Genomic DNA, 230,686 nt, shown 5'->3' with positions numbered 1-230,686 from the left:
AAACCGGGGAGCTCCTACTTTATTTAACAACATTCTGAAATCTCGATCGCGGTGGCGGTAGCCCTTTCCTTCCAGGTGGAGATGGTAGTGGCATAGTTCATGCTTAATGATCCCAACTAACTCCGTCTCCCCCAATTGCAGCAAATAGTTTTTGTTTACTTCGATATCATGAGTTCCCAAAAGGTATCTTCCCCCCGTAGTTCGTAGCCGGGAATTGAAGTAGGCCTTGTGGCGAAACGGTTTTTCGAAAAAACGTAATGAAATTTGCTCAACCAAGCGCTGCAGTTCGTAATTTTCCATTTCCCTTCCCCCATTAGGTGAACGTGACAACCTATTATAGCATACATTATAGAAACCATTATGAATCACTTTTCGGGAGGTTTATAGAATGCCAATATGGTTTCAAAACCAAATGAAAAGAGCCTTTTTTGAAAAAAACAGTTATCAAATTAAACTTTTGAATCAATGTTGGTTTTTTTATAGAAAGAAAAATTTTTCATAAATAAACAGCTTGCAGGTTCCCCTGCAAGCTGCAGCTATTCCTTTTTTGATGGGCAGAACACTTCCCCTTACGATTGTTCAGGCGGAAGCATGGTTAACGCAACTCTTCCTTTTTTAAAGTCGACTGAGTCTACCCAGACAGTTACGACATCACCTACAGACACTACGTCAAGCGGATGCTTCACAAATTGCTTTCGCAGCTTCGAAATATGGACAAGCCCATCTTGTTTTACGCCGATATCAACAAAGGCTCCAAAGTCGACAACATTTCTTACAGTCCCTTGCAGTTCCATACCTGGTTTTAAATCTTCCATTTTCAGTACGTCCTTTTTCAGCAGCGGTCGCGGCAAGTCATCGCGTGGATCGCGCTCTGGTCTTACAAGGGCATCAATGATATCCTTTAACGTCAATTCTCCAATCCCTAATTCTTCCGATGTTTTTGCAAGCACCAACCCGCTCAATGCGTGCTTCAAGTGGACGCTCCCCAAATCTGCAGCGGTAAAACCTAAGGAACTCAACAATTTTTTCACTGCTTCATAGTTTTCTGGGTGAATGGCTGTGCGGTCAAGCGGTTCCTTACCATCCAGTACTCGCAGAAACCCGATGGCCTGTTCATATGTTTTGGCCCCGAGGCGCGGCACTTTTTTCAGCTGGCTGCGGCTTGTAAACTTCCCTTCTTCCTCGCGTTTTTTAACAATATTGGTTGCCGCTGTTTTTGTCAGCCCTGCAACATATTGCAGCAAGGATGGAGAAGCCGTGTTGACATTTACCCCAACCTGGTTGACGGCTGTCTCAACGACAAAATTCAACGATTCGGATAATCGTTTTTGCGAAACATCATGCTGGTATTGACCAACACCCACTGACTTCGGATCGATTTTAACCAATTCTGCAAGGGGATCTTGGAGCCTGCGGGCAATCGAAACCGCACTTCGTTCCTCAACGTGCAGATTGGGAAATTCCTCCCTGGCAATATCGGATGCGGAATACACGCTTGCCCCTGCCTCATTGACAATAATATAAAAAATTCCTTCAGGCATTTCTTTTAAACTATCCGCAATGAATTGTTCCGTTTCCCTGGAGGCAGTTCCGTTGCCGATTGCCACCATTTCCACATCAAATTCCTGAAGAATGTCGATTACTTTCTTGCGCGCATCCTCTGTTTTCGAAACTGGCGGATGCGGATAAATCACATCAATTTTCAGCACTTTCCCTGTCTCATCCACTACCGCAAGCTTGCAGCCTGTCCGATATGCCGGGTCGACGCCCAAAACAATTTTTCCTTTTAATGGAGGCTGCAGCAATAAGTTGCGCAAGTTCTCCGAAAATATATGGATCGCCTGTTCCTCTGCTTTTACCGTTAGTTCATTGCGGATTTCGCGCTCAATGGCCGGCTGGATCAAACGCTTATAGCTATCCTCAATGGCCTCAAAAACGATCGAGACGGCCGGAGAGTCTGATGGCGAAGGGATCCATTTTTTCGAAAGATGGTTCATCATGACCTCTGGATTCACTTTTACCGATACCCGTAAAATGCCTTCCTTTTCACCGCGGTTTAAGGCAAGAATGCGATGCGGAACAATTTTGCTGATCGGCTCTTCATACTCGTAGTACATTTCATACACTTTTTTCTCGTCTTTTTCTTCCTCTTTAACAGTCGATGCGACCGTACCGGATTGATAGGTTTTACCGCGAATCCACTTTCTGCTTTCCGCATCATCGGAAACCATCTCAGCGATGATATCTTTTGCGCCGGAAACAGCCTCTTCAACGGTCATTACTTCTTTTTCATCCGATAAAAACTCAACCGCTTTTTCTGCAGGTTCACTAGCTGGAAACGTTAGCATCCACTCAGCGAAAGGTTCGAGTCCCTTTTCTTTTGCAATCGTCGCCTTTGTCCGTCTTTTTTGTTTGTATGGACGGTAAAGATCCTCCACTTCCTGAAGTTTTTCCGCCTTTAGAATGCTTCCCCTTAGTTCTTCTGTCAGCTTTCCTTGCTCCTCGATGATGCGGAGCACTTCTTCTTTGCGTTGCTCAAGATTTTGTATGTATTGCCAGCGTTCGAAAATCGAGCGAATTTGCACTTCGTCAAGCGCACCCGTCTGTTCCTTGCGGTAGCGGGCGATAAACGGCACCGTGTTGCCATCCTCTAATAAGGAAATCACGCTTTTTACTTGTTTGAATGTTAAAGACTGCTCGAAAGCAATCTTTTTTAAAAACTGTTCTTGTTTTTCGGCCAATTCAATCACAAACCAATCCTCCAACTTCTCAAACTTTACCCTTATTGTATCAAAATTACCTAGCGGTTTCACGAAACCGAAAGCTCCATTCCATCGCAAAACCACTCGTGCCAAAAAACAAAAGGAGCTTACTCATTTTTAGAGCAAGCTCCCTATAATAAAGGTGGCATCATCGTCCAACTTCGGATAATGATGGATAATTTCATCCGCAATCATCCGCACGGGGAACAAACCTTTTAAAAGCGATTTTACCCCTTGAAATTCGTATCCGTCCGAATAAACAATAAATTTGGAATGGGGCTCGTAAGAAAAGCGCTGGGTATGAAAAATCTGCGGCCTTCCCGACAAATACCCTGTTACCGGCAGTGGGTATGTAAGCTTCCCTTTAGAGGAATACATAAAAAAGCGAATGTTTCCTACACAGCTATAGACAAATTCTCTTGTATGAAAGTAAATTTTAAAGATTGTTACCGCTGCTCCTCTTTTTTGCAGCAACGCAGCATTGCCCAAGTTCATAAGTGTTTCTACACTCTCCTGATGGTGCTGTTTAACTGCATCAATGACAGCCGCCGAAGCTTCATACGCAAATTCACCGCTTCCAAGCCCGTCAGCAAGAACACAAACAAAATACTCATCCGTTATTGTAAAAAAGTAGCTATCCCCGCAAAAGGTTTTTCCATTCTTTGCCGTTTGGTGGGCAACTACTTCAATACGATCGCCCGTTAGTGAATTCATGTACGGCACTCCGTAGGGTCTTTTTCGGCATTGATCGCTTCTTGAAGTTTTTTAATTGCTTTTCGCTGTAGGCGGGAGACATGCATTTGCGAGATTCCCAGCTTTTCCCCTGCTTCTTTTTGGCTCATATTGTCTAAATACGTATATTGAATGATGCATTTCTCCCGTTCACTTAAGATGGGGAGAACTTTCTCCAATACAAGTTTTTGATTGATCCGCTCATAGCCGGAATCATGTTTACCGACAATATTCAAAAGCGTAACCGTTCCGCCTTCTGCATCCGCTTCAATGGAATGATCGACAGATAGTGCTTGGTAGCTTTTGCCCATTTCCATCGCTTCGAGCACTTCCTCCTCCGAAACCTCGAGCTCCGCAGCAATTTCAGCAACTTTCGGGGATCGGTGCAGTTTTGTTGTCAACTCTTCCACCGTTGTTTTGATTTTTGGCCCAATTTCTTTTATCCGTCTTGGAACATGGACACTCCAAGTCTTATCGCGCAAAAAGCGTTTAATTTCCCCAATAATGGTTGGAACCGCAAATGCTTCAAAACTTTTTCCATACGATTCGTCATAGCGGCGGATGGCTCCAAGCAGACCGATCATCCCTACCTGAAAAATATCTTCATGAAAGGAACGGCCTTTCGAATATTTCCTTGCTAAGGACTCTACCAAATTTTTATAATGGAGAACGAGCTGGTTTTGGGCTTCATCATCTTGGTTTAACTGGTAGGCTTTGATTAGTTGATTGACATCGAACCTTTCCTCCGGGTTAGGTTGAGATTGTTTCGACATCGCTCTCCACCTGCTCTCCTTCAAGGTATTTCGTCATAAAGACTGTGACACCTTTTTGGTGATGAATTCTGACTTCATCCATTAACGTTTCGATGAGATACAGCCCCAAACCTCCTTCTCGCAAAAACTCAGCTGAGTCGTCCTGGCGGTACGGCCCAGTCTCCTTTCGGGCAGCTTCAAAATTGAAGCTATCGCCATGATCCGCGACCATTACTTCCAAATGATCGGTAAACAACCCAAAACCAATCAGGACTTCACCTTGCTCATTCTTTTTATAAGCATGCTGAACAGCATTGGTGCATGCTTCACTTAGGGCTATTTTTAAATCCTCCAACGCCTCATATGAAAATCCCATTCTGCTGGCAATGCCAGAAAGAGTTAACCGAATCACACCCACATACTCTGGTTTTGCAGGAATTTTCATTTCAATATAGTCAAACGGTTGATTCATTGTACCCCACCCTCTATCTGGCTGTTTATCTTTAGAATGTCTGCCAAACCTGTAATCTCAAACAATCGTTTCAATCGGTCGGATAAACCCCTTAGTTTTAATTCACCATGATGGGCACGGCATGATTTAAAGACACCCACAATGACACCCAGTCCCGTGCTGTCCATATAAGAAACTCCACTGAGATCCATCACAACTTCTGCACTCTCTTTCTCTGATAACGGAAAAACAATTTCGCGGAGTTTTGGAGCAGTATATACGTCAACTTCACCATGAACCTTTACTTCATATAACGGATCCTGTTCATTTACTTCAATTTTTATATTCATCGTAAGCCCCCCTCAATGTAAGCGAAATGGCACTTCCTATCTTCTTGCTTTCGCTGGACGTCTGTAGTCCATTTTTTCTCTTACCCGTATTGCAAACACATTAAACCTTCCGGCGCAAAATAATCAACGTAAAATCATCGCGAAGATAGAAGTTTTGCAGTTTTTCCAAGTCTTTGTAAACATGGTTCACAATCTCTTGAGCACTTAAATGAAGGTATTGCTTTATGTAATCCAGCAATGTCTCTTTCTCGATAAAGCCGTTTTCTGTCCGTGATTCCGTTACCCCATCCGATAGCAGAATAATCATATCGCCCGGCGAAATTTCTTTTTTAAACTGCGAGTACCTCGTTTTTTTATCAATTCCCAGGAGAAGCCCCTTTGCGTGAATTTCCGAAAACTGCCCCGTCCTTTTATCGTAAAAAAATCCTGGTTCATGCCCGGCAGAGGAAAAATAAAAGGCGTGGACGTTCAAATCATAAATGCCATAGAACATTGAAATAAACATGCTCGGATCAACATTTTGCTCCACTACCCGATTCAAACTTTCCAGCACAATATTGGGTGCAGATCGGGTTTCAGGCAAGCTGTCCATTGCGTATTTGATCATGGACATGCACAATGCAGCTGGAATCCCTTTTCCAATCACATCTGCAATCGCGACGTTCAAAAACTGTCCATCATCATGGACAAAGTGATAGTAATCACCGTTCATATGCTTTGCCGGTACACTTAATGCTCCAATGTCCAACCCTTTTACGTCTGGAATCGAGGTACCGAGCAATGTTTGCTGCATATTGGCCGCAATTTCCATCTCTGAGCGAATTTCCATCTGTTTGGTGCGCAGACTTTGGTGCTCTTGATAAGCAAGCCCATATCCCACCATCACTTCAAGAAGAATATCAAAAGAGTTTAGGATATCTTGATGGATATCAGGAAACAACTCTTGTAACAAAGCCTTATGAATACTAATAATCTCCTCGGGAGGAATTTGCGCTTCAATTGACTTTCTACTAAATTTTTGTCCCTTGTAGAGTGTTGTTTCAGATTGATCCTTTAAATAATGTATGAGAATATTCCGATACATATCAGCCATGATCTCTCGAAAATCCATATTCTCCCTCCTTAACGGAGCCACTTCGTCGCCTTAATCTCCGTACCGTTCTCTGGAGATGAGTCAATTTCAAATTCATCCATCAGCCGTTTGACTCCAGGCAAACCGGCTCCAAGCCCGCCCGATGTCGAATATCCATCTTCCATCACTTGGCGAATATCACGAATTCCCGGTCCATTATCGACTGCCAACACTTTCAATCCCACTTTTGTCCGATTGTATATTTTTTCGATGCAAATTTTTCCTTCTCCCGCATATAAGTAGATGTTTCTGGCGAGTTCACTGATTGCTGTTGTGATCCGGGCTTGGTCCACCGTCCCGAACCCCAGTTCTTTTGCAACATTCCGCCCCAGCTGGCGTGCTGCAACGATGTCCCATTCGTTTAATATTTTAATGCAGGATTGATTCTCCATATAGTCAATCCCCCAATTCCTGTTGTAATTTCTCCAAACCTTTTTCTAAATCCAAAGCAGTTAGGACATCTTCAAGCCGGATTCCGAGTTCAATTAGGGTAATCGCCACAGCAGGCTGAATCCCCGTTATTACGACCAACGCTCCCATTAGCTTCGACATGCTGATGACGTCACCCAATACTTTTGCAATAAACGAATCGATAAAATCAATGGATGTAAGGTCAATCACAACTCCGTTTGCACTGGTTTCATGTATTTTGTTGAGTAAATCTTCTTGAAATTGCAATGCCGTCTGATCATCTAATTCCCATTGAATGGATACCAGCAGACAGTCTCGTAATTTTAAAATCGGAATTCTCAATTTGCACCCTCCATTTTAATAATTTTGCGATTCGTTAATTCAAGAGCAGCCTCGATCCCCTTTTTCAAAGTATTTTTTGTGACAAACTGATTTAAGTCGATCCCTAAGTTTACAATGGTCTGGGCAATTTCCGGGCGAATGCCGACCAACATGCACTTTGCGCCAATTAGCCGCACGGCGTTGGCGGCTTGAATAATGTGATGGGCAACCATCGTGTCTACAACAGGCACACCTGTAATATCGATTAACACGACTTCGGATCGATGTTTGACAGCTCCGGATAATAAATTTTCCATAATTTGTTTAGCTCGTTCCGTATCGATTGTACCGACAAGCGGCATTACCGTAATTCCTTCAAGTACCGGAATAAGCGGTGCCGATAGTTCCTGGAGTGCAATCTTCTGCATCGAAACAGTTCGCTCCCATGTTAGCGAGTATACGTCTACAACTTCGTTTTGAAGCGGACTGAGCCAATTATCAAACTGATAAAGAACATCCAATTGGTTTTCATCTGTTACATAGCCTTCTTTTTTCATAGCCTCAAATAAATTCCGGCTAAAAACCCGAATTCCTTCCACAACAAAATGGAGCGGCCAGCCAAAGCGGACTACTTTCTCAGAAAAATCCGATAAACGGGAAGTAAATTCCTCTTTTGTTCCATTTAAATTTGAAGCAATCAAGTCGATAAACTCTCTGCTCGTCCCAGTGAAGACTTGATTGGAGATCAATTTAAATACACGTTCATCCGCTTCTTCCCTCATTTTGTCCATCCACTCATTCAAGATATCGTCCTTATGCTGATCAATAAAATCCAAGATTAAACGTTCCATTTTTCCTCCTTTTGAAGCAATGTTTTTTCTAAATTGAATTTTCCGGCAATCGATTCTCTATTTATCATAACAAGGTCCAATTTGCAATGGAACCCTTTTGCTTTTATAAAGCGACTTTCTCTTATACCCAAACGCAAAGCGGTTTAAACCTTTTTTAAACAAAAAAACGCAGGTACATGGGTCATCAGCAATCCGAACTAGACTAAAAAAACGCACGGAAGCATATCCACGACCAAAATAAAAAAGCAAGCTTTTGGTCGCTTGCTTTAACAGTAGCAGTATGAGGGGCAAGATTATGTAAAAAAACGCCCTTACTTTCAAGAGCGTGCTTTTTGGTTAAAATTCGATGAGACCTAGGCTTATTTGCAAGGCATCATCCACTTTCTCCATCATTTCGTCATCGAGATGAGTGATTTTATCGGTTAATCGCTGCTTATCAATTGTACGAATTTGCTCGAGCAGGATGACCGAATCTCGTTCAAAACCGTAGCGTTTCGCATCAATTTCTACATGTGTGGGCAGCTTCGCTTTTTGAATTTGAGCTGTTATGGCTGCAACAATGACTGTGGGACTAAACCGATTCCCGATGTCGTTTTGGATGACAAGCACTGGACGGACGCCGCCTTGTTCAGAACCAACAACTGGGGATAGGTCTGCAAAATAAACGTCACCACGTTTGACAATCAAAGGATTATCCCCCGCTTACAAGACGTTCAACTGTATGTTCTGCCTCATATTCTGCTAGAAATGCTTCAGACGCAATTCGCAAATTTATTTTTGCCATTTCCATGTACCCACGTCTCATGACTTCGCGAATTTGTCTCTTTTTTCGTTCGCGCAAATACATTTTTGTAGCCTGGTAAATAAATTCACTTCGATTACCATTCTCTGCTTTTACAAAACCATCTAATTCGGTTAAAAGATGTTGCGGTAATTCCACCAAGATTTCCGTAGTTGTGCTGGACTCAGACACAAACATACACCTCCACCATCACTACAAACCATTTTATCTTTACCATTTTTAATCATACCATTTATCCTGCCCGGTGCATAGACTATTTGACAATTCTTCTGTATTATAAGCCAAAAAATCACTCTTTTATGCAGAGGAAGGGGGCCGCGAAGAAAATATTGTTCATGATGGTTATTTTTTTGCCATTTTTACAAAAGGTAGTTTTTCAAATCCACAATTTCGCCGCGCTGTCGATAAAGTCTCGGCACCCTGTTTGTGATGATGCATGGAATTTCATAATTGATCGTCTCAAGTTTCTTGGCGATTTCATTGACAGAAATAAACGAATCGCCTGCTTTTCCAATTAAGGTTACAGTTGTACCGACTGGAACTTGATATGGGAGCCGTACCATGCATTGATCCATACAAATTCGGCCGACAATCGGCACCCTCATTCCGTCAACAATCACTTCCTGTCCTTGAAGTTTGCGGATCCATCCATCTGCATAGCCGATCGGAATGGTTCCAATCCACTCATCGCCAGCTGCTTCATATGTTGCACCATAGCTTACCTTATCGCCTTTTTGCAGCCGCTTCACATGCACAAGCTTTGACCGTAAGGCAAAAGCTTCCTTTAGCGGAATTGGAATTTCTTTTTCCATTTCTGGTGAAGGCGTTAATCCATACATTGCAATCCCAAGGCGAACGGCATTAAAGCAGGCTTGCGGATGTCTTAGGGTTGCGGCGCTGTTGCTGCAATGAACATATTTTGGCATCTTGTTTAGAATGCTCAACCTTTCTTGAAATAAATCAAGCTGTTGTTCAAAATAAGTTTGATCCAATTCATCTGCAGTAGCAAAATGAGTAAAAATTCCTTCAAAGCAAAATCGTTGATCTGTTGTAAGTAGCTCTTCGATTTCTTTCAGTTCTTCTTTACCGCGGATGCCGATCCGCCCCATGCCCGTATCCAGTTTGACGTGCACTGCCAGTTGTTCATCTTCTTCCAAAATCGCTTTTGCCTCTTTGATCCATTCCGACTGAAAAACAGTTAGCGTAATTTTTAATTCAACAGCAAGATGGGCATCGGCAGGGCGAGTTGCTCCCAATACAAGAATAGGCGCCTTAATTCCTTTATTGCGCAACGCAATCGCTTCGTCCATAAAGGCGACTGCCAGATACGATGCCCCTGCTTGAAGCGCTGTTTCCGATACTTGTTTATCCCCGTGCCCATAGGCATTTGCTTTGACAACGGCAATTATTTCCGCATCCGGTGGAAGCAAATTTTTCACAGAGGAAATGTTTTCAGCAATGCAATCCAAATCCACTTCTGCCCATGTATCGCGATAAAAAAACCCTTGCTCGTTCATTTCGGTTGTCCACTTCCTAGTTTGTTGATTCAAATCAGTTTCGATTTTCTTCCTCTATCGATTATTCAACTGCAAAGCAAGATTGTCAAATGGATTGTTAAAAATAAGGAGCGTCCGCCCAACAGCAGGTTTTGGTTTATTATGAGATTGGACACTTATCCGCGGGAGTTTTCCTTTTATCCGCGAATTTTTCCCTTTTATCCGCGAAACGGTTCCGTTTATCCGCGGAAATTTGCTCTTTATCCGGATTTCCATCCAACCCCATCGAACAGGGACACTTATCCGTTGAAATACGCTCTTTATCCGGATTTCCATCCAACCCATACATAAACAAAAGCACAGCCGCTTTCAAAAGTGGACTGTGCTTTTTTGCAAAAATTCTATTTCACCATATCGCCTTGTACGGAACTTGCGACTTCGACCAATTCTTCTTTTGTTAAGTTTTTCGAAGCAATCATGTAATCGATGCCGTTTTGCGACCATGTAATCGAGTGATCTGAGAGGGCTCCGACCGTGAAGCCGAGATCGACCGGCTGTCCTTCAACAGAAGTAGGGACCGTCATTGGAGCAGAAGCTGTTTTCGCAATCGTTTTTTCCTGCACCATCGTAAAGGATTTTTTACCTTCGTAAGTAAGAACCACTCGCTTGCCGTCTTCAAGCTTTATTTCCTTTTCTCCAACCAATTTCGTTTCTTTCGCAAGCGCTGTCGGATATTTGACCGTGAAAGAAGGATCCTGTACCTTGGCCATTGCCGGCAAACCAAGCTGTGCTCTTGTCATATTTTTCTTCATATCAAAATCATTTTCATTAAATGAAGCATTAAACTTCATTTTCGAAAATTCAACCGTAACAATTGGATTGCGATCGGTATCCATCACTTTCACTTCAACTGGCGACAAATCGCTTTTATTCAACTTAATTTCCTGAGTTGGAAGCATTTTGTTATTTTGATAGCGCGTTTTTGTCTCAAAAACATAATAATCCTTTGTGGATGAAAATTTCGCACCCTTATCCTCAAGAATATCCTTAATCAACGACTCATAAAGATAGGCCTGACTGCTATTTTGCGGCCAGTCACTTTGAAAACGGAAGCTTTTATTCAACGCCGGCGTTAAAACAAACACACCTTCATCGTTTCGTAAAATCATTTGGCTTTGGTCTTTTGATGGATTTTTCAAATTGACGCGATAATAGGTTGGATCCTTATGCCAGATTTCTACATTGTAAACCTGAGAATCGCTTCCCATTTTCAATGTCATCTTAGCATTAACCTTGTAGCCGGATAAATCCTCCAGTTTCCCATTTAAATCTTTGACCACATCACCTTGTGACTTTGTACCGCAAGCACTTAGAACGAACAGAATCATCAGCCCAACAAAGAGCAGCATCAACCTTTTCCTCATTCTTTCAACCCCTTCTGTCTCATTTCAAATGATTATAGAGAAGAGAAAGGCAGGGTTTTAGGCAGTTGGACATCATAATGGATAACTGGGATTAGAGTTTGAGTAGTAAGTTGCTTTCCAATGTTACCAAGCTGACCTTGTCTCTCCTAATTCCCTATGAATATATGAGACAACCATGAGGAATATGCCAAGCTGTCTTTGATTGTTTATTCACACATCGGTACTCGTTTCCTCAATAATCACCTGGGCAACTGCATACTCCCTGCTATGAGAGATCGAAAGATGTGCTCGCACATTTGGTTTGGCAATAGCGGGTTTGCCAAACGAATCGTTCATAATTTCAATATCTAAAAAAGAGAGCTCTTTGCCAATCCCAGTGCCATTTGCTTTTGAAAAAGCTTCTTTCGCTGCAAATCGGCCGGCAAGAAATTCGACTTTTCTACGTCCTGACAATGGTTTCAGTTGCTCTTTTTCAAGGGGTGTTAAAACGCGATCCCAGAACTTCGGCTGGCGTTCGATGATTTCCTGAATGCGGGCAAGCTCTATAATGTCAATTCCAATCCCTTTAATCATCTGTCTTCACCTCAATCCATCCTTTTATCCAATTGCAATTGGTGCTCGAATGGTCACTTCCCCCGTTCCACTTTTCCATTATTTTCATTCATTATATAAGAAAACCCGGGAACATCGCTAGTCATTTTTCACCATGAAACGAAAGGCGATGCAAAAACAAAGGGCATGGCGCCGCGCCATGCCCTTTTCTGTTTCCATCTAGATTTTTATCGTGTATAGTTTCGTGATTTCGGTTTGCCGGTTCCCCGTTTTTCACCTGAGCGGTACGAGGATTTATTGCGTCTTGATGAATCATAGTTGCGCGAATCGTGATTTCTTCGGTTTCCTTGCGGCTTGCTGCTGCTACGGTCTCTGCGCATCGGAAGCGGATTCTCTTCTGTTAATTTAACTGGCGTAGTATCCGGTTCCTTTGTCAGCATTTTGAGAACAGCGGCTACTACGGTTGAAGCATCATTATCCTCAAGCAGTTCTTGTGCTGCAGCCTTGTAATATTGCAAATTGTTCGATTCAATCGTTTGGACAATTTTCTCAACAACTGCCCTTTGCTGGCCTTCCAATGCCTCATCAAGGGTTGGAGCTTTCATTTTTTCCATCTTGCGTCTCGTTGTTTTTTCCACAACCGCAAGATAAGACTTCTCCCTTGGTGTAACAAACGTCATTGCCACACCGGTTTTCCCTGCACGTCCCGTACGTCCAATACGGTGTACATAGCTTTCAGGATCTTGTGGAATGTCAAAATTATACACATGGGTGACGCCCGAAATATCCAATCCCCTTGCAGCAACATCTGTTGCCACAAGGACATCGATCGAGCCCTCTTTAAATTTCCTTAGGACAGACATCCGTTTAGCTTGGCTTAAGTCGCCATGAATTCCTTCAGCCGTATACCCTCTTAAAGTTAACGCTTCAGATAACTCATCAACGCGGCGCTTCGTCCGTCCAAACACGATGGCCAATTCCGGTGATTGGATATCCAAAAGTCTTGTTAAAACATCGAATTTATTCTTCTCCTGAACTTCAAGATAATACTGTTCGATGGATGGAACCGTCATTTCTTTTGCTTTTACGCGAACGATTTGCGGATCCTTCATAAATCTTTCTGCCATCCGCTGAATCGGTGCCGGCATGGTTGCCGAGAAAAGAAGGGTTTGCCGCTCTTCCGGAATTTGCGAAAGAATCGACTCAATATCTTCAATAAAGCCCATATTCAGCATTTCATCGGCTTCATCAAGGATGGCTGTCTGTACTTGATCAAGGCGAAGCGTCCGGCGATTAATATGATCAAGCACGCGTCCTGGAGTACCAACAATAATATGCGGGAATTTTTTCAACGAGCGAATTTGACGCCCGATATCTTGGCCACCATAAATCGGCAGAACGCGGACTCTTTTTCCCGCTCCAATTTTATAAAGCTCTTCAGACACTTGAATCGCAAGTTCCCTTGTAGGCGCAATGATAATGCCTTGAACGGCATCATTCTGTGTGTCAATTTTTTCAACAAGCGGAATGCCAAATGCAGCCGTTTTACCCGTACCTGTCTGCGCTTGGCCGATCAAATCTTTGTTTTGCAGACTTAACGGAATCGTTTCTGCCTGAATAGGGGTCGCTTCCTCAAAACCCATGCGGAGGACCGCTTTTAACGTAGCCTGACTAAGGCCTAATTCTTGAAACTTTGTCAATGTTTTCATTCTCCTTCATTTGTACCCAATATACTTTTACCGTTGCAACTGAAAGACGTTTTCAGTCAACTGTAATCAAATGCCTAAAATAGGCAACATCACTATTTATAGTTTTGAAAAACCGTTCGTTGCCATGACCGGACAACAAGGCAGAACGCAGCAGTTGCCTATAAACAATAGGAAAGCTCCCACTTTTCTATTATCAAAAAAAGACATTCCTCCAATGGAGTATGCCCTTCTTTTATCGCTCTTTAGACATATTGATAATAATCATAGCATTATTACAGTTAGATTGCAACGAATGTGCTGATTTGTTCACTCTTCCTTTTTCAGGAAGAGGGATTACCAACACCTTTATTTTTCTCAATTAAAAGGAAATTCATTCACTTATTTAGTTTGCAATGCAGTTACCACTTCTTCTAATTTCATCCCGCGGGATGCCTTCACGAGCACAAGGGTCGTTTCATCCACATGCTTTTCCAACTCATTGATGAGTTCCGCTTTATTTGTAAAAGCATGTATTTTTTCTTTCCCTAGTACTTGTTCAGCCCCTTTTGCAATGTATTCACCCAACTGGCCGAACGTAAACAATAGATCGACTTTTTCAGCTTTTAATGACGCGCCGATTTGTATGTGATATTGCTTTTCTTCCGGGCCGAGCTCAAGCATATCGCCGAGGACGAGAATTTTTTTCTTATGGCCTTGCAAATTGGAGACGAGCTCAATTGCTGCCATCATCGAAGTTGGACTGGCGTTATAGGCATCATTGATTATTTTTTCGCCTTTTTTACCCTTGACAAGTTCCATGCGCATATTGGTTAGTTTTAGTGTCGAAAGTTTCTCATTCATCCGTTCAAATGGAATGGAAAAATAATTCGCCACGAGCATTGCCGCCAAAGCATTTAAAATATTGTGGGTGCCTAAAACAGGCAGCTCAAACATTTGCTTCGAAGCATTCGTTTTAAATTGGTTCCCATACTGAAGCTGATGAATTTCGGTCGGAAACAATGTATTGGCTTCACTTCTTCCAAACGTCTGCACTTGCAGATTGCCTTGAAAACGACTGATCCTGTTCATTAGCAGCGGCTCATCACCATGCAAAACAGCGAGACCGCCATCTTTCAAACCTTCAAGGATTTCCAGCTTTGCTTCGGCGATTGCCTCGCGCGAACCAAGATCCAGCAAATGGGATTCACCAATATTGGTAATGACAACAGCATCCGGGCAGGCCAATTTTGTGAGAAATTCGATCTCCCCTCTGCCACTCATCCCCATTTCCAAAACAGCCATTTCTGTATCTTCTTCCAAGCGAAGAACCGTTAGCGGCAAACCGAGATGATTGTTAAAATTGCCCTCGGTTTTTTGAACTTTAAACTTTAGCGAAAGCAAGTTTGCGGTCATGTCCTTTGTTGTTGTTTTTCCATTGCTTCCTGTGATTCCAACCACTTTCACTGAAAGTTGTTTACGGTATTGTTTTGCAAGCTCCTGAAGGGCTGTGAGACAGTCCTCAACGATGAGGATGGGTAAATGCAGTGGCGGATTGGGGACATCTTTTTGCCATAAAGCAGCAGCAGCCCCTTTTTTGATGGAATCTTCAACAAATTTGTGTCCGTCCGCATGCTCGCCTTTTAAAGGAATAAATAAATTTCCTTTGGAAATTTTCCTAGAGTCAATCGCAACACCCGCAAATTGAATCGACTCCCAGGCGGATAAGTCATTTTCCACCTTGATCATGTCTGAAAGTTGTTTAAGTGTTCGTTGAATCATTCTTTTTCCTCCAATAGAAGAAGTGACACGGCACAAAGGCCGTGTCTATATTTTTCCACCTAGTCCGATTTTTCTTTCGTTTGCTTTTCAGAAGCAGCTAAATCAATCGAAGGTATGCTACTCTCTCACCAGTAGGTTAAAGCACCATTTTATTGCAGCAACCAAACAGGTTCATTCTCACAGTGTTAACATTCTTGCTCATAAAGGTGATCGTACCCTTTTATTGTAGCAACCAAACGTCCGCTCTTACATGGACCAAAAGTACTTCTCCGTATTAAAATGTGTATTTAATTCGCTGTTTTTCGGCATGCCGCTCTTTTGCCAACTCGACCAAGCGCTCGATTAATTGTGGGTATTCAACACCGCTGTGCTTCCACAAAAGCGGAAACATGCTAACCGGAGTAAAGCCTGGCATTGTATTGACTTCGTTAATCAACGCTTTGCCGTCTTTTGTCAAGAAAAAGTCTGCCCGGACAAGTCCTGAACAATCGAGGGCTTTAAACGCTTTAATCGCCATTTCCGCCAATTGCCGATATTCTGCATCGCTTACGTCTGCAGGGATAATCAGTGCCGTATCCTCGTCCTCATACTTTGCCTTATAATCATAGAAGTCTTTTTTCGGAACAATTTCACCCGCTACAGAACATTTCGGCTCATCATTGCCGAGGACACCTAATTCAATCTCACGAGCTACTACGCCCTCTTCAATGATGATTTTCCGGTCAAATTGAAAAGCTTCCACAAAGGCGGTTTCCAATTGTTCACGGTTTTGGCATTTGCTAATTCCGACACTTGAACCGAGATTGGCGGGTTTGACAAAACACGGGTAGCCCAATTCCGACTCCACTTGCGCATAGGCTTCCTCTTTCGCTTTTTCCCATTCTGAACGTGTATAAGCAACATACTTTACTTGTGCAAGTCCCGCTTGAGCGAAGATATTTTTCATGACAACTTTATCCATGCCGGCTGCAGATGCAAGCACCCCATTTCCAACATAGGGGAGATTCAACAATTCAAGCATTCCTTGAACGGTGCCATCTTCTCCATTCGGTCCATGCAGGAGCGGAAAAATCACATCAAGTTCGGCATCATTCTGCTGATCGGCCTGAAACAGCGCTGGTGCCAAAGACATTGGCGAAAGTTCATTGCCTTTGGAAAATTCAAGCTGCTGAACGCTCTGTACCGGGCTTTGCAGCTGTGGCCCCTTTATCCATTGTCCCGCAGTTGTTATGTAAATGGGATATACTTCAAATTTCTTAAGATCCAATGCTTTTATGACAGCAAGGGCTGTTTGCAAAGAAACTTGGTGTTCCGCAGACTTGCCGCCATACAATAAGCCGAGTTTCGTTTTCATCTAATTAAAACCTCCATTGTCTGATTCACCTATCCTATTTTATCACCGAATGAGCAAGGAAAGGCAACCAAACGATTGTTTTTTTCACACCGATGCCAAAAATTCAGTTACCAAACCTAATGGATTATTACCTTCTTCCTATTTTATGAACCATTTCATTTGCTTATGGCATCAAAAATACGGAAATCTCTCCAAAAGAAGTGGAGAGATTCCGTTAACGCTCATGTCCGCGGTCAGGTCGGATTTAGATCACATATAGCTTCCATTCCTTCGTTTTTCGGTCAAAGATAATTTTAGCATGGCAGGTTTTTGCCGACATTTGCTGGTATTCCTCATACATATCGTCCATATTGGCAAAATCACCGATGACCCAAATCGGAACTTCCAGCTTGCTTCGCTGCAAATCGGCATCCTTTAAGGAAATGCAAATCCCTTCTTTAATAAATGGGGTTAAAGACAGCAAAATTTCTTTATTGACCGGAGGGTATTGCCTTTTTTTCCGCATTCCAAGAAGCGTTTTTTCCCGCTTGAGCTTGCCCAATTTGCTTGAGATCGTCTCGCTGAGCAAATGGAAAAAATCTTTAAAGCTGCGGTAATACACTTTATTAAACCAGCCATCATCCTGGGCCAAGTAGACAAACCGATTGCCTAATTTATGATAAAAAGGAGGTTTTAAATGTTGCTTTAAGTGGCCTAAATAAAGAAGTTCCGCAATTTCTTGGTCCGATAATTCATTCAGCCCCTCTTCTTCCACAAAATCAATCCAGCAAAAATTCCCGTACCGCGAGACATCTTCTTGCGCCAGTTTCTCCACCCGATCCTCAGGACAGAATTCAAGCTGGGTATGCATATTAAAATCCGTATCATCAAACTGATGCTTTAACAAAAGTAAATGATTAAATGAATCTGAAAAAGCTGCGGAAAACTCATCAAATTCAATGCCATATGAAAGCACATACTGGCCGGCCTGGTTTAAATGGACATAGATAAGATCCCGTACGTCCTGATGATGCTTTTTCAAAGCCACACTCCTCCGATCAAGGAAAATTCCAATTCAGCATGAAAATGAAGAAAACAGCTTCCTTAAGAAACTGTTAAAACGTAAAAAATGAATTCCATCCCTTATTTTATCAAAAAATAGGTAAAATAGCTTATTTCATTTGTTTTACAAATTTACCAAGTCCCGATACCATACCGAACTATTATGAACCAATTACTCCTAAATTATTTTACACCGTTCTACAAAAATTTTGTAATATTTTCCTCATTCTATTGTGAAGAACCCCTTTATTTGCTAGCATAAAAGTAACAAATTAACAATTCGGGTGGGGCCAATGCGAACGAAAAAGAACGCCGATCAATTTGACTGGACATTAACATTGCTTCTTTTTTTATTTTTTCTAATCAGTTCTGCTGCCATTTACAGTGCCCAAGCCTCTTCCCAATACGGAAAAAACTTTCTTATCCTGCAAGTATTTTGGTACATTGTCGGTGCTGCGATTATCAGTTTAACCCTTTTGATCGACAGCGATCAATACCGGCGCCTTTCCTGGTTCTTTTATGGCTTTGGCATGTTGCTGCTAGTAGCCCTTTTTATCGCCCCGGATAGCATTGCCCCTATTCGAAACGGGGCCAAAAGCTGGTTTATTTTTCCTAAACTCGGCTCAATTCAACCTTCAGAATTTGTGAAAACATTTTTAATCCTTGCCCTTAGCAAAATCATTACCGGCCATCATGAACAGCATCCAGACAAATCGCTGCGAACCGATTTTGTTTTATTACTAAAACTAGGAGTCACCACTGCTGCCCCATTGGCATTGATTATGCTCCAGCCTGACCTTGGAACCGGCATGGTATTTCTATCGATTTTAACCGGGCTTATCCTTGTTTCCGGCATCTCCTGGAAAATCATTTTGCCGCTGTTTAGCTCTGGCGTTTCTTTTGGCGCTCTTATCCTTTATTTTGTCATTCAGAAACCCGATCTTCTTGAAAAATATTTAAAAGTAAAAAGCTATCAATTTGACCGAATCTATTCCTGGCTTGATCCGGCTGGTAATCAAACCAATTCAGGGTATCATCTTATGAAGTCATTGACGGCCATCGGCTCTGGTCTCGTGACAGGCAAAGGATTCGGTAAACGCGAAGTGTATATTCCAGAGGGGCATACCGATTTTATTTTCAGCATCATCGGAGAAGAGTATGGCTTTGTCGGCGGCAGCCTCGTTATCGGTCTGTTCTTTCTGCTGATCTATCATTTAATCAAAACGGCACTGGAAACCAATGATCCGTTCAATACATATGTTTGTACGGGAATTGTTAGCATGATTACCTTTCACGTTTTTCAAAACATCGGCATGACCATTCAAGTATTGCCAATTACCGGTATTCCCTTGCCATTTATCAGCTATGGCGGAAGCTCGTTAATGGGAAATATGTTTGCAATGGGGTTGATTTACAGCATTCGCTATCACCATCGCAACTATATGTTTTCAACGGAAAAATATCCCCTATCCAGTTGAAAAAGTTGATTTCAGCTCGTTTTTCATTCCATTCTTGCTAAAAATAGTATAAACTTGATATTGAATTTGTTAAAGTGAAGGTGAATGATGTCCAATTTTATTTACACTGTGCTGACGATGTTGTCTTCATTAGGTTATTTAGGCATTGCATTAGGGTTAATGATTGAAATTATTCCAAGTGAAATTGTTCTCGGCTATGGCGGTTACCTCATTTCAAAAGGGATGTTGAATTATCCGATGGCCATCATTGCTGGGATTATCGGCGGGACAATTGCCCAACTGTTTCTCTATTGGGCAGGCTATTACGGCGGCCGCCCTTTTTTAGAAAAGTACGGAAAGTATGTATTGATCCACAAAAAACATATTGATCTTTCTGAGCAATGGTTTGAAAAGTATGGAGCCGGGGTCATTTTTACAGCAAGATTCATCCCGGTGGTTCGCCATGCGATGTCGATTCCGGCCGGGATTGCCAAAATGCCGATTGGTAAATTTACATTGTATACCGTTGCGGCCATGATCCCTTGGACGATCTTCTTTCTCTATTTAGGCGAAGTCCTCGGCAACAACTGGGCGAATATTAAAACGATTGCCCAGCCATATGTCACGCCAATGATTCTCGCTGCTATCTTGATCGCCGTTGTTTACTTTTGGATCAAACGAAAAAAATAGCCACCCATTGTGGCTATTTTTTATTCAATTGAACGGCTCGTTTCATTTGAAAACTTCTTTTGCGCCCACGCATCCAATTTCTTCACATGCTTTTTCCCAATCGTAAAACCGTAAAGAAGTAAAAGGACAATGATCAAGGTGAAAACATCGAGCTGCCTTGATGCGGCAAAATTTATTATCCCCATTGTTACTTGGGGAATCACTCCTGTTAGAGCAAGTAGTACCGTTGCAACTTTAAACCAAAAAGAGGATTGGAGACGATAGCGTGCATAGAAAAGAAAAAACGTCGAAGCCCAGGCGAAGACTTCCAAGCTCGCAAGGATGATCCATTTATTTTCAACTAAAAATTCCATCTTTCTATCTCCCTCCAATCGCGAGCATACGATTGATTTTATCATATCTTTACTGGTCGTATAAAATGATTTCTCGACAAGAATGTTCATAATTTGACATAAATGGAGTCCTCATCATACTATTAACAATATAGCTCATTGTGGCCAATAATTGTTGATAGAGAAAGGACTGATACTTTGAGAAAGATAGGCTTAGCATGGCAAATCGTGATTGGGTTAATTCTTGGTATTGCCGTTGGGGCTATATTTTTTGGAAATCCCGCCGTACAAACCTACCTGCAGCCAATTGGAACCATTTTTATCCGCCTGATTAAAATGATCGTGATTCCGATTGTTGTTTCAAGCTTAATTGTGGGAGTTGCTGGAGTGGGCGACATCAAAAAGCTCGGTAAGCTTGGCGGCAAGACGATTCTTTATTTTGAAATCATCACAACAATCGCGATTATTATCGGATTATCCGCAGCAAATATTTTCCAACCTGGAACAGGCATTAATATGAATGCGCTTCACAAAAGTGATATTCAAAGTTATGTGACTACTACGAATGAAGTAGAGAAAAACCATGGGATGGTCGAGACGATTGTTACTATTGTTCCGGCAAACCTCTTTGACTCCCTTGTAAAAGGCGATATGCTTGCGATTATTTTCTTTTCTGTTTTATTCGGCCTTGGTGTGGCTGCAATCGGTGAAAAAGGAAAACCAGTACTGCAATTTTTCCAAGGTACGGCCGAAGCCATGTTTTACGTTACCAACCAAGTAATGAAATTTGCTCCATTTGGCGTCTTTGCCTTAATTGGTGTAACCGTTTCAACTTTTGGGGTATCCTCGTTAATTCCATTAAGCAAATTGATTGTTTCCGTATATGGAACGATGATTTTCTTTGTTATCATTGTTTTGGGACTAATTGCGAAATTCATGAAGATCAATATTTTTGATTTATTCCGTATTTTAAAAGATGAATTGATTCTTGCTTATTCAACTGCAAGTTCCGAAACCGTTCTTCCGAAAATCATGGAGAAGATGGAACGCTTCGGGTGTCCAAAAGGAATTACATCCTTTGTTATTCCAACCGGTTATTCCTTTAACTTGGATGGATCGACGCTCTATCAAGCGCTGGCAGCGATTTTCATTGCGCAAATGTACGGAATTGACCTTTCGATCGGACAACAAATTTCGCTTATGCTTGTATTGATGGTAACATCAAAAGGAATTGCTGGAGTCCCGGGCGTTTCATTCGTTGTCCTACTTGCAACACTAGGTTCTGTCGGCATTCCGCTTGAAGGACTTGCCTTTATTGCGGGGGTTGACCGGATTTTGGATATGGCGCGCACCGCTGTAAACGTTGTCGGCAACTCCCTTGCCGCGATTGTCATGTCAAAATGGGAAAACCAATACGATGCACAAAAAGCTGAAGAGTACTTGAGAGATGTAAAAGGAGATGCTCCTGCATTTCAAGAGTAAAACAAAAAGCTGTTTGACGGGTTCCTTAACGGACGGGTCAGACAGCTTTTTTTATTTGAGAGCAATCAGCTAAATTGATACCCTTCCAATTCCAGCAATTTTTCTTTGAAAGAGGTTCGACCTCCGGCATAGCCGACTAAATCGCCGCTCTTGCCGATCACCCGGTGGCATGGAATGATAATCGGCCATTGATTGGCCTTGTTCGCCTGTCCGACAGCGCGAATAGCTTTCGGGCTGCCAATCATTTCAGCGATTTCGGCATAACTTCGAATTTCCCCGTACGGAATCGTTTGCAACGCCTGCCAGACGCGCTTGCGAAAATCAGTACCATCGATAACAAGCGGCAAATCAAAACTTTTTCGCTGCCCCTTAAAATATTCCTCCAACTGCACAATGGCTTCTGAACAAATCTTGTTTCCGTCTTCCTGCACACTAGGATTTTCCGCTAAAAACTGCTCCCAATCATCTTCAAAAATTTCCACTCTCGTGATTCCCATCTCATTGGCCACAACCCGTATTGCCCCAAGCGGGGATTCGTATGCCGCATAACTAGTTCCCATTTGCACATTCCCTCCAAATCCATTTTTTCAAGCAGCGGCAGCTGAACGATTTTTCCAAAGCAAAAAAGCATAGAATAGCATGGAAAAAACAATCGAAAACGCTGCTGCAATATAAATGCTGCGATAACCAAGCAAATTGCCGATTTGCCCAAAAACCATTGCCCCAACCCCGACACCAAGGTCAAAAAACGAGAAAAACGTCGCGTTGGCCATTCCTTTGCGATTGGAAGCCGCCTTTTCAATCGCCCATGCCTGCAATGCTGGCTGAACCGTTCCAAATCCAAGTCCATACAGCAGCGCAGCCAAAAACAGAATCAAGCTGTTTGGAAGCCAAGCCAGCAAAAGCATCGCAGCAAAAATAAGCGCCGTCCCTGGCAAAAACACAGCCTTATGTCCTTTTCGATCATATAGTTGACCAGCAAATGTCCGCGATAGTAATAACGCTGCCGCATATTGCAAAAAATACCACTGAATTCCTGAGATATTTTTTTGCGCCGTATACAATGGCAGGAAAGAGGCAATCCCGCCAAACGTAATCGTAATAAAAAACAGCAGGACGGACGGCTGCAATGCGCTCTTTTCATAAAAATCCATTTTCACAGCTACTGATTTATCAGGCTTTTGTTCTATTTTTTTAAATTTAATGCGTGATGACAGCAAAAGAGCAACAAGCCCTAAAAATGAACAGATAAGGAAAAATTGGCTAAATGGCAATTTCGCCGTTAACGCCAAGCCGAGTGATGGTCCAAAGGCAAGCGCCAAATTCCCTGACAATCCAAAATACCCCATTCCCTCCCCCCTCCTGCTTGGGGGAATCAGATCTGTCGCAATTGTACCGGATGCGGTTGTAGAAAATCCCCAGCCAACACCTTGAACAATCCGCATCATGAACAAAAACAAAATGCTTGTTAAAAATCCGTAAGAGCCTACGGAAAGGACAAAAATCGCCAAACCGATCAGGTAGACAAAACCTCTTCCTTTTGTTTCAAGTGTTTTGCCTGCTAAAGGACGCACTAGCAGGGCTGAGAAGGTAAAGATCCCCACCACAAAACCAATCAATTGATTATTACCGCCTAAACGCTCAACAAACAACGGAATCGTCGGCAACGTCATTTGAAACCCTAAAAAAATAAAAAAATTTGCCAGCATGATTAAGATGAAATCCCGCGTCCAGATTTTTTCCTGAGCTTGTTCCCTACTTATTTGTTCATCCATTTATTCCATTACTTCCTCTCCATTTAATCGTCACTGTCTATTGTACAAGAAGATAGGAAAACGATCGAACAATGCCCTGTTTTTTTGCTAAAGACGAAAAGACGTCTCTACAAATTGTAGAAACGCCTCTCCTTTACGCATGCTCGATGATTCTTGCCATCGCTTGAATTTGTCCCAAGTGGTTTGCTTCATGAAAAACGGCCATGTTAGCAAGTTCGCCAACGGTTTCAAAACCTAGAATAGGTTTTTTCAGAGCAGCATTGTAGCGATCTGCCGGAATTTCCTTTATTCTGTTTAACTGGTCTTTTAATTGTTCAACCAGCACCTCGACAGACGGAACGTCATCACTGCTCCAGTCGCCAGGCTTTGTTCCATTTCCGAATAGCTGAACATAGCTTTCAGGAAGATGAGTTGAATTTTTCGGAAAGCCAAACATAAACTGCTCGGCAACGGTCAGCACATGGCCAATCATCCAATGGATCGTGTTGTTGAAACCTTTCGGCTGCACATCCACAATCGTTCGGTTCAGGCCATCAACCCTTTTGATAAAATGGTTCCGTGTTAATGTAAATTGTTTTACCAACAACTCGCTCATCTGCTTCTCCCCTTTAAAGTCCTTTTCTCATTATTTTAAACGATTGTTTGTAAAAGAAGAACAAATATGCAACCTGTAAACAAATGATTCATTTGGAGATCCTAGCAAAATCAGAAGGTTTTCGGCTACCCGTTCCGATCACCTCTTCATTCTTCTCGTTATTCGAATTGTAATGAAAATCAGACCCTTTTAACGGTCTGATTTTACGATTGGATGTTATTCACTTAAGTCGACATTATGGTAAACTTGTTGAACATCGTCTAAATCTTCCAGGGCGTCAATCATTTTTTCGAATTTCGCTTTTGCATCACCAGTGAGCGTGATTTCATTTTGCGGAAGCATCGTCAGTTCTGCAATCGTAAATTCGGTGATTCCAGCGTTCTTTAACGCTTCTTGCACGCTATGGAACTGATCTGGTTCGGCATAGATAATCACGTTCTCGTCTTCATCAAGTATATCACGGACATCCACATCAGCTTCCATTAAAATTTCCAGCACTTCATCCGCAGTCTTTCCTTCCAGACCAAAGACAGCTGTTGCATCAAACATATAGGCAACGGAGCCGCTGACCCCCATATTGCCGCCATTTTTGCCAAAAGCGGCGCGAACGTCTGAGGCTGTGCGGTTTACATTATTGGTTAAGGCATCCACGATCACCATTGATCCGTTCGGTCCAAAACCTTCGTACCGAAGCTCTGTATAGTTTTCATCCGCTCCGCCTTTCGCTTTTTCAATCGCCCGGTCAATAATCGTCCTCGGTACATTGTAGGTTTTTGCCCGCTCCAGCACCATTTTCAGCGCCTGATTCGATTCAGGGTTTGGATCCCCCTGCTTTGCTGCTACATAAATTTCGACACCGAATTTTGCATAAATCCGGCTCGTGTTTGCATCTTTTGATGCTTTTTTTTCTTTAATATTATTCCACTTACGACCCATTTATGAACACTCTCTTTCTACTTTGAATCTACACCAAATAGTAATATAAACGATGCTGCAACTTCAACTTTTTTTAAAATAAGCGCTGGTATTTCGATTCTATTATACATCAACTAGCATGCAGATGGGACAAGTTTCCTCTTTATTGAATTTAGTCTTTTTTTACCAATAGTCGTTTTGTTCGTATGTCTTTTATCCCAAAAAATGTGAATTTTTGGTGAAAAAAAGGGTTTCGGCCATTCAAAAGTAGTTTAATAGTAATATAAACACAATGTGAGGATAAGAATCCATGAGACAAAGTCATGATTACAAGTCACCCCTTGCCGCTATGTTCTGGTCAGCAGTTTTGCCGGGATTTGGCCAATTGTACAACAAAGAATATATGATTGGTTTTGTTTTGATCGGCCTCGAGTTCCTTATCAATAGTCAGGCAAAATTAAATTTAGCGATCGTTTATTCCTTCCACGGAGACTTTAAGCAAGCCCATGATATCATCAACTACCAGTGGGGCATGTTCTACCCATCCTTTTATTGTTTTTCCTTATGGCAGGCCTACAATCACGCCAAATCACATCAGCTGAAGCTAAATGAAATCCGGCAAACAAGAACCTACCTTTCCGGACTGTTTTTAGGTTTGGCCATTGGTATGAACTTCGGATTGTATTGGCATCATCTCCGCTTTTTATCCAATCACTTTTTAGACATGCCTGTATTTAACGGGATCACTTTTGGCCTACTCGGAGCTTGGTTTGGAAATTTTCTTGAGAATAGGGTTTACCGGAAAAGAAAAACAAGGATTAACGATCAAAAAAGGATTTAAAATCCGCTTTGGAGAATACATAAAGAGTTCGATGAAAGGCGGGAGAAATATGATTAAAGGTTTGAATGAAGCTCATTGCCTGTTAAAGACTTAACCGTATCCATCAATTTTTATAAAAAGCTAGGTTTGCACTTCGCCTGGCGTGATGAAAATACTGCGTTCCTTTGGATTGAGGAAAGACCCTATGAAATTTTTCTTATCGCTATTTTGAATATTCACCGTGCATGTGAGGCATCGATTGATTTAGCGATGCATGTTATTGCGGAAAAACGACTTGGGCTTCCACAGACAAGCCTGGATGCTTTTGATATTCTTCAAACCCATTCCATTATTGATAAAAACATGGCTAAACAGCTTAAAGCAATGGTTGAATTTCGAAATAGTGCAGTGCACGACTACCAAGCCATCAATGTGAATATTCTCATTCAAATCATCGAAAAACACCTTACAGATTTTTCAGACTATGCAAAAAAAATACTAGAATTTTGAATTGAAACCGGGGGATTTTAGATGATGATTCGTCCAGCTGCTGCCAAGGATATACCCGATTTGCACGGCTTAATGAAGGCATATATTGTTGATTTCTACAAACAGCCCGAGCCAAAAGAAGAGGAATTGAAAAATTTGATTAAGCATTTGCTTGGAAATCCTGCGGCCGGGCTCCAATTTGTCGCTGAGGAAAACGGTGAATTAATTGGATTTTCCACATTGTATTTCACTTTTAGCACGTTGAAAGTGAAAAGACAGGCGATTTTGAACGATCTCTATGTAAAGCCAACCGCAAGAGGGAAAAAAGTTGGAGAGCAATTGTTTCAAACTTGCCTCCAATACATCCGCGAAAATAATTTCGCCTCGATGACATGGGAAACAGCCAAAGAGAACCTCATTGCCCAATCTCTTTACAAAAAAATGGGCGGGCAACTCTCAGAATGGCTAGTATACGAAATTTAACGTCAGTTTTGGAAAAACTACTTTGCCTTTTCACGAATGATATAAATTCTAAATAGCCTAAAAAGGTAACCAAGCTATTGGTTACCTTTCCACCATTATCCTTCAGGCACAAAGGTTTTGCAATCTGTTTCTTCGCTTTTGGATGCCTGTTTTCCTTTGTGGCTGACAACATATATAGACTCCGCGCTGCATTTATTTCCATTGCTCCAGTAAGAACAGTTATTTACTTCACAAAGAACATCTTTTGCCAAAGTATAACACCTCCCTTGACATTATTATTTGCAAAACCGGAGGTCCTATGCTTTGGCAATTGAGCTTACCTATTGGAAAAACGGTTTATCAGACAACCTTATTTCTACTTTGAAAGTGTGCTTTGGCAACCGAACTTACTTTTTGGTAAAACAAAATAGAACAAATTGTTAATCCATTTCATAAATAATCCTTCCCGTGTTAGACGTATCATAGTCGCCAAGCGAATGAATTTCCGACTGAAACTGCGGCGAAGATAAAATTTGTCTTACCGTGCTGATTAATTTTTCTGAATGACGATTTTTTAACATAACGAGGTCATACCGCTCCGTTATTAATGGCACAAAATCAACCCCAACGATTTTTGCCGCTTTTTCATTTCCAATTCCCACATCGGCCATTCCAGCTGAAATTGCAGATGCCACACTTAAATGGTTGCTTTCTTCGTGGTCATACCCCTTGATCGTTCTTGAAGCGATCCCATTGATTCTCAGTTGTTCGTCTAGAAGAATCCTTGCTCCCGATCCCTTCTCCCGATTGATGATTTTCAAGTTGTCCCGCCTTAAGTCAGACCAAGTTGCAAGCTTCAAAGGGTTCCCTTTTTTTACATAAAAACCTGCTTTTCGCTTCAGGAGGTTGAGTAGAACGAATGAATGCCCCACCAAAATTTTCTTTATAAAAGGCAGATTATATTCTCCGGTATCCCCGTCAAACAAATGCAAACTGACAATGTCGCCTTCGCCATTGTACATCGAGATTAAACTATTTAAACTGCCTGTATAGGATCGCAATGGTTTAAAAATTGAATTTTTTTCAATATATTTTCCTAAAATATCCAGAACAAGGTCTTGTCCACTAATCACGATCGTTTTGGAATCCTGGGGATTCAGATTCGAACCAGCAGTTGCGGTTTGTATGGAAGGATCTTGATTGGTTTTGTGTTTGTGAATATATTGATCCAGGTCTTTGGCATCGATTCGCATCTGTCTTCCGACCCGAAATACAGGCAATTCGCCTTTTTTCACAAGGTCGTAAACCGTTAATTTCGAAACTTTCAATAACTGGGAAACTTCTTCAATTGTATAGGAAAGCTCTGTCGACATTCGCATCACCCCATCTCTTATTTTAACTGACCTTCTTGTAAAAAAGATATTTATCAAAAAAAATTGCCGAATGTGACCTTTCTTATAGTCTTTTATGTCATATGTAATTATAATTAGTTATAAGTAATTATAATCAGTTGGGAAGGAAGAAAAAAGTTGAACAAACAGTATCGATTATTTTTCTCAATAGTGCTGCTATTACTCGCCGTTTCCGGATGTTCTACCAGTGAACAAAGCAAAAAAACAGAGAAGACAGTTGAATTAACCGTCTCCGCAGCAGCCAGCTTACAAGATGCTTTAAATGACATTCAATCAGACTTTGAGAAAAATCATCCAAATGTAAAAATCCGTTATAACTTTGGTGGATCGGGAGCTCTTCAACAGCAAATTTCCCAAGGAGCACCTGTTGATCTCTTCTTCTCTGCAGGTGAGGATCCATTTAAAACCTTGGTGAATAATGGACTGATTGAAAAAGCAAACGACGCCGATCTGGTTGGGAATGAGCTTGTCCTCGTTGTTCCAAAAGATTCAACAAAAGGCATCAACGCATTTGAAGATCTAACGAAAGCGGATAAGCTGGCCATTGGCACACCTGAGTCTGTGCCGGCAGGACAGTATGCCAAGGATACGTTAACACATTTCAATCTTTGGAAGGAACTCACAAAGAAAATCATTTATACGAAAGATGTCCGTCAAGTGCTTACATATGTAGAAACAAACAATGTAGATGCCGGAATTGTGTATAAAACAGATGCGAAGATATCGCCAAAAGTTAAGATTGCTGCCACCGCAAAAGAAAGCACCCACGCACCAATCGTCTATCCTGTTGGTGTTGTAAAAAACAGTTCTCATTTGAAAGAAGCCAAACTATTTTATGATTTTCTTCACAGTGAAAAGGCGATAAAGATTTTTGAAAAGTATGGGTTTAAAGGTCTGATAAAATAATGGAAGAAACCTTTTGGTCTCCTGTGAGGCTGTCCATTGAGGTAGCCTTTTTTTCCGGTATACTCGTATTTGTTCTGGGACTATTTTTAGGAAAGCTGATGGCAAATAAGAAATTTAAAGGAAAGTCGATCATTGAAACAGCCTTTCTTTTGCCATTAGTATTGCCTCCAACCGTAGTAGGCTTTTTGTTAATCATTTTCTTTGGAAAAAATAGTCCGGTGGGGCAATGGATCGAGTGGCTCTTTCACAAACCTGTTATTTTTACATGGTGGGCAGCGGTGATTGCCTCAACGGTTGTCGCGTTTCCGCTTATGTATCAATCGGCTAAACTCGGGTTTGAATCGATTGATGAGGACATCGAGAATGCGGCTCGCGTTGACGGTGCCACAGAATTCACATTACTTAGGAAAATTTCCCTTCCGCTTGCATTGAAAGCCATTGTATCAGGGGCAATCTTGAGTTTTGCCCGCGCTTTAGGCGAATTTGGCGCAACATTGATGTTCGCAGGGAACATTCCTGGAAAAACCCAAACCATTCCCACCGCAATCTACGTAGCGATTGATTCAGGCAACATGTCACTTGCTTGGTTGTGGGTGTTGAGTATCATCGGCATTTCTTTTTTAATGTTAATTTCCGTGAACTTGATGAAAGCATGATGCTTTTGTAATAAAAAAGGAATCAGGAGACAACAGCGCTCTGATTCCTTTTTTTGTTACTGATTTAAAAGCTTGATAAATTCACGCATAAAGCCTGGAAGATCCGGCCATGCATGCCCGGAAACAAGGTTGCCTTCCACATGCAAATGGTTTTCAATATACGTTGCACCCGCTGCTTCAACATCCGGTTTGCAGGCAATATAAGCAGTCAGCTCGCGCCCCTTCAAATATTGGCTCACCGTTTCCAAAATCAGTGCAGCATGACAAATTGCCGCAACCGGTTTGTTTTCTTCAAAAAAGTGGGCAACAATTTTTGAAACATTTTCATTTAAACGAATGTATTCCGGAGCCCTTCCTCCTGGCAAAATTAAGCCATCATAGTCCTCAGGCGCAACATCCTCAAATGCCAATTGTGACTCGATTAAATATCCTTTTGACTCAGTATACGTATCCCAGCCGATAAAATCATGAATAACGGTTTGCAACTTTTTCTTCGATGGTGCAGCAATTTGTACATCGTACCCTTCTTCCAGACAACGGTAATAAGGATAAAACACTTCCAAAGCCTCAACTGCATCTCCAGTTAAAATCAATACCTTTTTTGACATGACGATCGCTTCCTCCTCTCAAAAATAGGTCTTGCCATAGTATATATTCGATTAAACCAAGCGAATTCCTTCAACCCTCTCTATTTCAGCAAACCTTCGTTTGTGGTTTTTATAAAATTTAAAATATTCCTATAATAGTGACGTGGTTCACAGCCTAAATGTCCCAAATCCTTTACATTTTAAAAAAACTATGTGGAGGAGTTTACAATGGAAAAAACGGAAATGCCTCTTGTGTATTCGTGTTCTGGCTGCTCGTCTGCTGCCCAAACCGCCAACATGATTGCCATCAAAATGGACCGGGAAAAAATAGCTGAAATGTCTTGTATTGCCGGTGTTGGCGGCGATGTCAAACCCCTTGTCAAAACAGCAAAGTCCGGGCGGAACATCATTGCCATTGATGGCTGTCCACTTGCTTGCTGCAAACATTGCTTGGCAAGGCATGACGTAGAGCCCGCACTTCATTTCGTGCTATCCGATTTTGACGTGCCGAAGATTAAAGGGGAAGACCCAAACCCTGACCTTTATAAAAAGGCTTATGAACAGATTGTAGAACATACACAGCGGTATTCGCTGAAGCGATGATTTTTCTGCCCAGGTTCTTCTATTCCTCGTTGAATATCTTTTGAATAAATTGAAAGACTAGATAAAGTTAAACAACATCAGGGTGCTGGGTATGAGGAAAATTCCATTAACTCTCAACAAGATTTTAAACAAATTCTTGATTTAAAAAATGAACTGATCCACTTGCGGCTGCAATTTTGGCTGGAACATGACCTTTTCAAACCGCATTGGTGGTTTTTTTTGGTTGCTTCCATTCTCTATCTCCATAACTTGTGATTGACCCTGCACTCGAAGGCGGATTTGTTATTTTAGGAAAAAAACGGTACATTTTCCGCGGGAATCTGTAAAGAAGCAACCCCCTCTTCATTGGAAAGGCGCCCATACAAGTGGGCGCCTTCCATCTTTGCAGTTAAAACCGGGCATTCACCGGCTTTCCTTTCATATGAAGCTACACTACCATCGATGGGCTTTCGCATTTGATTTCAAAATAATGGTGTTTTGAGAAATCTGCGTATGCCCGTTCACTTGGGATTTTGCCTTTTTCGGCCTCGTCCAATTGTGGTGAAAAAGCTGAGAATGCGGATCAAGCTGATCATGAATACTCATCGAATCACCTCTGGCAGAATAGTTTCAAAGGGTATTCTTCTCGAATACCCTTCCTATTGTTTGCTAACAATAGGTTTATTATCCCCGCATCTTCAGTGAGATCACATTGACAACTTGATGCCAACGATTCCGATTACGATCATTACGATCGATACAATCTTCAGTAAACTCATTGTCTCATGAAAAAAGTAAATTCCGATAAAACTAATCGCCAATGTTCCCGCTCCCGACCAAATCGCATACGCTAAACCAAGCTCCATTTTCTTGACGACGATCGAAAAAATACTAAAACAAATTCCGTAAGAAATAAAAATCATAATCGTAGGCAGCGGCCGCGTTAAACCTTCCGATAATTTCATCGAGATCGTACCAGCAATTTCAAACACAATGGTCAGTATCAATAAAATCCATTCCAAAAAAATCCCTCATTTACTTGTTCTCTCTTCAATTGCCATTTTTGAAAAATTTTAACTGTTCGAATGGCCTACTAACTTTGTTTATGCAGCTAGCCCTCTTATTAATACCACAGGAGAATCAAGTTTCACAAGTCGGGATTTGCTTAGTTTCGATTTTAATCAAACGTTTGATTAAATGAAAACTCGCCGACTGGCGAGTCCTTTGGACGTAGACAGAGGCGTAATTGAATTTATGCGTTCAGAATTTATGGATATAAATTCTGATTAGCTAAGAAAAAAGCCGGCCTCCCGATCGAGAGGAGCCCGGCTTTTTCAAATGGGTGTGGCGCCTGTTTTACGAATATTGATGATGGTCTTTAACCATCTCTTTTACATCCTGAATCATTTGGTCATATGATTCATTTACCCGATTTTCAATGGCATTTTGCTCCTGATCATTGTATTTGTTCTGAGAATTGTTCTTTTCCACCATTTTCACCTCCATTATTATGGTGTGTAATGGCGGAAGAATCTATTTACCTTGTCTAACGATCTGTCTTCGTGTACGGATGGATTTTTTATTCGTGGGATTTGGCGGTTTAACCGTGGATAAGAGCCGTTTATCCGTGGAACTTGTATGATTTTCCGCGGATTTGGGCCGTTTATCCGTGAAACTTGTACGTTTATCCGCGGGTTTTGGCGGTTTATCCGCGAAACTTGTACGTTTATCCGCGGGTTTTTCCCTTTTATCCGCGGGTTTTTCCCTTTTATCCGCGAAAAACTCACTCGTATCCGCGGAATTTCCCCTTTTATCCGTATTTGTCACTTTTCCGTCATATTCCCTCGCTCGATTGGGGTACCCGGCTACCGGATCTACCGGTTTTCTACGCTCCCCCTTTTTTATCCGCGGGTTTTGGCGGTTTATCCGCGAAACTTGTACATTTATCCGCGGGTTTTTCCCTTTTATCCGCGAAAAACTCACTCGTAGCCGCGGAATTTCCCCTTTTATCCGTATTTGTCACTTTTCCGTCATATTCCCTCGGCCGATTGGGGTACCCGGCTACCGGATCTACCGGATTTCTACGCTCCCCCTTTTTTATCCGCGGGTTTCTCCCGTTTATCCGCGAAACTTGTACGTTTATCCGCGGGTTTTCCCCTTTTATCCGCGAAAAACTCACTTGTATCCGCGGAATTTCCCCTTTTATCCGTATTTGTCACTTTTCCGTCACATTCGTGCTACCCACCCAAATACCTCTAGCTGGTTCTTATCCTCACTTATTTCCTTTCGTTTGCTTTTAAATGGTATTCTTCTCTTTCAAGTACTGAAGAACTTGTGCCACCGCTTCGTCAACTGACAACAAATGCGAATGAATGGTGATTTCGGCCTGCTCCGGTTCTTCGTACGGCGAGTCAATTCCGGTAAAATCCTTGATTTCACCGCGGCGCGCTTTTGCGTAGAGCTGTTTTGGATCGCGCCGTTCGCATTCCTCAAGTGGGCAGCTGATAAAGACCTCGATAAACTCCCCTTCTTCAAAAAGTTCCCTGACCTGGCGGCGGTCGGAACGAAATGGAGAAATAAATGCTGTGGTGACAATTTTTCCGCTGTCGACAAACAATTTGGCAATTTCGCCAATTCTGCGGATATTTTCCATCCGGTCATGTTCCGAAAATCCAAGATCTTTATTGATTCCGTGGCGGATATTGTCCCCATCCAAAACATATTCACTGATTCCCCGCTGAAACAACTCATTGGAAACGGCATTGGCAATCGTTGATTTTCCAGACCCGGAAAGCCCGGTAAACCAGATGACACAGCTGCCATGACCATTTTTCATCCGCCGGTCTTGTTTCGTAATCGTTGTTTCATGCCAAGTGATATTGGTTGATTTTGACATCCCTCTACCCCTTCCACCAAGCAATATTGGTTGATTTTGACATCACTCTACCTCTTCCACCAAGCAATATTGGTTAATTTTTACATCCCTCTACTCCTTACACCGTTTCTTTTTCTCTTAACCCTTCAATCAGAACCTCAACAACCTCTTTTCGGCTAAAAGTTGCAGGAGGCAGGATACCGGAACGGAGCATCTCCCTAACTTTCGTTCCAGATAAAATCACTCGGTCTTCCTTTGTATGCGGGCATGTTTTATCAGATGCCATTCCTTCGCACTTTGTGCAATAGAAACTGTGCTCAAAGAACAATGGTTTAATTCCAAGCTCTTCTTCCGTAAAATAGCTAAAAATGTGTTGGGCATCATAAGTTCCATAATAATTTCCGACTCCGGCATGATCCCGTCCGACAATAAAATGGGTGCAGCCAAAGTTCTTGCGGGCGATCGCATGGAAAATGGCTTCCCGCGGACCGGCATAGCGCATTGCTGCCGGGTATACACCAAGTTGAACCCGATCGCCTGGATAGTAATTTTCAAGCAGAACACGGTAGCTTTTTAACCGGACATCGGCCGGAATATCATCTGCCTTTGTTTCACCAACAAGCGGATTGACAAACAGGCCGTCAACTGTCTCAAGCGCTGCCTTTTGAATGTATTCATGTGCCCGGTGAATCGGATTTCTTGTTTGAAAACCAACGATTGTTTTCCAGCCCTTTTCTTCAAAGAAAGCACGGGTTTGCTTTGGTTCATACCACACGTCAGCAAACACGCCTTTATCTGTCTTTTTCACAAGGACGATCTCACCGGCAACATATACCGGCCCCCGTTCGAATAGCCGCCTTACTCCCGGATGTGCCAATTCAACTGTTTTATAGACATTCAATGCTTCTTTTTCTAAATCTGGCTCATACCATTCAGAAACGGATATTACGCCATACACTTCACCTTGAAAAACCAATTTGTACGTTTCACCTGCTTTCAGCGTATCGGCCACCTCTGTCGAAACAGGCAGTGTAACTGGAATCGACCAAACGGTATTGTCGGCTAACCGCATGTTCTCTACAACCGATTCATAATCTTTTTTTCCTAAAAATCCTGTTAGCGGGCTAAACAAGCCGACCCCGATTAACTCCAAGTCACTTAATGCAATGGCGTCTATTTGAATGACATTTTCAATTCCACTCCAATCATACGAAGGATTATAGGCTTGAATTAATTTTCCTCCATGCGGTTTTGGTAAAAATGACATGTTCATCAACCTTTCTTTATCAGTTTTAGTTCTTCTTTCATCGAAAGCGGTGTCGCTCTACCGTCCGTTTTTTTTACTAGGAACAGCACGCCCAAAACGGAGATCATGACGCCTGCCATCGCAATAACCGGATAAATATTTTTCACAATGACCAATTGAATAATTGTGTATGAAAGCACCATTGATAAAACAGGCGAAACAATCCAAACGGTTAGCAATTTCACTACAATATCCTTTTTGACCACCGCGATTCCTTGTTTCACAAATCCCATTCCAATGATTGAAGAGGTTGTGATTTGCGTGAGCGGAACAGGAATGCCCAACAAGGAAGCAATCATCACAATTCCTGCTCCTGTACCGGAGAGGACACAGCCTTCTTCCAATCGGAGATCAGTGATTTTTTTCCCGTTTGTTTCAATGACTCGATGGCCGAAGAGAATAGCACCTAGGGCAATGGCCAAACCACCGCCAAAGATTCCCTGGTCTTTTCCAATGATTCCAGCTGCAACAAGCGGGCCAACCGCATTGGCGACATTGTTCATTCCGCCGGAAAACGCTTCAAAACTGCCCATGATCACAACAAGTATGGCGAATATTGGCCGGATTTTCTTCTGCTGCATCCACTGGTGGATCGGCTTTGTTTTTAAAAGAGTTGCAGCAATAACCGCAATCACAAAAGCAACAAAGGGTGTAAACAGCCAAAACAGCGCGATCCATGCCAGCTTCCCGACATAAACGGATTGATAGACAACACCTGCGCCCACTACGGAGCCAACCGCCACTTCGCTTGTCGAAAGGGGGATACCGAAAAGATTGGCCAGCAGCAACGATAAAGTAGCAGCAGCTAACACAATCAAGGCAATGGCAACTGTAAACGTGCTGCCTGGAACAATTCCGCTTCCGATGGTATCTACCACTTCTCCACCGCCAAAATAGGCTCCAAGAAAGACGGCGATCCCTGACAGGCACAATGCCGTTCGTTTTGTTAAAGTCCCGGAACCATAGGCGATTCCCATCGAAGCGGCAGCCCCGCTGGCTCCAATATTCATCGCAAATAGAACTCCGATCGAAATCGCAATGACGGTAAGTAGCATAATGGCCTCCTTTATTTCACGTGCAATCCACACTCCGTTTTGCCGCTGCCGGCCCATCTTCCAGCGCGAGAGTCCCCATCAACTTCTGTAGGCTGTGTACATGGGAAGCAGCCGATGCTTGGGTAGTGTTGATCGTGAAGCTTGTTATAGGGGAGGTCTTTGTCCCGGATGTAGGACCACACTTCCTCCCATGTCCAGTGAATTAACGGACAGATTTTAATATTGTTGAATTTTTCATCCTTGTTAACAAACTCGGTGTTTTTCCGTGTCAGTGATTGTTCTCTGCGCAGTCCGGAAATCCATGCTTCTTTTGTCGTGAGGACTTCTCTTAGCGGAAGCACTTTTCTGATTTGGCAGCAAAGGTTTGGATCTCTTTTCCATAAGGCAGATCCATATTCGGCTGCTTGTTCATCTAAACTGAGCTTTGGCTTTTTTCGCTCGATTTTCAGTGTTGGAAAGCGTGCTTCAATTTTGTCAAGAACTTCATAGGTTTCGAGAAAGTGCAAATCGGTGTCTAAAAAAACAATATGCGCATCTGGGTTGATTTGGTGGATTAAATCAATCAACACGATTGCTTCCGCTCCAAAACTGGATGCGTAGACGATCTCCTGTTCAGGATAATTTTGATAGGCCCATTCTAAAACTTTCCTGGCGCCTTTTGTTTCATCATCGATCGGGAAAGTCTCGGAAGGACTCCAATTGTCATACGTTATTTTGGCCATCCACAAAGCCTCCTTTAATAAAAAAGGCAGCCTTCCGCCGATAAGGAGAAGACTGCCTCTAGTTTGTCTAGTCAGCAATGGTATTCAATTCAACTACAGAATCACGAAGATTTAATCATGGAAATTGGTTCCGTCAGTCGTTGCCTTTACAATTCCGGCACGAATGACAAAATCACCGAAGTGCTCACCTTCTTCCCGTTCTTTTGCATAACGGGATAACAGCATGCGCAATTCATTTAAAATTTCTTCTTCACCGATGTTTTCACGGTACATTTTATTTAAACGGCTTCCATCAAAAGCAGCGCCGAGATACATATTGTATTTTCCAACGGCCTTGCCCATAAAGGCGATTTCCCCAAGACCTGGCCGGGCGCATCCGTTCGGGCATCCGGTCATCCGGATCGTGATTTCTTCGTCTCGAAGACCATTTTCATCGAGGATGGTTTCAACTTTATCCAGTAGTTCTGGCAAATAGCGTTCACTTTCCGCCATCGCAAGACCGCATGTTGGCAGGGCAACACAAGCCATTGAACTGCGGCGGAGTGCTGAATAATGCTTTCCATCCGTTAAACCATATTGTTGAATGAGCGTGTCAATCTCTTTCTTTTTCCGGCTTGAGACATTGGCAATAATCAAATTTTGATTGGTTGTCAAGCGAAATTCACCTTTATGAATGTTGGCAATTTCGCGTAAACCTGTTTTTAACTTGTAATCAGGGAAATCGGCAACACGGCCATTTTGAATAAACAAGGTAAAATGCCATTTTCCTTGAATGCCTTTTACCCAACCGTAACGATCGCCATTGCGTTCGAAATGATAAGGCTTCGCTTCACCCAACTTCCAGCCAAGACGGCTTTCCAATTCTTCCTTGACCGTTTCGAGGCCAAGCCGGTCAATGGTATACTTAAACCGCGCATTTTTTCTTACTGAACGGTTCCCGTAATCACGCTGAATCGTAATCGTCTTTTCCGATACCTCATACAGCTGCTCAGGCGTACAAAATCCAATCACTTTCGCCAGCTGTGGATAGGTTGCTTTATCACCATGGGAGCTGCCCATCCCCCCGCCAATTACCACATTAAATCCAACCAGTTTGCCCTTTTCAACAATGGCAATAAAGCCAAGATCTTGTGAAAAAACATCGATATCATTCAATGGCGGAACCGCAATGCCAATTTTAAATTTTCTTGGCAAATAAAGCGGTCCATACATTGGTTCCACTTCATCGCTCTCCGGTGTACCGGCAACTTTTTCCTCATCCAGCCAAATTTCATGATACGCTCTTGTTTTTGGCAACAAATCATTGCTCAATTGCTTCGCCCATTCATACACTTCCGAATGGATTTCCGATTGATACGGATTCGCGCTGCATAACACGTTTCGGTTTACGTCACCGCATGCCGCAATCGTATCCAACAAGGTTGAATGGATTTCCTGGATGGTATTTTTCATATTCCACTTCAAAATTCCATGCATTTGCCATGTTTGACGGGTGGTGATTTTTAACGTCCCGTTCGCATATTTATCTGAAACTTGATCCATTACAAGCCATTGTTCTGGTGTCGCCACTCCGCCCGGAAGCCTTACCCGCAGCATAAACTGATAGGCCGGCTCGAGCTTTTGTTTTTCGCGTTCATTGCGAAGATCGCGATCATCCTGTAAATAACTTCCGTGGAATTTCATTAAGCGGTTATCATCATCAGGAATTCCGGAGCTAAGCCGATCCAGCATGACTTCTTTAAGCGTGCCGCGCAAAAAATTACTTTCCGCTTTAATGCGCTCTACATCACTTGGCTTGCCGTCTGGCGCTTTTAAAATTTTACTTGCCATGTTGAAAAAATCTCCTTTCAATCCTAATCAATAAACATCGCGCTGATAACGTTTTTGCCGCTTCATTTCTGCCAGATAGGCTTCCGCATTTTCACGGTTCAGTTTGCCTTCTGTTTCAATAATCTCAAGGAGCGCATGATGAACATCATGTGCCATGTTTTTTTCATCACCGCAAAGATAAACAGTTGCACCTTCTTCAAGCCAGGCAAACAATTCTTTCCTGTGTTCGAGCATGCGGTGCTGAACATACACTTTCTTCTCTGTATCGCGTGAAAAGGCAACATCCATTTTTGTCAGAACACCGTTTTTCAGCCATTTTTGCCACTCGGTCTGATAAAGAAAGTCTGTTCTGAAATGCTGATCGCCAAAGAACATCCATGCTTTACCTTTTGCTCCAGTTTCCTCCCGCTCCTGCATAAATGACCGGAATGGGGCAACACCCGTACCCGGTCCAATCATAATAACCGGCGTGTCAGGGTTGGTCGGCAGCTTAAAGTTTTCATTTGGCTGGATAAAAATAGATACGTGATCCCCAAGCTGCACTCTTTCTGCACAAAAACAAGACGAGACTCCCTTTCGATCGCGACCATGCGCTTGGTAACGTACGGCACCGATTGTCAAGTGGACTTCATCCGGATTTGCAGTCAAACTGCTTGCAATCGAATAAAGGCGTGGCGGAATTTTCCGCAAAATCGACACAAATTCTTGGACTGAATTACCCCACACTCCGAAATTGCGAACCAAGTCGACTAGATCGCGACCGTGAAGGTAATCTTTTACGGTTTCTTCATTTCCTGGTGCTAAAAGCTCCTGCAATTTTTCATTCACTGACAAACCGGCAATCTTTTCTAAAAGCGGTTTTGTCAGAACGGTAATTTCATAATAAGAAGTGAGCGCCTCTTTCAGCGACCGAACATCACCTTGTTTAACCATTACTGTTTCTTGTGGATCCCATGTCAATTCTTTTAATAGCTCTTCAACAAGTTCGGGATCGTTCTCCGGATAAATGCCAAGAGCATCCCCCGGTTCATACACAAGACCCGAGCCTTCAAGTGATAACTCAATGTGACGGGTTTCTTTGTTTGAGCCCCGGCCATTTAGATTGAGGTTTTCCAGTACTTCGGCTTTAAATGGATTTGATCGTGAGTAAACCGTTTCAGCGGCCGTCTGCAGTTGCGTTTCCTGAATAGGAGAAAAATCTCCGCCCTCCGCTGTTTTTAAGCTGGCGACGACACCTTCTACCCATTCTGCAGCAGGTTCTTCAAAGTCAACATCACAGTCAAACCGCGCGTATAGGCGGGTTCCGCCAAGTTCCTCAAGTTTGGAATCAACATCTTTACCCGTTTGGCAGTAAAATTCATAGGAACTGTCGCCCAAAGCCAAAACCGAAAACTGCAGACCATCAAGCTTTGGCGCCCGCTTGCTGTGAAGAAATTCATAAAATGATTTTGCATTATCCGGCGGCTCCCCTTCACCGTGGGTGCTCACAATTACAAGGAGATTTTTTATTTTTTTTAGCTGATTGGGTTTAAAATCACTCATGGCCGAAATTGTGACTTGAAATCCGTTTTCCTCTAGTGTTTTGCCCGTTTTGTTCGCAAGTCCTTTTGCGTTGCCAGATTGCGAACCATAAAGAATGGTAATTTCTTTCGAAACCGGCTGGCTGATCCTTTGGGAAGAAGGTTCTCCCGTTGTCACCGCAGCCATCCCTTGACTGGAAGCAGTCAAAAAGCCGCTCAACCAAACTTTTTGCGATTCTGTCAATGTTGACAGCAACTGGTTCAGGAGTTCTGCCTGTTCCTGATTAAACGGACTGTTCATTACCTGTAGTTGCACCAAAATCCACCTCACAAAGGTTAATAAAAAAGACAGTCATCCACCATAGAAAGTGAAGACCGCCTCTAGTTTGTCTAGTCAGCGAGTATGAAGTTAACTGAACAGAACTATAACTGATGCATTAATCATACTATACTCATAGGATTTGTCAATTATTTTTTTGGATAGTTTCTGCAGAAATCATCCGTTATCTACACAGGCAAATGAAACCGATGTTAATAAATAGCGTCTTCGGTAAGCTCCCTAACAATTGAAAAATACATAAAATCTGCTCGAAAACATTTTGCATAACAGTATTTTTGGTTATAATAGGGGTAATTGAATGGCGATGGAGTTCGCCATAACCGCCTTAGTGCTGATGACTCCTACCGGTTGAAGAATGATTTAACTGGTAGGAGTCTGTTTTTTTTACATTCTGTTGGGATTGGGTGAAGAATTGTATGGTTTATCTTATTGTTGGCCTTTTTGGCGCGATCGGTGCTTTGCTGCGTTATTCCTTAGGTGTTTCAATTAACATGGTATGGCACCAGGCCTTTCCGTTAGCAACCTTAACCGCTAATTTAGTGGGCAGTTTTTTCCTCGGCTTGCTGACGATGCATTTATCTCGGCTGAAAATTTTCCATCCTTATTTGCTAACAGGGTTGGGAACAGGGTTGATTGGAGCTTTCACCACTTTTTCTACTTTTAGTGTTGAAACGGTGAAATTGTTCCAAACCTCTCAATGGAGTACAGCCATTTTCTATGTGCTTATAAGTCTGTGGGGAGGATTACTCTGCTCATGGATGGGTTTCAAACTCGGGGATTACTTATTTAAAAAGAAGCATGCAGTGAATTCATAAGAAGGAGTATACATAATGATGGTCAACACGCTACTTATTGCCATTGGGGGTTTTTTTGGAGCCATTACCCGTTTTTCCATTAGCAACTGGTTTAAAACCCGCTATTCTTTTACTTTTCCAGTTGCAACCTTTCTTATCAATTTAATCGGAGCCTTTTTGTTAGGGCTGATGATTGGAAAAGGGATCGAACAATCTTGGCAGCTGCTCTTAGGTACAGGGTTCATGGGCGCCTTCACAACCTTTTCAACCTTTAAACTGGAGAATATCCAACTCCATGCAAACAAAAATTGGAAAACACTATTCATCTATTTGGGCGCAAGTTACACATTCGGTATCCTTTTGGCTTTTTTGGGAATGAAACTGGGGGCAATGTAGTTTCTCTGGATTTTTATAAAAATAACCAATCTAGTGCTATAGATTGGTTATTTTTTGTTAATCTATTGATTTCCCGGAGCCGGCTGATCAATACCTTTAATGCGGTGGCGGTGGCCATCATCCTCCGTTGTAAAAAAATCATAATAATGAACATGCATCCCATTACCTACCGGAATCGCCGGGCCCGAGTAGGCCTTGTAATAATGGGTATGCCCATTTTCAAAAAGAACATATCCCTCTGTATAATGGATGTGATTGTGATCCTGCGTTTGAATAGGCGGCGAAGTGACATCCAAGCATTGATGGACATGCCCCGCTTCGACTGAAGTATAATCTACTGAGCCATGATTATGATGCGGCACAAATCCGTTAACAAAATCCGCTTTCCCTGTTTTAGCCATATACCCACCCTTTCTTTCACATCATTTGAACTTATTCTCTTTTTTTGCATTGCGATCTACAAAGAGCAGCCTTACAAAATGAGCTTTACAGGAAGAGTGAAAGCCCCCTACATAAGCTTTGTTATTAATGATATTGCTGAGATAGTGGGAATATGATTTAGGGTGAATTGGCTTTTCCGTCATCTTCTTTTGGGTAAAAATACGCATAAATCGCTTTAAATCAATACAATCGGGATTTTAATTGTACAGTATTAAAATGAATATCATCATAATTTTTTATTAGAATGTCCTTTCCTTGTCTTATAAAAGGGGCAATATACAATATAAGTTTCACAACAAGAAACCGATCCCTCATGAAAGGATCGGTTTCGTGCTCATTCTTTTTCCCATTTATTTAATATCGCAGCATTTGCAATGTTACCAATGACATTGAGCAGGGTTCTAAATCCATCCGTTAAACGGTCAACGCCGGCGACAAGAGCAATCCCTTCAAGTGGCAGTCCGGCAGCGGTCAGAACCGTTGTCATCATAATGATACCAGCCCCGGGAACACCAGCCGTGCTGAAAGAAACAATAATCGCACTAATCATAATCGTAATAACCATTGCGGCTGTTAAATGAACCCCAAACAGCTGTGCAACAAACAGAGCATTAAACCCTTGTAAAATAACGGCCCCATCTCGTTTTAACGCAGTTCCTAATGGAATCGCGAAGCTGGCAATCTCTTCTTTCATGTTGAAATCTTTTCGCGCATTCTCGATTGCGACTGGCAGCGCTGCATTTGAGCTTGCCGTTCCAAACGCGATGCTAAACGACGGGTAAAAGCTTTTCCAAAACCGCCTTGGAGAAATTTTTAAAATGCTAAGTAAAAGAATATAAACTAGGATCATCATTAGTAAAGCGATAAGTAACCCAATAATATACAGGAATAATTTTTGCACTAGCGAAAATCCTTGAGTTGCGATAACCGAGCTGATTAAAGCAAAGACGCCAATGGGTGAGAGTTTCAGAACAACAGAAATGATTTTTTCAATAATCAAATGAAAACTTTGGATAAAAGATAGAAATGGATTTGCTTTTTCACCCACAAGGCGCATCCCAATAATGATCAGTATTGCTGAGAAAATGATTTGCAACAAATTGCCCATTGAAAAGGCCTCAAAAGGATTGGTTGGAATAATCGACACAATCCAATCGATAATGCTTTGATTGGCTGGCGCTTTTTGGCTGCTTAATTTGCCCACATCTCCAACGCTTGTGCCTGGTTGTAGGGCAAAAGCTGTGGCAATGCCTATTAATAAGGCAACAAAATTGGTAGCGATATATAAAAACAGCAGTTTCCCAGTCAGTCGACCAACCTTTTCCGTATTTTTGATTCCTGAAAACCCCATAATCAGAGAAGTAAATACGATCGGTACCACCACAAATTGAATCAGTCTTAAAAATCCTTTCCCCACCGGTAATAAAACATATTTATCCAAAACAGGAACCACACTTGGAAAGAACGCATTTAATATGGCTCCAAATAAAATACCGAGGATCAAACTTGCTGTAATCTTCGTTGAAAGTTTCATACTTGTCCCCCTTTTATATTTCTCACTAACCCTATCGGATTTCCTAATTATTTTAGAATACCTTGACTTCAATGTAAATACCTTTTTATAAAAACTTTTTCCAAAAACACATTTCTGTAAACCCGAAAACCACCACTAAAAAAGAGCTAACTTAAGAATGATTAGCTCTTTTACCGAGTATTGGGTTGCATTTAATTCACACGACATACGGCTCTGTCGTTTTTTCCATTATCCGTTCCAACAATAAATCAGATTCTCTGAACAACAAACTATCTCAAATTCGAGATAGTTACCCAAAAAATATATTTCACGTTGAATTTCAATCCATTTACGCCTTTGTGTCCATTACCGTTTCAGTTTTTCTAAAAGAAAAAAACCGAACCGTTATATGATTCAGTCTCCTACCCATTTTAAAGCGTTTACAATAGAATTATATGTTAACACATTCTCCAAGAGGTACATTGAGATCTCCAATCGTTTTCCCCTGTTTCTCTAATGCTTTTACGATTAAATCAACCTCATGATACATTGCTTCTGTTAAAATTCCATCATCAATGTTTTTATTAATATAAAAAAAGAATTGAGCTAGGACTTCTACCGGTAATTTATCATACAACGTTTCCATCTTATCACCCTAACCATTTTTCTATTATTCATACTATATCACAGAAATAATATTTTGAATATTAAAAAATAATTAAAAATATGGATTTTGTATGCACGATTTGTAATTTTTAGTTACGAGGACCCAAAATGGTCGTATCCGTGGATTTTGCGGACGTATCCGTGGAATTTATCTATTTATCCGCGGTAATCTTCTTTTTATCCACGGATGTTTCCCATTTATCCGTATTTCCATCATCTGGAACAACCACATTTCCAAATATATGAAATCTCGGCTTCTGTTTGATTCAATCTTATCTCCCATCACCGATGGTTCCCGCTTATCCGCGAAATTTATCCATTTATCCGCGAAATTCGCGAACGTCTCCGTGGAATTTATCTATTTATCCGCGGAAATCTTCTTTTTATCCACGGATGTTTCCCATTTATCCGTATTTCCATCATCTGGAACAACCACATTTCCAAATATATGAAATTTCAACTTCTGTTTGATTCAATCTTATCTCCCATCACCGATGGTTCCCGCTTATCCGCGAAATTTATCCATTTATCCGTGGATTTTGCGGACGTATCCGTGGAATTTATCTATTTATCCGCGGAAATCTTCTTTTTATCCACGGATGTTTCCCATTTATCCGTATTTCCATCATCTGGAACAACCATATTTCCAAATATATGAAATTTCGGCTTCTGTTTGATTCAACCTTATCTCCCACCACCTCTAGATTGGAAAAATCCACATCTTCATACTAACAATTTTTAACCAAAAGATACGAGTTAAGGCAGGTAACGGATGGGCAATGGCAATTAGCTGATTTCGCCCCCTTTGATTTGTTATAACACATGTGAGACCCGTTTTTTCGAATGGAGAAAGATCATAAAAACCATTTGTGATTTGCCCCTGTATGATTTCATTAAATGGTCGAAAAATAAATATGAAAATGACGGATTATCTTTACCCGCCATTAAGAAATCGACTAAAACTTTGTAATTTTCGCCTTCTTAATTGGAAAATCTTCATTTTGATAATAACTGTTCTTCACTAATAGATTGGGTCCTAAGCATGCAGCGGCCGGGCAATGGCAACTTACTTCTTGGGCAGCCTTTGTATTTTTCCATGTTTCATATGCCTCTTGTAAGCGTGAAGTCTGAATAGTTCCAAGCGAAGGTACATCGCCAAAATCCGTGACAATGATTTCGCCGGTAAAAATGTTGACATTCAACCGCGAGCGACCATCCGGATCATTCCGCACCGTAACCTTTCTACTTTTGTATAACCTCTCCAACAGCCGCAAATCTTCTGAGTTTTCACTGCATGCATAAAACGGAAGCGTTCCAAACAGCATCCAGACATTTTGATCACGAACATCGAGCAAATGATGAATGGCACTCCTGATTTCGTCAAGAGACAAGGTTTCTAAATTACTTGCAAAATCGCTTGGGTACATCGGATGCACCTCGTGTCTCTGGCAATGCATTTCGTCAACGATCTGACGGTGAATCTTTTCTAAATAAGGCAGTGTTCGCTTGTTTAACATCGTCTCTGCGGATACCATTACACCCGCCTTCACCAATTCCCGGCTATTTTCTACCATTCTTTTAAAATAGCTGATCCGTTGATTGTATTCCGGCTGCCGCTCCATCCTGGCAAACCCTGCTTCAGCGAATTCGTCCACTGTTCCCCAATTATGGGAGATATGTAAGACATCAAGATATGGAATGATTGGCTCGTAACGGCCTAAATCAAGAGTTAAGTTGGAATTGAGCTGAGTCCGAACGCCCCGCTCATGGGCATACTTTAAAATAGGCACCACATAATTTTTCACAGAGGAATGGGAAAGCATCGGCTCTCCACCTGTAATGCTTAAAGAACGAAGCTTCGGGATTTCATCTAACCGCCGCAATAGCAACTCGATCGGCAAAGCTTCCGGATCCTTTGATTGAAGCGTATATCCGACGGCGCAATGCTCACAGCGCATGTTGCACAGTGTCGTCGTCGTAAACTCAATATTGCTAAGTTGCATTTTCCCGTATTGTTCGATATCCATGTAGGGTTCCCACGGATCATACAAAGGGGAGATTTTCTTCATTGTTGTCATATTGAACTCCTTTTTCTTTTTCCATAATATCCTTTACGACGTCTTCGATCGTTACATTTCCAAGCGCCTTCTCCAACGCCAGCTGAGCAGCGGCAAACAGCGGTTCGATTGCATTTTGAATATTTCTGCCGACAGGGCAATTAGGATTTGGCTTGTCATGAATGCTAAACAATTCTTTGTCTTGAACGACATTTACAGCCTTATAGACATCAAGCAGTGTAATATCGGATAACGCTTTAGCCAGTTCCGCTCCGGCAATCCCCGGACGTACGTTTACCAATCCCGCATTTTTAAGCATGCCGGTAATTTTTCTAATCACAGCTGGGTTAGTGTTTACACTTCCTGCAATAAATTCTGAAGAACTGACTCCGCCTTTATTGATGGCAATAAGCGCTAATATATGAATTCCAACAGCAAAGCGGCTGCTGATTGACATCCCTCTCACCTTCCTTACATCAGTACACCATTATAGTACACTTGTAATTCGTTTTATTACAAGTGTATTTTCCTTCATCCATTTCACAAACTAGTTTAAAATCATTGACAAACAGCACTAGTTGTAACTATTATAGTTACATGTAAGCAAGTTGATTACAATGAATAAATGATATGGGAGGAATCATTCAATGAAAATGTTAGTAACAGGAGCAACAGGAAAATTAGGATCAAAAATTGTGGAGGTATTGCTGAAAACTGTACCCGCTAGTCAACTGGCTGTCAGTGTTCGCAATCCCGAGAAAGCAGCAGGCTTGCAAGCACGCGGTGTAGAAGTTCGCCAAGGAGATTTTGACCATCCCGAGACATTAGATACTGCTTTTGCAGGTATTGATCGCTTATTCATCATTTCTGCGGATGGGGACAACGAAACAAGAATTCGCCAACATGCCAATGCGGTGGCTGCTGCAGAGCGTGCTAGGGTGAAATTCATTGCCTATACAAGCCTTGTGAATGCAGCTGAAAGCACGAACCTATTCGCGCCAACCCATAAGGCAACAGAAGAAGCGATCATCAAAACAGGGATTCCTTACTCCTTTTTACGCAACAACTGGTACTTGGAGAATGAAATCCCGAGCATTCAAGGTGTCCTGGCAGGTGCTCCATGGGTGACGTCAGCAGAAAACGGCAAGGTAGGATGGGCACTTCAACAAGATTATGCAGAAGCTGCGGCAGCTGTCCTATCGGGCAACGGACATGAAAACACCATCTACGAGCTTTCAGGTCAGCTAGTAACTCAAGAAGAGCTTGTAACAGTTCTTGGCACTGTTTTGGGTAAAGAGGTTCCTATCCAGCATGTTGATGATGCCGCATATGCCGAAATTATGAAAGCTGCCGGCTTACCAGATTTTCTACTCCCTATGCTTGTTGACATTCAAAAAAGCATTCGCGAAAATACATTGGCCATTGCGAGCAATGACTTTGAAAAATTAATTGGCCGTCCCGCTACGCCAATTAAAGAAGCACTAACACAAATTGTCAATGGAATCTCACCAATAAAATAAATGAATTCAATCGAAAACTGGCCTTTCTAATACAACAGAGGCCGGTTTTTAAAGGGTCAACATATAAATTCTGGTACTTTTTTAAAAAACGCCCGATCCTTTTTAGTTTGGCGGATAAACGGTATCTGTTGATTTCCGCTCCAGTCACTCACTTTCCACGGGGTGCGGTAAGCCAGTAATGACCGGTTTCCCCTGAAAACTAGGAGAAGCGGGCATTAAGAAAGCTAGTAATGACCGGGTTAACCTAAAAATTAGGAGGATCGGGCATTTGGGAAGCTAGTAATGCCCGGGTTGACCTGAAAAATAAGAGAAGCGGGCATTAGGCCAGCTAGTAATGACCGGTTTCCCCTGAAAACTAGGAGAAGCGGGCATTAAGAAAGCTAGTAATGACCGGGTTACCCTGTAAACTAAGAGAAGCGGGCATTTGGGAACCAAAACGGCATGTCCTGAGCCTTGCTCCTGACTAAGGCATCCTCGAAAAAGTTGTCGCTTTTCCTTCGTGCGATGAATAAGCTGCCAAAGAACTCCTTATCCTGCCCGATGTGCGTTCAGAATTTATGGATATACATTCTGATTAGCCTAGAAAAAGGCAAAAAGGCATCGATTAAACCGATGCCTTTTTGTCTTTTTATTTTATTGTAAACCGTTTAAGTTTCTCCGTGAATCCGATTAAAGCAGGTAAAAGAATTGGCATTGCTAGCAAACTAAGCAACAGAAGTCCGATCATCACAACGGATGCGACTTGGATTAATGTTAGTACACCGGACGGAATTAACGCGGCAAATGTACCTCCCAAGATGAGCGCAGCAGATAGTACGACTCCGCCGATATGACGGGATGCATCCGCAATTCTAGTTGCCGTATCTCCTTCCAGCTCATTGTACCGCATCATTAGGAAGATACTGTAATCCACTCCCAAAGCAACAATCATAATAAAACTAAAGAAGGGAACATTCCAGCCTAACAAATTGACATGTAAAATATTTGCACTCATCAGTTCGCTGATGCCAAGGGATGTAAAGTATACCAACACCAATGAACCCACAATAAAGATCGATCTGGAAACAGAACGAGTGATGAGGATCAGAACAAGTGCAATACCGATTAACATAATCGTTGCAGTACGTAAAAAGTCCTTTTGGGAGACATCTTTTAGGTCGGCATTAACGGCTGTTGTTCCACCGATCGCCACTTTTGCGTCTTGTAAATCGGTTCCGTTCAGTGCTGCATCTACTTGTTTATTGATACTTCGTATGATCGGCATTGCTTTTTTCGAATATGGATTTACATCTAAAATAATCGTCATTTTGGCGATTTTTCTATCAGTTGACATATACGTATCCAAGGCTTTCTGGAAATCCTTGCTTGCAAGAACCTCTTTTGGAATATAGAAGGTTTCCGAACTTTTTGATTCACTTAGATTACGTAAATACTTTTGCGCATCTTTCAGACCATTGCCAACTTGGTCAAGTCCCTTTGTACTTTCCGACAGTCCTGATTGTAACTGACCCATTTTTTGCTGCAAATCTTTGAGCCCGGTTAATAGCTGCACTTGACCATTCGTAATCTGCGTTAAGCCTGTTTTCAGTTCGGCAGATTTGCTGGCAATTTGACCAGAACCGGCAGCCCCTTGGATTAGTCCGGTTTTCAAGTCATTTGTTCCTTTTTGTAACAGTGCAACGCCGCCCTTCATTTGTCCCAAACCAGCATTGACCTTCGCTAACGAATCATTTGCTTTTTTAAATGAAACCATCGCAGCTTGGTGTTGAACTCTTAATTGCTCCAACTGACTGGAAAGGTTCGTTAGTTGTCCTTGAGCGGCTTTTGCAATGCCTATGGTTTGTTGAACATTTGGATCGTTCGCTAATTCGGGTTTTGTTTTAATCAAATTCGTCATTAATGTTTCGATCTGCTGATACCCTGCCCTCGCACCATCAATTGCTTGCGAAATGCTTGCAAAATAGTGATCATAGGAACTTAACCCACTTTCTAATTGGCTGTAGCCGGTATAGAGTTGGGCTGTTGCACTTGACAGTGTAATGATATTCTTACTTACCGAAGCTAACCCGTCCTCGATTTGTTGTGCTCCCGTTGCACCGCTATTGATTCCAGCGGTCACTTGATTCATGGCATCTCCTAATGCAGCAACCCCATTTTCCGCTTGAGTTGTTCCATCAATCAATTTTTGCACATTGGCAAGGCCGCTTGTATCGCTGCTTCCGATTTGCCCCGATGCTGAAGATAATCCTTGATTAATTTTCCCAATTCCGTTATTGGCATCGCCCAACCCCGTATTGAGCTCGTTTGCCTGTTTGTTGATATACAATTCTTTCAGTTTGTTCCCAGTCGGGCGAGTAGGAGAATATACTTCCGCTACACCTTTCACATTTGAAATTTTACTTGCTAGATCATCCAATGTTTGTAATGAACTTGCTTGGTCAAGCTTTTTGTTTGATTGAATAACCACTGTGGCCGGTGAAGAAAACCCTGGTGGGAAATGAGCATCTATCAAGTTAATCCCTTGTTTCGATTCGTACTTATTACTCACTTCCCATAAACTATTAAAATTCAGTGCGTTTGAATAGTTCAAGATAAAAGGAATGGATAATGCCAATACAAGTAGGATAGCGATCAATGGCCGGGCGACAGAGTTTTTCGCAAGAAAGCCCCATAACCGATTATCTCCATGTCCGTTAAACTTTTTAACCGGGTAGAACATCCCTTTTCCCAGCAAAGCCATGAAGAATGGGTTTAATGTAACCAGCACAAGCAGCAGAACTGCAACGCCGATGGCCACTGCTGAAGTTGCCTGATACAATTTAAAATTCGCTAAAATGAGCGAAGTAAAACCAAGCAGCACCGCCAATCCGCTGTATAATACAGTTTTTCCTGCTGACTGAATCGTCACTCTTGCAGCCATGAGCGCACTTTCCTGTTTGCTCAATTCTTCTTTAAACCGTGTATAGAGCAAGATATTGTAGTCTGTTCCAATGCCAAATAATACCACCACCACAAATACTTGAGTGAAGTTGGAAAAAGGGAAATTGACTTTATCTACAAGTTGCGCGATCGCTCCCATTGATACCAAATAAGAAACTCCAACCGTAAGCAGTGATATGATGGGAACAATTGGTGAACGAAAGACAATAATGAGCACAGCAAGAATGAAGACAATCGCGATGACTTCTGTCTTTTTGACTCCTTCTTGGGTGGATTTTACAAAATCATTATTGATCAGTTCACTCCCTGTTAAATACGTTTGAACATCTTTCGTTTGAATGACCTGATTTATTTTTTTAGAAACGTTTGTAATCGTACCTTGCTTTTTATCAATAGAGAGTTGCGTCAAAATTGTCGTATTGTCTTTTGAAACCAACTGTTTTTCCAATTCTTTGCTGTCTAAATGGGAAGTTATTGCGCTAATCCCTAGCTGTTTTTGCTTGGCTTTTAATTCATTTATCACAGTGCTAATCTGATCTTTTTGTTCGCTGCTCAAAGCCTTTTTGCTGCCGCTGTTAAAAACAGCGATGATTCCATACGTTTCTTCACCTTTTTGATCCATTTGTTTGAGCATGTCGTTCGCAACAGCACTTTGTTCTGTTTTGGGAATGGTAATTTGCCCTTTTTCTTTCACAAGCTGATCTAAATTTGGCATTGTTATTACCGTGACAAACGTTATGATTATCCAAAAAATAAAGGAGAGACTTCTCCAATTTTTCAACTTATGCATTTGAATCACCTTTTTCTCTATCAAATAATCGGAATGAAAATTCATTCTGTTTAATTTTCATTAGGGAATGAATATTCATTCCCACTCGTACATGCTATTGAATCAAATGACTCGAATAGCATTCCAGGAACTTTCTTCAAGTTCTTTTAACAATTCTGGCGTTTCTTCAAGTTCCCCTGATTGGATCATCTTAAAAAGCATCACGAACGATCCGTATACAATCGCAATCAATGCAGCTGATGGCAATGGCCGAATAATCCCCTGTTTTTTCCCATTCTCGATCGTGCCAATAATAAAGTCGAGAAAGGCATTAAACGTGTCTTTGCTCTTCTCGTCCAGATAATAACCATCATTGTGGGAATTGATAAAAAGAAGAGCATTCCCATTATACTTGGCAAATTCAAACAGTTGGTAAAAAATATGTGTAAATTGTTCCCGAATGGTTGAATCGAAAGGAAAATTCGTTTTCAATGCTTCAGAAAATTGCAGGACACATTTTATAAATAAAGAATTCACAAGGAATTCTTTATTCTCAAAATATCGGTAGATCGTCCCAGCCCCGACTTTTGCCTTTTCAGCAATCATCGGCACCGTTGTTCCATCATAGCCGCGTTCAGCAAACAATTGCATGGCCGCTTCAAAAATCTCCTCTTGTTTCGTATTGGACATGTTACCACCTCGATTATCATCGGAATGAATATTCATTCCGTATTATAGGTTTTGATTTTTAAAAAGTCAAGCGGGTTTTAACGTTACATATACTATCGATTTTCACATATTTTCCAAAACCCATTTGGTACAAGATAAAAACCGATCAAAAGATAACTGACAGGTTCGTGTTGAAAATGCTCCGTTTTTGTCTCTACATCAAAAAGCCGTTTATTTACCACTTGGATTTGACTTTCTTTCATTTCAACCTGTTTTTTAACAAAAAGGGTACCCCTAAAAAAACTTTTCGGGTACCCTTTTTAACGAAACTTTACTTCTTCAATTGATGATATTGCTCAAGAATCCCTTTAAATAACGGCATTGTTGGATCGATCTTTGTGTACTCCTGAACCGCAGCTTCGATTCCTTGTTCGTGAATCGTTTTCTGAATTTGGACTGCTTCTTCATCCCCTGTAAAATCATAAAGAAGTGCAGCGGCAATTCCCTTTTCGAGGTGAACTGGTTCTTTTCCTATAAGATCACTGTATTGACGGGCGGGGCTGACAAGCCGATCATTTGGCCCCAACTTACGAATCGGGGAACGCCCTACCCTTGTTACTTCATCTGAAATATATGGATTGGAGAAACGCTTGATAATTTTTTTAATATAGTTTGTGTGTGTCTCTTGGTCGAAACCATACTTTTTAACTAAAAATTCGCCGCTCTCTGTAAGCGCGCCTTCCACCAATTCTCTAATTTCACTTTGATCCATTGCTTGGTTAATCGTTTCAATATCGTAGTAATAGCCGAAATAGGCTGCCAGGGCATGCCCTGTATTAACAGTAAATAGTTTTCTTTCAATATACGGAACCAGTTCTGGCACAAATGTAATTCCCTTAATATCCGGTTTTTCACCGGTTAGCTTTGTTTCTTCGACAACCCATTCATAGAATGGCTCTACTTTAACCATTAATTTATCTTCGTTTGCCTGATTCGGAACGATTCGATCAACAGCAGCATCCGGAAAGCCAAAACGTTGATCAAAGAGAGCTTTTTCTTCCTCATTTAGCTTATCATATACTTTTTCTTTTAATAAGCTCGTTCCGCCAATCATATTCTCACAAGCAATAATAGTAAGCGGTTTTTCCGATGTTTCAATTCTTCTACGTAAACCCGCGGCAATTAAACCTGAAACAAGTGGAAGAATCGTCGGGCCGATTGCTGTCGTTAATAGATCGGCTTTTGCAATGGCTTCGATAACTTGTTCTGGATTGGTCTTACTGTTAATCGCTCTAACATTCTTAATCACAATTTCCTGTTGAGTAGGATCAGCCAGGACAACACGATATTCTTTTCTTTCATTCAACAGATCCACAATTTCACTATTAACATCAATAAAACACGTTTCGTACCCTGAGTGATACAATAAATTGCCGATGAAGCCGCGGCCAATATTACCCGCTCCAAAATGGACAGCTAACATATTAGTTCACTCCTTCAAATAGCGCAATCATTTCTTCGGGAGTTGTTGCTCGAATTAATTTTTCCACATTTTCTTCTTCCGAACATACGATGGCAATGTTGGATAAAATATCGAGATGCTCATTGTTTTTTCCGGCAATTCCGATTAGAATTTTAACCGTATTGCCATCGCCAAAATCTACCCCATTTGGTACTTGTATAACTGAGATCCCTGATTCCTTTACGAAGTCCTTGGAATCGTCTGTTCCATGCGGAATCGCGATATAATTTCCCATATACGTAGAGGTCAGCTGTTCCCTCTCCATCATTTTTTCAATATACGCCGAATTAACATATCCTTGTTCTACAAGTATGCTCCCCGTCTGTCTAATTGCTTCTTCCTTTGTATTGAACACCATATTTAAGCGAATGTTTTCTCTTTTTAAAATCGGTTGAGACATCTTTATACACTCCTTACATTTTGTACTTTTTCATTAAAAAATTGATCCAGCCTTGCTGTTAGAAATGAAGTGTAACCGTCAAGTGAAAATGAACACTTTTTGCTAATTAATTTTGGACACTTTTTCGCCCAAAAATTGAAGAACGATGTTTCATACGATAACTTTCTTCTTCTTTAAAATGGATCACTTCTGCTCGATGGATGAGTCTATCTAAAATAGCTGTAGTAATGCCAGGATCCCCTAATAATTCGCCCCATTCCTGAGGGCTTTTGTTTGATGTTATAATGACGGAGGCTCGATCGTACAAGTCATTAATCAAATGAAATAACAGATTAGCTTCCCGAGTGTCCATCGCCATGTACATCAAGTCATCAATAATGACCAAATGGGAGTCTCTAATTCGTTTCATCCTTGTCTGTGACTTTCTTGTAAATTCCTCCGTTTTCAATGTGTGTATTAATTCCCCCATTGAGATAAAGGATACTTTATATCCTTGATGAATAGCCTCTATTCCTAGTGCCGTCGAGAGGAGGGTTTTTCCCACCCCTGTCGGCCCTAGAAGTATAAGGTTGTACAGTTGATCAATCCAAGTGAATTCCTGTAATTGATTAATTTGCTTCATGCTTAGGGATTGTTGCTCATTGACGTTAAATGCATCAATTGTTTTATAAAAAGGAAACCCTGCCCACTTTAATCGCTTTTCAATTTGCTTCTCATCACGACGCTTTTGCTCATAAGCCGTCAGGTGCTCGACAAACATCCTGTATGTCCAATCCTCCGATTCGGCTTGGGAAATTAGCGTAGGAAGATAGGTGGCGCTTTCCGACCACCTTAATGAACATAAACGTTGTTGCAGTTGTTCTAGAGACAAGCTCAATTGGGTATACCTCCTTGTAAAATCGCAAAATAGTCATTCATATCTCGAATCTTTGGTTTCGTTAATAGGACGGATTTATCAGCTGCTTCCAAAGGCTTTATCGGGGCTTTTTCTGGCTCGGCTTGTGCACTGTCCTCTTGGCGCTGTCGTTTAACATATAGGATAATATCACTAAATTCAGTCGCACTATACAAGCCTCTATCCATACACTCCTTTAAAGCCTCGCATGCAAACTCTGGAGCCGTTTTAATCGCTTTTGATATAAGCTGAAGCTGATCCCGAATATATCGCGGATATCTACTATGGACTTCAGTTAGAAATTCATGTGCGAGCTCAACTTCTTCAAATTGCTTAGAAACACTCGCGATGTAAGCAGGAATACCTTTGGTTCGGTCTCGTTTATGTTGGCGGTCTTGGATCAATCTGCCCTTTTCTTGACAAATAATATGATCCGCAATCACAGACCCTTCCTTTTCCTCTCGAACAAGGAGATGGCTCTCATCCGTCACTTCTATATAAACATCTTTATCTTTCTTATAGGTTCCGAGAGGAACAGAGTAGCGATTTGACAAGTAGAGAATGGTGTTGTCCTTACGAACGGTTCTTGTTATACTTGAATCAACGTTTGAAAGTACAATTTCTTTAGTGACTAGTCGTAAGTGTTGTTTTTCTATGGCAAACACTTCGACTGGTCTTTTTTTGGTTGTATTGTGAACTTTACCATTCCCCGTCCTTTCTAGCCAGGCGATACACTGTTCATTCCACTGATCGATCCCACCGAATACCCGATTTTTAGCGAAGTTTTTCTTTATAAATCCAACTACATTCTCAATCCGACCTTTACTTTCAGGGTCCGCTTTCCGACAGACGTGGAGGACTAATTTTCTTTCTTCACGGTAAGCTTGAAATTCTCCCGTAAGTATTAAATCACCTGAATTCTCACTGACTACCATGAGAGAATCCTGATCATAAACAAGTTCATGTGGAATGCCTCCATAAAACTGAAAGGCGCTCTCATGCGTTCGAATAACATCTTTCGTTGTGAATGGCCTGTCCAGCCATTCGACGTACTTAAAACGAGAATGTGACAACACAAAGCTAATGAAATATAACTTAATCTCCTTTCCTTCCGGTGTTTTTTGTACGGTTTGGCCAAAGTCGACCTGCGCCTGTCTTCCCATTGGTGGATCTGGAATGGCTTCATAGACCCGCTTTTCTTCGACTTTAGGAATATTGTATTTCTCACGTAATCCTTTAACGTAGCCACGCACTGTACTCTCGCCAATTTGTAATGTCGGATTCTCTTCTCGTAACCAATCATGGATTTGGGAAGAAGAGAGATCAGGGTGCTCGCTTAACCATGTGTGAATGAGCATTTCATAAGGATCCAATTTTTTATACCTCGTTTTTGTAGATGCCATCCATGCACTCATTTCCTCTGGTGATTTCTCAAGGTATTTATACACGGTAGTCCTAGAGATCCCTAATTTTCTAGCAATTCTTCTCACCCTAAATCCTTGCTGCTTTAATTGATAAATTTCCATATACACTTTCCACTTTTCCACCTTTCAACTTCCCTCCACCTGAATTGATAGTCTAATAACCTATCATATTATACAGGTTTATGGGAAAACATTTAATAGTATGGGGAAGGTGAGCGCGAGCATTGAAAAGGGTGCCGCCCCTCCCCGGGGCGGCACCCTTTTCAATGCCAAATCCCCTAAGCCCCTAGGTTAAAAAGTGTCCATTTTTATCTAGCGGAAACTGTCTACTTTAGTATAGCAGTTACATGAAGCCACTTTGTCTTGTTCATCTGATTGAAAAACAGCTAAACTTTCTTTACTTTCAATTAATATTGAACTGATAAAACTTAGCACTTCCAAGGTTCTTTCTGCTGCTTTTACTGGAGACAGCAGTAACAACAAATGCTTCATTTCAATTTGGGATTGATCCATACCATTTACACAAACAGGGTGTTCCAGTACATAAATCGTAAAGGAAGGTTTTAGTACATATTCAACCCGGGTATGAAAGAGACCCATTGAAGTCTCAGGAATTCCAAGCCCTCCAAGACTCTCCCTTTCTACTAGCGCCTTGACGACCTCATCAACATCTGCAATTATTTGTTGTTGAGATAATTCTTGGCAAGCTCGCTTTAAAATTTGTTCAACAGCTTCATGCCCTACAATGGTTTTTACAGCAAATCCTTGAAGAATGGTTTGAATTGTCTCTGCATAATCACGGATGGCAACCATTTCCTCTATCAGTTTGGAGGACTGTTTTTCCCTAGGAGGCTTTTCACTTTCACCACTATTTCTAAGTCCATTCATTTTCTTTTTTTCATTAATAAAAGAACGAATTTTTTCAATTTCCTCCTGGTTTAGAAAGGGACTCGTTAAAATATATTCCGAATGGAAATAGGGAATAGGAATGGTTGAGATGATTAATTGATAATCAAGCGCATTCATTTTTTTAAATTCCATTACCGATACATTTTGAATATCCTTCAGTTCAGGAAATTCTTTCTGCAATCTTGTCGCAAGCATCTTTGAGGTGCCAATGCCACTCGAACAAATGACAAGTGTTTTTAAATCACTCATTTCTTTATAGCCAAGCACCGCGGCGCCGAAATGCATCACAAGATAGCCAATTTCTTCGTCGGGGACAGTCAATTCATGAAACACCTGTTCAACAGCTTCTTTTACAATCGAAAATAAGTCTCCATAATCCTTTTTGACTTTAGATAACAACGGGTTACTAATGCCCATATTTTGCTTTAACCGATAGAGAGCCGGCTTTAAATGCATGACTAACCCTTCAAATAACGAACGATTTGCTGATAAATCAATGTTTAAGTAATTCCCAACATACTTTATAAGATTCCTCGTTTTAATGGCTACCTGAAGGCTTGAAGCTTCGGAAAGATATTCATGATCATGGCGAAGTTTTGCCCCTTTTAAATGCATCGTTATATATCCCACTTCCGCCATAGGAATTTCGATTTGAAAAACTTGCTCTAATTTGTCAACAATTTTCTTTGCAAATTTAAACTCTTTTGTCGATTGCTGATTTTCGAGGTAAGCATGGTCGATTTTAATCCCTTCACCTTTTTGGATTCTCTCAACGGCCAATGCCAGATGGACAACCAAACCAATATAGGCGCTATCTGCCAACGTATAAGGCAAGTCTCCACTAATCGATTCAATGACTTTCTCGATCATGAACAGTTTTTTCTTTTCTACTAAACCTAAAAGTTTTTCGGAGATAGAATGGATTTGATGAGTGGATCGTTTTTGGATACTTTCTCTGGCAAGGTTTAGAATTTCCGACTCATCCACATATTCGGAAATGACACTCCGAATTGCACGCCTTTTTGCATCTTCTGTCCCGCTAATTTCTACGCCATAACCCCTTTTACGTATCAGTGATAACCCAAATTTCCGAATGTATTCTTCTAATTTTGTCAAATCATTGCTTACAGTTGCAATGGTCACATTCAAATCATTGGCTAGTCCAAGCAACTTTACAGGCTCACTCGACTCCAATAATTCACACAAAATAACCATTTGCCGCTCATCAGGGGTATATTCTGTATGATAAAGATTAAATAGGAATAACTCCAACTCTTGGATATTCTTTTTATCTCCTGTAATTTGGACGCCTACTCCAGATTTTTTTTGTAATGAAAGCTTATATTCCTCTACTATATCCTCAATATTTTTTAAATCGCGATGGATTGTTCGACCACTCACACCTATTTTGTCTGCCAGTTCTTTTACCGTTAATTCATCTTTTTCGTTTAATAAGATTTCAAGAATCTGTCTTTCTCTTGCGGAAATATACATTGTTTTCACTCCGTCTGACGTTTTCTGATCCTCGTCCTCCAATCACAAGTTGTTGACAAAATTTAATTTTTCTATCCTACAATAAAATGATAAAACGATTTCATGCCTGAAACAACAAGAATCAAAACTAAAATAGTCACTTGACTTGTTGACAATATTTAAAAAGAAAAAGTCCAGCAATCTGGACTTTTTCTTTTGCATTTTTATTTTTCCTTTAAACGATTCACTAATTCATCATATTTTGGGCTATTTAAGAAGTTTTCAACCGAGATGTGAATAGCGTTTGGCAGTTTTGCTTTTGCACGGTCTGTTAAATCTTTATGGGTGACTACTACATCTGCATCATCCGGTAAATTATTAATCGCTGTGTTAATGACAGTCGTATCCAGACCAGCCTTTTTTACCTTATTTCTTAGAATAGAGGCACCCATAGCGCTTGAACACATTCCCGCATCACAAGCAAATACGATTTTGTTTACGTTTTCAACTTCAATTGTTTTTGGTTCGGATTCTGCTGTTAAGATTGAAGAAACACTGCTTTTCTTTCCTTTCATTTCTTCCATTTTTGCAGCAGCAGACGATAAGTCTTCCTCCTTGGATTTGCTTGTTTTCAACAGTAATGAGGCCACTGCGAATGAAACGGCTGCCCCCACAACGACCCCTGAAAGTGTAGCTACATACCCGCCTTTTGGCGTCATAGCAAGGAATGCGAAAATACTTCCAGGTGATGGAGCTGCAACGAGACCAGCCTTGAAAATGGTAAATGTGAATACACCGCTTACCCCACCGGCCATCGTAGCAAGAATTAAGATCGGTTTCATCAATATATAAGGAAAATAGATTTCATGAATACCACCAAAGAAATGAATGATTGCTGCTCCTGGAGCTGTTTGTTTTGCTGTTCCTTTACCAAATAACCAATAAGCAAGCAAGATTCCTAACCCAGGGCCAGGGTTTGCTTCAAGCATGAAAAGAATGGATTTACCGACTTTTGAAGCCTGTTCAACACCTAGTGGAGTTAACACGCCATGGTTAATAGCATTATTTAGGAAGAGAACCTTTGCTGGTTCAATAAAGATGTTTGCCAAAGGCAGCATGTTATTGTTTACAATAAATTGTACACCTGATGCTAAACCCTTACTTAACACTTCAACAACTGGACCTATACCTTTAAATGCCAACAACGTTAAGAGACCACCTAAAATACCAGCAGAGAAGTTATTAACGAGCATTTCAAAACCGGATTTTACTTTTCCGTGAATGGCTTGGTCAAACTTCTTAATCACATAACCGCCAAGCGGTCCCATAATCATTGCCCCTAAGAACATCGGGATATCCGTTCCAACGATAACCCCCATTGTTGCGACTGCCCCAACTACACCTCCACGGATATCGTGAACCATTCTGCCGCCAGTAAAACCAATTAATAATGGCAGCAGGTAAGTAATCATTGGTCCCACCAATTTGGCAAGGCTTTCATTTGGGAACCACCCTGTTGGAATAAATAGAGCGGTGATAATCCCCCATGCAATAAATGCACCGATATTCGGCATAACCATACCGCTTAAATAACTGCCAAATCTCTGTATTTTGACTTTGATATCTGAACTTTGTTTATTTATTTCGTTCATTGGATTTCCCCCTCGTTTGATTGTTCCTACACTTTGATAGTAAAGCGTTTTCACAACTGTTTCAATTCTTATAAAATTGCATTTTGTCACATTGCTTGTTGACAATGTTAAAAATCAGAAAAAACATGCTTCAATCGTTGGTTTATCTGTTCTAACCATCATTTAATCAAACGTTTGATTAAATAAAAAAATGAGAGCTGTACCCATGTACGGCTCCCGATCGATTAAACTATACGCATTTTACCGCTAGCTGTTCTTGTTAATAAATGAAAAAGTATGGTGCCCCTTATTTGAGAGAAGATTGATTTTCACGAGCCCCAAACTTTCCTTGTTTACTGACCTGTTTCGGCAAAGCGCTGAATCCGGTCTCCGATTTCATCACGGACACGTTGAAAGACTGCCCACTTTTCTTCCTCTGTTCCTTGAGCTTTCGCAGGATCATCAAATCCCCAGTGCTCCCGTTTTACTTTCGGTGGGGTTACTGGACACTTATCTGCTGCATCACCGCATAGTGTGACAACCAAATCGGCATTGTTTAAATAATTAGGATCAATGATATCCGAAGTATGGGAGGAAATGTCGATTCCAGCCTCTTTCATGGCTTTTACAGCATTTGGATTTAAGCCATGCGCTTCAATGCCCGCACTTTGAATCTCCCACTCATCACCTAAATATTTTTTTGCCCATCCTTCTGCCATTTGGCTTCTGCAAGAATTCCCCGTGCATAAGAAGTAAAGTTTCTTTTTGTTTTCCATCATGTTGTCCACCCTTCTACTATGTTTTAAATTTCACTGTTTTTTTAAGTTAACAACCGCATCGAAGCGTAGGATTACTTTTTTCAATCATTTTGATTTTCTCGGTCTGATCGGGTACATGCTCTAAAATAGTATCTACAAGTTCATATAGTTCACTCTTTTGATTTAAAGAATAGTAAATCCATTGCCCTCTTCGCTCTTCCTTCACCATCCCGGCATCTTTTAACTTACGAAGATGCTGGCTAATGGATGGTTGACTCATTTCAAAAACCTCTTGAAATTCACAGACACAGCATTCACGTTGCTTTAAAATCGCTACAATGGTTAAGCGCGTTTTATCACCTAATAACTTTAACACATTGGCAGCACGTTCTAATTCCACTATTGATGTCAACATGGCATCGACCTCTTTCAAAAGCGTTAATAGTCAAAAATAGAGACTCAGTATATTTCGATAACCATTCATACTCGCTTTTTCACTACCGGACCGGCTTTATGAACCGTTCTTATTGACCAATCGGCATTCGCGAATCTCTTAATTGGTACATAACTATTTGCTTATATATTAAAACAAGATCAAATTGATTTCAAGTCCCTTTAATGGAAAGTTCGTGCAGCATGTAATCGTTTCTGTTTTATTCTCCAGGCACTCATTTTCCAGGGGACTGCACGGCTGTGCCCCCTTGTCACTAACGCTCCCTGCGTGGTATTTCATTGTATCAAGTGGGAGCAAACGATCCGCTTCATTCAGAGGCTTATTTATCGAAGGATATTTTGCTGTTTTCACTTCAACTTTTTCATACAAGATGGATATCGTTCTTTACTAGAAAAATAATTGAAATTGTTGATTATTTTCAGGGGAGATGGAAGACGTTCAAAAGTCTAAAATTCACCATTTTCTTCATTTGAACGGGAAGGAAATTTAATTCCTTCCCTGCATTTTCTATTCTTCGATTTGTTTAATTATTCTTGCAGGATTTCCGCCTACGACCACATTATCCGGCACATCTTTCGTTACGACCGCACCTGAAGCAATGACAACATTATTTCCGATCGTAACCCCTGGATTTATAACAGCTCGCCCACCAATCCAGACATTATCCCCGATCGTCACAGGTTTTCCGTATTCTGCGCCAGAAATTCTTTGTATTGAATTTAGTGGGTGTGTCGCAGTATAAATATGAACTCCTGGTGCAATCATGCAGTTATCACCAATCCGAATCTCACAAACATCCAAAAAAACGCAATCAAAATTAGCATAGAAATTTTGACCGACGTGAATGTTATAGCCGTAGTCACAACGAAATGTCGGCTCAATATATAAATTTTCTCCAGTGGAACCAAGCAGTTCTTTTAACAATTGCGTTCTTTGATTTGTATCTGTTTCAAGCGACGTATTAAATACTCTTGTTAACCTCCTAGCGTTTTTTCTTTCCCTCCGCAATTCAGGATCAGCTGCATTATAAAGCTCGCCATTCAGCATTTTTTGTTTCTCGGTTTTCATTCATTGCATCTCCTTTTGGCTAGCATTGGTTTTTCCCACGTCTCTCAGATCTCCATGCCGGTCTCTTTTGCCGCTGCTTTCAGTTCACGGACAAGAACCAATGTTTTCATTTAGAAAAAAAAAACCGAACTTCTCTTTGGACATTCGGCTTTTTTCTATATCAATTATATCAAAGACTTAACCAATGGAGATCATTCTCTCAATAGCAAGCTTTGCCTGCTTGGCTGTATCTTCAGGCACCGTGATCACATGACTGTTTTCTTTCAAAGCAACCAATACTTTTTCAAGCGTAATCATTTTCATAAAAGGACAAACGGCTTGTGCATTGGCAGCGATGAATCGTTTTTCAGGGTTTTGTTTTTGCATCTGATGGATAATCCCTACTTCCGTTGCGACAATAAATTCATCCGCCTGTGAAATTCGAGAGTGTTTTAGCATATTGCCTGTTGATAGAATATGGGTTTTTTCTTTTGGTAACATGCCTTCAGACATTAAATACATACTTGAAGTTGAGCAGCCGCATTCCGGGTGGACAAGCAGTTCGGCTTCCGGATGCTCTGTCAGCACGCCTTCTACCTGATCCGGCTGAATTCCTGCGTGAACGTGACATTCGCCCATCCAAATGTGCATGTTTTCACGGCCTGTTTCCCGCTTCACAAATGAACCCAGAAACAGATCCGGCAAGAACAGGATTTCTTGATTCTCAGGAATCGAGCGAACGATGGCCACAGCGTTAGAAGAAGTGCAGCAATAATCGCTTAATGCCTTCACTTCAGCCGTTGTATTGACATAAGCGACGACAACGGCTCCAGGGTGCTCAGCTTTCCACTTACGAAGCTGGTCTGCCGTGATCGAATCAGCCAAAGAGCATCCCGCTTCAAGATCTGGAAGCAGCACCGTTTTCCCCGGATTTAAGATGGCCGCCGTTTCTGCCATAAAGTGAACCCCACAAAATACGATGACTTCAGCAGTGGTATTTACCGCAGCACGCGCAAGCATTAGAGAGTCACCCAACACGTCTGCAATATCCTGAATTTCCGGAATTTGATAATTGTGGGCAAGAAGGATGGCATTGCGCTTTTTCTTCCACTCTTGAATTTCTTCAATCAAGCGGCTCTTCATTTCGGTAGCTGTCATGTTAACTTTCCTTTCTGTTCTTTTCTATGAATCAATCAATTTTTCAGGAACCGTATGAACCGCTCATTCACCAACTGCAACGTTGACACTGATGTCAAGCGCTTTGTATGAATGGGTCAGTAATCCAAGAGAAATAGTATGAACACCGCAATCGCGATAGCTTTTCAAATTACTTAGATTGATCCCGCCTGACGCTTCCGTCATCATATGGGCAGGGATCAGTTTGATAAATTCCTTGATTTCATCAGGAGTGCGGTTGTCAAACATAATCACATCTACTCCTGCTTCGACGGCTTCGATGACTTGTTCTTTCGTCTCTGTTTCTACTTCGATTTTGACCATATGTCCCAGTCTCTCACGTACGAGACTCACTGCCTGTTTGATCGAGCCTGCAAAAGAGATATGATTGTCTTTAATCATCACCCCGTCATAAAGGCCATAACGGTGATTATAGCCGCCGCCGCAACGGACAGCATATTTTTCAAGCATTCTTAGTCCAGGTGTTGTTTTCCTCGTATCGCAAATCTTGGTGTAAGAGCTATCCAGTGTCTCTACTGCCTGTCGTGTTAAAGTGGAAATACCGCTCATGCGCTGAATAAGATTCAAAACCACTCTTTCCCCTTTTAACAGAGCGGAAATTTCACCTGAGACTACCGCCAACCGCCGCCCTGCTTCAATGGGATCGCCATCTTTCACAAACAATTGGATGTCAATTTGCGGATTTAATAGATGAAATCCTGTTTTAATCACTTCCTCTCCGCAAAAAATTCCTGTTTCCTTGGCTAAAAAGACGATTTCCCCTTTTGTATTGTCTGAAAAAATCAAATCGGTGGTGAGATCTTGTTCCCCAATGTCTTCGATAAAAAATTGCTCAATTAACGAGCGCAGTTTTAATGTATTCATGTTTGATTGCCACTTCCCCTTTGCACTTCTGAATAATTACTTTCTTTTTCCAATTTTGATCATCTTCGAACGGGCAATCCCTTCTAAAATGGCCGCCGCGGCTTTCCGTCCGGCTGATCGCTGCTTCTGTAATCAAGGAAGCAGTGACATACATAAAAATAGCGGTAATCTCTTGAATGGAATAAGAATCAAGCTCCGTTACATCATGTAAATGGAACTGCTCCAGCCAATTTTTTTGTTCTTCCAAAAGTTCTTTAGACCGGACAATGCCGACTCTTTTCATCATCATATCCTTTAAAGTTTGGACATCCGGAAGCAGCACTTTTTTTTCTGGAATGAAAGAATACGCTTTAGGCAAAACCGAAATTGGATCTTTGTTTGAATTTGAATGAATCCATTGTGAGAGCTTTTTCCCCTGATAAAGTCCTTCCAATAACGAATTGCTTGCCAGGCGGTTAGCGCCATGAAGACCCGTGCATGATGCCTCTCCAATCGCAAATAATCCATTTATTGACGTCCGGCCAATTAAATCCGTTTTGATGCCGCCCATTAAAAAATGGCTGCCGGGAACTACCGGAATTTTTCCATCTGATAAATGGACTCCATTTTTTTCACAAATAGCTGTAATGGAAGGGAACCGCTTTTTAAAGTTTTTTATGCTTCGAATATCCAGGAATACTTCATGCCCGTTTTTGATATAGTCAACGATCGTCTGAGAAACAATATGCCGCGGAGCGAGATCTTTTAATGGGTGGATGCCTTCCATAATCGGGGTTTCATCTTCCGTTACCAAGATTGCCCCCTCGCCCCTGACAGCTTCCGATATCAGTCCCTTCGTTTCCCCATCTTTATATAAAAGCGTCGGATGAAATTGGATAAATTCCATATCAGCCATTTCCGCACCTGCCAAATAGGCCATGGCAATCCCATCTCCTGTTACCGTTGGGGCACTTGAGGTAAAGGGGTAAACCTGTCCGCAGCCACCCGTGGCCAGAATCACATAATCCCCGTAAAAATAACGGATCGTGCCATCTGGGTCTTTAGCTTTTACACCAATGCAACGTTTCTGCTTACTGTCGATGATGAGTTCGTAAGCAAAAACGTTCTCTTCCACTTTTATATTGTTCGTCAATTTACGAATCAAGTAATCTATGACATTTTTCCCCGTTGCATCACCGCCGCTATGAACAATCCTGTTTTCACTATGTGCGCCTTCCAGTCCAAGCAGCAAATGCCCCTGTTGATCCTTGTCAAAGATTTCGTAAAGGTCGCCAATCAGTGCCGGAGCTTCGTTCAATATTTCACGTACAGCTTCCTCATTATTGTGAAACCTGCCTGCCTCAAGAGTATCAGCCAAATGCTTTTTCGTGTCATCGTGAATTCCGATAGCAGCAGCAATCCCGCCTTGTGCTAAATAAGAGTTCGCATTTTTTAAATGTGACTTTGTGAGAATTCTCACATTCTTATCATGGCTAAGGAAAGTTGCCAACTGTAATGCCGCAATTCCACTGCCGACAATTAGAACATCATCCATTTCCATGATGAGGACCCCCCAAGGTTAACAACTGTCTTGACATCTATATTTACATAGTTTTAAAATAAAAACAAGATTTTTCGTCTAAAAAATTAATGGTAAAACAATTGATTTTAAAACTAGTTTGATAGATTCGTTAAAACCTAAATGAATCATATGGACAAGCAATGCAACAACTTTGGAAATCTTTAAGAGACTAAGTAAAATAGAGTAGGCGCATGAATGATTCATGCGCCTCAATTGACTCGATGCGTTAGTTTTTATAATACGAAATCTCAACTGTTTTCGTTTCCTAGCTTTTATTAGCATATCATGATTTTTAACCAATTATCCTAGTAAATCGCAGAGAAAATTACATAGAAAATCACAAATGGAGAATAGCTCTCATTATGCTAATTAGCATACCCGATAGTTTAAAAAATAAAGCACCAGATTCTGTGTGTGCTTTAAATTTTAATTTTCAATGCGTTTTTCAAGGTTAAATAGTCGTTTGTCCATTTCAGTTAATCTGTTGGTAAGATAAGCCACTTCAAAATCTGTTTTCTTCTTAGTGACTTTCAACATTCCAACCACATCTTCTGCATGTGGGGCTTCGATTCTTTTTACCGTTTCTTTCACTTCATGGATGTCAGTTTTTATATCTTTTAAATCCTTCTGTAGTTCCATTAAGGATTCTAAAATTTGCTTTTCCATTCCTTTTCACCCCGTCTCTGTATTATATGGCTTTTATGAGTTCCCTACCATCTTTTATTAGACGAGTTCGTAATAAGACTCCTTCCTAAATGATAACGAGAGGTTTTGCTAATTCTACTATATGATACAAAATAAATGGGGCCTGCCCCGACAGACTAGTTATTTAATTAAATTTGAACTTTTTCTTTCAACTAAAGTAGGGTTAAGTTTAATTTGTACCGGTTTTGAAGAGATTTCATTTTCTACGCGATCCAATAGAAGCTGGAGCGTCGTATTAACCATTTTTTCAATTGGCTGATTAATACTCGAAATCCCCATAATTTTAGCAAGATACGTATCGTCAAAGCCTATAATCGAAATATCCTCTGGCACCTTCATTCCTTTCTCCTCAACCGCTCGAATAAATTCCAAAGCCATTATATCGTTTGCCGCAAAAGCGCATGTAAAATCGATAGCCTCCCCTGCTTGTTCCAAATACGCATTGATATCGCAACGTATTAAAAAATTGTCCGTAGAAGTCTCCTGCACCCGGATATAATTCTTTTCTTTAAACTCCAGACCATTTTCGTATAGCCCGCTCTTGAAACCAAGAAATTTATCGTCCGGAGTCGTTCCAATGAAGCCGAATGTTTTGTGACCTGATAAGATAAATTTTTCTGCAGCAATTTTTCCGGCGAGAACGTGATCCAGACCCACACTATCTATAGCTTCCCAATTCTGTGTCATCACCACAGATGGAATCGATAGCTTGCTGATTCGATCAATATTATATCCTCCGGATGGAATAATAATCATTCCGTCAACTTGACGAGCAATAAAATTTTGGACACTTTCCCATTCTACGAGTGGGTTTCGATTCGATACATGCAATAAGATATTGTAGCCACGTTTACGGGATTCTGACTCAAGCTTGTCAATTAATTCGACAAAATAAGGATTGTAGGTCTCGGTAAGAAGCACACCAACAATATGTGATCGGCTTCTTTTTAGCGTCTGCGCAGCCTTATTTGGGATAAACCCCACCTTTTCAATGACTTCAATAACCCGCTTAGCTGCTTCTTCATTCACACCTTTATTTCCATTGATCACACGTGATACGGTAGACTGGGAAACATTAGCGAGCCTTGCAATTTCTTTCATTGTTATTTTCATATGCCAAAATCCCCTTATATATGAATACGTATTCTAAATAAATTCAATTGTAGCAATCTCTATATATCCATTTTAACAATAAATATCAATATATTCAATTTAAAGGATTGTAAACGCTTGAAAAATATATTGACAGATAATTTGAAAAGTATTAAATTTGAAGCATAGGTTTGAATACGTATTCAACCCTTATTCAAATAAAGGAGGTTATAGTAGAGTATGAAAAAATTATTCTTATTAATCGCTGCTTTAATGCTTGCCCTCCCTCTAGCAGCCTGTGGTTCTAAAGGTGCAAATGGTGACGCAAATAACAAAATCGTTATTTGGACACAAGCTTCGGCTGATCACCCCGAGGGGAAAATGTTTGCAGATCGAGTAAAGACATACAATGAAAAACATCCAGATGGACCAAAAGTAGAAATTCAAAATATTACGCGCGCGGGAGCTGGATCCGGTTATATAGATAAATTAAACGCCGCTATCACTGCAAACAATATGCCTGATATTTTCACCCTTGACGGGCCAGATATTGCCGCTTATGCAGATTCTGGCGTTATTGGCGAACTGGATCCGTATTTAAGTAAGGGATTTAAAAAGGGATTTACAAAAGCGATTATTGATCAAGGTACTGTAGATGGCAAATTCTATGGAATGGGCTACTCTGATTCCGGTGTAGCTATCATGTATAACGAAGATATGATAAATGCGCTGCCTAATGATATTAAAGCATCGGTTCCCGGACCAGACAAAGACTGGACTTGGGATGATTTTGTAACACTCGCCAGAAAAATTGATACATTTGCTAAAACCTCAAAGGATCCGGCATTCAAAAATTACGAAATAGCTGTAAGCACTTTATTAACGGATATTCCTGCTGGCGCATATGAAACTGGAACTTACTATTTCACCCCTCTACTTTGGGGAAATGGCGCAAATATCGTAGATAAAGACGGCGTAACAGTTGATGGAGTATTAAATAGTAACAAATCAGTAGAAGCTTTAACAAAATTCGCTGAGCTATTTAAAGAGCCTGCACTTGCGTCTGCAACTGAATCGGAAAAAGCATTCTATTCCGGAAAAACAGCTTTATCTGTAAGCGGTTTCTGGTATGTAAATGAATTAACCAACAACTACCCTGGCTTGAAGTTCCGGACTCTTCGTTATCCAAAAATGAGCAAAGATTTTAATGGCTTATACACTCCATCCGGAAGCTGGGCATTTGTCCGCAACGGTTCAGAGAAAGACGAAAAACGCATTAAAAAAATAGTTGATGTAATGGAATGGTTAACCAACGATGAAGCAGCTAAAGAGTACTATCAAAAAAACGGTTCAATTCCAACAAGAATCAATTCTATTCCTGAAATCAAAACAAATACAAACAACCCTTACCACAATGAAGCATGGAAAGTATTAAAATATCAAGTTGAAAACACCAATAAGGCACGTCCAGTATCACCAGGATATCCATACCTTTCTGAAACATTTGCAAAAGACGTGATTTTAAAAATTGCTCAAAACAAAACAACAGATTCTGCGACTATCAAGAAATATCTTGACGACGCTGCCAAAAAAATCGATCAAGAGTTTGAGAAATATCGGAAGTAGTTTCTGAGAAAAAGAGGTGGGGATCTGACCTCATCTCTTTTTAAATAGAAGGGATGTGAAAACATGAAAATAAGCCAGTTCGTGCAAGTAAGAAATACAACGGTACACTATCGGGAAAGCAATCATTACAAAAAAGGCGAAGTCGTTTCTGCCTATGGATTTCTTACACCAGCATTGGTGCTCGCTACTCTATTCATTGTACTTCCGATTATCTTTGCGTTTACGTATGGCTTTACCGATTATTATTTATTAAAGCCTAATGATAAACATTTTACTGGTTTGGAAAATTTCAAACGGATGCTGACAGATGAAGTATTAATGCAAAGTTTTCTTAACACCATCAAATTTGTTGTCCTTGTTGTGCCTTTGCAGCTATCTATGGCACTCGGTTTGGCCTTGATCGTCAATAAAAGAATTAAAGGTGTTGGTTTTTTCCGTACCGCTTATTTTTCACCTGCCGTTCTTTCGTTAGTAGTCATCTCTATTCTCTGGACGGTTATGTTGAATCCAACATCAGGGCTAATCAATGAAGCTTTGGCGAATATTGGTATTTCAAAACAACCATTCCTTTCAAGCGCTTCCCAGGCGATGTACACGATTGTGGTGATATCGGCATGGTCAGGCAGCGGTTACCAAATGATGATTTTTTTAGCGGGTTTAAAGAACATTGACAACCAGATTTATGAAGCTGCAGATATCGATGGAGCAAACGTGCTACAAAAATTCTTATACATTACCATTCCATCATTAAAACCAATCACGATGTTTTTGGTTATTACCACAACCATTCAAGCCTTTAAATTAATTGTTCAGCCAATGGTAATGACGGGTGGAGGCCCGGATTACTCAACTATTACGATTTTGCAATACATTTACGAATACGGGTTCCGCCACCGAAACGTTGGATATGCCAGTGCGGTCACGATCATGTTCACCTTATTTTTAATTATCGTATCCATAGTTATTAAAAAGCTCTTTAGAGAGGAGGAGGCAGCGTGAAAACTGTAAAAAAAACCCTATTTTATGTACTGGCTTCCGTAATCGCTTTGCAATTTCTGATTCCCCTCGTTTGGATGGTTCTTTCTTCATTTAAAATGGATGAAGTCATCTATAAGGATATAGGTAGCATTTATGCCGTAATCCCGAGATTTTCGGACCTGTCTTTGAAATCATATAAGGAATTATTAGGGTTTTACAATATTTTCAAAAACCTTGGGAACAGTTTGCTTTATGCATCCCTCACCGTTGTCTTCGGGTTAACAATTAACTCGCTGGCAGGGTATGCATTGGCTAGATTTAAGTTCCCATTTAAAGATGGCATTCTCATTTTTATTATCGCGTTAATGATTGTCCCAATTGAAGCCACCATTCTTCCTTTGTACTTAGTGGTAAACGAAATGGGTCTAATTAATACGATTGCAGGTTACCTACTTCCGTTTATTGTAAATGTAATGAATATTTTCTTGTTTAGGCAGTATTTCCTTTCCTTCCCTGGCGAATTAATTGAATCGGGAAAAATCGATGGGTTAAGTGAACTTGGCTGTTTCTTTCGAATCGTCATTCCCTCGAGCCTTAACATGTATATCACAGTTGGAATATTAACCTTCCTGTCCTCATGGAATGACTTCTTATGGCCTGTTATGGCATTATCAGATTCGAACTTAATGCCAATCCAAGTGGCACTAAACGCAATCTTCAGTGATAAATATAATATTTTCACAAGCCACATTATGGCAGCATTAACCATTGTAACTATTCCAATTGTTATTTTATACATTTTATTCCAAAGATATATTGTCGAAGGTTCAATGCAAAGTGGAATTAAATAAGAGAGGTGTAAAATGAATCATTTACAGCGAGCTAACGAATATATAAAGCAAAATAAAGATAAGGTTACAAGCAGACCCTATTACCACTTCACACCGGAAATAGGCTGGATGAACGATCCAAACGGCTTCGTTTTTTACAAAGGAGAATATCACTTATTCTATCAACATAATCCGTATGATGTCGTCTGGAATAAGATTCATTGGGGACACGCTAAAACGAAAGATTTTGTAAAATGGGAACACCTCCCTGTCGCGTTAGCAAACGATCAATCCTATGATACACATGGATGTTTTTCCGGAAGTGCTATTGAAAAGGATGGAAAACTATATCTTATCTACACTGGCCACATCGACCCGAACATCGGATTTGATCGTGATGAGTCGGAAATTATTCAGCGCCAATGTGTTGCCTATTCCAAAGATGGGGTGCATTTTGAAAAATATCGTTTAAATCCAGTTATCGGAGAAAAACAATTGCCGAAAGGGTATCTGATTTGTGATTTCCGAGACCCGAAAGTGCTAGAGGTAAATGGAACTTATTATTGCGTGTTAGCGGTAAGGAACACACAACGCCGCGGAGAAATTATTATGTTTACGTCAGACGATTTATTAAATTGGTCGTTCCATTCGTCAATATATCAGACGAAATTTAGTGAAAATACTTTACTGGAATGTCCCGATTTGTTTAGGATCGATGATAATGATGTACTAGTATTTTCAGAAATGCCCTGCGACCCTGAGTTTAGCGGCCAGATTAAAAATAAAACCACCTACGTCATCGGGCACATGGATTTTGATCAAGGAAAGTTCATTCCAGGGAAAAAGGGGCTGCTTGACCATGGTCAAACTTTTTATGCCCCACAATCAACAGAGGGTGAAAATGGCGAACGTTTATTAATAGGCTGGATGCACCGCTGGCACGAAACAATGCCGCCGAGAGAATATGGTTTTAATGGCATGATGTCTATTCCCCGCCAGTTAGTAGTTAAGAATGGCGATTTGCTTCAGCAGCCATTTATCAACCGTCAGAAATATTTCTCTGTGTCGGCACTATATGAAAACGTTAAGCTGCAAGACAAACTAGATATTAACGGACAGGCAGCAGGTTATTTAAAGATAGCTATGGGGGAAAACGCTCAGAAGTTTACCATCGAATTGAATAAAAGTGAGACTAAATCAACTCGTGTTGAAGTCGATGCAGAAAATAACAAACTTGTCATCCGATCCGACTATGGCAGCAAAGAACCGATTGTTCTAGAAAACTGCTTTGGAAAGTCTAATTATGAAAAAACGCTGGATTTTTATCTTGACCTTCATTCCATTGAACTATTTGTTAATTCAGGTGAAAAAGTCGTAAGTTTCACCGCATACGACCAAAATAAAGGAACGAACCTTTCAATTACTGGTAGTGGAACAACTCTTAAGGAGGTTCGTTACGAAACATTACGTGCCTAATAAAAAAATCGAGTAGGGTCGTTATTAATGATCACCCCCCACAAAACCATACGTGACGGAACGTGGCATACGATTCACTCCTATCTACTCATTGGGCTTCTCCCTTCACATTCCTTGAGGATGGGGGACTTCTTTCGGAAATCCGTTAAAATTAACCAGAAAAGTTCCAAGCCTTGAAGAATTAAAAAAATACCTTCAATAAGATCAAGAAGTGAAAAATAAAAACATCAGCATAATGGACACTACTAGTAAGGTCCTTATGCTGATATTAAAGTAATCGCTGATAAGTATGGAGTAACTGTTGCTCAGCTTTGCCTACGTTATTGCTTACAGCTTAGTCTAGTCGTCATTCCTAAGACGGCAAATCCGGATCACATGAGAAACAATGCAGAACTTGATTTTGTAATCAGCGATGCTGATATACAGACTTTGAAGAAGGTAGAGCACATCCAGGATTATGGTGATCATAGTTTCTTCCCGGTATTTGGCGGGAAACTAAAATAGACAGGTATTGAATAGCGGACAACATGTCTTGCTTAAAACAGAAGGTCGTGGCAACAATTGGGGGCAGGAAGCGGAGTTGGTGAAGCAACGACCAAAACTACTTGTACAAGAAGGGGCAAAATTAGTCTTTGCATCTCTGCGTGATGCTCACTCGAAAACCCTCGCAGAATGATTCGCCTGGATTTGGATTGAAGTCAGGATTGGATCACAATTAAACGTCTTCCAAATTGGAAATAAAAAAAACCGAAGGCGCACCGGATCATTACCGGAAAAACCTTCGGAATTGGAAGATTGTTTTTTCCTAAGTGTACAGTGACAATAAAGTAGTTTAATTCTTGATGTAAGATACTTCACTGCACTTAATATAATAATTAAGTTGTTTAAATTTATAGTTATTCCATTTTCGCGCCTGATTGTGAAAATCTTTGCAAGACCTTATTAAACAAAAGCCCCCATTTGTTTAATTAAGAAGTCTTTTTATTCAAAAAACCCCATATGTGTTTTCTCTTGTTTGTAGTAATCCAATCTATCTTGTAATGTACCTGTATGAAATTCAAATTTATGACCATCTGGGTCAGTAAAATATATGGACTTTTTATCTTTTTTAGCTCTTGAACGCCCTTTCAAAATGTTTACATTCAATTCTCTTAATTTTTCGTATATTTTATTAAATTCGGCTTCCTCAATAGAAAAAGCTATGTGTGTGTACGATTGGTTTATTTCATTACGTGATATATCTTTCTCTACATTGAGACCCAGCCATATTCCATCTAAATCAAAGTAAGCAGTGCTTCTACCTTTTACTAACAACTTAGCATCAAATACATTTTTGTAAAACTCAATGGATATTTCTAAATTAGATACTGAAAATAAAAAATGATTAATCCCTTTTATCGACACTGTATCACCTCAACCTGCTATAAGAAATTTGAGAATCCTCTTGGTGATGATTTGCACCCATTGGTTCAACAAAAGCCTCCTCTTTAATCCACTTTTCTCTTGTTCACTCTCATTAGCCCCAAAATGAACTTGGACAATAAGAGTGATCTATTTTATACTACTTAATGTACCAAGGAGGTTGTCATCATGGCACGAACAAAACATTCAAAAGAATTTAAACTACAAGTGATAAAAGAGGTTTTGGAGACTGGCAAAAAAGCGGTAGTGGCTCGTCGCTATAATCTTAATGCTAATATGGTAGGCCGTTGGTGTACGGAATATAAAAATGGGCAATACGGTGATGTAGATGTCACAGCTATGCCTGATCTTGACCCAAAAGAAATGTCAAAAGAAAACGAAAAACTAAAAATACTACTAGGTGAAAAAGATCTTGAAATCGCGATTTTACGTGATCTTATAAAAAAGAAAAACCCTCACTTGCTGAAAAACTTGAAGTAGCTGAAAAGTGGATTCAAAAAGGCTACTCCATTTCAGTGGTGCTAAAAATCATTGGTATTCCTCGTTCCACCTACTATTATCAAAAAAACTACCGTGTGGAAGAGAAAAAAGTAAGTGAGGGACGTCCAGCACCAGGCTATTCTTACAAAGAGGACGGCCAAAAAGTATCAGATGAACAGATCAAGGAGTTTTTATTAGAGGGGATTGCCGGCGATGCCTATAACTATGGCTATCGCAAGCTCACAAAGTTTCTTTATCGGAACCATAACCTCGTCATTAACAAGAAAAAAGTGTACCGATTATGTAAAGAATTAGGGATCTTACGTCCACAGCGTAAGAAAAAAGTCTCGCATCCTAGAAAACTAGCACGAAATCGCATCATTACTAGCTCAAATCAAATGTGGGAAGCCGATATAAAATACGGATTTGTTGAAGGTGAAGACCGCTTTTTCTTTGTCATGTCAATTATTGACGTTTATGACAGGGGGATTGTCGATTATCATATGGGCTTGAGTTGTACAGGCAGCGATGTCAATCAAGCAATGCAACGAGCACTACTGAAACGCCAACTACTTAATGCTTTGGAAAAACCTGTTATCCGAACAGATAATGGACCACAGTTTATTTCTCATACTTTCGAGGAGTTTTGTGAAAATTATAAAATAGAGCATGAAAGAATACCGCCCAAAACGCCAAATATGAATGCCCATATCGAATCATTTCATCGGATTTTTGAGGACGATTGCCTATCTAGATGGCAATTTGAAACATATGCACAAGCATATGAAGTCGTCACAGAGTTTATGGTATTTTATAACGAAAGACGAATGCATTCAAGCATTCTATATATATGGAACTAAACAATTTGGTTCTGTAACGATTTCCTAGATTAATGACAATATTCTACAAAATTTAAGCACAATATACCTGCAATCATCGGAGTTTGTCGAATATCGTTTTAGGCTATTTATTGCTCAATCCGATCCTGGCAATCTGGCTAAAGGTGTAATTGAGTCAATAGTTAAAGCTTAAGACATAGACGATTAACGATTTTCATAGGGTCTTTATTGATTTGTGTAATGAATGTCTGGACAGCCACTCTAATTTCTTCTACCGTTTTATAAAAAACATTATAAATAATTGATTTTTTTAACCATCCCCACAGTCCTTCAATTAGGTTTAACTCTGGGCTGTATGGTGGGAGAAAAACAAGTTGCAGATGATCTTTATGGGCTTCGAGAAAAGGTTGAATCAGTTTCGAGTGGTGGATTCTAGCATTATCCAGTATCATTACAATCTTCTCACCCTTGTATCTGACTACAACTTTTTCAAGAAAAGATAGGAAAACTTGAGCATCATAGTGTTCTTCTTCTGTGACAAACACTTCGCCTGTTTCGTAATCGAGGGTACCAATTAATTTAACCCCGTGATGTTTTCCATAAGTAGGTATCACTTTTTGTTGCCCTTTAGGAAACCATGTATTGGCTAAAGCTTGGTAGTCCCTGATCATGGATTCATCTTGAAACAGAATTCGATCAATTTCGTCATTCATCATTTTTTTTAATCGTTTCAAATTCTTGTTTGAACGCTTCCTGTTTCTCGGGGTCAGCCTTTGCTAGGGTATACGTTGGTTTTGTGTAACTAAATCCCAAACGAGTCAACAATCTCCTTACACCCCGGTCCGTATAAACAATGTCAAATGTTTGCTTAATCCAATCGCGAACAAGAAATGAAGTCCAATTCATTTCTGCGGGAAATCCAACAGCAGCTGGCTTTTTTTCAACAATTAACTGATAGAGTTCCTTTTCTTGTTCCTCTGTTAGTTGACAAGGGCGTCCGGGAGATTGTCCGGGAACTAATCCCTCCAAACCGTTAGTTTTATAGGCTCGAACATAGTTATATATAGTTTGCTCCGTACATTCTAAAAGGTCAGCGATTTCTACATAAGTCCGTCCTTTTAAATGCATGAGGATAGCCTGATAACGTTTAAACATCCGTAGATCCCTTAAACCATGCATACAAGCTTTAACTTCCTGAATTGAATCCATGTTTTCATTTTGAAGGATTTTCATTATGTGTCCGCCTTCCTAAAGGTTTTATTTACCTATAAGAATTGGACAAATTTTCTTAAAATCCTTTAATTCCATTTATATAGATCTATCACCAAAAGAATTCTATGAGAATCAGGGTTCATTAGTAATTAAGGAAGTTCGAGTGTAACAGTGCCAAACTTCAGCCAAAGCACCAGCTTGATTAGGAGTGGCGGGCATGATAGCCTTGTTTGGCGATGCCGATGTTGTGACATCTGGCTGCTCGGCTGGGAAGTCATGCCCGCAGAGGCTCCTTGTCAAGCAGCATGGCCTTTTTGAAGAATAACGAAAGACAATCCAATTTTAAAAAACAATGGAAATGAGAGAATAAGAGAGATATTGTCCAAAATTCGGGGGTTAATCCGATGACGAGGTTATGGTTCCGATAAAGAAACTTTGTGAGCTTGCGATAGCCATAGTTATAGGCATCGCCGGCAATCCCCTCTAATAAAAACTCCTTGATCTGTTCATCTGATACTTTTTGGCCGTCCTCTTTGTAAGAATAGCCTGGTGCTGGACGTCCCTCACTTACTTTTTTCTCTTCCACACGGTAGTTTTTTTGATAATAGTAGGTGGAACGAGGAATACCAATGATTTTTAGCACCACTGAAATGGAGTAGCCTTTTTGAATCCACTTTTCAGCTACTTCAAGTTTTTCAGCAAGTGAGGGTTTTTCTTTTTTATAAGATCACGTAAAATCGCGATTTCAAGATCTTTTTCACCTAGTAGTATTTTTAGTTTTTCGTTTTCTTTTGACATCTCTTTTGGATCAAGATCAGGCATAGCTGTGACATCTACATCCCCGTATTGCCCATTTTTATATTCCGTACACCAACGGCCTACCATATTAGCATTAAGATTATAGCGACGAGCCACTACCGCTTTTTTGCCAGTCTCCAAAACCTCTTTTATCACTTGTAGTTTAAATTCTTTTGAATGTTTTGTTCGTGCCATGATGACAACCTCCTTGGTACATTAAGTAGTATAAAATAGATCACTCTTATTGTCCAAGTTCATTTTGGGGCTAATGAGGTCATTAACAAGAAAAAAGTGTACCGATTATGTAAAGAATTAGGGATCTTACGTCCACAGCGTAAGAAAAAAGTCTCGCATCCTAGAAAACTAGCACGAAATCGCATCATTACTAGCTCAAATCAAATGTGGGAAGCCGATATAAAATACGGATTTGTTGAAGGTGAAGACCGCTTTTTCTTTGTCATGTCAATTATTGACGTTTATGACAGGGGGATTGTCGATTATCATATGGGCTTGAGTTGTACAGGCAGCGATGTCAATCAAGCAATGCAACGAGCACTACTGAAACGCCAACTACTTAATGCTTTGGAAAAACCTGTTATCCGAACAGATAATGGACCACAGTTTATTTCTCATACTTTCGAGGAGTTTTGTGAAAATTATAAAATAGAGCATGAAAGAATACCGCCCAAAACGCCAAATATGAATGCCCATATCGAATCATTTCATCGGATTTTTGAGGACGATTGCCTATCTAGATGGCAATTTGAAACATATGCACAAGCATATGAAGTCGTCACAGAGTTTATGGTATTTTATAACGAAAGACGAATGCATTCAAGCATTCTAGATCTATCACCAAAAGAATTCTATGAGAATCAGGGTTCATTAGTAATTAAGGAAGTTCGAGTGTAACAGTGCCAAACTTCAGCCAAAGCACCAGCTTGATTAGGAGTGGCGGGCATGATAGCCTTGTTTGGCGATGCCGATGTTGTGACATCTGGCTGCTCGGCTGGGAAGTCATGCCCGCAGAGGCTCCTTGTCAAGCAGCATGGCCTTTTTGAAGAATAACGAAAGACAATCCAATTTTAAAAAACAATGGAAATGAGAGAATAAGAGAGATATTGTCCAAAATTCGGGGGTTAATCCGCTTCATTGGGCTTTTACAAATTGGACAACTAAATACATGAACATATTTATTAACTAATTCCGCACTTTTTTCTTTACTTGTCATGGTTGCTCTTCCTTTCAAATAAAAAAATCACAAGCATCTGCCTGTGACTTGGGAGTAAAGGGAAAGAGACCCGTCCTTATTTTATTAGGTGCTGTAAATAGACGACAGCAAATAAACCCACCTCTGGCAAGACCCAAAGAAAGGTAAATTAGACAAAAATAAAGAAAGGCAGAATAAGCCGCCTTTCCCAACATGACATATTTTAACCAAGTATCGTCATTTATGGATACATACAGAAAATGACAAATACCTCATATGAAATGAAGATTATTAAAAAAGGACAGACTAATCCCGTTTACTCTGCATGGACAAACAGAGCCTTTGAACATATTCAATTACTTGTTCAAAGTTGGGAATCGTAGTCTCATAAAATGTGTCATTTTTTAATAATCCTCCTAATGTTTATTGTTACCTTTTTTATTATAGTCGTGAAAGTAGATTAAGTAAAGGTGGAAATTTCCTCCGTATGTGTCAAGTTTTTCTCGGTAGTGCTCTGGACACGTGGTTTCTGGCACTCACTTTTTGTACGCTGACTTCCCTACCGCGCTACCGCTTGGTGGCCTGCACATTTTCATAACGTTCTCACGAACCTTATGAAAACATGCAGGTTATAAACTCATACTCTTAACTAATTGCCCCATAGCGGTCGAATGGGGGGCATGTAAGCTGATTCTCCCGTTTTTGGCTCCTATAGATGGCCGGGTAGCCTGGTGAAGAATCTGGGACATTCTCACCGCTTTCTTCACTTCACGCTGCTTTCTAGCGCTTTTATGCTGGTGCTTAAGGTATACCTCTCTCAAGGTTTGATTAAGAATACCTTGTTTAATTTTAACCATTGCCTCAGCCCCCTCATAGCTCCAATGCATCCCTCTCTTTTTCATCCGAAAAGAGACGTGGCGCTGATTCGACTCCATCGCTCCTAGGTTTCTCGCATTCTCTGGCAGATTCTTAACCTTATTTCTCCAATCAAAAATTCGATCCCAATTTCCACCAATATACCAACGGAATGCTTTTAATTTCTCAAGTTGTTTTGAATCCTCAAGCGTGCTTTCGTATGTGTCTAAACACACTGTAAATGCATCCATATCATGATCGTCAATGGCTTTTTTCACCTTGTCTTTCCAGTCGCTTTTTACCCCGAATGTCCGATTTAGTGATTGCGAAATATGGTAAGAGTCCAGTTGATTCCACACCTTATAACGAGATTGTGAAAAGGCTCCTTGGAATTTGTCAGCTGTATAGCCCAGACCTCCGTCACTATTGGTCACTACTTGAGTATTCTCCAAGCTATAGCGGTGAGCCGTAGTGGCCTGTACTTGGCTCCAAAACACATCTGTGCGCTGAGTGGTCATGATAACCTTTGGCTCTCTCAAAGATACACGTTTTCCATTGATATCCCAGCCCTCATATGTAATGGCGTGATGAACCTCTATATTCTTTCTACGCTTTGTACTTCGGACAAATACCCCATCCGCCTCAGCCATTAAAAAATCCACTTTCTTTGCCTCTGGTAAGCTGGCCGCTTCCTCCAAATCCAATACTAATTCTTCATCCGCCTTCGCTTGTGCTCCTCCCACAGACTTAACCATCTTTCCCACTGTTTGATGGCTGATTGTCACAGCGGTCCATTCTTTTAGGGTTCGAGCCACTTCCCTATAGGCGTTTTGACTGGCTAATTCAGCTACCTTAACCTCAACCAGAGGACTATAACGCTGATGTTTTCGCAAACCCAATAATTCATCAAAAGGATAGACTGGATGACCTTCATTATCATGCATTAACGTATGATTAAATCGGATCGTTCCAAAAGTGAACTGAACAGTCTTTGGATCATTTCGTTCGACTTTCCAATCCGCTTTCTGTTTTTCCTTCACAATTGCCTGGTTCATATGATTAAATACTTCCCCTAGGAGTTGAGAAAAAACCTCATACATCAAAAGCTGAAGACGTTCTTCAAGGATTATTAGATTTTCACTTTCCTTTATTAATTTGTATATTTTTGTTATAATTTTTTCCATGAGAAGGCCTCTTTCTAAATGTATTTCGCCTTGGTCAGCGTACATTTATGATAGAGTGCCTTCTCTTTTTTTACCAGCAATTGGTCCCGAGAAATATTTTACACATAGATTTCCTCCATTAATTGAGCAAAAAAGTCTAAACTTGTATAGGATTCAGCCAAGAATTGAATTGATTTTGTATTTAAACAAACGTTGGATTGACGATTGAATAATAGTTTCAAACACAATGTTGTTGCTGTTTATTTTTCCTTCAGTTCCAATGTAGACCATGTGACACATAGATCCGTTGTTTTACGTTGAGAGTGAATAAATAACATATTTATTTTTCGAGAAACTAGCCACCTCCATCTACTATGTCCCCATAAAAAAATTACATTCCACCGCCCCTCCCCCTTCTCAATCCACTCAATCCCTTCTCTCCCACGGGCTCACGCCCTCTCTTGCTCCTTATCCATTTTTCGTTATAAAAAAATTAAATTCCCGCCTTTTTGCCGCTTTTCACTCGTTTTTGTAACGATTTTACACTGATTTTGAGAAAAAAATTACGTTCCAGAGTGGAATGAACGAAATAGAAAATGGAATATGCACTGGCTCCTAAATTGTTAGGAAACACACTGGAAAAGATAACAAATCTATACCTTGAGATACCCAACTGAAAAAGAACCGAAGGTGCCTAAACCCTTACGGAACAAGGAACGGAAGAGAAGGATAGTGGGGAGAAACAATTGAATTGATATTGGATTTTATTTAAAACGGGCTTGGATTACGATTGATTGGCTGCTGAATTTGCACATAAAAAATCCGAAGGCCTGCCGGAAAAGTACCGGAAAAACCTTCGGACTTGGAACATTATTTTTTCTCTGGAACCTTATTTTTATCTAAGGAACGTTAATTTTTTATAGAGACAACCCAATCAACCCACACTTTTTCCCTTACTCCACTGTGACTGATTTTGCGAGGTTGCGCGGTTTGTCGACGTCGCAGTCGCGGTGCAGGGCAGCGTAATAGGCGATTAATTGCAATGGTACAACAGAGATAAGTGGTGTTAACAATTCATGCACTTCTGGGATGACGAAGCTGTCTTCGTCCATTTCAAGGCCTTTCATCGAGATGATGCAAGGGTTTGCGCCGCGGGAAACGACTTCTTTTACGTTGCCGCGGATGCTTAAATTGACATTTTCCTGAGTCGCAAGCGCGATGATTGGTGTGCCTTCCTCGATTAAAGCAATTGTGCCGTGCTTTAACTCTCCACCGGCAAAACCTTCCGCTTGGATATAGGAAATTTCCTTTAACTTAAGGGCACCTTCAAGACCGACATAGTAATCGATGCCGCGGCCAATAAAGAAACAGTTGCGTGTTACAGATAAAAACTCCCTTGAAATATGCTCAAACAATTCTTTTGAGTCACAAAGAATTTCCATCGCATTTGCCACGATTCCAAGTTCATGCACGAGGTCGAAGTCTACAGGAATATTGCGGCTCTTCGCTGTTACTTCTGCAAGAATGGCCATTACCGCAATTTGTGCTGTATATGCTTTCGTCGAAGCGACGGCAATTTCCGGACCGGCATGCAGCAGCAATGTGAAGTCAGCTTCACGCGAAAGGGTCGATCCCGGTACATTTGTAATCGTTAGCGCGTGGTAGCCCATTTCCTTTACTTGCACAAGCACGGCACGGCTGTCTGCTGTTTCGCCGCTTTGCGAAATGAAGATAAACAACGGTTTTTCAGATAAAAGCGGCATATTGTAGCCAAATTCACTTGCCACGTGCACTTCAACAGGAATCTTGGCAACTTTCTCAATCAGCTGTTTTCCGACAAGACCCGCATGATAGGAAGTTCCGGCTGCGATAATATAAATCCGATCAGCCGCATTCATTGCTTCGATAATCTCTTGATCGATCCTTAATTCATTCTGATCATTCTCATACATTTGAATGATTTTTCGCATGACCAATGGCTGTTCGTCAATTTCCTTCAACATATAGTGAGGGTATGTTCCCTTTTCGATATCGCTGGCGTCAAGTTCAGCTGTGTAAGGATCACGGCTGATCGTTTTGCCTGCAAGATTTTGAATCGTCACCTTTTCCTTTGTCACGATCACAATCTCTTTGTCCATCAATTCAACAAATTGATTGGTAACTTGCAGCATCGCCATCGCATCACTAGCAACGACATTAAAACCATTGCCTAAACCGACAAGCAGCGGGCTTTTGTTTTTCGCAACATAGATGGTATCCTGATTTTCACGATCAATAAGGGCAAGGGCGTAAGAACCGATTAACAGGCTTAGCGTCTTGCGGAAAGCCTCAAGCACTTCCATTCCCTCATTAACAAACCGTTCAATTAACTGAACAATGACTTCGGTATCCGTTTCGCTGACAAAGTTTACATCCTTCAAGTAATCACGCTTTAACAGATCATAGTTTTCGATCACACCATTATGCACAAGGGTGAAGCGGTTTGTCGCACTTTGATGCGGATGGGCATTGTCTTTGCTTGGAACTCCGTGCGTTGCCCAGCGGGTATGGCCGATCCCCATGTTCGCCATTACGCTCTCATCAACGATGCTGCGCAAGTCTGCAATCCGGCCTTTTTCTTTAAAAACAGACACGCCGCTTTCATTCAGCACCGCAATACCGGCGGAGTCATAGCCCCTGTATTCAAGCTTTTCCAAGCCTTTTAGCAAAATTTCTTTCGAATCATTGTTTCCAATATATCCAACAATTCCACACATCTTTCTTTTCCTCCCTGTTAAAAGGGGGCAAGAAGCTTTCGGAGGCATACTTGCCCCCTTATCTCTGTTTTCGAACTTTATGATCGCAGCTTTTTCCAACTTGTGCACCAAGTTGCCTCGGTGTTTTATGGAAAAATTGACGGTTGTGCGTGGCAACCGGGAGGTATCCGCCGAACCCTTCGATACTCCTCCTCCTCGTCAACTAACCCAACGTCCCGGGTTAGTTCAGGCGCTTTTATTAAAATTGAATACGATCCACCTTTCCCTCCTTGAATGATGCAAAGCAAGTTAATCTTACATGATTGGCAAGGATTTCGTCAACTGTTTCCAAAAATAAACTCAGAATGAAATAAACAAGACACAGACTATTCAAGAGATTAGATTAGCTTACACCAGGCTACCAACTAAACCTCTATGCTGCTGCTTACCTTGCCATTCAAAATAAAATATGCATAAGGGCGCTGTTTCGTTCCCTTATGCATATCTTCCACTTCTATGCTTCGTTTAATCCCATCTCTTCTTTTACAACGGAAACGATCCGCTCGACATAAGCTTCACATTGGGCTTCTGTCGGTGCTTCAGCCATGACGCGGACAAGCGGTTCTGTCCCCGATGGCCGCACAAGAATCCGACCATTGCCTGCCATTTCTGCTTCCACTTGGTCAATTACTTCTTTTACTCTTTGATTATCTGTTACATGATGCTTGTCCGTTACTCGCACATTGACAAGCTTCTGCGGGAATTTCTTCATTTCCGCTGCTAATTCGGATAAAGGTTTTTTCGTTATTTTCATAATGTTCACAAGCTGCAAACCAGTCAATAAGCCATCCCCCGTTGTATTGTAATCCAGGAAAATTATATGGCCTGATTGTTCACCGCCAAGGTTAAAACCATTTTTCTTCATTTCTTCCACGACATAGCGGTCACCGACGGCCGTTTGCACACTTTGAATTCCGTGTGCCTCAAGCCCTTTATAAAAACCAAGGTTGCTCATAACGGTCGAAACGACTGTACTGTGCTTTAAGCGGCCAAGTTCTTTCATATGCTTTGCGCAAATATACATAATTTGATCGCCATCTACGATATCTCCTTTTTCATCAATCGCAATCAAACGATCACCATCACCGTCAAAAGAAAGGCCTACATCCGCTCCCTTTTCTTTTACAAAAGCGGCCAATGCTTCAGGGTGTGTCGACCCAACCCCGGCATTAATATTCAGTCCGTTTGGTGAGGCCCCCATCGTCGAGAGATCCGCGTCCAAGTCGGCAAATAAATGGGCTGCCAATGAAGAAGTGGCACCGTGAGCGCAATCCAATGCGATATGAATGCCGGAGAATTCTTCGTCTACTGTATTTTTCAAGTATTGAATGTATTTTTGTCCGCCTTCAAAATAATCGATTACTTGTCCAAGATCCGCACCGACTGGACGGGGTAGTTGATCTTCTGGCAGATCGATGAGTCGTTCAATTTCAAGCTCTTGTTCGTCTGACAGTTTAAAACCATCCGGGCCAAAAAACTTAATGCCATTATCGGCAACAGGGTTGTGCGAAGCAGAAATCATGACCCCTGCTTGTGCACCAAGCACTTTTGTTAAATAAGCTACTCCAGGAGTTGAAATAACGCCAAGACGCATGACTTCCGCCCCGATTGAAAGCAGCCCGGCTACTAGTGCTCCTTCGAGCATGTGGCCGGAAATGCGTGTATCGCGGCCAATCATTACCTTTGGACGCTCTTTGTCTTTTGTTAACACAAAACCGCCGTAACGTCCCAACTTAAACGCAAACTCTGGTGTTAATTCACTATTTGCAACTCCGCGTACACCGTCTGTACCGAAATATTTACCCATTTTAAAAATCGCTCCTTCATGATTGGTTCGCTGTATTGTTTATGCATTGCTTTTCAATATTGTTATTTGTGCCGTTTGTTTATCCAGCTGCCAATTTACATTTGGCGGCCCGTCTACATGTATTTTTACATTATAGTCGCCTTCCGTCATATTGGCGAGATTCACATAGACATTGAAGTCCGCCGCAGCAACCGTATTGATTGAATCGCTTGAACCCGTTACCGTCAAATTTACGCTTTGGTTTGCAGGATCCTTAAACTCAGCTTTATATTGAGCAGATAATCCTTCTGTTTTAATTGGTAAACTGGAAACGGTTTTTTGACCCGATTTTTTGACTTTAACGGTTGCTTTGACTAACTGCGGTGATACCTTTGTAATTCCGTTGGGTATAATAACAGGCAGTGTCAGCGTTGTATCGTCCGTTATTTTACTAACATCCACTTCAACTCTTACATGGTCCGAGTCTTTCAAAACATCTTCGCTTCCTGTAATGGTCGCTTCTTTCGTGTCCAAATCAATCGAGTCGATGCTCACGCCTGCAGGCGGAGTACCTTTCTGGACGATGTTAATCGGAACCGTTTTCCTCGTATTTTTCACAGGAATGGTCACTCTGACAGTTTCAGGCTGAACCACAACGTCTAATTTGTTTAATTCCCTGTCCAAAACTCTTATACGGGCATCTTGGGTGAATGTTTCCGTAATCGGCTGCTTTGTATCGAGAGTTGCTTTTACATACGTAATTCGGTCAATTACATCTTTGGCGCCGGTGATTTTTACCCTATTCGGCTCAACGACCGGTTGTCCTGCCGTATAGCCTTCTTGTATTAAATTGCTATTGTATTCTGTGCCTACTTTAAATTCTTTTGTTATTTTTTCTTGAACCGATACATTAACAAATGCAGGATTCAATGTCGCTTGCAGTTTATCAGATAAATTTCGTATCTGCAATTTGACTCTTTGCGTTCCAACCTTTGCTTTCGTTAAGTCAGCGTATACTTCAAAGTTTTTTAGCAATTTGGCCTGCTGAAGGTGGCTTGTTGGGCCCTTTAACGTAACACTCACTGTACTTGGAAGGCCAGTTATAACCAGGTTTTTCGTATCATAATAGGCTTTAAGAGGCATATCCGTGATTGTTCCCGTTGATTGATCGCCTGGAACATTGATATCGTTCGCCTTATTGCTTGTACTGGGTACAGAAGAATAAAGAAGGAAGGCAAGCAATAGGGCAATGATTTTTATAAACCAGGGATTATCCATGAGTTTATCCATTTTTCTTCCCCCTCCAATTCCAACGTACTGAAGAACCAGATTTCACTTTGCTATTTACTAATAATTCTTTGGAAAGGACTTCTTTAAAAGCTTCCCCATCCAGCTCACGGTACAGTTCACCGTTTTTTGTTAAGGAAATGCTTCCTGTTTCTTCTGAAACCACGACCGTTATACTGTCTGTTACCTCGCTGATTCCGAGTGCGGCCCGATGCCTTGTACCCAATTCTTTTGAAATAAATGGGCTTTCCGATAAGGGCAGATAACAAGCTGCTGCGGCAACACTATTTTTTTGAATAATGACAGCCCCGTCATGCAGCGGTGTATTCGGGATAAAAATATTAATGAGCAGTTCGGATGAAATCTTGGAATTTAATGGAATTCCCGTTTCGATATAATCACTCATCCCGGTTTCTCTTTCAATTGAAATCAATGCGCCAATCCGCCGTTTTGCCATATAATCTGTTGCCTTAATGATTGCATTGACGGCTTTCTCTTGTTCCTCATCTTCAGCAATAGTGCTTCTTGAAAAGAATTTCCCTCTTCCTAATTGTTCAAGGGCCCTTCTCAACTCAGGCTGAAAAATGATAATAATGGCTAGAACTCCCCAGTTGATGGCTTGCTGCATAATCCAGCTTAAAGTCTTTAAGCCGAAAAACTCACTGACTAATCGAACAAGAAGGATGACAAAAATTCCTTTCAATAGCTGAACGGCCTTCGTCCCTCTGATCACCATAATCAATTTGTAAATGACGTACCATACAAGGAGAATATCAACTGCACTAGCTAAATATTTCAAAAAATCGAAATCTGCAAACGGCATTGTTCTTCCTCCGTAAGTTTACTAAAAACCATTCAAAAGTAACTTTACTATTATACCATAAATCTGTCGTAATCGAATGTTGGACAACCCGAGTAAGGAAAACAAAAATCTTTTTATTGAAAACTCTACCGATTGACGAGTTTTTGGCGAAATCAGCGGCATCGTTGCCCTGATTCGTTCAGAATTTTAGAGATCAATTCTGAGTAGCTCAAAAAACAAATCACTCCCTTGAGTGATTTGCTTATGGCGCATTATTCTGTTTTCCTTCGAAAACTTGAAGAATATTTTTTCCCGTTTGTTTAAGATAATACCAAATCCAGTCAAAAACTTCATTGACTTCTTTAATCTCACCGGTTACTTTTCCAGCAGAAGCCATGTATTTTTCGCCGTGAATGAGCGTTACATTTCCGTCGACTTCTCCTTCTATTTTCAATTTCCCATTCCGGACAACGACATCCCCTTTAACGATTTCACCTTTTGGTACAATGACTGTATTATTTTCCACAATCAAATTCTTTTGCTTCGAAACGGAAAATTCCCGGTCTTGATTCCAGCTTGAAACAAAACTTCCCATCATCAGCACTAGAAATAAGGAAGCTGCAGCAATAAAGGGATGGTTCCGCAGCCAGCGTTGAATGCCAATCGTTCTTTTCTCTTTTGGCAGCTTCGCCAGTAAACGGTCGGTAAAATCTTCCGCTACATGCAGGCTTGTTGTCCCTTTTATTAAAGCAATTGTTCGTTTCAACTCATTAAAGAACTGTTCGCATTCTTTACAGCCTTGCAGATGTTCCCGTAAAATGGCTTCGTTGTCTTGTGCGATATCGCCATCCAAATACTCATGCATCAGTTGAACAATTTCTTCCGGGCACTTCAATTGTTTCACCTCTTATCATACATTCCGCAGTTGCTGCCTTAAGGCTTCCCGCCCGCGGTGAATTCTTGTTTTGACCGTACCAAGAGGCAAGTCCAAAATATCGCTTATTTCGTTTAATGATAATTCCTCAATATATTTTAAAACAATCACCGTGCGGTATTTTTCCGGCAATTTAAGAATTTCCTTCTGGATCGTTTCCTGCAATTCCAAGCTTTCCAATTCCGCTTCTGGAAGCGGTTCGTCGGAAGCGATTTGGGAATACATCGTCAAGCCTTCTGTCCCTGCAACTTCTGCGTCAAGGGAATAATCCGGTTTCTTTTTTCGCATTCGATCAATACATAAATTTGTCGCGATGCGGTAAAGCCATGTGGAAAATTTCAATTCCTGTTTAAAACGGTTTATATTTACATATGCTCGGATAAAAGCTTCCTGAGCAACATCTTCTGCTTCATGACGATTGCCGAGCATTCGGTAACAGAGTTGGAATACATTATTTTTATATAGTTCCACGATTTCTCCAAACGCATTTTGATCGCCTTTTTTGACCTGTTTGATCCTTTTTTTGACGATGGCTTCCATTCTTTTACCTCCGCTTTTAAAATGCGGCTATACGATAGTACGTAATCGATAGCGGAAAAGTTTCGCTAGTTGGCAAAAACTTTTCCATCTCTCTTATCTTAACAAACATTTACCATAAAAGTATGGTTGAAGTTTGAAAATCTGGTCTTCCTTCCAAATACGTTTGGCCATTTATTTTCGAGGGCAAAAAAATGGCAGCCATTCGTTTAGCTGCCATTTCCCAATTTGTTTTATACTAGTTTTTCGCCAAACAATGACCCCATTAGACCAACCGCGATGGTTGCAGTTCTATTTTTCTCATCTAAAATCGGATTCACTTCGACAAACTCAGCAGAAGTGATCATTTTCGATTCTTCCAGCATTTCCATTGCCAGATGGCTTTCGCGGTAGCTGATCCCCCCGATAACCGGCGTGCCTACACCAGGAGCATCTGCCGGATCCAGTCCGTCTAGATCCAATGATAAATGCACGCCATCCGTTCTATCTTTAAGATAGGCAATCGTTTCCTCCATTACCCTTGTCATTCCTAATCGATCGATTTCGTGCATTGTGTATACTTTTATTCCTTTTTCCCGAATTAAGTCTTTCTCACCATCATCCAATGCCCGCGCTCCTATGATGACAATATTTTCCGGTCTAACTTTTGGACTGTAGCCGAAAATCCCCGTCAATAACGAATGTCCCAACCCTAAACTAACCGCCAGCGGCATTCCATGAATATTCCCGGAAGGAGACGTTTCGGCTGTGTTAAGGTCACCATGTGCATCATACCAGATCACCCCAAGGTTTTTATAATGCTTGGAAACACCCGCCAATGTTCCAATCGCGATACTATGATCGCCGCCGAGCACGAGCGGAAACGCCCCCGACTGTATGATTTGATCAACTTTTTCGGCTAAAATTGTACTTTTTTCTGCGATTAACTCCAAGTTCCGCAAATTCGATTGGGGATCGATTACCACTTCCGGTCTGCCAATTGGAATGTCCCCCAAATCTTGAATCTTATCAAAAAGAAGTTTTAGTCTCTCATTAACTCCTGCATAACGAATTGCACTCGGTCCCATGTCAACGCCACGCCGCATTTGCCCCAAATCCATCGGCATTCCAATAATGGACAGCTTTCTCATTTTAATCCCCCCATCTTCCCTTATACCTCCATTTTAACCGCTTGCAATTCTATGGCTCAACCCGACAATTTTCTGTATAGATATACGAAAGTTGTTTTTTTCAAAAGTATTCCTAACCATTTGCTCTTTATAAGTTAAACAGTATGATTTCTTTTATTACATATAAATCAATAATAAAAGGACGCATATCAAGCTATGCGTCCTTTTATCCCATATTCATTTGAATCACTATTTGATGAGCCATGAAGGACTCGAACCTTCGACCCTCTGATTAAAAGTCAGATGCTCTACCGACTGAGCTAATGGCTCGTATATATTTTGAACCCTAAAAAGAGTTTTTTTACGTCAGATGCTCGAAAGAACTCCCGTTCTTCCTCGCAACTCGCAGCATATTCGTGATGTTTTTGCTCGTTGCTCTACCGACTGAGCTAATGGCTCGTATATATTTTGAACCTTAAAAAGAGTTTTTTTACGTCAGATGCTCGAAAGAACTCCCGTTCTTCCTCGCAACTCGCAGCATATTCGTGATGTTTTTGCTCGTTGCTCTACCGACTGAGCTAATGGCTCGTATATATTTTGAACCTTAAAAAGAGTTTTTTTTACGTCAGATGCTCGAAAGAACTCCCGATCTTCCTCGCAACTCGCAGCATATTCGTGATATTTTGCTCGTTGCTCTACCGACTGAGCTAATGGGTTTTGGCTGGGCTAGCAGGATTCGAACCTACGAATGACGGAGTCAAAGTCCGTTGCCTTACCGCTTGGCTATAGCCCAATAATAAAATAAATGATTTTCATGTTCTTTTTTAACATACCCAATGTTTTTAAAAATATGTATGGTGGAGGGGGACGGATTCGAACCGCCGAACCCAGAGGGAGCGGATTTACAGTCCGCCGCGTTTAGCCACTTCGCTACCCCTCCACAAATTTTAATGAAGATGGTGCCGGCCAGAGGACTTGAACCCCCAACCTACTGATTACAAGTCAGTTGCTCTACCAATTGAGCTAGACCGGCATAAACAAATATAGTATATGGTGGAGGATGACGGGATCGAACCGCCGACCCTCTGCTTGTAAGGCAGATGCTCTCCCAGCTGAGCTAATCCTCCATACAATCTCGGATAGTGTAGTTACACTATGCTCTTTCTAGAAATAAATGGTGACCCCTACGGGATTCGAACCCGTGTTACCGCCGTGAAAGGGCGGTGTCTTAACCGCTTGACCAAGGGGCCATATTTAAAAACAATAAGCTTCCAAGCGGGCTCGAACCGCTGACCTCTTCCTTACCATGGAAGTGCTCTACCTGCTGAGCTATGGAAGCAATACTGCTAACTTGCTCAAACAATTTTGGGCATAAAAATGGCTCCGCAGGTAGGATTCGAACCTACGACCGATCGGTTAACAGCCGATAGCTCTACCACTGAGCTACTGCGGAACAATCCTAGCCTGGCAACGTCCTACTCTCGCAGGAACTTGCGTTCCAACTACCATCGGCGCTGAGAAGCTTAACTTCCGTGTTCGGTATGGGAACGGGTGTGACCTTCTCGCCATTGTTACCAGACAAATATTAGACATGAAGTATTATACTATTTCTCTTTATATTTTGCAAGAGAAAAACAAGGATTCATTCCCTCAAAACTAGGTAATCAAGAAGAAGTAAAAGAAGAACGAGTTCGCGCATTCAACTACATTGGTTAAGTCCTCGATCGATTAGTATCAGTCAGCTCCACACGTCACCGCGCTTCCACCTCTGACCTATCAACCTGATCGTCTTTCAGGGATCTTACTAGCTTGACGCTATGGGAAATCTCATCTTGAGGGGGGCTTCATGCTTAGATGCTTTCAGCACTTATCCCGTCCGCACATAGCTACCCAGCGATGCCTTTGGCAAGACAACTGGTACACCAGCGGTGCGTCCATCCCGGTCCTCTCGTACTAAGGACAGCTCCTCTCAAATTTCCTGCGCCCACGACGGATAGGGACCGAACTGTCTCACGACGTTCTGAACCCAGCTCGCGTACCGCTTTAATGGGCGAACAGCCCAACCCTTGGGACCGACTACAGCCCCAGGATGCGATGAGCCGACATCGAGGTGCCAAACCTCCCCGTCGATGTGGACTCTTGGGGGAGATAAGCCTGTTATCCCCGGGGTAGCTTTTATCCGTTGAGCGATGGCCCTTCCATGCGGAACCACCGGATCACTAAGCCCGACTTTCGTCCCTGCTCGACTTGTAGGTCTCGCAGTCAAGCTCCCTTGTGCCTTTACACTCTACGAATGATTTCCAACCATTCTGAGGGAACCTTTGGGCGCCTCCGTTACTCTTTAGGAGGCGACCGCCCCAGTCAAACTGCCCACCTGACACTGTCTCCCACCCAGAATTTGTGGGTGCGGGTTAGAATTTCAATACAGCCAGGGTAGTATCCCACCGACGCCTCCACCGAAGCTGGCGCTCCGGTTTCTACGGCTCCTACCTATCCTGTACAAGCTGTACCGAAATTCAATATCAGGCTACAGTAAAGCTCCACGGGGTCTTTCCGTCCTGTCGCGGGTAACCTGCATCTTCACAGGTACTATAATTTCACCGAGTCTCTCGTTGAGACAGTGCCCAGATCGTTACGCCTTTCGTGCGGGTCGGAACTTACCCGACAAGGAATTTCGCTACCTTAGGACCGTTATAGTTACGGCCGCCGTTTACTGGGGCTTCAATTCAGAGCTTCGCTTTGTGAGCTAACCCCTCCTCTTAACCTTCCAGCACCGGGCAGGCGTCAGCCCCTATACTTCGCCTTGCGGCTTCGCAGAGACCTGTGTTTTTGCTAAACAGTCGCCTGGGCCTATTCACTGCGGCTCTTCGGGGCGTGAACCCCAAAGAGCACCCCTTCTCCCGAAGTTACGGGGTCATTTTGCCGAGTTCCTTAACGAGAGTTCTCTCGCTCACCTTAGGATTCTCTCCTCGCCTACCTGTGTCGGTTTGCGGTACGGGCACCTTTTATCTCGCTAGAGGCTTTTCTTGGCAGTGTGGAATCAGGAACTTCGGTACTTGATTTCCCTCGGCATCACAGCTCAGCCTAATGTCAGCGGGATTTGCCTCACTGACAGCCTAACTGCTTACACGCACATATCCAGCAGTGCGCTTACCCTATCCTCCTGCGTCCCCCCACTCGCTCAAACGATAAAGAGGTGGTACAGGAATATCAACCTGTTGTCCATCGCCTACGCCTTTCGGCCTCGGCTTAGGTCCCGACTAACCCTGAGCGGACGAGCCTTCCTCAGGAAACCTTAGGCATTCGGTGGATGAGATTCTCACTCATCTTTCGCTACTCATACCGGCATTCTCACTTCTAAGCGCTCCACCGGTCCTTCCGGTCCAGCTTCAACGCCCTTAGAACGCTCTCCTACCGCGGACACCATCGGTGTCCACCCACAGCTTCGGTGATACGTTTAGCCCCGGTACATTTTCGGCGCAGAGTCACTCGACCAGTGAGCTATTACGCACTCTTTAAATGGTGGCTGCTTCTAAGCCAACATCCTGGTTGTCTAAGCAACTCCACATCCTTTTCCACTTAACGTATACTTTGGGACCTTAGCTGGTGGTCTGGGCTGTTTCCCTTTTGACTACGGATCTTATCACTCGCAGTCTGACTCCCACGGATAAGTGTTTGGCATTCGGAGTTTGTCTGAATTCGGTAACCCGATGAGGGCCCCTAGTCCAAACAGTGCTCTACCTCCAAGACTCTTGCACGTGAGGCTAGCCCTAAAGCTATTTCGGAGAGAACCAGCTATCTCCAAGTTCGATTGGAATTTCTCCGCTACCCACACCTCATCCGCGCACTTTTCAACGTGCGTCGGTTCGGGCCTCCAGTAGGTGTTACCCTACCTTCACCCTGGACATGGGTAGATCACCTGGTTTCGGGTCTACGACCACATACTCTTTCGCCCTGCTTAAGACTCGCTTTCGCTGCGGCTCCGTCTCTTCGACTTAACCTTGCATGTAATCGTAACTCGCCGGTTCATTCTACAAAAGGCACGCCATTACGCAAAAACGCGCTTTGACTACTTGTAGGCACACGGTTTCAGGAACTGTTTCACTCCCCTTCCGGGGTGCTTTTCACCTTTCCCTCACGGTACTGGTTCACTATCGGTCACTAGGGAGTATTTAGCCTTGGGAGATGGTCCTCCCAGCTTCCGACCGGATTTCACGTGTCCGGCCGTACTCAGGATCCACTCAGGAGGGAACGAAGTTTCAACTACAGGGCTTTTACCTTCTACGGCAAACCTTTCCAGATCGCTTCATTTACCCCGTTCCTTTGTAACTCCATATTGAGTGTCCTACAACCCCGAAAGGCAAGCCTTTCGGTTTGGGCTGTTCCCGTTTCGCTCGCCGCTACTTGGGGAATCGCGTTTGCTTTCTCTTCCTCCGGGTACTTAGATGTTTCAGTTCCCCGGGTCTGCCTTCATTACCCTATGGATTCAGGTAAAGATACTGTTCCATTACGAACAGTGGGTTCCCCCATTTGGAAATCTCCGGATCAAAGCTTACTTACAGCTCCCCGAAGCATATCGGTGTTAGTCCCGTCCTTCATCGGCTCCTAGTGCCAAGGCATCCACCGTGCGCCCTTTCTAACTTAACCTGCGGCTCATATCAGCTATGCTTCTATTTCGCCTTGAAAAAGGTTGAAAATCTAAAATGGCGATCACTCGGTTCTTGCTTGGTTACTTCTTCTATACGATTATCTAGTTTTCAAAGAACGAATATAAATAAGAGAGAATTGTTCTCTCAAAACTAAACGAACAATATACGTCAATAATCATCCAACTCATTGATGTCCGAAAGGACATTTTCCTTAGAAAGGAGGTGATCCAGCCGCACCTTCCGATACGGCTACCTTGTTACGACTTCACCCCAATCATCTGTCCCACCTTAGGCGGCTGGCTCCTTACGGTTACCCCACCGACTTCGGGTGTTACAAACTCTCGTGGTGTGACGGGCGGTGTGTACAAGGCCCGGGAACGTATTCACCGCGGCATGCTGATCCGCGATTACTAGCGATTCCGGCTTCATGCAGGCGAGTTGCAGCCTGCAATCCGAACTGAGAATGGTTTTATGGGATTGGCTTAACCTCGCGGTCTTGCTGCCCTTTGTACCATCCATTGTAGCACGTGTGTAGCCCAGGTCATAAGGGGCATGATGATTTGACGTCATCCCCACCTTCCTCCGGTTTGTCACCGGCAGTCACCTTAGAGTGCCCAACTGAATGCTGGCAACTAAGATCAAGGGTTGCGCTCGTTGCGGGACTTAACCCAACATCTCACGACACGAGCTGACGACAACCATGCACCACCTGTCACTCTGTCCCCCGAAGGGGAAAGTCCTATCTCTAGGAGTGTCAGAGGATGTCAAGACCTGGTAAGGTTCTTCGCGTTGCTTCGAATTAAACCACATGCTCCACCGCTTGTGCGGGCCCCCGTCAATTCCTTTGAGTTTCAGCCTTGCGGCCGTACTCCCCAGGCGGAGTGCTTAATGCGTTAGCTGCAGCACTAAAGGGCGGAAACCCTCTAACACTTAGCACTCATCGTTTACGGCGTGGACTACCAGGGTATCTAATCCTGTTTGCTCCCCACGCTTTCGCGCCTCAGCGTCAGTTACAGACCAGAAAGCCGCCTTCGCCACTGGTGTTCCTCCACATCTCTACGCATTTCACCGCTACACGTGGAATTCCGCTTTCCTCTTCTGCACTCAAGTCCCCCAGTTTCCAATGACCCTCCACGGTTGAGCCGTGGGCTTTCACATCAGACTTAAAGGACCGCCTGCGCGCGCTTTACGCCCAATAATTCCGGACAACGCTTGCCACCTACGTATTACCGCGGCTGCTGGCACGTAGTTAGCCGTGGCTTTCTGGTTAGGTACCGTCAAGGTACCGGCAGTTACTCCGATACTTGTTCTTCCCTAACAACAGAGTTTTACGACCCGAAGGCCTTCATCACTCACGCGGCGTTGCTCCGTCAGACTTTCGTCCATTGCGGAAGATTCCCTACTGCTGCCTCCCGTAGGAGTCTGGGCCGTGTCTCAGTCCCAGTGTGGCCGATCACCCTCTCAGGTCGGCTACGCATCGTTGCCTTGGTGAGCCGTTACCTCACCAACTAGCTAATGCGCCGCGGGCCCATCTGTAAGTGACAGCCAAAGCCGTCTTTCAGCTTTCCTTCATGCGAAGGAAAGAATTACCCGGTATTAGCACCGGTTTCCCGGTGTTATCCCAGTCTTACAGGCAGGTTGCCCACGTGTTACTCACCCGTCCGCCGCTAATCATCAGGAGCAAGCTCCTAATGATTCGCTCGACTTGCATGTATTAGGCACGCCGCCAGCGTTCGTCCTGAGCCAGGATCAAACTCTCCGAAGAATAGGATGTTCTAGTGTCGGCGTTCGCAACAGGACGTTGCGGCTTTTAGTCGACCGAAGAACAGAAACGTTTGATATAGCTCACTTGCGCAAGGATGCGCTGACGTCGATGTTGCCACAGGATGTGGCGTTCTTAGTCGACGATCCTTACTTGATTAACGTTGGCTGATGCTGCTTCTATAAGCAGACATCATGATTATTTGTTGACGTAATTGTTTGTTTAGTTTTCAAAGAACAAGTTGCTACTTTATCAAAGTTGCATCGCTCAAAAGCGACTTAATCAGTATAGCATCTTTCGCTTTTGACGTCAATAACTTTTTTATCGAAGTTTTTATCATCAACAGCGACGTTTATTAATATACCAGGATAACGAATCATAGTCAACACTTTTCTAAAAGAAAATTATCCTTTCTTTTCTCGCCAAATATATTTTAAACACTCCTTATGACTTGCAACTCGTTTAAATAATCCAAATAAGATTTTATATCTTTCAGCCATTGCTCTTTTCACAATGGGATCGATCCGTTGATCCCCGAAATCAAACAAAATTTCATCCATTTCCCGCTTTACCAAGTACTCAATTTCTTTAACCTCTTTTTCAGTGATTAACAACCCAAGCATACGATCACTCCCACATTGTCGTGATAGTATTCTTTTCATTTCGGGCAATTTTTATAATCATATTTTAAAAAATAACTGAATACGTATGAGACAAGGATCGTAATGGACGAGGTGGTCATGATGAATTTCTTTTTTGTATTTAATGGAAAAGGCTTAAAGCAGCTATCTTTAATTGTCATTGCAGCCTTTTTTGCAGCATGGTTTTTGTATTTAGACAACATGGCACAGCTGCCTGTATTTTCGACAAAAGATGGACCAAAGGCTGTCTATCGAGGGGAAAAAGATATTGCTCTGACATTCAACATTGGCTGGGGTGATGAAAAAGCTGGGCCTATTTTGGATGAACTAGAAAAACAAAATGTAAAATCGGCGACCTTTTTTCTAGCTGGGTCATGGGCAGAAGGACATCCTGACCTCGTCAATCGAATTGCTAAAAAAGGCTATGAGATTGGTTTGCTGGGCTACAACTATGAAGACTACTCGAAATTAGAGGATGCAAAAATACGAAAAGACATATCAAAAGGGCAAGAAGCTTTTCGAAAATTAAACCTTAAAAACATTAAACTTCTTCGTGCACCTACAGGTCATTTTGATGAACGGACATTAAAGATTGCCCAGCAGTATGGGTTAACGGTTGTTCATTGGAGCATCGACTCCCAGGACTGGACAAATCCGGGGGTTAAAGCAATTGCAGCAAATGTAAGCAATGCCAAAAAAGGGGACATCATCCTTCTTCATGCTTCCGATTCAGCAAAGCAAACCGCAAAGGCGCTACCGCTCATTCTTACGGAAATTCAGCAAAAAGGGCTTAAAATGGTGACTGTTTCAGAAATGATTGCTAATGGCAGTGCCCAATCACGAGAGATCAATTGATACGTAAAGAAAATAAAGGTGTGCCGAACTGCGATCCATCGGCACACCTTTATTTTTCTATGAACGCCAGCACATCATCCGTCTATCACTATTTTTCCGATGGTTTGCGTGGATTTCGAACGATCGTTAAATAAACTTGTTTTTCCTTGTTTTTTGGGCAAGTACTTCCCGTTGCTGAACGGATTGGGCATTTAATTTAGGAAGAATCAACAATTGATATGCATTGCAGGCAAGCAGCGCCAACGCCATGAGGTAAAGCCAGCTATGATCATTTACCTTTAAAGCCGGCATCCACTCGACGATCGTTGCAACAATCATAAAAAAAAGGGCAGGAATAAACGCAGCCTTGTTCGTCTGTTTCATTTTAAGCCAAGCTGTTATGATGCCAGCAGCCAGGGGAATTGCAGCGAGGCCAATATATGGTACGAGACTTTCTCCCGCTTTTGCAAATGCCTGATAACGAAAATAAACTAAATCAACCAGAGCAACCATCACCAGGATCATTTGAACAGAATTCCAATAAGACTTAAAAATCCCAAGGCCAAACCGGTGGATCGTCAGATAGGCGAAAAAACCCATCTGGCTAATTACGCTAAATAAAAAACCCATGCCTACCAGCCAAACAGTCGTCGAAATAATATCGAAACCCTTACCCTCCGTAAAATACGGCATAAATTCATTCCAACGGACAACAAAACCAACAATCGCCGTTGTCAATCCGCCGATGACTAACGTTTTCAAGAAAAGATTTACCCAATTCCGACTCGTCACGTTCGTACCCCCATAAACGTAGATTCCCTTCCTTCGATTGTATCAATCCAAGGGTGAAAAATCTATATTTTCCATTCCTCGAACGAATAATATTTGCCGATTTTCTTCATTCTAAAGACAAGGATTCATATGCGAAAGGAACTTGGATATGAAAATAAATCACCTATTGCCATCTATGGTTCTACTACTTTTTTTGGCTAGTTGTTCTTCCGGCGATTCAAGCGGAGCATCCCAGCTTGACTACGATCAGACAAAAAAAATGGTTGTTGACATCCTGAAAACAGACGATGGCAAAAAAGCCATCCAAGACGTGATGTCAGACGAAAAAATGAAAGAAAAGCTAGTCATGGATCAAAAGGTTGTTTCTGATACCATCCAACAAACACTTACTTCTGATAAAGCGGTTGAGTTTTGGAAAAAAACGTTCAGCGACTCAAAATTTGCTGAGGGCGTTGCCAAAAATATGCGGACTGAAAATGAGAAACTGCTCAAAGACTTGATGAATGACCCCGAATATCGGGCAATGATGATTCAAGTTTTTAAAGAACCGGAAATTCAAAAAGAAATGGCAGACGCATTAAAAAGCAAAGACTACCGCGCCCATCTTCAAAGCGTTATTACTGAAACAATGGATAGCCCGCTTTTTAAAACAAAAATGGAAGAAATTTTAATAAAAGCGGCCAATGAATTAAATAAAGGAAAATCAACCGGTTCTCAATCAGGCGGTCAGCAAAGTCAAGGCGGCAGCACCTGATTCGCCCTAAGGATTCCGACTAAAGTACGCCTGCAATAGAGGACGGATACACTGCAAAAAACCATTCCTCGTACAAAGAAAGGAATGGTTTTTTCAATTTGATTTACTTTTTTAAACGATCAATAACTTTTCCAGCGATCTCAAGATAAACTTTTCCAAGCGGGTGATCTTCTTTGTAAATGGACGGGGCAAAATCCCGTTCATCCCAATCAGGCTGTGCAAGCGGCAGTTGGCCGAGTACTTGGGTGTTCAATTCTTCGGCTAATTTCTCTCCGCCACCTTTGCCAAACACATACTCTTTTTCACCAGTAACTTTGCTTTCGAAATAGGACATATTTTCAATAACGCCAAGGATTTCATGTTCCGTTCTTAACGCCATCGCACCGGCACGCGCAGCGACAAATGCAGCTGTCGCGTGCGGGGTTGTCACAATAATTTCCTTGCATGATGGAAGCATGGTATGGACGTCGAGCGCAACATCCCCCGTTCCAGGAGGCAAGTCTAACAACAAGTAGTCAAGTTCTTCCCACTCGACTTCACGGAAGAAACTGTTCAACATTTTCCCAAGCATAGGACCGCGCCAAATAATCGGAGCGTTGTCTTCCACAAAGAAGCCCATCGAGATCACCTGAACACCGTATCGCTCGACTGGGATAATTTTTTCACCGCGTACAACCGGTCTTTTCGTAATTCCCATCATATCAGGGACACTAAAGCCATAAATATCGGCATCAATCAAACCAACTTTTTTCCCTAAACGGGCTAAAGAAACGGCCAAATTAACTGATACGGTCGATTTTCCAACTCCGCCTTTTCCGCTTGCAATCGCAATAAAAGTCGTTTGGCTGCCTGGTGCAAGCAGCCCCTGTTCTTTTGCTTCACCAGCTGTCTCTTCGCGGTGTTCCGCCAATACTTCATCAGGGAGCTGTCCAAAGCGGATGCCTACGGTTGCAGCTCCAGCTTCTTTTAGCAGATTGACAACTTGAGTCTGAAGCTGAAGCTGTTCAGCAGTACCCGTTTTGGCAATGTCAATTTTTACGCTGACATGGTTTTTTTCTTCCTTGATTTTCACTTCTTCAATGGCGTTTAATTCAGCCAATGGTTTATGTAAGAATGGTTCTTTTAATCCGCCGAGAATTTCACGGATCCTTGCTTCAGTTAACATGATTGACACCCACCTTTGTAAGATAAATACTATTTTAAAGTATACCATATAGTTAAAAAGAAACAGTTAACTGTATCACTTTATTTTTTCATGACACGATTTCTGCTGCAACCATTTTGCCCAAAAATCAGTAAAAGAAAACTCGCCTATTTGGCGAGTTGAACCATTCCCTTTTCAATCCTCTTTTTCTTTTATTGTTTTTTCATTTGTAAAATAACGATTGATTCCTTTATAAATGGAAATGGCCACTTTTTCCTGATAGGAATCTTTTTTTAGATTCACTTTTTCGGTCGGGTTTGAAAGGAACCCTACTTCCACTAACGCCCCGGGTTTGTTAGCATTTTTTAAAATATATACTTGATTTAGCGGCTTTGCCTTTCTCGTTGTGTTCTCTAAATTTCGGCGCAATTCATCTTGAATAAAGGTTGCTGCCCGTTCATTTTCACGGTGTTGTGTTGCATAAAACGTTTGGGCGCCGCTCCATCTTGAAGAAGGAATCGCATTCAAATGAATGCTGACGAATAAATCGATATCCGATTGGTTAATCATTTTCAATCTTTTTTTCAAGTCCTCAATTTTCCGCCTGCTGTATCCTCTTGTTCCCGGAGGCGCTAAATCTTTATCTGTCTCCCTTGTCATAATCACAAGGGCCCCTTGCTCCTGCAAATAATCTCTGATCTTCAAGCTGATATCTAGTGCAATATCTTTTTCAAGTGTTTTTTTGTCGCCGGCGCCTCCATCCGGCCCGCCATGACCCGGATCAAGCAAAATGATTTTCCCGTTTAACGGAAGATTCCAGGCGTTCCATGATTTATTTTCGATAAAATCATATTGTAAAATAAAAAACAGTACGATCAATCCGGTTATAAAGCTTATGATTTTCAACCGTTTCTTCAGCAAGCCAATCATCCTTCCCGCTCGTCCCTATTCAGTTACACTATATGGGACAAGGGGGGGTTTTAGAACTGATAAAACAGGTTTCAAAATGGTAACTTAATGCAGGCGCAGTTTATGACGGCGCTCCCCTTTGTCAAAACCGTCTTTCCACCATGTATACACATATTGTTCACAGTTATAATAAAGCGACTCACTTAATGAGCCTTCTTCACCGCTCCCCCAATAAAGCAAGAAATTGTATAAGGTGTCGATTAAATGCTTTTCTTCGTAAAAACAGCGCTGCCTTACTTGTTCGATTGTTTCTCCATAGTAGCCGAATTTACTGTATTTTGCCCCAAGCAGGTACGCCTCAAGTGCTAGATCGTAACACGCTTCTTCAATTCCCGTATTCATCAGCAAACTTGAGGCGATTCGGGTAGATCCAAAATATTGGTTAACCCTTTCCTTCAGCATAGAAAGCGATAAATCCCTTAAAACGGAACGTTCATATTTTATTTGTTTTTCACGCCGTTTGTCTTTCAGAGTGGTAATCACATTCACGGTTTTTCACCTCGAAAAAACTGTTCTGTTTCGAACTCGGCACTGTACCTCTAGTCAGTACCCCTTAAGAACTAGTCTTCAACGCCACCTGAAAAGAAATGCAGCGAAAACAGCAAATTCCATTTCCAATTTTTAATGGGAAAAAGGGTTGGTTTTTAGCGGAAATTGTAATGAAGCATAACCCAAAATCATTTCGATTAATCAATTTGCTTATACTTCGAAGTGGACATGTACATATTTTATATAAAATGATTAAGGAGAGGCTTATTTTGAGTGACATTTGTAGTGTTGTTTATATTAATACAGTATCTGGAGGAATCATAAATTTTGGCGGCGCCATTAAAATTGCACCAATTTCGATCACTAAAAGCACAACAGGTTCTCCTCCATCCACTTCAGGATCGGCGATTTCCGCAGTGAGTCGAATTGGCAATATCGCGGGTGGGCTGGGTTAGGAACCACCCCACCATCTTCTTCCCCTTCCAATCCCAATTAAATGAAAACTTGCTGACTGGCGAAATATTCTTTAATTTGTGCTTGAATCGCGACTAGGTATCAAGAACGACTGGTTGTGAAGAAATATTAGAATCTACTGTATTTGTCACACTTGGACCACTAATACTAAATCCTACAACATGGGTGTGTCCACCGCCCGCACCTGCGGCAGTCTTTGAAATGTTTTTTGGAGAAAGATAAACTGTACCGCCAAAATTAATGTTTGCGTTACCTCCAACCGTATCTATAATAAGAGGACCCCCGATAAATCCATCCATTTTCAACGTCCTTTCATTTAGCCTAATTTAGGATACCCATTTTGATTCCCATTACATAAAGAAGGAATAACGACCTTTCCTAATTTCTAATTATCAAATGCTACCGGCTGATCAAATACATCCTGATCTAGTGTATTCGTTGCACTTGGACCAACAATATTAAAGCTTACAACAGAGGTGTGTCCACCACCAGACCCTAAGAAATTCTTTGAAACATTTTTTGGGGTAACAAAAAGTGCACCGCCAAAATTGATGTTCGCAGATCCTCCGACCGTTTTTATAAGAAGAGGACCCCGGATAAATGCAGCCATTTTCAACACCCTTTCGATTTATACCCTAATTTATGCAAACCATTTTTATTACGTTCCTCCTCATCATGGTACTCTATTTTCAATCCTTCACAAGCTTATAAATTGGTACAAAAAAAGACCCCCAACCAAATCGGTTGAGAGCCTTTGAAACGCCAGTAATTAACGCTTTGAGAACTGTGGTGCACGACGAGCGCCTTTAAGACCGTATTTCTTACGTTCTTTCATACGGGCGTCGCGAGTTAATAAGCCTGCGCGTTTTAATGTTGGACGGTATTCTGGGTCTGCTTGAAGCAACGCACGAGCGATTCCGTGGCGAATTGCGCCAGCTTGGCCAGTGTAGCCGCCGCCGTTTACGTTTACAAGTACATCGTAGCTGCCAAGTGTTTCAGTAGCTACTAACGGTTGTTTTACAACCACACGTAAAGCTTCAAATGGAATATAATTTTCGATGTCACGACCATTGATTACAATTTTACCGCTGCCTGGAACTAAGCGCACACGTGCGACAGAGCTCTTACGACGGCCAGTACCAATATATTGAACTTGTGCCAAGTTAATTCCCTCCTTAAATATTATCCACGAAGTTCGTAAACTTCAGGTTGTTGTGCTTGGTGCGGATGTTCGCTGCCAGCATACACGTGCAATTTTTTAATCATTTGACGGCCAAGAGAATTTTTTGGAAGCATGCCGCGAACAGCGCCTTCAATCATTTTCTCAGGGTAGTTTGTGCGCATTTCAAGAGCCGTTCTTGTTTTTAAACCGCCAGGGTGCAAGCTGTGGCGGATGTATAGCTTATCCGTAAGCTTTTTGCCAGTCAGTTGAATTTTAGCAGCGTTCAGAATAATAACATAATCACCAGTATCAACATGTGGTGTAAAAGTTGGTTTGTTTTTGCCACGTAGAATTGATGCGACTTCAGAAGCAAGACGTCCAAGCGTTTTACCCTCTGCATCAATTACATACCATTTACGCTCGATATTGTTAGCGTTAGCCATAAATGTTGTACGCATGGGTTTCCCTCCTAATTAATCCATTCAAAGTCATAGTTGTTTTCACATTGTCAGACATTATCGATTTGCATTCTGTTCCGGGAATGAAAATGCGATTGTCATGATGGTCTTTCATTTCAGTCCATATATTTTCAATCACGATGAAGACTTTCCGGGGCTTTATCGTGGGATTAAAATACATACATATGATATAATATATCCTTGGCAGTCATATGTCAAGAAAATGTTACACCAGGTTCGGTTGTTTTATCAAGTTTTTTGATAATCGACTTTCCATAAATACAACCCGCGTGCAGGTGCCGTTTTTCCGGCAACCGTTCTGTCCTTTTGCGCCAAAATTTCGGCAATATCTTGAGGCTGTCTTTCTCCAGCGCCAACCTCCAGCAAAGTACCGACAAGAATTCTCACCATATTGTACAAAAAACCATTTCCCTTAAAGTGAAAAACAAGCAAATGATTCTCCTGCGACAGGTCGATTCCTCGAATCGTTCTCACTTTGTCTTCCACCTCTGTTTTAGCCGAACAAAAGCTGGTAAAATCGTGCGTTCCGATCAGATGCTTACTCCCGGCAATCATCGCCTCAATGTTTAACGGGTGTGGATACCAGTAGGCATAATTGCGCAAAAAAGGATCCCGACCCTTTGTGTGCAAAACAAAGTAGCGGTACTCTTTCCCGATAGCATCAAACCGGGCATGAAAATTGGCGTCGGCTTTTTCTACAGATAGTATGGAAATATCATTCGGCAGCTGCGAATTCATGGCAAGCGCCCATCGTGTTTCCGGAATGGCGAGCGGAGAATCAAAATGAATCACCTGTCCCTTTGCATGAACGCCTGCATCGGTTCTCCCGGAAGCATGAATTCTAATTTCCTTGCCCTTATGGATTTTCGCAAGAACAGCTTCGATTTCGCCCTGTACTGTTCTCTTATTCGGTTGTCCTTGGTAGCCGGCAAATGTCGTACCATCGTATGAAATGATGCATTTATATCGTTGCATAATTGTACTCCATTATGATCGAAATACTAACAGGAGAACGGTTAAGAATGCGAGAATCGCTAGCTGAAGCGTATCTTTACCGCCCCACGTTAATTCCCGGTACTTCGTTCTACCTTCGCCGCCGCGATAACCCCTTGCCTCCATTGCAACCGCCAATTCCTCTGCCCGCTTAAAAGAGCTGACAAACAGCGGAATGAGCAGAGGCACAACGGCCTTCATTCGCTCTTTAACTGGCCCGCCAGAAAACTCGACGCCCCTGGCCATTTGCGCCTTCATAATTTTATCCGTTTCCTGCATTAAGGTTGGAATAAACCGAAGCGCAATCGACATCATTAACGCCATTTCATGAACGGGGAAGCGGATTTTCTTCAAAGGGTTCAGCAAGGTTTCAAGCCCATCGGTAATCTCAATCGGCGTTGTTGTCAGTGTTAGTAAAGAAGTCATCAAAATGAGAAAAAAGAAACGCAAAGAAATAAAAATCCCCTGCCGTACACCTTCATCGTAAATTTTTATCGGTCCTGCCTCATATACTAAATGCCCTTGTTTTGTAAAAAACAATTGCAGCACCAATGTAAACAGAACAAGCCAAATAACAGGTTTTAAACCAGCATATAAAAAGCGCACAGGGATTTTTGCTAATCCAACCAGCAAAAAAGTATAAATGCCAATTAAAGCATAGGTAAGCCCATTGTTTGCAAAAAAGATGATCACGACAAACAGAAAAACAATCAGCAACTTTGAGCGGGGATCCATTCGGTGCACAACAGAGTCAGCTGGAACATACCGGCCGAAAATCATTTTCTCCATCATCTTCGCTCACCTCTTTTCAAAAAATGAACAAGGGCTGCTGAGAGCTGCTCAATGGATAAATAGGTTTCGCCCAATTTCACGCCGAATTTTTCTTCAATTTTTAGCTGAAAACGTACAACTTCCGGAACATCGAGCCCCATTTTCAGTAAATCAGCCGGGTCGGAGAAAATTTCCTTCGGTGTACCTTTCTTCATCACTTTTCCCTGCTGCATAATCACAATTTGGTCCGCATAGTTGGCAGCATCCTCCATGCTATGGGTAACGAGAATGGTCGAAAGATGCCGCTCTTGATGCAGTTGAAAAAACATCTCCATAATCTCTTTTCGTCCCCTCGGATCAAGACCGGCTGTAGGCTCGTCCAGGACAAGGCATTCGGGCTCCATGGCGAGGACACCTGCAATCGCAACACGGCGCATTTGCCCACCTGATAAATCAAACGGTGATTTTTCTAAAATCTCCTCTTGTAAGCCAACTTGTTTTAAGGCAAGATGTGCTCTGTGTCTTGCTTCAGTCTCAGGCACTCCAAAGTTCATCGGACCAAACATAATATCCTTTTCAACCGTCTCTTCAAACAGTTGATGTTCAGGGAATTGAAACACAATCCCTACCTTTTGCCGCACAGCCTTTAAATTCTTATTCTTTTGTTTTGCTTTGATTTCCCTGTCACCGATGACAACCATGCCATCGGTCGGCTGCAGAAGCGCGTTTAAATGCTGAAGCACGGTTGACTTGCCAGAACCTGTGTGGCCGATAATCGCCATGTATGTGCCAGAAGGGATCTCAATCGATACATTCGAAATCGCCATTCTTTCAAACGGAGTATTGACTTGATAGCGATACTCTACTTCTCTGAGCGATATGTCCATAGTTCTGTCACCAACTCTTCTTCCGTTAAATAATGCTTGGCTAATTCAAACCCCTTATTGCGCAGCGACTTGCTCATTTTACTGGCAAAAGGAATATCAAGCCCTAGTTGGATGAGTTCTTCATCCATTGAAAAAATGTCTTCCGGTGTGCCTTCTCGGTACACTTTTCCCTTGTTCATGACAATGATGCGATCTGCTTTTGCGGCTTCTTCCAAATCATGGGTGATCGAGATGACGGTTAGGGTTTTTTCTTCCTTTAACTTTCTTACCGTCTCCAAAACTTCCTCTCTCCCTCTTGGATCCAGCATGGATGTCGCTTCATCCAAAATGATAATCGCCGGTCGCAATGCCAAAACCCCAGCGATTGCAACCCGCTGCTTTTGGCCGCCTGATAGATGGTGGGGCTCTTGATTAAGAAAAGCGTCCATTTTAACTTTTTGCAACGAACTCCTGACCCGCCCGATCATTTCATCGCGGGGAATTCCGTTGTTTTCTAAGCCAAAAGCCACATCATCCTGTACGGTTGTCCCGACAAACTGGTTATCCGGGTTTTGAAAAACCATTCCTATATGCTTGCGGATTTCCCAAACTGTTTCTTCTTGAAGTTTTGTACCGCATACCACAATTTGACCTTGCTGCGGAAACTGCAAACCATTCAGGAGCTTGGCCATTGTTGATTTGCCCGACCCATTATGACCGACAATGGCCAGCCACTCCCCTTCATAGATCTCAATCGATACATCCTGCAATGCTGGCTGTTCAGCTGAATCGTATTGAAAAGAAACACTTTCAAGAGTAACAATCGGTGACTTCATGCCGTTCCTCCTCTCATCTCTGCTCATCTGGGTAATTGATCTCTTCATTCTGGACTTTACTTTACTTTACTGTCGGGATTCGACGCGTTTGCACCGGAATTCGACGTCTTTGCATCGGAATTCGACGCATTTGCATCGGGATTCGACGCATTTGCGCAGGAATTCAACGTCTTTTAAACAACCTGCCATAAATGTACTATAACTTCTCTTTTTCAATTCAGCACCTGGTTATAACAAAAAAAGCCTGCACCTCGACCCACAGCAGTCATACTTATAGCTGTCTTTCATAACGGGAGAGGTGCATGAGCTAGACGAGACGTAATGGATACCGCACAACCTGGTTAAATGCGGTTAAGATAAAAGTCATAACGTAATTGCTATGCTTTTAAAGAGAACTCCAATCAGTTGGAGCTACGCTCATCGTAACACTCTTTTTGGCTTGGTTCGATTGCATTATTTGATTCTTCTACAGAAAAAGGGCAAAGAACAAGTTTGATATAAAACTGTCCAACGCCCTTGTTTTCTGTTAAACGTTATTTAACTAACTCGATAACGACCATTGGAGCACCATCGCCGCGGCGTGGTCCAAGCTTCATGATTCGAGTATATCCGCCTTGACGCTCTTGATAACGAGGAGCGATATCAGTAAAAAGCTTTTGTAATGCAGAAACATTGTTTTCAGCGTCTGCAACTTCATTGCGAACGTATGCAGCAGCTTGACGACGAGCATGAAGGTCTCCGCGCTTTCCAAGAGTAATCATCTTTTCAACTGTGCTGCGAATTTCTTTCGCACGTGTTTCAGTTGTCTCGATGCGCTCGTTGATAATTAAGTCTGTTGTTAAATCACGCAGCATCGCTTTCCGTTGTTCGCTTGTACGTCCTAACTTTCTGTATGCCATGAAGGGTTCCCTCCTTTGTTGAAGTTGTTAAAAAATTTGACAGTCAACAAGAAAACAGCTAGTTAATCATTGTTAACTAGTCAGTCGTCTTTACGTAAACCTAATCCTAGCTCTTCTAATTTCGCCTTCACTTCTTCGAGTGATTTGCGGCCTAAATTGCGCACTTTCATCATATCTTCTTCCGTCTTATTCGCAAGTTCCTGAACGGTATTGATTCCAGCACGTTTTAGGCAGTTGTATGAACGAACGGATAGATCCAGCTCTTCAATTGTCATTTCAAGAACTTTCTCTTTCTGATCTTCTTCTTTTTCGATCATAATTTCAGCATTCTGTGCTTCGTCCGTTAGACCAACAAAAATATTTAAGTGTTCGGTCAAAATTTTCGAACCAAGAGCAATCGCTTCTTTTGGTCCAGTGCTGCCATCTGTCCAAACATCAAACGTTAGCTTATCATAGTTAGACATTTGACCAACACGAGTGTTCTCCACTTGATAAGATACCCGTGAAACTGGTGTGTAGATCGAATCGATAGGAATCACACCGATTGGTTGATCCTCGCGTTTATTCTGATCTGCTGGTGTATAGCCACGGCCGCGGCGGGCTGTTAAACGCATGCGCAAGTTCCCATTTGTCCCCAATGTTGCAATATGAAGATCTGGATTTAAGATCTCGACATCACTATCATGAGTAATGTTTGCTGCTGTAATAACACCTTCACCTTGCACATCAATTTCCAGCGTCTTCTCTTCATCAGAGTAGATTTTTAAAGCCAGTTTTTTTATGTTTAAAATGATGGATGTTACATCCTCTACGACGCCTTCAATTGTTGAGAACTCATGAAGTACCCCATCGATTTGAATCGATGTAACAGCGGCACCTGGGAGTGAAGATAATAGGATACGACGTAAGGAGTTACCCAAAGTGGTACCATATCCACGCTCAAGTGGCTCTACGACAAATTTCCCGTACTTGGCATCATCGCTGATCTCAACCGTTTCAATTTTTGGTTTTTCTATTTCGATCATCAAATAACCCTCCTTCAAAACGTCGAAACCCCGGCTAGGATCACCATCCAACCGAAATTCCCCCATGTATACGTTCCCGTTTTGTGCACAACAACTGGAAAATTCATCTGTATAAAATCACGGAATTAGTATCATATCCCATTATAGACATGCGATACCAATTCTATACAGAAAAAATTAAACACGACGACGTTTTGGCGGACGACATCCATTATGTGGAACAGGTGTAACGTCTTTGATTGCTGTTACTTCAAGTCCAGCTGCCTGTAAAGCACGAATAGCTGCTTCACGTCCTGCACCAGGGCCTTTAACAGTAACTTCTAACGTTTTCATTCCATGATCAATTGATGCTTTTGCAGCAGTTTCAGCTGCCATTTGCGCTGCGAATGGAGTTGATTTACGAGAACCTTTGAATCCAAGCGCACCTGCACTTGACCATGAAATTGCGTTTCCATGAATATCCGTAATCGTTACAATCGTATTGTTAAATGTTGAACGGATATGAGCAATACCTGCTTCAATATTCTTTTTCACACGGCGTTTGCGTGTATTTGTTTTACGTGCCATTTTAAAAGAAAACCTCCTTTACCGATTATTTCTTCTTGTTCGCTACAGTCTTACGAGGACCTTTGCGAGTACGTGCATTGTTTTTCGTATTTTGTCCGCGAACCGGTAAACCACGGCGATGGCGAAGACCGCGGTAGCTGCCGATCTCCATTAAACGCTTGATGTTAAGGGAAACTTCACGGCGAAGGTCACCTTCAACCTTTAATTTGTCAATAATATCACGGATTTTATTTAATTCATCTTCCGTTAAATCACGCACACGAGTATCTTCAGAAACACCAGCCTCTGCTAAGATCTTTTGTGCAGTTGGTTTACCAATACCATAAATGTAAGTTAAAGAGATTACTACACGTTTCTCACGTGGAATATCTACACCAGCAATACGTGCCACAAGAATGCACCTCCTTCAAAATTAACCTTGTTTTTGTTTGTGTTTAGGGTTTTCACAGATAACCATAACTTTTCCGCGTCTACGGATAACTTTGCACTTTTCGCAGATCGGTTTAACAGATGGTCTTACTTTCATTATCCTAACCTCCTTAATAGTACGGAGTGCAAGCAGATTATTTAAAGCGATACGTAATTCTTCCGCGCGTTAAGTCATACGGGGATAGCTCAACTGTTACCTTATCACCTGGCAGGATTCGAATGAAGTGCATGCGAATTTTACCGGATACATGAGCCAGCACAGTATGGCCATTTTCTAATTCTACCTTAAACATCGCATTTGGCAAAGTTTCAATCACTTTACCTTCTATTTCAATTACATCGTCTTTCGCCATTAAACATTGTCTCCCTTCTCTTGATCAGATTGGCGCTCATTCAAAAATTTCGCGAGTGCAAAACGAAGTTTTCCGTTTGTTACACGCCCTGTTTCCATAATACTAGTCTGAACTTCTGGAGAAACCCGATCAATGAATTGCAGATGCTGCATATTCTTTTTCTTTGGATGGTCAAACTTTCGTTTATTCCCATCTGCCAGCAAAACATATCTTCCATCCAGCAACTTTATGATTATACCATATTGACCTGTATCTCTGCCGCTAGTAACAATTGCAAATTGGCCTACTTGCGGAATTTGTCCGGCTTCGATCAATGAAATCACCTGGCTTATAATTTTGTTAAAATTTCAAAACCAGATTCTGTGATTGCAATGGTGTGTTCAAAGTGAGCACAACGTTTTCCGTCAGCGGTTACGACTGTCCAATTATCGGATAACGTTTTGACATATCGATTTCCGGCGTTTACCATCGGTTCAATTGCAAGTACCATCCCAGGTCTTAGCCGTGGACCCTTATTAGGAGGGCCATAATGAGGAATATCAGGATCCTCATGTAAGTCTTTCCCTACTCCGTGTCCAACATACTCGCGTACAATTGAAAACCCGTTTGTCTCGACAAATTTTTGAATCGCATGGGAGATGTTTGAAAGACGCTCACCTGGTTTTGCTTCTTTCAGTCCTTCATAAAGAGACTCCTCCGTCACATCCAAAAGACGCTGGGATTCATCGTCAATCTTTCCCACAGCATAAGTCCAAGCAGAATCTCCATGATAGCCGTTATACTTCGCACCGATATCGATGCTGATTATATCGCCGTCATGCAAGACCCGATCACCTGGAATGCCATGAACCAGTTCTTGGTTCACAGATGTACAGATGCTGCCGCGAAAACCATTATACCCTTTAAAAGAAGGAAATGCATCATGTTTACGAATGAAATCTTCTGCTAGTTCATCCAATTCTTTGGTTGTGACGCCTGGCACAAGATGCTTTTTTAACTCCTGGTGGGTCAAAGCAACAATCCGGCCCGCTTCACGCATGATCTCAATTTCCCTGGGGGTTTTGCAAATGATCATTACTTCAAGCCCCCGAGCAGTAGTTCAATCTCAGCGAACACTTTCTCGATATCTTGCTGACCATCAATGGTTCGTAAATAACCTTTTTCGTTATAGAAATCCAACAAAGGCTGCGACTGTTGAATGTTTACATCCAAACGGTTTTGTACTGTTTCAGCATTATCATCAGCCCGTTGATATAATTCTCCACCGCAACGGTCACAAACTCCCTCATTAGCTGGAGGATTAAAGACAAGATGATAAGTCGCTCCGCAATTTTTACAAATGCGGCGGCCAGTTAAGCGCTCCATTAAGATTTCTTTGTCAACATCAATGTTGATCACATAATCAATCTTTTTATTTAAACCTTCAAGAATCTGCTCTAAAGCTTCCGCTTGAGGAACGGTTCTAGGAAATCCATCCAGCATCAAGCCGGCTTGACAATCTTCTTTGCTTAGACGCTCACGGACAATACCGATCGTTACTTCATCAGGAACGAGCTCGCCTTTATCCATGAATGATTTTGCTTGTAAACCTAGTTCAGTTCCCTCTTTCATAGCTGCACGGAACATATCTCCTGTCGAGATATGAGGGATGCCGTATTGCGCAACAATTCTTTCGGCCTGAGTACCTTTCCCGGCACCAGGAAGACCCATTAATACTAAATTCACACGTGTTCCCCCCCTCGTGCTTTTATTGGTTTCAGGGACACTTGTCCCTAAAACCATTTACTTTATGAACCCTTTATAGTGGCGTTTGACAAGCTGTGCTTCCAGCTGTTTCATCGTGTCCAGTGCTACACCGACAACAATAAGCAAACTCGTACCACCAATTTGAGCCGTTTGCGGCAAATTGGCGATCTTTATAAACAGCACAGGTAGTACCGCGATGGCTGCCAAAAAGATGGAGCCGACAAATGTTAAACGATATAGTACACGTGTCAAGTATTCTTGCGTTTTCTTTCCAGGACGAATGCCAGGAATGTAGCCGCCCTGCTTCTGCAGGTTTTCCGCAGCCTGCTCCGGGTTTACCTGAATAAAAGCGTAAAAATACGTAAACGCGATGATTAACGCTGCATAGATGATCATTCCGATTGGTTGGGTATAATCAAAAACCCTTTCAATCCATAATGTTACACTATTGTTTGGAAAAAACGAAGCAATCGTCCGTGGTGTAACAATAAACGATACCGCAAAAATGACAGGAATAACGCCAGCTGCATTCACTTTTAACGGCATGTGGGTCGATTGTCCTCCAACAGGAGTACGTCCGGCCACTACCCGGTTTGCATACTGAATTGGAATTTTACGTGATGCTTGTTGAATAAAGATAACCCCAACCACGACGGCAATAACCGCCAGTGCAATGAGAAGCACTGTAACAATTCGAAGGAATAACTGCTGTCCTGCATTTTCAAACTGCTGTACGTAAATTTGGTTTACAACCGTTGGGATACCCGCAACAATACCAGCAAAAATGATTATAGAAATCCCATTGCCAACGCCTTTTTCCGTAATTAGCTCACCTAACCACATTAAAAACGCTGTCCCAGCTGTCAATACAACGGCAATTAATAAATACGTGCCAATACCCGGGTTTTGAATTAACTGGCCATTGGACAAGTTATTAAACCCGTACGAGGTACCTAATGCTTGGATAAATCCAAGCACGATCGTAAAATACCTGGTAACTTGGGCAATTTTACGACGGCCTGCTTCTCCTTGCTTCGACCATTCCGTAAATTTTGGCACGACATCCATTTGCAAAAGCTGAATGATGATCGACGCCGTAATGTACGGCATGATGCCCATGGCAAAAATAGAGAAGTTCTTTAAAGCGCCGCCGCCAAATGTATTTAAGAGTCCAAACACGCTCAGTTTATCCTGCGCCCCAAGAATGTCCGCATTTACATTAGGAACTGGGATAAACGTGCCAATCCTAAATACCACTAACATCAAAAGGGTGAATATGATCTTACGTCTTATATCACCCACGCGCACAAAGTTGGAGATTGTCTGGAACATTAAAGCACCTCGATAGTTCCACCAGCAGCTTCGATTGCTTCCTTGGCAGCAGAGGAGAATTTATGAGCTTTGACAGTCAACTTTTTCTCTACATTCCCTTTTGCAAGAATTTTGATTCCTGCTTTTTCACTTTTCACCACACGTGACTCAATCAGAAGTTCTGGAGTAACTTCTGTCCCATCTTCAAAGCGGTTTAAAGCGTCAAGGTTCACAACAGCATATTCTTTACGGTTAACGTTTGTAAATCCGCGTTTTGGCAAACGACGGAATAAAGGTGTTTGACCACCTTCGAATCCAACACGCACGCCGCCGCCGGAACGGGCGTTTTGACCTTTATGGCCCTTACCAGCTGTTTTGCCGTTGCCAGAACCAATACCACGACCTTTACGTTTACGCTCTTGACGTGAACCCTCTGCAGGTTTTAATTCATGAAGTTTCATATTGGCACCTCCTTATGAAAGAAAAGAATCGTTATTAGAGTTCTTTAACCGTTACAAGGTGAGATACTTTATTAATCATACCGCGAATTGCAGCATTATCTTGTTTCTCAACTGTTTGATTAACTTTACGCAAACCCAGTGCTTTAACTGTTTCGCGTTGATCTTGTGAACGACCAATCAAGCTGCGAGTAAGGGTGATTTCAAGTTTGTTAGCCATTTGATTTCCCTCCCTTATCCTAACAGTTCTTCTACTGATTTGCCACGTAATTTTGCTACGTCCTCAGCACGTTTTAATTGTTTAAGTCCCTCAATTGTTGCACGTACCATGTTGATTGGTGTATTTGTACCTAAAGATTTTGACAAGATATCGGCAACACCTGCTAACTCAAGTACTGCACGAACCGGGCCGCCGGCGATAACTCCTGTACCTTCTGAAGCAGGTTTAAGAAGGATTTCGCCAGCACCAAAGTAGCCAATTACTTGGTGCGGGATCGTTGTCCCAACCATTGGCACTTCCACTAAGTTTTTCTTCGCATCCTCGATTGCTTTGCGAATTGCATCTGGTACTTCCTGAGCTTTACCCGTACCAAAACCGACATGTCCGTTTTTGTCTCCAACTACTACTAGAGCGGAAAAACGGAAACGACGTCCGCCTTTAACAACTTTCGCAACACGGTTAATCGTTACTACGCGTTCTTCTAGTTCAAGTTTGTTTGGATCTATACGACGCATCTTTTTTTAGTCCCTCCTTTATCTATTAAAATTGTAAGCCGTTTTCGCGCGCAGCATCTGCCAGTGCTTGAATACGTCCGTGGTATAAGTATCCTCCGCGGTCAAAAACAACTGAAGTGATACCTTTTTCCAGTGCACGTTTTGCCACTAATTCTCCGACCTTTTGAGCAGCCTCAACGTTGCTGGAAGACTCAAGATTTAAATCTTTATCTAATGTAGAAGCACTTGCTAAAGTAACTCCATTCATATCATCAATAACTTGAGCATAAATATGCTTATTAGAACGAAACACATTTAGACGTGGACGAGTTGAAGTTCCGCTTAATTTCGCACGAACACGAGCATGTCTTTTCTTGCGAACAGCGTTTTTATCAAGCTTCGTAATCATTTGCGTCACTCCTTTCGTTTGCCTATAGGCTAGCTATTACTTACCAGTTTTACCTTCTTTGCGGCGTACATACTCGCCTTCATAACGGATCCCTTTGCCTTTATAAGGCTCTGGAGGACGAACTCCGCGGATATTGGCAGCTAGAGCGCCAACACGTTCCTTATCCGTACCTTTAACAATCACTTTTGTATTTGCTGGTACTTCGATTTCGAGTCCCTTTTCCGGCTCGATTTCAACAGGATGGGAGTATCCAACGTTTAAAACAAGTTTTGTACCTTGCTTTTGTGCACGATATCCAACCCCGATTAATTCTAAGCTTTTTTCAAAGCCTTTTGAAACACCTTCAACCATATTGGCGATAACAGCGCGAGTTGTACCGTGCAATGCGCGAAGTTCCTTCTCGTCAGATGGACGGGAAATGTTAATGATATTGTCTTCAATAAGAATACCGATCTCAGGATTGAAAGAGCGAGTTAATTCGCCTTTTGGTCCCTTTACTGTAACAGTGTTGTTATTTAAAGTAACCGTAACTCCAGCTGGAATTTCGATTGGCTTTTTACCTACACGAGACATTTACTGCACCTCCATTCATTCGAAAAATCAATTACCAAACGTATGCTAATACTTCGCCGCCAACTTGTTTAGCGCGGGCTTCTTTATCCGTTAAAATACCGTTCGAAGTCGATACTAGCGCGATACCAAGACCGTTCAGTACGCGTGGCACCTCATTCGATTTTGCATAAACACGGAGTCCAGGCTTGCTTATACGTTTTAGACCGGTGATTACACGCTGGTTATTGGCACCATACTTTAAAAAGATACGAATGACACCTTGTTTGTTGTCTTCGATATATTCAACATCACGAATGAAACCTTCGCGCTTTAAAATTTCCGCGATTTCCTTCTTTATATTAGAAGCAGGTACTTCTAATTTTTCGTGACGCACCATGTTCGCATTCCGAATGCGAGTGAGCATATCAGCAATTGGATCAGTCATGACCATTATTTTTACCTCCTTCCAGAGCTGTTCTTTTTACCAGCTGGCTTTTTTAACACCAGGAATTTGTCCTTTGTATGCTAATTCACGGAAACAAATACGGCAAAGCTTAAATTTGCGGTATACAGAGTGTGGACGTCCGCAGCGTTCGCAGCGAGTGTACTCTTGCACTTTGAATTTAGGCGTGCGTTTTTGTTTCACAATCATTGATTTTTTAGCCACGTTTTCGCCTCCCTTATTTAGCGATTACTTTTGGAATGGCATTCCAATTTGAGTTAAAAGTTCACGAGCTTCCTCATCAGTGTTAGCAGTTGTAACGATAACGATATCCATACCACGAACTTTGCTTACTTTATCGTAATCAATTTCAGGGAAGATTAATTGTTCCTTCACACCCAAAGTATAGTTACCGCGGCCATCAAAAGCTTTTTTTGAAACACCACGGAAGTCACGTACACGCGGTAAAGAAACAGAAATTAATTTATCCAAGAATTCATACATGCGCTCTCCGCGAAGAGTCACCTTCGCACCGATCGGCATGCCTTCACGAAGGCGGAAACCGGCGATCGATTTTTTCGCGCGTGTGATGACAGGTTTTTGACCCGTGATCGTTGCAAGCTCTTCAACAGCGTTATCAAGAGCCTTTGCATTCGCAACTGCATCACCAACACCCATGTTTACAACGATTTTTTCAATTTTAGGTACTTGCATTACTGATTTATAGTTGAACTTGCTCATAAGAGCAGGTGAGATTTCTTTAACGAGCCTTTCTTTTAGGCGGTTCATTTATGGTACCTCCTTTCTTCGGATACTATTTATCTAAAACTTCACCGGATTTTGCTACACGTACTTTTTTGCCATCAACCGTTTTGTGACCGACACGAGTTGGGTTGCCGGTTTTCGGATCGATTGGCATGACATTAGACACATGAATTGGTGCCTCTTGGCTGAAAATTCCACCTTGAGGATTTGCTTGAGATGGCTTAGAGTGTTTCTTCACGACATTGACGCCTTCTACTAGTACTCGGCTTTGTTTCGGATAAGCAGCAAGGATTGTACCTGTTTTGCCCTTATCTTTACCGGAGATGACTCTAACCTTGTCACCTTTCTTAACATGCATCCGTAAGCACCTCCTTAAATGCTTGTAATCTGATTCATTTATTTATAGTACTTCTGGAGCTAGTGAGACAATTTTCATAAAGTTGTTATCGCGAAGTTCGCGGGCAACTGGTCCAAAAATACGTGTTCCGCGAGGGCTCTTATCATCACGGATGATGACACATGCGTTTTCATCAAAACGAATGTACGAACCATCCGCACGGCGGGCACCGCTTTTTGTACGAACAACAACAGCTTTAACCACATCGCCTTTTTTAACAACGCCTCCTGGTGTTGCTTGTTTGACCGTACAAACAATTACATCACCAATATTCGCTGTCTTGCGGCCTGAGCCTCCAAGAACTTTGATTGTTAAAACTTCACGGGCACCAGAGTTATCAGCAACTTTCAAACGTGTTTCTTGTTGAATCATGTGTGTAACCTCCTTTCGGAATCTAGCTTAGTCCGAACCATTAAATAATAACAGCTTTTTCAACAACTTCTACTAAACGGAAGCGTTTTGTCGCAGAAAGCGGGCGAGTTTCCATGATGCGTACGATGTCGCCGACTTTTGCCTGGTTTTGCTCATCATGAGCTTTAAACTTTTTAGAGTACTTAACGCGTTTACCGTAAAGAGGGTGCTTTTTGTATGTTTCGACTAAAACAGTAACGGTTTTATCCATTTTGTCAGAAACAACGCGTCCAGTGTAAACTTTGCGTTGATTACGTTCACTCATCGGGCGAACCTCCTCTCGGATTTTTACTTGTTAACGCTGATTTCTCTCTCACGAATCACAGTTTTCATGCGAGCAATCGCTTTGCGTACTTCACGGATACGAGCTGTATTTTCAAGTTGTCCAGTCGCCAATTGAAAGCGCAGGTTGAAAAGCTCTTCTTTTAATGATTTTACTTTTTGTTCGATTTCAGCAGTGGTAAGGTCACGAATTTCATTAGCTTTCACTTGATTCACCACCAATTTCTTCACGTTTTACAAACTTGCATTTAACTGGAAGTTTGTGTGATGCAAGACGAAGTGCTTCTCGCGCAATTTCTTCTGATACACCAGCAATTTCAAACATAATTTTCCCTGGTTTTACTACAGCTACCCAACCTTCTGGAGCACCTTTACCGGAACCCATCCGAACTTCTAGAGGCTTTGCTGTGTAAGGCTTATGCGGGAAAACTTGAATCCAAACTTTACCGCCACGTTTCATGTAACGAGTCATAGCAATACGGGCTGCTTCGATTTGACGGTTTGTAATCCAAGAAGCTTCCAGAGCTTGTAAGCCATATTCACCAAAGTTAATCTCAGTACCGCCTTTTGATTGACCACGCATTTTACCACGGTGTTGACGGCGATATTTAACGCGTTTTGGCAATAACATGATTAATTGCCTCCTTCCTCTGTTTTCTTCTTAGTAGGAAGCACCTCTCCACGATAAATCCATACTTTAACGCCAAGTTTTCCATAAGTTGTGTCAGCTTCAGCTGTTGCATAATCGATGTCGGCGCGAAGTGTATGAAGTGGAACCGTTCCTTCGCTGTAATGCTCAGCGCGAGCGATATCCGCTCCGCCTAAACGGCCTGATACCATTGTTTTAATACCTTTTGCACCTGAACGCATTGCACGTTGAATTGCTTGTTTTTGTGCACGGCGGAAAGATACACGGTTTTCTAGTTGGCGAGCAATGTTTTCAGCAACTAGTTTCGCATCTATATCTGCTTTTTTAATTTCAAGAATATTGATATGAACACGTTTGCCAGTAAGTTGGTTCAACGCTTTTCGAAGTGCTTCAACTTCAGTTCCGCCTTTACCGATAACCATTCCAGGCTTAGCTGTGTGAACAGTTATATTAACACGGTTTGCAGCGCGCTCGATTTCTACTTTCGAGACAGAAGCGTCTTTCAAACGGTTCGTTATATATTCACGAACCTTAAGGTCTTCGTGTAAAAGATCAGCAAAGTCTTTTCCTGCGTACCATTTGGATTCCCAATCACGGATGATTCCGATACGCAAACCGACTGGATTTACTTTTTGACCCACTGATTATCCCTCCTTCTTTTCTGATAAAACGATTGTAATGTGGCTAGTACGCTTGTTAATTTGGCTTGCACGGCCCATTGCCCGAGGACGGAAGCGTTTCAATGTTGGTCCTTCGTCAACGAATGCTTGCGCAACAACCAAATTGTTTACGTCCATTTCGTAATTGTGCTCGGCGTTTGCCATAGCTGATTTTAAAACTTTCTCAACGATTGGAGAAGCAGCCCTTGGAGTTAAATTTAAGATTGCTACGGCTTCACCAACTTGCTTTCCTCGAATTAAATCTACGACTAAACGCGCTTTACGAGGTGCAATACGAACTGTTCTTGCAACAGCTTTAGCTTGCATGCAGATGCCCTCCTCTCATTAACGTCTTGTTTTCTTGTCATCACCGGCATGACCTTTGTAAGTACGAGTTGGAGCAAATTCTCCAAGCTTGTGACCAACCATGTCTTCAGTGATATAGACAGGCACATGTTTGCGGCCATCATAAACAGCAACAGTATGGCCGATGAATTGCGGGAAGATCGTAGAACGGCGTGACCAAGTTTTCACAACTTGTTTTTTATCCGTTTCATTTAAGTTCTCGATCTTTTTCATTAAATGATCATCAACAAAAGGTCCTTTTTTTAAGCTGCGACCCATGAGTGAACCTCCCTTCGTGATTGGTCTACGGTTCTTTTGTTGAACCGTAGTTCAATCCCGTTATTTTTTACGACGACGTACAATAAACTTGTCGGATTTGTTTTTCTTCTTACGTGTTTTGTATCCAAGAGTTGGTTTACCCCAAGGAGACATTGGTGACTTGCGTCCGATTGGCGCACGTCCTTCACCACCACCGTGCGGGTGATCATTAGGGTTCATAACAGATCCGCGAACCGTTGGGCGTTTGCCTAACCAGCGTGAACGTCCTGCTTTACCAATGTTGATTAGTTCGTGTTGCTCGTTTCCAACTTGACCAATGGATGCACGGCAAGTAGCAAGAATCATACGAACTTCGCCTGATGTCAAGCGCACAAGAACATATTTTCCTTCTTTACCAAGAACCTGTGCAGAAGTTCCAGCAGAACGTACGAGCTGGCCGCCTTTTCCTGGTTTTAATTCGATGTTGTGAACCACTGTACCAACAGGGATATTTGCTAATGGAAGTGCATTCCCAACTTTGATATCAGCATCTGGTCCAGACATTACTTCCATGCCAACCTCTAGATTCTTTGGCGCTAGAATGTAACGTTTTTCACCATCCACATAATTGATTAATGCAATATTTGCAGACCGGTTTGGATCGTATTCGATAGTGGCAACGCGTCCAGGAATGCCATCTTTATCGCGTTTAAAGTCGATAATACGGTATTGGCGCTTATGGCCGCCACCTTGATGACGAACAGTTAACTTACCTTGGTTGTTACGGCCGCCTTTTCTCTTTAATGGTGCTAAAAGAGATTTTTCTGGAGTGCTTGTTGTGATTTCAGCAAAATCAGAAACAGTCATTCCGCGGCGACCGTTGGAGGTAGGTTTGTACTTTTTAATCGCCATTTCATTTCCCTCCTCTTCTTGATAGAATCTTATGCTTCAAAGATTTCGATTTCTTTGCTATCTGCAGTCAATTTCACGATAGCTTTGCGGCGTTTGTTCGTGTAACCGCCAAATTTACCCATACGTTTGAATTTACCTTTGTAATTCATGATGTTTACTTTCTCAACCTTAACGTCGAAAATTTCTTCAATAGCATCTTTTACTTGTGTTTTGTTCGCTCGAACATCAACATCAAACGTATATTTTTTTTCAGCCATTAAATCGGAAGAACGTTCAGTGATAACGGGGCGCTTAATGATATCGCGTGCATCCATTATGCAAGCACCTCCTCTACTTTTTCAACCGCTGCTTTTGTTATGATCAACTTATCATGGCTAACGACATCTAATACATTTACGCTGTTGGCTGTTACAACTGTCACTCCTGGGATATTGCGTGCAGATAACGCAACATTTTCATCAAGATCCGCTGTCACAACAAGCGCTTTTTTGTCAACAGAAAGACCATTTAAAACAGCTTTGAAGTCTTTTGTTTTCGGTGTTTCGAAAGCGAGGCTTTCTAAAACGAAAATATTCTCCTCCAATACTTTGGAAGAAAGTGCAGATTTGATCGCTAAACGGCGAACTTTTTTCGGTAGTTTATAGCTGTAGCTGCGTGGAACTGGACCGAACACTGTACCGCCACCGCGCCATTGCGGAGAACGAATGGAACCTTGACGCGCGCGTCCCGTTCCTTTTTGACGCCATGGCTTACGTCCGCCACCGCTCACTTCAGAACGATTTTTCACTTTATGTGTTCCTTGGCGTAAGGAAGCTCTTTGCATGATAATTGCTTCAAATAATACATGTTGGTTAGGTTCAATACCAAACACGGATTCATTTAGTTCGATTTCACCAACTTGTGAACCGCTTTGGTTATATAATGTTACTTTCGGCATTCCTATTTCCTCCTTTCTTACGATGTCAATTATGCTTTAATTGCACTTTTGATTTTCACTAACGCTTTTTTAGCTCCTGGCACGTTTCCCTTAATCAATAAAAGGTTCCGTTCAGTATCTACTTTCACGATCTCAAGGTTTTGTACGGTTACTTGTTCGCCACCCATTTGACCTGGTAATGCTTTTCCTTTGAATACGCGGTTTGGAGCAACAGGACCCATTGAACCAGGGCGACGGTGGTAACGTGAACCGTGTGCCATTGGTCCGCGAGATTGTCCGTGGCGCTTGATTGAGCCTTGGAAACCTTTACCCTTTGAAATTCCTGTTACATCTACTACATCGCCTGCGGCGAAAATATCAACTTTGACTTCTTGACCAACCTCATATCCTGCTAAGTCAACTCCGCGGAATTCGCGAATGAAGCGCTTAGGAGCAGTATTCGCTTTAGCTGTATGCCCTTTTTCAGGTTTGTTTGCCAACTTTTCACGTTTATCTTCAAAACCAATTTGAATTGCTTCGTAACCATCAGTTTCAACTGATTTCTTTTGAAGAACAACGTTTCCAGCTGCCTCAACAACTGTTACAGGGATTAGATCGCCGTTTTCTGCAAATACTTGAGTCATACCGATTTTTCTTCCTAAGATTCCTTTGGTCATGTAAGTCACACCTCCTAGTTTTTCTTCAATTTATTTCGATTAAAGTTTAATTTCAATATCAACACCGGATGGTAAGTCTAAACGCATTAATGAATCAACTGTTTGTGGAGTTGGATTTACAATGTCGATTAGACGTTTATGTGTCCGCATCTCAAATTGCTCACGGGAATCTTTGTACTTATGAACCGCACGAAGAATCGTATAGACAGATTTTTCGGTTGGAAGCGGAATTGGACCAGATACAGCAGCACCTGAACGTTTCGCTGTCTCCACAATTTTCTCTGCAGATTGATCAAGGATTCTGTGATCATATGCTTTTAAACGGATACGAATTTTTTGTTTTGCCATTATTTTCCCTCCTTTTTCGCCTATTTTAAAAATAGACATTCTCCGCGGAAATTTTCCTGCACACGCGCCATGGCAAAGCGGCCGGGTGTGTCAGCAACCTCCCGCATCAACGCAGTCAAAGTCCAACATTGTCTATTATACATAAATCACTGTGCAAACGCAAGGTTTTCTTTAGAAATCTTGAGATGCAAACGTGCTTTTTTATTATACATAGTCCCGTTCCTATTTTCAAGTTCGTATCTGAGTGGAGAGTGAAGCAAATTCGTATTTGCCTTTTTCCTACTTTCTTCTATATAATTAGTACATTATAAAGTGCAAAATAAAGAGCAACACCTTTAGGAGGTGCTGCTCTTTTTGGATGAAGCTGATTTCATTTTAACCTTACTTTTTCATTTTTTTCTATTTGTACAACCTTGCCATTTTGAACAACAAGGGTAATTGAACCAAAGTTTAATGTTCCCAATAATTTTTTCAGATGTCCGAACACTTCCTCAAGCTTTTCAGGATTTTCCACTTTACCCCCTCCAATACAATCAAAATCCAGCGGTGAGCAAGATGCTGCGATTGCAGCTGCAACATGTATCAGGCAACGATTCTTAGAAAATATATAAATGCCATTATAATACCAAGTGTTTTTATCGGTTTAATCTAATTTAACAAGAAATAAAGTAATTGTCAATTAAATTTGCAGGTTTTCCGGCTCATTCCGCACAAAGAAATACTTACCTAGTTTCGAGAGGCCACTGAAAAAGTGACCCTAAAAAATGGAAAAGAAGCCGGAATGGAAATTGAAACTGTCATTGGTGATGCAGCTTATTCTGAAAAAGGGAATATCCAATACGCAAATGAGAATGAAATAAAACTAGTTTCTAAATTAAACCCTGCCTTAACACAAGGTTTCCGTACAAAAGAAGATGAATTTGAATTTAATAAAGATGCTGGAATGTATGTCTGTAAAGCAGGACATATGGCTATAAGGAAAGCTCGCCAAGGTAAAAAAGATGTAGGTAAAAATCAACTAGATACATACTATTTTGATATAAATAAATGTAAACAATGTCCATTTAAAGAGGGATGTTATAAAGAAAGTGCGAAAAGTAAAACATATTCTGTAAGTATCAAATCAAATGTGCATACAGAACAGGCAAAATTTCAAGAAAGCGACTATTTTAAAGAAAAATCAAAAGAGCGCTATAAAATAGAGGCTAAAAATAGTGAATTAAAACACAGACACGGGTACGATGTAGCGAATTCCTCGGGTCTATTTGGCATGGAATTGCAAGGCGCCATGGCAATATTTACGGTGAATTTGAAAAGAATATTGAAACTAATGGATTAAAATAAGGGGAAAAATACCCCATTTGATCAAAAAAGATGACTCAAAATTCAATTTTTTGGAATTTTAGAGTCATCTTTTTTATATGTTACTTAATCACTTTGAAAAACTGAAGGTTTTTCAGTGCCCTCAGTTTCGAAGAGGGTTTTTTGCAAAAAAGAAAGCAGGCGGACCGTCACCCGCCTGCTTTTCTTTTCATTCTTTTGATTATTCAATGATTTGAGAAACAGATCCAGCGCCTACTGTACGGCCGCCTTCACGAATTGAGAACTTTGTTCCTTCTTCAATTGCAACTGGAGCGATAAGCTCAACAGTCATTTCAATGTTGTCGCCAGGCATTACCATTTCTACGCCTTCTGGAAGATGTACGATACCAGTGATATCAGAAGTACGGAAATAGAATTGTGGACGGTAGTTTGAGAAGAATGGAGTATGACGTCCACCTTCTTCTTTCGATAACACGTATACTTGTGCTTTGAACTTTGTGTGTGGAGTAATTGACTTTGGTTTAGCCAATACTTGACCACGCTCGATTTCTTCACGTGCTACACCACGAAGAAGGGCACCAATGTTGTCACCAGCTTCTGCATAGTCAAGAAGCTTACGGAACATTTCTACACCCGTTACAGTTGTAGATTTTGGCTCTTCAGTGAAACCTACGATTTCAACAACGTCACCAACGCGAACTTGACCGCGCTCTACACGACCAGTTGCAACAGTACCACGACCAGTGATTGAGAATACGTCCTCAACAGGCATCATGAATGGTTTTTCAGTGTCGCGCTCTGGAGTTGGGATATATTCATCAACAGCATTCATAAGCTCGATGATTTTTTCTTCCCAAGCTGCGTCACCTTCAAGCGCTTTAAGAGCAGAACCTTTGATGACCGGAGTATCATCACCAGGGAATTCGTATTCAGTTAAAAGGTCACGAATTTCCATTTCAACTAGTTCTAGTAATTCTTCGTCGTCAACCATATCGCACTTGTTCATGAATACAACAAGGTAAGGAACACCTACTTGACGAGAAAGAAGGATGTGTTCACGAGTTTGTGGCATTGGGCCGTCTGTTGCAGATACAACTAAGATACCGCCGTCCATTTGAGCAGCACCAGTGATCATGTTTTTAACATAGTCAGCGTGTCCTGGGCAGTCAACGTGTGCATAGTGACGGTTGTCAGTTTCGTATTCAACGTGAGCAGTAGAGATTGTGATTCCGCGCTCTCTTTCTTCTGGAGCTCCGTCGATTTGATCATATGCACGAGCTTCTGCTTTACCTTGTTTTGCAAGTACAGAAGTGATTGCAGCTGTTAAAGTTGTTTTACCGTGGTCAACGTGACCAATCGTACCAATGTTAACGTGTGGCTTTGAGCGATCGAATTTAGCTTTTGCCATTAGGAAAATCCTCCTCTAAATTAAAAAGTTAAATATATTGGTGTTGGAAACTGCAAGGTTGTCCTAACATTACAGTTTCCATTCTTACATAAGTAGTTATACTTTATACAAAGGTGAAAATCAATTATTCACCTTTATTTTTTTTGATGATTTCTTCAGAAATTGATTTTGGTACTTCTTCGTAGTGGTCAAAGTGCATGGAGAATACTCCACGTCCTTGTGTACTTGAACGAAGTGCTGTTGCATATCCAAACATTTCTGAAAGTGGAACCATTGCACGAACCACTTGCGCATTACCGCGAGCTTCCATCCCTTCAACGCGTCCACGGCGAGAAGTAATTTGCCCCATAATATCACCAAGATATTCTTCAGGAATTACCACTTCTACACGCATGACTGGCTCAAGGATAACAGGGTTACACTTTGATGCTGCATTTCTTAAAGCCAAGGAAGCGGCAATCTTAAATGCCATTTCGGAAGAGTCAACATCATGGTAAGAACCATCATAAAGTTTTGCTTTGATATCCACTAATGGATAGCCAGCGAGTACTCCTCTTTCTAGAGCATCTTTCAAACCAGCTTCAACTGCAGGGATGTATTCACGCGGAACAACACCACCGACAATGGCATTTTCAAATTCGAATCCTTTTCCTTCTTCATTTGGCGAGAATTCGATCCATACATCACCGTACTGTCCGCGACCACCAGATTGACGGGCAAACTTACCTTGAACTTGTGCAGAAGAGCGGAACGTCTCACGGTAGGCAACCTGCGGTGCACCAACGTTTGCCTCGACTTTAAATTCACGGCGCATACGGTCAACGATGATATCAAGGTGAAGTTCACCCATACCAGCGATGATTGTTTGACCTGTTTCCGGATCGGTATGGGCACGGAATGTTGGGTCTTCTTCTTGAAGCTTTTGTAAAGCCGTTGTCATCTTATCTTGGTCAGCTTTTGATTTAGGCTCAACAGAAAGCTGGATTACCGGCTCTGGGAACTGCATGGACTCTAAGATTACCGGATTTTTTTCATCACATAACGTATCACCGGTTGTTGTATCTTTCAATCCTACAGCTGCGGCAATATCACCGGCATATACTTTTGAAATTTCTTGACGGTGGTTTGCGTGCATTTGCAGAATACGGCCGATGCGCTCGCGCTTGCCCTTTGTTGAGTTCTGGACATATGATCCGGAATCCAATGTACCGGAGTACACGCGGAAGAATGTCAATTTACCAACATAAGGGTCTGTCATAACTTTAAACGCTAGAGCAGAGAATGGCTCTTCGTCGCTTGAATGACGCTCAACCAAATCTTCCTCATCATCTACCGCATGACCTTTAATAGAAGGTACATCCAATGGTGATGGAAGGTAATCAATTACTGCGTCAAGCATTAATTGGACACCTTTGTTTTTAAAAGCCGAACCGCAAAGCACTGGATAAAATTCAACGTTACATGTACCTTTACGAATAGCAGCTTTTAATTCCTCAACAGAGATTTCTTCTCCACCAAGGTATTTTTCCATAAGTTCCTCATCAAGTTCAGCAACCGCTTCAACCAATTTTTCATGGTATTCTTCAGCTTGCGCTTTAAACTCTTCAGGAATTTCTTTTACTTCAATATCCGTTCCAAGATCATTGGTATAGAAATGTGCTCTCATTTCGACTAGGTCAATGATTGCTTCGAACTGGTCTTCAGCGCCGATCGGAAGCTGAATTGGGTGTGCATTTGCTTGAAGACGGTCATGCATTGTACCAACAGAGTATAAGAAGTCAGCACCAATCTTGTCCATCTTATTGACAAACACAATACGAGGGACGCCATATGTTGTTGCTTGGCGCCAAACTGTTTCAGTTTGCGGTTCTACACCAGATTGTGCATCTAGTACAGCGACTGCGCCATCAAGCACCCTTAGTGAACGCTCAACTTCGACAGTGAAGTCTACGTGTCCTGGAGTGTCAATGATGTTAACGCGGTGATTTTTCCACTGGGCAGTTGTTGCAGCAGACGTAATGGTAATACCGCGCTCTTGCTCTTGTTCCATCCAGTCCATTTGGGACGCGCCTTCATGAGTTTCACCAATTTTGTGGATGCGGCCGGTATAATAAAGGATACGCTCAGTTGTCGTCGTCTTACCAGCATCAATATGGGCCATGATCCCGATATTGCGAGTCTTTTCCAAGGAGAACTCTCTTGCCATTTGGTCTTTCTCCTTCCTTTTATGAGTAATTTTTTAGTCAAAAATTCAATTTACATATGTAAAACTGCGCCATTGCCTCCCTTTGTGATCGTTTGGCAAACGGCGAGTTTCAATATGGTGTATTCATTACCAACGATAGTGGGCAAACGCTTTGTTTGCTTCCGCCATCTTGTGAGTATCTTCGCGTTTCTTGACAGATGCACCAGTGTTGTTAGCTGCATCAAGAATTTCATTCGCTAAACGCTCTTCCATCGTTTTTTCACCGCGAAGACGCGCGTAGTTTACTAACCAGCGAAGACCAAGCGTTGTCCGGCGATCAGGACGCACCTCAACTGGTACTTGGTAGTTTGCACCACCTACACGGCGAGCTCGAACTTCAAGCACAGGCATGATGTTTTTAAGTGCCGCATCGAATACTTCCATCGGATCTTTGCCGGTACGCTCGCGAATAATATCAAACGCAGAGTAAAGAATAGCTTGAGATTTACCTCTTTTACCGTCGATCATCATTTTGTTGATTAAACGGGTAACTAGCTTCGAATTGTAAAGTGGATCTGGCAACACATCTCTTTTTGCTACAGGACCTTTACGTGGCATTCTATTTCCTCCTTTCAAAAAAGCTGTTATTTACGTTAAAATTATTTTTTAGCTGCTTTTGGTTTCTTTGTACCATATTTCGAACGTCCTTGCATGCGGTTGTTTACGCCGGCAGTATCAAGGGCTCCACGTACGATATGGTAACGTACCCCTGGTAAGTCTTTTACACGTCCTCCGCGAATAAGAACTACACTGTGTTCTTGAAGGTTGTGTCCGATACCAGGAATGTATGCAGTTACCTCAATACCGTTTGTCAAACGCACACGTGCATATTTACGAAGCGCTGAGTTTGGTTTCTTTGGAGTCATTGTACCAACACGAGTACATACTCCGCGTTTTTGAGGTGATGATACATTTGTTTGAGCTTTTTTAAAGCTATTGTAACCTTTGTTAAGTGCTGGTGATTTTGACTTTTCCTCTTTTGATTGACGAGGTTTGCGCACTAATTGGTTAATTGTAGGCATGTTTTTTCCTCCCTTCATTTTTTATAAGCCCACACATCCAGGTGGTTCATTTTTTTGCAAAAACAAAGTTTTTGCAGACCACTATCTACAAAAACAGTTTTTAACGAATAATAGCAACAGCCGAGGCACCTACTTCGATTCCGCATGCTCTTCCGAGTTTTTTCATGGAATCAACATAGAGGATAGGAATTTCTGATTCTTTAGCCTTTTGAATCATCTTTGCCGTAATTTTTGGATCTGCATCCGCTGCTACGACAAGTTCTTGAACGTTCCCATCTTTTAATGCTCTTACTGTCTGTTTTGTTCCTATAATAATCTTATTAGCCTGTAATACTTTTTCATAAGACATGAACCATATCCTCCAAAGTATCAGGTGAATAGGAGCACCTTTGATATATTACCATTTCCAATTTGTGATGTCAATAAAACTTTTTCATAAACGATAAGGAAATGAACTTCTTTAAAATGCGGCACTTGCTGTTTTCAGCAAGCACCGCTATTCAATTAGTTAATTGTTACAGGTTCTTCGGAGGTAGTGTCCCTCAATACTGGTTCTGCTTTGCGGTATCGCTGCATACCCGTTCCTGCAGGAACTAGTTTTCCGATGATGACATTTTCTTTTAACCCAAGCAATTCGTCGCGTTTTCCTTTGATCGCTGCATCTGTTAGAACACGTGTCGTTTCTTGGAACGATGCTGCAGATAAAAAGGAGTCTGTTTCAAGCGATGCTTTCGTAATACCTAGTAGGACCGGACGGCCTGTTGCCGGTATTTTTCCTTCAAGCAAAGCTTTTTCGTTTGCGTCAGTGAATTGGTGAATATCAAGCAATGTTCCTGGAAGAACATCCGTTTCACCAGCATCGATCACCCGGACTTTACGGAGCATTTGCCGTACCATTACTTCAATATGCTTATCGCCAATTTCTACCCCTTGCATCCGGTATACTTTTTGAACCTCTCGAAGCAGGTACTCTTGAACAGCGTTAACATCTTTCACCTTGATTAACTCTTTCGGATCAATCGATCCTTCGGTTAGTTCCTGTCCGCGTTCGACTCGATCATTCACAGCCACTTTCAGGCGTGATGTGTACGGTGCTGTATATGTCCTTGATTCAACTTCACCTTGGACAACGATCTCATGCTGACGGTCGCGTCCTTCGTTGATTCCAACAACAACGCCATCGATTTCCGAAATAACGGCTTGACCTTTCGGATTTCGCGCTTCAAAAATTTCCTGAATCCGCGGAAGACCTTGGGTAATATCGTCTCCGGCAACTCCACCTGTATGGAATGTACGCATTGTTAACTGTGTACCTGGCTCACCGATGGATTGAGCAGCAATAATTCCAACCGCTTCGCCCACTTCCACTTCCTGACCGGTTGCCAAGTTGCGTCCATAACATTTTTTACAAACCCCATGACGGGTATTGCATGTAAAGGCAGAGCGAATGTTCACTTCTTCAATCCCCGCTTCAACAATCACTGCCGCCAGATCTTCCGTAATCAATCCATTTTCAGGTACGATTACTTCGTTTGTTTCTGGGTGGCGAATGCTTCTGCGTGCATAACGTCCAATCAACCGTTCTTCTAATGACTCAATAATTTCAGTACCGTCTTTGAGTGCCCGGATGAGCAAACCACGGTCCGTCCCACAATCATCTTCACGGACAATGACGTCTTGAGCAACATCGACTAGGCGGCGTGTCAAGTAACCAGAGTCAGCTGTTTTAAGTGCCGTATCAGCAAGACCTTTACGGGCTCCGTGTGTAGAAATAAAGTACTCCAATACCGTTAAACCTTCACGGAAACTTGATTTGATCGGCAATTCGATGATCCGTCCAGCCGGGTTGGCCATCAATCCGCGCATTCCAGCGAGCTGTGTAAAGTTGGAGGCATTACCACGGGCGCCCGAATCACTCATCATAAAGATTGGGTTTGTTTTATTCAAGGATTTCATTAGTTTTCCTTGAATGGTATCTTTCGCCTGGCTCCAGATCGAGATAACGCGATCATAGCGTTCATCTTCGGTAATTAATCCGCGTCTGAATTGTTTCATTACATTATCAACTTTGTGTTGAGCTTCAGCCAGGATTTCCTGTTTTTCACCGAGAACGACGATGTCGGCTACACCAACAGTGATACCGGCTTTTGTCGAATATTGGAATCCAAGGTCTTTCATGCGATCCAACATTTTTGATGTCTCTGTGATCTTGAACCGTTTAAATACCTCGGCAATGATATTCCCGAGAATTTTCTTTTTAAATGGATCAACGAGCGGCATCGACTTAATGCGGGCGACTATATCTTCCCCTTTGTTTACAAAGTATTTTTCAGGGGTTTTTACTTCTAAGTTATCCCTTGTTGGTTCATTGATATAAGGGAAAGACTTCGGCAAAATCTCATTAAAAATCAATTTGCCGACAGTTGTAATCAACAATTGATTGTTTTGTTCCTCGGTAAACGTTTCGTTCTTTAATGAACCGGCATGTACAGCAATGCGGGTATGGAAATGGACATAACCATTTTGATAAGCAAGCAGCGCTTCATTGATATCTTTGAAAATCATGCCCTCGCCAACGGCACCTTCTCTTTCCAATGTCAGGTAGTAGTTACCTAATACCATGTCCTGGGAAGGAGTAACAACCGGTTTTCCGTCTTTCGGATTCAAAATGTTCTGAGCCGCCAGCATTAGCAAGCGCGCTTCTGCTTGTGCTTCTGCTGATAGCGGTACGTGAACCGCCATTTGGTCACCGTCAAAGTCCGCATTATATGCCGTACATACAAGCGGGTGAAGGCGGATTGCACGACCTTCAACAATTGTTGGTTCAAATGCTTGAATTCCTAATCTATGCAGAGTAGGGGCACGGTTTAAGAGAACTGGATGCTCCTTAATGACATCTTCAAGCACATCCCAAACTTCTGGTGATAACCGTTCAATTTTTCGTTTCGCCGATTTAATGTTATGGGCCAATCCTTTTTCAACAAGCTCTTTCATTACAAATGGCTTAAAGAGCTCAATCGCCATTTCTTTTGGAAGACCACATTGATACATTTTTAAATTTGGACCAACAACAATAACCGAACGGCCAGAATAGTCAACCCGTTTTCCAAGCAAGTTTTGACGGAAACGGCCTTGCTTTCCTTTTAGCATATGGGAAAGTGATTTTAACGGACGATTTCCCGGACCGGTAACTGGACGCCCGCGGCGGCCATTATCAATTAAAGCGTCAACAGCTTCTTGAAGCATCCGCTTTTCATTTTGCACGATAATGCTTGGTGCACCTAAATCCAATAGCCGCTTTAACCGATTATTCCGGTTAATAACCCGGCGGTAAAGGTCGTTTAAATCCGATGTCGCAAAGCGTCCGCCATCCAGCTGTACCATTGGACGCAACTCTGGAGGAATAACCGGAAGGACATCAAGGATCATCCATGAAGGCTCGTTACCAGAACTGCGGAATGCCTCGATCACTTCCAAGCGCTTGATTGCACGCGTCCGGCGCTGACCTTGAGCTGTTTTCAACTCTTCTTTCAGCATGTCGGCTTCTTTATTCAAGTCAATATCGGTTAAAAGTTTTTTGATCGCTTCCGCACCCATCGCAGCTTGGAACTTATTTCCGTATTTTTCACGGTATGCACGGTATTCTTTTTCAGATAAAAGCTGTTTCTTTTCAAGCGCCGTGTCTCCGGACTCTGTGACTACATAGGAAGCAAAATAGATCACTTCCTCCAATGCGCGAGGCGACATGTCCAAAACAAGACCCATACGGCTTGGAATCCCTTTGAAATACCATATATGGGATACCGGTGCTGCAAGTTCAATATGACCCATCCGTTCGCGGCGTACTTTTGCGCGCGTTACTTCAACACCGCATCGATCGCAGACAACCCCTTTGTAACGGACCCGTTTGTATTTTCCGCAATGGCATTCCCAGTCTTTCGTCGGACCGAAAATCCGTTCGCAAAACAAACCGTCTTTCTCAGGTTTCAATGTGCGATAGTTGATTGTTTCTGGTTTTTTTACTTCCCCGTAAGACCAAGAACGGATTTTATCAGGTGAAGCAAGACCAATTTTCATATACTCAAAATTATTAACGTCCAGCAAGGGGCCTACCTCCCTTTTGATCTCAGGTTTTACCCTTAGTGCGTTCAATATCTACTTTCAATCAGCGGGGCTTTTTTACTTCCCCGCTGATAAAAGAATTACTCTTTTGACCCTACTTTTTCCGATTCGATCTCCTGCGGCTCCGAAGCAATATTCAAGGTATCAACTTGCTGCAAATCTTCTTCGTCTTCAAGATCGCGCATCTCAATTTCCTCTTCATCACCCGATAGAATCTTTACATCCATACCAAGGCTTTGAAGTTCTTTGATCAATACTTTAAACGACTCAGGAACTCCTGGTTCCGGAACGTTTTCGCCTTTGACGATTGCTTCGTACGTTTTTACACGACCGACCACATCATCTGACTTAACCGTAAGAATTTCCTGAAGGGTATATGCGGCACCATATGCTTCAAGCGCCCAAACTTCCATCTCGCCAAATCGCTGGCCGCCGAACTGGGCTTTACCGCCAAGCGGCTGCTGTGTGACAAGTGAGTACGGTCCAGTTGAACGGGCATGCAGCTTGTCATCAACCATGTGGGCGAGTTTGATCATGTACATGACCCCGACGGAAATCCGGTTGTCAAACGGTTCGCCCGTGCGGCCATCATATAGAACCGTTTTCGCATCACGAGCCATTCCTGCTTCTTCGATTGTTGCCCATACATCTTCCTCGCGGGCTCCATCAAATACAGGCGTTGCAACATGGATACCCAATTGCCTTGCCGCCATTCCAAGGTGAAGTTCCAACACTTGACCGATGTTCATCCGCGATGGTACGCCTAGCGGATTTAACATGATATCGACCGGCGTTCCATCTGGAAGGAACGGCATATCTTCTTCAGGAAGGATCCGGGAGATTACCCCTTTATTTCCGTGGCGTCCGGCCATCTTGTCACCTTGATGGATTTTGCGTTTTTGCACAATGTATACACGGACAAGCTGATTAACGCCTGGCGGGAGCTCGTCACCGTCTTCGCGGTTAAAGACTTTTACATCATGGACAATTCCGCCGCCGCCATGCGGTACGCGAAGGGAAGTATCGCGAACTTCTCTTGCTTTTTCTCCAAAAATTGCATGGAGGAGACGTTCTTCTGCTGTCAATTCGGTTACACCTTTAGGGGTAACTTTCCCGACGAGCAGATCACCGTCTTTTACCTCTGCACCAGTGCGAATAATTCCGCGTTCATCAAGATTTCTTAATGCATCTTCACCGACGTTTGGAATATCACGGGTTATTTCTTCTGGTCCAAGCTTCGTATCACGTGATTCTGATTCATATTCTTCGATATGGATCGAAGTATAGACATCATCTTTTACAAGACGTTCACTCATGATAATGGCGTCTTCATAGTTATAGCCATTCCATGTCATAAAGGCTACCAGCACATTTCGTCCAAGTGCTAATTCACCTTTTTCCATTGATGGACCATCGCCGAGTACTTCGCCTTTTACAACACGGTCACCAACTTTGACAATCGGACGCTGGTTGTAGCAAGTTCCTTGATTGGAACGAACGAATTTTAACATTTTGTATTTATCAAGATCGCCTTTGATCTCTTTGCCATCAACTTCGGTGATGCGGCGAACCCAAACTTCGCGAGCCTCCACATGTTCGACGATGCCAGGATGTTTACAAATCACAGCTGCGCCGGAGTCTTTAGCCGATACGTATTCCATTCCTGTACCAACTCTTGGCGCTTCTGGTTCCATTAACGGAACAGCTTGGCGCTGCATGTTCGCTCCCATTAATGCGCGGTTCGAGTCATCGTTTTCAAGGAACGGAATACATGCTGTCGCTGCAGAAACAACCTGCTTCGGCGATACATCCATGTAGTCGATTCGCTCACGCTTGACAACGGTGTTTTCCCCGCGGAAACGGGCAACGACTTCTTCATCAAGGAACGAGCCGTCTTCACCAAGACGCGAGTTTGCTTGAGCCACTACATAGTTATCTTCCTCATCCGCCGTTAAATAATCAATCCGGTCTGTTACTTTTCCGGTATCCGGGTCAACGCGGCGGTATGGCGTTTCAATAAAACCGAAACGGTTTACTTTCGCAAATGTTGATAAAGAGTTAATCAATCCGATGTTTGGTCCCTCAGGCGTTTCAATCGGACACATCCGGCCATAGTGGGAGTAGTGAACGTCACGTACTTCCATACCGGCGCGTTCACGTGTCAATCCACCAGGTCCTAATGCAGATAAACGGCGCTTATGCGTTAATTCAGCAAGCGGGTTTGTCTGATCCATGAACTGTGACAGCTGGGAACTGCCAAAGAATTCTTTAATCGACGCAATCACTGGCCGGATATTAATAAGCTGCTGCGGGGTGATCGTTGCCGTATCCTGAATGGACATCCTTTCACGCACAACACGTTCCATCCGCGATAACCCAATGCGGAACTGGTTTTGCAGCAATTCGCCAACCGAACGCAGACGACGGTTTCCCAGATGGTCAATATCATCTGTATCCCCAACACCATGCAACAAATCGAAGAAATAGCTAATGGAGGCAATAATGTCAGCAGGGCTGATATTTTTCACCTGTTCCGTCACATACGCATTGCCGATGACATTGATCACTTTTTCATTTTCGTCGCCCGGCGCATAGATTTTAACGTTTTGCAGCAGGATTTCTTCTTCAACTACACCGCCTGCAGGCTGGTAGGTCGTGAAATTGATATTCTTTTCAAGGGCAGGTAAAATGCGGTCCAAGTTGCGGCGGTCAAGAATCGTTCCTTTTTCCGCAATAATTTCCCCTGTTTCCGGGTCAACAAGCGTCTCTGCCAAACGCTGATTGAATAAACGATTTTTTATATGAAGCTTTTTATTGATCTTGTAGCGACCAACATTTGCTAAATCATAGCGCTTAGGGTCGAAAAATCTGGAAATCAATAAACTTTTGGCGTTCTCAACTGTAGGCGGTTCACCTGGACGAAGGCGCTCATATATTTCCAACAGCGCTTTTTCCACACTTTCCGTGTTATCCTTTTCAAGCGTATTGCGAAGATATTCATTGTCTCCAATCAATTCAATGATTTCCTGATCAGAGCCAAATCCAAGAGCACGCAAAAGAACCGTAACGGGCAGTTTCCGAGTACGATCGATCCTGACATAAACGACATCCTTGGCGTCTGTTTCATATTCAAGCCATGCGCCGCGGTTCGGAATCACAGTTGCTGTAAAGCCGCGTTTCCCGTTTTTATCAACTTTTCCGCTAAAATAAACGCTTGGTGAGCGCACGAGCTGTGAAACAATAACACGCTCTGCACCGTTGATCACAAATGTACCAGTTTCAGTCATAAGCGGAAAATCGCCCATGAAAACGTCCTGGTCCTTCACTTCTCCTGTCTCTTTGTTCACAAGACGTACTTTCACACGTAAAGGTGCAGAATATGTAACGTCCCGCTCCTTTGATTCCTCTACTGAATACTTTGGTTCGCCAAGGCTGTAATCAATAAATTCTAGAGAGAGATTACCAGTAAAGTCTTCAATTGGTGAAATATCCTGGAACATTTCACGCAAACCTTCATCAAGAAACCATTGATAGGAAGAGGTTTGGATTTCAATTAGATTTGGTAATTCTAAAACTTCACTGATTCGCGCGTAACTTCTTCGTTGGCGGTGTCGTCCATACTGAACTAGTTGACCTGTCAACTGATTCACCCCTCAAATCAAGCGTTATAATTAAATCTATTGCATCTTATAATTTAGGGGAAATCCCCTTTCTCATAAGACAAAAAGAAAAAGGGTTTTTTTACTCAAAAACCACATTTTCACATTTTTTGACTATTATTTTGTCATCATTTCCGTTCTATTCCTTTTTTATACCTCAAATGGGAATTTTTTAGGAATAATTCGGAAATTAATATCTTGGCATTTTATAATATTAACACAGCAGCACAGTTGAGTCAAACTATTTTTTTGCTTTTAAAATATAGTAACCTTTTTCTTTCTTCACAATCTCTACTTCTTGGTATAGCTGCTTCAGTTTTTCCATTGCTGAGGGAGCTCCCTGTTTCTTTTGAATCACAACCCATAGTTCACCTTCAGGTGCAAGGAGCTGATAACTCTGATCGAAAAGATCATGGACAATTTTTTTCCCGGCTCTAATTGGCGGGTTTGTTAAAATCGCCGCAAAGTCCCTTTCTGTCACATTCATCAACCGATCACTTTCGTATATTTTGATAGTATCAATTTGATTGAGTTTTGCGTTTTCCTTTGCTAATTCAAGCGCTCGCAAATTGACATCGATCAAGTGAACAACCCGTTCCGGATAAACTTTGGCAACCGACAGCCCGATCGGTCCGTAGCCGCAGCCCGCATCCAAGACAGGACCTTTAAGATCCGGCATTGCAAATGTTTCAATTAGCAGCCTCGATCCGAAATCGACCTCTCGTTTTGAAAATACACCATTATCTGTCTTAAACCGAAAAGGATTTCCTTTTAATATAAAATCCCAGTAGATTGGATCACTTTCAACCTTTTGCGTACGGGAATAATAATGTTCTGGCATTGACTCACCTCCAGAAGAGTAAATGAAGAATAGCGGGGAATTCATTTGATGGTTCTTTTTATATAGCCAAAAAAAGCCCGCTTAAACAGCGAGCTTTTTAAAAAGTTGATTACTTAACTTCAACGTTAGCTCCAACTTCTTCAAGTTTACCTTTGATTTCTTCAGCTTCTTCTTTAGAAATACCTTCTTTAAGAGGCTTTGGAGTGTTGTCAACAAGATCTTTTGCTTCTTTAAGTCCAAGACCAGTGATCTCACGAACAACTTTGATCACCTTGATTTTTTGGTCGCCAGCGCCAGCAAGGATTACATCAAATTCAGTTTTCTCTTCAGCAGCAGCTGCGCCAGCTCCGCCTACAACTGCAACAGGAGCAGCAGCCGTTACACCGAACTCTTCTTCAATTGCTTTTACTAAATCGTTAAGTTCTAAAACAGTCATGTTTTTAACTGCTTCAATGATTTGTTCTTTTGTCATGATTAAATTTCCTCCTTAGTTTTGGTTCATTTATTGGTTAAACGTATACGATCAGCTTACGCGCCTTGTTCCTCTTTTTGTTCTGCGACAGCTTTTGCAGCAAGAGCAAGGTTGCGGATTGGAGCTTGAAGGACGCTGAGGAGCATTGAAAGCAAGCCTTCGCGTGATGGAAGTTCTGCTAGAGCTTTAATTTCCTCTACTGTTGCAATGTTTCCTTCAATTACACCCGCTTTTAGTTCAAGCGCTTCATTCTTTTTCGCAAATTCATTTAAGATTTTAGCTGGAGCGACAACATCTTCATTACTGAACGCAATTGCGTTTGGACCTGTCAATGCATCGTTTAAGCCTGAAAGTTCAGCAGCATCAGCTGCACGGCGAACCATTGAGTTTTTGTAAACTTTGAAATCAACACCTGCTTCGCGAAGCTGCTTGCGAAGTTCAGTCACTTCAGCAACTGTAAGTCCGCGATAATCAACCACAATCGTTGATTTGCTGTTTTTTAGCTTGTCAGCAATTTCGCTTACAATTTGTTTCTTTTGTTCGATTACGCTGCTCATTCTTACACCTCCTGTAGATTGTCTACATTTATACCAGGCAATTAAAAACCTCCATATCAATCACAGACATGGAGGTAGTATACAATAGCTTAATCCAGCAATTCTATCGTATTACCTCGGCAGGATATTAAGCCCTGTTGGCCCCTGCTGTCTACGGTACAAATGTTTCATTTATTTCAAACAACAAAAAGTATTATATACAAAATCCCTTTTGCTGTCAACTCATTCATTTTATTTTGCAGCAGCAGATGAAGGATCTACTTTTACGCCAGGACCCATTGTTGAAGTAACGGTAATATTCTTCATGTATGTTCCTTTTGCTGCAGCTGGTTTCACTTTTAGCATTGTGTCAAAAATCGTGTTGAAGTTTTCAACAAGTTTTTGATCTTCGAAAGATGTTTTCCCGATCGGAACGTGAATATTTCCAGCTTTATCAACGCGGTATTCAACTTTACCAGCTTTGATTTCATTCACTGCTCTTGCTACATCAAAGGTAACCGTGCCTGTTTTAGGGTTTGGCATTAAACCTTTAGGTCCCAATACACGACCAAGTTTACCAACCTCACCCATCATGTCAGGTGTTGCAACGATCACATCAAATTCGAACCAGCCTTGCTGGATTTTGTTGATGTATTCTGCATCGCCAACATAATCGGCACCAGCTGCTTCAGCTTCTTTGATTTTTTCGCCTTTTGCGAATACTAATACGCGCTGTGTCTTACCCGTTCCATTCGGAAGAACAACTGCACCGCGAATTTGCTGATCCGCTTTCTTTGGGTCAACCCCAAGACGGAAAGCAACTTCAACAGTTGCATCAAATTTTGCAAAATTTGTTTTTTTCACAAGTTCAACCGCTTCTGTAATTGGGTATGCTTTTGTACGATCAATCAGCTTTACAGCCTCTACGTATTTCTTGCCTTTTTTCGCCATTTTAAATTTCCTCCTTGATTGTGGTTTTAGCGGAATAACCTCCCACGACAAAACAGAGGGCGTCTGACTCACGACACCCGAAGCTAGACAGAATAAAGGTTGCGAGTGAACAAATCAACTTCGCAACCTTCCAGTGACATCCTAACAGTTTTGCATGGATTAGTCTTCGATAACGATTCCCATGCTGCGTGCAGTACCTTCAACCATGCGCATTGCTGCTTCTACGCTTGCAGCGTTAAGATCAGGCATCTTTTGTTCCGCAATCTCGCGTACTTTGTCACGCTTTACTGTTGCTACTTTATTACGGTTAGGCTGGCCTGAACCAGACTGAATTCCAGCTGCTACTTTTAAAAGAACAGCAGCAGGAGGAGTTTTCGTAATAAATGTAAATGAACGGTCTTCAAAAACCGTGATTTCAACAGGAATAATTAATCCAGCTTGATCTGCTGTACGAGCGTTAAACTCTTTACAGAATCCCATGATATTGACACCGGCCTGACCAAGAGCAGGTCCAACTGGCGGCGCTGGATTCGCTTTACCAGCAGGGATTTGCAATTTAACAACTTTAATTACTTTTTTAGCCACGAGACACACCTCCTTAAAGTCCGTGATGTGGTAATAGGGGTTTACCCTCCCACTCAGGCAATCTTCTTTATATAAAATAAAGAACTTGACAAAATGTCTTGTCTCTCTCTGAGACATACTGACCTATGAAATATTAACATTTTTTGTGATTGATTTCAAGTTATTTTGGATTATAATTTATCAATCTGTGTAAAATCAAGCTCTACTGGCGTGTCCCGGCCAAACATGTTAACAAGCACTTTCAGCTTCGCTTTGTCTTTATCCATTTCTTCAATGACACCTGTAAAGTTTGCGAATGGGCCAGTAGTTACCTTGACTGTCTCACCCAACTCATAGTCAACATCGACCCGTTTTTCCTCAACGCCCATGCGCTTAAGGATCACGCCGACCTCTTCCGGCAGAAGCGGAGTCGGCTTCGATCCAGAACCTGCAGAACCAACAAACCCGGTAACACCCGGCGTGTTCCGCACGACATACCAAGAATCATCTGTCATCACAAGCTCTACTAACACATAGCCCGGGAATACTTTTCGCTTGACTACTTTTTTCTTACCGTTTTTCATATCGGTCTCTTCTTCTTCAGGCACGATTACCCGAAAAATTTTATCTGCCATTCCCATTGATTCAACACGCTTTTCCAAATTCGCTTTTACTTTATTTTCGTAACCGGAGTACGTGTGCACAACATACCAATTCTTTTCCATTTATCAGGACTACTCGTCCGTCCCTCCCTAAGTTATGATCTATCGCTCATTCCGTTTCATTTTTTGACCAAATGAAAAAACCCGTTGCCCGGGCTTTACATAAAATTTCCTGTATTGTTTACCATTATACCATAAAACACTGATTGTTATTCAAGAATTAACCGAATCAATTTGGAAATTCCTAAATCCAAAACTGCAAAGAACAGCGAAAAGAAAATAACAGTTGTTAATACCGTGATCGTATAACGAGTCATTTCTCCGCGTTTCGGCCAGCTGACCTTCCTCATTTCACGGGTAATTTCGCTAAAAAACTTCGTAATGCGCTGCATCCTGTAACCTCCAACTATCGGAATAAGCATAATCAGTCGATCTGAATCTATTTTGTCTGGCGGTGTGTCGTTTGTACGCCACACACTTTACAAAACTTTCTTAACTCTAGCCGTTCGGTTTGTGATTGTTTACCGGTTGTTGTATAATTTCTTGACCCGCATTTTTCACAAGCGAGAATGATTTTGGCACTCATTTTTTCACACCTGCTGTTATTGAGACTTATGTCCTTAAAAAATGTACCATGGCACCTATTTAATGTCAATGACTGCAGGGAGAGTATTCATATAAATGACATTTCCTATAAAAAAACTTCGTTAGTCGGAGCTGCCACTGGCGAGCCGGATTTTCGGAACATCGACTGACTTAATGCGAAAACTCGCGAATTTCCAGGTACCGTTCCAATTTTCTTTTAACACGCTGCAGGGCATTGTCAATCGACTTCACATGCCGATTTAACTCTTCAGAAATTTCCTGATAGGATTGTCCATCCAAATAGAGCGCTAACACTTTTCGTTCTAAGTCGCTCAATAATTCTGACATTTTTACTTCAATATGGTCAAACTCTTCTTGGTTGATAATCAATTCTTCCGGATCAAGAACTTTTGCCCCGGACAGAATATCCATCAATGTCCGATCCGACTCTTCATCAAAAATGGGCTTATCCAAAGAAACGTAGGAATTTAAAGGGATATGTTTTTGCCTTGTGGCGGTTTTTATCGCGGTAATGATTTGTCTTGTAATACACAGCTCGGCGAAAGCTTTAAAAGACGTAAGCTTGTCCTCCCGAAAATCGCGAATGGCCTTGTAGAGACCGATCATCCCTTCTTGCACAATATCTTCTTTATCAGCCCCAATTAGAAAATAGGACCGTGCTTTCGCTCGAACAAAATTCCGATACTTGTGGATCAAATAGTCCAATGCTTCACTTTCACCTTTATGAACTAGCTCAACTATTTCCTCATCTTCAAGTACTGTGTAGTGCTCATTGAATGTCATTCCGATGTCAGCGCTCACCAGGTTCCCTCCCTTACCGTACAACATAGTTAGAAATATTATACAGTAGGAATTTTTTAAACGTCAACGCTTACTTTTTTCCTCTTCGCCACTTTTCGAAAATTTCCGCTATTTCTTCGCTAATCGGAATTTTGGAAACGGGCCTCTTTTCTTGAATTTTCTTTACCTTTCTTTCAATTCCTTTTTCAATGGTATTCATTTCATTTAACAGCTCACGGGCAGATATTCTTAAAGCTCCCTGTCCAAAAATTGCCCATTGTTCCGTTAAATCGGATGTCGCCACATGGATTTGCGTTTTCCGATTGTTTAAACGAATCGCCATTTTTTCAATCCGCTCATCTGCTGTTTCGTTTTTACTTGTAAAAATAACTTCCACTTTATGGTTTTTGTACTTTTTTGCTGTACCTTCAACAAAATAGGCATCAAATACGACAATGACTCGGTAACCCGAATATGCCTGGTATTCCGCCATTTTTTCGATCAATTTATCGCGTGCCGCCGCTAAATCCTTCTCTTTTAATGCCTTCAATTCCGGCCAGGCGCCAATAATGTTATAACCATCAACAATTAAGATATCCATTTTCGATCACTCAATTGGGTGCCGCTTCCGGTAGACCTCATACATCAACAAGGCTGCGGCAACAGAAGCATTTAACGATGTAACCCTTCCCGCCATCGGCAGTCTAATCAGGAAATCGCATTTATCACGAATTAACCGCCCCATTCCTTTCCCCTCACTGCCGATCACAAGACCAAGCGGCAATTGAGCGTCCAAATGGCGGTAGTCATCCGCTCCCTTAGCATCCGTTCCAGCAATCCATACCCCGCGTTCTTTTAATTCATCGATGGTTCTCGCCATATTGGTAACCCGGACAACGGGGATGTATTCAATTGCACCTGTTGAAGCCTTCGCAACAGTGGCTGTCAGACCGACCGCTCTTCGCTTCGGAATAATAATGCCGTGCGCCCCAACCGCATCTGCTGTTCGCATAATCGAACCTAAATTATGGGGATCTTCAATCTCATCGAGCAGCAAAAAAAACGGCGGTTCCTTTTTTTCCTCTGCTGCGTGAAATAAATCATCAAGTTGCGCATATTCGTAAGCTGCCACATACGCCAGAACGCCTTGGTGATTCCCTCCGGTCAATTGATCAAGTTTTTTCTTTGGCACGAACTGGACATAAACATTCGCCTCTTTGGCAAGCTGAATCATTTGCTGCATTTGCCCGCGCTGCGATCCCTCCGCTACAAGGATCTTATTAATATCACGATGGGATTTAAGAGCCTCAATGACTGGATTTTTTCCAATGATGTATTCCTGTTCCTGTTCCTGATTCATCCGCTAACTCCTTTCGTTGTTCCATCAACATATGAAAAAGCTTCCTGGATCAGCTCCTCCATCCGCCCTATTTCGCCTTTTAAAAATAAATAACCCATCAAAGCTTCAAATGCAGTGCTGTGCCGATATGTCTGAACATCTGTATTTTTGGGCACTGTAGCCGACTTGGCGTTCCGTCCCCTTATGACGACGGCGCGCTCTTCCTCTGTTAAAATTCCCTCATCAAGCAGTTGGAAAAGTATTTTTGACTGTGCTTTAGCTGAGACATACATTGTTCCTTCTCGATGCAGCTTGTTTGGCCTCACCTTCCCGCTTTGGAGAAGGTGGTGCCTTACATATGTTTCAAATACTGCATCCCCCATATAAGCAAGCGCCAGGCTGTTCAGCTGTTTCGGATCTAGATTTTGTTCGTCTAAAAGCATGAAATTCAGCCTCTTTTCCATCTTGTCCCTTGGGGTGTATCCTCTAAAATAATATTCATTTCCTTCAATTGATCGCGGATCTGATCGGATAATTGAAAATTGCGATCCTTGCGCGCCTGATTTCGTTTTTCAATTAGCGCATCAATTTCCTCATCAAGCAGTTCTTCGTTTCCAAGCGACAGACCGAGAACATCGAACAATTCTTCAAACGTTTTTAAAAAGGCATCAATCACTTCTACTGCTGTGTTTTTCTCCAACAGATAATAATTTCCTAGCTTCGATAAATCAAATAAAACGGAAATGGCATTCGCTGTATTAAAATCATCATCCATTTCATTGATAAATTGGGCTTTTGCTTCAGCGATTTTATCAAGCCATGTCTGGTTGTCATCCGTTAAGTTTGTGCTTGCTTCCCGGCGGTGTTTCAAATTTTGATAGGAAGTAATGAGCCGTTCAAAAGCTGCCTTTGTACTTTCCAATAATTCTTCGCTGTAATTAATTGGATTACGGTAATGCACAGTCAGCATAAAAAATCTTAATACTTGCGGATTGTGTTTTTGAATAATTTCATGAACGAGCACGAAATTTCCAAGCGATTTTGACATTTTTTCATTGTCAATATTGATGTAGCCGTTATGCATCCAGTAGCGGGCAAATGGTTTACCCGTTAATGCTTCCGACTGAGCAATCTCATTCTCATGATGAGGAAATGTCAGATCCTGACCGCCAGCATGAATATCAATGGTTTCTCCGAGATATTTCTTAGCCATTGCCGAGCATTCAATATGCCAGCCTGGTCTGCCGATGCCCCAAGGACTTTCCCAATAAATTTCACCTTCTTTTGCTGCCTTCCATAGGGCAAAATCCAATTCATCCTGCTTTTTTTCTCCGACTTCAATTCGCGCACCCACTTGAAGATCATCGATGGATTGATGAGAAAGTTTTCCGTACCCTTTAAATTTCCGTGTACGGAAATAAACATCGCCTTCCGACTCATAGGCATAGCCTTTTTTTATTAATTGCTCAATAAACGCAATAATAATGTCCATGTTCTCCATTACACGCGGATGAACATCGGCTGTATGGCAACCCAATGCGGAAACGTCCTCGAAATAGGCTTTGACAAAGCGATCGGCAATGGTTGGGACATCCTCACCAAGTTGTTTTGCAGCCCGAATCAATTTGTCATCGACATCGGTGAAATTGGATACATATTGGACATCATAGCCTCTATACTCAAAATAACGACGAACCGTGTCAAAGACAATGGCCGGGCGTGCATTTCCAATATGGATATAGTTATAGACAGTCGGACCGCATACATACATCTTTACCTTACCCTCTTCAAGCGGCACAAATGTTTCTTTTTTACGTGTTAATGTATTATAAAGTTGAATTGTCATACTGCTTACTCCTTTCATTCTTCACCTGTTCCAGCATTTCTCTTAATCGGGCCACCTCTGCTTCTAATGCCTTAAAGTGGTCTGAGATCGGATCAGGCAGGTCCCGGTGATTGAAATCTTTTTTCACCCGCTTGCCATCTTGGATAACAACCGTTCCGGGAACCCCGACAACCGTCGAGTTGGGAGGAACGTCTTTTAAAACGACTGAGCCCGCACCGATTTTTGAATTTTCTCCAATCGTGATAGAGCCGAGGACTTTTGCTCCAGTCGCAATTAACGCATTGTCCATGATCGTTGGATGCCGCTTACCTTTTTCTTTTCCTGTACCGCCAAGGGTGACTCCCTGGAAAACGGTCACATTGTCGCCAATTTCACAGGTTTCACCAATCACAACGCCCATGCCGTGATCGATAAAGAACCGGCGGCCAATTTTGGCTCCAGGGTGAATTTCAATTCCCGTTAAAAACCGGCTGAACTGCGATACTGCTCTTGCCAAAAAATAAAATTTCCGCTTATACAGGGCATGGGCAAGCCGGTGGTACCATATGGCATGCAAACCCGAATACGTTAAGATGACCTCAAAATAATTCCTTGCGGCAGGATCCTGTTCAAACACCACTTCCAGATCTTCTTTTAACCGTTTAAACATTTGCTTTTCCCCCCATCATTCTTCCTTAAATGCTTTTCACAAAACCCATCCCTAGCTGTCCTGTCGATCCATGCATATCCCTGACCCTCAATCAATCAAACACGTCCAACTGCCGAACCGCTGCAAAGACATCGTCATTTCCGCCTTCCGAATCCATCCCGATTAGCAAAAAAGCGTCCCTGTCATAAACGACAGAGACGCTTCGGCGCGGTTCCACTCTGTTTAGGCCCCCTCACCAAAACGGGAAGTAAATGGTCTCAACTTTGTCCTGTTAACGGAAGGCTGCCGCCCAAATCTACTCGTTAAACCTCTTTCGACCCGGGACTCCAAGGTGCACTTCAAAAAACGAGTAGCTTGAACCACTTTCAGCCGATGATGGTTCTCTCTAAAAAGCATCGTTTTTTTACTTTTCCTCTTCTACATTTTTTCTTATTCGTTTTTTCTTTTACTATATTATATTTTCGCTTAAATGTTAACTAATAATATTGCGAATCCGTGTCAGCACTTTTTCCTTACCCAATAACTCAATCGCTTTTGGCAAATCAGGTCCGTGCGTCTGCCCTGTCACTGCCGCCCGAATCGGCATAAACAGATTTTTCCCCTTCTGTCCGGTTGCTTTCTGTACAGCTTTCATCGCTGCCTTAATTTCATCTGCTTTAAAGGATGCAAGCTGCTCCAGCTCCTGAGCAAATGCAGAAAGTACTTCTGGCACCTGTTCACCAGCTACTATTTCCTTCGCTTCTTCCTCATATTCTGCTTCATCCTTAAAGAACATATCCGTTAATTCAACAATTTCGGCGCCGTAGCTCATTTTTTCCTGGAATAATTCAATGAGGCTTCGTGCCCAGGCGGCTTGCTCTTCATTCATTTTTTCCGGAAGTTTGCCCGCTTTAATCAAATGCGGAAGCGAAATTGCCACTACCTTGTCGAGATCCGCTTTTTTCACGTATTGATTGTTCATCCAGGTCAGCTTATTTTTATCAAATAGCGCAGGTGATTTTGACAAGCGAGCCGCATCAAAAATTCGAATAAATTCATCTTTCGAAAAAATTTCTTCCTCCCCCTGCGGTGACCAGCCAAGCAGTGCAATGAAATTAAAAAGCGCCTCTGGCAGATAGCCTAACTCTTCGTATTGTTCAATAAATTGGATGATCGACCCATCGCGTTTACTTAGCTTTTTCCGGCTTTCATTGACAATGAGGGTCATATGGCCGAACTTCGGCGGCTCCCAGCCCAATGCCTCATATACCATTAACTGCTTTGGCGTGTTGGAAATATGGTCATCCCCGCGCAGAACATGGCTGATGTTCATTAAATGGTCATCGATCGCAACCGCAAAGTTATAAGTTGGGGTTCCGTCTTTTTTAATCATCACCCAGTCCCCAAGGCCTTCAGATTCAAATGAGACAACGCCCTTTACCATATCATCAAACGTGTAGGTTTTGCCTTCAGGAACTTTCAGACGAATGCTTGGTTTTCTCCCTTGCGCTTCCAAGCGAGATCGTTCCTCTGCCGTCAGATGGCGGCATTTGCCTGAATAATGCGGCGTTTCGCACCGTTCCATTTGCTCTTCGCGCTCCGCCTCAAGTTCTTCCTCACTGCAGTAGCACTTATAAGCCTGTCCATTGCCGAGTAATTGCTGATAGTAGCTTTGATAGATTTCATTGCGTTCCGATTGACGATATGGCCCATATTCGCCGCCGACATCGACACTTTCATCCCAATCAATTCCAAGCCACTTTAAATATTTTAGCTGGCTTTGTTCTCCACCTTCCACATTTCGCTTTTGATCTGTATCTTCAATGCGGATAATGAATTTTCCGCCTTGGCTGCGTGCAAATAAATAATTAAACAGTGCGGTACGAGCATTGCCGATATGCAAAAATCCTGTTGGACTTGGTGCGTACCGTACGCGAACTTCATTTGACATTACCGGACCTCCTGAAACCATCTGATTTTTCTCTGATTCATTTTACCATTGTGATTCTGAACGATAAAGTGAAACTTCAATCAGCGGCGGTTTTCTTCCTCCCCCACTGATTGTTCGTCCCATTGACACTTCAACAGTGACTTACTGAACTTTCATTAGCAGTACAACGGCTTGCGAAGCAATTCCCTCTTCTCTTCCTGTAAAGCCCAATTTCTCAGTTGTTGTAGCTTTCACATTCACTTGCCCCGGCTGGGCCTCAAGCAGTTCAGCAATCCTTTTTTTCATCTGCTCGATATAGGGTGCCATCTTTGGTTTTTGCGCAATAATCGTACAATCTGCATTCACCAGCTCATACCCTTTTTGCTTTACAAGCGCCCAGACCGTTTCCAGGAGCTTGGCAGAATCCGCGTCTTTAAAAAGTGGATCTGTATCCGGAAAGTGTTTCCCGATATCCCCCTCACCGATTGCTCCAAGGCAGGCATCCGCAATCGTATGCAAAAGGACATCTGCATCGGAATGACCGAGCAGTCCTTTTTCATAGGGAATTGAAATCCCGCCGATTACAAGCGGCCGGCTCTCTACTAATTGATGTACGTCAAAGCCTTGTCCAATTCGGAACATGTTCAACAACCCCTTTTTTTAAATCGATTTTGCTTTTTTAAGATCGCTTCGGCAAAAAATAAGTCTTCCGGGGTCGTCAGTTTAATATTATCGTAATCCCCTTCAACGATTGAAACCGGCACAGCAATTCGCTCAACAAGACTGGCATCATCTGTCCCAACAAACCGATCCTTCTCAGCCTGCCCATATGCTTGTAATAAAATGGACATACGAAAAGCTTGTGGTGTTTGGACAACCCACAAGCTGGATCTTTCAACCGTTTCAACGACAACGGAATCCTTGACAATCTTCATCGTATCTTTTGCGGGAACTCCGATAATCGCAGCCCCCGTTTTTTCTGCCGCCTCTGTTAAACGATGGATAAATTCCTTTTTGATAAATGGCCTAGCACCGTCATGAACAAGGACGATTCCGTCTGTCTGCATCGTTTTAAGGGCATGATATATGCTATGCTGGCGCTCTTCGCCGCCGTGTACCAAGCGTTTTACTTTGGCAATTTTATATCGTTTAAGCAATGAAACAAACTCCTCTTCATCCTGGGGATGAATGGCAACAATCATTCCATCACATCGTTCGTCCTTTTCAAACACCATTAGGGTATGAATAAATACTGGCACCCCATTTAATTCGATCAGAAGCTTGTTTTTTCCCGCTCCCATCCTTTTTCCTTGGCCCGCAGCCGGAATAATGACCTGGTAAGCCATACTAAAACCCCATTCTGTTGATTCAGCGCAAGCTTAACTGGCCTATACTTGCGTGTTTCTTTTTTCTAAAGGAATAAAATTGAAAAAAGGCCATTATAATGCTTTTTCCAATAACTTTGGTTTGGCAAAAATCATCCGTCCTGCAGAAGTTTGCAGCACACTTGTGACAAGCACATCGATGCGTTTTCCAATGTATTCCCGGCCTTCTTCGACAACAATCATCGTCCCATCATCCAAATAGGCGACTCCTTGGTGATACTCTTTGCCGTCTTTAATGACTTGAACACTTAACTCTTCTCCAGGCAAAACAACAGGCTTCACCGCATTTGCCAAATCATTAATATTCAACACCATCACATTTTGCAGTTCACATACTTTGTTTAAGTTAAAATCATTGGTAACAAGAATACCATTTGTTAATTTTGCCAGTTTGACCAGCTTGCTGTCAACTTCCTGAATTTCTTCAAAATCGCCTTCATAAATCTCTACTTTGATTGCCAGTTCTTTTTGAATTCTGTTTAAAATATCAAGACCTCTTCGGCCGCGGTTTCGTTTTAACACATCGGAAGAATCGGCAATATGTTGCAGTTCCTCAAGGACAAAATGCGGAATGACAATCGTCCCTTCTAAAAAGCCCGTCTGGCAAATATCAGCAATACGCCCATCAATAATTACGCTTGTGTCTAAAATTTTGAATGAACTTCCGGCTATTATCTTTTCACTTTCCTCTTCACCCGTTTTCTTTTTACCAATTCGGTTTGTAAACAGGCTCAACAATTCATCCCGTTTTTTAAATCCAACTTGAAAACCTAAATAGCCAAACAATAGTGTCAGCAAAATTGGTGCAACGGTATTTAAAATTGGCAGCTTGATGGCATTGAGCGCAAATCCGATGAGAAAAGCAACCAGTAGCCCGAAAATCAACCCGACACTGCCAAACAGCACGTCTGCAACAGGAACTTTCACAAGTGAATCCTCTGCCCATTTTATAAAATCAATGACATAATCCACTGCCCAAAAAGTTATAAGATAAAAAATAATAGCACCAAGAATAACCGTAACATACGAGTTATTGATCGCCGGAATGTTACCCATGTTTACTAATGATAATAGCTGCGGAATTAACAAAATACCAAGTGTTCCCCCAGTGATCAGGAAACACACTTGAACAATACGTTTTAACATTCCTTCACCTCCTTTTACTCATTATAAACATAATCCCTGATTTGAAACCTTTTATCACACATATTTTTTCCAATTGAAACAAAAATGTAAACAACACCCAAACTAAATCCTTTTCTTCTCTTAGGGTAGCATCGGAAAAATCGACTGTCAAATATAAGCAAAATCATCTATTCTAGCATACTTCCAAAGCGATAATCAACGACCTTTTTCCATCCCCCAATCAGAAATGGCTTCTTTAACCTTTCAGTGATTTATTCGCCAAATGCTGCCCTTAACGCTTCGCGAACAGATGAAACCCCAATCAGTTCAATCCCTGCCGGAGCTTGCCATCCACTTAGATTATTTCTAGGTAAAATGACTCGTTCAAACCCTAGCTTTGCAGCCTCTTGAACCCGCTGCTCAACTCGCGATACCCTTCTGATTTCACCCGTTAATCCCACTTCTCCAATAAAGCAGTCCGTTGGCTTCGTCGGCTTATCCCGGAAGCTGGAAGCAATGCTGACAGCAATCGCTAAATCAATTGCCGGCTCATCTAATTTTACTCCTCCAGCAACCTTCAAATAGGCATCTTGATTTTGCAGAAGCATTCCCACCCTTTTTTCTAAAACAGCCATCAATAAAGGGACCCTGTTATGATCAATGCCCGTTGCCATTCGCCTTGGATTTCCAAAACTTGTCGGTGAAATCAATGCCTGGATTTCCACTAATACGGGACGTGTTCCCTCCATTGAAGCAACAACAGTGGACCCTGCCGCTCCGCGTGACCTTTCTTCAAGGAAAATCTCTGAAGGGTTCTCGACCTCTTCCAGCCCAAATTCTTTCATTTCAAAGATGCCCATTTCATTGGTCGAACCGAAACGGTTTTTGACAGCCCGCAAGATTCTGTACGTATGATGCCTTTCCCCTTCGAAATAAAGAACGGTATCGACCATATGTTCCAGCAATCTCGGTCCGGCGATCGAACCCTCTTTTGTCACATGCCCGACGATAAAGATGGCAATCCCTTTCGTTTTACCGATTCTCATTAACTCGGCCGTACATTCTCGGACTTGGGAAACGCTACCCGGTGCAGAAGTGACTTCCGGATGATAAATCGTTTGAATCGAATCTATGATGACAAATCCCGGGCTTTCATTTTCAATCGTTCGATTGATCTGTTCCAGATTCGTTTCAGCATAGACAAAGAGCGTATCTGCCGAAATAGCCAATCGGTCGGCACGCAATTTCGTTTGTCTTAAGGATTCTTCTCCCGATATGTACAAAACTTTATTGCCCTTTCTTGCCAACTGTGAAGAAACTTGCAACAGCAGCGTTGATTTCCCAATCCCCGGGTCACCGCCAATTAACACAAGGGATCCCTTTACGACGCCGCCGCCCAAAACACGGTTCAATTCTTTTAAGTCTGTCAGGACTCTCGGCTCACTCACTGTTTCGATCGAAGTAATGGGGGCAGGTTTTGACAAAGCAGCTGTTCCCCCCTGCGAATGGGCAAACGCTCCACGACGGTTGGATCCTGTCACTTCGACTTCTTCCACCATTTTGTTCCACTCTCCACAGCCAGGGCATTTTCCCATCCATTTGGGTGATTCATAGCCGCATGCCTGACACATGAACTTCGTTTTTCTTTTTACCATCAACTTTCTTCCTTCCATTAAAAATACAAAGAGGTACACGATGAACAATATTTACGTGTACCTCTTATCAGTTTCCCTTTAATAATGGTTAAAGTGTAAACCTTTATTTGACAAGACTTGTTTGTGTCCGGACAACAAACTCATCATCAGCTACATCAATTACCGTATGCTGCCCTATTTTTAATGTTCCTCTTAAAAGCTCTTCTGAAAGGCGGTCTTCAATGTGCTTTTGAATCGCACGGCGAAGCGGACGTGCTCCATATTCCGGATCATAGCCTTCTTTTGAAATTTTATCTTTCGCTGCATCTGTTAATTCAATCGAAATATCCATTTCTTTTAGACGTTTAATTAGCTGATCAGATAGCAGCGTAACAATTTCCTGTAAATGTTTTTTCTCTAGCGCATGGAAAACAATGATTTCATCAATCCGGTTTAAGAATTCAGGGCGGAATGCTTTTTTCAGCTCTTCCATCACCTTGCTCTTCATATCTTTATAATCCTGCTCGCCGTCTTGAATATTAAATCCAACGTACTTGTTCCGTTTAAGAGCCTCTGCGCCCACATTGGAAGTCATAATCAAAACGGTATTGCGGAAATCAACGGTTCTGCCTTTTGAATCTGTTAAGCGGCCATCTTCCAATACTTGCAATAGAATATTGAAGACATCTGGATGCGCTTTTTCTATTTCATCAAGCAGAATAACGGAGTAAGGCTTTCTGCGAACTTTTTCCGTTAATTGTCCGCCTTCTTCATAGCCGACATATCCCGGAGGTGAACCGACTAGCCGTGATGTTGAATGTTTTTCCATATACTCCGACATATCAATGCGAATCATCGCATCCTCGTCGCCAAACATTGCCTCGGCAAGGGCACGGGCAAGTTCTGTTTTACCAACACCAGTCGGACCAAGGAAGACAAATGAGCCAATTGGCCGCTTTGGATCCTTTAATCCTGCCCTCGCACGGCGAACAGCCTTCGACACTGCTTTGACAGCCTCTTCTTGACCAATCACGCGCGAATGTAAAATCTCTTCCAAGTTTAACAGCTTTTCTGTTTCTGTTTGTGCCAGTTTGGAGACCGGGATTCCCGTCCAGCTGGAAACGACGTTTGCAATATCTTCAACTGTAACTTCACTATTTTCTTGTCCTTGTTTTTCTTTCCAGTTCTTTTTCGTTTCTTCGAGCTGTTCACGCAACCGCTGTTCCGAATCTCTCAATGAAGCTGCTTTTTCAAATTCCTGGCTTTGCACTGCTGCATCCTTCTCTTTTCGGACTTCTTCCAACTTTGCTTCCAATTCCTTTAGATTCGGCGGCGTTGTGTAGGAACGAAGCCGCACTTTTGAACCGGCTTCATCAATTAAGTCGATTGCTTTGTCCGGTAAAAAGCGGTCGGAAATATAGCGGTCGGACAGTTTAACCGCTGCTTCAATCGCATCATCTTTAATGGACACGCGATGGTGAGCCTCATAACGATCCCGCAAACCTTGTAAAATTTGAATCGATTCTTCAAGGGTCGGTTCATCAACACGGATTGGCTGAAAACGCCGTTCCAGTGCAGCATCTTTTTCAATGTATTTCCGATATTCATCAAGCGTCGTTGCTCCGATGCATTGCAGCTCGCCTCGGGCTAAAGAAGGCTTTAGAATATTGGAGGCATCAATTGCACCTTCAGCACCGCCGGCACCAATTAACGTATGAAGCTCATCAATAAACAAAATAATATTGCCTGCTTGACGGATTTCGTCCATTACTTTCTTTAAGCGATCCTCAAATTCACCTCGATACTTTGTGCCTGCAACCACGGTTCCCATATCAAGGGTCATAACGCGCTTGTCACGCAGAATCTCTGGGACTTCATTATTCACGATTTGCTGGGCAAGCCCTTCAGCAATCGCCGTTTTTCCAACGCCCGGTTCGCCGATTAAGACGGGGTTGTTTTTCGTCCGGCGGCTGAGCACCTCAATGACCCGCTGAATTTCTTTTGCACGGCCGATGACTGGATCCAAGCTGCCTTCACGGGCAATTGCGGTAAGATCGCGGGCAAGGCTGTCTAATGTTGGGGTATTCGCATTTGCCGATGCACCGCCTTGGTGTCCTCCAGTTTCGTTGCTTCCTAATAACTGCAGGACTTGCTGACGTGCTTTATTCAGGCTTACTCCAAGATTGTTTAGAACCCTTGCAGCCACACCTTCGCCTTCCCGGATTAATCCGAGTAAAATATGCTCTGTTCCGACATATGAATGTCCTAGCTTGCGTGCTTCATCCATTGAAAGCTCAATCACTTTTTTAGCCCTTGGTGTATAATGAATCGTTTGTGAAGTATCTTGGCCTTTCCCAATTAAATTTTCTACTTCTTTTTGAATTTTTTCTGCTCCAAGGCCAAGACCATAAAGAGCTTTTGCAGCAATTCCTTCACCTTCCCTTACTAGTCCAAGCAAAATATGCTCCGTGCCAATATTGTTATGTCCTAGACGAATTGCTTCTTCCTGTGCCAACGCCAACACCTTTTGGGCTCTTTCAGTAAAACGGCCGAACATCATATTGATTTCCTCCTTACTTTTTATCTTGTTCCATCATTAACCTTTCCCGAATAAGGGCGGCTCTTCGAATATCCCGTTCATGCGGTCTTAACGGCCCGCCGGCATACAGCTGAAGAAAACCCGGTTGAGTTAAGATCATTAATTCATTTAAAATAGTTTTGGAAACATTCTTGATGTATCCCATATCAATCCCAAGTCGAACGTCTGATAAACACCTTGCTGCTTCTTTCGTTTCAATGATGCGGCTGTTCGTCAAAATCCCATAAGATCGATACACCCTGTCTTCTAATTGTATGTCCGAAGTTTTTCGTAATGCGTCACGCGCAGACCTTTCTTGAGAAATCAATTGGCTAACAACACTTTGTAAATCTTCAACAATATCCTGTTCCGATTTTCCCAATGTTATTTGGTTTGATATTTGGAATATATTCCCTAACGCTTCACTGCCTTCACCATATATTCCTCTTACCACTAATCCTAGCTGATTAATCGCCGGTATGATCCGATTCAGCTGCTGGGTTAAAATTAACCCTGGCAAGTGCATCATAACGGATGCCCTTAGCCCAGTTCCTACATTTGTCGGACAACTGGTCAAATATCCACGCTCTTCATCAAACGCATAATGTAGGCGCCCTTCAAGCCAGTCATCCATATCATTGGCTGTCTGTAAAGCTTCAGAAAGCTGCAGACCCGGAAATAAACATTGGATTCGAAGGTGGTCTTCCTCGTTGATCATTATACTTACTTCTTCATTTTCTGTTACCAGGCAGGCTCCATATGGTGAATCTTCTGCCAATTGAGGGCTAATGAGGTGTTTTTCAACCAACACCCTTTTTTGCAGTGGCTGCATTTCATCTATTTTCAGTAATTCCATTGATCCATATTTCTTAAAACCTGCTTCTTTATGAATCTCTTCCATTTTTTCAATGACAGCTTTTGCTTCTTCATGAGAAAAAATGGTTGGAAATTTAAATTCTTCAAAATTCCGAGCCAAACGAATGCGCGAACTTAAAACAATATCTGAATCAGGCCCTTCTTCACTCATCCATGAACTAATTGCTTGACTGATAAATCGTTCGAGTGACATTTATTCTTCCCCCCCTGCCGCTTCTTTCTCAAGGGAACGAATTTCGTCTCTAATTTCAGCTGCTTTTTCAAATTCTTCGTTGGTGATTTTTTCCTTCAACAAACCTTTAAGCTCTTCAATTTTTTTGCGCAAGTGAATCCCCCCACCTGCCCGCTTTGGAATTTTCCCGTGATGTGCCCAATTCCCGCCATGAAGCCTTCTTAATACAGGCTTGAGCTGTTCTTTAAAAGTCTCGTAGCAATGGGAACACCCGAAGCGGCCTGCATTAACAAATTGCGGATAGGTCATGGAACACTTTTCACATTGCAGTACTTCCTCTTGGTGAAAAGCATTTTGATTGGGGTGTTGGAAGGCGGGCTCCATATTCAAAATGCCTGCTAGTAAATTGTTAAATGAAAAACCTGAACCTCCGTGCAGCATAAACATTTCACCTTTTTCTTGGGCACATTTCTCACAAAGGTGAACTTCCGTTTTTTCTCCATTTACGATTTTCGTAAAATGAAGCGTTGCCGGGTTTTGATTGCACTCCTGACAGATCATTTTTCCCCCTCCAGCTCGCTTGGCATTAAATCAGAATTAGTAACGATATATTTTGTATGCGCAATTCAACTGTACTTCAAATTTTGTTCAAAAGTCTTGTCAATCGCCGAGTTTTCTTTAACATTATCATTTGCATTGATTAAGTTCGTTACAATATAGCAGATTTCCTGCTTTCTGCCATTGATGTTTCCCTCAATAACATTGATTATAATGGGGCTGGCATTTAACCTCGGCTAACCCTGCAAACAATCCAAGTTTGTGATTACTGTAAATTCGGATCATATTATAAACAGATTTTCTCAGCTGTCTTTTCTGCCTACCTGCTGCTGCTGTTTATTTAAATTTTAATGTTGTCAACATCGCTTTAAGCATCCGTGCCCTCAGTTCATCCCGATATGGCAATTCGATGTAAAGAACAGATCTGTCGATAACACTAAGCATAATTTTCGCTTCTCTTGTTGTAATAATTTCCTCTTGCACAAGCCGATAAATAACATCTTCGGCACTTGCCTGGCTAATCCTGTTATCAAAAAGTGACAATAAATGGTCAATTAGTTGGGCAGCATCATGAGATTGAACTTTCATGATTCGAATATAGCCTCCGCCGCCGCGTTTGCTTTCGACGATATATCCCCGTTCAATAGTAAATCGAGTATTAATGACATAGTTTATTTGAGATGGTACACACTGAAATTTATCCGCAATCTCACTTCTCTTAATTTCGACTAAATCCTCTTCACTCATTTCTAAGACATGTTTTAAATAATTTTCAATGATATCGGAGATGTTTCTCATCTACGCACCCCCTATCTGACTTTGCGTATTGTCAAAAGTTATATATTAAAAAGTTAATAAATCCTTGATTTAGTGGGCTTTAAAATGCAAAAAACTTGCCACCCCCTAAAATCTAAGGATAATTGAGGTTACCCCACACACAACATCCCAGATTGGAAGTGACAAGTTTGTACCCTCAATTATTAACTTATTTAATGGAATTTATCAAGCATCAAGATCAGGTAATTCGAACATTACTTACACTTCTCGTTGGAAAGGGTATGTTTGAAAAACCTGAAGAAACGCCTGTTAATAAACCTTATCGAAAACTTCAAGTCGATGAACTTCCTATCATCGAAACCTTTGAAAAACTTGATTATCAAAAACTCCTCACCGATTATCTTGAGAAAAACGGTAAACCCTTAAAACCGGTTCAAAGACGTTCAAATACAAAAGCAATTGTACCTAAGTCAATGAACTGTCCAGCGTGTGGTGCTCCATCGGATTATCTTTATGCCAATAATGGAGGCAAAGGACAGTATCAATGTAAGGTATGTTCCTGCCTTTTTAACAATAAGAGTCGTTATTTGAAAGAGGCTATTCTTAAGTGCCCTCATTGTTCAAAAACCCTTGAAAAAGTTAAGGAGCGACAAGATTTTGACGTGTTCAAGTGCAAAAATAACGATTGTCCCTATTACCAAAAGAAACTAAACGGCATGTCTTCCAAAGAAAAGAAACGGTTTAAAAAGGATCCGCAGGCATTTAAATTACGATACATTTTTCGCCGGTTTCACCTTGATTTTAAGCCTCTTTCCAAGGAATCACCTGAACTTCCAGTAGTGGATTTGTCAAAGATTTACGCATCTCCACATACATTGGGGTTGATTCTAACTTACCATGTCAACTATGGCCTTTCAGCTCGTAAAACAGCTGCCATTATGCAGGATGTCCATGGTGTATCCATTTCACATCAAACGATTTTGAACTACGAAAACAGCGTCGCTCTTTTGCTTAAGCCATATATTGATCATTACCCTTACGAGCTTTCCGATCAATTTTGTGGCGATGAAACCTATATTCGAGTGAATGGTCACTGGCATTACTTATTTTTCTTTTTCGATGCGGTGAAGAAAATCATCCTTTCTTATCCGGTCTCACCGAATCGAGATACGGTTTCCGCTATTCGTGCAATGGATGATGTCTTATTGAAGATGAAAGAGATTCCAAAAGATTTAACCTTTGTGGTAGACGGAAATCCGATCTATCTGCTAGCCCAACATTTCTTCGCACAGCACGGCATTTCCTTTGATGTGAAGCAAGTGATTGGGCTGACAAACGACGATCCTGTTTCGACGGAATACAGACCTCTTAAGCAAATTATCGAGAGACTTAACCGCACTTTTAAGGGCAACTATCGTTCCACTCATGGCTTTGGGTCGGAACATGGTTCAGTTTCTTTTGTCACGTTGTTTGTGGCGTACTTTAATTTCCTTCGTCCACATGCAAGTTTAGAGGGCAAAGTCCCGGTAGTGAATCCAGAACTATCAGGGCTTCCTACAATGCCCGCGCGATGGACAAAGTTAATGGAATTAGCTCAACGCTGGATTATCCAGCAGCGGTCTACCTAACTTTTTGTTTAGCAGAGCCCTTGAATAAAACTAGCATCCGGCGAAGCGAACTCTTGACAAACCGAACTAGCCAATGGTTTAAAATGGAAAAACCAAGGGCTATTTAGCATGCCTTCTTTTTGTCCCCGTCGCCCTTGGTAAAGTAAACGCAAACCATTGGCGTGTTTGTCAAGAGCGGTTGCGGGGGCATACCCGCCCAGTAAATGGAAGAAATATTAAATCGCTAGGTAGTTTTCATAGAACTTTTGACACTACCTGACTTTGACTATATTTGACATTAATTATACATGAAAAACCAATGCCGGTGCAACGGTCTAATACTAAGATATTTTCTCCAACTATTTGAAGTGCAAAACCTGTTCCTTGCTAAAAAAATGGATCTTATGATTGGTGAGGATTTGAGCAAGAGTTGGACAGATGGACAAACAAGAAAAACCGGGCAAAAACCGCCCGGTCCTTTTTAGTTTGGCGGATAAACGAGGTCTGTTGATTTCCGCTCCAGGCACTCGCTTTCCGGGGGGCGTGCGGGGGAACCAGTAGTACCATTTCACCCTGAAAAATAGGGGAATTGGCCATTAGGGAAGCTAGTTATGACCGTTTTGACCCAAAAAACAGGAGAATTGGGCATTAGGGAAGCTAGTAGTGACCGTTTTGACCCAAAAAACAGGAGAATTGGGCATTAAGGAAGCTAGTTATGACCGTTTTGACCCAAAAAACAGGGGAATCGGGCATTAAGGAAGCTAGTTATGACCGCTTTGACCCAAAAAACAGGAGAATTGGGCATTAGGGAAGCCTCTAGTGACCATTTATCTTGATAAATATGAGAATTGGACTCCTTCATTTTTATTGGTATCTTTATGGCGATAAACGTCTCTATAAACCATTTTTTACCTTTTAATAGTCAAGAGATAAGTTAAGATATAAATTCTGATATTACAAAAAAGACAATCCTTTAAGGATTGTCTTTTTCTTTGCCTGGCAACGTCCTACTCTCACAGGAACTTGCGTTCCAACTACCATCGGCGCTGAGAAGCTTAACTTCCGTGTTCGGTATGGGAACGGGTGTGACCTTCTCGCCATTGCCGCCAAGCTATTTTGTTGAGGTTCATTCCCTCAAAACTAGGTAATCAAGAAGAAGTAAAAGAAGAACGAGTTCGCGCATTCAACTACATTGGTTAAGTCCTCGATCGATTAGTATCAGTCAGCTCCACACGTCACCGCGCTTCCACCTCTGACCTATCAACCTGATCGTCTTTCAGGGATCTTACTAGCTTGACGCTATGGGAAATCTCATCTTGAGGGGGGCTTCATGCTTAGATGCTTTCAGCACTTATCCCGTCCGCACATAGCTACCCAGCGATGCCTTTGGCAAGACAACTGGTACACCAGCGGTGCGTCCATCCCGGTCCTCTCGTACTAAGGACAGCTCCTCTCAAATTTCCTGCGCCCACGACGGATAGGGACCGAACTGTCTCACGACGTTCTGAACCCAGCTCGCGTACCGCTTTAATGGGCGAACAGCCCAACCCTTGGGACCGACTACAGCCCCAGGATGCGATGAGCCGACATCGAGGTGCCAAACCTCCCCGTCGATGTGGACTCTTGGGGGAGATAAGCCTGTTATCCCCGGGGTAGCTTTTATCCGTTGAGCGATGGCCCTTCCATGCGGAACCACCGGATCACTAAGCCCGACTTTCGTCCCTGCTCGACTTGTAGGTCTCGCAGTCAAGCTCCCTTGTGCCTTTACACTCTACGAATGATTTCCAACCATTCTGAGGGAACCTTTGGGCGCCTCCGTTACTCTTTAGGAGGCGACCGCCCCAGTCAAACTGCCCACCTGACACTGTCTCCCACCCAGAATTTGTGGGTGCGGGTTAGAATTTCAATACAGCCAGGGTAGTATCCCACCGACGCCTCCACCGAAGCTGGCGCTCCGGTTTCTACGGCTCCTACCTATCCTGTACAAGCTGTACCGAAATTCAATATCAGGCTACAGTAAAGCTCCACGGGGTCTTTCCGTCCTGTCGCGGGTAACCTGCATCTTCACAGGTACTATAATTTCACCGAGTCTCTCGTTGAGACAGTGCCCAGATCGTTACGCCTTTCGTGCGGGTCGGAACTTACCCGACAAGGAATTTCGCTACCTTAGGACCGTTATAGTTACGGCCGCCGTTTACTGGGGCTTCAATTCAGAGCTTCGCTTTGTGAGCTAACCCCTCCTCTTAACCTTCCAGCACCGGGCAGGCGTCAGCCCCTATACTTCGCCTTGCGGCTTCGCAGAGACCTGTGTTTTTGCTAAACAGTCGCCTGGGCCTATTCACTGCGGCTCTTCGGGGCGTGAACCCCAAAGAGCACCCCTTCTCCCGAAGTTACGGGGTCATTTTGCCGAGTTCCTTAACGAGAGTTCTCTCGCTCACCTTAGGATTCTCTCCTCGCCTACCTGTGTCGGTTTGCGGTACGGGCACCTTTTATCTCGCTAGAGGCTTTTCTTGGCAGTGTGGAATCAGGAACTTCGGTACTCGATTTCCCTCGGCATCACAGCTCAGCCTAATGTCAGCGGGATTTGCCTCACTGACAGCCTAACTGCTTACACGCACATATCCAGCAGTGCGCTTACCCTATCCTCCTGCGTCCCCCCACTCGCTCAAACGATAAAGAGGTGGTACAGGAATATCAACCTGTTGTCCATCGCCTACGCCTTTCGGCCTCGGCTTAGGTCCCGACTAACCCTGAGCGGACGAGCCTTCCTCAGGAAACCTTAGGCATTCGGTGGATGAGATTCTCACTCATCTTTCGCTACTCATACCGGCATTCTCACTTCTAAGCGCTCCACCGGTCCTTCCGGTCCAGCTTCAACGCCCTTAGAACGCTCTCCTACCGCGGACACCATCGGTGTCCACCCACAGCTTCGGTGATACGTTTAGCCCCGGTACATTTTCGGCGCAGAGTCACTCGACCAGTGAGCTATTACGCACTCTTTAAATGGTGGCTGCTTCTAAGCCAACATCCTGGTTGTCTAAGCAACTCCACATCCTTTTCCACTTAACGTATACTTTGGGACCTTAGCTGGTGGTCTGGGCTGTTTCCCTTTTGACTACGGATCTTATCACTCGCAGTCTGACTCCCACGGATAAGTCTTTGGCATTCGGAGTTTGTCTGAATTCGGTAACCCGATGAGGGCCCCTAGTCCAAACAGTGCTCTACCTCCAAGACTCTTGCACGTGAGGCTAGCCCTAAAGCTATTTCGGAGAGAACCAGCTATCTCCAAGTTCGATTGGAATTTCTCCGCTACCCACACCTCATCCGCGCACTTTTCAACGTGCGTCGGTTCGGGCCTCCAGTAGGTGTTACCCTACCTTCACCCTGGACATGGGTAGATCACCTGGTTTCGGGTCTACGACCACATACTCTTACGCCCTGATTAAGACTCGCTTTCGCTGCGGCTCCGTCTCTTCGACTTAACCTTGCATGTAATCGTAACTCGCCGGTTCATTCTACAAAAGGCACGCCATTACGCAAAAACGCGCTTTGACTACTTGTAGGCACACGGTTTCAGGAACTGTTTCACTCCCCTTCCGGGGTGCTTTTCACCTTTCCCTCACGGTACTGGTTCACTATCGGTCACTAGGGAGTATTTAGCCTTGGGAGATGGTCCGTCCCAGCTTCCGACCGGATTTCACGTGTCCGGCCGTACTCAGGATCCACTCAGGAGGGAACGAAGTTTCAACTACAGGGCTTTTACCTTCTACGGCAGACCTTTCCAGATCGCTTCATTTACCCCGTTCCTTTGTAACTCCATATTGAGTGTCCTACAACCCCGAAAGGCAAGCCTTTCGGTTTGGGCTGTTCCCGTTTCGCTCGCCGCTACTTGGGGAATCGCGTTTGCTTTCTCTTCCTCCGGGTACTTAGATGTTTCAGTTCCCCGGGTCTGCCTTCATTACCCTATGGATTCAGGTAAAGATACTGTTCCATTACGAACAGTGGGTTCCCCCATTCGGAAATCTCCGGATCAAAGCTTACTTACAGCTCCCCGAAGCATATCGGTGTTAGTCCCGTCCTTCATCGGCTCCTAGTGCCAAGGCATCCACCGTGCGCCCTTTCTAACTTAACCTGCGGCTCATATCAGCTATGCTTCTATTTCGCCTTGAAAAAGGTTGAAAATCTAAAATGGCGATCACTCGGTTCTTGCTTGGTACTTCTTCTATACGATTATCTAGTTTTCAAAGAACGAATATAAATAAGAGAGAATTGTTCTCTCAAAACTAAACGAACAATATACGTCAATAATCATCCAACTCATTGATGTCCGAAAGGACATTTTCCTTAGAAAGGAGGTGATCCAGCCGCACCTTCCGATACGGCTACCTTGTTACGACTTCACCCCAATCATCTGTCCCACCTTAGGCGGCTGGCTCCTTACGGTTACCCCACCGACTTCGGGTGTTACAAACTCTCGTGGTGTGACGGGCGGTGTGTACAAGGCCCGGGAACGTATTCACCGCGGCATGCTGATCCGCGATTACTAGCGATTCCGGCTTCATGCAGGCGAGTTGCAGCCTGCAATCCGAACTGAGAATGGTTTTATGGGATTGGCTAAACCTCGCGGTCTTGCTGCCCTTTGTACCATCCATTGTAGCACGTGTGTAGCCCAGGTCATAAGGGGCATGATGATTTGACCTCATCCCCACCTTCCTCCGGTTTGTCACCGGCAGTCACCTTAGAGTGCCCAACTGAATGCTGGCAACTAAGATCAAGGGTTGCGCTCGTTGCGGGACTTAACCCAACATCTCACGACACGAGCTGACGACAACCATGCACCACCTGTCACTCTGTCCCCCGAAGGGGAAAGTCCTATCTCTAGGAGTGTCAGAGGATGTCAAGACCTGGTAAGGTTCTTCGCGTTGCTTCGAATTAAACCACATGCTCCACCGCTTGTGCGGGCCCCCGTCAATTCCTTTGAGTTTCAGCCTTGCGGCCGTACTCCCCAGGCGGAGTGCTTAATGCGTTAGCTGCAGCACTAAAGGGCGGAAACCCTCTAACACTTAGCACTCATCGTTTACGGCGTGGACTACCAGGGTATCTAATCCTGTTTGCTCCCCACGCTTTCGCGCCTCAGCGTCAGTTACAGACCAGAAAGCCGCCTTCGCCACTGGTGTTCCTCCACATCTCTACGCATTTCACCGCTACACGTGGAATTCCGCTTTCCTCTTCTGCACTCAAGTCCCCCAGTTTCCAATGACCCTCCACGGTTGAGCCGTGGGCTTTCACATCAGACTTAAAGAACCGCCTGCGCGCGCTTTACGCCCAATAATTCCGGACAACGCTTGCCACCTACGTATTACCGCGGCTGCTGGCACGTAGTTAGCCGTGGCTTTCTGGTTAGGTACCGTCAAGGTACCGGCAGTTACTCCGATACTTGTTCTTCCCTAACAACAGAGTTTTACGACCCGAAGGCCTTCATCACTCACGCGGCGTTGCTCCGTCAGACTTTCGTCCATTGCGGAAGATTCCCTACTGCTGCCTCCCGTAGGAGTCTGGGCCGTGTCTCAGTCCCAGTGTGGCCGATCACCCTCTCAGGTCGGCTACGCATCGTTGCCTTGGTGAGCCGTTACCTCACCAACTAGCTAATGCGCCGCGGGTCCATCTGTAAGTGACAGCCAAAGCCGTCTTTCAGCTTTCCTTCATGCGAAGGAAAGAATTACCCGGTATTAGCACCGGTTTCCCGGTGTTATCCCAGTCTTACAGGCAGGTTGCCCACGTGTTACTCACCCGTCCGCCGCTAATCATCAGGAGCAAGCTCCTAATGATTCGCTCGACTTGCATGTATTAGGCACGCCGCCAGCGTTCGTCCTGAGCCAGGATCAAACTCTCCGAAGAACAGGATGCTCTAGTGTCGACGTTCGCAACAGGACGTTGCGGCTTTTAGTCGACCGAAGAACAGAAACGTTTGATATAGCTCATTTAAAATTAACGTTGGCTGATGCTGCTTCAAAAAGCAAAACATCATGATTATTTGTTGACGTAATTGTTTGTTTAGTTTTCAAAGAACAATCATTGCCGAGGAGTAACTTTTTAATAATATCAACTTTAAAATATAAAGTCAATATCTTTTTTTAAAATTTAAATGGTGGAGGATAGCGGGATCGAACCGCTGACCTCCTGCGTGCAAAGCAGGCGCTCTCCCAGCTGAGCTAATCCCCCAAAATGACCTTACTGGTCGGGAAGACAGGATTCGAACCTGCGACCCCTTGGTCCCAAACCAAGTGCTCTACCAAGCTGAGCTACTTCCCGATATAAGCGCGCCCGAAAGGAGTCGAACCCATAACCTTCTGATCCGTAGTCAGACGCTCTATCCAATTGAGCTACGGGCGCATTTTAGTAATGGTGCCGAGGACCGGAATCGAACCGGTACGGTAGTCACCTACCGCAGGATTTTAAGTCCTGTGCGTCTGCCAGTTCCGCCACCCCGGCAATAATGGAGCGGAAGACGGGATTCGAACCCGCGACCCCCACCTTGGCAAGGTGGTGTTCTACCACTGAACTACTTCCGCATTATCAAACTGGTGCGGGTGAAGGGAGTCGAACCCCCACGCCTTGCGGCGCCAGATCCTAAGTCTGGTGCGTCTGCCAATTCCGCCACACCCGCATGTTCATTAAAAGTGGTGAGCCATGAAGGACTCGAACCTTCGACCCTCTGATTAAAAGTCAGATGCTCTACCGACTGAGCTAATGGCTCGTACACGTGGTGCCGGCCAGAGGACTTGAACCCCCAACCTACTGATTACAAGTCAGTTGCTCTACCAATTGAGCTAGACCGGCATAAACAAATATAGTATATGGTGGAGGATGACGGGATCGAACCGCCGACCCTCTGCTTGTAAGGCAGATGCTCTCCCAGCTGAGCTAATCCTCCATACAATCGCCTGGCAACGTCCTACTCTCACAGGAACTTGCGTTCCAACTACCATCGGCGCTGAGAAGCTTAACTTCCGTGTTCGGTATGGGAACGGGTGTGACCTTCTCGCCATTGCCGCCAAGCTATTTTGTTGAGGTTCATTCCCTCAAAACTAGGTAATCAAGAAGAAGTAAACGAAGAACAAGTTCGCGCATTCAACTACATTGGTTAAGTCCTCGATCGATTAGTATCAGTCAGCTCCACACGTCACCGCGCTTCCACCTCTGACCTATCAACCTGATCGTCTTTCAGGGATCTTACTAGCTTGACGCTATGGGAAATCTCATCTTGAGGGGGGCTTCATGCTTAGATGCTTTCAGCACTTATCCCGTCCGCACATAGCTACCCAGCGATGCCTTTGGCAAGACAACTGGTACACCAGCGGTGCGTCCATCCCGGTCCTCTCGTACTAAGGACAGCTCCTCTCAAATTTCCTGCGCCCACGACGGATAGGGACCGAACTGTCTCACGACGTTCTGAACCCAGCTCGCGTACCGCTTTAATGGGCGAACAGCCCAACCCTTGGGACCGACTACAGCCCCAGGATGCGATGAGCCGACATCGAGGTGCCAAACCTCCCCGTCGATGTGGACTCTTGGGGGAGATAAGCCTGTTATCCCCGGGGTAGCTTTTATCCGTTGAGCGATGGCCCTTCCATGCGGAACCACCGGATCACTAAGCCCGACTTTCGTCCCTGCTCGACTTGTAGGTCTCGCAGTCAAGCTCCCTTGTGCCTTTACACTCTACGAATGATTTCCAACCATTCTGAGGGAACCTTTGGGCGCCTCCGTTACTCTTTAGGAGGCGACCGCCCCAGTCAAACTGCCCACCTGACACTGTCTCCCACCCAGAATTTGTGGGTGCGGGTTAGAATTTCAATACAGCCAGGGTAGTATCCCACCGACGCCTCCACCGAAGCTGGCGCTCCGGTTTCTACGGCTCCTACCTATCCTGTACAAGCTGTACCGAAATTCAATATCAGGCTACAGTAAAGCTCCACGGGGTCTTTCCGTCCTGTCGCGGGTAACCTGCATCTTCACAGGTACTATAATTTCACCGAGTCTCTCGTTGAGACAGTGCCCAGATCGTTACGCCTTTCGTGCGGGTCGGAACTTACCCGACAAGGAATTTCGCTACCTTAGGACCGTTATAGTTACGGCCGCCGTTTACTGGGGCTTCAATTCAGAGCTTCGCTTTGTGAGCTAACCCCTCCTCTTAACCTTCCAGCACCGGGCAGGCGTCAGCCCCTATACTTCGCCTTGCGGCTTCGCAGAGACCTGTGTTTTTGCTAAACAGTCGCCTAGGCCTATTCACTGCGGCTCTTCGGGGCGTAAACCCCAAAGAGCACCCCTTCTCCCGAAGTTACGGGGTCATTTTGCCGAGTTCCTTAACGAGAGTTCTCTCGCTCACCTTAGGATTCTCTCCTCGCCTACCTGTGTCGGTTTGCGGTACGGGCACCTTTTATCTCGCTAGAGGCTTTTCTTGGCAGTGTGGAATCAGGAACTTCGGTACTCGATTTCCCTCGGCATCACAGCTCAGCCTAATGTCAGCGGGATTTGCCTCACTGACAGCCTAACTGCTTACACGCACATATCCAGCAGTGCGCTTACCCTATCCTCCTGCGTCCCCCCACTCGCTCAAACGATAAAGAGGTGGTACAGGAATATCAACCTGTTGTCCATCGCCTACGCCTTTCGGCCTCGGCTTAGGTCCCGACTAACCCTGAGCGGACGAGCCTTCCTCAGGAAACCTTAGGCATTCGGTGGATGAGATTCTCACTCATCTTTCGCTACTCATACCGGCATTCTCACTTCTAAGCGCTCCACCGGTCCTTCCGGTCCAGCTTCAACGCCCTTAGAACGCTCTCCTACCGCGGACACCATCGGTGTCCACCCACAGCTTCGGTGATACGTTTAGCCCCGGTACATTTTCGGCGCAGAGTCACTCGACCAGTGAGCTATTACGCACTCTTTAAATGGTGGCTGCTTCTAAGCCAACATCCTGGTTGTCTAAGCAACTCCACATCCTTTTCCACTTAACGTATACTTTGGGACCTTAGCTGGTGGTCTGGGCTGTTTCCCTTTTGACTACGGATCTTATCACTCGCAGTCTGACTCCCACGGATAAGTCTTTGGCATTCGGAGTTTGTCTGAATTCGGTAACCCGATGAGGGCCCCTAGTCCAAACAGTGCTCTACCTCCAAGACTCTTGCACGTGAGGCTAGCCCTAAAGCTATTTCGGAGAGAACCAGCTATCTCCAAGTTCGATTGGAATTTCTCCGCTACCCACACCTCATCCGCGCACTTTTCAACGTGCGTCGGTTCGGGCCTCCAGTAGGTGTTACCCTACCTTCACCCTGGACATGGGTAGATCACCTGGTTTCGGGTCTACGACCACATACTCTTACGCCCTGATTAAGACTCGCTTTCGCTGCGGCTCCGTCTCTTCGACTTAACCTTGCATGTAATCGTAACTCGCCGGTTCATTCTACAAAAGGCACGCCATTACGCAAAAACGCGCTTTGACTACTTGTAGGCACACGGTTTCAGGAACTGTTTCACTCCCCTTCCGGGGTGCTTTTCACCTTTCCCTCACGGTACTGGTTCACTATCGGTCACTAGGGAGTATTTAGCCTTGGGAGATGGTCCCTCCCAGCTTCCGACCGGATTTCACGTGTCCGGCCGTACTCAGGATCCACTCAGGAGGGAACGAAGTTTCAACTACAGGGCTTTTACCTTCTACGGCAGACCTTTCCAGATCGCTTCATTTACCCCGTTCCTTTGTAACTCCATATTGAGTGTCCTACAACCCCGAAAGGCAAGCCTTTCGGTTTGGGCTGTTCCCGTTTCGCTCGCCGCTACTTGGGGAATCGCGTTTGCTTTCTCTTCCTCCGGGTACTTAGATGTTTCAGTTCCCCGGGTCTGCCTTCATTACCCTATGGATTCAGGTAAAGATACTGTTCCATTACGAACAGTGGGTTCCCCCATTCGGAAATCTCCGGATCAAAGCTTACTTACAGCTCCCCGAAGCATATCGGTGTTAGTCCCGTCCTTCATCGGCTCCTAGTGCCAAGGCATCCACCGTGCGCCCTTTCTAACTTAACCTGCGGCTCATATCAGCTATGCTTCTATTTCGCCTTGAAAAAGGTTGAAAATCTAAAATGGCGATCACTCGGTTCTTGCTTGGTACTTCTTCTATACGATTATCTAGTTTTCAAAGAACGAATATAAATAAGAGAGAATTGTTCTCTCAAAACTAAACGAACAATATACGTCAATAATCATCCAACTCATTGATGTCCGAAAGGACATTTTCCTTAGAAAGGAGGTGATCCAGCCGCACCTTCCGATACGGCTACCTTGTTACGACTTCACCCCAATCATCTGTCCCACCTTAGGCGGCTGGCTCCTTACGGTTACCCCACCGACTTCGGGTGTTACAAACTCTCGTGGTGTGACGGGCGGTGTGTACAAGGCCCGGGAACGTATTCACCGCGGCATGCTGATCCGCGATTACTAGCGATTCCGGCTTCATGCAGGCGAGTTGCAGCCTGCAATCCGAACTGAGAATGGTTTTATGGGATTGGCTAAACCTCGCGGTCTTGCTGCCCTTTGTACCATCCATTGTAGCACGTGTGTAGCCCAGGTCATAAGGGGCATGATGATTTGACCTCATCCCCACCTTCCTCCGGTTTGTCACCGGCAGTCACCTTAGAGTGCCCAACTGAATGCTGGCAACTAAGATCAAGGGTTGCGCTCGTTGCGGGACTTAACCCAACATCTCACGACACGAGCTGACGACAACCATGCACCACCTGTCACTCTGTCCCCCGAAGGGGAAAGTCCTATCTCTAGGAGTGTCAGAGGATGTCAAGACCTGGTAAGGTTCTTCGCGTTGCTTCGAATTAAACCACATGCTCCACCGCTTGTGCGGGCCCCCGTCAATTCCTTTGAGTTTCAGCCTTGCGGCCGTACTCCCCAGGCGGAGTGCTTAATGCGTTAGCTGCAGCACTAAAGGGCGGAAACCCTCTAACACTTAGCACTCATCGTTTACGGCGTGGACTACCAGGGTATCTAATCCTGTTTGCTCCCCACGCTTTCGCGCCTCAGCGTCAGTTACAGACCAGAAAGCCGCCTTCGCCACTGGTGTTCCTCCACATCTCTACGCATTTCACCGCTACACGTGGAATTCCGCTTTCCTCTTCTGCACTCAAGTCCCCCAGTTTCCAATGACCCTCCACGGTTGAGCCGTGGGCTTTCACATCAGACTTAAAGAACCGCCTGCGCGCGCTTTACGCCCAATAATTCCGGACAACGCTTGCCACCTACGTATTACCGCGGCTGCTGGCACGTAGTTAGCCGTGGCTTTCTGGTTAGGTACCGTCAAGGTACCGGCAGTTACTCCGATACTTGTTCTTCCCTAACAACAGAGTTTTACGACCCGAAGGCCTTCCTCACTCACGCGGCGTTGCTCCGTCAGACTTTCGTCCATTGCGGAAGATTCCCTACTGCTGCCTCCCGTAGGAGTCTGGGCCGTGTCTCAGTCCCAGTGTGGCCGATCACCCTCTCAGGTCGGCTACGCATCGTTGCCTTGGTGAGCCGTTACCTCACCAACTAGCTAATGCGCCGCGGGCCCATCTGTAAGTGACAGCAAAAGCCGTCTTTCAGCTTTCCTTCATGCGAAGGAAAGAATTACCCGGTATTAGCACCGGTTTCCCGGTGTTATCCCAGTCTTACAGGCAGGTTGCCCACGTGTTACTCACCCGTCCGCCGCTAATCATCAGGAGCAAGCTCCTAATGATTCGCTCGACTTGCATGTATTAGGCACGCCGCCAGCGTTCGTCCTGAGCCAGGATCAAACTCTCCAAAGAACAGGATGTTCTAGTGTCGACGTTCGCAACAGGACGTTGCGGCTTTTAGTCGACCGAAGAATCGGTTTGATATAGCTCACTTGCGCAAGGATGCGCTGACGTCGATGTTGCCACAGGATGTGGCGTTCTTAGTCGACGATCCTTACTTGATTAACGTTGGCTGATGCTGCTTCAAAAAGCAAAACATCATGATTATTTGTTGACGTAATTGTTTGTTTAGTTTTCAAAGAACAATCATTTCAATGAACCCGCCGCTCAGAAGCGACTTTATTAATATACCATTTTCAATTGCTCACGTCAACAGTTTTTTTATTTTCTTTTTTAAATAGATCACTGTTTCGCAGCAACATTTAATAATATACCATCAATTTAGCCATTAAGCAACTATTTTTTTAGCTTTTTCGACAAAATTCATGTCATTTGCTAGAAATTTCTTCACTTACACTATCAAAGGCAAAATCATCTTTAGAACGTAGCTTTTAATAAGGAAAAAAGCGCCACAGCAGCAGCACTTTTCTCTTTTGTCATCAAAGTTTTATCCTACATTAACGGGTAGTAAGACCCACACCTCAAGGCTAGGAAAAATCGCAGAAGTATAGGGGGGTAACTGCCCGTAAAAGCCCGATTGGTTCAACTAGCAATCAGCGGGAGATGGAGAACCCCCCACTGATTGAAGTTTCACTTTATCGTTGACGCATCAACGGGAACAAGAGTACATCCCGAATGGAAGGCGAATTTGTTAGTAGCATCACAAGACGGTCAATCCCTATTCCTAATCCTCCGGTTGGCGGCATACCGTACTCAAGCGCTTCAACAAAATCCTCATCCATCAAATGGGCTTCATCATTGCCCTGCTCGCGCTCCTTTAATTGCGCTTCAAAGCGTTGTCTTTGATCAATCGGGTCATTCAATTCGGTAAAAGCATTCGCATGTTCACGAGCAACAATAAAGAGCTCGAAACGGTCTGTGAAGCGTGGATCCTGTTCGTTTTTCTTTGCCAGCGGGGAAATTTCGACCGGATGGCCGTATATAAATGTCGGCTGAATCAGTTTTTCTTCTACCTTTTGCTCGAAGAATTCATTCACAATATGACCATAGAGCATATGCTCTGTAATTTCAACACCGTGTTCCTTCGCTAGCTCGCGCGCTTCTTCCACACTCATTTCCTTCCAGAAGTCAACTCCCGTATATTCTTGAATGGCATCAACCATATGAAGTCTCTTCCACTCCGGTTTGAGGTCAACTTCATACTCGCCATATTTAATGGTCGTTGTCCCTAATACTTCTTGAGCAATGTGGGCAATTAAGTTTTCGGTTAAGCTCATAATATCGCGAAAGTCTGCGTAAGCTTCATATAGCTCGATCATCGTAAACTCGGGATTGTGTCGGGTGGAAACCCCCTCATTCCGGAAAACCCGGCCGATTTCATATACCTTCTCCAGGCCCCCGACAATCAAACGTTTTAAATGAAGCTCAATTGCAATCCTCATATATAATGGAATATCAAGTGCATTATGATGGGTTATAAATGGACGAGCAGCTGCACCTCCGGCAATGGCGTGCATCATTGGTGTTTCCACTTCTAAATAACCGTGATCATCAAGATAGCGGCGCATCTCCTGTATGATCCTGCTCCGAGTGATAAAAGTCGAACGGCTTTCCTCACTCATAATCAAATCCAAATAACGCTGACGATATCGCTGCTCTACATCTTTTAATCCATGGAACTTATCCGGAAGCGGGCGCAGCGCCTTAGTTAGGAAAACAAAATCTATAACCTTGATTGAAAGTTCGCCAACCTTTGTTTTAAACAAGGTGCCTGTAACACCGATAATATCTCCCAAGTCGGCTGAATCGAAAGATTTATATTGGTCCTCACCAACTGCATCCTGTCTAACATAGACTTGGATTTGTCCTGTTAAATCTTGAATATGAGCAAAACCGGCTTTTCCTTTGCCGCGTTTTGTCATAATCCGCCCTGCTAAAGTAACAGAAATATGTTTCGTTTCAAGTTCTTCCTTTTCAAGATCACTGTATTGCTCAATTAACTCTTTTGAATAATGGGTGCGTTCAAACCGTTTACCAAAAGGGTCAAGGCCATTCTCGCGCAATGCCGCCATTTTCTCACGCCTGACCCTCAATTGGTCATTTAATTCTTCCTGACTCATGTTATCAACTCCATTTAGTAGTGTTTATATGTAAAACAGCACAGTAATACGAAAAATATGCATACTTTATTATTTTACACAATCTTGATCAATCAGACAGCAGAAAAATAAAATTCCCATTTAAATAGAAAGAAAACTCGCCGATTGGCGAGCCTTTGGCAGTTCATGAGGCATCCTTGCCCGTCGCCACGCTCAGAACGGCACGTCCTGTGCCTTCGCCTGACTAGGGCATCCTTGCCCGTCGTGCGTTTATGGATATACATTCTGGTTAGCTAATAAAAACTGCCAGTAGTCACTGGCAGTTTCTTTATTGTCAAAAGTATTATAGATAAGATGGATACCAATGTCAATTGTTAGCTGACAGTCGCTTCTTTGAATTCCTTCTCTTCCCCTTCAACCACGAGTTCTTGAAGGAGAGAAACTAAATCCTGTCTCGTGTGGCATTCATTGATCGCATTCCGCACTTTCGCATTACCGCGAATTCCTTTTAAATACCAAGCAGCATGCTTGCGCATTTCGCGAACCGCAATATCCTCATTTTTCAAAGCAATCAGACGATCGAGATGAAGAATGCAGACATCAATTTTTTCCTTTACACTTGGCTCTTCCATTAGTTTTCCGGTTTCAAGATACTTTACAGTCCGATAAATCATCCAAGGGTTTCCAAGTGCAGCGCGGCCAATCATTACTCCATCTGCACCTGTTTCTTCCAGCATTCTTTTTGCATCTTGCGGCGTCTTTATATCGCCATTTCCAATGATTGGTATAGAAACCGATTGCTTGACTTCGCGAATGATATCCCAGTTTGCTGTACCTTCATACATCTGCACTCGAGTTCTTCCATGAAGAGCAACCGCTTTGCCGCCAGCCCGTTCAACAGCCTTTGCATTTTTAACTGCAAAAATATGATCCTCATCCCAACCCATGCGCATTTTTACTGTCACAGGTTTTTCAACCTCGGCCACAACGGCTGAAACCATTTCATAAATTTTATCAGGATCCAACAGCCACTTTGCCCCGGCATCACATTTCGTAATCTTCGGAACAGGACAACCCATGTTGATGTCAATAATATCGGCATTCGTATTCTGATCAACAAATTTTGCGGCTTCGACGAGCGTATCTTTTTCACCGCCAAAAATTTGCAAGCTCAGCGGTTTTTCCCGCTCATCAATATACAGCATATTCATTGTCTTTTCGTTTTTAAAAACAATTCCTTTATCGCTTACCATTTCTGCACAAACCAGACCGGCGCCAAACTCTTTGACCGTTAAGCGGAACGCGGAGTTGCAAACGCCTGCCATCGGCGCCAGAACAACCGGGTTTTTCATTGTTATATCACCAATTTTTAACAAAACCAATACCTCCTTATCATTGTTGCGATTTACTCCATCGGTGGTGTTAATTCTTCAATGCTAATATTTAAAACTTGAGCAATTTTCCATTGCAAGTCTTCTTTCGGAACACGGTTTCCCCTTTCAATCTCGCCAAGAATCGAAACAGAGATTCCAAGCTTTTTTGAGAAACTTTCCTGTGTAAATCCCTTTAGCTTTCGATAAGCGCGAATACGTCTTCCCCACTTTTCTGCTTCCATATTCGGACTCCTTCTGTGTCAAGTAATTGATCCACATCCAAGTGAAGGAATTGTTCTTTCCCGGGAAACTGAAGGTCCGGCTTAATCTCTATTAGTGGAACCATTACAAATGCTCGTTCTGCCATTCTTGGATGCGGAATAATGAGCTTCTCTGTTTCAATATTTTCTTGGTTATAGAGCAGAATGTCAAGATCAATTGTCCGCGGTCCCCATTTAATTTCCCTTTTTCTCCCAAGTTGACATTCAATCTGCAAACAGGCCTCTAACAACATTTCCGCAGATAAGCTTGTTTTTATCTCAATGACCATATTTAAAAATAGATCTTGGTCTTCATAGCCAACCGGATCGGTCTCGTATACAGAAGAATAATTTACCAAAAAAATTTCCGGATGATTGGCTAAAAGCTGAATGGCTCGAACTAAATATTGGTAACGATCGCCAATATTTGATCCCAGCCCGACAAAAGCTGTATTTTCCACTATTATCTTCTCCTTGTAATTTCAACTGCAACGGACTGATAGTGACCCGGAATCGGCGGATCTGGTTTGATTACTTTTACTGTGGTTTCCTCAATTAAAGTAAATTGGTTTAAAATAGCAGATGCAATCGCCTCAGCCACCGATTCTATTAACTGAAAAGGGTCCCCTTCCACGATGTCTTTGCAAATCTGATAAAGCTCTGCGTAATTAACAGAGTAGTCGAGGGTGTCCGTTTGCCCTGCTTTGAGCAGATCAATGGATGCGGTTAAATCAACAATAAATCGTTGTCCCAGTCTGTTTTCCTCTGAAAACACACCATGGTAGCCGTAAAATTCCATTTTATTTAAATAGATTTTATCCATGCAAATCACCTTTACCCATTAATACGTCCATCATTTTAGCCATTCTGCTCATTTCCTTAACATCGTGAATCCGAATCATCTGGCAGCCTTTTTGAATTCCATAGCAAACCGTTGCCCCTGTTCCTTCCATTCTTTCATTTACAGGCAAATCAAGTGCATGGCCAATCATCGATTTGCGAGACGTTCCCAAAAGTACCGGATAGCCTGTTCCCACTAGTTTATCCAAGTTTTGCATCATTTCAATGTTTTCCGCATAAGTTTTTGCAAAACCGATGCCGGGATCGAGAATGATCCTATCATCTTTAACACCGGCTTGTTTCACAAGTGTAATGCTTTCATATAGATCGTTGAGAACATCCCGAATGAAGTTCTGATAGTTCTGGTCAGCACGATTGTGCATCAAAATAATCGGCACGTCCAATTTAGCGGCAACTTCAGCTATGTCCACATCTGCCTTTGCACCCCAAATATCGTTAATGATATGTGCCCCGGCTTGGATTGCCTGCTTGGCCACTTCTGCTTTGTACGTATCAACCGAAATGGGTATGTCAACATTCTCAGCAACGGCTTGAACAAACGGAATAACACGCGCCAATTCTTCCTCTAAAGAGAGCGGGGCAAAACCGGGACGAGTCGATTCACCACCGATATCAATAATATCCGCTCCTTGATCCACCATTTCTTTTGCCCGGGCAACCGCTTTATCAATATGATTGAATTTCCCGCCATCTGAAAACGAATCGGGGGTAACATTTAAGATTCCCATCACCATCGTCTTTTTTTCGTAATCAAGCGTATAGGGTCCGCATTGAATAACGCCCATCTTCAATCCCTCCATCCTATCTGTTCACATGTATTGTCCTTTTTCTATCATACACGAAGACCCTGTCTGTTTCATTTTTAAAATTTTGGTCATCTACTTTTTGCAAGACCTAAAGGAGTGGAGCTAAATTCGGAAAATCCGCGCAAACTTACCTGCAGTGTAAAAATTGATCTTTTCCCAGCCGAAAAAAAGCACCGGATGTGATCCGGCGCTTTAGAAGTTTCCTTTATTCAACGTCATATTGATAAAGCGGTGTGCTCAAATAGCGCTCGCCGTTATCCGGGACAATGGCTAGAACTTTCTTGCCTTTACCTAGTTTTTTCGCAACCTCTACTGCTGCATAAATGGCTGCCCCTGATGAGATGCCGCCAAGAATGCCCTCTTCTCTAGCAGCACGGCGGGCATACTCAAACGCATTTTCCGTTTCAACTTGAATAACTTCATCGTATACATCGGTGTCCAATACTTGCGGAACAAAGCCAGCACCTAAACCTTGAAGCTTATGCGGACCAGGTTTCCCGCCTGATAGAACCGGTGAATCCTTTGGTTCAACAGCATAAATTTTGACTTCAGGGAATTTTTCTCGTAAAACAGATCCTGCCCCGGTAATCGTTCCGCCAGTACCTATTCCTGCAACAAAAGCATCAAGCTGTTCCATTTGTTCAACGATTTCTTTTCCTGTTGTCCGGCGGTGAACTTCAGGGTTTGCCTGGTTTTTAAATTGCTGCGGCAAGAAATAGCCATGTTGCTGTACAAGCTCTTCCGCTTTGGCAATCGCACCTTTCATTCCTTCCGGTCCTGGTGTTAAAACAAGTTCAGCACCATACGCACGCAGCAGATTCCTTCTTTCCAAGCTCATTGTTTCCGGCATAACAAAAACAGCTTTATATCCTTTTGCCGCCGCAATCATTGCTAAACCAATTCCAGTATTTCCGCTGGTAGGCTCAATAATTGTATCCCCTGGTTTAATGATGCCTTCTTCCTCAGCTGCTTCAATCATGGCTAAAGCAATTCGGTCCTTTACACTGCTTCCAGGATTGAAATACTCAAGCTTTAAGTACACTTCTGCGCTGCTTTCATCTACCAATCTGTTTAACTTTACAATGGGTGTTTGACCGACTAAATCGGCAACTGAAATTCCTACACGAGCCATTATGGCCACCTCTATTCCGAGTATTTTTATTGGTTAAATCGAATTTAACAGTTAACTACCCATTTTGTCAACCACTTTATTTGTTTTTCAAAAAAAATAGGCGCACCTTCATTTTTTGCGCCCCTGCTTTATTTAGTAGTATTGCCGTAAAACCAGTCCACTTTTACTTCATCCCAAAAGGACGAGGCTGATGCAGGCACTTTCATTTGCTCCATTGCAATTTGCCTGCGAATTTGACTTTTAACTTCTTCATACGTAAAAGCCTGACCCTTTATCACCTTGTGGAGTTTGAGAATGGCATACCCTTGTTTTACTTTAATCGGGCTGCTGTATGTTCCGGGTTTTAATTTCTTTGCTATTTTAATGTATTCCGGCGGATATTGTTCATCGTCCTGGCTAATATAGCCGATATCGCCACCTTGGTTTGCTGAAAATTCCTCGATTGAGCGCTCCATTGCCAATGCTGAAAAACTTGAGCCTTGGGAGAGTTCTTTTAACGCCTTCTTTGCATCATCCTTTGTTTTTACAAGAATATGCGATAAATGATAGGCTGTCGGAATTTGAAACTGTGCCTGATTTTCCTGATAGTACTTCTTCATTTCGCTTTCGGAGACGACAACATCCTTTGTTAAAATTTCCTCCAACAATAGGTTGTTTTTTACTTGTTCTTTCCATTTATTTTCATCGCTAGTATAGCTTGCAGTTGCCGATGGACCATAAGTTGCCTGGGCCATTCGCAGCTGACGTTCGACATCTTTATCCGAAACAGTGATTTTGTATTTATCGGCCATCTCCTGTATCACTTTTTGGTCGATCATCTCTTTTAAGACTTCTTTTCCATAGCGTGCTTCTAACTCATTCAGCCAATCTTGCCGAGAAATTGTTTTTCCGCCAACAGTGGCCACTTGTTCATACGCAGCTGTTCCTGTTACACCTCCTGACTTTCCAAAAAAGAAGACGATCGTTAAAATGTTTATGAAAATAAGTCCGGCAATGATAAGCCAAAGCTCTTTCTTTCGCAACAAAACCTCCCCCTAGCTGGGCTTTATTTCGCTTCTTTTTTTAATCCTTCTAGTTCTTCTCTTGTAAAATGGTACTTTGCATTGCAAAAATGGCAGTGTGCTTCTGCCATGCCGTCTTCTTCGATCATTTCGTCAATTTCAGCTTTGCCTAAGCCAATGATCGCCTCCGCAAAACGCTCTTTTGAACAAGTACATGTAAATTGAACCGGAACTCTTTCCAGTACGTTTACCTCATTTTTGCCAAAAAGTTGGGCCAATATTTCTTCAGGTGTTAACCCTTGCTGTACCAATTTTGAAATAGGCGGAATGGTTTTCAGTCTTTCCTCAATCATGGTAATTGTCTCATCATTCGTTCCCGGCATTAATTGAAAAATAAACCCGCCTGCGGCTAGAATGGAATCATCTGGATTGACAAGAACCCCCACCCCAACGGAAGAAGGCACTTGCTCCGAAGTGACAAAGTAATAAGTGAAATCTTCTCCAAGTTCGCCTGAAACGAGCGGTACTTGTCCAGAAAAAAAGTCGCGCAGACCAAGGTCTTTGACAACTGTTAACGTTCCTTCTGTACCAACCGCACGGCGCACATCTAGTTTCCCATGCTCGTTTGCTTCAAAGTCAACATTTGGGTTCGCTACATATCCGCGTACTTCCCCTTTTGCATTACTGTCAACCAAAATAAGGCCGAGCGGTCCATCACCCTTGATCTTAATCGTTAATTTTTCATCACCCTTTAACATGGCTCCCATCATCACACCCGCGGTGATTGACCGGCCTAATGCTGCTGATGCTGTGCGCCATGTTTGGTGCCTGCGCTGTGCCTCCGAAACTGTCTCTGTTGTCCGTACGGCATATGCCCGAACTTGACCATCAAAAGCGAGCGCTTTTACCAAATAATCCTTCATCAAAAAGCCCCTTTCTAGTTGTCTTTTCTTAGCATGTCCACGTTTCTTTTGTAGATTAGCTGCAACCCTTTTAATGTTAAAAATGGATCGACTATATCGATGACATTTGATTCCTGAGCGATCATACTCGCTAGACCGCCAGTTGCAATCACGCTCGGTTTTTTGACGCTTTGTTCCGCCATCCGCTTTACGATTCCTTCAACCTGGCCGACGTAACCGTACACAATCCCTGCTTGCATAGCTGAGACAGTATTTTTCCCGATTACACCTTCCGGACGAGTAATCTCGATCCTTGGGAGCTTCGCCGCCCTTGAATACAGAGCTTCTGTAGAGATCGTAATCCCTGGAGCAATTGCTCCCCCCATATATTGGCGATGTTCATTTACAAAACAATAAGTCGTTGCTGTACCAAAGTCTACAATAATTAATGGGCTTCCATATTCATGAATGGCTGCAACAGCATTCACAATCCGATCTGCGCCTACCTCCCTCGGATTCTCGTACTTAATATCCAACCCCGTCTTAACGCCAGGTCCTACCACCAATGGTTTGATATGGAAATATTTTTGGCACATCCGCTCAAGTGCAAACATGATGGGCGGGACAACAGAAGAGATAATGATACCATCGATGTCCGCAAAAGAAAGACCGGAGTGGTCAAACAAAGCTTTAATGATCATCCCATACTCATCATCTGTCCGATTCCGGTTTGTTTCAATCCGCCAATGATAGTTCAATTCATCGCCCTTGTAAACACCTAAGACAATATTCGTATTCCCTACATCGAAAACAAAGATCACATTATCACCACTTTATTTAAATTGTTCGCTTCACTGCAAACATCATACCATACTTCTATTTTTTCGAAAAAAAGAGCGCTTCAAAAGAAGCACTCTTTTTTGAAGATGAATCTTTTTTAAGAAAGGAATCCATCTTATAAAATTGGTTTGTCATCAGCTGATTCATCGCGGGCATCCGGGTTCGAAAGATCCGCATTCAGCTCTTCTTCCTTTTTCCCGCCAATATTGACTTTTACATCTTCTTTTGCCAGCCGGCCGCTTGGAGTCCGATCGGGAAGGCGGCCGTTTTCAACCAAGTATTTGATTTGCTCGGCATCAAGGGTCTCGACTTCAAGAAGGGTTGTCGCAATCAAATTCAGCTTTTCACGATTTTCTGTTAGGATCTTTTTCGCTTTCTCGTAGCACTCTTTAATGATCCGCTGAATTTCAAGATCTATTTCATATGCGATGGCATCGGAATAGTTTTGCTCATTGTTTATATCCCGGCCAAGAAATACCTGTCCTTGCGCCTGGCCAAATTGCAGCGGTCCAAGCTTATCGCTCATTCCAAATTCCGTAACCATTCGGCGGGCAATTCCGGTTGCACGCTGGAAGTCATTATGCGCACCCGTACTTACTTCGCCAAAAACAATTTCTTCTGCAACACGGCCGCCTAGAAGGCCAGTGATTTTATCAAGAAGCTCCGGTTTGGTCATAAAGTAACGATCCTCTTTCGGCAGCATGACTGCATAACCGCCTGCTTGGCCGCGCGGCACGATTGTGACTTTATGAACCATTTCAGCTTCGTCAAGGACAAGACCAATGACTGTGTGGCCGCCCTCATGGAAAGCAACAATTTTTCGTTCCTTCTCGGAAATAACCCGGCTTTTCTTTGCAGGTCCGGCAATGACCCGGTCTGTTGCTTCGTCAATATCTTCCATATCAATTTTTTTCTTATTCGAACGTGCTGCAACTAGTGCAGCTTCGTTCAGCAAGTTTTCCAAATCTGCACCAGAAAACCCTGGCGTCCGCTGGGCAATGCTTTTCAAATTAACCGACTCATCGAGCGGCTTGTTGCGCGCGTGAACTTTCAGCACCGCTTCACGGCCGTTTACATCCGGGCGGTCAACGGTAATTTGTCGGTCAAAACGCCCTGGGCGCAATAATGCCGGGTCAAGGATATCCGGACGGTTAGTTGCAGCGACAATGATAATACCCTCGTTTGCACCAAATCCATCCATTTCAACTAGCAATTGGTTTAATGTTTGTTCGCGCTCGTCGTGCCCGCCGCCAAGACCTGCACCGCGTTGTCGGCCGACAGCATCAATCTCATCGATAAAAATAATACAAGGAGCATTTTTCTTCGCTGTTTCAAATAAGTCGCGCACCCGGGAAGCCCCGACACCGACGAACATTTCAACGAAATCGGATCCGCTTATGGAGAAGAACGGTACGCCCGCTTCTCCGGCGACTGCCCGTGCAAGCAATGTTTTACCGGTACCTGGAGGTCCTACTAAAAGTACGCCTTTCGGAATACGTGCTCCAAGCTCGGCAAATTTGCGCGGATCTTTTAAAAACTCTACAACCTCAACCAATTCTTGCTTCTCTTCATCTGCACCAGCTACATCGCGAAAACGCACTTTTTTCTTTTCATCATTGTAGAGCTTTGCTTTGCTCTTGCCGAAGTTCATCACCCTGCTGCCGCCGCCCTGCGCCTGATTCAACAGGAAGAAGAACAGAATAAAGATGATCACAAACGGAATGATCGATGTAAAGAAGGTTACCCAGCCACTTGTTTCTTTTGCAGGCATTACATCTACTTTTGCGGTTGCCGCAGCTTTGTCAATTCTTTCTTGAATTTTGTCGCTGCTCGGAATATAGGTTAAGAAATTCTTCCCTTTTTCCTTAAACTGCCCGCGGATTTCATATACACCGCGATCCGGCTGCATTGAAAATGACTTTACTTCGCCATTTTCCAAGTAGGAAATAAATTTATCATACGTGATACGATCGGTCGGTTCGTTGCTTCCATTAAAAAAGCTCACTACGCCAATAATGACCAGAAATATTAATAAATAAAAGATGGTGTTACGGAAAATCCGATTCATCCCTTACCTCCTCCCACGGTAAAAAACTATACTACATAGTATCATAGAAAATCATGCCAATACAAGGAATTGCACTTGCCTATCAAGCCTGCTAAGTTGGTTGGAAAGGTTCCTCTTTTTATAGTTGGCTTAATCATTAGTGCGATATACTGCCGGTTTTAAAATACCTATATATGGAAGATTGCGATATTTTTCCGCGTAATCGAGTCCGTAGCCAACAACAAACTCATCTGGCACCTCGAATCCAATATAATCCGCTTGAATAGAACTTTTTCTCCCTGCTGGCTTGTCAAGCAATGTCACAATCTTAATGGATTTTGCTTTCCGATAACGAAACAACTCAACTAGATAGCTTAACGTTAAGCCGCTATCGATGATATCTTCAATGATCAGGATATCTCTTCCCTCAACGGAAGTATCCAAATCCTTTAGTATTTTTACTTCACCGGAAGAAACGGTTGAGTTTCCGTAGCTGGAAACATCCATAAAATCCATTTCCAGATAACAATCCATCCGTTTCAAAAGGTCAGCCATAAATGGCATTGCACCTTTTAGCACCCCAACAGCCAATGGAAAGCGGTCTTTATACTCTTCCGTCAGCTTTGATGCTAGTTGCTTAATCTTTTCTTGAATCTCTTCTTCCGATACTAACACCTTTTCGATATCCTGTTTCATCTAAATAATGCCCCCTAGAAATCATTCCTGCTGTATGTAAGTTGAATAAAGCGCCCTGCAGAATCGCCAATCCCCTCAAGCGCTGACTTTTTCAAACCGGGCAGCCAAAGGATTTCTCCCTCACGATCTGTAATCACCGGCCAGCGGTCTCTTTCCTGGATTGGAATTTTGCAGTCAATAAAAATATCCTTTAATTTCCTTGTCCCCGCTGTTCCTTTTAGTGACATTCGATCTCCCGCTTGTCTTGTTCGGACAATCAATGGTAGATGAATTTTATCGATTTGAAACAGCGCAGTGCTAGGACTATGGCGATGGCCAGCTTCTGTCATCTCACTATATTCCATCGTTAATTCGCCAATCCCTGGTAACGGGTACTTCCCCGGCTCTTTCATTTCATGCCGATAAGGCTGGTAGTGCAAGAGTTCAAATTGAAAATGACAGGAACGATAGGAACGAATCACTTTTAGCCCGTCAGGAAAATCCAATTTTCCTGATGGATGATCGTTTCTTATGAATCCCAAAACTTGGTCTATATGGATTGCTGAAAGAGATGAAGGCCTTTTTTTATAAAGATAGTTTAATATTAGTTGAATCCCTCTCCTTTGTAAAGGTAAAGGCATTCCAAGAAATGTTTTTCTATCAATGGTAATATGGTCATTATCCCTAGTTGTCATTACTTTATTCATTTGTTCTGCCGTTAATTCTTGGAGAAAGTCTTCATCGCTTTGCAATTCTTCGCTAAACCGCTGAAAATGCTCATGAACTTGGCGATTCTCCTCTTTTAAAAATGGCAGACAGTGAATTCGAAAGCGGTTTCTTGTATAGATGTTTTCCATATTACTTGGATCGATTCGGGGCACTAGATCTTTTTCCTCGCAATACTGGGTAATATCATCCTTTGTTACATTTAAAAATGGGCGAAAAATCAATCCTGAAGCAAATGGGCGCTGAAAGGGAATTCCCGCCCTTGCCTTTCCTGTACTTCCCCTCGTCAGCCGCATCAAAATGGTTTCGATTTGATCATCTCCGTGATGCGCAAGCGCAAGGCAAGAACATTGATATTCCTTCAATACTTTTGCAAAAAAGTCATAGCGAACATCCCTTGCTGCCGTTTCTGCACTTTTCCCCGTTCGCACCATTAGATCGTGGACATCAACCTGGGTCATTTCAAACGGTATAGAAAAAGCGGAACAAAATTCTTTTACAAACATCGCATCTTCAAAAGATTCTTCCCCGCGAAACATATGGTCAATATGGGCAACAACAAGAAAAAGATTTCGCTTTTCTTTCCTCTCCAACAAGTAATGCAGCAATGCCAATGAATCCGGACCACCGGATACTCCGACAACGATCCGTTTATTTTCAAGCTTAAAGGAATGCCGTTCAAGAAAAGCTTCTACTTTCATTTCTAACATTTGCATACTTCCTTAAAGTAACAATTTACTGTAACAGATTCGAATCCAGCGATTCCTATTGTAATTTACGATCATGGCAGATAATAGTTTCAAAAAAAGAAAAAGATTTTAAAATATTTTTCCTGAGATATACAGGAAATAGAAGATCCCCATTGCTGCAAGGATCAGTAATGTTTCGATTAAACCGCCTTTTTTCTTCTTTTTCTTAGCGTACCGGTCTGATCGAAGCTTGCCGTTTAGCGGGACAGCTTTTTTCAGTTCAGGCTGGTGAATCGGTTTTTGATCTTGCCTTTTTACCGGCTGCGAGGATGTTGTAGCGCTCGAGATCAAGTCCTGCCGCATCTCTTTTGCACTCGCATATTGACCTTGGAACGCTTTTACAAGAACTGGCTCTAGACGGCGAAGCTCCGGTTTTTGCCGGATTGCCTCAATTAATTGCGGCATTCCCCCAGTCTGCTTGTGAAAGCGTTTTGGATAGGCTGAATTGATCAGCACCATTCCAACTGCAAATATATCGTAGGCTGGTTCTGCTTTTCTTGAACCAAGTCCCCAGTACCCCCGGTCATAAAACTCCGTAAACTCTTTAATTGCCCGCCCCCTTATGGTTGTCCCGCCGACATCAATGCATCTAATCCGAGTCGGAGGGCCCGTCACAATCAAATTTTCAGGCTTTAAGTCGCCAAAAATCCAACCGCGCTGATGCAATCGTTCCAGGTCATTTAATAATTGAATAACGAGAACAACTGTCCATTCCTTCCCATTTTTCTCAATAAAAGATAAAAAGTCTGTACCCGAAATATATTCCATTGCATAAAAGGAAACGATGCCCTGTCGGCTTTTCCAGTCATCGACGTCTATTAAAGAAGGCCCGAGGGTTGACCCTTGGACCTTTGCAAAGGATTTTAACACATTCACCTCGGAAGTAATGGACATGCCATTTTCACTTATTTTTAAGGCAATATGGCGATTTTGATGCCGCGCTAAATAGACAATTCCGTTCGCGCCATTGCCCAATTCTTTTAAAATCGTGTATTGATTCTTATGCCACTTTCCCTCAATAACTGTTCCCGGCTGGATTCTAAATCGATTCTTCAAAGTATGATTCATCATCACGAGAAAGCAGACTCCTTACCGAACGTTTTTGCTGGAAGGCGCTTAAAGCAGCGCGCAGGGCAGGCCCTGTCGGCGTAATGCCGCCTGGAGTTAATTGCGAAAAAACAGTTGATAGCGACGTTAGCTTTGGCGTCCATCCCAATAGCATTTCCACTTCAGCCTTTTTCCCGGGAAATACATAGACGGAGAACGAATTATTCCCCGTTCTCGAGTTGAGGCTGATCGATAAATCCAATATGGCCTCTTTAACTGTTGGGAGCTTTTGCTTCATGCTTGCGCTTGTATCAACCAATACAAGTACTTCCAACTCTGCTGTTTCACCTATTTCATCGACTACCTCCATGACTTCGCCCCTTTTTTCCGGCGGGAGGTCTTCCATCGTCTGGTTGCGTCCTAGTATTTGCTGCAACTCTTTGTTCACAATTCCCTGAATGGTTTGTGTCATTGCTTGTCTTGTCACCATCTGCACTGTCTGTGACAGCTGCTTGGCATAGACGATTTGACTTACGCCTCCCCCCGACATGGCGATGCTTTCAATTTCCTTCATTCCTTTTTCATCAATAATGTCGTGATCCATCACTCCTATCACATTTACGGTAATCCCTTCTTCTTTTGCAAGTGCAGACATCGCAACCGGATCTTCACCCTGATTGGAACACCCATCTGTTATCAGTAAAATTTGCCTTATTTTCCCTGTGTTCATGATTCCTCTCCTCCATTGACGTATTGTTACCATTGTCGACGCGAGGAAAGAGATTTATACATTGGAACACCCGGATTCGGACTATGCTCTTCGTTTCATTTTTTGCACGGGGATGGATGCCCATTTTGGCGTGTTGTGTTTAATTTTTGCCACGGTAACCGTCATATCATCCCCAATTAAACCGGATCTTGACCGAATGACCTCCTCCATAATTAAGTCTGCCACTTCTTGAGGGTCGTCTGTTTCCAACTCTTTAATTTTGCGCTTCATCCATAATTCATAGTTTTCTACATGTTTTGGTCCTTCAAAAACGCCATCACTCATCATAATTAAGAGGTCTCCAGCTTTTAATTGCTGGCTGACGACATCGACTTCAAATTCCTGCAAAATCCCCATCGGTAAATTACTGGCCTGGATTTTAATGACCCGGTCACCCCGTTTAATAAAGCTTGGCGTTGAACCAATTTTCAGAAATTTAGCCGCAGCATTTTGCAAATCAATCATTGCCAAGTCAAGTGTTGAAAAAATTTCATCGGTTGTCCTTAACGATAAAATGGAATTTACCGACTTGATTGCGACTTTTTCTTCAATGCCAGATTTGAGGATTTTTTGTAAAAGTTTTAAGGTCTCTGTGCTTTCAATATGGGCTCTTTCCCCGTTCCCCATTCCATCGCTAATGGCAATCGCAAACTTGCCGCCGCCCAATTCGATTGTGGAGTAACTGTCTCCCGATACAAATCCCCCATCCTTTGCAGCATGCGCTACTCCTGTATCCACGACAAACGCTTTTGTTGATTTAAAGGTTACTTGGCAAAAACCATTTGACTTGTTGAACCCAGTTTCTGTATTGACAACGATTGTTTCACCGAGTATGTCTGACAGCATGGGTGCTATTAATTTTTCACATTCACCGTGGCTGTTTCCAAATGGAAGCACGATATCGATGTCGACATTTCCTTGCTCTAAACTGTAAATTTCCACATTCTCTATTTCAATACCAAACTCTAAAAGCGCTTCTAAAATCTGTTCCTCTTGTTTATGATGGTTTTCCCGTTCCCGCTGGATCTCTTTTGCAAAGTTTTCCATGACTTCTGAAACACCGAGCAATTGATCAGCCACCAATCTTCTGCTTTCCATTACTTTCTTTTTCAATTTTTGATTTGCCTGGTAAAAGGTAAGCTCCTGCTGAATAACATCCATCACTTTTTTCGATCTAGTGCAATATTTATCGAAATCCCTTGACAGCCTTTGCGAAACTGTTCCTGTATTTTGGTCCATTTCATGAATAATTTCTCCCATATACTCATATGTTTTAGTAAAGTTCTTGGACCAGCATTGTTCTTTTTTAAAACAAGTTTGGCATGTTTTTTCGGTGACATTGCTTAAAAAATAATCCAATTCACGATCTTCTTCTTCAAAGTCATCCTGTTCACCACTGTTTGAGAAGCTTTGCGACAGGGCATGGAACACCGTTGAAAATTGCGCAACACGCTGGGCCGTTACATCCCGCATTTTCCGCATATATTTTTGCTGTTCTGCGGTATATTCAGGCGTCCCGGGTATGTATTTTGCCAATCTGGAGGTAAGTGATTTCGGTGTAAGTAAAAATAACACAATGGCAGCTGTCGATTCCAATACGGTTAATAAAATAGAGCCGCTGCCTTCACCATACATTCCGATCAATAGCGTAGCAATGAGAAGTCCTGCCGATACGCCTATTTTCTTGCCTTCCTTTAACAAACCGCCCAACACGCCAGAAAAGGCAAGCAAACTCATATTGGAAAAACTTGAAACATTCGCAAGGCTAAAGATCAGTCCGGTTACAACCCCAACCGTGGAGCCGACTGTTGCCCCGGCTACAAACGAAAATACAAGCACTAAATATCTTGACATAATATGTTCAATTGAGAGATCGTATGCGACCCAGCCGATCGTCCCTGTCATAATCGAAGCAAGCATAATGATAAGACAAACAATTTCTTCCGTTGTCAGCGATTGTTTTCGTTTATTCATGGTTAAGAGAGGGATGCTTTGCATAAAGATTAGCGTTAAAATAAAGGCCAAACATCCTTGAACGACCGCCATCATTCCGTCATATAATGACAAATCTTTTGTGGTCACAAAACTTTCTGCCAGCTTGCCGGCTGTTAAAATCAGACTGACATAGATCGGCAATCCTTTCGCTTCATTTTTAAGCCACTTTTTGGTCGCTTGATAAAAAAGCATAAACAAGAACGTGATGGCGAAGGTAGATGCTGCATTCGTGATGGAAATCGTTGCGGCTCCTGCTATTAAACCAACTAAGGCTAAAGGAGCCCGGTCTTTTTTCAGCAGATAGACCACAGCAAAGAACGGCAGACCAAATGGAGTGAGCTTTGACAAGATTAACGCGCGCCCAAGCAAAAAACCGACCACTACTAACAAATACCCTTTCTTCACAAGAAAGTTCTCTATTTTTGCCTGAACCTTTTTGGCTGTATTTGACAAATCCATCTTCGTTGCCTGGAGGTTCACTTCCCCAATGGGCTCCATTAAATTCCGTTCAACCTTTTCCATAAATGACACTCCCTATCATTTTCTTGGTAAAACCTATTATAAAAGGAGTGAAAACAAAAGATTGTCAAAATAGGAGACAAGCTTTTGCGATTTGTTCGACGGATTTTTCGAAATGGGCGAAAAACCTGCGTACTCTGACAAAAACCTCGCTTTTCCCACAAAAAGACATTGACAACATTTTTGATCCCGGTTATTATATTTCTTGTGTCCAAATGAACATGGCGGTGTAGCTCAGCTGGCTAGAGCGTACGGTTCATACCCGTAAGGTCGGGGGTTCGATCCCCTCCGCCGCTATCCTAATTCACAAATACATCCCGGAATTACGGGGCAACTACAGAAGCATCGAAAATCTTTCGATGCTTTTTTCTATGCGATAAATGCAGCAGCAAAGGGGTTGGAATTAAACGCAAGAAAAAAAGACAAGCCATCACGACCTGTCTTTGGTGGGAATTTTATGAAAATGGGATTCCATAAACCTGCTATCTATTCACCAAATAAGCAGCAAGTTAACCTCTTCTCGCTCCTCTTCCGCCGCGTTTTGATTCCGTGTTTCGCTTTAGGGAAGACAAGCGATCTTCACTATCCTTTAAAAAGCGGGCCATTTTGGTTTCGAACGTTTCCGTTCTAGAGTTATTATTGCGGTCGTTCGCTCTGCCTTGGCGAGGGCGTTGGGAATGTGAATGGGATTTTGGGGCTTCCGGCCGATCCTTTGCTTTTTTAATTGACAGCCCAATTTTGCCATCTTTCTCAACATTGATGACTTTAACTTCTACCTGATCGCCAACTTTCAGATGGTCATTGATATCTTTTACATAGTTATCAGCAACCTCACTGATGTGGACAAGTCCTGTTGATCCATCCGGCAGCTCCACAAACGCTCCGAAATTTGTAATCCCTGTTACCTTTCCTTGTAACTTGCTGCCTACTTCGATTGACATAAAAAGAATGTTCCTCCTTAAAAATATAAAAAATCATGCTTACTCTATATTATACAGAAAGTAAAAAAACAGTGTCAATAACGCTACTTTGTGGAGGATTTTTCCTTATTTTTTTCTGGAATATGAAAGATGATTTCATTCTGGTTTGACATAAAAAAGTTTTTCCTTGCCAGCTTGGCAATATAATCGTCATCATTTAATTTGGCGATATTTTCTTTCAGGATCGTCTGTTGTTGTTTTAGATCCGAAAGTTCTTTTTCAAGCTGCTTTTTTTGGGCTTTTTTTTCATTGATAACAGAAGCTTGCGAAAGAATGCTGGAGATCATGAAATAAGAGGCGAAGATTGCAAAGGTGAAAAACAATGAAAGTCTCCTTAGCAGCAATTTGCGTTTTCTTGCTGCTGCAAGGCCTGCAGCTTCCTGCTGATATACATAGGTTGATTCGATCTTTGCAATCTTTCTTTTTCCAGCTGCACTCATTAAAAGCAAACCTCCTTACTTTTTCCGCTTCTTCCACCAGTTTACGCATTTACGTATATAGTTCTTTATTTTTGAAAAAAATCCTGCTGTTTTATTATAAAATGTCTCGACGTTTTTTTTAAACCTTTTCGGCAAAACTTTCCAAATTTTTAACAAAATCAGCCGGATTGGCTTTGAGAGAAACTTTATACTCAATAGTACTATCTTAAAAATAAATTTGACAAGGGTAAAAAGACCCCTGCCAATAAATAAAATGGTGAACATTGCAAGCTGGAACAGGCCAATGACAGGTTTTACAACAAGCAGGCTGAGGACTTGCCGAATAATGTTGGCCGTATGAACGACAAAAAGAATCATCCATTCAAGCAGCCGTAAATAGATCCTTTTGATAAGACTCTGATATGCCGCAAAGCCGCAAATCAAGGCAAGCAAAATGTAAAAGCGAAATTCACCTCGGTTAACGAGAAACAATACGTAAAAAATGACAAGTGCCTGAATGATCCAAAAAAGAATATCATTTATAAAAACAAGCCAATGCTTCCGCTTCGATCGCTGCAAAAAACGCTGATACGTATCAAGCATGGCCCCAAATAAGGCACCCATCCCAATCATTGATGCCATTGTCATAAATTGTGTGGTAAGCGTCATCGGAATAACTTGCTAAAGAATCCTTTAGCTTTCTCCCCATGCTGCTCATCCAAATAAACAAGATCGAAAATTTTCCCTTTAATTGACACAAGTCCTTTGTCTACGTCCAGGTTTTTCATTTGTAAATTTTGCCCACGAATCGCCAAAAAACCCATACTTGTTTCGAGCAGGAATTCTTCGTTGTCAAAGCTCTCTACTTGTTTAACACCTGTTATTTCAAGCAGCTTTCTCCCTCTCATGATTACATCATGATCCGGAACAGAACCTTTCGTTGGAGTTGATTCATAATATTGGCTCATTTCCATCCCTCACAGTCTTTGTACAACCTTTTGGTACATTATTATGTAAGGGATCGGAAAATTAGAACAAGCAGTATGTTACTCCTCGCTTCCCGCTTGCCTACCAAGTCTTTCTTCTTTTAAAATCGTGTACATTTCTGCTGCTTCTTCTTTGCGTGATGTCTCCTGTATGCGGTCAACTCGGGCAGTGATCACTCTCTGGCCGAGACGAATGGTGAGTTCGTCCCCCGCTTTGACAATGGAGCTTGCTTTCGCTTCTTTCCCATTAATTTGAATTCTTCCTTGATCGGCAACTTCCTTTGCCAGCGTTCTTCTTTTAATGATCCGGGATACCTTTAAAAATTTGTCTAGACGCATCCTAGTCGCACCTCCTTTTCACAATCCTTTTTGTTTTGCCTTGTCCCAATAGTGATCAAGTTCTTCCAACGTGTGCTCCTGGAACGATCTGCCGCTTTCTTTCACCATTTCTTCCACATACCGGAAACGGCGAATAAACTTTTCGTTTGTTGCAAACAATGCTTCCTCGGGATGTATGTTTAAAAATCTCGCAACATTAACAAAAGCAAACAATAAATCCCCAAACTCTTTCGTTGCCTCAACTGTCGGCGTCGGATTTCTTAAATCGTTTAGCTCTGCCTCAAACTCTTTCAGCTCTTCCTTTACCTTTTCAAAAGCAGGTTTCAGTTCCTTCCAGTCAAAACCAACCTTTGCCGCCCTTTTTTGCAGTTCGTAGGCTCTCATTAAATTTGGAAGTGATAACGAAACACCGGCAAGCAATGATTGCTCTTCCGTTTGCTTTTCCGTCTGCTTAATCTCTTCCCAGTTTTGCACAACCTGTTCGGCCGTCTCAGCTTGAACACTGCCAAACACATGCGGATGCCTGCGAATCATTTTCGCTGAGAGACCGGCAATGACATCCTCAATCGAAAAATAACCTTCATCCTCGCCGATTTGTGCATGCAACAGCACTTGAAGTAGCACATCACCCAACTCTTCAACTAAATGATCAATATCACCACGATCAATCGCCTCAATGACCTCAAATGTTTCTTCAATTAAATATTTTTTCAATGATTCATGTGTTTGTTCCTTATCCCATGGACAGCCTTCAGGTCCTCTTAAAACGGCAATAATTTCCCGCAGGTTTGCAAAATTTTTCAGCAGGATTTGTTCCTCTGTAACTGGCGGAACGTAAACGGACGTTAAATTGCTGATAAAGGCTTGGCGGTCCAACTCATATAGAGGAAATTTTTTTATCTCTTCAGCTGAGCTTCCTGCAGCCGTAACCATCCAAACTTCATAATCATCCGGGTAACGAGTCATTAATGTTAACTTTACCTCAGATGCTACAAACTGGTCGTAAACCTGGGTAATGAAGAGATGCTGTGTCTGCTGCACATCGTCCGCTTGTAAATTGGTTCCATCTAGCAATTGAAACCCCTCAACCGGGTCAATTTTTAACGCTTGAAAAATCGCGTCAAGAAAGCTTTGCCCACCGCCAATTGCAATCGTAACGCCTTGGACTGGCCCTTGTTCGATTAACATTTGTACGGTCATCTCTGCCACAAGCGGATGGCCGGGAACGCAATAAATGACTTGTTCTGTTTGAGCCTTATCCAATAAAACGTGAACAATCTCATCATATACATCGGCAAATTGCTGATGCTTTTCATAAACTCCATCAAATGAAGAAAATCGGAGTCCCTGTTCTGCCAGCTGGGGAACAACGGGATGCTCTTTTGTCCGCAAATAAACATGCTTTGCGCTGAGCAGTTTTTTATATACCCCAAAAGGCAGCTGATCAAGATCCCCGGCCCCAAGACCTAAAATTTCAATTTTCTTTTCCATTGTTTCGACTCCTATTCCGGTTTGGCAAAAAGATCGTCAATTTGCTACCAAATGGAAACAGCGACAGATCCTCTTCTGAAAATACTTTTCCTCGTAATACAACCGTTAAAAAAACAGCGCCACCAAGAAAGACTGCACTCAGTGACAAAAGGGCCGCACCGATGCGGTTTGCTCCGGCACCCTCCATGATCCAATTCGACATCATCCATAAATAACCTTTTAAAAAAACCATTATTGAAAGGGCCGCTAGGATCGTTATAACCCAAAACTTCCCGGTATAAAAGGAAAAGGGCAGTTCCTTTTTTAATTTTACCGTTAAGAATAAACTTATAATCGCAAGCGTGAAAACAGATGAAAGTGCTGCTCCCATGGTTCCGAATACCGGTATTAAAAAAAGATTCATAGAATACTTCAGCGGGAAACTTAACACAATCATGACAGCCGGAAACAAAAGGGATCCCATGCCCTGCATAATCGCTGTCATCGTGGAAATACCGGAATTAAATAAAATCACGAGGCCGAGAACCCTCATGACATCTGAACCGAAGTCATTTTCAAACAGCATTGTATTGGCCGGTTCCATAATCGACCAAAGCCCCGCCGATGCACCAACACCCAAAACAAGGCTAATTTGCATGCTTAATCGAATTGTATGCTCCAAAAAAGCTGGTTTTTTCTTTAGCCGCTCACTTGCAATCAAAGGAACGAGCGATAATGACATGGATGTTGCTGCAACAGTTCCGAGCTGAATCAGCGGCTGCCCCCGGTCGTAAATCCCTTTTAAGCTTTTTGCCGCTTCTTTTCCGACGCCGCTTGAAACAAGCTCCGAGTAAAGACTGAGTGAATCTGCTATTTGCAGAAAAATCATCAGCATCCCGCTTAAGCAAATTGCCAATCCTTGAAAAACAAGTGCCTTTATAATCCAGCCGGAATCTTTGCCGATGAAACGAATTGGCTGTCTGTTAAAGAGAGCTTTTGCCCATTTTTTTCTATCTGTAAAGAAAAAAAGCAAAACGAGGAACGAAAAAATACTGCCGATAATGGAGCCAAGCATCGCCGCGCCGCCAACAAAATAAAGCGAGTACCCTTTCTTTGTAAGATAAAATGATAGGATCAGAATGGTGAGTACCCGTATTGTTTGTTCGCTGACTTGCGAGGCAGCTGTCGGAAACATCCATCCTCTTCCAAGGAAATATCCCCTTAATAACGAAATCGGCGGAAAAAGCAAAAAGATAAATGAAATGACTTTTAAAAGGACTGCAAGCTCTGAATCGTGCATCCATCCGGCAATTTTACCCGCTCCGGCGAACAGAATAACGAAACAAACAACTCCCAAAAACTGCAAAAATAAAAATGAGATCACGAACAGCCGCTCTTCGCCTTCATTTTCCCGCCGTGCTTCAGCTTCAGCATATAGTTTGGAGATAACGACTGGAAAGCCCGTTGTTGCCAGTGCAACAGCGATTGCGTAAAACGGATAGGCTTGCTGGTAGATATAGAAACCAACGTCACCAACAATATTTTGAAACGGTATACGATAAATGGCACTTAATAGTTTTGTAATCAGTGCTGCAATGGTTAAAATAAATGCCCCTTTAAATAAATTTCTTGATTGCCGAACGGGCTTCATCTCAATCTCCTTCCGACGAACAGCACCGCAATGGTGCCGTCAACATACCAATTCGACAGTATTATACCATAGCCGCAATACGAATACTCCTTTCTAAAAAATTCGAGAATTGGGCATTAGGGAAACTCCTAGTGACCGTTTTACCACGAATAATAGAAGAATCGGGCATTAGAGGAGTTACTAGTGACCGTTTTACACTGAAAAATTGGAGAATTGGGGCATTAGGGAAGCCTCTAACGACAGTATTGCGCTGAAAAACCTGAGAATCGGTTAAAAGAAATGTACTTAACTATAAAGGCGTCATTTTCACAAAAAAGGGTCAACTCTAAATTCTGATTAGCCAAAAGAAAAGACAGCGTTACGCTGTCTTTTTCGATTAGGATAAGGTATAAGTGGACTGATGGTTTCTTGCCATAACCCATCAGTGTGAAGCTATTGTTCCATTTGTCTTGCCAAGAATCCGGCTGCGGTTTCAACGGCTTTTTGTTCAACTTCCCCAAGGCTTGAGTCTTTGGAAAAAATGATCACCGCACCAATTGGGTCGCCATTCGCAATGATTGGCCCGATCGTATAGGCACTAAGGGTTTCCTCGCTTCCATCTGCCAATGCGACATTTTCCTGCTGATTCAGTAACACAGAATTCCGATCTTCCATTGCTTTTTCGACAATGTCGCTAATATTTTTATTTAAATAATCTTTTTTGGAGCTGCCGGCTACTGCGATGTACGCATCCCGGTCACAAATCAGCACAGGATTCCCAAGGCTATCATAAAGGGCTTCTGCATATTCTTTTGCAAAATCGCTTAATTCACTAATAGGCGAATATTTTTTTAAAATGACTTCACCATCACGGTCTACGAAAATTTCAAGTGGATCCCCTTCGCGGATTCTTAAGGTTCTGCGGATCTCTTTCGGAATGACTACACGACCTAAATCATCGATTCGACGAACAATACCAGTTGCTTTCATTCAACGTTGCCTACCTTTCATCTGATGATTTTAATCACTTTGGCAATGCTTATCTTTCCTAAGCTACGTGGAATTTTAAGGAAAGTTCTAGTAAACATCACCAATGTTGACCTTAGTATCTTTCATATGGAAAGTTCTATGCGTATTCGTTATATTTTTCTCTTGATTAACAATCGTTCCATTTGAGGAGAAAAATACCAAAGGGAACAACACTGTATCATTACCCCGAAATTTCTTGGCTAAACCCGTTTTGAAAGTTTTCGTTCAAAATCATCTTTAAAAGCGGCGCCTTTTATGGTTTCATTGAGTCGCTAAGCGTTTTTCTGGCTGTTTGCAATCCTTTGATCATTTCAAAAGCAACATGTAGCCACTTGCTTATTTCCGTTCCTTTGATATGAAGAACAATTTTTAGTTTCTTCCCATCCATGCCGAGGCTGACCATTCTTCCAAACTGATTGCTAACTTTAAAGAGAAGCTGGCCATCGATCAAACTGCTCGCCTGCTCATTCAACAGGATTGTCACTTCCTGCTTATTTTGTTTTACCAATTCCACCCCTGAAGCATTAGCATAAACCTTCATTTCTGCAATTTGGAATAAATAGGCCACCTCATCTGGATAGTCGCCAAATCGGTCGAGCATCTCTTCTTGAAGTTCCTCGAGCTCTTCCAAATTCTCAACACCTCTGAATCGTTTGTACATCTCGATTTTTTGGTGACCGTCTTTGATATAGCTATCAGGGATATAGGCGTCAATTTCTAAATCAATTTCAACAGATGGCTTCACTTCGACTTTCAAATCCGTCTTTCTTTCTTCAATTGCTTCTTTTAACATTTGCGAGTATAGATCAAAGCCTACGGAATCAATAAAGCCATGCTGTTGGGCTCCCAGCAAGTTTCCAGCACCGCGAATGGATAAATCCCGCATCGCAATTTTAAAACCTGATCCCAATTCAGTAAATTCTTTTATCGCTTGCAAACGCTTTTCAGCCACTTCCGTTAATACTTTGTCTTTCCGATAGGTGAAATAGGCATAGGCAACCCGATTTGACCGCCCCACACGACCGCGAAGCTGGTAAAGTTGCGATAAGCCCATTTTATCGGCATCATACACAATTAAAGTATTTACATTCGGAATATCGACACCGGTTTCAATAATCGTTGTGCTGACAAGCACATCATATTCTCCGGCAAGGAAACTCAACATGGCCGACTCTAATTCATTTTCTGTCATTTTCCCATGGGCAAACGTTACCCTTGCATCGGGAACAAGCATGGAAATTTCCTCTGCTTTTCGCTCAATATCTTCAACTCTATTATATAAAAAGTAAACTTGGCCATCGCGTGCAAGCTCCCGTTCAATTGCCTCCCTTACAAGCCCGCCACTGTACTCCATCACATACGTCTGTACAGGAAAGCGGTTTTCCGGCGGCGTTTCAATAACGGATAAATCCCGCACTCCTAGCATCGACATGTGCAGTGTCCTTGGGATTGGCGTTGCAGTCAATGTCAGTACATCAACATTGGTTTTCAGCTTTTTAATTTTTTCCTTATGGGTTACACCAAAACGCTGCTCTTCATCGATAATCAGCAAGCCGAGGTCATGATAAACGATATCCTTTGAAAGAAGCCGATGGGTGCCGACCACAATATCAACGGTTCCAGCTTTTAGACCTTTAATGGTTTCCGTTTGTTGCTTTTTTGTCCGAAAGCGGCTAAGCAGGCCGATTGTAACGGGATAATCTTGAAAACGCTCCCTCAACGTTTCATAGTGCTGCTGAGCCAAAATCGTTGTCGGAACAAGAATGGCTACTTGCTTTCCATCCGCAACAGCCTTAAAGGCCGCACGAATTGCCACTTCTGTTTTGCCATAGCCAACGTCGCCGCACAACAAGCGATCCATTGGCCGCGGCCTCTCCATATCCCGCTTAATTTCTTGAATAGAGCGAAGCTGGTCCTCTGTCTCCTGATACGGAAAGGATGTATCAAATTCCCGCTGCAAATCACCGTCCGGAGAAAAAGCATAACCTACCGCGGCCTCGCGCTCTGCGTATAGTTTAATCAAATCATCAGCAATATCTTGAACAGAGGATTGTACCTTTTTCTTAACCCGCTTCCAGTCGGTGCCGCCAAGCTTGTAAATCTTCGGCTCTTTTCCTTCTGATCCTACATATTTTTGCACAAGATCAATTTGTTCAACCGGTACATACAATTTGTCGGACCCTTGATATCGAATATGAAGATAATCTTTATGAATCCCGTTAATTTCAAGGGTTTCAATCCCCAAATACTTTCCGATTCCATGGTTCACATGCACAACGTAATCGCCAATCCGCAATTCCGAGTAACTTTTGATTCTCTCAGCATTTGACAGTTTCTGGCGTGGACTGCTTTTTTTAACGCGCTTATTAAACAACTCTTCTTCCGTAATGATTGCCACTTTTTGAATCGCCAATTCAAAACCGGTATGCAAAGTTCCTTGTAAAATTTGTACAATTCCCTGCTGAAGCGTAGTGCCATCAGAATGGAGCGGGACTGCTTCAATATCATAGTCTTCCAAAACGCGCTCCAGTTTTTTCACGCGCTCTTCGTCGGCACCTAAAAACAAAATCATATAATGGCCTTTTTTCCAACGCTCCACTTCCGCTTTTAACAGATGCATTTGGCCATGAAAGTTTTGCATTTGTTTGCAGGACATATTGATAATATTTTGCGGATTTGTGTTTGCAACGTGACGAAGGAATAAAGACAAATAAAGAACAGGATAAGGATTCCGATGGATCAAGCTGTACAGCTCGTGGGAAATCTTCAAATCATGGATGATTTTCCCTTCACTGAGAAGGGATGTGTACCACTCCGCTTCCTCCTTATCGAGAGAATCGCTCATTTCCTGAACCCTGCTTATTTCATCGACAACAATCAAGCCATTTTTCGGCAAATAATCTAGTAAACTATGAGATGACTCATAGACCATTCCCAAATATTTAAAGATTTGCTCAGGCTTTTGTCCATTCTTTAGTTGTTCAATTTCACTGCTGATATTTTGCGAAAGTTGGATTTTCGCCTTTTCATTATTGATCTTTTTTAGACTGGCTGCCAATCCAGCTTGCAGTTTCTTGGCAAGAAGATGCAACTCTTGTTCATTCAGCAAAACTTCCGAGGCGGGTCCAATCGAGATTTCTGACAGCTTTTCTTTCGACCGTTGATTATCGAGAGAAAAGGAACGAATGGAGTCGATTTCAGTGTCAAACAATTCAATTCTTATTGGATCCGTTTCCGTAATCGGATAAATATCGATTATTCCTCCGCGAACACTAAATTCTCCGGGAGTTGCAACCATTTCAGTTCTTACATAGCCCATTTCAACTAATGTACGGAGCAGTTCTTCTACATTAAGGTCATTTCCAACTTTTAATGTAAGCTGATAGTGCTGCCATACTGCTTTTGGCGGGATCACTTTTCGTAAGCCAGCAATCGGTGCAATCACAATCCCGCTCGTTTTTTTGCACCAATGATTTAATGCCTCGATCCGCTGGGCACGCAGTTCGGGGCTGGCAACGCTCATTTCCGCTGCAATCAATTCATTTGCCGGATAGAGAAATACCTCATCCTCATCTACTAGATTGACAAGATCATCATATAGCTTTTGTGCTTGTAATAAATTATGGGTTATAAGCAGAATCGGCTTATCCATTCTTTCGGCTAAAGATGCTATCAGCACGGTCCGCGCTGATCCGGACAATCCAGCAATCAGCTGCTCTTTTAACCCTTCAGAAACACCGGTCACAATCGATTGAAAGTCGTCTTGCTGTGTAAATAAAGATGTTAAAGCTTTCAACTGCATCCTCTCTCTCCGCTAAAATTCATTGGTCTATGTCTCCCTATTCAAAAAAATACTCTTCCTTCGTAATTAAAACAGAAAAACGCTTTGGATTGATTCCAAAGCTTGTTACTGTATAAGATAATCCATTTGATGGTATTCTGGATTCCGCTCTAATGCCTCCTGGCAGTCCTCGCAAATCGAAGAAATATGGATATCTCCATCTTGGCCGTACGTTACCATTTCGTTTCTTTCCTGTTCTGTTAGTTTATGAAGTCCTAGGGATTCGCTGTGAATAGAGATTTTATCTACAGAACCCAATTTTGTACCGCAATGGCGGCAATGATAATGAATTGCCACATTGATTCCTCCCTGTGCGAACTCGAATACTTTTAGTATAAACGGTTTCAGGAAAAATATTCAGTGGCTGTCATCACAATCGATTTCTATTTTCAAAAAGGTTATTGATTAAACTCATTCATTACTTGAAGAAATGGCTTGTCGATCCATGCTTCGCAAGCATCGGCACTCCTTTTGACTGCCGGCAAAATATCGATTAGCTCTTCGTTACGAAAACGGCCAAGGACATAATCCGGGACTCTCATTCCATTTATCGGACGGTCAATCCCAATCCTAATTCGATTAAACTGCTGTGCACCGAGATGGGCAATCGTTGATTTAATACCATTATGTCCGCCAGCACTTCCCTTTTGGCGCAGCCGGATTTTACCAACCGGCAAATCCAGGTCATCATAAATGACGAGTAAATCTTCTTGATCAATTTCATAATAGTCCATTACCGCCCTGATTGATTCTCCAGACAGATTCATGTAGGTTAGCGGCTTTAATAATAAAACCTTTTTTCCGTTTACAAACCCGATGCCATACAAACCTTTCAATTTGGCTTGATCAAGCGGAATTGACCACCGCGCTGATAATTCGTCGATGACTTCAAACCCAATATTATGCCGTGTTTTCGCATATTCTCTTCCCGGATTCCCCAGACCTACAATCAGTTTCAAGCGTTTCACCCCATCATCGTAACTACAAAAGACGTAACCTCCAAGAAAGGCTACGTCTTTATTGTATCCACCGATTGATTCAACTGACAATTAACGGAAAAATCCCCCGCTAATTGAAGTTTTACGTTATTCGCCAATCGGTTCAGTTTCTCTTCCTTCTTCATTTTCCGGATGACCCGCAGCCTGCTGTTCACCCGAATTGATTTCTTCTTCCTGTTTTGGCGGAAGAATCGATGCAATTACTTCATCATCATCATGATGAATCGAGTAAGAGCTGCCGATTTTTATATCCGCAATTGTAATTGTCTCGCCTACTTGAAGCGGTGTTACATCAACCTCAATTTGCTGTGGAATTTGATCAGGTGTTGCGGTAATCGAAACTTCATGCAACGGCTGCTGCAACACGCCGCCGTCTTTTACACCTGCTGCTTCTCCAACAAGCACCAGCCGAACATTCACATTTATTTTCGAAGATTTATCAACAGCAAGGAAATCAACATGAATGATTTCTTTCTTGATGTCTTCTTGATAATCTGTTAAGACAACATCATGGGTGCTGTTCCCCACGTTTAGAGAGAACACACCATTACGTCCTACCGCCCGAATCGTTTTTGTCAAGTCAGCCGAGCTTACATACACGGGTTTGTTTCCTATTTTAGCACCGTAGACGACTGCCGGGATATTCCCATTTCGCCGAATCGATTTTAATGCTGATTTTTTAAAATCTTTTCGTTCAATCGCTTGTATAGTAGAAATCATAAAATTGCCACCTTCCCTTTTAGGTCATTACTATCTATATAAAATGCCCTAAAACAAGAAGATCTAAACATGAAAGTTTAATCAAACAAGGTGCTTACAGACTGTTCTTCGTGTACGCGAATAATTGCTTCTCCAATTAACGGTGCTACCGAGAGATTCACAATTTTATCGATCCGTTTTTCTTCAGGCAATTGAATCGAGTTTGTGATCACCAGTTCTTTTATTTTTGAATTTTGAATCCGCTCCAAAGCAGGGCCGGATAAAACCGGGTGTGTACAGCAAGCGTACACTTCAGCAGCGCCATTTTCAACTAAGGCATTGGCAGCAAGAGTAATCGTGCCTGCTGTGTCAATAATGTCATCAATCAGGATTGCGACTTTCCCTTCAATATTCCCAACAATATTCATAACCTCTGCAACATTCGGTCTTGGGCGGCGTTTATCAATAATGGCAATCGGCGCTTTTAAGCGCTCTGCCATTTTACGCGCCCTTGTTACGCCGCCATGGTCAGGCGAAACAACAACGATATCGCCATCAAACTTTTTATTTTTAAAGTATTCTGCTAAAATCGGCACACCCATTAATTGATCTGTCGGTATATCAAAAAATCCTTGGATTTGCGGTGCGTGCAGATCAAGCGTAATGACACGAGTTGTTCCGGCAGTTTCCAGCAGATTGGCAACCAATTTTGCTGTAATCGGTTCACGCGCACGGGCTTTGCGGTCTTGGCGGGCATAGCCGTAATACGGCATCACAATATTAATCGTTTTCGCTGACGCGCGTTTTAACGCATCGATCATAATCAAGAGTTCCATAATGTTTTCGTTTACAGGTGCGCTTGTTGATTGGATCACAAAAACATCACAACCCCGGATGCTTTCTTCGATATTAATCTGGATTTCCCCATCGCTAAAGCGTGTAACCGAACATTTTCCCAGTTCTACTCCAATCACCCTGGCAATTTCTTCAGCCAAGGAATGGTTGGAATTGAGGCTAAAAACCTTTAAGTTTGGATCTAAATATTGATTCGACATAATGCCCTCCAGTATGATTGTGGTGTAGCAATGACAGACAGCAAACTGTTGTTGTCCTGCGATTTACTTCTTTAAATGAAGTTTATGCACATAGTTCTCTTTATTTTCTTGGCGTGCGCGCGCAATCGATAATGCCTCCCCAGGCACATCCTTTGTAATGGTCGATCCTGCAGCAACGTATGCCCCTTTTCCGATTGTAACCGGTGCAACAAGATTTGAGTTGCAGCCAATAAATACTTCATCCTCTATCTTTGTCAGGAACTTATTTTTTCCATCATAATTAACCGTAATCGAACCGCAGCCGATGTTGACATCGCGCCCAACTTCAGCATCTCCAATATAACTTAAATGGGATGCCTTGCTGCCCTTTCCAAATACCGTTTTTTTAATTTCAACAAAATTGCCGATTTTGACTTCGTCCTCAATGGCCGATTGCGGACGAATATGGGCAAACGGTCCAATATTGACTTTTGAGCCAATGGAACTTTTCACAGCAACCGATTGACGAATCACCGTGTTATCGCCTACTACGCAATCCTCAATTTCCGAGTTTGGTCCAATTTGGCAATCCGTACCGATCACTGTATTTCCTTTAATCATGGTTCCCGGAAGAAGAATCGTATCCTGGCCAATTTGAACATCTGCCTCAATATAGGTGCTTGTAGGATCGACAATCGTGACCCCATTGCGCATATGATTTTGATTAATCCGCTTGCGCATAATGGTTTCCGCTTCCGAAAGGGCAATTCGGTCATTTACACCGATGGTTTCTTCAAAATCATCCGTTTGATAGGCCGTTACGATTTCCCCTTGTTTCTTTATGATTTCAATGACATCCGGTAAATAGTATTCCCCTTGAGCATTTTCATTCGATACACTTTTTAAGGCCGCAAACAAAGCCTGATTGTCAAAACAGTACGTGCCCGTATTGATTTCGTTTATTTTCCGCTCTTCATCGCTGGCATCCTTATGTTCGACAATTTTTTCAACAAGGCCGTCACCGTTACGGACAATCCGTCCATAACCAGCAGGGCTGTCAATTTTTGCCGTTAAAATCGTTGCTTTTGCCTTCTGCTTCTCATGCTGTGCAAATAGGGCTTCCATCGTTTCCGCTTTAATCAGCGGCGTATCGCCGCAAACAACGATTGTCACTCCCTCTTTTCCTGCGAGAATTCCCTCAGCCTGCATCACCGCATGAGCCGTTCCGAGCTGTTCTTCCTGGAGCGCATACTGACTGCTCGTCCCAAGCTGCAATTGCACCTTTTCCGCACCATGACCAATAATTGTTACAATTTCCTGTATAGTAAGCTTTGAAACTTGATCCACAACATGCTGAACCATTGGCTTGCCGCAAACAGAGTGAAGTACTTTGTAAAGCTTTGACTTCATTCGCGTTCCCTGCCCTGCAGCTAAAATTATGGCATAACGTTTAGACATGAACTAGCCTCCAATTTAACCTTTTTATCCATTAAAAATATTATCTCAATTGACGTATCTTTTCAACAATTGATCAGCAAGTGCCGATATTTGTCATACAAAGTAGAATGTTGGAGAAAATACGGGCGGCGATTGGAGAGAAAAATAGAAGAAAAAAGAGCCCCACTTTTTGAGTAGGCTCTTGATGTGGACAATATGATTAGGAAGCTCCGGCTTCTTCGAATTCAACCTCTAACTCGCCTAGGCGATGGTATTCAGCCAAAACAGCTTCCTGGATTTTGCTGCGTGTTCCTGAATTAATCGGATGCGCAATATCTCGAAATTCTCCGTCTGGTGTACGTTTACTAGGCATTGCTACGAATAGGCCATTGTTTCCATCAATCACACGAATATCATGCACAACAAATTCGTTGTCCAAAGTGATCGAAGCAATTGCTCTCATGCGTCCATCCGTATTAACGCGCCGTAATCTTACGTCAGTTACTTCCATGTGTTCACACCCTTTTCTCAATAGATAGAAACCTAGTTTAATTAATTCAACATTCGTAACCGTTTTCCTTCTATTTTTTTTAATTTTTTTAGAAAAATTAGGCGAATTAATGAACTTTTTGAAAATAAACCGAACCAGCGCCAAAACAGGAGAATTTTTTCCTCACTCTCATCCTTTAACGAGGGCAACCACTTCAATCTCAATCAGAGCATCCTTCGGCAGCCGTGCAACCTCCACTAAAGAGCGTGCTGGTTTATGAGTCGAAAAGTACTCTCCGTATACCTCGTTTACCGCTGCAAAATCATCCATACTTTTCACAAATACAGTCGCCTTGATCACCGTATCAAGCGATGCACCAGCCGCATCCAAAACAGCCTGCAAATTTTCGAACACCTGTCTCGTCTGCTGCTTAATATCGCCGGTCACCATCGTGCCATCCGGTTTTAACGGAATTTGCCCGGAGCTGTAAAAAAGGTTGTTAACGACAATTCCTTGAGAGTATGGACCAATTGCAGCTGGCGCTAAATTTGTTTGAACTGCTTTCATTTCAGAACACTCCTAACTTCATTTATTTTTTGAAAAAAATTACCTTCGTGCACACTAATTCTCTTTTCTTTGACATCGACATCTGAAAGCCGTACAAGCGACAAATATTCATCCACTAACCGCTCTTTAATTTTTTCCGCCTCCACCAGGACGGCGATGCCCGCTACCTCGGCCTTAAATTCTTCGAGCAAATTCATCATGCCCATCACTGTACCGCCCGCCTTCATAAAGTCGTCAACAATCAGCACTTTTGCTCCTTCTGCAAGGCTCCTTTTTGCCAAAACCATTGTTTGAATCCTCTTCGTCGATCCGGAAACATAATTAATGCTAACAGTCGGCCCTTCTGTCACCTTGCTATCCCGCCGAACAATGACCACCGGGGCATTCAGCTGACTTGCTACAGCATAGGCAAGTGGAATTCCTTTTGTGGCAACCGTTACAACAACATCGATGTTGGAATCTGCATAGGCTGAGGCAATAATTTTTCCTGCTTTTTGAACAATAGCCGGATCGCCTAGAATATCTGTTAAATACAAATAGCCTCCAGGCAGCAGCCGATCAGGCTCTGCAATCATGCCGCATAGTTTTTCGACAAACGGTTTCGATTCTTCCTCGCTCACCTTTACAAAAAAGCGGACACCGCCTGCAGCTCCCGGTACGGTTTGAAGTGTTCCAATCCCCCGCTGTTCAAACGTCTCCTTTACAATGGCCAAATCCTCACTGATCGACGATTTGGCCGATGAGTAGCGATCTGCAAAAAACGTTAGTGGAACAAGCTGATGAGGATGTTCCAATAAATAATTGGTCATATCAATTAAGCGCTCACTGCGGCGAAACTTCATGGTCTACCTCCGAAAATCCGAATGTTTTAATAGTAATATATCACTATTATACGTATTTAATCAATTGGAAACCGTTCTCCGAGCAGACGAACAGCAAACACTTGATCACAAAATCCCCGCAGGCCATTATAGATCCGGTGCATTCTTGAATCATGCTGAACAAGTCCAAATACTGTTGGACCGCTACCGCTCATTAAAACGGCATCTGCCCCAAAACGCTTCATTTGCTCTTTAATTTGTGCCACTTCCGGATAGAGATGAAGCGTGACCTCCTCTAGCACATTCCCCACTTGTCCACACACCTTATCGTAGTCTTTCGTTTGAAGTGCTTCGATCATTTTACCGATGTTTGGATGGTGCACATTTTTCAAATCAAGCCGCCGGTATACTTCTGCTGTTGAAACGCCGATAAAGGGCTTGGCCAGAATCACCCAGCATGTCGGGGGTGCAGGGATTTCCGTGATCAATTCTCCCCGTCCCTTTGCGAGCGCCGTACCGCCATATACACAAAACGACACATCTGAACCAATCTCAGCACCCAATTCAGCCAGCTGATCAAGCGATAAACCAAGATTCCACAGCTTGTTTAATCCTCTTAACGTTGCCGCTGCATCACTCGACCCTCCGGCAAGCCCTGCTGCAACTGGAATGTTTTTTTCAATGGCAATCGTAACGCCCTCCTTAATGGCAAAGCGTTCTTTTAACAGCTTTGCTGCCTGAAAAGCAAGATTGCGCTGGTCATCAGGGACAAAACGATTATGTGTAAGGATGTTGATTTTGTCTTCGTTGAGCAATGTTAGTTCAATCCGATCAGCCAAATCGATCGTTGTCATGATCATTTCGACTTCATGATAACCGTCCGGCCGTTTATGTAATACATCTAATGAAAGATTAATTTTCGCGGGTGCTTTTACTAAAAGCTTCACTCAAGTCCACCTACTTTGTTGGCTAATCAGAATTTAGATCTTATCCATATATACACTCTTTTTATGGGTGTTTCTTTCTTCGCTCCACATTTTGTCCTATTTTACCACAAAAAGCGAAATGTAAGACGTCCCACTGTTCAAAATATTTATTTTACCCATTTAAAATTGCCGTACATACAAGAGAATTCATCTATATATGCTCAAATTACCTTTTACTTATCTTTAACTCTAATCGAAGTTAGTTTATTTTTGATTTCCACTCCGGGCACTCGCCTTCCCCGTACTCCCAAAAAGAAAAAGGTCAGGGATTGTTTCCCTGACCTTTTGCCGCGGTGACTGTTTGTTTGTTTAAATTTCAAGAAGTGTGGAATTCTTCACTGCGCTGGAATCGGTTAGTGTTTGTTCAGCAATTGCTGCTCTGCCAGTTCAATTGCCCGCTTGACCATGTTTCCTGCGTCCCGCGCCCGGATGCCGCCCCAGCCTTCCTGTTTGACGACATCATAAAAGCCAAGCTCCTTTGCAAGTTCCTCTTTAAAACGCTCGGACATAACTCCTCTTCTTCTACCCACTCTAAACAACCCCTTTCATCACTCGCGGCATTTTTAGTATTTGATGGAACGACTGTTTCATCACCTGTTATATTTTCCCTTTCTTTTGAAGAAGGGTGAAAAAGCGCAAGCAAAAAGCAGCAAACATAAAAAAAGTCTGCTGCCAAGCAAAAAGGTACTATTCAGCTAAGTGCTACATGTCCTGTTGTATCTTCGTAGAAGGTAATTTGAACCGTTTCTGTTAACACATCGGCATAGCTGTAAGAAACACGCTCAAATGCATTTTCATCCTGATCCAATTCAATCACAAAAACAGACGGATACGTTTCAGCTAGGACACCGGAACGCTCAATTGTTTTTCTTCGTCCGCCATTTGCTTTCAGCAACAATCTTTTCCCTAAATTCGAGTCCAGAGCTTGTTTGATATCTGCTAAGGTTTTTGGCATTTGATCCACCTCACTATGTAAAGTATAACACGCTGACACAATTCTGTCAAATAAAAACATAAATTATAACAGTCCTCTAAAATAATTGTCAATATTTTTTGATCTACATTTTCTTGTAAATTTCAACACCTTTAGATTGCCATTAAACGAGGAGAATATGTGTGTTTTTTTTCAAAAAAAATACGATGCTGCTGCATCGCTTACCTTCAGCCATGTTATCATTAGGTTCGACTCCTTGCCTAAGTCCGCAATTTCCCCTGCACAAATCCATCATCATTACTCTTCAATTATAGGCCGGTAAGGCATCCCGGTTCTCAGTACACCTCTTGTTTCAATACCGCCCAGTCCTTTTTCTCCTGTTAATGTATTCCGCAAAACGTCCCATACATTGACCCGTTCCATAAATGGCGTAAAGCTGATTTTAGCCACGATATAAACCGGATCCAAGGCATGGATATTGATTCTTGATGGAGAACTTGCAAAATTGGCTCCCGCATGAATCAACGACTCGAAATGCGATTGACAGGCTCCTGCAAAAATAACAAGCTGGTCTAGGTGAGGTACTTTCTTCCTTGCCTCATTGACTGTCTGTACAAAGTGCTTCGAATGACGATACGCATTAATGTCATTTATGTTTCCTTTTGCCTTTGAGTATGCATCATGCCCCGTGATGACCAATATATCGGGTCGGTAATAATCTAGCAGGGGGCCGATTCTTTGCGGCATTTCTTTTTCATTGCAATGGATCCCAAACACCGGAACACCGATCTTTTCGTACAAATTTAAACATTTCTTTAAATATTCCGGATCTCCATCCATATGCAATACTTTCCCAGGAATTTGGAAGAAATTTGTTGTTTTTGTATAACCGCTTGTTGCACTGTATTCTTGCCTTTGTCTAAGCAATTCGACATCTTGAGAAAACAGACGAAACGATTGTTCCTCAAGAGAACGGTATTCCTGGGAAAGTTTGTTCCGCTCGTTTTGGTTCATAACAACCAAGTCGGTACAGGGAGCATCAGCGACGAGACGAATATCTTCACCATAAAGAATGGCTGTTTTTTGGCCATCTGTTTCACGAATATCAATCACTCGAAAAAGGATATCATAGTTATGTGATCGTCTAGCAACAATATCCATCAATTTCAAATCCACTGCCGTCACTCCAATTTGACCCGCAAGGCCTCGTAAATAAGGTTTTTCTCTCATAGGCTATGCAAAATTGGCAGAGATGTGAAAAAAAGACCCGTAATAAGGGTCTATGAAAAATAAGGGTATAATTCATCGCTCAGGCGGGCAAATTCCTCAAGGGAGAGCGTTTCGCCCCGTCTGGACGGATCAATACCAGCTACATTCAATGCTTGCAAAATTTCATTTTTCTTTAACTTCCCATCCGGAAGCTGGCTTGTCAGATTATTCACAAGCGTTTTTCTTCTTTGCGCAAAACTTGCTTTTGTGATCTGAAAAAAGAACGGTTCGTCTTTGACTACTACACGAGGCGCTTGCCGCTTTGTTAGGCGAATAACAGCCGAGTCCACATTTGGCTGGGGAACAAACACGGTTTTTGGAACAACCATCACCATTTCCGCCTCTGTATAATATTGGATTGCAATCGAAAGCGAGCCGTACTCTTTTGTCCCTGGTTTTGCCGAAATGCGATCGGCTACTTCCTTTTGCAGCATGACGACGATGCCTCGAATCGGCAGTTGCTCTTCAAGAAGCCGCATAATGATCGGCGTTGTTACATAATATGGGAGGTTCGCAACAACCATCAAATCGGAAAGCCCGTCGAATTCCTCGGCAATTACTTTGTTGACATCGGCTTTTAGAACATCCTGATGTATAATTTTCACATTTTCATAAGGAGAAAGCGTTTCTGCAAGAATCGGGAGCAGCCTCTGATCAATTTCAAAAGCAACCACCTTCTTGCTGCTTCTCGCTAACTGCTCTGTTAGCGCTCCAATACCCGGCCCGATTTCAATTGCGCCCGTTTCTGCCGTCAGCCCGGCAAATTCGACAATTTTTTTTAAAATGTTCGTGTCGATTAAAAAATTTTGTCCGAGGCTCTTTTTGAAAGAAAAGCCGTACTTTTCAAGTATCCCCCGCGTTCGAATCGGTGTAGCAATGTCTTTATTCATTTCGTTGTTCTTCCTCCTGCCGTATCACATTCAGCGCCGCTACAAATTCCTCCGGGCTAATCCGGAACATCATCAGCCGTTTGTGAAGCTGCTTGCCATTTGTATAACCAATTTTTAATATTTTCCCGAGCTTAATTCTCCGGTCCTTGGCCCCTTCACCGCCTATAAGACCAGCCGTGATTAAATCTTCCTGGCTAATCTCTTCGTTCATCGGTTCGTGCATCAATTGCGCATCTTGCAATGCATTCCTGATCGCTTCAGGGGACGCATGTTCCACACCCAGCCCTTTGCCGGATTTGCTGATTGCTTGTTCTTTCGCAAGGAATGCATGTTTGCAGCCGGCCACATGGCGGGAAATGGTCTTGCGAATTTTCTCCCCCGGAAAATCAGGGTCTGTAAAAATAATCACGCCCCTCGTTTGCTGGGCTCGTTTAATTTTTTCAATGGTTTCAATGTTAAGAGCAGAACCATTTGTTTCAATGGTATCAGCATCGACGGCTCGTTTAATCGCAGTTGTATCATCTTTTCCTTCTACGACAATGAATTCTTTAATTTTCATACCTTCCCCCATCCAAAACGACTTCATCTATCTGTAAAGAAATCTTTTTAAAATAATTGAAAAAAACTTGAAACATTTTTGTAATGTTCTACGTCTATATAGACGTAACTGTTCATACAAATAAAGTATAAAGCAAGGCATCTTCAGTTGTTAGTATAATGAATTTTGCCTAAAAAGCAAAATGCAGAGGAATCCTCTGCATTAAGACACTATATATATGGAACTAAACAATTTGGTTCTGTAACGATTTCCTAGATTAATGACAATATTCTACAAAATTTAAGCACAATATACCTGCAATCATCGGAGTTTGTCGAATATCGTTTTAGGCTATTTATTGCTCAATCCGATCCTGGCAATCTGGCTAAAGGTGTAATTGAGTCAATAGTTAAAGCTTAAGACATAGACGATTAACGATTTTCATAGGGTCTTTATTGATTTGTGTAATGAATGTCTGGACAGCCACTCTAATTTCTTCTACCGTTTTATAAAAAACATTATAAATAATTGATTTTTTTAACCATCCCCACAGTCCTTCAATTAGGTTTAACTCTGGGCTGTATGGTGGGAGAAAAACAAGTTGCAGATGATCTTTATGGGCTTCGAGAAAAGGTTGAATCAGTTTCGAGTGGTGGATTCTAGCATTATCCAGTATCATTACAATCTTCTCACCCTTGTATCTGACTACAACTTTTTCAAGAAAAGATAGGAAAACTTGAGCATCATAGTGTTCTTCTTCTGTGACAAACACTTCGCCTGTTTCGTAATCGAGGGTACCAATTAATTTAACCCCGTGATGTTTTCCATAAGTAGGTATCACTTTTTGTTGCCCTTTAGGAAACCATGTATTGGCTAAAGCTTGGTAGTCCCTGATCATGGATTCATCTTGAAACAGAATTCGATCAATTTCGTCATTCATCATTTTTTTTAATCGTTTCAAATTCTTGTTTGAACGCTTCCTGTTTCTCGGGGTCAGCCTTTGCTAGGGTATACGTTGGTTTTGTGTAACTAAATCCCAAACGAGTCAACAATCTCCTTACACCCCGGTCCGTATAAACAATGTCAAATGTTTGCTTAATCCAATCGCGAACAAGAAATGAAGTCCAATTCATTTCTGCGGGAAATCCAACAGCAGCTGGCTTTTTTTCAACAATTAACTGATAGAGTTCCTTTTCTTGTTCCTCTGTTAGTTGACAAGGGCGTCCGGGAGATTGTCCGGGAACTAATCCCTCCAAACCGTTAGTTTTATAGGCTCGAACATAGTTATATATAGTTTGCTCCGTACATTCTAAAAGGTCAGCGATTTCTACATAAGTCCGTCCTTTTAAATGCATGAGGATAGCCTGATAACGTTTAAACATCCGTAGATCCCTTAAACCATGCATACAAGCTTTAACTTCCTGAATTGAATCCATGTTTTCATTTTGAAGGATTTTCATTATGTGTCCGCCTTCCTAAAGGTTTTATTTACCTATAAGAATTGGACAAATTTTCTTAAAATCCTTTAATTCCATTTATATATATATATGGAACTAAACAATTTGGTTCTGTAACGATTTCCTAGATTAATGACAATATTCTACAAAATTTAAGCACAATATACCTGCAATCATCGGAGTTTGTCGAATATCGTTTTAGGCTATTTATTGCTCAATCCGATCCTGGCAATCTGGCTAAAGGTGTAATTGAGTCAATAGTTAAAGCTTAAGACATAGACGATTAACGATTTTCATAGGGTCTTTATTGATTTGTGTAATGAATGTCTGGACAGCCACTCTAATTTCTTCTACCGTTTTATAAAAAACATTATAAATAATTGATTTTTTTAACCATCCCCACAGTCCTTCAATTAGGTTTAACTCTGGGCTGTATGGTGGGAGAAAAACAAGTTGCAGATGATCTTTATGGGCTTCGAGAAAAGGTTGAATCAGTTTCGAGTGGTGGATTCTAGCATTATCCAGTATCATTACAATCTTCTCACCCTTGTATCTGACTACAACTTTTTCAAGAAAAGATAGGAAAACTTGAGCATCATAGTGTTCTTCTTCTGTGACAAACACTTCGCCTGTTTCGTAATCGAGGGTACCAATTAATTTAACCCCGTGATGTTTTCCATAAGTAGGTATCACTTTTTGTTGCCCTTTAGGAAACCATGTATTGGCTAAAGCTTGGTAGTCCCTGATCATGGATTCATCTTGAGAGCAACAGGACTAAATTAAAATTGGGATAAAGCAACTTGAAATTTTTGGGATGGAGGAGAAGGCCTTAGATGATTTTTCTTAGTTTCTCGACTTCTTATTTATCTTTTTTGTAAATGGAACCTAAAAAAGGGCATACTTATCCCGTCATCAGTTTTCGCACTTACAATAACTGGTAGTTACGTTATTAAAAATTTCTATGCGGATAGTTTTGTCCACCCTCGATAGAGCTGTCCAGTTTCTTGAACGGACATATAAGCCAAGACGTGTGAGGTTATGATGCATCGATCTACATGGGCCTCTACTGCTACACGTCCCCGTTTGTGGACTCTACGTAAGCTAAGTCCTTCTTTGGCTTGTGCGTTAACTCGCTCGATGGCCGTTCTTTCCGAAAATTTTGTTTTAAATGATTGAAGATGTTGCGGAAATTCCGGATCTATTTGCGGCGTTTGCGATTGTTGAATCCGAATTGTTCTGCCTGTTTGGGCTCCGCTACAACATTGAATATGGCAGGCTTCCGAACAAGTGAGCCCTTCTTGTTTATACTTTGGATCAAATACGGGACATGTCCAAACGTATTGCTTTTTTGTTTCATCCAGCCCTTTCAATTTTAACTTATGTCCACTAATACAATGTGGAACACCATACTTATCGAGTTTTGCCATTCCACGGGCATCCAGTTCTTGATCCTTGATTTTTCGTGGATTAATCGGAGCCAATAGTTTGGTCTGAAGAATGTTTTTTGCATATTGTTGATTATCTTTACTTTGATAGATTCCATCTGCGCTTACGTATTGCACGTTTTCCAGAAATTTTTCAGGAAGATCTTGCTTTACCTTTTCCAAAGTCGGTTCGAGAGTTATGGCATCACTTTCTCCACCTTTAAAAACACATCTAGATAATGGGAGTTCCGATTTAACACCGCATACAAGCGCTACTTTATGGGCTATGTAAGAAACAGTATTGCTTTTTCTCATAAGTCCAACATTGTCATCCGTAGGGATTTTCGGACAATCGCATGGTTCAGAATGGCCACATTTGCGAACTGCATTTAAAGTGGCTTCGGCTTCGACATGTGTAGTATCGACGGCCAATTGTTCTTCTTTCTCTATAATTCCTTGTTGGATGTTGAAATTCACCATAAGCTGACGAGCCTTTTCCCATAATCCGTTTTCGATCATAATCTGATCAAAACGTTCAAAGGTCCTAAGGCACGGAGTGCTGGTAAAACCGCAAACCATTCGAAAATCAGAGTTCCCCACCACTTGGAAATGAACACTTGTGACCATGACTTCCACATAAAGAAGTGGGGCTAAGAGAAACGATTTTAACAGTACATAAAAGTCAATTCCCTCTCGTCCTCTAGACGATTTTTTTGGCTTCGCACTCACGTCCCTTGGCAAATGTGGAAATAATTCGACTTGAGATTCATCAGAATTCCTTTGATTCCTCTTGTCCCAATTTCGCTGAAACCTTGCATTAATGTACTCTTGTTCAATGGGAGCGAAAACCTCTTCCCAAGGGAAATCAAGCGCCAATTTTACATAAGGAAGGTGGCGCAAAGAGGAGAAGTTGTCTTGCGCAAATGAAAATGAGGGTTGAAGGTAGATTACATTTGAATATGATTTTGGTATAATAGAATCAGTCATAATGAATTCCTTTCGTAATGGTTGTGTTGGTACTTCTATTTTACCAAAGGAGATTCATTATGGCTTTTCTTTTTGTCTAAATAGGCAAAGTTTCTATCTTCCATTAAACCCCTGTAAAAAATTAGGGTAAAAAAATTATAAAACGACCGAATTTGGTCCTATTTCGTCTAAAGTGAGATTTGACAACTCGAAAGGCATTCGTTCCACGCAGTGACCGTGGAAACACTTTTTCAATTAATAATCAAATAAAGTCAATACTATCAAGGGTTCAGGATTTTTGTCCTGTGGCTCTGAAACAGAATTCGATCAATTTCGTCATTCATCATTTTTTTTAATCGTTTCAAATTCTTGTTTGAACGCTTCCTGTTTCTCGGGGTCAGCCTTTGCTAGGGTATACGTTGGTTTTGTGTAACTAAATCCCAAACGAGTCAACAATCTCCTTACACCCCGGTCCGTATAAACAATGTCAAATGTTTGCTTAATCCAATCGCGAACAAGAAATGAAGTCCAATTCATTTCTGCGGGAAATCCAACAGCAGCTGGCTTTTTTTCAACAATTAACTGATAGAGTTCCTTTTCTTGTTCCTCTGTTAGTTGACAAGGGCGTCCGGGAGATTGTCCGGGAACTAATCCCTCCAAACCGTTAGTTTTATAGGCTCGAACATAGTTATATATAGTTTGCTCCGTACATTCTAAAAGGTCAGCGATTTCTACATAAGTCCGTCCTTTTAAATGCATGAGGATAGCCTGATAACGTTTAAACATCCGTAGATCCCTTAAACCATGCATACAAGCTTTAACTTCCTGAATTGAATCCATGTTTTCATTTTGAAGGATTTTCATTATGTGTCCGCCTTCCTAAAGGTTTTATTTACCTATAAGAATTGGACAAATTTTCTTAAAATCCTTTAATTCCATTTATATAGTTTAAAATTTTTATTTTTACTTTTCTCGCTCCCCAACGATAGGCATCGGCCTTCGATGAAAAAAAGACGTCTATTTTATATCCTTTAATCCTGCCGCCGGTATCGGCAGCGATCGCATAGCCGTAACCCTCTACATACACCTTCGTTCCTAGCGGGATAACAGATGGGTCGACAGCGATTACTTTTGCGTTCGGGTTGGCGCGGAGATTAATGCCGGTTGATGTGTTCCCTGAACATCCATTGCAGTCTGCAGTATATGCGGTTGTATTTACATATAGCTCTTTCCCGCCGCTTACTTCTCCACGAGATACTTGATAAGCTAAATCCTTTGTTCCAACTGCCACGACTTTATCTTGTTTATTCTTGACCGTTTCTTGGCTAATCAATTTCCTTGAAATTTCTTTGCCGTTCTCCAATGTCACTTCATATTTTTTGGATGCAAGACCTGGCTGGCCTTCCGCAACTACTTGCTGCTTGCCTTTTTCCAAATTTGTATCTTTCTGAGTGACGACAGCAAATTGCAAAGGTTCTTCCACTACATCGGTGACTTTTTCGACGCGAATGATGTTTACCACACCATTATCCTTTACTGTCTCATTTAATGACGGTTCAACTCGGTCTAAGTCGTTTAGTTTTATGCCTTGTTGTGTTAAAAAGTCAGCGACCGTAGTCGAAGTGGACCAAACTTGATGTTGCTTTCCGCCATCAACTAGAGTAAGACGGTTTGCTTGTTTGATGGAAATCTTCATCTTATTTTTGATTGCCTTTTTCGGTTCGGGCGAGATTTGATCATGGTCAGTTAAAACAATCTTTTGCGCTTTGAGGAGCTCAGCAACAGTGGCAGCTGTTGTCCAAACCGTTTTATCCTCGTTGTCTTTGACAATTTCAACCTGTTTCGCTTGTTTCCAGACAATGGTTTGATGATTTTTCAGCTTTGTGTTGGGCCTGGGAAACACGTAATCCTTTGAGCGGATCGGCACATGCAGTTCCTCAAGTAATTGTTGAATCGTATCCGCATGTGTTTTGACTGTTTTCTTTTCGCCATTTAACGTAAGAGCAACTGTCTTTTTCGAACCTTCAAAAAAAAGAATCCCAAGAGTTGCTGCAAAAACTAGGAAACTAGCAAAAAGAATCGTCAATGTTTTTCCACTCAAAGATTTCGGAAACAGGTTTTTCATGTTTTTGAATACGATGAAAAACGCCTCCTTTTCTTGGAGTGATTATAAAGAACTACCTCGCCGACTGTCAACCTTTGCGTTTTACCAGAACGTATTACTAATTATGCCGAATGTTGGATCAATTGCAAAGAAAAACTTATCGACATGGTTATCCTATGAGGAAAAGGAGACATGTAGAACTTTTTGGTATAAGAAAAAATTAGGACAATCTTCCCTTCCTTTCGACACCTTTCCTTATCATTTTATGGCGAACAATTTTTTCGCATTTGCCGCCGTTGCCTCTGCTACTTCTTGCAAAGACAGTCCCTTAATTTCTGCAATTTGTTCTGCAACAAATTTAACATAGGCTGGCTCATTCCGTTTTCCTCGATACGGATGTGGTGATAGATATGGGCAATCGGTTTCAATTAACAACTTATTCAGCGGTATTTCCGCGGCTACTTCCTTTGGTTTTTTTGCATTTTTAAACGTAACAGGGCCTCCGAGAGAAATATAAAAATTCATTTCGACAACTTCTCTGGCTATTTCAGGGCTCCCGCTATAACAGTGCAAGATCCCACCCACTTCTTCTGCACCCTCTTCCTTTAAAATTTCCACTATATCCGCAGTCGCTTCACGATTGTGAATAACGATTGGAAGTTTTACTTTCTTCGCCAACCGAATCTGTTTTCGGAAAACTTCTTTTTGAATCTCTTTTGGTGACTTGTCCCAATAATAATCCAGCCCCATTTCACCGAGTGCCACCACTTTTGGGTGTGAAGCCAGTTCTTCAATCCATGCTAAATCCTCATCTGTCATGTCAATCGCATCAACCGGGTGCCAGCCGACACTTGCATACATAAAATCATAGTGTTCAACCAATTCCATTGCTTTTTGAATCGTCGGCCGATCAAAGCCCACGATCACCATATTGGAAACGCCAGCCTGTTTTGCCCGTTCAACCACTTCTTCCAAGTCATCTGCATATTGGTCAGCATTTAAATGAGCATGGGTATCAAACAACATGTTAACTCTCCTTCAAAATAATTTACTAGAACATGAGAAAAAACACGAATTATGTTCCACGTGAAACATTTATGATGAAAATTGTCGACTTTACCAAGATAATTTGACGAACCAAAGCTTTTTACAAATGATAAGCGCCTTTATAGGCGCTTGCACATGGATCGTTTATTTTACTTTTGCCCCATTTGGCAAGGTTTGATCAACCGTAGCTAATGAGAGTTGACCGTCTTTTGAGCCTGCTAAAATCATGCCTTGCGACAATTCACCGCGTAGTTTAACGGGCTTCAAATTCGTAATGCAAATTACTTTCCGCCCGACCAATTCTTCCGGCTGATAATATTGGGCAATACCGGAGACAACCTGGCGCTTTTCATAGCCTAGATCTAGCTGTAGTTTCAGCAGTTTATCCGCTTTTTTCACCGACTCGGCTGCAATCACTTCAGCAACGCGGAGATCAATTTTCATAAATTCATCAATGGAAATTTCATCTGGAAGTTCAGGTTTTTCTTCTTCTTTTGGCTTCTCTGCTTGGGGAGCACTGGCACCCTGCATTTTCGTTTTAATAAATTCAACTTCTTCTTCCATCTCAAGTCGAGGGAATAGTGGTGTCCCCTTCTCCACTTTTGTCCCTTCAGGAATCCTGCCAAAAGTCTCTAAGCTTTCCCATGATTTTAACGAATAATCGTTTATTCCAAGCTGGTTAAAAATCTCCTCCGGTGTACGAGTCATAAATGGCTGAAGAAGGATCGCAATTCTTCTTAGTGACTCAGCTAAATGCGTCATGACGCTTGCCAATTCCGGTTTCCGCTCTTCTTCTTTTGCCAAAATCCACGGCTGGGTTTCATCAATATATTTGTTGGACCGGCTTACTAGCTGCCAAATGGTCGTTAAGGCAACCGAGAATTCCATCTTTTCCATTGCTTCTTCGTATTTTGCAACCACTTCTTGATTCACTTTTAGCAATGCTGAATCAAATGAACTGCTAGAGCCTCCATAAACAGGAATGACACCATTAAAATATCGTTCAATCATCGCAACGGTCCGATTGAGCAAATTCCCCAAATCATTTGCCAAGTCAAAATTAATTCTTTCGACAAATCCTTCAGGTGTAAACACTCCATCAGCCCCAAACGGAACTTCCCTTAATAAATAGTAGCGTAAAGCATCCAGGCCATAGCGATCGATCAATGTAACAGGATCAACAACATTTCCCTTTGATTTTGACATTTTCCCGTCTTTCATTAAGAGCCAGCCATGGGCAAATACTTTCTTTGGCAGCGGGATATCCAGAGCCATCAGCATAATTGGCCAATAGATCGTATGAAAGCGAACAATTTCCTTGCTCATAAGATGAACATCAGCAGGCCAATACGTTAAATATTTTGCATCGTTCTCCGTACCGTAGCCAAGTGCTGTAATATAATTGGACAATGCATCAATCCAAACATAGATCACATGCTTTGGATCTCCCGGCACCTTGATTCCCCAATCAAATGTCGTTCTCGAAACGGCCAAGTCTTCCAGCCCCGGCTTAATAAAATTATTGATCATTTCGTTCTTGCGTGATTCCGGCTGAATAAATTCCGGGTTTTCCTCGTAATATTGCAGGAGGCGATCAACATATTTACTCATTTTAAAGAAATACGACTCTTCTTTAACCTTTTCAACAGGACGGCCGCAATCAGGGCAATTGCCGTCTACAAGCTGCCGATCCGTGTAAAATGATTCACACGGTGTGCAATACCAGCCTTCATATTGGTCAAGGTAAATATCCCCCTGCTCAAGCAATCTGGCAAAAATCTTCTCGACGACTTGCTTGTGGCGCTCATCGGTTGTGCGAATAAAATCATCATAAGAAATATCGAGTTTCTTCCAAAGTTCTTGGATCCCGCCAACAATTTCATCTACATAGTGCTGCGGCGTAACCCCTTTTTCTTCCGCTTTCCGTTGAATTTTTTGGCCATGTTCATCCGTTCCCGTTAAATACATCACGTCAAAACCGCGCATCCGTTTATAGCGGGCCATCGCATCCCCCGCAACCGTTGTGTAAGCGTGCCCAATATGTAAATTTCCGCTCGGGTAATAAATCGGAGTAGTGATGTAAAATGTTTTCGTTTTTTCCTGCATCTGTATCTCTCCTTGAAAAATAACCTATTCGATCATTATTGCCTTTTTTTAGTACTTCTATCATCAAAATATACCGAAAAATAAAGATTTGTGCAACAAAGCCAGCTTTGCAGGATTCATCATTCAAGTTCATATATAAGCAACGAAAAAATTACCGCAACCGACCCCAAAAAAAAGGGAATCCATTTTGAATTTTTTAATAGACAAGCAGGAAAGTGTAGAAGTTTGTCGAATACTTGTAGGTAATTGGCGAAAATCCATTTTCCTTTCTTTTTTCTTAGGAGTCGTGACCATTTCAATTAAAAAAATGATATCCTGTCCAACCTTTGATATAGAGCAAATGTAAACTTTCTCATGAAAAATTAATTTTTTTTAGAATAAAATAATTGACGGATATGGGAATGGCTGGTATTATAAAGGTAACGAGAAATTTGTCGAATAATGACGAGTAAATGCAAGAAATAAAACCTATTTCTGGGAGGAGATTGAAGTATGAAATCTACTGGTATTGTCCGTAAAGTTGATGAGTTAGGTCGGGTAGTGATTCCAATTGAGTTAAGACGTACATTAGGGATTGCTGAAAAAGACGCTCTTGAGATCTATGTTGACGATGAGCGTATCATCCTGAAAAAATACAAACCAAATATGACTTGCCAAGTAACAGGAGAAGTGTCAGATGACAACTTAACCTTAGCTGGCGGAAAGTTAATTCTTAGCCGTGAAGGTGCTGAAATCCTCTTAAAAGAAATTCAAGAATCTTTCGAAATGGCTAAATAAAATTGCGAGATTAGTAGAAAGGCTGACCATGCATTTGGCCAGCCTTTTCTCATTGCCATTTTTTATTCTAGCTGATGATAGGTTTGGTAAATATCTCTTTTTTGCAGCCCGCGGTCTTTTGCCGTCTGTTTCATCGCTTCTTTTGGCGACAGCTGATTCACTAAAACATAATGTTCGACATGTTCTGGAATCGAAAGATCTTTCCACCAGTCATCTTCTTCATTCGTGCCTGATTGCACTCCTTCTACAATCAGGCAAAATTCCCCGCGTACCTCCTCACGTTCCGCCCATTCAAGCACCTCTTCCATAGTACCCCGAATAAACTCTTCATATTTTTTCGTTATTTCCCGACATAGGGAAATTTTTCGATCACCAAAATATTCCATCATCAGCACCAATGTTTCCTTCAGCCGATGTGGAGATTCATAAAGAATAATCGTACCTGTTTGTTTTTTTAGCCTTTCAAGCTCCCGTTTCTTTTCTTTTTTTTGGCGATTTAAAAATCCATAAAAATAAAAAGGCTGAGTGGAGAGTCCGGAGGCAATCAATGATGTAAGAGCAGCATTTGCTCCTGGCAATGGGACAACTGTTAACTTTTCTTCAATCGCCTTGGCGGCCAGTTCATAACCAGGATCGGAAATAGCCGGCATCCCCGCATCACTAACAAGCGCAATGGTCAAGCCGTCTTTTAATTTCCCAATTAACTTTTCCCCACTTAATTCTTTATTATGTTCATGATAACTGACAACAGGTGTGTGAATTTCAAAATAATTGCAAAGCTTTCTCGTATTTCTTGTGTCTTCTGCAGCAATAAGATCCGCTTCTTTTAATATTCGAATTGCGCGAAAGCTCATGTCCTCCAAATTGCCGATCGGTGTTGGCACAAGATAAAGAATGCCTTTATCCGCCTCATTTTCAAAACTCTTCTGCTGCCACATCAAATCCACCCATTTCCTTTCGCAAAAACTCAATTTTTTTCTTCCTTGTTAACTGTTTAAAATTCCATTCTGCTTTAAGGGCATCGCTTTTATTTTGATATTTTTTAAAAAATGTTAACGCAACCGGTCCTCTGCCCCTTGTATACTTGGCGCCTTTTCCTTCATTATGGAGTTTCATGCGCCGTTCAAGGTTGTTCGTATAGCCTCCATAAAAACTTCCATCCTTACAGGTCAATACATAAAAATAATGTTCATTGTTTTCCATATAAAATTTCACTTATTTCCGGAGTGTATTCATTTTGATCATTATAAACGACAAGCGGTGGTACTAGTTTCAAATCGGGCCGCCCATCCTTAACCGCTTCAACCAGCAATATATTTGCTTCCTTGTCTTTTTTCGGATAAACAAATTGGATTCTTTTTGGTTCTAAACGATAGTGCCGCATTAACGCGATCAGGTCAATAAACCTCCCTGGTCGATGGACAAATGCGACCTTCCCGCCTTGGCGAACAAGCTGGCTTGATACCCGAACAGCATCTTCAAGCGTGCATAAAATTTCATGCCGGGCAATGGCTAAATGTTCATTTGGATTGATTTCCTCTTTGGATGGAGTGAGAAAATAAGGGGGATTGCATGTCACCACATCGTATTGACCATAACCTAGCCGGCTCGGCATATCCTTTATATCGCCATGAATCATATCGAGTCTTGTTTCAAGTCCATTGTACGCAATACTTCTTTGCGCCATATCCATTAAACGTTCCTGAATTTCAACTCCTGTTATTTTTCCTTTTGTTCGTGTGCTTAAAAATAAAGGAATAACGCCATTTCCACTGCACAAATCAAGCAACTTTCCCTTTTGGATCGGAACATGGACAAACTTCGCAAGCAGCACAGCATCAAGGGAAAAAGCAAAAACAGATGGGCTCTGAATGATGCGCAAATTTTCCGCCAGCAAGTAATCCAGTCTTTCATCTTCTTTCAAATTTACCATTCATAACCTCCATCTAGACACCGATTCAACTATTTTTTATCTAACAAGCGTTCGTATTTTATAGGAAAAGGTTCAGGCAACTGTTCCTTTTAGGAGGGTTTTGCTGTATCCTTTATATAAAAACAGCCTTCCTTTGGAAAGGAAGGCATGTATTATTTTTTGTTAAGAAAAGACAAACAGAACAAACAATCGCCTTCCTTGCGCAGACTGCCAAAGTGCAGATTGCAAATATGGAACCCCTCATGATATAACCGGGCAAGATTATCATACCCTTCGCCGATATCAAACATCTTATTTTGATCGATTTCAGCTTTGGCCGTTCCTTTCTTGTGCTCCGAGTTTTTTTGCCCTCCACGCTTTGAAGTTGTTTCCAAAAGGCGCCTCAAGTTTTCATTCTCCAATTTTAAAGAGTGATTCTCTTCTAGTATCTCGGCTAAATGCTGCTTTAATTCACCAAGCTTTTGGTAGAGGTTTCCAATTTGTATTTCCATTTTACTGACTGAATCAAAAATTTCTTTTTTATCCACGCCTTCCACCTCATTAATCTGTGGATTGAATAGAGAATGCACCCTCTTTAATTTCGTCCAATGTGTATTCTAAAACCCGTTCCTGATTCTTTAGCTCCACTTGGAGAACCCTTTCAAGAATATTGAGGCCAACAACTTTCCCAACACCATGGGGGGTGTCAATCATTTCTCCAAGATCCGGAAGCTGTTCTTTCGCTGTTTCGTATTCGTCATTTTCATACTTCAAACAGCACATCAGCCTGCCGCATAATCCAGAAATCTTTGTTGGATTTAAAGAGAGATTTTGATCTTTTGCCATTTTAATCGAAACAGGGTCAAAATCACCAAGAAATGTTGAACAGCACAGCATTCTCCCGCATGGTCCGATACCGCCGAGCATCTTTGCCTCGTCGCGGACACCGATCTGCCTGAGCTCAATTCTTGTCCGAAAAATGGCTGCCAAATCTTTTACCAATTCGCGAAAATCCACGCGCCCATCCGCGGTGAAATAAAAAATAACTTTATTGCGGTCAAATGTATATTCAACATCTACCAGTTTCATATCCAGCTGATGCTCGCTTACCTTTTGATTGCAAACTTCATATGCTTCCTGAGCAGCTTGCTTATTTTCCTCGACAATCATTCGATCCTTTTGATCTGCAATCCGGACGACTTTTTTCAATGGCAGGACAATGTCATGCTCCCCTACTTGTTTACGGGCAATGACTGCCTTTCCATATTCTACGCCGCGAACCGTCTCGACAATGACATAGTCATCCTTTTCAATTGCAAGATCTCCGGGATCAAAATAATAGATTTTTCCCGCTTTTTTAAAGCGTACTCCTACAACATCATACAACTGAAGATCCCTCCTGCAATTTTAACACAAGCTGTTCCATCAGCAACTGAGGATTCATATTGGCTTGCAGCTTTCGCTTTGCATCGAGAATGGCAGTTATCTGCTCGGTAATAAGCCTGCCAGGCTCCTTTAATGCAAACTGTTTAAGCCGTTCGAATTCCTTTTGATAAACAGCTTGCTCCGGTTTTCCCAGCTGAATATATAATAAATCCTTAAATATAAGAAGTAAAAGATCTAAGCCGCGATCAATCTGTTCTTTTTCTTTAAAGTGCTGATGCCAATCTCCTTGAAGGCTGACCATTGCCTCCAGCGGATTTTTCTTCAACACTTCATATAATTTTAACACTATTTTTTGCGCTTGTGCAAACCATTCATCGACATTTAACCTCAATGCTTCGTCGACATTATTTGTCATTTGAGCTAAAAGCAGAGCATCTTTTCGGTCAACGCCTTTTCCTGCCAGGACATCCGCCATTGCCTTTGGTGGCAACGGTTTGAATGTTAACATTTGGCATCTTGATTGAATGGTTGGAAGGATTTTTTGTGGCTGGTCCGTTAAAAGAAAAGCGAGCGTCTGCGAATTAGGCTCTTCCAAGAACTTGAGCAAGCTATTTGAAGCACTGACAGACATTTTATCAGCATCGACAATAATATATACTTTTCGAGCCGATTCGACTCCCTTTTTTGTAAACTCTTCTTGAAGCTCTTTAATTTGCTGTTTTTTTATCGATAATCCATCCGGTTCGATCATGTGAACATCCGGGTGATTTCCGCTAGTGATCCTCCGGCAATTGGCACACGACTCACATGGCTTGTAGCCATCCGCCGGCGCCTCGCATAAATAGGTTTTCGCCAATAATAGGGCTGTATCCTTTTTCCCTGTTCCCCGCATTCCTTCAAGCAAATAGGCATGCGCGAGTCGATTTTTCAACAGACTATTTTTCATCATTTTTAAAACAATCGGCTGCATTCCTTCCAACTGTTCCCACGTTTTCAACATGTTGATCACCACTTGTTCTGTTAAAATTGCAGAAATTGCTCAACCGGGAGAACAAACACTGTTGCTCCACCGACCTCCACTTGAATTGGAAAAGGAACGTATGAATCCGCATTGCCACCCATCGGAGAAACAGGAGCAACCAGCTGTTCCCGCGACTGGCAATTTTTTTTGATGATCTCTAAGGCCATTTCAATCCGATCATCATCTGTTCCGATCATAAACGTTGTATTGCCCGACCGCAAAAACCCGCCTGTTGTTGCAAGTTTCGTGGCTCTAAAGTTGTTTTCCATTAACGCTTTTGATAAACGATTGCTATCCTGATCCTGTACAATGGCAACAATAAGTTTCATCTGATCCAGCTCCTTTTGTTTTTTTTCCGACAATCCTTACTAACATTATAACAGTTATTTTCTTTCCTTTCATTGTGCAAAACCAATGAATGAGTAAAAACACTGAGATCATACGTTATCAATTTCCTAAAAAAACCTGCTCCAAGGTCTTTATGGCGGAGCAGGTTTTTTTACGATGCTGCTATTTTACATCCTTTAACAATTCTTGAAGTTCGTTATTGAATCCTTTTACGGCCCGATCACCGACAACTGTTACCGGAACACCTAAAAAGCCAAACTTTTCGACCTCCGCTTGGTAATCGGGATTAGCCAAAACATCTCTCACTTCAAACGGTATTCCTTCTTGAGTCAGAACTTTTTTGACCATATCACATTCAATGCAACCTTGTGTCGAATAAACAACTACTTTTTTTGCCATGTCTAAAATTTCCCCCTTGTCTTGCCATGTTGCGCTTGCCATCTCCATTATAAGCAATCATTTAGTAAAATCAATTTCCTGCCGACCACAAATCTACTATTCTTTTGTTAAAAATGTTTTTGGCATGACGACTGCGACTACTTCACCTCTAGCGCATAGCTGTTCATTTGCAAAAATTTCCGAATCAACTTTCCACTTTTTCGGATGAATTTCAGTAACAGTTCCAATCGCCTTTAATGGCACACCATGCGGAGTAGGTTTGATAAAATCAACACGAAGGGATGCAGTTACAAATCGCGGCGGTTCGGCTCCCTCGCCTAACTCGTGTCCATTTTTCCGATGAAGGGCCAGCGATGCCGATCCCGTCCCATGGCAATCGATTAATGAAGCGATCATCCCGCCATATACAAAACCGGGAAGTGCGGTGTGAGCCGCTTTTGGTGTAAAAAAGGTAATCGTCTGTGTTCCATTCTGGTGCCATCCTGTGCGAAAGTGATGCCCTTCTTCATTTAAATGTCCACATCCGTAACACCAGGCAAACTCTGCCGGATATTCATCTTGAATAGCTTTTTCTACTTTCCATTCCATCTTTCCCACACCTTTCTACAGTTTCACCTTCATTCCTACGATAACACTTTTTGCGAATTAACGAAATATTTTGTATATTTTTTGTAAAGTATATGTTAGCAACGTCTTATAAAGAAAAACAACAAAAAGGCCATACTCAGACCTTTTTGTTCCCTCTTTCTTTGATTATTTTTAATGTCTCTTCAAACACTTCTTCGAGACTTTTGGAAGCATCAATTTTCACGATTCGCTCTGGAAAGCACCGCAATAACATGTGATACCCCTCTCTGACTTTATGATGAAAATCAAGTGCTTCAAGATCAAGACGATTAATTTCCCGTCCTTCTTGTTTATTGATCCGGTTTAAGCCGGCCTCTGGTTCGATATCAAAATAAAGCGTCAGCCCCGGCATCAAATCTCCGATGGCAAATCGGTTAATGCTGAATACTTCTTCAATTCCAAGGCCGCGTGCGTGTCCCTGATAGGCAAGCGAACTATCGACAAACCGGTCGCATAAGACCATTTTTCCTGCCTCCAATGCCGGCTTGACCTTTTCGATCAAATGCTGGCGTCTTGCGGCGGCATAAAGCAATGCTTCTGTGTGTGCATCCATTGCCGTATTTTTTTTATCCAAAATGACTTCCCGTATTTGTTCAGCAATCTCGATTCCGCCCGGCTCCCTCGTTAAAACGGCTTCAGGAAAGCAATCGGCAATCATATTGATAATAGTCGTTTTTCCAGCCCCCTCTGGACCTTCGAACGTGATAAATCTTCCATTTAACATAAAAAACCTCCAAAAACCAATGTCATTGCAGAAATTTCTTTCCGCTGACAAATTACTTTAAAAATACCTTGACCCTTCCTATTTCAAGCAAGGATCCTCCCTGGAATCGCGCACCCAGCTCGAGATTGTTTTGCAGCATTTGCAGTTTTTCCTTTGTCATTTCCTCTCCCTTTAAAAACAATGGAATCCCTGGCGGATACGGAATAATCGTTTCTGCAGCCAGCTTCCCTGCAGCCTCAGCAATCGTTGCCTCGCCTATCTGATAATTTGCCATGTCTTTATAAGACACGCCTAATGAAGAAACCGTCTCCTTGTTTTTGAAAAAACAATCGGCCAATCCTGTTCCCTTAATAGGCTGAACCGATTTCAATGCGCGATTTATTTTTTCAGCTGCCTCGTCCAATGGAAAGCTCATTGCTTTTTTCAATAAAGGAAAGACGAGCAGCACATTGTAAGGATCGGCAAGCTCGGTAAATACCCCAGCCTCTTCAATCCGTTTCTGTAGTGCATACCCCGAGAAGCCAGATGTTGATCGGATTGTTATTTTCAGCGGATCTCCTCCTTTTTCGGAGTCAAGAACGCGCAAACCGGGAATCGCCTTCAGTTTCTGCTTGAAATCGTTAATTTGTCTTATTAAATAGCCGCTGTCAGCGGACTCATATGTACCTAAATAACTTCGTGCCAGGTCAAGTGAAGCCATAATAGGATAAGAAGGGCTGCTTGATTGAAAAATCTGCAGATAATCAAGCACCTTGTCCATTTTTACAAAGGCACTGTTAAAATGCAAATAAGACCCCATTGTCATGGCCGGGAGCGTCTTATGTGCAGATTGAACGATGATATCTGCTCCTAATTGAACAGCAGATGGCGGAAACGGGTCACCCGCAATAAAATGAGCGCCATGTGCTTCATCGATCAACACTGGAATGTGAAACTGATGAACTTTTTCAATAATGCGCTGCAAATCGAACACTCTGCCGTAGTAGTTCGGATAGGTTAAGATGACGGCGCTTACCTGCGGATAGCGATTAAGTGCTTCGTTAATGGTCTCGAATGAAACCCCTCCGGCCACTTTCCATTGCGGATCATATTCAGGCTCTAAGAAAACTGGCCTCACTTTTGCCAGCATTAACGCATTCATGATCGATTTGTGGCAATTTCGCTGGACAAGAACAATGGCATCTTCTTCACACGCAGCCAGTATCATCGTTAGATTCCCTGAGGTTGAACCATTGACAAGGAAAAAGCTTCTCTCTGTTTGAAATAGATCAGCTAATAAACTTTGGGCATCGTAAATGGCCTCTTCCGGTGCATGCAGGTCATCCAAACCCGTTATTTCGGTAGCATCCAGTTTTAATAAATCGTGAAAAAAAGAATTTCCTTTCGGCTCAAAAATCTTTCCATTTTTATGACCGGGTACATGAAAGGAAATCGGATTTTTCTTCGAATAATTTACTAACGCATCATATAAAGGTGTCGCGGATTGATTCATTTATACTACTTCCTTCTATGGTTCTTCTTTATTCTAACAAAAATTCTATTCAATTCTTCTTTTCTTTGCAAAAAAAAGAAGTCCAAATGCGGACTTGTTATGAAAAGATCCCCGGTGTTGCAATTTTTTTTAGCTGTTTCAAAAAAAATTTATATTTCGGGTCGTTTGTATCTGTTTGAATTAGATCCTTTTCACAGTCAGTACAGATAAAAGATGTGTATAGATGTATTCCTTTCGGTTTCATTTGCTCACAAATCACGCACTTTTCCCCAACGAATTTATGTGCTGCCAGCGAACTCATTTCCTCCACCTCCATACACTCATTCTTTCCTGTTTAACGATTTGTATACAATTTTCCAAAAAATCTGTGCACTCTATTTAGTTTATGTGTATCAACAATTCCGCGTGTATGTCTATATGAAATGAATTGCAGGGCGATTTTATTATAAACATCATTTTTCTAACTATACTTTTAACTTCTGGTTAGTAAGAAAAACCGGGCAAAAACCGCCCGGTCCTTTTTAGTTTGGTGGATAAACGGGGTCTGTTGATTTCCGCTCCAGTCACTCGCTTTCCGGGGGGCGTGCGGGGGAACCAGTAGTACCATTTCACCCTGAAAAATAGGGGAATTGGGCATTCGGGAGGCCACTAGTGACCGTTTTACCCTGAAAAATTGGAGAATTGGGCATTAAGGAAGCTAGTAATGACCGTTTTGACCCAAAAAACAGGGGAATCGGGCATTAAGGAAGCTAGTAATGACCGCTTTGACCCAAAAAACAGGAGAATTGGGCATTAAGGAAGCTAGTAATGACCGCTTTGACCCAAAAAACAGGAGAATTGGGCATTAGTGAAGCTAGTAATGACCGCTTTGACCCAAAAAACAGGAGAATTGGGCATTAAGGAAGCTAGTAATGACCGCTTTGACCCAAAAAACAGGAGAATTGGGCATTAAGGAAGCTAGTAATGACCGCTTTGACCCAAAAAACAGGGGAATCGGGCATTAGAGAAGCCTCTAGTGACCATTTATCTTGATAAATATGAGAATTGGACTTCTTCATTTTTACCTTTTAATGGTCAAGAGATAAGTTAAGATATAAATTCTGATATTATAAAAAAGACAATCCTTAAAGGATTGTCTTTTTCTTTGCTTGGCAACGTCCTACTCTCACAGGAACTTGCGTTCCAACTACCATCGGCGCTGAGAAGCTTAACTTCCGTGTTCGGTATGGGAACGGGTGTGACCTTCTCGCCATTGCCGCCAAGCTATTTTGTTGAGGTTCATTCCCTCAAAACTAGGTAATCAAGAAGAAGTAAACGAAGAACGAGGCCGCGCATTCAACTACATTGGTTAAGTCCTCGATCGATTAGTATCAGTCAGCTCCACACGTCACCGCGCTTCCACCTCTGACCTATCAACCTGATCGTCTTTCAGGGATCTTACTAGCTTGACGCTATGGGAAATCTCATCTTGAGGGGGGCTTCATGCTTAGATGCTTTCAGCACTTATCCCGTCCGCACATAGCTACCCAGCGATGCCTTTGGCAAGACAACTGGTACACCAGCGGTGCGTCCATCCCGGTCCTCTCGTACTAAGGACAGCTCCTCTCAAATTTCCTGCGCCCACGACGGATAGGGACCGAACTGTCTCACGACGTTCTGAACCCAGCTCGCGTACCGCTTTAATGGGCGAACAGCCCAACCCTTGGGACCGACTACAGCCCCAGGATGCGATGAGCCGACATCGAGGTGCCAAACCTCCCCGTCGATGTGGACTCTTGGGGGAGATAAGCCTGTTATCCCCGGGGTAGCTTTTATCCGTTGAGCGATGGCCCTTCCATGCGGAACCACCGGATCACTAAGCCCGACTTTCGTCCCTGCTCGACTTGTAGGTCTCGCAGTCAAGCTCCCTTGTGCCTTTACACTCTACGAATGATTTCCAACCATTCTGAGGGAACCTTTGGGCGCCTCCGTTACTCTTTAGGAGGCGACCGCCCCAGTCAAACTGCCCACCTGACACTGTCTCCCACCCAGAATTTGTGGGTGCGGGTTAGAATTTCAATACAGCCAGGGTAGTATCCCACCGACGCCTCCACCGAAGCTGGCGCTCCGGTTTCTACGGCTCCTACCTATCCTGTACAAGCTGTACCGAAATTCAATATCAGGCTACAGTAAAGCTCCACGGGGTCTTTCCGTCCTGTCGCGGGTAACCTGCATCTTCACAGGTACTATAATTTCACCGAGTCTCTCGTTGAGACAGTGCCCAGATCGTTACGCCTTTCGTGCGGGTCGGAACTTACCCGACAAGGAATTTCGCTACCTTAGGACCGTTATAGTTACGGCCGCCGTTTACTGGGGCTTCAATTCAGAGCTTCGCTTTGTGAGCTAACCCCTCCTCTTAACCTTCCAGCACCGGGCAGGCGTCAGCCCCTATACTTCGCCTTGCGGCTTCGCAGAGACCTGTGTTTTTGCTAAACAGTCGCCTGGGCCTATTCACTGCGGCTCTTCGGGGCGTGAACC

General features: G+C 42.4%; 229 protein-coding genes, 18 tRNA genes, 11 rRNA genes, 3 pseudogenes, 1 riboswitch and 2 other annotated features (2 of these 264 only partly in view). Of the genes and pseudogenes, 29 read left to right on the top strand and 232 right to left on the bottom strand.

The features are described 5' to 3' along the window. Positions 1-300 carry the 5' portion of a SprT family protein gene (locus tag ACQYAD_RS14910; RefSeq protein WP_430239367.1) on the bottom strand. Its footprint begins 171 nt before the window's first position, so only the first 300 of its 471 coding nucleotides appear in the window; the start codon lies at positions 298-300; its stop codon lies beyond the left edge, outside the window. Positions 301-388: 88 nt separating this feature from the next. On the opposite strand from ACQYAD_RS14910, the gene cmpA reads away from it, so the two are divergent. Beyond that, a complete protein-coding gene (cmpA, locus tag ACQYAD_RS14905; protein WP_430239365.1) occupies positions 389-502 on the top strand; it encodes a cortex morphogenetic protein CmpA in 114 nt (37 codons plus the stop codon). 67 nt (positions 503-569) lie between these two features. On the opposite strand, the gene ACQYAD_RS14900 is transcribed toward cmpA, so the two are convergent. From ACQYAD_RS14900 to alr, 12 genes are all read right to left on the bottom strand, one after another. Beyond that, a complete protein-coding gene (locus ACQYAD_RS14900) occupies positions 570-2,750 on the bottom strand; it encodes a Tex family protein (RefSeq protein ID WP_430239364.1) in 2,181 nt (726 codons plus the stop codon). Between the two features lie 129 nt (positions 2,751-2,879). After that, a complete protein-coding gene (locus ACQYAD_RS14895) occupies positions 2,880-3,476 on the bottom strand; it encodes a PP2C family serine/threonine-protein phosphatase (protein ID WP_430239363.1) in 597 nt (198 codons plus the stop codon). Next, on the bottom strand, positions 3,473-4,267 hold the full coding sequence (sigB, locus tag ACQYAD_RS14890; RefSeq protein ID WP_430239361.1) for an RNA polymerase sigma factor SigB: 795 nt from the start codon (positions 4,265-4,267) through the stop codon (positions 3,473-3,475). The genes ACQYAD_RS14895 and sigB overlap by 4 nt, the downstream gene beginning before the upstream one ends. Next, positions 4,245-4,718, bottom strand: a complete 474-nt coding sequence (gene rsbW, locus ACQYAD_RS14885) for an anti-sigma B factor RsbW (protein ID WP_430239359.1) — start codon at positions 4,716-4,718, stop codon at positions 4,245-4,247. The genes sigB and rsbW overlap by 23 nt, the downstream gene beginning before the upstream one ends. Continuing rightward, positions 4,715-5,047 (bottom strand): anti-sigma factor antagonist, encoded by a 333-nt coding sequence (locus ACQYAD_RS14880; RefSeq protein WP_430239358.1) that lies wholly within the window; start codon positions 5,045-5,047, stop codon positions 4,715-4,717. The genes rsbW and ACQYAD_RS14880 overlap by 4 nt, the downstream gene beginning before the upstream one ends. A 100-nt stretch (positions 5,048-5,147) precedes the next feature. Beyond that, positions 5,148-6,158 (bottom strand): PP2C family protein-serine/threonine phosphatase, encoded by a 1,011-nt coding sequence (locus ACQYAD_RS14875; RefSeq protein ID WP_430239356.1) that lies wholly within the window; start codon positions 6,156-6,158, stop codon positions 5,148-5,150. An 11-nt stretch (positions 6,159-6,169) separates the two neighbouring features. Further along, positions 6,170-6,571, bottom strand: coding sequence for an anti-sigma regulatory factor (locus ACQYAD_RS14870; protein ID WP_430239355.1), 402 nt, complete (start codon positions 6,569-6,571; stop codon positions 6,170-6,172). A 4-nt stretch (positions 6,572-6,575) separates the two neighbouring features. Next, positions 6,576-6,932, bottom strand: a complete 357-nt coding sequence (locus tag ACQYAD_RS14865; RefSeq protein ID WP_430239354.1) for an STAS domain-containing protein — start codon at positions 6,930-6,932, stop codon at positions 6,576-6,578. Continuing rightward, positions 6,929-7,762: an RsbT co-antagonist protein RsbRA gene (locus ACQYAD_RS14860; RefSeq protein WP_430239352.1), complete on the bottom strand. Its 834-nt coding sequence runs from the start codon at positions 7,760-7,762 to the stop codon at positions 6,929-6,931. The genes ACQYAD_RS14865 and ACQYAD_RS14860 overlap by 4 nt, the downstream gene beginning before the upstream one ends. Before the next feature lie 336 nt (positions 7,763-8,098). Further along, the gene (gene ndoA / locus ACQYAD_RS14855; RefSeq protein WP_075980482.1) at positions 8,099-8,449 is read right to left on the bottom strand and encodes a type II toxin-antitoxin system endoribonuclease NdoA; all 351 of its coding nucleotides are present in this window, start codon (positions 8,447-8,449) and stop codon (positions 8,099-8,101) included. Positions 8,450-8,453: 4 nt separating this feature from the next. After that, a complete protein-coding gene (locus tag ACQYAD_RS14850; RefSeq protein WP_430239349.1) occupies positions 8,454-8,735 on the bottom strand; it encodes a CopG family ribbon-helix-helix protein in 282 nt (93 codons plus the stop codon). Positions 8,736-8,923: 188 nt separating this feature from the next. Beyond that, positions 8,924-10,081: an alanine racemase gene (alr, locus tag ACQYAD_RS14845; protein ID WP_430239348.1), complete on the bottom strand. Its 1,158-nt coding sequence runs from the start codon at positions 10,079-10,081 to the stop codon at positions 8,924-8,926. Positions 10,082-10,102: 21 nt separating this feature from the next. Between alr and ACQYAD_RS14840 the strand changes: the two genes are divergently transcribed. Beyond that, positions 10,103-10,411 carry a hypothetical protein gene (locus tag ACQYAD_RS14840; RefSeq protein ID WP_430239346.1) on the top strand — a complete coding sequence of 103 codons (309 nt, stop codon included), beginning with the start codon at positions 10,103-10,105 and terminating at the stop codon, positions 10,409-10,411. 50 nt (positions 10,412-10,461) lie between these two features. Here ACQYAD_RS14840 and ACQYAD_RS14835 read toward each other — a convergent pair whose 3' ends face one another. The 6 genes from ACQYAD_RS14835 to ACQYAD_RS14810 form a co-directional block, all read right to left on the bottom strand. Then, the gene (locus ACQYAD_RS14835; RefSeq protein ID WP_430239345.1) at positions 10,462-11,484 is read right to left on the bottom strand and encodes a LolA family protein; all 1,023 of its coding nucleotides are present in this window, start codon (positions 11,482-11,484) and stop codon (positions 10,462-10,464) included. A gap of 210 nt (positions 11,485-11,694) precedes the next feature. Beyond that, positions 11,695-12,057: a holo-ACP synthase gene (gene acpS / locus ACQYAD_RS14830; protein ID WP_430239343.1), complete on the bottom strand. Its 363-nt coding sequence runs from the start codon at positions 12,055-12,057 to the stop codon at positions 11,695-11,697. A gap of 206 nt (positions 12,058-12,263) precedes the next feature. Beyond that, positions 12,264-13,736: a DEAD/DEAH box helicase gene (locus ACQYAD_RS14825; protein ID WP_430239342.1), complete on the bottom strand. Its 1,473-nt coding sequence runs from the start codon at positions 13,734-13,736 to the stop codon at positions 12,264-12,266. Positions 13,737-14,123: 387 nt separating this feature from the next. Further along, positions 14,124-15,503, bottom strand: coding sequence for a UDP-N-acetylmuramoyl-tripeptide--D-alanyl-D-alanine ligase (locus ACQYAD_RS14820; protein WP_430239341.1), 1,380 nt, complete (start codon positions 15,501-15,503; stop codon positions 14,124-14,126). Positions 15,504-15,777: 274 nt separating this feature from the next. Continuing rightward, entirely contained in the window at positions 15,778-16,857 is a 1,080-nt protein-coding gene (locus ACQYAD_RS14815; RefSeq protein WP_430239340.1) for a D-alanine--D-alanine ligase, read from the bottom strand. A gap of 244 nt (positions 16,858-17,101) precedes the next feature. Continuing rightward, positions 17,102-17,884 carry a hypothetical protein gene (locus tag ACQYAD_RS14810; protein ID WP_430239339.1) on the bottom strand — a complete coding sequence of 261 codons (783 nt, stop codon included), beginning with the start codon at positions 17,882-17,884 and terminating at the stop codon, positions 17,102-17,104. A 307-nt stretch (positions 17,885-18,191) separates the two neighbouring features. On the opposite strand from ACQYAD_RS14810, the gene ACQYAD_RS14805 reads away from it, so the two are divergent. Both ACQYAD_RS14805 and ACQYAD_RS14800 read left to right on the top strand, forming a co-directional pair. Then, positions 18,192-19,376, top strand: a complete 1,185-nt coding sequence (locus tag ACQYAD_RS14805; protein WP_430239338.1) for an FtsW/RodA/SpoVE family cell cycle protein — start codon at positions 18,192-18,194, stop codon at positions 19,374-19,376. An 87-nt stretch (positions 19,377-19,463) separates the two neighbouring features. Continuing rightward, positions 19,464-20,045: a DedA family protein gene (locus ACQYAD_RS14800; RefSeq protein WP_430239336.1), complete on the top strand. Its 582-nt coding sequence runs from the start codon at positions 19,464-19,466 to the stop codon at positions 20,043-20,045. A gap of 20 nt (positions 20,046-20,065) precedes the next feature. On the opposite strand, the gene ACQYAD_RS14795 is transcribed toward ACQYAD_RS14800, so the two are convergent. Beyond that, positions 20,066-20,398: a hypothetical protein gene (locus tag ACQYAD_RS14795; RefSeq protein WP_430239335.1), complete on the bottom strand. Its 333-nt coding sequence runs from the start codon at positions 20,396-20,398 to the stop codon at positions 20,066-20,068. A gap of 177 nt (positions 20,399-20,575) precedes the next feature. Between ACQYAD_RS14795 and gltP the strand changes: the two genes are divergently transcribed. Beyond that, a complete protein-coding gene (gene gltP / locus ACQYAD_RS14790) occupies positions 20,576-21,859 on the top strand; it encodes a glutamate/aspartate:proton symporter GltP (protein WP_430239334.1) in 1,284 nt (427 codons plus the stop codon). 65 nt (positions 21,860-21,924) lie between these two features. Here the strand turns inward: gltP and ACQYAD_RS14785 are convergent, their stop codons facing one another. The 4 genes from ACQYAD_RS14785 to ACQYAD_RS14770 all read right to left on the bottom strand — a co-directional run bounded on the left by ACQYAD_RS14785 (position 21,925) and on the right by ACQYAD_RS14770 (position 25,165). Next, entirely contained in the window at positions 21,925-22,419 is a 495-nt protein-coding gene (locus ACQYAD_RS14785) for a methylated-DNA--[protein]-cysteine S-methyltransferase (RefSeq protein ID WP_430239332.1), read from the bottom strand. A 27-nt stretch (positions 22,420-22,446) separates the two neighbouring features. Continuing rightward, positions 22,447-23,634 (bottom strand): MFS transporter, encoded by a 1,188-nt coding sequence (locus ACQYAD_RS14780; RefSeq protein WP_430239331.1) that lies wholly within the window; start codon positions 23,632-23,634, stop codon positions 22,447-22,449. A gap of 133 nt (positions 23,635-23,767) precedes the next feature. Beyond that, entirely contained in the window at positions 23,768-24,229 is a 462-nt protein-coding gene (locus ACQYAD_RS14775; RefSeq protein WP_430239328.1) for a DinB family protein, read from the bottom strand. 216 nt (positions 24,230-24,445) lie between these two features. Then, positions 24,446-25,165: a YebC/PmpR family DNA-binding transcriptional regulator gene (locus tag ACQYAD_RS14770; RefSeq protein WP_430239326.1), complete on the bottom strand. Its 720-nt coding sequence runs from the start codon at positions 25,163-25,165 to the stop codon at positions 24,446-24,448. Between the two features lie 289 nt (positions 25,166-25,454). Between ACQYAD_RS14770 and ACQYAD_RS14765 the strand changes: the two genes are divergently transcribed. The 3 genes from ACQYAD_RS14765 to ACQYAD_RS14755 all read left to right on the top strand — a co-directional run bounded on the left by ACQYAD_RS14765 (position 25,455) and on the right by ACQYAD_RS14755 (position 26,936). Next, positions 25,455-25,985: a DUF5683 domain-containing protein gene (locus ACQYAD_RS14765; RefSeq protein ID WP_430239325.1), complete on the top strand. Its 531-nt coding sequence runs from the start codon at positions 25,455-25,457 to the stop codon at positions 25,983-25,985. 168 nt (positions 25,986-26,153) lie between these two features. After that, positions 26,154-26,474 (top strand): type VII toxin-antitoxin system HepT family RNase toxin, encoded by a 321-nt coding sequence (gene hepT, locus ACQYAD_RS14760; protein WP_430239407.1) that lies wholly within the window; start codon positions 26,154-26,156, stop codon positions 26,472-26,474. A gap of 21 nt (positions 26,475-26,495) precedes the next feature. Beyond that, the gene (locus ACQYAD_RS14755) at positions 26,496-26,936 is read left to right on the top strand and encodes an N-acetyltransferase family protein (protein ID WP_430239323.1); all 441 of its coding nucleotides are present in this window, start codon (positions 26,496-26,498) and stop codon (positions 26,934-26,936) included. A gap of 95 nt (positions 26,937-27,031) precedes the next feature. Here ACQYAD_RS14755 and ACQYAD_RS14750 read toward each other — a convergent pair whose 3' ends face one another. Continuing rightward, a complete protein-coding gene (locus tag ACQYAD_RS14750) occupies positions 27,032-27,187 on the bottom strand; it encodes a DUF1540 domain-containing protein (RefSeq protein WP_430239322.1) in 156 nt (51 codons plus the stop codon). A gap of 168 nt (positions 27,188-27,355) precedes the next feature. Beyond that, positions 27,356-28,288 carry a substrate-binding domain-containing protein gene (locus ACQYAD_RS14745; RefSeq protein WP_430239321.1) on the bottom strand — a complete coding sequence of 311 codons (933 nt, stop codon included), beginning with the start codon at positions 28,286-28,288 and terminating at the stop codon, positions 27,356-27,358. 156 nt (positions 28,289-28,444) lie between these two features. On the opposite strand from ACQYAD_RS14745, the gene modA reads away from it, so the two are divergent. Both modA and modB read left to right on the top strand, forming a co-directional pair. Then, entirely contained in the window at positions 28,445-29,233 is a 789-nt protein-coding gene (gene modA, locus ACQYAD_RS14740; RefSeq protein WP_430239319.1) for a molybdate ABC transporter substrate-binding protein, read from the top strand. After that, a complete protein-coding gene (gene modB, locus ACQYAD_RS14735) occupies positions 29,233-29,889 on the top strand; it encodes a molybdate ABC transporter permease subunit (protein WP_430239318.1) in 657 nt (218 codons plus the stop codon). Before modA ends, modB begins: the two co-directional genes overlap by 1 nt. 56 nt (positions 29,890-29,945) lie before the next feature. On the opposite strand, the gene ACQYAD_RS14730 is transcribed toward modB, so the two are convergent. Beyond that, positions 29,946-30,497 (bottom strand): DJ-1/PfpI family protein, encoded by a 552-nt coding sequence (locus ACQYAD_RS14730; RefSeq protein WP_430239317.1) that lies wholly within the window; start codon positions 30,495-30,497, stop codon positions 29,946-29,948. Between the two features lie 207 nt (positions 30,498-30,704). On the opposite strand from ACQYAD_RS14730, the gene ACQYAD_RS14725 reads away from it, so the two are divergent. Next, positions 30,705-31,079, top strand: coding sequence for a putative zinc-binding protein (locus ACQYAD_RS14725; protein WP_430239315.1), 375 nt, complete (start codon positions 30,705-30,707; stop codon positions 31,077-31,079). 432 nt (positions 31,080-31,511) lie between these two features. Here the strand turns inward: ACQYAD_RS14725 and ACQYAD_RS14720 are convergent, their stop codons facing one another. The 9 genes from ACQYAD_RS14720 to ACQYAD_RS14680 all read right to left on the bottom strand — a co-directional run bounded on the left by ACQYAD_RS14720 (position 31,512) and on the right by ACQYAD_RS14680 (position 40,682). After that, on the bottom strand, positions 31,512-31,664 hold the full coding sequence (locus ACQYAD_RS14720; RefSeq protein ID WP_430239314.1) for a YpzG family protein: 153 nt from the start codon (positions 31,662-31,664) through the stop codon (positions 31,512-31,514). Positions 31,665-31,765: 101 nt separating this feature from the next. Continuing rightward, positions 31,766-32,080, bottom strand: coding sequence for a DMT family transporter (locus ACQYAD_RS14715; RefSeq protein ID WP_430239311.1), 315 nt, complete (start codon positions 32,078-32,080; stop codon positions 31,766-31,768). A gap of 334 nt (positions 32,081-32,414) precedes the next feature. Beyond that, positions 32,415-32,552 (bottom strand): hypothetical protein, encoded by a 138-nt coding sequence (locus ACQYAD_RS14710; protein WP_430239310.1) that lies wholly within the window; start codon positions 32,550-32,552, stop codon positions 32,415-32,417. Between the two features lie 802 nt (positions 32,553-33,354). Beyond that, positions 33,355-33,954 (bottom strand): adenylyl-sulfate kinase, encoded by a 600-nt coding sequence (gene cysC / locus ACQYAD_RS14705; RefSeq protein WP_430239308.1) that lies wholly within the window; start codon positions 33,952-33,954, stop codon positions 33,355-33,357. Positions 33,955-34,051: 97 nt separating this feature from the next. Next, entirely contained in the window at positions 34,052-35,200 is a 1,149-nt protein-coding gene (gene sat, locus ACQYAD_RS14700) for a sulfate adenylyltransferase (RefSeq protein WP_430239306.1), read from the bottom strand. 5 nt (positions 35,201-35,205) lie between these two features. After that, positions 35,206-36,294 (bottom strand): inorganic phosphate transporter, encoded by a 1,089-nt coding sequence (locus ACQYAD_RS14695; RefSeq protein ID WP_430239305.1) that lies wholly within the window; start codon positions 36,292-36,294, stop codon positions 35,206-35,208. An 11-nt stretch (positions 36,295-36,305) separates the two neighbouring features. Next, positions 36,306-37,022 (bottom strand): phosphoadenylyl-sulfate reductase, encoded by a 717-nt coding sequence (locus tag ACQYAD_RS14690; protein ID WP_430239303.1) that lies wholly within the window; start codon positions 37,020-37,022, stop codon positions 36,306-36,308. 105 nt (positions 37,023-37,127) lie between these two features. After that, positions 37,128-38,846, bottom strand: coding sequence for an assimilatory sulfite reductase (NADPH) hemoprotein subunit (gene cysI / locus ACQYAD_RS14685; RefSeq protein WP_430239301.1), 1,719 nt, complete (start codon positions 38,844-38,846; stop codon positions 37,128-37,130). A gap of 27 nt (positions 38,847-38,873) precedes the next feature. Further along, complete coding sequence (locus ACQYAD_RS14680) at positions 38,874-40,682, bottom strand: assimilatory sulfite reductase (NADPH) flavoprotein subunit (RefSeq protein ID WP_430239299.1); 1,809 nt, start codon at positions 40,680-40,682, stop codon at positions 38,874-38,876. Between the two features lie 315 nt (positions 40,683-40,997). Next, positions 40,998-41,057: riboswitch (Fluoride riboswitch) on the top strand. A gap of 65 nt (positions 41,058-41,122) precedes the next feature. On the opposite strand from ACQYAD_RS14680, the gene crcB (ACQYAD_RS14675) reads away from it, so the two are divergent. Together crcB (ACQYAD_RS14675) and crcB (ACQYAD_RS14670) are read left to right on the top strand one after the other, a co-directional pair. Then, positions 41,123-41,521 (top strand): fluoride efflux transporter CrcB, encoded by a 399-nt coding sequence (gene crcB, locus ACQYAD_RS14675; protein ID WP_430239296.1) that lies wholly within the window; start codon positions 41,123-41,125, stop codon positions 41,519-41,521. An 18-nt stretch (positions 41,522-41,539) separates the two neighbouring features. After that, the gene (crcB, locus tag ACQYAD_RS14670) at positions 41,540-41,896 is read left to right on the top strand and encodes a fluoride efflux transporter CrcB (RefSeq protein ID WP_430239406.1); all 357 of its coding nucleotides are present in this window, start codon (positions 41,540-41,542) and stop codon (positions 41,894-41,896) included. Positions 41,897-41,958: 62 nt separating this feature from the next. On the opposite strand, the gene ACQYAD_RS14665 is transcribed toward crcB (ACQYAD_RS14670), so the two are convergent. The 5 genes from ACQYAD_RS14665 to ACQYAD_RS14645 form a co-directional block, all read right to left on the bottom strand. Further along, positions 41,959-42,297, bottom strand: a complete 339-nt coding sequence (locus ACQYAD_RS14665) for a YmaF family protein (protein WP_430239293.1) — start codon at positions 42,295-42,297, stop codon at positions 41,959-41,961. 374 nt (positions 42,298-42,671) lie between these two features. Continuing rightward, positions 42,672-43,871, bottom strand: coding sequence for a dicarboxylate/amino acid:cation symporter (locus ACQYAD_RS14660; protein ID WP_430239291.1), 1,200 nt, complete (start codon positions 43,869-43,871; stop codon positions 42,672-42,674). A gap of 430 nt (positions 43,872-44,301) precedes the next feature. Beyond that, complete coding sequence (locus ACQYAD_RS14655; RefSeq protein ID WP_430239289.1) at positions 44,302-44,496, bottom strand: hypothetical protein; 195 nt, start codon at positions 44,494-44,496, stop codon at positions 44,302-44,304. A gap of 976 nt (positions 44,497-45,472) precedes the next feature. Further along, complete coding sequence (yfkAB, locus tag ACQYAD_RS14650; protein WP_430239287.1) at positions 45,473-46,594, bottom strand: radical SAM/CxCxxxxC motif protein YfkAB; 1,122 nt, start codon at positions 46,592-46,594, stop codon at positions 45,473-45,475. Beyond that, a complete protein-coding gene (locus ACQYAD_RS14645) occupies positions 46,560-47,030 on the bottom strand; it encodes an Rrf2 family transcriptional regulator (protein WP_430239285.1) in 471 nt (156 codons plus the stop codon). Before ACQYAD_RS14645 ends, yfkAB begins: the two co-directional genes overlap by 35 nt. Positions 47,031-47,220: 190 nt before the next feature. On the opposite strand from ACQYAD_RS14645, the gene ACQYAD_RS14640 reads away from it, so the two are divergent. Beyond that, a complete protein-coding gene (locus ACQYAD_RS14640; protein WP_430239282.1) occupies positions 47,221-48,093 on the top strand; it encodes an SDR family oxidoreductase in 873 nt (290 codons plus the stop codon). A gap of 628 nt (positions 48,094-48,721) precedes the next feature. On the opposite strand, the gene ACQYAD_RS14635 is transcribed toward ACQYAD_RS14640, so the two are convergent. The 16 genes and pseudogenes from ACQYAD_RS14635 to ACQYAD_RS14560 all read right to left on the bottom strand — a co-directional run bounded on the left by ACQYAD_RS14635 (position 48,722) and on the right by ACQYAD_RS14560 (position 68,424). Continuing rightward, positions 48,722-51,823: an MMPL family transporter gene (locus ACQYAD_RS14635; RefSeq protein WP_430239280.1), complete on the bottom strand. Its 3,102-nt coding sequence runs from the start codon at positions 51,821-51,823 to the stop codon at positions 48,722-48,724. A gap of 102 nt (positions 51,824-51,925) precedes the next feature. Further along, positions 51,926-52,492, bottom strand: a complete 567-nt coding sequence (locus tag ACQYAD_RS14630) for a TetR/AcrR family transcriptional regulator (RefSeq protein WP_430239277.1) — start codon at positions 52,490-52,492, stop codon at positions 51,926-51,928. A 310-nt stretch (positions 52,493-52,802) separates the two neighbouring features. Beyond that, positions 52,803-53,954, bottom strand: coding sequence for a mannitol-1-phosphate 5-dehydrogenase (locus ACQYAD_RS14625; protein WP_430239275.1), 1,152 nt, complete (start codon positions 53,952-53,954; stop codon positions 52,803-52,805). A gap of 1 nt (position 53,955) precedes the next feature. Beyond that, the gene (locus ACQYAD_RS14620; RefSeq protein ID WP_430239273.1) at positions 53,956-54,393 is read right to left on the bottom strand and encodes a PTS sugar transporter subunit IIA; all 438 of its coding nucleotides are present in this window, start codon (positions 54,391-54,393) and stop codon (positions 53,956-53,958) included. A 106-nt stretch (positions 54,394-54,499) separates the two neighbouring features. After that, the gene (gene istB, locus ACQYAD_RS14615) at positions 54,500-55,270 is read right to left on the bottom strand and encodes an IS21-like element helper ATPase IstB (protein WP_430237467.1); all 771 of its coding nucleotides are present in this window, start codon (positions 55,268-55,270) and stop codon (positions 54,500-54,502) included. Then, the gene (gene istA, locus ACQYAD_RS14610) at positions 55,267-56,835 is read right to left on the bottom strand and encodes an IS21 family transposase (protein ID WP_430236091.1); all 1,569 of its coding nucleotides are present in this window, start codon (positions 56,833-56,835) and stop codon (positions 55,267-55,269) included. Before istA ends, istB begins: the two co-directional genes overlap by 4 nt. Positions 56,836-57,024: 189 nt before the next feature. After that, on the bottom strand, positions 57,025-59,115 hold the full coding sequence (locus ACQYAD_RS14605) for a BglG family transcription antiterminator (RefSeq protein ID WP_430239271.1): 2,091 nt from the start codon (positions 59,113-59,115) through the stop codon (positions 57,025-57,027). A 203-nt stretch (positions 59,116-59,318) separates the two neighbouring features. Beyond that, the gene (locus ACQYAD_RS14600; RefSeq protein ID WP_430239268.1) at positions 59,319-60,746 is read right to left on the bottom strand and encodes a PTS mannitol transporter subunit IICB; all 1,428 of its coding nucleotides are present in this window, start codon (positions 60,744-60,746) and stop codon (positions 59,319-59,321) included. 332 nt (positions 60,747-61,078) lie between these two features. Then, positions 61,079-61,501: an arsenate reductase (thioredoxin) gene (arsC, locus tag ACQYAD_RS14595; RefSeq protein WP_430239265.1), complete on the bottom strand. Its 423-nt coding sequence runs from the start codon at positions 61,499-61,501 to the stop codon at positions 61,079-61,081. Positions 61,502-61,550: 49 nt separating this feature from the next. Next, on the bottom strand, positions 61,551-61,898 hold the full coding sequence (locus ACQYAD_RS14590) for an ArsR/SmtB family transcription factor (protein ID WP_430239263.1): 348 nt from the start codon (positions 61,896-61,898) through the stop codon (positions 61,551-61,553). A gap of 546 nt (positions 61,899-62,444) precedes the next feature. After that, on the bottom strand, positions 62,445-63,005 hold the full coding sequence (gene maa / locus ACQYAD_RS14585; RefSeq protein ID WP_430239261.1) for a maltose O-acetyltransferase: 561 nt from the start codon (positions 63,003-63,005) through the stop codon (positions 62,445-62,447). A gap of 177 nt (positions 63,006-63,182) precedes the next feature. Beyond that, positions 63,183-64,145, bottom strand: a pseudogene (gene nadA / locus ACQYAD_RS14580) (quinolinate synthase NadA); the annotation flags it as partial. A gap of 60 nt (positions 64,146-64,205) precedes the next feature. Further along, the gene (nadC, locus tag ACQYAD_RS14575; protein ID WP_430239259.1) at positions 64,206-65,045 is read right to left on the bottom strand and encodes a carboxylating nicotinate-nucleotide diphosphorylase; all 840 of its coding nucleotides are present in this window, start codon (positions 65,043-65,045) and stop codon (positions 64,206-64,208) included. Then, complete coding sequence (gene nadB, locus ACQYAD_RS14570) at positions 65,014-66,585, bottom strand: L-aspartate oxidase (protein WP_430239257.1); 1,572 nt, start codon at positions 66,583-66,585, stop codon at positions 65,014-65,016. The genes nadC and nadB overlap by 32 nt, the downstream gene beginning before the upstream one ends. Positions 66,586-67,032: 447 nt before the next feature. Then, on the bottom strand, positions 67,033-67,272 hold the full coding sequence (locus ACQYAD_RS14565) for a hypothetical protein (RefSeq protein WP_430239255.1): 240 nt from the start codon (positions 67,270-67,272) through the stop codon (positions 67,033-67,035). Positions 67,273-67,431: 159 nt separating this feature from the next. Further along, positions 67,432-68,424: a LacI family DNA-binding transcriptional regulator gene (locus ACQYAD_RS14560; protein WP_430239253.1), complete on the bottom strand. Its 993-nt coding sequence runs from the start codon at positions 68,422-68,424 to the stop codon at positions 67,432-67,434. A gap of 219 nt (positions 68,425-68,643) precedes the next feature. Here ACQYAD_RS14560 and ACQYAD_RS14555 point away from each other — a divergent pair, with 219 nt between their 5' ends. The 5 genes from ACQYAD_RS14555 to ACQYAD_RS14535 all read left to right on the top strand — a co-directional run bounded on the left by ACQYAD_RS14555 (position 68,644) and on the right by ACQYAD_RS14535 (position 73,817). Then, positions 68,644-70,029, top strand: a complete 1,386-nt coding sequence (locus ACQYAD_RS14555) for an ABC transporter substrate-binding protein (protein ID WP_430239251.1) — start codon at positions 68,644-68,646, stop codon at positions 70,027-70,029. 63 nt (positions 70,030-70,092) lie between these two features. Further along, the gene (locus ACQYAD_RS14550; RefSeq protein WP_430239249.1) at positions 70,093-71,028 is read left to right on the top strand and encodes a carbohydrate ABC transporter permease; all 936 of its coding nucleotides are present in this window, start codon (positions 70,093-70,095) and stop codon (positions 71,026-71,028) included. Beyond that, positions 71,025-71,858 carry a carbohydrate ABC transporter permease gene (locus ACQYAD_RS14545; RefSeq protein WP_430239248.1) on the top strand — a complete coding sequence of 278 codons (834 nt, stop codon included), beginning with the start codon at positions 71,025-71,027 and terminating at the stop codon, positions 71,856-71,858. Before ACQYAD_RS14550 ends, ACQYAD_RS14545 begins: the two co-directional genes overlap by 4 nt. Before the next feature lie 12 nt (positions 71,859-71,870). Next, positions 71,871-73,313 (top strand): glycoside hydrolase family 32 protein, encoded by a 1,443-nt coding sequence (locus ACQYAD_RS14540; protein ID WP_430239246.1) that lies wholly within the window; start codon positions 71,871-71,873, stop codon positions 73,311-73,313. 267 nt (positions 73,314-73,580) lie between these two features. After that, entirely contained in the window at positions 73,581-73,817 is a 237-nt protein-coding gene (locus ACQYAD_RS14535) for an aldo/keto reductase (RefSeq protein WP_430239403.1), read from the top strand. 477 nt (positions 73,818-74,294) lie between these two features. On the opposite strand, the gene fosM is transcribed toward ACQYAD_RS14535, so the two are convergent. Then, a complete protein-coding gene (gene fosM / locus ACQYAD_RS14530) occupies positions 74,295-74,717 on the bottom strand; it encodes a FosM family fosfomycin resistance protein (protein ID WP_430239244.1) in 423 nt (140 codons plus the stop codon). A gap of 186 nt (positions 74,718-74,903) precedes the next feature. On the opposite strand from fosM, the gene ACQYAD_RS14525 reads away from it, so the two are divergent. Together ACQYAD_RS14525 and ACQYAD_RS14520 are read left to right on the top strand one after the other, a co-directional pair. Then, complete coding sequence (locus ACQYAD_RS14525; protein WP_430234337.1) at positions 74,904-75,215, top strand: transposase; 312 nt, start codon at positions 74,904-74,906, stop codon at positions 75,213-75,215. 35 nt (positions 75,216-75,250) lie between these two features. Further along, positions 75,251-76,075 carry an IS3 family transposase gene (locus tag ACQYAD_RS14520; protein WP_430239241.1) on the top strand — a complete coding sequence of 275 codons (825 nt, stop codon included), beginning with the start codon at positions 75,251-75,253 and terminating at the stop codon, positions 76,073-76,075. 161 nt (positions 76,076-76,236) lie between these two features. Here ACQYAD_RS14520 and ACQYAD_RS14515 read toward each other — a convergent pair. From ACQYAD_RS14515 to ACQYAD_RS14505, 3 genes are all read right to left on the bottom strand, one after another. After that, positions 76,237-77,263 (bottom strand): IS630 family transposase gene (locus ACQYAD_RS14515; protein WP_430235185.1). Its coding sequence is split into 2 segments (ribosomal slippage): positions 76,237-76,792 and positions 76,791-77,263, totalling 1,029 coding nucleotides; the frame shifts between segments, so codons are not numbered across the junction. 277 nt (positions 77,264-77,540) lie between these two features. After that, entirely contained in the window at positions 77,541-77,912 is a 372-nt protein-coding gene (locus ACQYAD_RS14510) for a hypothetical protein (protein WP_430239240.1), read from the bottom strand. A gap of 35 nt (positions 77,913-77,947) precedes the next feature. Then, positions 77,948-78,259, bottom strand: a complete 312-nt coding sequence (locus ACQYAD_RS14505) for a transposase (protein ID WP_430234337.1) — start codon at positions 78,257-78,259, stop codon at positions 77,948-77,950. Positions 78,260-78,298: 39 nt separating this feature from the next. On the opposite strand from ACQYAD_RS14505, the gene ACQYAD_RS14500 reads away from it, so the two are divergent. After that, positions 78,299-78,976, top strand: coding sequence for an IS3 family transposase (locus ACQYAD_RS14500; protein ID WP_430239402.1), 678 nt, complete (start codon positions 78,299-78,301; stop codon positions 78,974-78,976). 654 nt (positions 78,977-79,630) lie between these two features. On the opposite strand, the gene ACQYAD_RS14495 is transcribed toward ACQYAD_RS14500, so the two are convergent. The 21 genes from ACQYAD_RS14495 to ACQYAD_RS14395 all read right to left on the bottom strand — a co-directional run bounded on the left by ACQYAD_RS14495 (position 79,631) and on the right by ACQYAD_RS14395 (position 97,576). After that, positions 79,631-79,675, bottom strand: coding sequence for an erythromycin resistance leader peptide (locus ACQYAD_RS14495; protein ID WP_127762567.1), 45 nt, complete (start codon positions 79,673-79,675; stop codon positions 79,631-79,633). Between the two features lie 228 nt (positions 79,676-79,903). Further along, positions 79,904-81,313 carry an ISLre2 family transposase gene (locus ACQYAD_RS14490; RefSeq protein WP_430234557.1) on the bottom strand — a complete coding sequence of 470 codons (1,410 nt, stop codon included), beginning with the start codon at positions 81,311-81,313 and terminating at the stop codon, positions 79,904-79,906. Positions 81,314-82,245: 932 nt separating this feature from the next. Further along, a complete protein-coding gene (gene glmS / locus ACQYAD_RS14485; protein WP_430239238.1) occupies positions 82,246-84,048 on the bottom strand; it encodes a glutamine--fructose-6-phosphate transaminase (isomerizing) in 1,803 nt (600 codons plus the stop codon). Between the two features lie 493 nt (positions 84,049-84,541). After that, the gene (glmM, locus tag ACQYAD_RS14480) at positions 84,542-85,894 is read right to left on the bottom strand and encodes a phosphoglucosamine mutase (protein ID WP_430239236.1); all 1,353 of its coding nucleotides are present in this window, start codon (positions 85,892-85,894) and stop codon (positions 84,542-84,544) included. 39 nt (positions 85,895-85,933) lie between these two features. Beyond that, entirely contained in the window at positions 85,934-87,163 is a 1,230-nt protein-coding gene (locus ACQYAD_RS14475) for a CdaR family protein (RefSeq protein ID WP_430239233.1), read from the bottom strand. Continuing rightward, complete coding sequence (cdaA, locus tag ACQYAD_RS14470; protein ID WP_430239231.1) at positions 87,156-87,983, bottom strand: diadenylate cyclase CdaA; 828 nt, start codon at positions 87,981-87,983, stop codon at positions 87,156-87,158. Before cdaA ends, ACQYAD_RS14475 begins: the two co-directional genes overlap by 8 nt. 241 nt (positions 87,984-88,224) lie before the next feature. Continuing rightward, positions 88,225-88,857 carry a zf-HC2 domain-containing protein gene (locus tag ACQYAD_RS14465; protein WP_430239229.1) on the bottom strand — a complete coding sequence of 211 codons (633 nt, stop codon included), beginning with the start codon at positions 88,855-88,857 and terminating at the stop codon, positions 88,225-88,227. A 15-nt stretch (positions 88,858-88,872) separates the two neighbouring features. After that, complete coding sequence (gene sigW, locus ACQYAD_RS14460) at positions 88,873-89,436, bottom strand: RNA polymerase sigma factor SigW (RefSeq protein ID WP_430239227.1); 564 nt, start codon at positions 89,434-89,436, stop codon at positions 88,873-88,875. Positions 89,437-89,666: 230 nt separating this feature from the next. Next, entirely contained in the window at positions 89,667-90,563 is an 897-nt protein-coding gene (gene rocF / locus ACQYAD_RS14455) for an arginase (RefSeq protein ID WP_430239226.1), read from the bottom strand. Positions 90,564-90,799: 236 nt separating this feature from the next. After that, positions 90,800-90,872 (bottom strand) — tRNA-Lys (locus ACQYAD_RS14450). Positions 90,873-91,260: 388 nt separating this feature from the next. Further along, positions 91,261-91,335, bottom strand: a tRNA-Gln gene (locus ACQYAD_RS14445). Between the two features lie 62 nt (positions 91,336-91,397). Further along, positions 91,398-91,482, bottom strand: a tRNA-Tyr gene (locus ACQYAD_RS14440). Positions 91,483-91,499: 17 nt separating this feature from the next. Continuing rightward, positions 91,500-91,575, bottom strand: a tRNA-Thr gene (locus ACQYAD_RS14435). Positions 91,576-91,593: 18 nt separating this feature from the next. Then, positions 91,594-91,669 (bottom strand) — tRNA-Val (locus tag ACQYAD_RS14430). A 48-nt stretch (positions 91,670-91,717) separates the two neighbouring features. Beyond that, positions 91,718-91,792, bottom strand: a tRNA-Glu gene (locus ACQYAD_RS14425). 16 nt (positions 91,793-91,808) lie between these two features. Continuing rightward, a tRNA-Thr gene (locus ACQYAD_RS14420) sits at positions 91,809-91,881 on the bottom strand. A 39-nt stretch (positions 91,882-91,920) separates the two neighbouring features. Further along, positions 91,921-91,995: transfer RNA gene (locus ACQYAD_RS14415), tRNA-Asn, on the bottom strand. Between the two features lie 9 nt (positions 91,996-92,004). Further along, positions 92,005-92,121, bottom strand: a 5S ribosomal RNA gene (gene rrf / locus ACQYAD_RS14410). Between the two features lie 129 nt (positions 92,122-92,250). Beyond that, positions 92,251-95,189 (bottom strand): 23S ribosomal RNA (locus tag ACQYAD_RS14405). Positions 95,190-95,406: 217 nt separating this feature from the next. Next, positions 95,407-96,956, bottom strand: a 16S ribosomal RNA gene (locus ACQYAD_RS14400). The 16S, 23S and 5S rRNA genes sit together here with 8 tRNA genes alongside, the layout of an rRNA operon. Before the next feature lie 401 nt (positions 96,957-97,357). Beyond that, the gene (locus ACQYAD_RS14395) at positions 97,358-97,576 is read right to left on the bottom strand and encodes a hypothetical protein (protein WP_430239224.1); all 219 of its coding nucleotides are present in this window, start codon (positions 97,574-97,576) and stop codon (positions 97,358-97,360) included. A 120-nt stretch (positions 97,577-97,696) separates the two neighbouring features. Between ACQYAD_RS14395 and pdaB the strand changes: the two genes are divergently transcribed. Continuing rightward, entirely contained in the window at positions 97,697-98,449 is a 753-nt protein-coding gene (gene pdaB, locus ACQYAD_RS14390; RefSeq protein ID WP_430239222.1) for a polysaccharide deacetylase family sporulation protein PdaB, read from the top strand. Positions 98,450-98,575: 126 nt separating this feature from the next. Here the strand turns inward: pdaB and ACQYAD_RS14385 are convergent, their stop codons facing one another. Beyond that, complete coding sequence (locus ACQYAD_RS14385) at positions 98,576-99,220, bottom strand: KinB-signaling pathway activation protein (protein ID WP_430239220.1); 645 nt, start codon at positions 99,218-99,220, stop codon at positions 98,576-98,578. Between the two features lie 148 nt (positions 99,221-99,368). Between ACQYAD_RS14385 and gerD the strand changes: the two genes are divergently transcribed. Further along, entirely contained in the window at positions 99,369-99,974 is a 606-nt protein-coding gene (gerD, locus tag ACQYAD_RS14380) for a spore germination lipoprotein GerD (protein ID WP_430239219.1), read from the top strand. A 103-nt stretch (positions 99,975-100,077) separates the two neighbouring features. On the opposite strand, the gene ACQYAD_RS14375 is transcribed toward gerD, so the two are convergent. From ACQYAD_RS14375 to ACQYAD_RS14365, 3 genes are all read right to left on the bottom strand, one after another. Further along, complete coding sequence (locus ACQYAD_RS14375) at positions 100,078-101,139, bottom strand: P-loop NTPase (RefSeq protein WP_430239218.1); 1,062 nt, start codon at positions 101,137-101,139, stop codon at positions 100,078-100,080. A gap of 174 nt (positions 101,140-101,313) precedes the next feature. Then, the gene (gene cwlD / locus ACQYAD_RS14370; RefSeq protein ID WP_430239401.1) at positions 101,314-102,036 is read right to left on the bottom strand and encodes an N-acetylmuramoyl-L-alanine amidase CwlD; all 723 of its coding nucleotides are present in this window, start codon (positions 102,034-102,036) and stop codon (positions 101,314-101,316) included. 96 nt (positions 102,037-102,132) lie between these two features. Then, positions 102,133-102,576, bottom strand: a complete 444-nt coding sequence (locus ACQYAD_RS14365) for a YbaK family protein (RefSeq protein ID WP_430239217.1) — start codon at positions 102,574-102,576, stop codon at positions 102,133-102,135. A gap of 269 nt (positions 102,577-102,845) precedes the next feature. Here ACQYAD_RS14365 and ACQYAD_RS14360 point away from each other — a divergent pair, with 269 nt between their 5' ends. Further along, entirely contained in the window at positions 102,846-103,031 is a 186-nt protein-coding gene (locus ACQYAD_RS14360) for a spore germination protein (protein ID WP_430239216.1), read from the top strand. A gap of 93 nt (positions 103,032-103,124) precedes the next feature. Here ACQYAD_RS14360 and ACQYAD_RS14355 read toward each other — a convergent pair whose 3' ends face one another. From ACQYAD_RS14355 to ACQYAD_RS14160, 40 genes are all read right to left on the bottom strand, one after another. Next, positions 103,125-103,349, bottom strand: coding sequence for a spore germination protein (locus ACQYAD_RS14355; protein WP_430239215.1), 225 nt, complete (start codon positions 103,347-103,349; stop codon positions 103,125-103,127). A gap of 86 nt (positions 103,350-103,435) precedes the next feature. After that, positions 103,436-103,660, bottom strand: a complete 225-nt coding sequence (locus tag ACQYAD_RS14350) for a spore germination protein (RefSeq protein ID WP_430239213.1) — start codon at positions 103,658-103,660, stop codon at positions 103,436-103,438. Positions 103,661-103,819: 159 nt separating this feature from the next. After that, positions 103,820-104,212: a 30S ribosomal protein S9 gene (gene rpsI / locus ACQYAD_RS14345; protein WP_430239212.1), complete on the bottom strand. Its 393-nt coding sequence runs from the start codon at positions 104,210-104,212 to the stop codon at positions 103,820-103,822. A gap of 20 nt (positions 104,213-104,232) precedes the next feature. After that, the gene (gene rplM / locus ACQYAD_RS14340) at positions 104,233-104,670 is read right to left on the bottom strand and encodes a 50S ribosomal protein L13 (RefSeq protein ID WP_430239211.1); all 438 of its coding nucleotides are present in this window, start codon (positions 104,668-104,670) and stop codon (positions 104,233-104,235) included. Positions 104,671-104,919: 249 nt separating this feature from the next. Beyond that, the gene (gene truA, locus ACQYAD_RS14335) at positions 104,920-105,666 is read right to left on the bottom strand and encodes a tRNA pseudouridine(38-40) synthase TruA (protein ID WP_430239210.1); all 747 of its coding nucleotides are present in this window, start codon (positions 105,664-105,666) and stop codon (positions 104,920-104,922) included. Positions 105,667-105,678: 12 nt separating this feature from the next. After that, entirely contained in the window at positions 105,679-106,476 is a 798-nt protein-coding gene (locus ACQYAD_RS14330) for an energy-coupling factor transporter transmembrane component T family protein (protein ID WP_430239209.1), read from the bottom strand. Then, positions 106,473-107,342: an energy-coupling factor ABC transporter ATP-binding protein gene (locus ACQYAD_RS14325; RefSeq protein WP_430239208.1), complete on the bottom strand. Its 870-nt coding sequence runs from the start codon at positions 107,340-107,342 to the stop codon at positions 106,473-106,475. The genes ACQYAD_RS14330 and ACQYAD_RS14325 overlap by 4 nt, the downstream gene beginning before the upstream one ends. Next, positions 107,318-108,157, bottom strand: coding sequence for an energy-coupling factor ABC transporter ATP-binding protein (locus ACQYAD_RS14320; protein WP_430239206.1), 840 nt, complete (start codon positions 108,155-108,157; stop codon positions 107,318-107,320). The genes ACQYAD_RS14325 and ACQYAD_RS14320 overlap by 25 nt, the downstream gene beginning before the upstream one ends. 533 nt (positions 108,158-108,690) lie before the next feature. Further along, positions 108,691-109,056 (bottom strand): 50S ribosomal protein L17, encoded by a 366-nt coding sequence (gene rplQ, locus ACQYAD_RS14315; RefSeq protein WP_430239205.1) that lies wholly within the window; start codon positions 109,054-109,056, stop codon positions 108,691-108,693. A gap of 80 nt (positions 109,057-109,136) precedes the next feature. Continuing rightward, the gene (locus ACQYAD_RS14310) at positions 109,137-110,081 is read right to left on the bottom strand and encodes a DNA-directed RNA polymerase subunit alpha (protein WP_430239204.1); all 945 of its coding nucleotides are present in this window, start codon (positions 110,079-110,081) and stop codon (positions 109,137-109,139) included. Positions 110,082-110,258: 177 nt separating this feature from the next. After that, entirely contained in the window at positions 110,259-110,648 is a 390-nt protein-coding gene (gene rpsK / locus ACQYAD_RS14305) for a 30S ribosomal protein S11 (RefSeq protein ID WP_430239202.1), read from the bottom strand. Positions 110,649-110,673: 25 nt separating this feature from the next. Continuing rightward, the gene (gene rpsM / locus ACQYAD_RS14300) at positions 110,674-111,039 is read right to left on the bottom strand and encodes a 30S ribosomal protein S13 (RefSeq protein WP_430239201.1); all 366 of its coding nucleotides are present in this window, start codon (positions 111,037-111,039) and stop codon (positions 110,674-110,676) included. Between the two features lie 21 nt (positions 111,040-111,060). After that, complete coding sequence (rpmJ, locus tag ACQYAD_RS14295; RefSeq protein WP_000868344.1) at positions 111,061-111,174, bottom strand: 50S ribosomal protein L36; 114 nt, start codon at positions 111,172-111,174, stop codon at positions 111,061-111,063. Between the two features lie 37 nt (positions 111,175-111,211). After that, complete coding sequence (infA, locus tag ACQYAD_RS14290; RefSeq protein ID WP_007085268.1) at positions 111,212-111,430, bottom strand: translation initiation factor IF-1; 219 nt, start codon at positions 111,428-111,430, stop codon at positions 111,212-111,214. Then, positions 111,430-111,744 carry a KOW domain-containing RNA-binding protein gene (locus ACQYAD_RS14285; protein WP_430239200.1) on the bottom strand — a complete coding sequence of 105 codons (315 nt, stop codon included), beginning with the start codon at positions 111,742-111,744 and terminating at the stop codon, positions 111,430-111,432. Before ACQYAD_RS14285 ends, infA begins: the two co-directional genes overlap by 1 nt. A gap of 14 nt (positions 111,745-111,758) precedes the next feature. Continuing rightward, positions 111,759-112,505: a type I methionyl aminopeptidase gene (map, locus tag ACQYAD_RS14280; protein WP_430239198.1), complete on the bottom strand. Its 747-nt coding sequence runs from the start codon at positions 112,503-112,505 to the stop codon at positions 111,759-111,761. Next, positions 112,505-113,155 (bottom strand): adenylate kinase, encoded by a 651-nt coding sequence (locus ACQYAD_RS14275; protein ID WP_430239197.1) that lies wholly within the window; start codon positions 113,153-113,155, stop codon positions 112,505-112,507. Before ACQYAD_RS14275 ends, map begins: the two co-directional genes overlap by 1 nt. Before the next feature lie 57 nt (positions 113,156-113,212). Next, on the bottom strand, positions 113,213-114,508 hold the full coding sequence (gene secY, locus ACQYAD_RS14270; protein WP_430239196.1) for a preprotein translocase subunit SecY: 1,296 nt from the start codon (positions 114,506-114,508) through the stop codon (positions 113,213-113,215). Next, positions 114,508-114,948, bottom strand: a complete 441-nt coding sequence (gene rplO, locus ACQYAD_RS14265) for a 50S ribosomal protein L15 (protein WP_430239195.1) — start codon at positions 114,946-114,948, stop codon at positions 114,508-114,510. Before rplO ends, secY begins: the two co-directional genes overlap by 1 nt. A gap of 34 nt (positions 114,949-114,982) precedes the next feature. After that, on the bottom strand, positions 114,983-115,165 hold the full coding sequence (rpmD, locus tag ACQYAD_RS14260; protein WP_430239193.1) for a 50S ribosomal protein L30: 183 nt from the start codon (positions 115,163-115,165) through the stop codon (positions 114,983-114,985). A gap of 14 nt (positions 115,166-115,179) precedes the next feature. Then, positions 115,180-115,680 (bottom strand): 30S ribosomal protein S5, encoded by a 501-nt coding sequence (gene rpsE, locus ACQYAD_RS14255; RefSeq protein ID WP_430239191.1) that lies wholly within the window; start codon positions 115,678-115,680, stop codon positions 115,180-115,182. 25 nt (positions 115,681-115,705) lie between these two features. After that, complete coding sequence (rplR, locus tag ACQYAD_RS14250; protein WP_430239190.1) at positions 115,706-116,068, bottom strand: 50S ribosomal protein L18; 363 nt, start codon at positions 116,066-116,068, stop codon at positions 115,706-115,708. A gap of 36 nt (positions 116,069-116,104) precedes the next feature. Next, positions 116,105-116,641 carry a 50S ribosomal protein L6 gene (rplF, locus tag ACQYAD_RS14245; RefSeq protein ID WP_430239189.1) on the bottom strand — a complete coding sequence of 179 codons (537 nt, stop codon included), beginning with the start codon at positions 116,639-116,641 and terminating at the stop codon, positions 116,105-116,107. A 31-nt stretch (positions 116,642-116,672) separates the two neighbouring features. Further along, positions 116,673-117,071 carry a 30S ribosomal protein S8 gene (gene rpsH, locus ACQYAD_RS14240; protein ID WP_430239188.1) on the bottom strand — a complete coding sequence of 133 codons (399 nt, stop codon included), beginning with the start codon at positions 117,069-117,071 and terminating at the stop codon, positions 116,673-116,675. Positions 117,072-117,101: 30 nt separating this feature from the next. Beyond that, positions 117,102-117,287, bottom strand: a complete 186-nt coding sequence (gene rpsN, locus ACQYAD_RS14235; protein WP_066366377.1) for a 30S ribosomal protein S14 — start codon at positions 117,285-117,287, stop codon at positions 117,102-117,104. Positions 117,288-117,311: 24 nt separating this feature from the next. Then, a complete protein-coding gene (rplE, locus tag ACQYAD_RS14230) occupies positions 117,312-117,851 on the bottom strand; it encodes a 50S ribosomal protein L5 (protein WP_430239185.1) in 540 nt (179 codons plus the stop codon). 25 nt (positions 117,852-117,876) lie between these two features. Then, a complete protein-coding gene (gene rplX, locus ACQYAD_RS14225) occupies positions 117,877-118,185 on the bottom strand; it encodes a 50S ribosomal protein L24 (protein WP_430239184.1) in 309 nt (102 codons plus the stop codon). 42 nt (positions 118,186-118,227) lie between these two features. Then, positions 118,228-118,596 (bottom strand): 50S ribosomal protein L14, encoded by a 369-nt coding sequence (gene rplN / locus ACQYAD_RS14220; RefSeq protein ID WP_307151474.1) that lies wholly within the window; start codon positions 118,594-118,596, stop codon positions 118,228-118,230. A gap of 40 nt (positions 118,597-118,636) precedes the next feature. Further along, complete coding sequence (rpsQ, locus tag ACQYAD_RS14215) at positions 118,637-118,900, bottom strand: 30S ribosomal protein S17 (RefSeq protein ID WP_042453972.1); 264 nt, start codon at positions 118,898-118,900, stop codon at positions 118,637-118,639. 23 nt (positions 118,901-118,923) lie between these two features. Next, the gene (rpmC, locus tag ACQYAD_RS14210; RefSeq protein WP_251472022.1) at positions 118,924-119,124 is read right to left on the bottom strand and encodes a 50S ribosomal protein L29; all 201 of its coding nucleotides are present in this window, start codon (positions 119,122-119,124) and stop codon (positions 118,924-118,926) included. Then, positions 119,114-119,548: a 50S ribosomal protein L16 gene (gene rplP, locus ACQYAD_RS14205; protein WP_430239181.1), complete on the bottom strand. Its 435-nt coding sequence runs from the start codon at positions 119,546-119,548 to the stop codon at positions 119,114-119,116. The genes rpmC and rplP overlap by 11 nt, the downstream gene beginning before the upstream one ends. 2 nt (positions 119,549-119,550) lie before the next feature. Continuing rightward, positions 119,551-120,207, bottom strand: a complete 657-nt coding sequence (gene rpsC, locus ACQYAD_RS14200; RefSeq protein WP_430239179.1) for a 30S ribosomal protein S3 — start codon at positions 120,205-120,207, stop codon at positions 119,551-119,553. Positions 120,208-120,210: 3 nt separating this feature from the next. Then, on the bottom strand, positions 120,211-120,552 hold the full coding sequence (gene rplV / locus ACQYAD_RS14195) for a 50S ribosomal protein L22 (RefSeq protein ID WP_090640259.1): 342 nt from the start codon (positions 120,550-120,552) through the stop codon (positions 120,211-120,213). An 18-nt stretch (positions 120,553-120,570) separates the two neighbouring features. Beyond that, a complete protein-coding gene (rpsS, locus tag ACQYAD_RS14190; RefSeq protein ID WP_430239177.1) occupies positions 120,571-120,849 on the bottom strand; it encodes a 30S ribosomal protein S19 in 279 nt (92 codons plus the stop codon). Between the two features lie 60 nt (positions 120,850-120,909). Further along, the gene (gene rplB, locus ACQYAD_RS14185; protein WP_430239176.1) at positions 120,910-121,740 is read right to left on the bottom strand and encodes a 50S ribosomal protein L2; all 831 of its coding nucleotides are present in this window, start codon (positions 121,738-121,740) and stop codon (positions 120,910-120,912) included. 29 nt (positions 121,741-121,769) lie between these two features. Then, positions 121,770-122,054, bottom strand: a complete 285-nt coding sequence (gene rplW, locus ACQYAD_RS14180) for a 50S ribosomal protein L23 (protein WP_430239174.1) — start codon at positions 122,052-122,054, stop codon at positions 121,770-121,772. Then, positions 122,054-122,677: a 50S ribosomal protein L4 gene (rplD, locus tag ACQYAD_RS14175; protein WP_430239172.1), complete on the bottom strand. Its 624-nt coding sequence runs from the start codon at positions 122,675-122,677 to the stop codon at positions 122,054-122,056. The genes rplW and rplD overlap by 1 nt, the downstream gene beginning before the upstream one ends. A 29-nt stretch (positions 122,678-122,706) precedes the next feature. Then, on the bottom strand, positions 122,707-123,333 hold the full coding sequence (rplC, locus tag ACQYAD_RS14170) for a 50S ribosomal protein L3 (RefSeq protein ID WP_430239171.1): 627 nt from the start codon (positions 123,331-123,333) through the stop codon (positions 122,707-122,709). A gap of 39 nt (positions 123,334-123,372) precedes the next feature. Then, on the bottom strand, positions 123,373-123,681 hold the full coding sequence (gene rpsJ / locus ACQYAD_RS14165) for a 30S ribosomal protein S10 (protein WP_003354783.1): 309 nt from the start codon (positions 123,679-123,681) through the stop codon (positions 123,373-123,375). Positions 123,682-124,051: 370 nt separating this feature from the next. Then, on the bottom strand, positions 124,052-124,195 hold the full coding sequence (locus ACQYAD_RS14160; RefSeq protein ID WP_430239169.1) for a YezD family protein: 144 nt from the start codon (positions 124,193-124,195) through the stop codon (positions 124,052-124,054). A gap of 255 nt (positions 124,196-124,450) precedes the next feature. On the opposite strand from ACQYAD_RS14160, the pseudogene ACQYAD_RS14155 reads away from it, so the two are divergent. Continuing rightward, positions 124,451-125,020, top strand: a pseudogene (locus ACQYAD_RS14155) (transposase); the annotation flags it as partial. A 204-nt stretch (positions 125,021-125,224) separates the two neighbouring features. On the opposite strand, the gene tuf reads toward ACQYAD_RS14155, so the two are convergent. From tuf to ACQYAD_RS14000, 31 genes are all read right to left on the bottom strand, one after another. Then, positions 125,225-126,412: an elongation factor Tu gene (gene tuf / locus ACQYAD_RS14150; protein ID WP_430239167.1), complete on the bottom strand. Its 1,188-nt coding sequence runs from the start codon at positions 126,410-126,412 to the stop codon at positions 125,225-125,227. Between the two features lie 124 nt (positions 126,413-126,536). Then, positions 126,537-128,618 (bottom strand): elongation factor G, encoded by a 2,082-nt coding sequence (gene fusA / locus ACQYAD_RS14145; protein ID WP_430239165.1) that lies wholly within the window; start codon positions 128,616-128,618, stop codon positions 126,537-126,539. Between the two features lie 126 nt (positions 128,619-128,744). Further along, positions 128,745-129,215, bottom strand: coding sequence for a 30S ribosomal protein S7 (rpsG, locus tag ACQYAD_RS14140; protein ID WP_430239163.1), 471 nt, complete (start codon positions 129,213-129,215; stop codon positions 128,745-128,747). Positions 129,216-129,256: 41 nt separating this feature from the next. Continuing rightward, positions 129,257-129,679: a 30S ribosomal protein S12 gene (gene rpsL / locus ACQYAD_RS14135; RefSeq protein ID WP_126410587.1), complete on the bottom strand. Its 423-nt coding sequence runs from the start codon at positions 129,677-129,679 to the stop codon at positions 129,257-129,259. Positions 129,680-129,779: 100 nt separating this feature from the next. Continuing rightward, the gene (locus tag ACQYAD_RS14130) at positions 129,780-130,028 is read right to left on the bottom strand and encodes a 50S ribosomal protein L7ae-like protein (RefSeq protein WP_430239161.1); all 249 of its coding nucleotides are present in this window, start codon (positions 130,026-130,028) and stop codon (positions 129,780-129,782) included. Between the two features lie 155 nt (positions 130,029-130,183). After that, positions 130,184-133,783: a DNA-directed RNA polymerase subunit beta' gene (rpoC, locus tag ACQYAD_RS14125; protein WP_430239159.1), complete on the bottom strand. Its 3,600-nt coding sequence runs from the start codon at positions 133,781-133,783 to the stop codon at positions 130,184-130,186. A 98-nt stretch (positions 133,784-133,881) separates the two neighbouring features. Beyond that, entirely contained in the window at positions 133,882-137,442 is a 3,561-nt protein-coding gene (gene rpoB / locus ACQYAD_RS14120) for a DNA-directed RNA polymerase subunit beta (RefSeq protein WP_430239157.1), read from the bottom strand. 259 nt (positions 137,443-137,701) lie between these two features. Next, positions 137,702-138,301 (bottom strand): class I SAM-dependent methyltransferase, encoded by a 600-nt coding sequence (locus ACQYAD_RS14115; RefSeq protein WP_430239155.1) that lies wholly within the window; start codon positions 138,299-138,301, stop codon positions 137,702-137,704. 109 nt (positions 138,302-138,410) lie between these two features. Further along, entirely contained in the window at positions 138,411-138,773 is a 363-nt protein-coding gene (rplL, locus tag ACQYAD_RS14110; RefSeq protein ID WP_430239153.1) for a 50S ribosomal protein L7/L12, read from the bottom strand. 56 nt (positions 138,774-138,829) lie between these two features. Further along, complete coding sequence (gene rplJ / locus ACQYAD_RS14105; RefSeq protein ID WP_430239150.1) at positions 138,830-139,330, bottom strand: 50S ribosomal protein L10; 501 nt, start codon at positions 139,328-139,330, stop codon at positions 138,830-138,832. A gap of 33 nt (positions 139,331-139,363) precedes the next feature. Further along, positions 139,364-139,505, bottom strand: a sequence feature (ribosomal protein L10 leader region). Between the two features lie 56 nt (positions 139,506-139,561). Next, positions 139,562-140,260 carry a 50S ribosomal protein L1 gene (gene rplA, locus ACQYAD_RS14100; RefSeq protein WP_430239148.1) on the bottom strand — a complete coding sequence of 233 codons (699 nt, stop codon included), beginning with the start codon at positions 140,258-140,260 and terminating at the stop codon, positions 139,562-139,564. Between the two features lie 159 nt (positions 140,261-140,419). Further along, positions 140,420-140,845, bottom strand: coding sequence for a 50S ribosomal protein L11 (gene rplK / locus ACQYAD_RS14095; RefSeq protein WP_042453928.1), 426 nt, complete (start codon positions 140,843-140,845; stop codon positions 140,420-140,422). A 170-nt stretch (positions 140,846-141,015) separates the two neighbouring features. Further along, a complete protein-coding gene (nusG, locus tag ACQYAD_RS14090; protein ID WP_430239145.1) occupies positions 141,016-141,549 on the bottom strand; it encodes a transcription termination/antitermination protein NusG in 534 nt (177 codons plus the stop codon). A 146-nt stretch (positions 141,550-141,695) separates the two neighbouring features. Beyond that, entirely contained in the window at positions 141,696-141,878 is a 183-nt protein-coding gene (secE, locus tag ACQYAD_RS14085; protein ID WP_430239141.1) for a preprotein translocase subunit SecE, read from the bottom strand. Between the two features lie 47 nt (positions 141,879-141,925). Further along, a complete protein-coding gene (gene rpmG / locus ACQYAD_RS14080) occupies positions 141,926-142,072 on the bottom strand; it encodes a 50S ribosomal protein L33 (protein WP_430239139.1) in 147 nt (48 codons plus the stop codon). A gap of 170 nt (positions 142,073-142,242) precedes the next feature. Continuing rightward, positions 142,243-142,875: an RNA polymerase sporulation sigma factor SigH gene (sigH, locus tag ACQYAD_RS14075; RefSeq protein ID WP_430239400.1), complete on the bottom strand. Its 633-nt coding sequence runs from the start codon at positions 142,873-142,875 to the stop codon at positions 142,243-142,245. An 88-nt stretch (positions 142,876-142,963) separates the two neighbouring features. Next, positions 142,964-143,473, bottom strand: coding sequence for an NYN domain-containing protein (locus ACQYAD_RS14070; protein ID WP_430239136.1), 510 nt, complete (start codon positions 143,471-143,473; stop codon positions 142,964-142,966). A 6-nt stretch (positions 143,474-143,479) separates the two neighbouring features. After that, a complete protein-coding gene (rlmB, locus tag ACQYAD_RS14065) occupies positions 143,480-144,232 on the bottom strand; it encodes a 23S rRNA (guanosine(2251)-2'-O)-methyltransferase RlmB (RefSeq protein WP_430239133.1) in 753 nt (250 codons plus the stop codon). Then, a complete protein-coding gene (locus tag ACQYAD_RS14060) occupies positions 144,229-144,654 on the bottom strand; it encodes a Mini-ribonuclease 3 (RefSeq protein WP_430239130.1) in 426 nt (141 codons plus the stop codon). The genes rlmB and ACQYAD_RS14060 overlap by 4 nt, the downstream gene beginning before the upstream one ends. A gap of 5 nt (positions 144,655-144,659) precedes the next feature. Continuing rightward, positions 144,660-146,057 (bottom strand): cysteine--tRNA ligase, encoded by a 1,398-nt coding sequence (gene cysS, locus ACQYAD_RS14055; protein ID WP_430239127.1) that lies wholly within the window; start codon positions 146,055-146,057, stop codon positions 144,660-144,662. Next, positions 146,038-146,706, bottom strand: a complete 669-nt coding sequence (gene cysE, locus ACQYAD_RS14050) for a serine O-acetyltransferase (RefSeq protein ID WP_430239124.1) — start codon at positions 146,704-146,706, stop codon at positions 146,038-146,040. The genes cysS and cysE overlap by 20 nt, the downstream gene beginning before the upstream one ends. Before the next feature lie 91 nt (positions 146,707-146,797). Next, complete coding sequence (locus tag ACQYAD_RS14045) at positions 146,798-146,923, bottom strand: hypothetical protein (protein WP_430239121.1); 126 nt, start codon at positions 146,921-146,923, stop codon at positions 146,798-146,800. Beyond that, positions 146,897-147,135 (bottom strand) — a binding site (T-box leader). It overlaps the preceding gene by 27 nt. 43 nt (positions 147,136-147,178) lie before the next feature. Beyond that, a complete protein-coding gene (gltX, locus tag ACQYAD_RS14040) occupies positions 147,179-148,636 on the bottom strand; it encodes a glutamate--tRNA ligase (RefSeq protein ID WP_430239118.1) in 1,458 nt (485 codons plus the stop codon). 141 nt (positions 148,637-148,777) lie between these two features. Then, a complete protein-coding gene (gene ispF, locus ACQYAD_RS14035) occupies positions 148,778-149,257 on the bottom strand; it encodes a 2-C-methyl-D-erythritol 2,4-cyclodiphosphate synthase (protein WP_430239116.1) in 480 nt (159 codons plus the stop codon). 2 nt (positions 149,258-149,259) lie between these two features. Beyond that, the gene (gene ispD / locus ACQYAD_RS14030) at positions 149,260-149,961 is read right to left on the bottom strand and encodes a 2-C-methyl-D-erythritol 4-phosphate cytidylyltransferase (RefSeq protein ID WP_430239113.1); all 702 of its coding nucleotides are present in this window, start codon (positions 149,959-149,961) and stop codon (positions 149,260-149,262) included. Between the two features lie 93 nt (positions 149,962-150,054). Further along, a complete protein-coding gene (locus ACQYAD_RS14025; RefSeq protein WP_430239110.1) occupies positions 150,055-151,146 on the bottom strand; it encodes a PIN/TRAM domain-containing protein in 1,092 nt (363 codons plus the stop codon). Between the two features lie 251 nt (positions 151,147-151,397). Continuing rightward, positions 151,398-152,780, bottom strand: coding sequence for a DNA repair protein RadA (radA, locus tag ACQYAD_RS14020; protein ID WP_430239108.1), 1,383 nt, complete (start codon positions 152,778-152,780; stop codon positions 151,398-151,400). A gap of 103 nt (positions 152,781-152,883) precedes the next feature. After that, positions 152,884-155,319 (bottom strand): ATP-dependent protease ATP-binding subunit ClpC, encoded by a 2,436-nt coding sequence (clpC, locus tag ACQYAD_RS14015; protein ID WP_430239105.1) that lies wholly within the window; start codon positions 155,317-155,319, stop codon positions 152,884-152,886. 13 nt (positions 155,320-155,332) lie between these two features. Then, positions 155,333-156,406 carry a protein arginine kinase gene (locus ACQYAD_RS14010; RefSeq protein WP_430239102.1) on the bottom strand — a complete coding sequence of 358 codons (1,074 nt, stop codon included), beginning with the start codon at positions 156,404-156,406 and terminating at the stop codon, positions 155,333-155,335. Next, the gene (locus ACQYAD_RS14005) at positions 156,407-156,946 is read right to left on the bottom strand and encodes a UvrB/UvrC motif-containing protein (RefSeq protein ID WP_430239100.1); all 540 of its coding nucleotides are present in this window, start codon (positions 156,944-156,946) and stop codon (positions 156,407-156,409) included. 333 nt (positions 156,947-157,279) lie between these two features. Further along, positions 157,280-157,741 carry a CtsR family transcriptional regulator gene (locus ACQYAD_RS14000; protein WP_430239099.1) on the bottom strand — a complete coding sequence of 154 codons (462 nt, stop codon included), beginning with the start codon at positions 157,739-157,741 and terminating at the stop codon, positions 157,280-157,282. 167 nt (positions 157,742-157,908) lie between these two features. Between ACQYAD_RS14000 and ACQYAD_RS13995 the strand changes: the two genes are divergently transcribed. Beyond that, entirely contained in the window at positions 157,909-159,348 is a 1,440-nt protein-coding gene (locus ACQYAD_RS13995) for an IS6 family transposase (protein ID WP_430234386.1), read from the top strand. A 973-nt stretch (positions 159,349-160,321) separates the two neighbouring features. Here ACQYAD_RS13995 and rrf (ACQYAD_RS13990) read toward each other — a convergent pair. The 31 genes from rrf (ACQYAD_RS13990) to spoIIE all read right to left on the bottom strand — a co-directional run bounded on the left by rrf (ACQYAD_RS13990) (position 160,322) and on the right by spoIIE (position 189,025). Beyond that, positions 160,322-160,438, bottom strand: a 5S ribosomal RNA gene (gene rrf / locus ACQYAD_RS13990). Positions 160,439-160,519: 81 nt separating this feature from the next. Beyond that, a 23S ribosomal RNA gene (locus ACQYAD_RS13985) occupies positions 160,520-163,459 on the bottom strand. 216 nt (positions 163,460-163,675) lie between these two features. After that, positions 163,676-165,225, bottom strand: a 16S ribosomal RNA gene (locus ACQYAD_RS13980). A gap of 248 nt (positions 165,226-165,473) precedes the next feature. Further along, positions 165,474-165,549: transfer RNA gene (locus ACQYAD_RS13975), tRNA-Ala, on the bottom strand. A 13-nt stretch (positions 165,550-165,562) separates the two neighbouring features. Next, positions 165,563-165,639 (bottom strand) — tRNA-Pro (locus ACQYAD_RS13970). A gap of 7 nt (positions 165,640-165,646) precedes the next feature. Beyond that, positions 165,647-165,720 (bottom strand) — tRNA-Arg (locus tag ACQYAD_RS13965). A gap of 10 nt (positions 165,721-165,730) precedes the next feature. Then, positions 165,731-165,819, bottom strand: a tRNA-Leu gene (locus ACQYAD_RS13960). Positions 165,820-165,824: 5 nt separating this feature from the next. Further along, positions 165,825-165,899 (bottom strand) — tRNA-Gly (locus ACQYAD_RS13955). A 10-nt stretch (positions 165,900-165,909) separates the two neighbouring features. Next, positions 165,910-165,994, bottom strand: a tRNA-Leu gene (locus ACQYAD_RS13950). Positions 165,995-166,008: 14 nt separating this feature from the next. Further along, a tRNA-Lys gene (locus ACQYAD_RS13945) sits at positions 166,009-166,084 on the bottom strand. Positions 166,085-166,091: 7 nt separating this feature from the next. Then, a tRNA-Thr gene (locus ACQYAD_RS13940) sits at positions 166,092-166,167 on the bottom strand. Between the two features lie 18 nt (positions 166,168-166,185). Continuing rightward, positions 166,186-166,261, bottom strand: a tRNA-Val gene (locus ACQYAD_RS13935). An 8-nt stretch (positions 166,262-166,269) separates the two neighbouring features. After that, positions 166,270-166,386, bottom strand: a 5S ribosomal RNA gene (gene rrf, locus ACQYAD_RS13930). Between the two features lie 81 nt (positions 166,387-166,467). Continuing rightward, a 23S ribosomal RNA gene (locus ACQYAD_RS13925) occupies positions 166,468-169,407 on the bottom strand. A 216-nt stretch (positions 169,408-169,623) separates the two neighbouring features. Further along, positions 169,624-171,173: ribosomal RNA gene (locus ACQYAD_RS13920) — 16S ribosomal RNA — on the bottom strand. Between the two features lie 683 nt (positions 171,174-171,856). Continuing rightward, the gene (gene lysS / locus ACQYAD_RS13915; protein ID WP_430239097.1) at positions 171,857-173,341 is read right to left on the bottom strand and encodes a lysine--tRNA ligase; all 1,485 of its coding nucleotides are present in this window, start codon (positions 173,339-173,341) and stop codon (positions 171,857-171,859) included. Between the two features lie 353 nt (positions 173,342-173,694). Beyond that, entirely contained in the window at positions 173,695-174,696 is a 1,002-nt protein-coding gene (dusB, locus tag ACQYAD_RS13910; protein ID WP_430239095.1) for a tRNA dihydrouridine synthase DusB, read from the bottom strand. 29 nt (positions 174,697-174,725) lie between these two features. Next, a complete protein-coding gene (locus ACQYAD_RS13905; RefSeq protein WP_430239093.1) occupies positions 174,726-174,935 on the bottom strand; it encodes a helix-turn-helix domain-containing protein in 210 nt (69 codons plus the stop codon). Further along, positions 174,887-175,414 (bottom strand): 2-amino-4-hydroxy-6-hydroxymethyldihydropteridine diphosphokinase, encoded by a 528-nt coding sequence (folK, locus tag ACQYAD_RS13900; RefSeq protein ID WP_430239091.1) that lies wholly within the window; start codon positions 175,412-175,414, stop codon positions 174,887-174,889. The genes ACQYAD_RS13905 and folK overlap by 49 nt, the downstream gene beginning before the upstream one ends. A 2-nt stretch (positions 175,415-175,416) precedes the next feature. After that, entirely contained in the window at positions 175,417-175,776 is a 360-nt protein-coding gene (gene folB / locus ACQYAD_RS13895) for a dihydroneopterin aldolase (RefSeq protein WP_430239089.1), read from the bottom strand. After that, complete coding sequence (gene folP, locus ACQYAD_RS13890) at positions 175,769-176,599, bottom strand: dihydropteroate synthase (RefSeq protein WP_430239087.1); 831 nt, start codon at positions 176,597-176,599, stop codon at positions 175,769-175,771. Before folP ends, folB begins: the two co-directional genes overlap by 8 nt. Before the next feature lie 226 nt (positions 176,600-176,825). Further along, entirely contained in the window at positions 176,826-177,752 is a 927-nt protein-coding gene (gene cysK, locus ACQYAD_RS13885) for a cysteine synthase A (RefSeq protein ID WP_430239085.1), read from the bottom strand. A gap of 128 nt (positions 177,753-177,880) precedes the next feature. Then, positions 177,881-178,774, bottom strand: coding sequence for a peptidyl-prolyl cis-trans isomerase (locus ACQYAD_RS13880; RefSeq protein ID WP_430239083.1), 894 nt, complete (start codon positions 178,772-178,774; stop codon positions 177,881-177,883). A 23-nt stretch (positions 178,775-178,797) separates the two neighbouring features. Then, positions 178,798-179,676, bottom strand: a complete 879-nt coding sequence (hslO, locus tag ACQYAD_RS13875; protein WP_430239081.1) for an Hsp33 family molecular chaperone HslO — start codon at positions 179,674-179,676, stop codon at positions 178,798-178,800. A 14-nt stretch (positions 179,677-179,690) separates the two neighbouring features. Then, the gene (locus ACQYAD_RS13870) at positions 179,691-180,476 is read right to left on the bottom strand and encodes a type III pantothenate kinase (protein ID WP_430239080.1); all 786 of its coding nucleotides are present in this window, start codon (positions 180,474-180,476) and stop codon (positions 179,691-179,693) included. Positions 180,477-180,610: 134 nt separating this feature from the next. Continuing rightward, positions 180,611-182,563 (bottom strand): ATP-dependent zinc metalloprotease FtsH, encoded by a 1,953-nt coding sequence (ftsH, locus tag ACQYAD_RS13865; protein ID WP_430239078.1) that lies wholly within the window; start codon positions 182,561-182,563, stop codon positions 180,611-180,613. A gap of 129 nt (positions 182,564-182,692) precedes the next feature. Continuing rightward, positions 182,693-183,238: a hypoxanthine phosphoribosyltransferase gene (gene hpt, locus ACQYAD_RS13860; RefSeq protein ID WP_430239076.1), complete on the bottom strand. Its 546-nt coding sequence runs from the start codon at positions 183,236-183,238 to the stop codon at positions 182,693-182,695. 14 nt (positions 183,239-183,252) lie between these two features. Continuing rightward, complete coding sequence (gene tilS, locus ACQYAD_RS13855; protein WP_430239073.1) at positions 183,253-184,653, bottom strand: tRNA lysidine(34) synthetase TilS; 1,401 nt, start codon at positions 184,651-184,653, stop codon at positions 183,253-183,255. 108 nt (positions 184,654-184,761) lie between these two features. Further along, positions 184,762-185,763: a serine/threonine protein kinase gene (locus ACQYAD_RS13850; protein WP_430239071.1), complete on the bottom strand. Its 1,002-nt coding sequence runs from the start codon at positions 185,761-185,763 to the stop codon at positions 184,762-184,764. After that, a complete protein-coding gene (locus ACQYAD_RS13845) occupies positions 185,732-186,469 on the bottom strand; it encodes a VWA domain-containing protein (protein WP_430239069.1) in 738 nt (245 codons plus the stop codon). Before ACQYAD_RS13845 ends, ACQYAD_RS13850 begins: the two co-directional genes overlap by 32 nt. 81 nt (positions 186,470-186,550) lie before the next feature. Next, positions 186,551-189,025, bottom strand: a complete 2,475-nt coding sequence (gene spoIIE, locus ACQYAD_RS13840; RefSeq protein ID WP_430239067.1) for a stage II sporulation protein E — start codon at positions 189,023-189,025, stop codon at positions 186,551-186,553. 220 nt (positions 189,026-189,245) lie between these two features. On the opposite strand from spoIIE, the gene ACQYAD_RS13835 reads away from it, so the two are divergent. Continuing rightward, positions 189,246-189,319 (top strand) — tRNA-Met (locus tag ACQYAD_RS13835). 212 nt (positions 189,320-189,531) lie between these two features. Here ACQYAD_RS13835 and ACQYAD_RS13830 read toward each other — a convergent pair. The 30 genes and pseudogenes from ACQYAD_RS13830 to metG all read right to left on the bottom strand — a co-directional run bounded on the left by ACQYAD_RS13830 (position 189,532) and on the right by metG (position 219,489). After that, complete coding sequence (locus ACQYAD_RS13830) at positions 189,532-189,963, bottom strand: S1 domain-containing RNA-binding protein (protein ID WP_430239064.1); 432 nt, start codon at positions 189,961-189,963, stop codon at positions 189,532-189,534. An 83-nt stretch (positions 189,964-190,046) separates the two neighbouring features. After that, positions 190,047-190,442, bottom strand: coding sequence for an FtsB family cell division protein (locus ACQYAD_RS13825; protein WP_430239062.1), 396 nt, complete (start codon positions 190,440-190,442; stop codon positions 190,047-190,049). Positions 190,443-190,457: 15 nt separating this feature from the next. After that, complete coding sequence (yabQ, locus tag ACQYAD_RS13820) at positions 190,458-191,090, bottom strand: spore cortex biosynthesis protein YabQ (RefSeq protein ID WP_430239060.1); 633 nt, start codon at positions 191,088-191,090, stop codon at positions 190,458-190,460. Next, on the bottom strand, positions 191,087-191,389 hold the full coding sequence (gene yabP, locus ACQYAD_RS13815) for a sporulation protein YabP (RefSeq protein ID WP_430239057.1): 303 nt from the start codon (positions 191,387-191,389) through the stop codon (positions 191,087-191,089). Before yabP ends, yabQ begins: the two co-directional genes overlap by 4 nt. 78 nt (positions 191,390-191,467) lie before the next feature. Further along, the gene (locus ACQYAD_RS13810) at positions 191,468-191,746 is read right to left on the bottom strand and encodes an RNA-binding S4 domain-containing protein (protein WP_430239055.1); all 279 of its coding nucleotides are present in this window, start codon (positions 191,744-191,746) and stop codon (positions 191,468-191,470) included. Between the two features lie 18 nt (positions 191,747-191,764). Then, entirely contained in the window at positions 191,765-193,237 is a 1,473-nt protein-coding gene (mazG, locus tag ACQYAD_RS13805) for a nucleoside triphosphate pyrophosphohydrolase (RefSeq protein ID WP_430239052.1), read from the bottom strand. Then, on the bottom strand, positions 193,221-194,867 hold the full coding sequence (locus tag ACQYAD_RS13800; protein ID WP_430239049.1) for a putative polysaccharide biosynthesis protein: 1,647 nt from the start codon (positions 194,865-194,867) through the stop codon (positions 193,221-193,223). Before ACQYAD_RS13800 ends, mazG begins: the two co-directional genes overlap by 17 nt. Positions 194,868-195,299: 432 nt before the next feature. Continuing rightward, complete coding sequence (spoVT, locus tag ACQYAD_RS13795; RefSeq protein ID WP_430239046.1) at positions 195,300-195,836, bottom strand: stage V sporulation protein T; 537 nt, start codon at positions 195,834-195,836, stop codon at positions 195,300-195,302. 292 nt (positions 195,837-196,128) lie between these two features. Beyond that, positions 196,129-199,677, bottom strand: a complete 3,549-nt coding sequence (mfd, locus tag ACQYAD_RS13790; RefSeq protein ID WP_430239043.1) for a transcription-repair coupling factor — start codon at positions 199,675-199,677, stop codon at positions 196,129-196,131. Between the two features lie 105 nt (positions 199,678-199,782). Continuing rightward, positions 199,783-200,013: an anti-sigma-F factor Fin family protein gene (locus tag ACQYAD_RS13785; RefSeq protein WP_430239040.1), complete on the bottom strand. Its 231-nt coding sequence runs from the start codon at positions 200,011-200,013 to the stop codon at positions 199,783-199,785. 101 nt (positions 200,014-200,114) lie between these two features. Beyond that, positions 200,115-200,675 (bottom strand): aminoacyl-tRNA hydrolase, encoded by a 561-nt coding sequence (pth, locus tag ACQYAD_RS13780; RefSeq protein WP_430239399.1) that lies wholly within the window; start codon positions 200,673-200,675, stop codon positions 200,115-200,117. Between the two features lie 126 nt (positions 200,676-200,801). Continuing rightward, a complete protein-coding gene (locus ACQYAD_RS13775) occupies positions 200,802-201,434 on the bottom strand; it encodes a 50S ribosomal protein L25/general stress protein Ctc (protein WP_430239037.1) in 633 nt (210 codons plus the stop codon). A gap of 77 nt (positions 201,435-201,511) precedes the next feature. Continuing rightward, on the bottom strand, positions 201,512-202,468 hold the full coding sequence (locus tag ACQYAD_RS13770; RefSeq protein WP_430239034.1) for a ribose-phosphate diphosphokinase: 957 nt from the start codon (positions 202,466-202,468) through the stop codon (positions 201,512-201,514). A 63-nt stretch (positions 202,469-202,531) separates the two neighbouring features. Continuing rightward, on the bottom strand, positions 202,532-203,905 hold the full coding sequence (gene glmU, locus ACQYAD_RS13765; RefSeq protein WP_430239031.1) for a bifunctional UDP-N-acetylglucosamine diphosphorylase/glucosamine-1-phosphate N-acetyltransferase GlmU: 1,374 nt from the start codon (positions 203,903-203,905) through the stop codon (positions 202,532-202,534). Between the two features lie 199 nt (positions 203,906-204,104). Beyond that, entirely contained in the window at positions 204,105-204,395 is a 291-nt protein-coding gene (spoVG, locus tag ACQYAD_RS13760; protein ID WP_141434178.1) for a septation regulator SpoVG, read from the bottom strand. 168 nt (positions 204,396-204,563) lie between these two features. Then, positions 204,564-204,941, bottom strand: a complete 378-nt coding sequence (locus tag ACQYAD_RS13755; protein ID WP_430239028.1) for a RidA family protein — start codon at positions 204,939-204,941, stop codon at positions 204,564-204,566. Beyond that, positions 204,938-205,783 carry a pur operon repressor gene (purR, locus tag ACQYAD_RS13750; protein WP_430239025.1) on the bottom strand — a complete coding sequence of 282 codons (846 nt, stop codon included), beginning with the start codon at positions 205,781-205,783 and terminating at the stop codon, positions 204,938-204,940. Before purR ends, ACQYAD_RS13755 begins: the two co-directional genes overlap by 4 nt. 56 nt (positions 205,784-205,839) lie before the next feature. Next, positions 205,840-206,709, bottom strand: a complete 870-nt coding sequence (ispE, locus tag ACQYAD_RS13745; protein ID WP_430239022.1) for a 4-(cytidine 5'-diphospho)-2-C-methyl-D-erythritol kinase — start codon at positions 206,707-206,709, stop codon at positions 205,840-205,842. A 392-nt stretch (positions 206,710-207,101) separates the two neighbouring features. Beyond that, positions 207,102-207,278 carry a small, acid-soluble spore protein, alpha/beta type gene (locus ACQYAD_RS13740; RefSeq protein ID WP_430239020.1) on the bottom strand — a complete coding sequence of 59 codons (177 nt, stop codon included), beginning with the start codon at positions 207,276-207,278 and terminating at the stop codon, positions 207,102-207,104. A gap of 161 nt (positions 207,279-207,439) precedes the next feature. Then, a complete protein-coding gene (gene veg, locus ACQYAD_RS13735; RefSeq protein WP_430239018.1) occupies positions 207,440-207,703 on the bottom strand; it encodes a biofilm formation stimulator Veg in 264 nt (87 codons plus the stop codon). A 276-nt stretch (positions 207,704-207,979) separates the two neighbouring features. After that, positions 207,980-208,843 (bottom strand): sporulation peptidase YabG, encoded by an 864-nt coding sequence (gene yabG, locus ACQYAD_RS13730; RefSeq protein ID WP_430239397.1) that lies wholly within the window; start codon positions 208,841-208,843, stop codon positions 207,980-207,982. Between the two features lie 119 nt (positions 208,844-208,962). Beyond that, complete coding sequence (rsmA, locus tag ACQYAD_RS13725) at positions 208,963-209,841, bottom strand: 16S rRNA (adenine(1518)-N(6)/adenine(1519)-N(6))-dimethyltransferase RsmA (RefSeq protein ID WP_430239016.1); 879 nt, start codon at positions 209,839-209,841, stop codon at positions 208,963-208,965. Continuing rightward, a complete protein-coding gene (gene rnmV / locus ACQYAD_RS13720; RefSeq protein WP_430239013.1) occupies positions 209,834-210,400 on the bottom strand; it encodes a ribonuclease M5 in 567 nt (188 codons plus the stop codon). Before rnmV ends, rsmA begins: the two co-directional genes overlap by 8 nt. 388 nt (positions 210,401-210,788) lie before the next feature. Beyond that, a protein-coding gene (locus tag ACQYAD_RS13715; RefSeq protein WP_430235185.1) for an IS630 family transposase occupies positions 210,789-211,815 on the bottom strand; the annotation gives its coding sequence in 2 pieces (ribosomal slippage) (positions 210,789-211,344 and positions 211,343-211,815; 1,029 coding nt in all). A 282-nt stretch (positions 211,816-212,097) separates the two neighbouring features. Next, a pseudogene (locus ACQYAD_RS13710) lies at positions 212,098-212,598 on the bottom strand (IS630 family transposase); the annotation flags it as partial. Between the two features lie 197 nt (positions 212,599-212,795). After that, positions 212,796-214,247, bottom strand: coding sequence for a transposase (locus ACQYAD_RS13705; protein ID WP_430235218.1), 1,452 nt, complete (start codon positions 214,245-214,247; stop codon positions 212,796-212,798). A gap of 315 nt (positions 214,248-214,562) precedes the next feature. Continuing rightward, a complete protein-coding gene (locus ACQYAD_RS13700; RefSeq protein WP_430239012.1) occupies positions 214,563-215,090 on the bottom strand; it encodes an IS630 family transposase in 528 nt (175 codons plus the stop codon). A 55-nt stretch (positions 215,091-215,145) separates the two neighbouring features. Continuing rightward, positions 215,146-216,351 (bottom strand): ubiquitin-like domain-containing protein, encoded by a 1,206-nt coding sequence (locus ACQYAD_RS13695; protein ID WP_430239010.1) that lies wholly within the window; start codon positions 216,349-216,351, stop codon positions 215,146-215,148. A gap of 237 nt (positions 216,352-216,588) precedes the next feature. After that, positions 216,589-217,356, bottom strand: coding sequence for a TatD family hydrolase (locus ACQYAD_RS13690; RefSeq protein ID WP_430239007.1), 768 nt, complete (start codon positions 217,354-217,356; stop codon positions 216,589-216,591). Between the two features lie 165 nt (positions 217,357-217,521). Next, complete coding sequence (gene metG, locus ACQYAD_RS13685; RefSeq protein WP_430239396.1) at positions 217,522-219,489, bottom strand: methionine--tRNA ligase; 1,968 nt, start codon at positions 219,487-219,489, stop codon at positions 217,522-217,524. Between the two features lie 486 nt (positions 219,490-219,975). Between metG and ACQYAD_RS13680 the strand changes: the two genes are divergently transcribed. Next, a complete protein-coding gene (locus ACQYAD_RS13680) occupies positions 219,976-220,260 on the top strand; it encodes an AbrB/MazE/SpoVT family DNA-binding domain-containing protein (protein WP_430239005.1) in 285 nt (94 codons plus the stop codon). 62 nt (positions 220,261-220,322) lie between these two features. Here the strand turns inward: ACQYAD_RS13680 and rsmI are convergent, their stop codons facing one another. From rsmI to ACQYAD_RS13610, 14 genes are all read right to left on the bottom strand, one after another. Continuing rightward, positions 220,323-221,198 (bottom strand): 16S rRNA (cytidine(1402)-2'-O)-methyltransferase, encoded by an 876-nt coding sequence (gene rsmI / locus ACQYAD_RS13675; RefSeq protein WP_430239004.1) that lies wholly within the window; start codon positions 221,196-221,198, stop codon positions 220,323-220,325. Then, entirely contained in the window at positions 221,176-221,463 is a 288-nt protein-coding gene (locus ACQYAD_RS13670) for a GIY-YIG nuclease family protein (protein ID WP_430239002.1), read from the bottom strand. The genes rsmI and ACQYAD_RS13670 overlap by 23 nt, the downstream gene beginning before the upstream one ends. Next, entirely contained in the window at positions 221,450-222,193 is a 744-nt protein-coding gene (locus ACQYAD_RS13665) for a tRNA1(Val) (adenine(37)-N6)-methyltransferase (RefSeq protein ID WP_430239000.1), read from the bottom strand. The genes ACQYAD_RS13670 and ACQYAD_RS13665 overlap by 14 nt, the downstream gene beginning before the upstream one ends. Before the next feature lie 152 nt (positions 222,194-222,345). After that, positions 222,346-222,720 carry a DNA replication initiation control protein YabA gene (gene yabA / locus ACQYAD_RS13660; protein WP_430238998.1) on the bottom strand — a complete coding sequence of 125 codons (375 nt, stop codon included), beginning with the start codon at positions 222,718-222,720 and terminating at the stop codon, positions 222,346-222,348. A gap of 13 nt (positions 222,721-222,733) precedes the next feature. Beyond that, on the bottom strand, positions 222,734-223,558 hold the full coding sequence (locus tag ACQYAD_RS13655) for a PSP1 domain-containing protein (RefSeq protein WP_430238995.1): 825 nt from the start codon (positions 223,556-223,558) through the stop codon (positions 222,734-222,736). Beyond that, positions 223,551-224,558, bottom strand: coding sequence for a DNA polymerase III subunit delta' (gene holB / locus ACQYAD_RS13650; protein WP_430238993.1), 1,008 nt, complete (start codon positions 224,556-224,558; stop codon positions 223,551-223,553). The genes ACQYAD_RS13655 and holB overlap by 8 nt, the downstream gene beginning before the upstream one ends. Before the next feature lie 20 nt (positions 224,559-224,578). After that, the gene (locus ACQYAD_RS13645) at positions 224,579-224,908 is read right to left on the bottom strand and encodes a cyclic-di-AMP receptor (protein ID WP_430238991.1); all 330 of its coding nucleotides are present in this window, start codon (positions 224,906-224,908) and stop codon (positions 224,579-224,581) included. 181 nt (positions 224,909-225,089) lie between these two features. Beyond that, entirely contained in the window at positions 225,090-225,326 is a 237-nt protein-coding gene (locus ACQYAD_RS13640; protein ID WP_430238989.1) for a glutaredoxin family protein, read from the bottom strand. 96 nt (positions 225,327-225,422) lie between these two features. Beyond that, positions 225,423-225,914, bottom strand: coding sequence for a PaaI family thioesterase (locus ACQYAD_RS13635; RefSeq protein WP_430238987.1), 492 nt, complete (start codon positions 225,912-225,914; stop codon positions 225,423-225,425). A gap of 136 nt (positions 225,915-226,050) precedes the next feature. After that, positions 226,051-226,677, bottom strand: coding sequence for a dTMP kinase (tmk, locus tag ACQYAD_RS13630; protein ID WP_430238985.1), 627 nt, complete (start codon positions 226,675-226,677; stop codon positions 226,051-226,053). A gap of 52 nt (positions 226,678-226,729) precedes the next feature. Continuing rightward, entirely contained in the window at positions 226,730-228,169 is a 1,440-nt protein-coding gene (locus ACQYAD_RS13625; protein WP_430238983.1) for an aminotransferase class I/II-fold pyridoxal phosphate-dependent enzyme, read from the bottom strand. 97 nt (positions 228,170-228,266) lie between these two features. Next, positions 228,267-228,470 (bottom strand): sigma factor G inhibitor Gin, encoded by a 204-nt coding sequence (locus ACQYAD_RS13620; RefSeq protein ID WP_430238980.1) that lies wholly within the window; start codon positions 228,468-228,470, stop codon positions 228,267-228,269. 845 nt (positions 228,471-229,315) lie between these two features. Further along, positions 229,316-229,432: ribosomal RNA gene (gene rrf, locus ACQYAD_RS13615) — 5S ribosomal RNA — on the bottom strand. Between the two features lie 81 nt (positions 229,433-229,513). Next, positions 229,514-230,686: ribosomal RNA gene (locus ACQYAD_RS13610) — 23S ribosomal RNA — on the bottom strand (it continues 1,766 nt past the right edge of the window).

Source organism: Neobacillus sp. SM06, assembly GCF_050496765.1.
Taxonomy (GTDB): Bacteria; Bacillota; Bacilli; order Bacillales; family Cytobacillaceae; genus JAEVLT01.
This window is presented reverse-complemented; position numbering and strand designations above follow the sequence as displayed.

Coding starts and splice junctions, on each gene's coding strand:
- cmpA (WP_430239365.1), top strand. CDS start 389: ATGCCAATATGGTTTCAAAACCAAATGAAAAGAGCCTTTTTTGAAAAA.
- ACQYAD_RS14895 (WP_430239363.1), bottom strand. CDS start 3,476: ATGAATTCACTAACGGGCGATCGTATTGAAGTAGTTGCCCACCAAACG.
- sigB (WP_430239361.1), bottom strand. CDS start 4,267: ATGTCGAAACAATCTCAACCTAACCCGGAGGAAAGGTTCGATGTCAAT.
- rsbW (WP_430239359.1), bottom strand. CDS start 4,718: ATGAATCAACCGTTTGACTATATTGAAATGAAAATTCCTGCAAAACCA.
- ACQYAD_RS14880 (WP_430239358.1), bottom strand. CDS start 5,047: ATGAATATAAAAATTGAAGTAAATGAACAGGATCCGTTATATGAAGTA.
- ACQYAD_RS14875 (WP_430239356.1), bottom strand. CDS start 6,158: ATGGATTTTCGAGAGATCATGGCTGATATGTATCGGAATATTCTCATA.
- ACQYAD_RS14870 (WP_430239355.1), bottom strand. CDS start 6,571: ATGGAGAATCAATCCTGCATTAAAATATTAAACGAATGGGACATCGTT.
- ACQYAD_RS14860 (WP_430239352.1), bottom strand. CDS start 7,762: ATGGAACGTTTAATCTTGGATTTTATTGATCAGCATAAGGACGATATC.
- alr (WP_430239348.1), bottom strand. CDS start 10,081: ATGAACGAGCAAGGGTTTTTTTATCGCGATACATGGGCAGAAGTGGAT.
- ACQYAD_RS14835 (WP_430239345.1), bottom strand. CDS start 11,484: ATGAGGAAAAGGTTGATGCTGCTCTTTGTTGGGCTGATGATTCTGTTC.
- acpS (WP_430239343.1), bottom strand. CDS start 12,057: ATGATTAAAGGGATTGGAATTGACATTATAGAGCTTGCCCGCATTCAG.
- ACQYAD_RS14820 (WP_430239341.1), bottom strand. CDS start 15,503: ATGATTCAACGAACACTTAAACAACTTTCAGACATGATCAAGGTGGAA.
- ACQYAD_RS14815 (WP_430239340.1), bottom strand. CDS start 16,857: ATGAAAACGAAACTCGGCTTATTGTATGGCGGCAAGTCTGCGGAACAC.
- ACQYAD_RS14805 (WP_430239338.1), top strand. CDS start 18,192: ATGCGAACGAAAAAGAACGCCGATCAATTTGACTGGACATTAACATTG.
- ACQYAD_RS14800 (WP_430239336.1), top strand. CDS start 19,464: ATGTCCAATTTTATTTACACTGTGCTGACGATGTTGTCTTCATTAGGT.
- ACQYAD_RS14795 (WP_430239335.1), bottom strand. CDS start 20,398: ATGGAATTTTTAGTTGAAAATAAATGGATCATCCTTGCGAGCTTGGAA.
- ACQYAD_RS14785 (WP_430239332.1), bottom strand. CDS start 22,419: ATGGGAACTAGTTATGCGGCATACGAATCCCCGCTTGGGGCAATACGG.
- ACQYAD_RS14780 (WP_430239331.1), bottom strand. CDS start 23,634: ATGGATGAACAAATAAGTAGGGAACAAGCTCAGGAAAAAATCTGGACG.
- ACQYAD_RS14775 (WP_430239328.1), bottom strand. CDS start 24,229: ATGAGCGAGTTGTTGGTAAAACAATTTACATTAACACGGAACCATTTT.
- ACQYAD_RS14770 (WP_430239326.1), bottom strand. CDS start 25,165: ATGGGTCGTAAGTGGAATAATATTAAAGAAAAAAAAGCATCAAAAGAT.
- ACQYAD_RS14765 (WP_430239325.1), top strand. CDS start 25,455: ATGAGACAAAGTCATGATTACAAGTCACCCCTTGCCGCTATGTTCTGG.
- ACQYAD_RS14755 (WP_430239323.1), top strand. CDS start 26,496: ATGATGATTCGTCCAGCTGCTGCCAAGGATATACCCGATTTGCACGGC.
- ACQYAD_RS14745 (WP_430239321.1), bottom strand. CDS start 28,288: ATGTCGACAGAGCTTTCCTATACAATTGAAGAAGTTTCCCAGTTATTG.
- modB (WP_430239318.1), top strand. CDS start 29,233: ATGGAAGAAACCTTTTGGTCTCCTGTGAGGCTGTCCATTGAGGTAGCC.
- ACQYAD_RS14730 (WP_430239317.1), bottom strand. CDS start 30,497: ATGTCAAAAAAGGTATTGATTTTAACTGGAGATGCAGTTGAGGCTTTG.
- ACQYAD_RS14725 (WP_430239315.1), top strand. CDS start 30,705: ATGGAAAAAACGGAAATGCCTCTTGTGTATTCGTGTTCTGGCTGCTCG.
- ACQYAD_RS14720 (WP_430239314.1), bottom strand. CDS start 31,664: ATGAGTATTCATGATCAGCTTGATCCGCATTCTCAGCTTTTTCACCAC.
- ACQYAD_RS14710 (WP_430239310.1), bottom strand. CDS start 32,552: ATGGTGGAAAAGAACAATTCTCAGAACAAATACAATGATCAGGAGCAA.
- cysC (WP_430239308.1), bottom strand. CDS start 33,954: ATGTCAAAATCAACCAATATCACTTGGCATGAAACAACGATTACGAAA.
- sat (WP_430239306.1), bottom strand. CDS start 35,200: ATGTCATTTTTACCAAAACCGCATGGAGGAAAATTAATTCAAGCCTAT.
- ACQYAD_RS14695 (WP_430239305.1), bottom strand. CDS start 36,294: ATGCTACTTACCGTCATTGCGATTTCGATCGGAGTTCTATTTGCGATG.
- cysI (WP_430239301.1), bottom strand. CDS start 38,846: ATGGCAAGTAAAATTTTAAAAGCGCCAGACGGCAAGCCAAGTGATGTA.
- crcB (WP_430239296.1), top strand. CDS start 41,123: ATGGTTTATCTTATTGTTGGCCTTTTTGGCGCGATCGGTGCTTTGCTG.
- crcB (WP_430239406.1), top strand. CDS start 41,540: ATGGTCAACACGCTACTTATTGCCATTGGGGGTTTTTTTGGAGCCATT.
- ACQYAD_RS14665 (WP_430239293.1), bottom strand. CDS start 42,297: ATGGCTAAAACAGGGAAAGCGGATTTTGTTAACGGATTTGTGCCGCAT.
- ACQYAD_RS14660 (WP_430239291.1), bottom strand. CDS start 43,871: ATGAAACTTTCAACGAAGATTACAGCAAGTTTGATCCTCGGTATTTTA.
- ACQYAD_RS14655 (WP_430239289.1), bottom strand. CDS start 44,496: ATGGAAACGTTGTATGATAAATTACCGGTAGAAGTCCTAGCTCAATTC.
- yfkAB (WP_430239287.1), bottom strand. CDS start 46,594: ATGACAACAATGAAGAAAATCTCCCCTTTGTATGATCCGTGGGAACCC.
- ACQYAD_RS14645 (WP_430239285.1), bottom strand. CDS start 47,030: ATGTCAATCAGCAGCCGCTTTGCTGTTGGAATTCATATATTAGCGCTT.
- ACQYAD_RS14640 (WP_430239282.1), top strand. CDS start 47,221: ATGAAAATGTTAGTAACAGGAGCAACAGGAAAATTAGGATCAAAAATT.
- ACQYAD_RS14635 (WP_430239280.1), bottom strand. CDS start 51,823: ATGCATAAGTTGAAAAATTGGAGAAGTCTCTCCTTTATTTTTTGGATA.
- ACQYAD_RS14630 (WP_430239277.1), bottom strand. CDS start 52,492: ATGTCCAATACGAAACAAGAGGAGATTTTTGAAGCGGCCATGCAATTG.
- ACQYAD_RS14625 (WP_430239275.1), bottom strand. CDS start 53,954: ATGTTAGCTGTCCATTTTGGAGCGGGTAATATTGGCCGCGGCTTCATC.
- ACQYAD_RS14620 (WP_430239273.1), bottom strand. CDS start 54,393: ATGTCTCAACCGATTTTAAAAAGAGAAAACATTCGCTTAAATATGGTG.
- ACQYAD_RS14605 (WP_430239271.1), bottom strand. CDS start 59,115: ATGTATATTTCCGCAAGAGAAAGACAGATTCTTGAAATCTTATTAAAC.
- ACQYAD_RS14600 (WP_430239268.1), bottom strand. CDS start 60,746: ATGAACGAAATAAATAAACAAAGTTCAGATATCAAAGTCAAAATACAG.
- arsC (WP_430239265.1), bottom strand. CDS start 61,501: ATGGAAAACAAAAAGAAACTTTACTTCTTATGCACGGGGAATTCTTGC.
- ACQYAD_RS14590 (WP_430239263.1), bottom strand. CDS start 61,898: ATGTTGACATCAATAGTGGAATTAGAACGTGCTGCCAATGTGTTAAAG.
- maa (WP_430239261.1), bottom strand. CDS start 63,005: ATGAAAACCGAGAAACAAAAAATGCTGAATGGCGAGCTTTATAATGCA.
- nadC (WP_430239259.1), bottom strand. CDS start 65,045: ATGAATACATTAAAACTGCGCTCGTTAATTGAGCAATTTTTTATCGAA.
- nadB (WP_430239257.1), bottom strand. CDS start 66,585: ATGGAAATGGATGATGTTCTAATTGTCGGCAGTGGAATTGCGGCATTA.
- ACQYAD_RS14565 (WP_430239255.1), bottom strand. CDS start 67,272: ATGGAAAAGCAAATTTTAGAATCCTTAATGGAACTACAGAAGGATTTA.
- ACQYAD_RS14560 (WP_430239253.1), bottom strand. CDS start 68,424: ATGAAAATAACAATGAAAGAAATTGCAAGGCTCGCTAATGTTTCCCAG.
- ACQYAD_RS14555 (WP_430239251.1), top strand. CDS start 68,644: ATGAAAAAATTATTCTTATTAATCGCTGCTTTAATGCTTGCCCTCCCT.
- ACQYAD_RS14550 (WP_430239249.1), top strand. CDS start 70,093: ATGAAAATAAGCCAGTTCGTGCAAGTAAGAAATACAACGGTACACTAT.
- ACQYAD_RS14540 (WP_430239246.1), top strand. CDS start 71,871: ATGAATCATTTACAGCGAGCTAACGAATATATAAAGCAAAATAAAGAT.
- ACQYAD_RS14525 (WP_430234337.1), top strand. CDS start 74,904: ATGGCACGAACAAAACATTCAAAAGAATTTAAACTACAAGTGATAAAA.
- ACQYAD_RS14505 (WP_430234337.1), bottom strand. CDS start 78,259: ATGGCACGAACAAAACATTCAAAAGAATTTAAACTACAAGTGATAAAA.
- ACQYAD_RS14490 (WP_430234557.1), bottom strand. CDS start 81,313: ATGGAAAAAATTATAACAAAAATATACAAATTAATAAAGGAAAGTGAA.
- glmS (WP_430239238.1), bottom strand. CDS start 84,048: ATGTGTGGAATTGTTGGATATATTGGAAACAATGATTCGAAAGAAATT.
- glmM (WP_430239236.1), bottom strand. CDS start 85,894: ATGGGTAAATATTTCGGTACAGACGGTGTACGCGGAGTTGCAAATAGT.
- ACQYAD_RS14475 (WP_430239233.1), bottom strand. CDS start 87,163: ATGGATAAACTCATGGATAATCCCTGGTTTATAAAAATCATTGCCCTA.
- cdaA (WP_430239231.1), bottom strand. CDS start 87,983: ATGCCGTTTGCAGATTTCGATTTTTTGAAATATTTAGCTAGTGCAGTT.
- sigW (WP_430239227.1), bottom strand. CDS start 89,436: ATGGAAGCCATCGTCAAAAAAAGGATCAAACAGGTCAAAAAAGGCGAT.
- rocF (WP_430239226.1), bottom strand. CDS start 90,563: ATGAGAAAGCTGTCCATTATTGGAATGCCGATGGATTTGGGGCAAATG.
- ACQYAD_RS14395 (WP_430239224.1), bottom strand. CDS start 97,576: ATGCTTGGGTTGTTAATCACTGAAAAAGAGGTTAAAGAAATTGAGTAC.
- pdaB (WP_430239222.1), top strand. CDS start 97,697: ATGAATTTCTTTTTTGTATTTAATGGAAAAGGCTTAAAGCAGCTATCT.
- gerD (WP_430239219.1), top strand. CDS start 99,369: ATGAAAATAAATCACCTATTGCCATCTATGGTTCTACTACTTTTTTTG.
- ACQYAD_RS14375 (WP_430239218.1), bottom strand. CDS start 101,139: ATGTTAACTGAAGCAAGGATCCGTGAAATTCTCGGCGGATTAAAAGAA.
- ACQYAD_RS14355 (WP_430239215.1), bottom strand. CDS start 103,349: ATGGATGGATTTATCGGGGGTCCTCTTATTATAGATACGGTTGGAGGT.
- ACQYAD_RS14350 (WP_430239213.1), bottom strand. CDS start 103,660: ATGGCTGCATTTATCCGGGGTCCTCTTCTTATAAAAACGGTCGGAGGA.
- rplM (WP_430239211.1), bottom strand. CDS start 104,670: ATGCGTACAACATTTATGGCTAACGCTAACAATATCGAGCGTAAATGG.
- truA (WP_430239210.1), bottom strand. CDS start 105,666: ATGCAACGATATAAATGCATCATTTCATACGATGGTACGACATTTGCC.
- ACQYAD_RS14330 (WP_430239209.1), bottom strand. CDS start 106,476: ATGATGGAGAAAATGATTTTCGGCCGGTATGTTCCAGCTGACTCTGTT.
- ACQYAD_RS14325 (WP_430239208.1), bottom strand. CDS start 107,342: ATGGACATATCGCTCAGAGAAGTAGAGTATCGCTATCAAGTCAATACT.
- ACQYAD_RS14320 (WP_430239206.1), bottom strand. CDS start 108,157: ATGAAGTCACCGATTGTTACTCTTGAAAGTGTTTCTTTTCAATACGAT.
- rplQ (WP_430239205.1), bottom strand. CDS start 109,056: ATGGCATACAGAAAGTTAGGACGTACAAGCGAACAACGGAAAGCGATG.
- ACQYAD_RS14310 (WP_430239204.1), bottom strand. CDS start 110,081: ATGATCGAAATAGAAAAACCAAAAATTGAAACGGTTGAGATCAGCGAT.
- rpsK (WP_430239202.1), bottom strand. CDS start 110,648: ATGGCACGTAAAACAAATACACGCAAACGCCGTGTGAAAAAGAATATT.
- rpmJ (WP_000868344.1), bottom strand. CDS start 111,174: ATGAAAGTAAGACCATCTGTTAAACCGATCTGCGAAAAGTGCAAAGTT.
- infA (WP_007085268.1), bottom strand. CDS start 111,430: ATGGCGAAAGACGATGTAATTGAAATAGAAGGTAAAGTGATTGAAACT.
- map (WP_430239198.1), bottom strand. CDS start 112,505: ATGATCATTTGCAAAACCCCCAGGGAAATTGAGATCATGCGTGAAGCG.
- secY (WP_430239196.1), bottom strand. CDS start 114,508: ATGTTCCAGACAATCTCCAACTTTGTGCGCGTGGGTGATATAAGACGT.
- rplO (WP_430239195.1), bottom strand. CDS start 114,948: ATGAAACTTCATGAATTAAAACCTGCAGAGGGTTCACGTCAAGAGCGT.
- rpmD (WP_430239193.1), bottom strand. CDS start 115,165: ATGGCTAACAAACTTGAAATCACCCTTACTCGCAGCTTGATTGGTCGT.
- rpsE (WP_430239191.1), bottom strand. CDS start 115,680: ATGCGTCGTATAGATCCAAACAAACTTGAACTAGAAGAACGCGTAGTA.
- rplR (WP_430239190.1), bottom strand. CDS start 116,068: ATGATTACGAAGCTTGATAAAAACGCTGTTCGCAAGAAAAGACATGCT.
- rplF (WP_430239189.1), bottom strand. CDS start 116,641: ATGTCTCGTGTAGGTAAAAAGCCAATCGAAATTCCAGCTGGAGTTACG.
- rpsH (WP_430239188.1), bottom strand. CDS start 117,071: ATGGTCATGACTGATCCAATTGCTGATATGCTCACTCGCATTCGGAAT.
- rplE (WP_430239185.1), bottom strand. CDS start 117,851: ATGAACCGCCTAAAAGAAAGGCTCGTTAAAGAAATCTCACCTGCTCTT.
- rplX (WP_430239184.1), bottom strand. CDS start 118,185: ATGCATGTTAAGAAAGGTGACAAGGTTAGAGTCATCTCCGGTAAAGAT.
- rplN (WP_307151474.1), bottom strand. CDS start 118,596: ATGATTCAACAAGAAACACGTTTGAAAGTTGCTGATAACTCTGGTGCC.
- rpsQ (WP_042453972.1), bottom strand. CDS start 118,900: ATGAGTGAACGTAATCAACGCAAAGTTTACACTGGACGCGTTGTTTCT.
- rplP (WP_430239181.1), bottom strand. CDS start 119,548: ATGTTATTGCCAAAACGCGTTAAATATCGCCGTCAACACCGTGGTAAA.
- rplV (WP_090640259.1), bottom strand. CDS start 120,552: ATGCAAGCTAAAGCTGTTGCAAGAACAGTTCGTATTGCACCTCGTAAA.
- rpsS (WP_430239177.1), bottom strand. CDS start 120,849: ATGGGTCGCAGCTTAAAAAAAGGACCTTTTGTTGATGATCATTTAATG.
- rplB (WP_430239176.1), bottom strand. CDS start 121,740: ATGGCGATTAAAAAGTACAAACCTACCTCCAACGGTCGCCGCGGAATG.
- rplW (WP_430239174.1), bottom strand. CDS start 122,054: ATGGATGCACGCGATATCATTAAGCGCCCCGTTATCACTGAACGTTCT.
- rplD (WP_430239172.1), bottom strand. CDS start 122,677: ATGCCGAAAGTAACATTATATAACCAAAGCGGTTCACAAGTTGGTGAA.
- rplC (WP_430239171.1), bottom strand. CDS start 123,333: ATGACCAAAGGAATCTTAGGAAGAAAAATCGGTATGACTCAAGTATTT.
- rpsJ (WP_003354783.1), bottom strand. CDS start 123,681: ATGGCAAAACAAAAAATTCGTATCCGTTTAAAAGCATATGATCACAGA.
- tuf (WP_430239167.1), bottom strand. CDS start 126,412: ATGGCAAAAGCTAAATTCGATCGCTCAAAGCCACACGTTAACATTGGT.
- fusA (WP_430239165.1), bottom strand. CDS start 128,618: ATGGCAAGAGAGTTCTCCTTGGAAAAGACTCGCAATATCGGGATCATG.
- rpsG (WP_430239163.1), bottom strand. CDS start 129,215: ATGCCACGTAAAGGTCCTGTAGCAAAAAGAGATGTGTTGCCAGATCCA.
- rpsL (WP_126410587.1), bottom strand. CDS start 129,679: ATGCCTACAATTAACCAATTAGTGCGCAAACCTCGTCAATCAAAAGAG.
- ACQYAD_RS14130 (WP_430239161.1), bottom strand. CDS start 130,028: ATGTCTTATGAAAAAGTATTACAGGCTAATAAGATTATTATAGGAACA.
- ACQYAD_RS14115 (WP_430239155.1), bottom strand. CDS start 138,301: ATGCCAGAACATTATTATTCCCGTACGCAAAAGGTTGAAAGTGATCCA.
- rplL (WP_430239153.1), bottom strand. CDS start 138,773: ATGACAAAAGAACAAATCATTGAAGCAGTTAAAAACATGACTGTTTTA.
- rplJ (WP_430239150.1), bottom strand. CDS start 139,330: ATGAGCAGCGTAATCGAACAAAAGAAACAAATTGTAAGCGAAATTGCT.
- rplA (WP_430239148.1), bottom strand. CDS start 140,260: ATGGCGAAAAAAGGCAAGAAATACGTAGAGGCTGTAAAGCTGATTGAT.
- nusG (WP_430239145.1), bottom strand. CDS start 141,549: ATGGAAAAGAATTGGTATGTTGTGCACACGTACTCCGGTTACGAAAAT.
- secE (WP_430239141.1), bottom strand. CDS start 141,878: ATGCAGCGCATTACGAAGTTTTTTAGCGAAATTACCCGTGAAATGAGG.
- rpmG (WP_430239139.1), bottom strand. CDS start 142,072: ATGAGTGCCAAAATCATTCTCGCTTGTGAAAAATGCGGGTCAAGAAAT.
- sigH (WP_430239400.1), bottom strand. CDS start 142,875: ATGACATTCAATGAGCACTACACAGTACTTGAAGATGAGGAAATAGTT.
- ACQYAD_RS14070 (WP_430239136.1), bottom strand. CDS start 143,473: ATGGATATCTTAATTGTTGATGGTTATAACATTATTGGCGCCTGGCCG.
- rlmB (WP_430239133.1), bottom strand. CDS start 144,232: ATGAATCAGGAACAGGAACAGGAATACATCATTGGAAAAAATCCAGTC.
- ACQYAD_RS14060 (WP_430239130.1), bottom strand. CDS start 144,654: ATGCTTTTAGACGAACAAAATCTAGATCCGAAACAGCTGAACAGCCTG.
- cysS (WP_430239127.1), bottom strand. CDS start 146,057: ATGACAATTCAACTTTATAATACATTAACACGTAAAAAAGAAACATTT.
- cysE (WP_430239124.1), bottom strand. CDS start 146,706: ATGTTTAAACGGTTAAAAGAAGATCTGGAAGTGGTGTTTGAACAGGAT.
- gltX (WP_430239118.1), bottom strand. CDS start 148,636: ATGTCAAATGAAGTTCGCGTACGGTACGCACCAAGTCCAACAGGATTT.
- ispF (WP_430239116.1), bottom strand. CDS start 149,257: ATGTTCCGAATTGGACAAGGCTTTGACGTACATCAATTAGTAGAGAGC.
- ispD (WP_430239113.1), bottom strand. CDS start 149,961: ATGGCTTACCAGGTCATTATTCCGGCTGCGGGCCAAGGAAAAAGGATG.
- ACQYAD_RS14025 (WP_430239110.1), bottom strand. CDS start 151,146: ATGTTAAAACGTATTGTTCAAGTGTGTTTCCTGATCACTGGGGGAACA.
- radA (WP_430239108.1), bottom strand. CDS start 152,780: ATGGTAAAAAGAAAAACGAAGTTCATGTGTCAGGCATGCGGCTATGAA.
- clpC (WP_430239105.1), bottom strand. CDS start 155,319: ATGATGTTCGGCCGTTTTACTGAAAGAGCCCAAAAGGTGTTGGCGTTG.
- ACQYAD_RS14010 (WP_430239102.1), bottom strand. CDS start 156,406: ATGTCACTCGAACGATTTATCAGTCAAGCAATTAGTTCATGGATGAGT.
- ACQYAD_RS14005 (WP_430239100.1), bottom strand. CDS start 156,946: ATGATCTGTCAGGAGTGCAATCAAAACCCGGCAACGCTTCATTTTACG.
- ACQYAD_RS14000 (WP_430239099.1), bottom strand. CDS start 157,741: ATGAGAAACATCTCCGATATCATTGAAAATTATTTAAAACATGTCTTA.
- lysS (WP_430239097.1), bottom strand. CDS start 173,341: ATGAGTCAGGAAGAATTAAATGACCAATTGAGGGTCAGGCGTGAGAAA.
- ACQYAD_RS13905 (WP_430239093.1), bottom strand. CDS start 174,935: ATGGAAGCAGAAAAGTGGGGAAGACGTATTCGCGCTTATCGAAAGCTA.
- folB (WP_430239089.1), bottom strand. CDS start 175,776: ATGGATAAAATCTATTTAAATAAAATGGAATTTTACGGCTACCATGGT.
- folP (WP_430239087.1), bottom strand. CDS start 176,599: ATGGGCGTTATTCAATGCGGACCCTATACGCTTGATTACGAAAAAAAG.
- cysK (WP_430239085.1), bottom strand. CDS start 177,752: ATGGCTCGTGTAGGAATTTCAGTTGCCGATTTAGTCGGTCAAACACCC.
- hslO (WP_430239081.1), bottom strand. CDS start 179,676: ATGAAGGATTATTTGGTAAAAGCGCTCGCTTTTGATGGTCAAGTTCGG.
- ftsH (WP_430239078.1), bottom strand. CDS start 182,563: ATGAATCGGATTTTCCGTAACACCATCTTTTATTTATTAATATTTCTG.
- hpt (WP_430239076.1), bottom strand. CDS start 183,238: ATGAAACAGGATATCGAAAAGGTGTTAGTATCGGAAGAAGAGATTCAA.
- tilS (WP_430239073.1), bottom strand. CDS start 184,653: ATGTTAGAAATGAAAGTAGAAGCTTTTCTTGAACGGCATTCCTTTAAG.
- ACQYAD_RS13850 (WP_430239071.1), bottom strand. CDS start 185,763: ATGATGAATCATACTTTGAAGAATCGATTTAGAATCCAGCCGGGAACA.
- ACQYAD_RS13845 (WP_430239069.1), bottom strand. CDS start 186,469: ATGAACACAGGGAAAATAAGGCAAATTTTACTGATAACAGATGGGTGT.
- spoIIE (WP_430239067.1), bottom strand. CDS start 189,025: ATGGAAAAGGTTGAACGGAATTTAATGGAGCCCATTGGGGAAGTGAAC.
- ACQYAD_RS13830 (WP_430239064.1), bottom strand. CDS start 189,963: ATGTCAATCGAAGTAGGCAGCAAGTTACAAGGAAAGGTAACAGGGATT.
- ACQYAD_RS13825 (WP_430239062.1), bottom strand. CDS start 190,442: ATGAGTGCAGCTGGAAAAAGAAAGATTGCAAAGATCGAATCAACCTAT.
- yabQ (WP_430239060.1), bottom strand. CDS start 191,090: ATGACGCTTACCACACAATTTATGACAATGGCATCAATGATTGGGATG.
- yabP (WP_430239057.1), bottom strand. CDS start 191,389: ATGAGCCAATATTATGAATCAACTCCAACGAAAGGTTCTGTTCCGGAT.
- ACQYAD_RS13810 (WP_430239055.1), bottom strand. CDS start 191,746: ATGCGTCTAGACAAATTTTTAAAGGTATCCCGGATCATTAAAAGAAGA.
- mazG (WP_430239052.1), bottom strand. CDS start 193,237: ATGGAAAAGAAAATTGAAATTTTAGGTCTTGGGGCCGGGGATCTTGAT.
- ACQYAD_RS13800 (WP_430239049.1), bottom strand. CDS start 194,867: ATGAAGCCCGTTCGGCAATCAAGAAATTTATTTAAAGGGGCATTTATT.
- spoVT (WP_430239046.1), bottom strand. CDS start 195,836: ATGAAAGCAACTGGTATTGTTCGTCGAATCGATGATTTAGGTCGTGTA.
- mfd (WP_430239043.1), bottom strand. CDS start 199,677: ATGCAGTTGAAAGCTTTAACATCTTTATTTACACAGCAAGACGACTTT.
- ACQYAD_RS13775 (WP_430239037.1), bottom strand. CDS start 201,434: ATGATTTCTACTATACAAGCGATTGAACGAAAAGATTTTAAAAAATCA.
- ACQYAD_RS13770 (WP_430239034.1), bottom strand. CDS start 202,468: ATGTCGAATCAATATTTAGATCCAAACTTAAAGGTTTTTAGCCTCAAT.
- glmU (WP_430239031.1), bottom strand. CDS start 203,905: ATGTCTAAACGTTATGCCATAATTTTAGCTGCAGGGCAGGGAACGCGA.
- spoVG (WP_141434178.1), bottom strand. CDS start 204,395: ATGGAAGTAACTGACGTAAGATTACGGCGCGTTAATACGGATGGACGC.
- ACQYAD_RS13755 (WP_430239028.1), bottom strand. CDS start 204,941: ATGAAAGCAGTTCAAACAAATTTAGCGCCAGCTGCAATTGGTCCATAC.
- purR (WP_430239025.1), bottom strand. CDS start 205,783: ATGAAGTTTCGCCGCAGTGAGCGCTTAATTGATATGACCAATTATTTA.
- veg (WP_430239018.1), bottom strand. CDS start 207,703: ATGCCAAAAACCTTAGCAGATATCAAACAAGCTCTGGACTCGAATTTA.
- yabG (WP_430239397.1), bottom strand. CDS start 208,843: ATGGATATTGTTGCTAGACGATCACATAACTATGATATCCTTTTTCGA.
- rsmA (WP_430239016.1), bottom strand. CDS start 209,841: ATGAATAAAGACATTGCTACACCGATTCGAACGCGGGGGATACTTGAA.
- rnmV (WP_430239013.1), bottom strand. CDS start 210,400: ATGAAAATTAAAGAATTCATTGTCGTAGAAGGAAAAGATGATACAACT.
- ACQYAD_RS13705 (WP_430235218.1), bottom strand. CDS start 214,247: ATGACTGATTCTATTATACCAAAATCATATTCAAATGTAATCTACCTT.
- ACQYAD_RS13700 (WP_430239012.1), bottom strand. CDS start 215,090: ATGAAAATCCTTCAAAATGAAAACATGGATTCAATTCAGGAAGTTAAA.
- ACQYAD_RS13695 (WP_430239010.1), bottom strand. CDS start 216,351: ATGAAAAACCTGTTTCCGAAATCTTTGAGTGGAAAAACATTGACGATT.
- ACQYAD_RS13690 (WP_430239007.1), bottom strand. CDS start 217,356: ATGTTGTTTGATACCCATGCTCATTTAAATGCTGACCAATATGCAGAT.
- ACQYAD_RS13680 (WP_430239005.1), top strand. CDS start 219,976: ATGAAATCTACTGGTATTGTCCGTAAAGTTGATGAGTTAGGTCGGGTA.
- rsmI (WP_430239004.1), bottom strand. CDS start 221,198: ATGTGGCAGCAGAAGAGTTTTGAAAATGAGGCGGATAAAGGCATTCTT.
- ACQYAD_RS13670 (WP_430239002.1), bottom strand. CDS start 221,463: ATGGAAAACAATGAACATTATTTTTATGTATTGACCTGTAAGGATGGA.
- ACQYAD_RS13665 (WP_430239000.1), bottom strand. CDS start 222,193: ATGGTAAATTTGAAAGAAGATGAAAGACTGGATTACTTGCTGGCGGAA.
- holB (WP_430238993.1), bottom strand. CDS start 224,558: ATGTTGAAAACGTGGGAACAGTTGGAAGGAATGCAGCCGATTGTTTTA.
- ACQYAD_RS13645 (WP_430238991.1), bottom strand. CDS start 224,908: ATGAAACTTATTGTTGCCATTGTACAGGATCAGGATAGCAATCGTTTA.
- ACQYAD_RS13640 (WP_430238989.1), bottom strand. CDS start 225,326: ATGGCAAAAAAAGTAGTTGTTTATTCGACACAAGGTTGCATTGAATGT.
- ACQYAD_RS13635 (WP_430238987.1), bottom strand. CDS start 225,914: ATGGAATGGAAAGTAGAAAAAGCTATTCAAGATGAATATCCGGCAGAG.
- tmk (WP_430238985.1), bottom strand. CDS start 226,677: ATGTTAAATGGAAGATTTATCACGTTCGAAGGTCCAGAGGGGGCTGGA.
- ACQYAD_RS13625 (WP_430238983.1), bottom strand. CDS start 228,169: ATGAATCAATCCGCGACACCTTTATATGATGCGTTAGTAAATTATTCG.
- ACQYAD_RS13620 (WP_430238980.1), bottom strand. CDS start 228,470: ATGAGTTCGCTGGCAGCACATAAATTCGTTGGGGAAAAGTGCGTGATT.